219 protein-coding genes, 2 tRNA genes and 8 pseudogenes (2 of these 229 only partly in view) are annotated in these 224248 nt (G+C 59.2%); 95 read left to right on the top strand and 134 right to left on the bottom strand.

The window, feature by feature from the left end; all coding sequences use genetic code 11:
* The 4 genes and pseudogenes from BFP95_RS05615 to BFP95_RS05600 form a co-directional block, all read left to right on the top strand.
* Positions 1–717, top strand: the 3' portion of a protein-coding gene (locus tag BFP95_RS05615; protein ID WP_065872877.1) for an SMP-30/gluconolactonase/LRE family protein. It extends 381 nt beyond the left edge of the window; the window shows 717 of its 1098 coding nt (coding positions 382–1098); its start codon lies beyond the left edge, outside the window; its stop codon occupies positions 715–717.
* Between the two features lie 96 nt (positions 718–813).
* The gene (locus tag BFP95_RS05610) at positions 814–1032 is read left to right on the top strand and encodes a DUF6434 domain-containing protein (RefSeq protein ID WP_065872878.1); all 219 of its coding nucleotides are present in this window, start codon (positions 814–816) and stop codon (positions 1030–1032) included.
* A complete protein-coding gene (locus BFP95_RS05605; protein ID WP_010210112.1) occupies positions 1029–1499 on the top strand; it encodes a RidA family protein in 471 nt (156 codons plus the stop codon). The genes BFP95_RS05610 and BFP95_RS05605 overlap by 4 nt, the downstream gene beginning before the upstream one ends.
* 62 nt (positions 1500–1561) lie before the next feature.
* Positions 1562–1849, top strand: a pseudogene (locus BFP95_RS05600) (CPBP family intramembrane glutamic endopeptidase); the annotation flags it as partial.
* A 128-nt stretch (positions 1850–1977) separates the two neighbouring features.
* Here the strand turns inward: BFP95_RS05600 and BFP95_RS05595 are convergent.
* Positions 1978–3687 carry an amidase gene (locus BFP95_RS05595; RefSeq protein WP_083224201.1) on the bottom strand — a complete coding sequence of 570 codons (1710 nt, stop codon included), beginning with the start codon at positions 3685–3687 and terminating at the stop codon, positions 1978–1980.
* Between the two features lie 54 nt (positions 3688–3741).
* Complete coding sequence (locus BFP95_RS05590; protein ID WP_065909511.1) at positions 3742–4530, bottom strand: helix-turn-helix domain-containing protein; 789 nt, start codon at positions 4528–4530, stop codon at positions 3742–3744.
* Positions 4531–4613: 83 nt separating this feature from the next.
* Between BFP95_RS05590 and BFP95_RS05585 the strand changes: the two genes are divergently transcribed.
* Positions 4614–4919, top strand: coding sequence for a DUF2834 domain-containing protein (locus BFP95_RS05585; protein WP_065872881.1), 306 nt, complete (start codon positions 4614–4616; stop codon positions 4917–4919).
* The gene (locus BFP95_RS05580) at positions 4912–5352 is read left to right on the top strand and encodes an MAPEG family protein (RefSeq protein ID WP_065880638.1); all 441 of its coding nucleotides are present in this window, start codon (positions 4912–4914) and stop codon (positions 5350–5352) included. The genes BFP95_RS05585 and BFP95_RS05580 overlap by 8 nt, the downstream gene beginning before the upstream one ends.
* Here BFP95_RS05580 and BFP95_RS05575 read toward each other — a convergent pair.
* The 3 genes from BFP95_RS05575 to BFP95_RS05565 form a co-directional block, all read right to left on the bottom strand.
* Positions 5349–6509 carry a GGDEF domain-containing protein gene (locus BFP95_RS05575; protein WP_065909510.1) on the bottom strand — a complete coding sequence of 387 codons (1161 nt, stop codon included), beginning with the start codon at positions 6507–6509 and terminating at the stop codon, positions 5349–5351. The two genes, BFP95_RS05580 and BFP95_RS05575, sit on opposite strands and share 4 nt — an antisense overlap.
* 92 nt (positions 6510–6601) lie before the next feature.
* The gene (locus BFP95_RS05570; RefSeq protein ID WP_065909507.1) at positions 6602–7732 is read right to left on the bottom strand and encodes a sensor histidine kinase; all 1131 of its coding nucleotides are present in this window, start codon (positions 7730–7732) and stop codon (positions 6602–6604) included.
* 121 nt (positions 7733–7853) lie between these two features.
* Entirely contained in the window at positions 7854–9065 is a 1212-nt protein-coding gene (locus BFP95_RS05565) for an MFS transporter (RefSeq protein WP_065880636.1), read from the bottom strand.
* Between the two features lie 144 nt (positions 9066–9209).
* On the opposite strand from BFP95_RS05565, the gene BFP95_RS05560 reads away from it, so the two are divergent.
* Positions 9210–9983 (top strand): AraC family transcriptional regulator, encoded by a 774-nt coding sequence (locus BFP95_RS05560; RefSeq protein ID WP_065909505.1) that lies wholly within the window; start codon positions 9210–9212, stop codon positions 9981–9983.
* Positions 9984–9995: 12 nt separating this feature from the next.
* On the opposite strand, the gene BFP95_RS05555 is transcribed toward BFP95_RS05560, so the two are convergent.
* The 3 genes from BFP95_RS05555 to BFP95_RS05545 are packed head-to-tail and all read right to left on the bottom strand — an operon-like array spanning position 9996 to position 14860.
* Positions 9996–12599 (bottom strand): bifunctional diguanylate cyclase/phosphodiesterase, encoded by a 2604-nt coding sequence (locus BFP95_RS05555; RefSeq protein ID WP_065872887.1) that lies wholly within the window; start codon positions 12597–12599, stop codon positions 9996–9998.
* Between the two features lie 33 nt (positions 12600–12632).
* Positions 12633–13838, bottom strand: coding sequence for an MFS transporter (locus BFP95_RS05550; RefSeq protein ID WP_065872888.1), 1206 nt, complete (start codon positions 13836–13838; stop codon positions 12633–12635).
* Positions 13838–14860, bottom strand: a complete 1023-nt coding sequence (locus tag BFP95_RS05545; protein WP_065872889.1) for an alpha/beta hydrolase — start codon at positions 14858–14860, stop codon at positions 13838–13840. The genes BFP95_RS05550 and BFP95_RS05545 overlap by 1 nt, the downstream gene beginning before the upstream one ends.
* 166 nt (positions 14861–15026) lie before the next feature.
* On the opposite strand from BFP95_RS05545, the gene BFP95_RS05540 reads away from it, so the two are divergent.
* Positions 15027–15947: an AraC family transcriptional regulator gene (locus BFP95_RS05540; protein ID WP_065909503.1), complete on the top strand. Its 921-nt coding sequence runs from the start codon at positions 15027–15029 to the stop codon at positions 15945–15947.
* Between the two features lie 112 nt (positions 15948–16059).
* Here BFP95_RS05540 and proP read toward each other — a convergent pair whose 3' ends face one another.
* Positions 16060–17562 (bottom strand): glycine betaine/L-proline transporter ProP, encoded by a 1503-nt coding sequence (gene proP, locus BFP95_RS05535; protein ID WP_065872891.1) that lies wholly within the window; start codon positions 17560–17562, stop codon positions 16060–16062.
* A 153-nt stretch (positions 17563–17715) separates the two neighbouring features.
* Here proP and BFP95_RS05530 point away from each other — a divergent pair, with 153 nt between their 5' ends.
* Positions 17716–18246, top strand: a complete 531-nt coding sequence (locus BFP95_RS05530) for a GNAT family N-acetyltransferase (RefSeq protein ID WP_065909501.1) — start codon at positions 17716–17718, stop codon at positions 18244–18246.
* Between the two features lie 143 nt (positions 18247–18389).
* Entirely contained in the window at positions 18390–19793 is a 1404-nt protein-coding gene (locus BFP95_RS05525) for an MFS transporter (RefSeq protein WP_065872893.1), read from the top strand.
* On the opposite strand, the gene BFP95_RS05520 is transcribed toward BFP95_RS05525, so the two are convergent.
* Complete coding sequence (locus BFP95_RS05520) at positions 19780–20757, bottom strand: DMT family transporter (protein WP_065909499.1); 978 nt, start codon at positions 20755–20757, stop codon at positions 19780–19782. The two genes, BFP95_RS05525 and BFP95_RS05520, sit on opposite strands and share 14 nt — an antisense overlap.
* 93 nt (positions 20758–20850) lie before the next feature.
* On the opposite strand from BFP95_RS05520, the gene BFP95_RS05515 reads away from it, so the two are divergent.
* Entirely contained in the window at positions 20851–21753 is a 903-nt protein-coding gene (locus tag BFP95_RS05515; protein ID WP_065909497.1) for a LysR substrate-binding domain-containing protein, read from the top strand.
* Between the two features lie 37 nt (positions 21754–21790).
* Here the strand turns inward: BFP95_RS05515 and BFP95_RS05510 are convergent, their stop codons facing one another.
* The 3 genes from BFP95_RS05510 to BFP95_RS05500 all read right to left on the bottom strand — a co-directional run bounded on the left by BFP95_RS05510 (position 21791) and on the right by BFP95_RS05500 (position 23918).
* Positions 21791–23083: a PQQ-dependent sugar dehydrogenase gene (locus tag BFP95_RS05510; protein ID WP_065909495.1), complete on the bottom strand. Its 1293-nt coding sequence runs from the start codon at positions 23081–23083 to the stop codon at positions 21791–21793.
* On the bottom strand, positions 23080–23505 hold the full coding sequence (locus BFP95_RS05505) for a DUF2231 domain-containing protein (RefSeq protein WP_065909493.1): 426 nt from the start codon (positions 23503–23505) through the stop codon (positions 23080–23082). Before BFP95_RS05505 ends, BFP95_RS05510 begins: the two co-directional genes overlap by 4 nt.
* Positions 23506–23594: 89 nt before the next feature.
* On the bottom strand, positions 23595–23918 hold the full coding sequence (locus tag BFP95_RS05500) for a hypothetical protein (protein ID WP_065872898.1): 324 nt from the start codon (positions 23916–23918) through the stop codon (positions 23595–23597).
* Positions 23919–24157: 239 nt separating this feature from the next.
* On the opposite strand from BFP95_RS05500, the gene BFP95_RS05495 reads away from it, so the two are divergent.
* Genes BFP95_RS05495 through BFP95_RS05485 form a run of 3 tightly spaced genes read left to right on the top strand, consistent with a single transcriptional unit; the run spans position 24158 to position 26457 of the window.
* On the top strand, positions 24158–25186 hold the full coding sequence (locus BFP95_RS05495) for a UV damage endonuclease UvsE (RefSeq protein WP_065872899.1): 1029 nt from the start codon (positions 24158–24160) through the stop codon (positions 25184–25186).
* Between the two features lie 18 nt (positions 25187–25204).
* Positions 25205–25684: an AAA family ATPase gene (locus BFP95_RS05490; protein WP_065872900.1), complete on the top strand. Its 480-nt coding sequence runs from the start codon at positions 25205–25207 to the stop codon at positions 25682–25684.
* Complete coding sequence (locus tag BFP95_RS05485) at positions 25681–26457, top strand: nucleotidyltransferase domain-containing protein (protein ID WP_065909491.1); 777 nt, start codon at positions 25681–25683, stop codon at positions 26455–26457. The genes BFP95_RS05490 and BFP95_RS05485 overlap by 4 nt, the downstream gene beginning before the upstream one ends.
* Positions 26458–26750: 293 nt before the next feature.
* Here the strand turns inward: BFP95_RS05485 and BFP95_RS30255 are convergent, their stop codons facing one another.
* From BFP95_RS30255 to BFP95_RS05475, 3 genes and pseudogenes are all read right to left on the bottom strand, one after another.
* A complete protein-coding gene (locus BFP95_RS30255) occupies positions 26751–27518 on the bottom strand; it encodes a methyl-accepting chemotaxis protein (protein ID WP_371905347.1) in 768 nt (255 codons plus the stop codon).
* 87 nt (positions 27519–27605) lie between these two features.
* Positions 27606–28607 (bottom strand): annotated as a pseudogene (locus BFP95_RS30250) (cache domain-containing protein); the annotation flags it as partial.
* Between the two features lie 230 nt (positions 28608–28837).
* Positions 28838–32809, bottom strand: coding sequence for a bifunctional nitrate reductase/sulfite reductase flavoprotein subunit alpha (locus BFP95_RS05475; protein WP_065909490.1), 3972 nt, complete (start codon positions 32807–32809; stop codon positions 28838–28840).
* 593 nt (positions 32810–33402) lie between these two features.
* Here BFP95_RS05475 and nirB point away from each other — a divergent pair.
* Both nirB and nirD read left to right on the top strand, forming a co-directional pair.
* Positions 33403–35943 (top strand): nitrite reductase large subunit NirB, encoded by a 2541-nt coding sequence (nirB, locus tag BFP95_RS05470; protein WP_065909488.1) that lies wholly within the window; start codon positions 33403–33405, stop codon positions 35941–35943.
* Entirely contained in the window at positions 35943–36284 is a 342-nt protein-coding gene (nirD, locus tag BFP95_RS05465; protein WP_065890901.1) for a nitrite reductase small subunit NirD, read from the top strand. Before nirB ends, nirD begins: the two co-directional genes overlap by 1 nt.
* Positions 36285–36459: 175 nt before the next feature.
* Here nirD and BFP95_RS05460 read toward each other — a convergent pair whose 3' ends face one another.
* A complete protein-coding gene (locus BFP95_RS05460) occupies positions 36460–36957 on the bottom strand; it encodes a MarR family winged helix-turn-helix transcriptional regulator (RefSeq protein ID WP_225930634.1) in 498 nt (165 codons plus the stop codon).
* 49 nt (positions 36958–37006) lie between these two features.
* Here BFP95_RS05460 and BFP95_RS05455 point away from each other — a divergent pair, with 49 nt between their 5' ends.
* On the top strand, positions 37007–38512 hold the full coding sequence (locus BFP95_RS05455; RefSeq protein ID WP_065909486.1) for an FAD-dependent oxidoreductase: 1506 nt from the start codon (positions 37007–37009) through the stop codon (positions 38510–38512).
* Here the strand turns inward: BFP95_RS05455 and BFP95_RS05450 are convergent.
* On the bottom strand, positions 38499–39062 hold the full coding sequence (locus BFP95_RS05450) for a TetR/AcrR family transcriptional regulator (protein ID WP_065880623.1): 564 nt from the start codon (positions 39060–39062) through the stop codon (positions 38499–38501). The genes BFP95_RS05455 and BFP95_RS05450 overlap by 14 nt on opposite strands.
* A 140-nt stretch (positions 39063–39202) precedes the next feature.
* Between BFP95_RS05450 and BFP95_RS05445 the strand changes: the two genes are divergently transcribed.
* On the top strand, positions 39203–39895 hold the full coding sequence (locus tag BFP95_RS05445) for a glutathione S-transferase (RefSeq protein ID WP_065890903.1): 693 nt from the start codon (positions 39203–39205) through the stop codon (positions 39893–39895).
* Here BFP95_RS05445 and BFP95_RS05440 read toward each other — a convergent pair.
* The gene (locus tag BFP95_RS05440; RefSeq protein ID WP_225930633.1) at positions 39852–40868 is read right to left on the bottom strand and encodes an aspartate/glutamate racemase family protein; all 1017 of its coding nucleotides are present in this window, start codon (positions 40866–40868) and stop codon (positions 39852–39854) included. The two genes, BFP95_RS05445 and BFP95_RS05440, sit on opposite strands and share 44 nt — an antisense overlap.
* A 405-nt stretch (positions 40869–41273) precedes the next feature.
* On the opposite strand from BFP95_RS05440, the gene BFP95_RS05435 reads away from it, so the two are divergent.
* A complete protein-coding gene (locus BFP95_RS05435) occupies positions 41274–41726 on the top strand; it encodes an HIT family protein (RefSeq protein WP_065880621.1) in 453 nt (150 codons plus the stop codon).
* 144 nt (positions 41727–41870) lie between these two features.
* Here BFP95_RS05435 and BFP95_RS05430 read toward each other — a convergent pair whose 3' ends face one another.
* Together BFP95_RS05430 and BFP95_RS05425 are read right to left on the bottom strand one after the other, a co-directional pair.
* On the bottom strand, positions 41871–42953 hold the full coding sequence (locus BFP95_RS05430; protein ID WP_065880620.1) for an NAD(P)/FAD-dependent oxidoreductase: 1083 nt from the start codon (positions 42951–42953) through the stop codon (positions 41871–41873).
* Complete coding sequence (locus tag BFP95_RS05425; protein WP_065872908.1) at positions 42950–43510, bottom strand: cysteine hydrolase family protein; 561 nt, start codon at positions 43508–43510, stop codon at positions 42950–42952. Before BFP95_RS05425 ends, BFP95_RS05430 begins: the two co-directional genes overlap by 4 nt.
* A 516-nt stretch (positions 43511–44026) precedes the next feature.
* Between BFP95_RS05425 and BFP95_RS05420 the strand changes: the two genes are divergently transcribed.
* On the top strand, positions 44027–44896 hold the full coding sequence (locus BFP95_RS05420) for an AraC family transcriptional regulator (RefSeq protein WP_065909485.1): 870 nt from the start codon (positions 44027–44029) through the stop codon (positions 44894–44896).
* A 197-nt stretch (positions 44897–45093) separates the two neighbouring features.
* Here the strand turns inward: BFP95_RS05420 and BFP95_RS05415 are convergent, their stop codons facing one another.
* Both BFP95_RS05415 and BFP95_RS05405 read right to left on the bottom strand, forming a co-directional pair.
* The gene (locus tag BFP95_RS05415) at positions 45094–47628 is read right to left on the bottom strand and encodes a GAF domain-containing hybrid sensor histidine kinase/response regulator (RefSeq protein WP_371914452.1); all 2535 of its coding nucleotides are present in this window, start codon (positions 47626–47628) and stop codon (positions 45094–45096) included.
* Positions 47629–47978: 350 nt separating this feature from the next.
* A complete protein-coding gene (locus tag BFP95_RS05405; RefSeq protein WP_065872911.1) occupies positions 47979–48659 on the bottom strand; it encodes a GntR family transcriptional regulator in 681 nt (226 codons plus the stop codon).
* A 298-nt stretch (positions 48660–48957) separates the two neighbouring features.
* Here BFP95_RS05405 and BFP95_RS05400 point away from each other — a divergent pair, with 298 nt between their 5' ends.
* The 4 genes from BFP95_RS05400 (at position 48958) to BFP95_RS05385 (ending at position 53709) form a co-directional block, all read left to right on the top strand.
* Complete coding sequence (locus BFP95_RS05400) at positions 48958–50043, top strand: phosphotransferase (protein ID WP_065872912.1); 1086 nt, start codon at positions 48958–48960, stop codon at positions 50041–50043.
* A gap of 25 nt (positions 50044–50068) precedes the next feature.
* Entirely contained in the window at positions 50069–51424 is a 1356-nt protein-coding gene (locus BFP95_RS05395; RefSeq protein WP_065909483.1) for an aspartate aminotransferase family protein, read from the top strand.
* Positions 51425–51615: 191 nt separating this feature from the next.
* Positions 51616–52284, top strand: coding sequence for a haloacid dehalogenase type II (locus tag BFP95_RS05390; RefSeq protein WP_065909481.1), 669 nt, complete (start codon positions 51616–51618; stop codon positions 52282–52284).
* Between the two features lie 99 nt (positions 52285–52383).
* Positions 52384–53709: an NAD(P)/FAD-dependent oxidoreductase gene (locus BFP95_RS05385; RefSeq protein WP_065909479.1), complete on the top strand. Its 1326-nt coding sequence runs from the start codon at positions 52384–52386 to the stop codon at positions 53707–53709.
* Between the two features lie 326 nt (positions 53710–54035).
* Here the strand turns inward: BFP95_RS05385 and BFP95_RS05380 are convergent, their stop codons facing one another.
* Entirely contained in the window at positions 54036–55541 is a 1506-nt protein-coding gene (locus tag BFP95_RS05380; RefSeq protein ID WP_371914450.1) for a methyl-accepting chemotaxis protein, read from the bottom strand.
* Positions 55542–55763: 222 nt separating this feature from the next.
* Here BFP95_RS05380 and BFP95_RS05375 point away from each other — a divergent pair, with 222 nt between their 5' ends.
* Positions 55764–57962 carry an OsmC domain/YcaO domain-containing protein gene (locus BFP95_RS05375; protein WP_065909474.1) on the top strand — a complete coding sequence of 733 codons (2199 nt, stop codon included), beginning with the start codon at positions 55764–55766 and terminating at the stop codon, positions 57960–57962.
* Positions 57963–58077: 115 nt separating this feature from the next.
* On the opposite strand, the gene BFP95_RS05370 is transcribed toward BFP95_RS05375, so the two are convergent.
* The 5 genes from BFP95_RS05370 to BFP95_RS05345 all read right to left on the bottom strand — a co-directional run bounded on the left by BFP95_RS05370 (position 58078) and on the right by BFP95_RS05345 (position 64609).
* Entirely contained in the window at positions 58078–59244 is a 1167-nt protein-coding gene (locus BFP95_RS05370; RefSeq protein ID WP_065909472.1) for a cystathionine gamma-synthase, read from the bottom strand.
* Positions 59241–60617 (bottom strand): pyridoxal-phosphate dependent enzyme, encoded by a 1377-nt coding sequence (locus tag BFP95_RS05365; protein ID WP_065872918.1) that lies wholly within the window; start codon positions 60615–60617, stop codon positions 59241–59243. The genes BFP95_RS05370 and BFP95_RS05365 overlap by 4 nt, the downstream gene beginning before the upstream one ends.
* Before the next feature lie 127 nt (positions 60618–60744).
* Entirely contained in the window at positions 60745–61917 is a 1173-nt protein-coding gene (locus tag BFP95_RS05360; protein ID WP_083224200.1) for an alpha/beta hydrolase, read from the bottom strand.
* Positions 61918–62076: 159 nt separating this feature from the next.
* Positions 62077–62925, bottom strand: coding sequence for a 4-hydroxy-tetrahydrodipicolinate synthase (dapA, locus tag BFP95_RS05355; RefSeq protein WP_065909470.1), 849 nt, complete (start codon positions 62923–62925; stop codon positions 62077–62079).
* Between the two features lie 292 nt (positions 62926–63217).
* On the bottom strand, positions 63218–64609 hold the full coding sequence (locus BFP95_RS05345) for a hypothetical protein (RefSeq protein WP_065880609.1): 1392 nt from the start codon (positions 64607–64609) through the stop codon (positions 63218–63220).
* Positions 64610–64815: 206 nt separating this feature from the next.
* Here BFP95_RS05345 and BFP95_RS05340 point away from each other — a divergent pair, with 206 nt between their 5' ends.
* The gene (locus tag BFP95_RS05340; RefSeq protein ID WP_065872922.1) at positions 64816–65712 is read left to right on the top strand and encodes an SGNH/GDSL hydrolase family protein; all 897 of its coding nucleotides are present in this window, start codon (positions 64816–64818) and stop codon (positions 65710–65712) included.
* 114 nt (positions 65713–65826) lie between these two features.
* On the opposite strand, the gene BFP95_RS05335 is transcribed toward BFP95_RS05340, so the two are convergent.
* From BFP95_RS05335 to BFP95_RS05295, 9 genes are all read right to left on the bottom strand, one after another.
* A complete protein-coding gene (locus BFP95_RS05335) occupies positions 65827–66219 on the bottom strand; it encodes an ester cyclase (protein WP_065872923.1) in 393 nt (130 codons plus the stop codon).
* A 16-nt stretch (positions 66220–66235) separates the two neighbouring features.
* Positions 66236–66955, bottom strand: coding sequence for an SDR family NAD(P)-dependent oxidoreductase (locus tag BFP95_RS05330; protein WP_065909467.1), 720 nt, complete (start codon positions 66953–66955; stop codon positions 66236–66238).
* Positions 66956–66984: 29 nt separating this feature from the next.
* Positions 66985–67605, bottom strand: coding sequence for a LysE family translocator (locus BFP95_RS05325; RefSeq protein WP_065872925.1), 621 nt, complete (start codon positions 67603–67605; stop codon positions 66985–66987).
* A 199-nt stretch (positions 67606–67804) separates the two neighbouring features.
* Entirely contained in the window at positions 67805–68296 is a 492-nt protein-coding gene (locus tag BFP95_RS05320) for a GNAT family N-acetyltransferase (RefSeq protein WP_065890913.1), read from the bottom strand.
* A gap of 109 nt (positions 68297–68405) precedes the next feature.
* Positions 68406–68948 carry an ATP-binding protein gene (locus BFP95_RS05315; protein WP_065880607.1) on the bottom strand — a complete coding sequence of 181 codons (543 nt, stop codon included), beginning with the start codon at positions 68946–68948 and terminating at the stop codon, positions 68406–68408.
* Between the two features lie 84 nt (positions 68949–69032).
* Positions 69033–69641, bottom strand: a complete 609-nt coding sequence (locus BFP95_RS05310; protein WP_225930631.1) for a hypothetical protein — start codon at positions 69639–69641, stop codon at positions 69033–69035.
* 137 nt (positions 69642–69778) lie between these two features.
* Positions 69779–70210, bottom strand: coding sequence for a bleomycin resistance protein (locus tag BFP95_RS05305; protein ID WP_065880605.1), 432 nt, complete (start codon positions 70208–70210; stop codon positions 69779–69781).
* A 208-nt stretch (positions 70211–70418) separates the two neighbouring features.
* Positions 70419–70883, bottom strand: a complete 465-nt coding sequence (locus BFP95_RS05300) for a hypothetical protein (RefSeq protein WP_065872930.1) — start codon at positions 70881–70883, stop codon at positions 70419–70421.
* 55 nt (positions 70884–70938) lie between these two features.
* Positions 70939–71295: a VOC family protein gene (locus BFP95_RS05295; protein WP_065872931.1), complete on the bottom strand. Its 357-nt coding sequence runs from the start codon at positions 71293–71295 to the stop codon at positions 70939–70941.
* Positions 71296–71458: 163 nt separating this feature from the next.
* Here BFP95_RS05295 and BFP95_RS05290 point away from each other — a divergent pair, with 163 nt between their 5' ends.
* Positions 71459–72220 (top strand): pyrroline-5-carboxylate reductase family protein, encoded by a 762-nt coding sequence (locus BFP95_RS05290; RefSeq protein ID WP_065909464.1) that lies wholly within the window; start codon positions 71459–71461, stop codon positions 72218–72220.
* Positions 72221–72295: 75 nt separating this feature from the next.
* Here the strand turns inward: BFP95_RS05290 and BFP95_RS05285 are convergent, their stop codons facing one another.
* Positions 72296–72574 (bottom strand): isochorismatase family protein, encoded by a 279-nt coding sequence (locus BFP95_RS05285; protein ID WP_065872933.1) that lies wholly within the window; start codon positions 72572–72574, stop codon positions 72296–72298.
* 43 nt (positions 72575–72617) lie between these two features.
* Here BFP95_RS05285 and BFP95_RS28770 point away from each other — a divergent pair.
* A pseudogene (locus tag BFP95_RS28770) lies at positions 72618–73223 on the top strand (LysR family transcriptional regulator).
* Between the two features lie 22 nt (positions 73224–73245).
* Here the strand turns inward: BFP95_RS28770 and BFP95_RS05280 are convergent.
* Positions 73246–74139, bottom strand: a complete 894-nt coding sequence (locus BFP95_RS05280) for a LysR family transcriptional regulator (protein ID WP_083224199.1) — start codon at positions 74137–74139, stop codon at positions 73246–73248.
* A gap of 94 nt (positions 74140–74233) precedes the next feature.
* Between BFP95_RS05280 and BFP95_RS05275 the strand changes: the two genes are divergently transcribed.
* Both BFP95_RS05275 and BFP95_RS05270 read left to right on the top strand, forming a co-directional pair.
* A complete protein-coding gene (locus BFP95_RS05275) occupies positions 74234–75400 on the top strand; it encodes an MFS transporter (protein WP_065909460.1) in 1167 nt (388 codons plus the stop codon).
* An 80-nt stretch (positions 75401–75480) separates the two neighbouring features.
* Entirely contained in the window at positions 75481–76641 is a 1161-nt protein-coding gene (locus BFP95_RS05270) for a saccharopine dehydrogenase family protein (protein WP_065872936.1), read from the top strand.
* Here the strand turns inward: BFP95_RS05270 and BFP95_RS05265 are convergent.
* The 5 genes from BFP95_RS05265 to BFP95_RS05245 form a co-directional block, all read right to left on the bottom strand.
* A complete protein-coding gene (locus tag BFP95_RS05265) occupies positions 76553–76957 on the bottom strand; it encodes a DoxX-like family protein (protein ID WP_065880600.1) in 405 nt (134 codons plus the stop codon). The two genes, BFP95_RS05270 and BFP95_RS05265, sit on opposite strands and share 89 nt — an antisense overlap.
* On the bottom strand, positions 76954–77406 hold the full coding sequence (locus BFP95_RS05260) for a thiol-disulfide oxidoreductase DCC family protein (protein WP_065872937.1): 453 nt from the start codon (positions 77404–77406) through the stop codon (positions 76954–76956). Before BFP95_RS05260 ends, BFP95_RS05265 begins: the two co-directional genes overlap by 4 nt.
* A 218-nt stretch (positions 77407–77624) precedes the next feature.
* Positions 77625–78962, bottom strand: a complete 1338-nt coding sequence (locus tag BFP95_RS05255; RefSeq protein WP_065872938.1) for an MFS transporter — start codon at positions 78960–78962, stop codon at positions 77625–77627.
* Between the two features lie 142 nt (positions 78963–79104).
* Entirely contained in the window at positions 79105–80079 is a 975-nt protein-coding gene (locus tag BFP95_RS05250) for an EamA family transporter (RefSeq protein WP_065872939.1), read from the bottom strand.
* Positions 80080–80342: 263 nt separating this feature from the next.
* A complete protein-coding gene (locus BFP95_RS05245) occupies positions 80343–81224 on the bottom strand; it encodes a LysR family transcriptional regulator (protein ID WP_065872940.1) in 882 nt (293 codons plus the stop codon).
* Positions 81225–81335: 111 nt separating this feature from the next.
* Here BFP95_RS05245 and BFP95_RS05240 point away from each other — a divergent pair, with 111 nt between their 5' ends.
* From BFP95_RS05240 to BFP95_RS05230, 3 genes are read left to right on the top strand one after another with little or no spacing between them, the layout of a single operon-like run.
* Entirely contained in the window at positions 81336–81824 is a 489-nt protein-coding gene (locus BFP95_RS05240; protein ID WP_065872941.1) for a GlcG/HbpS family heme-binding protein, read from the top strand.
* A 57-nt stretch (positions 81825–81881) separates the two neighbouring features.
* Positions 81882–83411 (top strand): MFS transporter, encoded by a 1530-nt coding sequence (locus BFP95_RS05235; protein WP_065872942.1) that lies wholly within the window; start codon positions 81882–81884, stop codon positions 83409–83411.
* Positions 83402–84085: an HAD hydrolase-like protein gene (locus BFP95_RS05230; RefSeq protein WP_065872943.1), complete on the top strand. Its 684-nt coding sequence runs from the start codon at positions 83402–83404 to the stop codon at positions 84083–84085. Before BFP95_RS05235 ends, BFP95_RS05230 begins: the two co-directional genes overlap by 10 nt.
* Before the next feature lie 47 nt (positions 84086–84132).
* Here BFP95_RS05230 and BFP95_RS30200 read toward each other — a convergent pair whose 3' ends face one another.
* The 3 genes from BFP95_RS30200 to BFP95_RS05215 form a co-directional block, all read right to left on the bottom strand.
* The gene (locus BFP95_RS30200) at positions 84133–85629 is read right to left on the bottom strand and encodes a methyl-accepting chemotaxis protein (protein ID WP_065872944.1); all 1497 of its coding nucleotides are present in this window, start codon (positions 85627–85629) and stop codon (positions 84133–84135) included.
* Between the two features lie 164 nt (positions 85630–85793).
* Complete coding sequence (locus tag BFP95_RS05220; protein ID WP_065880594.1) at positions 85794–87953, bottom strand: TonB-dependent siderophore receptor; 2160 nt, start codon at positions 87951–87953, stop codon at positions 85794–85796.
* 185 nt (positions 87954–88138) lie between these two features.
* The gene (locus BFP95_RS05215) at positions 88139–88633 is read right to left on the bottom strand and encodes an Lrp/AsnC family transcriptional regulator (protein ID WP_065872946.1); all 495 of its coding nucleotides are present in this window, start codon (positions 88631–88633) and stop codon (positions 88139–88141) included.
* 117 nt (positions 88634–88750) lie between these two features.
* On the opposite strand from BFP95_RS05215, the gene BFP95_RS05210 reads away from it, so the two are divergent.
* A complete protein-coding gene (locus BFP95_RS05210) occupies positions 88751–89785 on the top strand; it encodes a histone deacetylase family protein (RefSeq protein ID WP_065880593.1) in 1035 nt (344 codons plus the stop codon).
* A 57-nt stretch (positions 89786–89842) separates the two neighbouring features.
* Positions 89843–91270: an amino acid permease gene (locus tag BFP95_RS05205; protein WP_049713116.1), complete on the top strand. Its 1428-nt coding sequence runs from the start codon at positions 89843–89845 to the stop codon at positions 91268–91270.
* Here the strand turns inward: BFP95_RS05205 and BFP95_RS05200 are convergent.
* The 19 genes from BFP95_RS05200 to BFP95_RS05110 form a co-directional block, all read right to left on the bottom strand.
* On the bottom strand, positions 91248–92282 hold the full coding sequence (locus BFP95_RS05200) for an alpha/beta fold hydrolase (protein ID WP_065880592.1): 1035 nt from the start codon (positions 92280–92282) through the stop codon (positions 91248–91250). The two genes, BFP95_RS05205 and BFP95_RS05200, sit on opposite strands and share 23 nt — an antisense overlap.
* Before the next feature lie 193 nt (positions 92283–92475).
* Positions 92476–93237 (bottom strand): PIG-L deacetylase family protein, encoded by a 762-nt coding sequence (locus tag BFP95_RS05195; protein ID WP_065872949.1) that lies wholly within the window; start codon positions 93235–93237, stop codon positions 92476–92478.
* A gap of 179 nt (positions 93238–93416) precedes the next feature.
* Positions 93417–94076: a glycosyltransferase gene (locus BFP95_RS05190; RefSeq protein WP_065872950.1), complete on the bottom strand. Its 660-nt coding sequence runs from the start codon at positions 94074–94076 to the stop codon at positions 93417–93419.
* Positions 94073–94672, bottom strand: coding sequence for an SAM-dependent methyltransferase (locus BFP95_RS05185; protein ID WP_065880591.1), 600 nt, complete (start codon positions 94670–94672; stop codon positions 94073–94075). Before BFP95_RS05185 ends, BFP95_RS05190 begins: the two co-directional genes overlap by 4 nt.
* Positions 94669–95427 carry a PIG-L deacetylase family protein gene (locus tag BFP95_RS05180; RefSeq protein ID WP_065872952.1) on the bottom strand — a complete coding sequence of 253 codons (759 nt, stop codon included), beginning with the start codon at positions 95425–95427 and terminating at the stop codon, positions 94669–94671. The genes BFP95_RS05185 and BFP95_RS05180 overlap by 4 nt, the downstream gene beginning before the upstream one ends.
* Positions 95424–96422 carry an acyl-CoA dehydrogenase family protein gene (locus BFP95_RS05175; RefSeq protein WP_065872953.1) on the bottom strand — a complete coding sequence of 333 codons (999 nt, stop codon included), beginning with the start codon at positions 96420–96422 and terminating at the stop codon, positions 95424–95426. Before BFP95_RS05175 ends, BFP95_RS05180 begins: the two co-directional genes overlap by 4 nt.
* A 1-nt stretch (position 96423) precedes the next feature.
* A complete protein-coding gene (glgX, locus tag BFP95_RS05170) occupies positions 96424–98583 on the bottom strand; it encodes a glycogen debranching protein GlgX (RefSeq protein ID WP_065909458.1) in 2160 nt (719 codons plus the stop codon).
* Positions 98584–98702: 119 nt separating this feature from the next.
* Positions 98703–98975, bottom strand: a complete 273-nt coding sequence (locus BFP95_RS05165) for a DUF2934 domain-containing protein (RefSeq protein ID WP_065872955.1) — start codon at positions 98973–98975, stop codon at positions 98703–98705.
* Between the two features lie 24 nt (positions 98976–98999).
* The gene (locus BFP95_RS05160) at positions 99000–101750 is read right to left on the bottom strand and encodes a malto-oligosyltrehalose synthase (RefSeq protein WP_065909456.1); all 2751 of its coding nucleotides are present in this window, start codon (positions 101748–101750) and stop codon (positions 99000–99002) included.
* Positions 101747–103831 carry a 4-alpha-glucanotransferase gene (gene malQ / locus BFP95_RS05155; RefSeq protein WP_065909454.1) on the bottom strand — a complete coding sequence of 695 codons (2085 nt, stop codon included), beginning with the start codon at positions 103829–103831 and terminating at the stop codon, positions 101747–101749. Before malQ ends, BFP95_RS05160 begins: the two co-directional genes overlap by 4 nt.
* Entirely contained in the window at positions 103828–105579 is a 1752-nt protein-coding gene (treZ, locus tag BFP95_RS05150; protein ID WP_065909452.1) for a malto-oligosyltrehalose trehalohydrolase, read from the bottom strand. Before treZ ends, malQ begins: the two co-directional genes overlap by 4 nt.
* Before the next feature lie 20 nt (positions 105580–105599).
* A complete protein-coding gene (gene glgA, locus BFP95_RS05145; protein ID WP_083207047.1) occupies positions 105600–107153 on the bottom strand; it encodes a glycogen synthase GlgA in 1554 nt (517 codons plus the stop codon).
* A gap of 533 nt (positions 107154–107686) precedes the next feature.
* Entirely contained in the window at positions 107687–108640 is a 954-nt protein-coding gene (locus tag BFP95_RS05140) for a D-2-hydroxyacid dehydrogenase family protein (protein WP_065909451.1), read from the bottom strand.
* Between the two features lie 26 nt (positions 108641–108666).
* On the bottom strand, positions 108667–109668 hold the full coding sequence (locus BFP95_RS05135) for an alpha/beta fold hydrolase (protein WP_065872961.1): 1002 nt from the start codon (positions 109666–109668) through the stop codon (positions 108667–108669).
* Positions 109669–109713: 45 nt separating this feature from the next.
* Entirely contained in the window at positions 109714–110157 is a 444-nt protein-coding gene (locus BFP95_RS05130; protein WP_065909449.1) for a YqaA family protein, read from the bottom strand.
* Positions 110154–110600, bottom strand: coding sequence for a DUF411 domain-containing protein (locus BFP95_RS05125; RefSeq protein WP_065909447.1), 447 nt, complete (start codon positions 110598–110600; stop codon positions 110154–110156). Before BFP95_RS05125 ends, BFP95_RS05130 begins: the two co-directional genes overlap by 4 nt.
* 112 nt (positions 110601–110712) lie before the next feature.
* Positions 110713–111171 (bottom strand): SRPBCC family protein, encoded by a 459-nt coding sequence (locus BFP95_RS05120; protein ID WP_065872964.1) that lies wholly within the window; start codon positions 111169–111171, stop codon positions 110713–110715.
* Positions 111172–111253: 82 nt separating this feature from the next.
* Positions 111254–113248, bottom strand: a complete 1995-nt coding sequence (locus BFP95_RS05115; protein ID WP_065872965.1) for a methyl-accepting chemotaxis protein — start codon at positions 113246–113248, stop codon at positions 111254–111256.
* 133 nt (positions 113249–113381) lie between these two features.
* Positions 113382–114377 carry an aldo/keto reductase gene (locus tag BFP95_RS05110; RefSeq protein WP_065872966.1) on the bottom strand — a complete coding sequence of 332 codons (996 nt, stop codon included), beginning with the start codon at positions 114375–114377 and terminating at the stop codon, positions 113382–113384.
* Positions 114378–114495: 118 nt separating this feature from the next.
* On the opposite strand from BFP95_RS05110, the gene BFP95_RS05105 reads away from it, so the two are divergent.
* The gene (locus tag BFP95_RS05105; RefSeq protein ID WP_065872967.1) at positions 114496–115407 is read left to right on the top strand and encodes a LysR family transcriptional regulator; all 912 of its coding nucleotides are present in this window, start codon (positions 114496–114498) and stop codon (positions 115405–115407) included.
* Positions 115408–115510: 103 nt separating this feature from the next.
* Positions 115511–115699 (top strand): hypothetical protein, encoded by a 189-nt coding sequence (locus BFP95_RS05100; protein WP_049713137.1) that lies wholly within the window; start codon positions 115511–115513, stop codon positions 115697–115699.
* 15 nt (positions 115700–115714) lie between these two features.
* On the opposite strand, the gene BFP95_RS05095 is transcribed toward BFP95_RS05100, so the two are convergent.
* Entirely contained in the window at positions 115715–116095 is a 381-nt protein-coding gene (locus BFP95_RS05095; protein WP_065872968.1) for a fe2+ zn2+ uptake regulation protein, read from the bottom strand.
* Between the two features lie 238 nt (positions 116096–116333).
* Between BFP95_RS05095 and BFP95_RS05090 the strand changes: the two genes are divergently transcribed.
* From BFP95_RS05090 to BFP95_RS05075, 4 genes are all read left to right on the top strand, one after another.
* On the top strand, positions 116334–118619 hold the full coding sequence (locus BFP95_RS05090; protein ID WP_065872969.1) for a bifunctional acylase PvdQ: 2286 nt from the start codon (positions 116334–116336) through the stop codon (positions 118617–118619).
* Positions 118620–118831: 212 nt separating this feature from the next.
* Positions 118832–118905: transfer RNA gene (locus BFP95_RS05085), tRNA-Cys, on the top strand.
* Between the two features lie 437 nt (positions 118906–119342).
* Positions 119343–120335: a hypothetical protein gene (locus tag BFP95_RS05080; protein WP_065909445.1), complete on the top strand. Its 993-nt coding sequence runs from the start codon at positions 119343–119345 to the stop codon at positions 120333–120335.
* Between the two features lie 4 nt (positions 120336–120339).
* Positions 120340–120909, top strand: a complete 570-nt coding sequence (locus BFP95_RS05075; RefSeq protein ID WP_065909443.1) for a hypothetical protein — start codon at positions 120340–120342, stop codon at positions 120907–120909.
* A gap of 55 nt (positions 120910–120964) precedes the next feature.
* Here BFP95_RS05075 and BFP95_RS05070 read toward each other — a convergent pair whose 3' ends face one another.
* The 9 genes from BFP95_RS05070 to BFP95_RS05030 all read right to left on the bottom strand — a co-directional run bounded on the left by BFP95_RS05070 (position 120965) and on the right by BFP95_RS05030 (position 125419).
* The gene (locus BFP95_RS05070) at positions 120965–122029 is read right to left on the bottom strand and encodes a tyrosine-type recombinase/integrase (protein WP_065909441.1); all 1065 of its coding nucleotides are present in this window, start codon (positions 122027–122029) and stop codon (positions 120965–120967) included.
* Positions 122030–122031: 2 nt separating this feature from the next.
* Entirely contained in the window at positions 122032–122268 is a 237-nt protein-coding gene (locus tag BFP95_RS05065; RefSeq protein WP_065909549.1) for a DUF4224 domain-containing protein, read from the bottom strand.
* 93 nt (positions 122269–122361) lie between these two features.
* A complete protein-coding gene (locus BFP95_RS05060) occupies positions 122362–122712 on the bottom strand; it encodes a hypothetical protein (RefSeq protein WP_065909439.1) in 351 nt (116 codons plus the stop codon).
* A gap of 77 nt (positions 122713–122789) precedes the next feature.
* Complete coding sequence (locus BFP95_RS05055) at positions 122790–123611, bottom strand: YfdQ family protein (RefSeq protein WP_065909437.1); 822 nt, start codon at positions 123609–123611, stop codon at positions 122790–122792.
* 51 nt (positions 123612–123662) lie between these two features.
* Positions 123663–124010 (bottom strand): hypothetical protein, encoded by a 348-nt coding sequence (locus BFP95_RS05050; protein ID WP_047541804.1) that lies wholly within the window; start codon positions 124008–124010, stop codon positions 123663–123665.
* A gap of 54 nt (positions 124011–124064) precedes the next feature.
* Positions 124065–124307 carry a pyocin activator PrtN family protein gene (locus BFP95_RS05045; RefSeq protein WP_032888577.1) on the bottom strand — a complete coding sequence of 81 codons (243 nt, stop codon included), beginning with the start codon at positions 124305–124307 and terminating at the stop codon, positions 124065–124067.
* Positions 124304–124681 (bottom strand): hypothetical protein, encoded by a 378-nt coding sequence (locus BFP95_RS05040; protein ID WP_065909435.1) that lies wholly within the window; start codon positions 124679–124681, stop codon positions 124304–124306. Before BFP95_RS05040 ends, BFP95_RS05045 begins: the two co-directional genes overlap by 4 nt.
* The gene (locus BFP95_RS05035) at positions 124678–124953 is read right to left on the bottom strand and encodes a hypothetical protein (protein ID WP_065909434.1); all 276 of its coding nucleotides are present in this window, start codon (positions 124951–124953) and stop codon (positions 124678–124680) included. Before BFP95_RS05035 ends, BFP95_RS05040 begins: the two co-directional genes overlap by 4 nt.
* A gap of 10 nt (positions 124954–124963) precedes the next feature.
* On the bottom strand, positions 124964–125419 hold the full coding sequence (locus BFP95_RS05030; protein WP_139115291.1) for a deoxynucleotide monophosphate kinase family protein: 456 nt from the start codon (positions 125417–125419) through the stop codon (positions 124964–124966).
* A gap of 89 nt (positions 125420–125508) precedes the next feature.
* Here BFP95_RS05030 and BFP95_RS05025 point away from each other — a divergent pair, with 89 nt between their 5' ends.
* From BFP95_RS05025 to BFP95_RS04960, 13 genes and pseudogenes are all read left to right on the top strand, one after another.
* Complete coding sequence (locus BFP95_RS05025; RefSeq protein ID WP_065909430.1) at positions 125509–125997, top strand: phage regulatory CII family protein; 489 nt, start codon at positions 125509–125511, stop codon at positions 125995–125997.
* Complete coding sequence (locus BFP95_RS05020) at positions 125927–126193, top strand: TraR/DksA C4-type zinc finger protein (protein WP_371914447.1); 267 nt, start codon at positions 125927–125929, stop codon at positions 126191–126193. Before BFP95_RS05025 ends, BFP95_RS05020 begins: the two co-directional genes overlap by 71 nt.
* Positions 126190–126495, top strand: a pseudogene (locus BFP95_RS05015) (bifunctional DNA primase/polymerase); the annotation flags it as partial. The gene BFP95_RS05020 and the pseudogene BFP95_RS05015, both read left to right, overlap by 4 nt.
* A gap of 127 nt (positions 126496–126622) precedes the next feature.
* Positions 126623–127504, top strand: a complete 882-nt coding sequence (locus BFP95_RS05005; RefSeq protein ID WP_065909424.1) for a baseplate assembly protein — start codon at positions 126623–126625, stop codon at positions 127502–127504.
* A gap of 1 nt (position 127505) precedes the next feature.
* Entirely contained in the window at positions 127506–128117 is a 612-nt protein-coding gene (locus BFP95_RS05000) for a phage tail protein I (RefSeq protein WP_065909422.1), read from the top strand.
* Positions 128110–130188 carry a phage tail protein gene (locus BFP95_RS29945; RefSeq protein WP_256534131.1) on the top strand — a complete coding sequence of 693 codons (2079 nt, stop codon included), beginning with the start codon at positions 128110–128112 and terminating at the stop codon, positions 130186–130188. Before BFP95_RS05000 ends, BFP95_RS29945 begins: the two co-directional genes overlap by 8 nt.
* The gene (locus BFP95_RS29940; RefSeq protein ID WP_256534130.1) at positions 130185–130538 is read left to right on the top strand and encodes a phage tail assembly chaperone; all 354 of its coding nucleotides are present in this window, start codon (positions 130185–130187) and stop codon (positions 130536–130538) included. Before BFP95_RS29945 ends, BFP95_RS29940 begins: the two co-directional genes overlap by 4 nt.
* Positions 130539–130638: 100 nt before the next feature.
* Positions 130639–131523 (top strand): annotated as a pseudogene (locus BFP95_RS04985) (phage tail sheath subtilisin-like domain-containing protein); the annotation flags it as partial.
* A pseudogene (locus BFP95_RS04980) lies at positions 131523–131960 on the top strand (late control protein); the annotation flags it as partial. The pseudogenes BFP95_RS04985 and BFP95_RS04980, both read left to right, overlap by 1 nt.
* Positions 131961–132023: 63 nt before the next feature.
* Entirely contained in the window at positions 132024–132587 is a 564-nt protein-coding gene (locus tag BFP95_RS04975) for a glycoside hydrolase family 19 protein (RefSeq protein WP_065909420.1), read from the top strand.
* A complete protein-coding gene (locus BFP95_RS04970) occupies positions 132569–133111 on the top strand; it encodes a lysis system i-spanin subunit Rz (protein WP_065909418.1) in 543 nt (180 codons plus the stop codon). The genes BFP95_RS04975 and BFP95_RS04970 overlap by 19 nt, the downstream gene beginning before the upstream one ends.
* Positions 133112–133401: 290 nt before the next feature.
* Positions 133402–133773 carry a nucleotide pyrophosphohydrolase gene (locus BFP95_RS04965; RefSeq protein ID WP_065909415.1) on the top strand — a complete coding sequence of 124 codons (372 nt, stop codon included), beginning with the start codon at positions 133402–133404 and terminating at the stop codon, positions 133771–133773.
* Complete coding sequence (locus tag BFP95_RS04960; protein WP_065909413.1) at positions 133773–134798, top strand: HNH endonuclease; 1026 nt, start codon at positions 133773–133775, stop codon at positions 134796–134798. Before BFP95_RS04965 ends, BFP95_RS04960 begins: the two co-directional genes overlap by 1 nt.
* 29 nt (positions 134799–134827) lie before the next feature.
* Here BFP95_RS04960 and BFP95_RS04955 read toward each other — a convergent pair whose 3' ends face one another.
* Entirely contained in the window at positions 134828–135037 is a 210-nt protein-coding gene (locus BFP95_RS04955) for a hypothetical protein (protein ID WP_065909411.1), read from the bottom strand.
* 199 nt (positions 135038–135236) lie between these two features.
* Between BFP95_RS04955 and BFP95_RS04950 the strand changes: the two genes are divergently transcribed.
* The 5 genes from BFP95_RS04950 (at position 135237) to BFP95_RS04930 (ending at position 143069) form a co-directional block, all read left to right on the top strand.
* Positions 135237–135626 carry a (deoxy)nucleoside triphosphate pyrophosphohydrolase gene (locus BFP95_RS04950; protein WP_065909406.1) on the top strand — a complete coding sequence of 130 codons (390 nt, stop codon included), beginning with the start codon at positions 135237–135239 and terminating at the stop codon, positions 135624–135626.
* Entirely contained in the window at positions 135619–136443 is an 825-nt protein-coding gene (locus BFP95_RS04945; protein ID WP_065909403.1) for an HNH endonuclease, read from the top strand. The genes BFP95_RS04950 and BFP95_RS04945 overlap by 8 nt, the downstream gene beginning before the upstream one ends.
* A 15-nt stretch (positions 136444–136458) precedes the next feature.
* Positions 136459–136662: a hypothetical protein gene (locus BFP95_RS04940; protein ID WP_065909398.1), complete on the top strand. Its 204-nt coding sequence runs from the start codon at positions 136459–136461 to the stop codon at positions 136660–136662.
* 360 nt (positions 136663–137022) lie between these two features.
* Positions 137023–139740: an NACHT domain-containing protein gene (locus tag BFP95_RS04935; RefSeq protein ID WP_065909397.1), complete on the top strand. Its 2718-nt coding sequence runs from the start codon at positions 137023–137025 to the stop codon at positions 139738–139740.
* A 1673-nt stretch (positions 139741–141413) separates the two neighbouring features.
* Entirely contained in the window at positions 141414–143069 is a 1656-nt protein-coding gene (locus BFP95_RS04930; protein WP_065872970.1) for a methyl-accepting chemotaxis protein, read from the top strand.
* Between the two features lie 1215 nt (positions 143070–144284).
* Here the strand turns inward: BFP95_RS04930 and BFP95_RS04915 are convergent.
* The 6 genes from BFP95_RS04915 to BFP95_RS04890 all read right to left on the bottom strand — a co-directional run bounded on the left by BFP95_RS04915 (position 144285) and on the right by BFP95_RS04890 (position 148384).
* Positions 144285–144548, bottom strand: coding sequence for a hypothetical protein (locus tag BFP95_RS04915; protein ID WP_065872973.1), 264 nt, complete (start codon positions 144546–144548; stop codon positions 144285–144287).
* Positions 144549–144701: 153 nt separating this feature from the next.
* Positions 144702–145244: a hypothetical protein gene (locus BFP95_RS04910; protein ID WP_139114569.1), complete on the bottom strand. Its 543-nt coding sequence runs from the start codon at positions 145242–145244 to the stop codon at positions 144702–144704.
* Positions 145245–145442: 198 nt separating this feature from the next.
* Positions 145443–146243 carry a S1 family peptidase gene (locus tag BFP95_RS04905; protein WP_083224196.1) on the bottom strand — a complete coding sequence of 267 codons (801 nt, stop codon included), beginning with the start codon at positions 146241–146243 and terminating at the stop codon, positions 145443–145445.
* Positions 146244–146387: 144 nt separating this feature from the next.
* On the bottom strand, positions 146388–146654 hold the full coding sequence (locus BFP95_RS04900; protein WP_065872976.1) for a hypothetical protein: 267 nt from the start codon (positions 146652–146654) through the stop codon (positions 146388–146390).
* Positions 146655–146765: 111 nt separating this feature from the next.
* Positions 146766–147527 (bottom strand): SDR family oxidoreductase, encoded by a 762-nt coding sequence (locus BFP95_RS04895; RefSeq protein WP_065909393.1) that lies wholly within the window; start codon positions 147525–147527, stop codon positions 146766–146768.
* Positions 147528–147556: 29 nt separating this feature from the next.
* Positions 147557–148384 (bottom strand): DMT family transporter, encoded by an 828-nt coding sequence (locus BFP95_RS04890; RefSeq protein ID WP_065890931.1) that lies wholly within the window; start codon positions 148382–148384, stop codon positions 147557–147559.
* 180 nt (positions 148385–148564) lie between these two features.
* Here BFP95_RS04890 and BFP95_RS29760 point away from each other — a divergent pair, with 180 nt between their 5' ends.
* The 4 genes from BFP95_RS29760 to BFP95_RS04875 all read left to right on the top strand — a co-directional run bounded on the left by BFP95_RS29760 (position 148565) and on the right by BFP95_RS04875 (position 151881).
* A complete protein-coding gene (locus BFP95_RS29760; protein ID WP_175402973.1) occupies positions 148565–148711 on the top strand; it encodes a hypothetical protein in 147 nt (48 codons plus the stop codon).
* A 267-nt stretch (positions 148712–148978) separates the two neighbouring features.
* The gene (locus BFP95_RS04885) at positions 148979–149587 is read left to right on the top strand and encodes a LysE family translocator (RefSeq protein WP_065872979.1); all 609 of its coding nucleotides are present in this window, start codon (positions 148979–148981) and stop codon (positions 149585–149587) included.
* A 339-nt stretch (positions 149588–149926) separates the two neighbouring features.
* Entirely contained in the window at positions 149927–150907 is a 981-nt protein-coding gene (locus BFP95_RS04880) for a GlxA family transcriptional regulator (protein WP_065872980.1), read from the top strand.
* A gap of 35 nt (positions 150908–150942) precedes the next feature.
* A complete protein-coding gene (locus tag BFP95_RS04875) occupies positions 150943–151881 on the top strand; it encodes an ADP-ribosylglycohydrolase family protein (RefSeq protein ID WP_065880571.1) in 939 nt (312 codons plus the stop codon).
* 142 nt (positions 151882–152023) lie between these two features.
* Here the strand turns inward: BFP95_RS04875 and BFP95_RS04870 are convergent, their stop codons facing one another.
* The 5 genes from BFP95_RS04870 to BFP95_RS04850 all read right to left on the bottom strand — a co-directional run bounded on the left by BFP95_RS04870 (position 152024) and on the right by BFP95_RS04850 (position 158463).
* Positions 152024–153271 (bottom strand): NAD(P)/FAD-dependent oxidoreductase, encoded by a 1248-nt coding sequence (locus BFP95_RS04870; protein ID WP_065872982.1) that lies wholly within the window; start codon positions 153269–153271, stop codon positions 152024–152026.
* 3 nt (positions 153272–153274) lie between these two features.
* Complete coding sequence (locus tag BFP95_RS04865) at positions 153275–154846, bottom strand: aldehyde dehydrogenase (NADP(+)) (protein ID WP_065880569.1); 1572 nt, start codon at positions 154844–154846, stop codon at positions 153275–153277.
* Between the two features lie 62 nt (positions 154847–154908).
* Positions 154909–155856 carry a dihydrodipicolinate synthase family protein gene (locus tag BFP95_RS04860; RefSeq protein ID WP_065872984.1) on the bottom strand — a complete coding sequence of 316 codons (948 nt, stop codon included), beginning with the start codon at positions 155854–155856 and terminating at the stop codon, positions 154909–154911.
* A 42-nt stretch (positions 155857–155898) separates the two neighbouring features.
* Positions 155899–156825 carry a 4-hydroxyproline epimerase gene (locus BFP95_RS04855; RefSeq protein WP_065909391.1) on the bottom strand — a complete coding sequence of 309 codons (927 nt, stop codon included), beginning with the start codon at positions 156823–156825 and terminating at the stop codon, positions 155899–155901.
* Positions 156826–156837: 12 nt separating this feature from the next.
* On the bottom strand, positions 156838–158463 hold the full coding sequence (locus BFP95_RS04850; protein WP_065872986.1) for an APC family permease: 1626 nt from the start codon (positions 158461–158463) through the stop codon (positions 156838–156840).
* A gap of 190 nt (positions 158464–158653) precedes the next feature.
* Between BFP95_RS04850 and BFP95_RS04845 the strand changes: the two genes are divergently transcribed.
* The 4 genes from BFP95_RS04845 to BFP95_RS04830 all read left to right on the top strand — a co-directional run bounded on the left by BFP95_RS04845 (position 158654) and on the right by BFP95_RS04830 (position 163998).
* Positions 158654–159421: an AraC family transcriptional regulator gene (locus BFP95_RS04845; RefSeq protein WP_175405793.1), complete on the top strand. Its 768-nt coding sequence runs from the start codon at positions 158654–158656 to the stop codon at positions 159419–159421.
* A 309-nt stretch (positions 159422–159730) separates the two neighbouring features.
* On the top strand, positions 159731–161794 hold the full coding sequence (gene treS / locus BFP95_RS04840; RefSeq protein WP_065880566.1) for a maltose alpha-D-glucosyltransferase: 2064 nt from the start codon (positions 159731–159733) through the stop codon (positions 161792–161794).
* Between the two features lie 273 nt (positions 161795–162067).
* Entirely contained in the window at positions 162068–162847 is a 780-nt protein-coding gene (locus BFP95_RS04835) for a GNAT family N-acetyltransferase (protein WP_065890936.1), read from the top strand.
* 32 nt (positions 162848–162879) lie between these two features.
* Entirely contained in the window at positions 162880–163998 is a 1119-nt protein-coding gene (locus tag BFP95_RS04830; protein WP_139115290.1) for an acyl-CoA dehydrogenase family protein, read from the top strand.
* Here the strand turns inward: BFP95_RS04830 and ppk2 are convergent.
* Positions 163995–164912 (bottom strand): polyphosphate kinase 2, encoded by a 918-nt coding sequence (gene ppk2, locus BFP95_RS04825; RefSeq protein ID WP_049713215.1) that lies wholly within the window; start codon positions 164910–164912, stop codon positions 163995–163997. The two genes, BFP95_RS04830 and ppk2, sit on opposite strands and share 4 nt — an antisense overlap.
* A 185-nt stretch (positions 164913–165097) precedes the next feature.
* On the opposite strand from ppk2, the gene pstS reads away from it, so the two are divergent.
* The 6 genes from pstS to BFP95_RS04795 all read left to right on the top strand — a co-directional run bounded on the left by pstS (position 165098) and on the right by BFP95_RS04795 (position 170215).
* Complete coding sequence (gene pstS, locus BFP95_RS04820) at positions 165098–166126, top strand: phosphate ABC transporter substrate-binding protein PstS (RefSeq protein ID WP_065909387.1); 1029 nt, start codon at positions 165098–165100, stop codon at positions 166124–166126.
* A 73-nt stretch (positions 166127–166199) separates the two neighbouring features.
* Complete coding sequence (gene pstC / locus BFP95_RS04815) at positions 166200–167165, top strand: phosphate ABC transporter permease subunit PstC (protein WP_065872992.1); 966 nt, start codon at positions 166200–166202, stop codon at positions 167163–167165.
* Positions 167165–168061, top strand: a complete 897-nt coding sequence (pstA, locus tag BFP95_RS04810) for a phosphate ABC transporter permease PstA (RefSeq protein ID WP_065872993.1) — start codon at positions 167165–167167, stop codon at positions 168059–168061. Before pstC ends, pstA begins: the two co-directional genes overlap by 1 nt.
* A 76-nt stretch (positions 168062–168137) precedes the next feature.
* A complete protein-coding gene (gene pstB, locus BFP95_RS04805; RefSeq protein ID WP_010210300.1) occupies positions 168138–168899 on the top strand; it encodes a phosphate ABC transporter ATP-binding protein PstB in 762 nt (253 codons plus the stop codon).
* Positions 168900–168926: 27 nt separating this feature from the next.
* Positions 168927–169625, top strand: coding sequence for a hypothetical protein (locus BFP95_RS04800; RefSeq protein ID WP_065872994.1), 699 nt, complete (start codon positions 168927–168929; stop codon positions 169623–169625).
* Positions 169625–170215, top strand: a complete 591-nt coding sequence (locus tag BFP95_RS04795) for a hypothetical protein (RefSeq protein WP_065872995.1) — start codon at positions 169625–169627, stop codon at positions 170213–170215. Before BFP95_RS04800 ends, BFP95_RS04795 begins: the two co-directional genes overlap by 1 nt.
* 70 nt (positions 170216–170285) lie before the next feature.
* On the opposite strand, the gene BFP95_RS04790 is transcribed toward BFP95_RS04795, so the two are convergent.
* Positions 170286–170891 (bottom strand): cysteine hydrolase, encoded by a 606-nt coding sequence (locus BFP95_RS04790; protein ID WP_065890940.1) that lies wholly within the window; start codon positions 170889–170891, stop codon positions 170286–170288.
* 216 nt (positions 170892–171107) lie between these two features.
* On the opposite strand from BFP95_RS04790, the gene BFP95_RS04785 reads away from it, so the two are divergent.
* The 3 genes from BFP95_RS04785 to BFP95_RS04770 all read left to right on the top strand — a co-directional run bounded on the left by BFP95_RS04785 (position 171108) and on the right by BFP95_RS04770 (position 172785).
* Complete coding sequence (locus BFP95_RS04785) at positions 171108–171707, top strand: imm11 family protein (RefSeq protein WP_065872997.1); 600 nt, start codon at positions 171108–171110, stop codon at positions 171705–171707.
* Between the two features lie 168 nt (positions 171708–171875).
* Positions 171876–172073 (top strand): hypothetical protein, encoded by a 198-nt coding sequence (locus BFP95_RS04780; protein WP_065872998.1) that lies wholly within the window; start codon positions 171876–171878, stop codon positions 172071–172073.
* Between the two features lie 625 nt (positions 172074–172698).
* Positions 172699–172785: transfer RNA gene (locus tag BFP95_RS04770), tRNA-Leu, on the top strand.
* Between the two features lie 430 nt (positions 172786–173215).
* Here BFP95_RS04770 and BFP95_RS29365 read toward each other — a convergent pair.
* The 3 genes from BFP95_RS29365 to BFP95_RS04755 form a co-directional block, all read right to left on the bottom strand.
* Positions 173216–173779, bottom strand: a complete 564-nt coding sequence (locus BFP95_RS29365; protein ID WP_065890943.1) for a hypothetical protein — start codon at positions 173777–173779, stop codon at positions 173216–173218.
* A 601-nt stretch (positions 173780–174380) separates the two neighbouring features.
* On the bottom strand, positions 174381–175085 hold the full coding sequence (locus BFP95_RS04760) for a tetratricopeptide repeat protein (RefSeq protein WP_065873001.1): 705 nt from the start codon (positions 175083–175085) through the stop codon (positions 174381–174383).
* A 67-nt stretch (positions 175086–175152) separates the two neighbouring features.
* Entirely contained in the window at positions 175153–175458 is a 306-nt protein-coding gene (locus BFP95_RS04755; RefSeq protein ID WP_065909385.1) for an NIPSNAP family protein, read from the bottom strand.
* Between the two features lie 140 nt (positions 175459–175598).
* On the opposite strand from BFP95_RS04755, the gene BFP95_RS04750 reads away from it, so the two are divergent.
* From BFP95_RS04750 to BFP95_RS04740, 3 genes are all read left to right on the top strand, one after another.
* Complete coding sequence (locus BFP95_RS04750) at positions 175599–175979, top strand: hypothetical protein (protein WP_256534129.1); 381 nt, start codon at positions 175599–175601, stop codon at positions 175977–175979.
* A 135-nt stretch (positions 175980–176114) separates the two neighbouring features.
* Positions 176115–176354: a hypothetical protein gene (locus BFP95_RS04745; protein ID WP_065909384.1), complete on the top strand. Its 240-nt coding sequence runs from the start codon at positions 176115–176117 to the stop codon at positions 176352–176354.
* A gap of 40 nt (positions 176355–176394) precedes the next feature.
* On the top strand, positions 176395–176808 hold the full coding sequence (locus BFP95_RS04740; RefSeq protein ID WP_065909383.1) for a hypothetical protein: 414 nt from the start codon (positions 176395–176397) through the stop codon (positions 176806–176808).
* A gap of 119 nt (positions 176809–176927) precedes the next feature.
* Here BFP95_RS04740 and BFP95_RS04735 read toward each other — a convergent pair whose 3' ends face one another.
* Both BFP95_RS04735 and BFP95_RS04730 read right to left on the bottom strand, forming a co-directional pair.
* A complete protein-coding gene (locus BFP95_RS04735; RefSeq protein ID WP_065873005.1) occupies positions 176928–177722 on the bottom strand; it encodes a hypothetical protein in 795 nt (264 codons plus the stop codon).
* 252 nt (positions 177723–177974) lie between these two features.
* Positions 177975–178256, bottom strand: coding sequence for a hypothetical protein (locus BFP95_RS04730; protein ID WP_065873006.1), 282 nt, complete (start codon positions 178254–178256; stop codon positions 177975–177977).
* Between the two features lie 216 nt (positions 178257–178472).
* Here BFP95_RS04730 and BFP95_RS29935 point away from each other — a divergent pair.
* Positions 178473–178664: pseudogene (locus tag BFP95_RS29935) on the top strand (aldehyde-activating protein); the annotation flags it as partial.
* On the opposite strand, the gene BFP95_RS04725 reads toward BFP95_RS29935, so the two are convergent.
* Positions 178636–179163, bottom strand: a complete 528-nt coding sequence (locus BFP95_RS04725) for a DinB family protein (protein WP_065873007.1) — start codon at positions 179161–179163, stop codon at positions 178636–178638. The pseudogene BFP95_RS29935 and the gene BFP95_RS04725 sit on opposite strands and share 29 nt — an antisense overlap.
* A 125-nt stretch (positions 179164–179288) precedes the next feature.
* Here BFP95_RS04725 and BFP95_RS04720 point away from each other — a divergent pair, with 125 nt between their 5' ends.
* Entirely contained in the window at positions 179289–179981 is a 693-nt protein-coding gene (locus tag BFP95_RS04720; RefSeq protein WP_065890944.1) for a tellurite resistance TerB family protein, read from the top strand.
* 151 nt (positions 179982–180132) lie between these two features.
* On the opposite strand, the gene BFP95_RS04715 is transcribed toward BFP95_RS04720, so the two are convergent.
* From BFP95_RS04715 to BFP95_RS04680, 8 genes are all read right to left on the bottom strand, one after another.
* On the bottom strand, positions 180133–180954 hold the full coding sequence (locus tag BFP95_RS04715) for a hypothetical protein (RefSeq protein WP_065873009.1): 822 nt from the start codon (positions 180952–180954) through the stop codon (positions 180133–180135).
* A gap of 18 nt (positions 180955–180972) precedes the next feature.
* Positions 180973–181320, bottom strand: a complete 348-nt coding sequence (locus tag BFP95_RS04710; RefSeq protein ID WP_065873010.1) for a DUF2493 domain-containing protein — start codon at positions 181318–181320, stop codon at positions 180973–180975.
* A gap of 65 nt (positions 181321–181385) precedes the next feature.
* The gene (gene mgtA, locus BFP95_RS04705) at positions 181386–184100 is read right to left on the bottom strand and encodes a magnesium-translocating P-type ATPase (RefSeq protein WP_065909382.1); all 2715 of its coding nucleotides are present in this window, start codon (positions 184098–184100) and stop codon (positions 181386–181388) included.
* 726 nt (positions 184101–184826) lie between these two features.
* The gene (locus BFP95_RS04700) at positions 184827–185438 is read right to left on the bottom strand and encodes a LysE family transporter (protein ID WP_065880556.1); all 612 of its coding nucleotides are present in this window, start codon (positions 185436–185438) and stop codon (positions 184827–184829) included.
* Positions 185439–185486: 48 nt separating this feature from the next.
* Complete coding sequence (gene arsH / locus BFP95_RS04695; RefSeq protein WP_065873013.1) at positions 185487–186173, bottom strand: arsenical resistance protein ArsH; 687 nt, start codon at positions 186171–186173, stop codon at positions 185487–185489.
* Positions 186170–186643: an arsenate reductase ArsC gene (locus BFP95_RS04690; protein ID WP_065873014.1), complete on the bottom strand. Its 474-nt coding sequence runs from the start codon at positions 186641–186643 to the stop codon at positions 186170–186172. Before BFP95_RS04690 ends, arsH begins: the two co-directional genes overlap by 4 nt.
* Before the next feature lie 13 nt (positions 186644–186656).
* Positions 186657–187940, bottom strand: a complete 1284-nt coding sequence (locus tag BFP95_RS04685) for an arsenic transporter (protein WP_065873015.1) — start codon at positions 187938–187940, stop codon at positions 186657–186659.
* A gap of 19 nt (positions 187941–187959) precedes the next feature.
* Positions 187960–188316, bottom strand: coding sequence for a metalloregulator ArsR/SmtB family transcription factor (locus tag BFP95_RS04680; protein WP_065873016.1), 357 nt, complete (start codon positions 188314–188316; stop codon positions 187960–187962).
* Between the two features lie 176 nt (positions 188317–188492).
* Between BFP95_RS04680 and BFP95_RS04675 the strand changes: the two genes are divergently transcribed.
* The 3 genes from BFP95_RS04675 to BFP95_RS04665 all read left to right on the top strand — a co-directional run bounded on the left by BFP95_RS04675 (position 188493) and on the right by BFP95_RS04665 (position 189783).
* A complete protein-coding gene (locus BFP95_RS04675) occupies positions 188493–188708 on the top strand; it encodes a hypothetical protein (protein ID WP_065873017.1) in 216 nt (71 codons plus the stop codon).
* A gap of 71 nt (positions 188709–188779) precedes the next feature.
* Entirely contained in the window at positions 188780–189475 is a 696-nt protein-coding gene (locus tag BFP95_RS04670; RefSeq protein WP_065873018.1) for an AzlC family ABC transporter permease, read from the top strand.
* A complete protein-coding gene (locus BFP95_RS04665; RefSeq protein WP_065873019.1) occupies positions 189472–189783 on the top strand; it encodes an AzlD domain-containing protein in 312 nt (103 codons plus the stop codon). The genes BFP95_RS04670 and BFP95_RS04665 overlap by 4 nt, the downstream gene beginning before the upstream one ends.
* A gap of 152 nt (positions 189784–189935) precedes the next feature.
* Here BFP95_RS04665 and BFP95_RS04660 read toward each other — a convergent pair whose 3' ends face one another.
* Positions 189936–190151 carry a hypothetical protein gene (locus BFP95_RS04660; protein WP_065873020.1) on the bottom strand — a complete coding sequence of 72 codons (216 nt, stop codon included), beginning with the start codon at positions 190149–190151 and terminating at the stop codon, positions 189936–189938.
* Positions 190152–190394: 243 nt separating this feature from the next.
* On the opposite strand from BFP95_RS04660, the gene BFP95_RS04655 reads away from it, so the two are divergent.
* Positions 190395–190748 carry a hypothetical protein gene (locus tag BFP95_RS04655; protein ID WP_065873021.1) on the top strand — a complete coding sequence of 118 codons (354 nt, stop codon included), beginning with the start codon at positions 190395–190397 and terminating at the stop codon, positions 190746–190748.
* Positions 190749–190892: 144 nt separating this feature from the next.
* Here the strand turns inward: BFP95_RS04655 and BFP95_RS04650 are convergent, their stop codons facing one another.
* The 8 genes from BFP95_RS04650 to BFP95_RS04615 all read right to left on the bottom strand — a co-directional run bounded on the left by BFP95_RS04650 (position 190893) and on the right by BFP95_RS04615 (position 199214).
* Positions 190893–191597, bottom strand: coding sequence for a YoaK family protein (locus BFP95_RS04650; protein WP_065873022.1), 705 nt, complete (start codon positions 191595–191597; stop codon positions 190893–190895).
* Between the two features lie 69 nt (positions 191598–191666).
* Positions 191667–193289 carry an ABC-F family ATP-binding cassette domain-containing protein gene (locus BFP95_RS04645; RefSeq protein WP_065880554.1) on the bottom strand — a complete coding sequence of 541 codons (1623 nt, stop codon included), beginning with the start codon at positions 193287–193289 and terminating at the stop codon, positions 191667–191669.
* Between the two features lie 124 nt (positions 193290–193413).
* A complete protein-coding gene (locus tag BFP95_RS04640) occupies positions 193414–194451 on the bottom strand; it encodes a DNA topoisomerase IB (protein ID WP_065880553.1) in 1038 nt (345 codons plus the stop codon).
* 78 nt (positions 194452–194529) lie between these two features.
* Positions 194530–195609, bottom strand: coding sequence for a molybdenum ABC transporter ATP-binding protein (gene modC / locus BFP95_RS04635; RefSeq protein WP_065880552.1), 1080 nt, complete (start codon positions 195607–195609; stop codon positions 194530–194532).
* 5 nt (positions 195610–195614) lie between these two features.
* On the bottom strand, positions 195615–196295 hold the full coding sequence (gene modB / locus BFP95_RS04630; protein ID WP_065909378.1) for a molybdate ABC transporter permease subunit: 681 nt from the start codon (positions 196293–196295) through the stop codon (positions 195615–195617).
* The gene (gene modA / locus BFP95_RS04625) at positions 196296–197048 is read right to left on the bottom strand and encodes a molybdate ABC transporter substrate-binding protein (RefSeq protein WP_065909376.1); all 753 of its coding nucleotides are present in this window, start codon (positions 197046–197048) and stop codon (positions 196296–196298) included.
* A gap of 119 nt (positions 197049–197167) precedes the next feature.
* A complete protein-coding gene (locus BFP95_RS04620; protein ID WP_065880551.1) occupies positions 197168–198226 on the bottom strand; it encodes an NAD(P)H-dependent flavin oxidoreductase in 1059 nt (352 codons plus the stop codon).
* 109 nt (positions 198227–198335) lie between these two features.
* Entirely contained in the window at positions 198336–199214 is an 879-nt protein-coding gene (locus BFP95_RS04615) for an alpha/beta fold hydrolase (RefSeq protein WP_065873029.1), read from the bottom strand.
* A gap of 171 nt (positions 199215–199385) precedes the next feature.
* Here BFP95_RS04615 and BFP95_RS04610 point away from each other — a divergent pair, with 171 nt between their 5' ends.
* Positions 199386–199964 (top strand): CGNR zinc finger domain-containing protein, encoded by a 579-nt coding sequence (locus BFP95_RS04610; RefSeq protein ID WP_065873030.1) that lies wholly within the window; start codon positions 199386–199388, stop codon positions 199962–199964.
* Here BFP95_RS04610 and ada read toward each other — a convergent pair.
* The 4 genes and pseudogenes from ada to BFP95_RS04595 form a co-directional block, all read right to left on the bottom strand.
* Positions 199961–201005: pseudogene (gene ada / locus BFP95_RS04605) on the bottom strand (bifunctional DNA-binding transcriptional regulator/O6-methylguanine-DNA methyltransferase Ada). The gene BFP95_RS04610 and the pseudogene ada sit on opposite strands and share 4 nt — an antisense overlap.
* Before the next feature lie 75 nt (positions 201006–201080).
* Positions 201081–201746, bottom strand: coding sequence for a DNA oxidative demethylase AlkB (gene alkB, locus BFP95_RS04600; RefSeq protein ID WP_065873032.1), 666 nt, complete (start codon positions 201744–201746; stop codon positions 201081–201083).
* 4 nt (positions 201747–201750) lie between these two features.
* Positions 201751–201918, bottom strand: coding sequence for a hypothetical protein (locus BFP95_RS29755; protein ID WP_098467678.1), 168 nt, complete (start codon positions 201916–201918; stop codon positions 201751–201753).
* A gap of 25 nt (positions 201919–201943) precedes the next feature.
* Positions 201944–202246 carry a DUF1883 domain-containing protein gene (locus BFP95_RS04595; RefSeq protein ID WP_027606593.1) on the bottom strand — a complete coding sequence of 101 codons (303 nt, stop codon included), beginning with the start codon at positions 202244–202246 and terminating at the stop codon, positions 201944–201946.
* A gap of 212 nt (positions 202247–202458) precedes the next feature.
* On the opposite strand from BFP95_RS04595, the gene BFP95_RS04590 reads away from it, so the two are divergent.
* Together BFP95_RS04590 and BFP95_RS04585 are read left to right on the top strand one after the other, a co-directional pair.
* Positions 202459–202812, top strand: a complete 354-nt coding sequence (locus BFP95_RS04590) for a hypothetical protein (protein WP_065873033.1) — start codon at positions 202459–202461, stop codon at positions 202810–202812.
* Positions 202813–203151: 339 nt separating this feature from the next.
* Entirely contained in the window at positions 203152–203382 is a 231-nt protein-coding gene (locus BFP95_RS04585) for a hypothetical protein (protein ID WP_065873034.1), read from the top strand.
* Positions 203383–203391: 9 nt separating this feature from the next.
* On the opposite strand, the gene BFP95_RS04580 is transcribed toward BFP95_RS04585, so the two are convergent.
* From BFP95_RS04580 to BFP95_RS04530, 11 genes are all read right to left on the bottom strand, one after another.
* The gene (locus BFP95_RS04580) at positions 203392–203673 is read right to left on the bottom strand and encodes a hypothetical protein (RefSeq protein WP_065873035.1); all 282 of its coding nucleotides are present in this window, start codon (positions 203671–203673) and stop codon (positions 203392–203394) included.
* A gap of 168 nt (positions 203674–203841) precedes the next feature.
* Positions 203842–204813 carry a fimbrial protein gene (locus tag BFP95_RS04575; protein WP_065909374.1) on the bottom strand — a complete coding sequence of 324 codons (972 nt, stop codon included), beginning with the start codon at positions 204811–204813 and terminating at the stop codon, positions 203842–203844.
* Positions 204814–204913: 100 nt separating this feature from the next.
* A complete protein-coding gene (locus tag BFP95_RS04570) occupies positions 204914–205462 on the bottom strand; it encodes a fimbrial protein (protein ID WP_065873037.1) in 549 nt (182 codons plus the stop codon).
* Between the two features lie 11 nt (positions 205463–205473).
* Complete coding sequence (locus BFP95_RS04565; RefSeq protein WP_065909372.1) at positions 205474–205953, bottom strand: fimbrial protein; 480 nt, start codon at positions 205951–205953, stop codon at positions 205474–205476.
* A gap of 29 nt (positions 205954–205982) precedes the next feature.
* Positions 205983–206477, bottom strand: coding sequence for a fimbrial protein (locus BFP95_RS04560; protein ID WP_065873039.1), 495 nt, complete (start codon positions 206475–206477; stop codon positions 205983–205985).
* A 10-nt stretch (positions 206478–206487) separates the two neighbouring features.
* Positions 206488–207060, bottom strand: coding sequence for a fimbrial protein (locus BFP95_RS04555; protein WP_065909370.1), 573 nt, complete (start codon positions 207058–207060; stop codon positions 206488–206490).
* A 21-nt stretch (positions 207061–207081) separates the two neighbouring features.
* Positions 207082–207825: a fimbria/pilus periplasmic chaperone gene (locus tag BFP95_RS04550; RefSeq protein ID WP_139113194.1), complete on the bottom strand. Its 744-nt coding sequence runs from the start codon at positions 207823–207825 to the stop codon at positions 207082–207084.
* Positions 207822–210416: an outer membrane usher protein gene (locus BFP95_RS04545; protein ID WP_175405970.1), complete on the bottom strand. Its 2595-nt coding sequence runs from the start codon at positions 210414–210416 to the stop codon at positions 207822–207824. The genes BFP95_RS04550 and BFP95_RS04545 overlap by 4 nt, the downstream gene beginning before the upstream one ends.
* Positions 210417–210435: 19 nt before the next feature.
* Positions 210436–210996 (bottom strand): fimbrial protein, encoded by a 561-nt coding sequence (locus tag BFP95_RS04540; protein ID WP_065880547.1) that lies wholly within the window; start codon positions 210994–210996, stop codon positions 210436–210438.
* A gap of 49 nt (positions 210997–211045) precedes the next feature.
* Entirely contained in the window at positions 211046–211567 is a 522-nt protein-coding gene (locus tag BFP95_RS04535; RefSeq protein WP_225930629.1) for a fimbrial protein, read from the bottom strand.
* Positions 211568–212046: 479 nt separating this feature from the next.
* A complete protein-coding gene (locus BFP95_RS04530) occupies positions 212047–212232 on the bottom strand; it encodes a hypothetical protein (RefSeq protein WP_049713265.1) in 186 nt (61 codons plus the stop codon).
* 307 nt (positions 212233–212539) lie between these two features.
* Here BFP95_RS04530 and galU point away from each other — a divergent pair, with 307 nt between their 5' ends.
* Together galU and gorA are read left to right on the top strand one after the other, a co-directional pair.
* Entirely contained in the window at positions 212540–213379 is an 840-nt protein-coding gene (gene galU / locus BFP95_RS04525; protein ID WP_046068218.1) for a UTP--glucose-1-phosphate uridylyltransferase GalU, read from the top strand.
* A 105-nt stretch (positions 213380–213484) separates the two neighbouring features.
* Complete coding sequence (gene gorA / locus BFP95_RS04520) at positions 213485–214843, top strand: glutathione-disulfide reductase (RefSeq protein WP_065909368.1); 1359 nt, start codon at positions 213485–213487, stop codon at positions 214841–214843.
* Here the strand turns inward: gorA and BFP95_RS04515 are convergent, their stop codons facing one another.
* On the bottom strand, positions 214844–215851 hold the full coding sequence (locus BFP95_RS04515; protein ID WP_065873044.1) for a DNA-binding protein: 1008 nt from the start codon (positions 215849–215851) through the stop codon (positions 214844–214846).
* Between the two features lie 170 nt (positions 215852–216021).
* Here BFP95_RS04515 and BFP95_RS04510 point away from each other — a divergent pair, with 170 nt between their 5' ends.
* The 3 genes from BFP95_RS04510 to ahpF all read left to right on the top strand — a co-directional run bounded on the left by BFP95_RS04510 (position 216022) and on the right by ahpF (position 219352).
* Entirely contained in the window at positions 216022–216954 is a 933-nt protein-coding gene (locus BFP95_RS04510) for a site-specific integrase (protein ID WP_065873045.1), read from the top strand.
* A gap of 145 nt (positions 216955–217099) precedes the next feature.
* Positions 217100–217663, top strand: a complete 564-nt coding sequence (gene ahpC, locus BFP95_RS04505; protein ID WP_003173835.1) for an alkyl hydroperoxide reductase subunit C — start codon at positions 217100–217102, stop codon at positions 217661–217663.
* A 123-nt stretch (positions 217664–217786) separates the two neighbouring features.
* Entirely contained in the window at positions 217787–219352 is a 1566-nt protein-coding gene (ahpF, locus tag BFP95_RS04500; RefSeq protein WP_065873046.1) for an alkyl hydroperoxide reductase subunit F, read from the top strand.
* 51 nt (positions 219353–219403) lie between these two features.
* Here the strand turns inward: ahpF and gloA are convergent, their stop codons facing one another.
* Positions 219404–219925, bottom strand: a complete 522-nt coding sequence (gloA, locus tag BFP95_RS04495) for a lactoylglutathione lyase (protein WP_065873047.1) — start codon at positions 219923–219925, stop codon at positions 219404–219406.
* 195 nt (positions 219926–220120) lie between these two features.
* Between gloA and BFP95_RS04490 the strand changes: the two genes are divergently transcribed.
* Positions 220121–220657 (top strand): DUF4946 domain-containing protein, encoded by a 537-nt coding sequence (locus BFP95_RS04490; protein WP_065873243.1) that lies wholly within the window; start codon positions 220121–220123, stop codon positions 220655–220657.
* A 112-nt stretch (positions 220658–220769) separates the two neighbouring features.
* Here the strand turns inward: BFP95_RS04490 and BFP95_RS04485 are convergent, their stop codons facing one another.
* The 3 genes from BFP95_RS04485 to BFP95_RS04475 form a co-directional block, all read right to left on the bottom strand.
* Positions 220770–221135 carry a histone-like nucleoid-structuring protein, MvaT/MvaU family gene (locus BFP95_RS04485; protein WP_065873048.1) on the bottom strand — a complete coding sequence of 122 codons (366 nt, stop codon included), beginning with the start codon at positions 221133–221135 and terminating at the stop codon, positions 220770–220772.
* Between the two features lie 198 nt (positions 221136–221333).
* Positions 221334–222875, bottom strand: coding sequence for an EAL domain-containing protein (locus tag BFP95_RS04480; protein WP_065873049.1), 1542 nt, complete (start codon positions 222873–222875; stop codon positions 221334–221336).
* A 98-nt stretch (positions 222876–222973) separates the two neighbouring features.
* Positions 222974–223843: a LysR family transcriptional regulator gene (locus tag BFP95_RS04475; protein WP_065873050.1), complete on the bottom strand. Its 870-nt coding sequence runs from the start codon at positions 223841–223843 to the stop codon at positions 222974–222976.
* A gap of 107 nt (positions 223844–223950) precedes the next feature.
* On the opposite strand from BFP95_RS04475, the gene BFP95_RS04470 reads away from it, so the two are divergent.
* Positions 223951–224248, top strand: the 5' portion of a protein-coding gene (locus BFP95_RS04470; RefSeq protein ID WP_065880541.1) for a DMT family transporter. The gene runs 596 nt beyond the window's last position; the window shows 298 of its 894 coding nt (coding positions 1–298); the start codon lies at positions 223951–223953; its stop codon lies beyond the right edge, outside the window.

Genomic DNA, 224248 nt, shown 5'->3' with positions numbered 1-224248 from the left:
GATCGCCAGGGCCGCTTGTTGGTGTGCGAAGGTTCGACGACCACCCGCGAGGGCCGGCGAATTACCCGCACCGAACACAACGGCAGCATCACCGTGCTGGCCGACAGCTTTGACGGCAAACCTTTCAATTCGCCCAACGATATCGTGTGCAAGCGAGATGGCTCAGTGTGGTTCAGTGACCCGCCGTTCCAAACCGGCAACAACTACGAAGGGCACAAGATCACGCCCACCCAACCCCATGGCGTCTATCGCATCGATGGCGAAAGCGGCACGGTCACGCGAGTGATCGACGACCTCAACGGGCCCAATGGCCTGTGTTTTTCACCTGATGAACAAGTCTTGTACGTAGTGGAAGGTCGGGCCAAACCCAACCGGTTGATCTGGGCCATCGATGTCAAGGACGACGGCACGCTCGGCGCCCGTCGCAAGCACATCGAAGGTTTCGACTACGCAGCGCTGGACGGCATCAAGTGTGACGAGAGCGGCAACCTGTGGTGCGGTTGGGGCGGCAATGGTGACCCCAAGGCCGACCTGGAAAAACTCGATGGTGTGCGTGTGTTCAATCCACAAGGCAAGGCCATCGGGCATATCTCTTTGCCCGAGCGCTGCCCCAACCTGTGTTTTGGCGGCCGCGAAGGCAACCGCCTGTTCATGGCCGGCAGCCATTCGATCTACGCGTTGTTCGTCAATACGCGGGACGCCGGCTTCGGCAGCTAACGTGTAAAAAAAACACGATGGGCGTCGGTTGGCAGGCGTTCATCGTGGCATTTGGCGCTATGCTGCTGGCTCCTGAGGCATCAGAGCGTCAAGCAAATGGACTTCAATTGGCACAGCGACTCCATCACCCGCAGCACCCCCGTGACCCCACACTACAAAAATACTCAAAACGTACGCCGCTTCATGCTTGAGCACTGCGGTCCGGGGTTCAAATTCGATCGTCCCTTTATGGCCTGGATTCGCAACGACCAGCCCAAGACCCTGGGCGACGTGGTGGATGAGTGGCTGCGCCGAAACGAGGATTCACGCCCATGACACCCGATGAGAAATACCAGGCCGCCCAGCAACGCCTTGGCTATCAGCTGGACGAATTCAAAATCGGCGGCAACTACACGCCGTTGGTTCGCGACGGCAACCACCTCTACATCAGTGGCCAGATCCCCCGCGTCGGCGATGCGATCGTGCTGCCGGGCAAGGTTGGGGCAAGCCTGACCGTGGCCCAGGCGCAAATCGCCGCCGGTATCAGTGCCTTGCGTTGCTTGGGGTTGCTCAAGCAGGCGTTGGGTTCGCTGGACCAGGTCAGGGCGATCCCGCGCATCACCGTGTACGTGCGCAGTGCCGAGGATTTTGATCAGCAGAGTGAAGTGGCCAACGGCGCGTCGGATTTGTTGCACGAAATTCTGGGTGCCGCCGGGGCGCACACGCGTACGTCGGTGGGGGTGATGCAGTTGCCGAAGTCGGCGGCGGTGGAGGTCGATATGATTGCGGTGGCACACGGTTGAGCGACCGATGATTAACCAGGGAATGGCGGTACTGATTAACTACGGCACGTATCTGGCGCCGGGCCTACGGCGCCAATGCATTGGAAGAAGTGTTGTTTCGCGGTTATTTGCAGGGTTATCTGGAACAGCATGTCGCGCCCTTACGCGCCGCACTGGCCAGCGGCGTGGCGTTTGCGGCTTGCCATGCGTTCCTGGCACTGAGCGTCACCCAGTTGGGCTGGCCGGTGTTGTTGTTCACGCTGGTCGAAGGGTTGGCCTGTGCGCTGGTGCGCATGCGCTACGGGGTGTTGGCGGCGACGCTGACCCATGGCACGGCAATCCTGCTGGTTGCCGTGCCTCAGATGGCTTGATGTGAAATGCAGGCGAAAATGTGGGAGCTGGCTTGCCTGCGAAAGCGGTGGATCAGTCGGCATATCTGTGACTGAAAGACCGCCATCGCAGGCAAGCCAGCTCCCACATTTTGATTGCGTTGAGTCAGTTACATCGGCGCCAACGGCGGTGTGCGCGTTGGAATCTGGCGCTTGCTGCCCGTCGCTTCATACGCCGAGGCAAACCGCAGCAGCGCCGAATCATCATAGGCGCGCCCGGCGAATGTCAGCCCTATCGGCATGCCGATATCCGCCATTACGCCCATCGGCACGGTAACGGTCGGCACGCCCAGGTGGCGGATGGCGAGGTTGCCGTTAGCCACCCAGACGCCGTTGCTCCAGGCGATATCGGCTGAGGCTTCGTTCACGTCGGCATCCGCCGGGCCCACGTCGGCCACGGTGGGGAACAGCACGGCGTCGAGGCCGAGCTTGTCCATCCAGGCTTCCAAGTCGATCCTCCGGGTTTGCTCCAATCCGCGCAGGCCGTCGGGGACGGTACTGATCTGGTCCCATGGGGTGATGCCACGCTCGGCCATGCGCACGTATTCGTCCATGCCGGCGGCCAAGTCGTCCTCACGGTTGGGCAGGGTGCCCGGGTCGTGGGGGAAGATCTTTGGCCCGTCCACATCCGCCAAGCGGTTGAGCGCCGGGTCGTTGTTGGCGCGCAGGAAGTCGTCAAACGCCCAGGCTGACAGTTCCCACAGTTCATCGTGGAGGAATTCCTTGGACACCAGCCCCCGGGTGAACACGGTGGGTGCGCCAGGGCGGTCGCCTTCGCAGTTGGACACGAGCGGGAAATCCACATCAATCACTTCCGCGCCGGCCGCTGTCAGCGCCTGGCGCGCGTCTTGCCACAGGTCGATCACGCTGGCGCGGGTGTTGATTTTCTGCCCGGTCGGGCCACCGATCCCGGGTTTTTCGCTGGTGCCGGCGTCGGGGTCGGCGTTGATGTACATGCGCGGCACGCCAAAGCGTTTGCCCGCCAGGGATTCGGCAGGCGCCGCCAATTCAGCGTAGGAAGCAGGGCGTACCGAGGTGACGCTCGGGATCGGCACCCACGGCTGCAGGCGCCACAGGTCGCCACGGGTGTCCGGGTCTTCGGCGACCACCACGTCGAGCACTTCCAGCAGGTCGGCCATGGTGCGGGCGTAGGGCACCACCACGTCCATGGTCGGCGTGAGCGGCCAGTTGCCGCGCACCGAAATCACCCCGCGGGACGGGGTGTAGGCGCACAGGCCATTGTTGGACGCCGGGCCGCGCCCGCTCGACCAGGTTTCTTCTGCCAGGCCAAAGGCCGCAAAGCTCGCCGCCGTCGCGGTGCCAGCGCCGTTGGACGAGCCGGAGGCGAACGGCGCGGTCAGGTAATCGGCGTTATACGGGCTTTCTGCGCGGCCATACACGCCACGTTGCATCCCGCCATTGGCCATCGGCGGCATATTGGTCTTGCCCAGGCAGATGGCACCGCCGGCGCGCAGACGCTCGATGGTGAACGCATCACGTTGCGCGACCAGCTTGGCAAACGCCGGGCTGCCGGATGCCGCAGTCAGGCCCTTGACCAGGTAGCTGTCTTTGGCGGTGTAAGGAATGCCGTCCAAGGGCCCCAAGGTTTCGCCTTTGGCCCGGCGTGCATCGGACGCCTCGGCTTCTTTCAGCGCTTCGGGGTTGCGCACCACCACGGCGTTCAAGGCGGTGGCGGTCTGCGGACCGTCATAGGCATCGATTCGCGCCAGGTATGCCTGGACCAGTTCAACGGCCGTGGTCTGGCCGGACTCAAGCGCCGCGCGCAATTGGGCAATGGAGACTTCAGTAACTTGCATCACGTTTTTTTCGCCGCCTTCAAATGGGGGTATGGCGGCAGTCTACGTACAGATATTTCACAAAACCAGCGCCGCATAATCCGCATAGGCGCCGCGCATCACCTGCCACGTCGCCTCGTCAGCGGGAATCAGGTGTTCGATGCGCAGGGAGGTGAGGGTGATGTCCTGGGGCATGCCGAAGGTGGTGAAGGTGGACAAAAAGCTCAGCTCGCCCTGGGTTGAGCGCAGGCGGGTCAGCACCAGCGGTGGCAGGTGCGCGGGCAGTTCAGCGTTGGTCGGGGTTGGCAGGCTCGCCAGTAGCGCGGCCAGTTCCGGATTGCCCAGCGCCTCGCGAGTGGCACGCTGCCAGGCCAGGGTGCGGATCTCATCGGCATTGAGCATATGATCGCCGAGGCCGCCGGCTTGGAGCAGGGTGGTCAGCAGGTTCAAACCTTCAGCCGCATCGGGCGGGATACCCACCAATGCCAACAACACGCCGGTACTGGCATTCGCTGCGAGTACTTGCCACTGGCTGTCCAACAGGATCGCAGGCGCTGGGTTGTTGGCGTGCAGTACATGGCTGACCGCTTCGCGAATCGCGGCCATGGCGGGCGAGGCGAGCGGAGTGGCGGTATAGCGCGGGGCGAATCCGGCCGCAAGGAAGACGCGGTTGCACTGGTCCAACGGTGCCTCCAGCGCCGTCAGCAGGTTATGCAAGGTGACGGGGCTCGGCTTGGCGCGGCCGGTTTCGAGGCAACTGAGGTGGCGCTGGGAAACGCCGGTGATGAGCGCCAGGTCGAGTTGGCTCAGCTTGGCCTGTCGGCGTAATTGGCGCAGTTGTTCGCCGGCAGTTGAAGGGGCGTCCATGGCGTGGTCATGACCTCCGAGGTCATTGCGAAGGGCTGAACCTTATCACTAACTTAGGCCTTCATCATTCCAAGGATGCGACCATGAGACGACCCTCTATTGCCCTGGCGAGCTTGCTGGGATTTTCGTTGTACACCCTGGCGACGATGCTGACGGCGGAGCAGTCGCTGCTGGCATTTGGGCTGGAACTGATGTCGCGGCCGGACACGGCGCAGGTGGTGATAGACCTGTACTTGATGGCGGTGCTGGCGTGCGTATGGATGTACCGGGATGCGCGGCGGCGAGGACGGTCGATGGCTTCGGTGGTGCCGTACTGGGTGCTCACGGCGGTGTTTGTGTCGGTGGGGCCGTTGCTGTATCTCGTGGTGAACGGGTACCGAGATGAATGAGCTTTTGCAGGTCTACGCGCTGTGTGTGCTGGTGCTGTGCCTGAAGATGTTTGCGATTTCCTGCTATCAGGGCTTTTTTCGGATACGGGGTTTCGCATTTACCAATCGTGAGGATGCGGCGTTCTTCAATCGGGCAGTGCATTCAGAGGAGGTGCCGCAAGTCGCCAGGGCGGCCAAGGCCTGGGCGAATGACTTGGAGAACATTCCAATATTTTTCGTGTTGGGGGGACTTTGCATCGGGCTGGGAGCTACCGGCACTCTGACTGCAGGGCTGTTTGTGTGTTTTACCCTTGCCCGGGTCGCACACACGCTGATGTATCTGGCTGGCTGCCAGCCTTGGCGCACACTCGCGTATGGACTGGGCTGCATTTGCTTGTTCGGGCTGGGCGTCACGCTGAGCGCCAGATTGATGGACTTTCCCATTCACGTTTAGGATGCAGCTCCCGTTCTATCCACCAACCGGATGCTATCCCGCCCGCCACGCTTGGATTCATACAAGGTGCTGTCACCTTGCTCAATCAGCGCCGCGAGGCTGGGGGGTGGCTGGTCGAACAGGTTGGCGCCGATGCTCAGGGTCACGGGTGCAGGCGTCATGAAGGTCTGCGAGGCCAGGTGATGAAACTGTTCGCGCAGGCTGCTGCCCAGTTCGACAATCTGCTCAGTCGAGGCCGGATTCAACAGGATCACGAACTCATCCCCACCCAAACGCGCAGCCAGCGCGCCCTGAGGCATCGCGCCACGAATCAATTCGCTCAAGGCGATCAACAAGCGGTCGCCGGCGGTGTGGCCATGAAGGTCGTTGACCAATTTGAAATTGTCGATATCGATCAGCAGTAAGGCGCCGGGTTGTGCGGGCGATACCTGGGCCAGCAAGCGCGGCGCGCGCAGGTCGAGGGCGCGGCGGTTGTACAGGGCGGTCAGTGGGTCACGGGCGGCGAGGCGGGCGATCTGTTGTTCGCGGCGGTAGCGCTCGGAGCCGGTCATCGACAATGCAATCAACATGATCGCCATGGCGCCTTCCACCAGGGAAATCTGGATGATCTCGCCCTTGAATGCGGCGAGGTCGATCAAGGTGCCCGGGATCAGCACCGATAACGCCTTGGCCACATAGAACGCGCCATGGATCAGCAGCACGTAGCGCAATTGCACCGCGCCGATGCTCAAGGATTTGCCATGGGGCCGCAGCAAAAAGCTGGCGCGCAGCGTCGGCAACGCCACCAACAGTGACTGCACCGCCAGCATGGCTTTGGACCATGACGGGTCCACCGGCAGCATCAGCATGCCCAGCCAGGTCAACAACATCAGCAGCCACAGCGGCGACAGGCGGGTTTGAGTAAATCGCGCCACCCCAAGTAAAAACAGGAAGTGTGCGGTCACCAGCAAGCCATTGGCGAACCAGATGCCGATTATCATAAAGCCATTGATGCGCAGCAGGGCGAGCGTGGAGCCAAGGCCGATAGTGGCGAAACCGGCGCTCCAGCACAGCAGCGACGGTTCGCGCACGCTGCGCCATTCAACGGCCAGGTACAGGGCGGCAGCGGCTGCCAGGGCAACGGAAAGTGCCAAAATCGTAGGAGGGTCGAGCGTCATGTTGCCGGGCCGCCTGGGGTGCGTTTGAAAGCGCGATTGTAAGCGTTTCCGACGCGTTTTCGGAGCCTTGCTGGCGAGTAGCTATCAGTGTGTCAAGCTGCAACCAGCGGCACCGTCACCCGAAACTCCGTACCCCACTGCGACGTTGACGTGACCTCGATCGAACCGTCATGGGCCGCCACGATCTCGGACGCGATGAAAAGCCCCAGCCCGAGGCCTTCTGCAGGGCCATGCTCAATCACCGAGCGCTGCGAAAAACGCCCCATGGGATTGAAAATGAACGGCAACACATCCTCTGGAATCGGCGCGCCTTGATTGTGAACGGTGAACACCAGGCTGCCCTCTGAAACCGCGAGCCGTACCGTGATCGGCAGGCGAGCATCGCCGTGCTGCACCGCATTACTGATGATATTGGAGAACACCTGCTCCATGCGCGCGCCGTCGAACGCCCCAAGCGCGGGCGCTGTGGTTTCATATTTGAGTTGCGCGTGGGGGTGAAACGAGCGCATTTCTTCGACGATGCGTTCGCAAATGGGGGCCAAGTCAACGTCCACCCGTTTCACGGGGATGCCGGGGCCCATCTGGCACCGGGTCAAATCCAGCAGGTCGCCGACAATCTGGCTCGCCCGTTGAACACTGGTGTAAATCTGCCCGGCGACTTTGTTGCCGCGTTCCCCGAGCTCTTCCGAACGCCGAAGTATGTCGGCGCCTAGCAGAATGGCGCCCAAGGGCGTGCGCAAATCATGGCCGAGGATACCCAGGAACACATTGCGCGAGGCTTCTACCGCCCGTGAGTAACTGGCAATGGACTCCGTGAGGGCTTGATCGATGGCTTCATGAAAGCGGTTCATGTCATCGATATCCAGCGGCGTGCCGTGTTTGACCTGCTGGAGCCACTGGCTGAGCACGCTGGTGCGCAGCGCGCGGTATTCAGACACCATCTGATCAATCGAGAAACCCGCCATCAAGCGTGTCACGGCATGGGTTTCGGCGGGGGTTTCGTCTTCGTCCTGCGGTGCGAGGCCCTGGGCCTTGTCGATTTGCTCCTGCGCGGTCTGCGTGTTGCGCAGGTCCACGGCAATGGCTCGCAGCATCTGCTCGGCATGATCACGCAGGTCTACACGGTCGAGATCAGCCCCAGGCGTCTGGATAGTGCGGGCAAAGTCCTCCCAGGCCTGAAGGATCGGCTCGAGGTTCTCAATAATGAAATCTGCCAGACGCATACGGGTGTTTCCTTGGTAGGGAGGCAAGCGTGAACGCACAGGAAGCCGCCAAACAAGGATTTAAACATGGATTGGCCTGTTCAGCTTGCGCAGGCGTTCGTGCCTGCGCATGCCGTAGACGTCAAACGCCTTTGGTTGACGGTAACAATATCGTCAGGATGCCGACTAACGGCAGGAACGAGCAGATTTTGTAGACGTATTCGATGCCGTGGCTATCGGCAAGCAACCCCAGCAACGCTGCACCAATCCCGCTGAAGCCGAACATCAGGCCGAAGAATATCCCGGCGATCATGCCCACATTGCCCGGCACCAGTTCCTGGGCAAACACCACGATGGCCGAGAACGCCGAGGCGAGCACAAAACCGATCACCACGCTCAGCACCGCCGTCCAGTACAGGTCGACGTAGGGCAGCGCGAGGGTGAACGGCGCGGCGCCGAGGATGGAGAACCAGATGACCTTCTTGCGGCCGATCTTGTCGCCAATCGGGCCGCCCGCGAAGGTACCGACGGCAACCGCACCGAGGAACAGGAACAGGTACATCTGCGAGCTGGCGACGGACAGCTGGAATTTTTCAATCAGGTAAAAGGTGAAGTAGCTGGTCAGGCTGGTCATGTAGAAGTACTTGGAAAACACCAGCGCAGCCAGCACCACCAAGGCAAAGGTCACGCGGCCTTTGGACAAGCCATGGGTGGCTTGGCCGCCTTGCTTGAGCTTGAACAGGTTGAGGTGGTTACGGTACCAGCGGCTTAAACCGTAGAGCACCAGGATCGCGAACACCGCAAACAGCCCGAACCAGGCGATATGGCCCTGGCCGTAGGGAATGATGATTGCCGCCGCGAGCAACGGGCCCAAGGCGCTGCCGGTGTTGCCGCCGACCTGGAACGTCGACTGCGCCAGGCCGTAGCGCCCGCCGGAGGCCAGGCGTGCGACGCGCGAGGTTTCCGGGTGGAAGGTCGACGAGCCGACACCGACCAAACCGGCTGCGAGCAGGATGGCCGGGAAGCTGCCGACAAACGCCAGCATCAGGATGCCGATCAGGGTGCACACCATGCCCGCTGGCAGCAGCCACGGTTTAGGGTGACGGTCGGTGTGGTAGCCGATCCACGGCTGCAGCAACGAGGCAGTCAGCTGGAAGGTCAGGGTGATCAGGCCCACTTGGGTAAACGACAGGCCGTAGTTGGCCTTGAGCATCGGGTAGATCGACGGCAGCACGGCCTGGATCAGGTCATTGATCAAATGCGCCAGGGCGCAGGCGCCAAGGACGCGCATGACCAAGGGGCTGGCCTGGGGCGCAGTGGTTGCAGCGGCGGGTGACGCAGTGAGGGTCGACATGCAGGCATTCCATTCAAGGCGGCGAACACAGGTGGCAACTTCTTAGGTGGCCATCCATTACAAAATGATTCGGGAGTTATGCTAGATTCGCTGCAAATGCCTGTCTCGCGAAATTCGGGAGGCAACTAGCGCAAAAAGGGCGAAATGATCAAATCACTGGATCTATTTTTACAGGAGATCGACGAGGGCGATTGGGCTGTCATCAGTTCGGCCACCGATTATCCGGAAAACTGGGTGATCCCCGACCACAGCCATGAGAAGCATCAACTGCTGTACGCCACCGAAGGCGTGATGGTGGTGCACTCGGCGCAGAACCAGTGGACGGTGCCGCCCAATCGCGGCTTCTGGATGCCCAGTGGGCACGTCCACTCCTTGCGTTGTGTAGGCCCGTTGAAGATGCGCAGCGTCTTTGTCCGTCCCGACAGCTTTACCAATTTGCCCACCGAAACCAAGGCCGTGAGCATTTCGCCCCTGCTGAGTGAGCTGATCAAGGCGTCGGTGAGCTTGAAACCACCGTATGCCGAGGACTCACGGGACGCGCGCATCATGCACCTGATTCTGGACGAGCTGGCACTGCTGCCGGCTTTGCCACTCTCGCTGCCGCAACCCGCCGACCCGCGCGTCCACCGGATCTGCCAGGCGTTGCAGGATGAACCGGGCGATGCCTCGACGGTGGCGGACTGGAGCGAGCGCTTGAACCTTGACCAGAAAACCATCCAGCGCCTGTTCCGCAAGGAAACCGGCATGACGTTCGGCCAGTGGCGCCAACAAGCAAGGCTGCTGCTGGCGCTGGAGCGCATTGCGGTGGGCGAAAAGGTGATCGATATCGCCCTGGAGCTGGGGTATGAAAGCCCGAGCGCGTTCACCAGCATGTTCAAGAAGCAGTTCGGCAAGACGCCCAGCCATTTTTTCAGGTAGCGCCCGGCGTTATCACTGCACGATGCCGGCTTGCACGTCCAACAGGCGAGTGAAGGTTTCGATGTCCAGGGGGCGACTGAGGAAATAGCCTTGGCCCTCTTCACAGGCCACGGCCTTGAGCAGTGCCACGTGTTCAGCCGTTTCGACGCCTTCGGCCGTTACCGTCAGTGCCAGGGCGCGGCCCAGGCCGACAATGGCCTGGATAATCGCCTTGTCATCGTCGCTTTCTTCCAGCCGGGTCAGGAAGCTGCGGTCTATCTTCAAACCGTCGAACGGGAACGTGCGCAGGTAGCTCAGGGATGAGTAACCGGTGCCGAAGTCATCCATGGCGATGCGTATGCCCAATTGTTTGAGCGTGCGCATGACCTCCAGCGCCCCGGTGGCATCTTCGAGCATGACGCTTTCGGTGATTTCCAGTTCCACGCGTGCGGGTTCGATACCCGAGGTTTTCAGGGCCTGGCGTACGCGCTCTACCAGGTTGCCACGCTTGAATTCCATAGGGGACAGGTTCACCGACACAAAAAGATGCTCTGGCCACTGGGCTGCGCTTTTACAAGCGGTTTCAAGTACCCAGTCGCTCAGGGCCAGGATCAGCCCGGACTCTTCGGCAATCGGAATAAAGGTGTCCGGCGTGATCAGGCCGCGCACCGGATGTTGCCAGCGCACCAGGGCTTCAGCGCCGACCATCTGGCCGTCGGCGATGCGATAGCGCGGCTGGAAGTGCAGGCGCAGCTCGGCATGTTTGATTGCAAAGCGCAGGTCGCTCTCCAGGCGTCGGCGTTCGATGATCCGCGCGTTCATATCGCCGGAGTAGAACCGCCAGGTATTGCGGCCCGCAGCCTTTGCCTCGTACAGCGCAATATCGGCGTAACGCAGCAGTTCCGTGGCTTCGCGCGCATCGTTGGGGGCGATGGCAATGCCAATACTGGCGCTGATGAACACCTCTTGCTCGTCGATTCTGATCGTGCGCTCGATCGATTCGATCAAGCGCTTGCACAGGGCTTCGACCTCGTCTTGAGTGCCTGCATCGCTCAGGATCAGCACAAATTCATCACCGCCGACACGGGCGACCAGATCACCATGGCGCACGCAGGCGGCCAGGCGGGCCGACACTTCGTTGAGCACCCGGTCGCCGGCAGCGTGCCCGAGCAGATCGTTGACCGGTTTGAACCGATCAAGGTCCAGGCTGAGCATTACCAGGGGCTGCGTTGAGGTGGACACCTCAGCTGTTGACAGCTCCGCGCTCGACAGCGCCTTGAACTTGCCCTCCAGGAACGCTTGCAGCCGCGTGCGATTGGGCAGCCCGGTGAGGGCGTCGTGCTGAGACAAGAACTCGATGCGTCGACGGGACTCGACTTCTTCCGTCACGTCGGTGGCTGTCCCGCGAAAGCCGCCACACGGCATCTGCCGCGCTGACAGCCGTGTGCTGCGTTCCAGCCCCAGTGCATCGACGTAGCGGCACTGCACACTGATATCCGGGCGGCGTCCGGGGGTGCTGAGCCATTGCGAGAGCAGGCCGGTCTCGGTCTCGAGCAAGTCGTTCATCGTGGCACCGATCCACGCATGCCGCGCCAACCCGGTGACGCCTTCGAAGCGCTCCGACAGGTAGGTAAAGCGCCAACCGGCGTCGATTTCCCACACCCAATCTGAACTCGCCTCCACCACATCGCGAAAGCGTGCTTCGCTGGTCGCCAAGGCGTTCTGGCTGTTCTGCAGCGACGAATGGCTAGCGTCCAGGGCGAGCGCGGCCGCCGTGGTGCGGCGTGAAATGACCCAGCTCATTACGCATACCAATAACGCGGCCAGGCCAAGCAGGGGCAGGCCTACGCCCATCAAGCGCAAACCGGGTCGGGCCGGCTCCCAATGCAGGCTGCCGGCAGCGCCGTTGTCGCCGAGGGGGAACAGCAACGTCTTGCCGATTTCATCAGGGGTAGCGATGTGCAGCTTGCTCACGCCGAATTCATCGCCGATCACGGCCAGCTTGGCACTGTTGAGGATGTCGACGAAGATCAGTACCGAGGCAGGCCGGCCATCCGGTTTCACCGTAGGGTCTGTGCCGGGGGTGATGGCGGCTGCGGCCACCAGCGCGGGGCTGCCCTTAACGTTGATGAAGGCTGTGGCGGGTGTTTCGCTGTCGGCGCCTGCACGTGCTTGCTCCACAATCCCGGCAAAGGGCTGGTCGAGCCATTGCGCGAGTTCGACATCTTGCAGCTTGCCATCGACGACCGCGTAGACCGTGCGGTTGGCATCATTGACTACAAACAGGCCTTGAAAACCGAAATCTTCGAACAGCGTGGCGCCGATATTGCCGCGGACATACGCCCAATCACTGTCCACTTTAACGTGCAGGTGTTTGTAGGCATCGCTCCAGAACGCGTAGTCCTTGACCGTCACCCGCAGGGTTTTTTCCAGGGATTGCACGGCTTTACGGGTATAGAAGGCGCTTTCTGCCTGTTCGGCACGGTCCAACTCATAGGCGAGGTAAACCAGCGAATAGGCTGCCGCCGCAAAGACGACAGCCAGCAACGCCATGAACTTGAACAGTGAGGTACGTGCCAGCGAAAGGCTGGTGCGATCGGAAAGCGAGCGGACAATAGGGGCGAGGGTATTCGGCATTGTTTCCGGCAGGGCGTCACTGCAAGTCAGAAGTTATCCCTTGTTATCGGCGAGCCCGGCGAAATATTTAGACCGCCACAGGTGATTACCGCTGGCGCGTGCTGCCAGCCAAGCCAGTAAGGCCGCGGCGCCCAGCACTGCCGCGCTCAACTCGAATGTCGCCTGATACCCGCTCAGGTCAAACACCAGGCCTCCCACGATAGCGCCTGAGGCGATCGCCAGTTGAATGATCGCAACCATCAAGCCGCCCCCTGCTTCGGCATCGTCGGGCAGGGTTCTCGACAGCCAGGTCCACCAGCCCACCGGCGCGGCAGTCGCGACCAGGCCCCAGAGCCCGAGTAACACGGTGGTCAGTACGGTGGAACTGCCCACCATGACCAGTGCCAGCGCGATTCCTGCCATCAACAACGGGATGATCGCCAGTGTCAGGAACAGGCCTTTTTTCAGGAAGCGCTCAATCAGGAACGTCCCTGTAAACCCGGCCAGCCCCAACACCAGCAGCATCAACGACAGCCTGGAAACGCTGACCTGGGTAACGGTCTCCAGAAACGGTCGCAGGTAAGTGAACAGCATGAATTGGCCCATGAAAAATACACTCACCGCCAACATGCCCAGCGCCACCGGCGGGCGTTTCAACAGGTGCAGCAGGCCGCTGCTCTTCGCGCTGACTTCTGATTTGATCGACGGCATGCTCACCATCAGCCAGGCCGCCGCCAACACCGCCACCGGGACGACGCAAAAAAACGCCCCGCGCCAGCCGATCAAACCGCCGACAAAGCTGCCCAGCGGCGCGGCGATGACCGTGGCCAGCGCGTTGCCGCCATTGACGATGGCCAATGCGCGCGGCACCTGGGGCTCCGGCACCAGGCGCATGGCGGTGGCGGCCGACAGCGACCAGAAGCCGCCGATGGCCACGCCGATCAACGCACGGCCCAGCATGAACACCAGGTAATTTGGCGCGAACGCCACCACCGTGCCGGAGACGATCATCAGCAGGGTCAGGGACAGCAGCAGGCGCTTGCGATCAACCCGCGCGGCCACGGCCGCGATCATCAGGCTCGTGAGCAAGGCAAACAACCCGGACACCGAAATGCCCTGGCCGGCCTGGCCTTCGGTGATGTGCAGGTCGGCCGCCAGCGGCGTCAGCAGGCTCACGGGCATGAATTCGGACGCGACCAGGGCAAATGCCGCCAGCGACATAGCGAGTACGGCGCCCCAGTTTTTTGTGGTGTGGGTCATCACTTCAAATGGCTCTTGAAGAAGGTGGTGAGCTTGGCGAACGGGATCAGGTCGACCCGGTCGTACAAATCCACATGGCCCGCGTTAGGGATGATGACCAGCTCTTTGGGTTCGGCGGCACGCTGATAGGCGTCCTCGCTGAATTCACGGGAATGGGCGTTGGCGCCGGCGATCAGCAGCAGCGGGCGTGGGGAAATCGTCTCAATGTCGTTGAACGGGTAGAAGTTCATGAACTTCACGTTGCTGCTCAGCGTCGGCCGCGTAGTGGTTTGCGGCGAGGCACCGGTCGGGGTGAACTCACCACGCGGTGTGCGGTAGAAATCGTAGAACTCATCGCCAATCGCATCGCCGGTCAGGGTAAGGGGCGTGCCGCCGGTGTAGACGGTCTCGCCACCCTGGAACTCCACGTAGCGCTGGTTGGCGGCTTGCAGCATGACCTGTTGGCGCTGCGCCAGGGTCACGCCATGTTTGAGGCCATTGCGGTTGGCGGCGCCCATGTCGTACATGCTCACGGTAGCAATCGCCTTGAGGCGTGGGTCGATCTTCGCCGCAGCGATAGCGAAACTGCCACTGCCGCAGACGCCGATCACGCCAATGCGCTCGCGGTCGACGATTGGGCGGGTGCCGAGGTAATCCACGGCGGCGCTGAAGGCTTCGCTGTAGAGTTCGGGCAACACGGCGTTGCGCGGCTCGCCTGCACTGGCGCCCCAGAACGACAGGTCCAGGGACAGGGTGACAAAACCCTGTTCAGCCATTTTGGTGGCGTAGAGGTTTGCGCTTTGTTCTTTGACGGCACCCATCGGGTGGCCGACGATGATGGCGGCATTTTTGGAGGCCGGAGCAAGGTGCTTGGGCACGAACAGATTGCCTGCGATCGCCATGCCGTATTGATTGTTGAAGGTGACTTTTTCGACGGTCACCTGGTCGCTTTGGTAGAAGTTGTTGGCTCCGTTGGACATATCGGCTCCCAGTGAAGAAAAAGAAGTCACCAGCAAACCCAGGGCGAGCAAGAGGCTTTTCATCGGATGATCCTTGAGAAGGTCGGTCCGCACATTTTCCCTAGGCAGGGCGGGGTTCTGTAGTGCGTTTCACTGGATTACTTGCCTGATCCTCTGAGTCTTGCGGTTTGCCGGGGACGCCCACGGGCTGGCCGGGGTAAAGTCCAGTCAAGAGAGGAACGAGCGTGTTATGACGATCAATCAAACAGCGTTGGATGTACTGATCCAGGCCATCGGTTCGCGGGTGCACGCGCCCGGTGACTACTCCATGCCGATTCCCGGCCTGGGCTTTTATCGACGGGAGCAACCCGCGCAACCGGTGGTGTGCATGGTCGAGCCGTGCATCGTGCTGGTGGCCCAGGGTGAAACGCAGTTGTGGGTCGGCGGGGAGGGGTATCCGTATGACACCTCGCGGTTTCTGGTGACCTCATTGGACATCCCGGCCAACTCCGAAGTGATCGCCGCCAGCCCCGAGCAACCGTGCCTGGGGCTGACGTTCAAGCTGGACCTGCGCATCCTGGCTGAGCTGATTGCCCAGAGCGAGCTGCCACCGACCCGTGAACGGGCAGTGCTGAAAGGGGTGGGGATTGGCACCGTCACTGAAGGCATGCTCGCGTCGTTCGCACGACTCGTCGCGTTGCTGGATGAGCCCGAAGCCATTCCGGTGCTGGCGCCGTTGATCCAGCGCGAGATCCATTACCGGCTCTTGAAAAGCGACCAGGCTGGCCGCCTGCGGCAGATATGTTCAGTCGACGGGCAGGGCTATCGCATCGCCCGGGCGATCGACTGGCTCAAGCTCAACTATGACGCGGCGCTGCGCGTGGAAGAGCTGGCCGCGCGCGTGCAAATGAGCGCAGCGACCTTTCATCATCACTTTCGCCAGTTGACGGCGATGAGCCCGCTGCAGTACCAGAAGTGGTTGCGCCTGAACGAGGCGCGGCGCTTGATGTTGAACGAGCACCATGACGTGTCCAGCGCGGCGTTCAAGGTGGGCTATGAAAGCCCGTCGCAGTTCAGCCGCGAATACGGCCGCTTGTTCGGCGTGCCGCCCAAGCGCGATATTGCAGCGCTGCGTGGCAAGGTCGGGGTGGCTGATCGGGCGTCAAATTAGCGGAACCCATTCCAGGTCGGCGATCACGGTGCGCTCATCGGCGCTGAGCAAGAATTCGAGGCGGTGACCCTCGATTGGCGTGGTGGCCGGGGCCACCTCGCACGTTCAGGCTTTAATTGATCCGCGGATGCTGCTGCACCAGGTTCTGGCGCTTGGCTTCCAGAGCGGCAATTTCTGCATCGATGTCTTCGATTTTCTGCTCGATATTGTCGTGATGTTCCTGCAGCAACTCCTTGGCTTCTTCCATGTCCGAAGCGGCCGGCGCTGCGCCGCGCAATGGCTTGTTGGCGGTTTCCTTCATGGTCAGGCCGGTGATCAGGCCGACTACGGCAAACACCATCAGGTAGTAGGCGGGCATGAACAGGTCGTTGGTGCTTTCTACCAGCCAGGCCACGGCGGTTGGCGTGAGGCCGGCGATCAGTACTGAAACGTTGAACGCAGCGGCCAAGGCGCTGTAGCGCAGGTGGGTGGGGAACATCGCGGGCAGTGTCGAGGCCATCACGCCGATGAAGAAGTTGAGGATCACGGCCAGGATCAGCAAGCCGGCGAAGATCAACCCGATCTTGCCGCTGGTGATCAGCATAAACGCCGGGATGGACAGGAACAGCAAACCGATGCTGCCAGCGATGATGAAAGGCTTGCGGCCGATCTTGTCGCTGATAAAGCCAATGAACGGCTGCACGAACAGCATGCCGACCATGATCGCGATGATGATCAGCACGCCGCTGTTTTCTTTGTAGTGCAGGTTATGTGACAGGTAGCTCGGCATGTAGGTGAGCAACATGTAGTACGTCACGTTGGTCGCCGCGACGATACCGATGCAGGTCAGCAGGCTGCGCCAGTGCTTGGTCGCGACTTCCTTGAACGAGACTTTGGGGCCGTGGGTCAGGCCTTCGCGGTCGCCTTGCTCGAGTTTGTCCATGTGCTGTTGGAATGCTGGTGTTTCTTCCAGTGCATGGCGCAGATACAGGCCGATGATGCCCAGGGGCAAGGCGAGGAAGAACGGCAGGCGCCAGCCCCATGCTTCGAATTCGGCTTCGCCCAGGACGCTGGAAATCAGTACCACTACGCCTGCGCCCAGGACGAAACCAGCGATGGAACCAAAGTCCAGCCAACTGCCCAGGAAGCCGCGCTTGCGGTCCGGGGCGTACTCGGCAACGAAGATCGAGGCGCCGGTGTATTCACCGCCCACCGAGAAGCCCTGGGCCATTTTGCACAGCAACAGCAGGATCGGCGCCCAGATGCCAATCGAGGCATAACCGGGGATGAGGCCAATGGCAAAGGTGCTCAGGGACATGATCACGATGGTCGCGGCGAGCACTTTTTGCCGTCCGTACTTATCGCCCAGTGCACCAAAGAACAGGCCGCCCAGGGGACGGATCAGGAAGGGCACGGAGAAGGTGCCGAGTGCAGCGATCATTTGTACGCTGGGCGAGGCGTCGGGGAAGAACACCTTGCCGAGCACATAGGCGACAAATCCGTAGACGCCAAAGTCGAACCATTCCATGGCGTTACCCAGTGCGGCGGCGGTGATTGCCTTGCGCACCTTGGTGTCGTCGACAATGGTGATGTCTTTCAATCCGATCGGTTTGACGCTTTTCTTACGTAATTTCATGCGGGGCACTCTAAAGCAGAACAGGGGAGGTGCCATCGCAGCGATGGCACCGCTCTGTCAGTTCAGATACAAGCGGACATGAAATAATTCACCGTTATTTGCTTTTTTTTGCAGATGCATTGAACTTCGTCGATTCACAACGGAGCGATCTGAATGCCCGCGACTTTTTCCCGCCTCATCTACCGTCCACCACAGCCCGCAGACGTGCAGCGATTGTTCGCGATCTTCGGCGACCCGCAGACCAACCTGTTTAATCCAGCCGGCCCCATGGTCACCCTCGGCGAGGCGCAACGCCTGCTGGATCGTTGGCTGGGGCAGTGGGCCGCTCAGGGGTATGGCTGGTGGGCGATTGCGCGAAATGAGGCGCCGGAACACATCATCGGCTTCGGTGGGATCGCGCCACTCCACTACTTGGCCGAACAGCGCATCAACCTGGGTTACCGGTTTGCAGTGGAAGCCTGGGGGCAGGGCTACGCGACCGAACTTGGCCGCGATGCGCTGGCGCTGGCATTTGAAACCCTGGGCGTGCCCGAAGTGTTCGGCCTGGTACGACCGGACCACGCAGCGTCGATCCGCGTGCTGGAAAAGATCGGTATGCAGCCTTTCGGCGTTCTTGACGATGTGCCGGGCAAGTCGCCAAGCCGGGTGTTTCGCATTTGTCATCCTACAACTGCTTTTGCCTGACCTTTCACATAGCCGCGCAATACCTCGATAAAGGGCAATCTTTCAGATTGACACCGTGTAGGTGTCCCGATATAAAAGTCGCAGTTGTACGACGACATATGACGTTACATATGTCCTACCTAACAAAAATAAAAAGTGATGCCATGAACTTGAACGAGCCCATCAACGCCCATCGCGTTGGCCAAGCTGTAGGCAACTATCGCTGGACCATCTGCGCGATGCTGTTCTTCGCGACCACCGTCAACTACCTCGACCGCCAGGTGCTCAGTCTCTTGGCGCCGCAGTTGTCGACGCAATTTGGCTGGAGCAACACCGACTACGCCAACATTGCTGCAGTTTTCCAGTTTGTCTACGCGATCTCCATGCTGTTCGCCGGGCGCTTTGTCGACAAGATCGGCACCAAGGCAGCCTACGTGGTGGCGATTGGCATCTGGTCCACGGGTGCCATCATGCATGCGTTCTCGGTGCCGATGGGCGAGGGCATCGCAGCGATCAGCGGCGCGATTGGGCTGGCAGTGATTCCTGTGTCGATTGCAGGGTTCATGCTGTCCCGTGCAGTGTTGGCGATTGGCGAGGCGGGCAACTTCCCAATTGCGATCAAGGCGACTGCCGAATACTTCCCCAAGAAAGAACGCTCGCTGGCCACCGGTATCTTCAATTCCGGGGCCAACGTCGGTGCCATCCTGGCGCCTATCTGCGTGCCGTTGATTGCCGGTTTATGGGGCTGGGAAGCGGCGTTTATTGTGATCGGTGGGTTGGGTTTCGTGTGGGTGGCGGTGTGGATCGCACTCTATAAGAAGCCGGACGAGCAAAAGCGTCTGTCGCCCGAAGAGCTGGCCTACATCCGCAGCGACCAGACCGTGCAGCCCTTCACGCCTGAACCCGCTGGCGCAGTGGCGAAAAAAGTCTCGTGGTTCAAGTTGCTCACTTACCGCCAGACCTGGGCCTTTGCTTTCGGCAAGTTCATGACTGACGGCGTGTGGTGGTTCTTCCTGTTCTGGCTGCCCACCTACCTGTCGGCGCAATACGGTATGAAAGGCCCCGACATCGTGCTGCCGCTGGCGGTGCTGTACAGCATGACCATGGTTGGCAGTATCGGCGGCGGCTGGTTCCCCAGCTACTTCATGGCGCGCGGCGATGCGCCGTATGACGGCCGCATGAAAGCCATGCTGGTGATTGCGCTGTTCCCGCTCGTGGTACTGCTGGCGCAGCCGTTGGGTTACATCAGCTTCTGGGTCCCGGTATTACTGATCGGCGTGGGCGCGTCGGCGCACCAGGCGTGGTCGTGCAACATCTTCACCACCGTGTCCGATATGTTCCCGCAGAAGACCGTAGCCTCGGTGGTCGGCATCGGCGGCATGGCCGGCGGCCTGGGCGGCGTGGTGATGACCAAGATCGGCGGCTGGGTGTTCGATTACTACAAGTCCATCAACGACATCCACACCGGCTACATGATCATGTTCGCCATTTGCGCACTGGCCTACCTGGTGGCCTGGAGCGTGATGAAGACACTGGTGCCGCGTCACAAGGAAATCACTGACCTGTAATTGGCACGGGCAAGGCGGTGTCTCGCTTGGCTATCAGGATGATGCGCACCGCCATCACCACGCCGATCAGCACCGCCGCCAGGCCTGCCGCTTCCATGAGCGTCGGGCCCCGGCCTGCGAACGCCAGGCCGAGCAGGGTGGCGAACAGTGATTCAAGGGCGATCAACTGGCCGCTCAGGACCATGGGTAAGCGACGTGTTGCGGCGTTCCAGGCCCAGGCGCCGACCACGGTGGACATCACGGCAATCACCAAGCCCCAGGCATACAACGGCGCCGCCTGTTCAAGCCCAGCGCCGAGGACTGGCAGCCTCAGCAACCCCAGGGCCTGCATGAACGGCCACAGGCACAGCGCAGCGATGCCGGCCCCGGCCAGCATCAGCGCGGTCCAAAGCCCGGTCGCCTGAGCCGGTAACTGCATCAGGTGCTGTTGGTTGAGCACGCTGAACAGTAGCCATAAGGCCACGGCACCCAGCGACCAAAACAACCCCGACAACCACGAACCGGCACTCAACGACGGTTGATGAAGGCTGCCGACGTTCGACAGTGCCAGCCCTGTCATCAGGCACGACAAGGGGGTGATCAGTCGACGCCATTCGACGGTCTTGTGCCGCGCATTGCCCAGCAACGCGAGCAGCACCGGCACCGTCCCGACGACCGCCGGCGTGAGCACCGGCCCGGCAAAGTGCACGCCGGCGGCGATGCACACGCCATAACCCAGGCAACCCAACGCGCCCAGCCCGCCTGCCAGCAATCGCTGGCCAGGCGTGATCAGGTGCAAATGAGCGCGACTCAGGAGTATCCAACCGACGCCCAGCCCGCCGACGAACAGGAATCGCACGAGCATCAGGTCGTAGAGGCTGTAGGCGCCGGTCACGTAGGGGGTGATGAAGTTCAGCGCCCAGCCGAGGGTTGCAATCACAGCAAGGAACAGTCCGACAAGTATTGACGCGGGTGCAGGATTCATCCGGTTATCCATCAAGTAATGGATGCCCATGGTGCCCAGCCGCGCGGCCGTGCTACAAACGAGTTCTCGGCCCTGGATACATAACCAAAGATTATGAATACGCTCGGCAAAACCCTACCGCCCCTCGCCAGCTTGCTGCCCTTCGAAGCGGCGGCACGCCTGGAGAGTTTTTCCAAGGCAGCCGATGAGCTGCACCTCACCCAGGCCGCGATCAGCCGACAGATCCGCGGGCTCGAGGATAATCTTGGGATCAAGCTGTTTCAGCGCCGCAATCGTGCCGTGTTCCTCACGCCGGAGGGGCGCGAGCTGGGGCGGGTGATCAGCGAGGCGCTGCGCAGCATCGGTGATGGCGCCGCCCGCCTGCGCGCGGTGCACCACAGCAACCGTGTGGTGCTGCTCTGCCAGTTGTGTGAAGCGTTTTATTGGCTGATGCCGCGCTTATCGACGTTTCACCAGCAATACCCGCATATCGAAATCCAGGTCGTGACCACCACTCGACCCTTGACTGAATTCAACGACCCCTTTGACGTTGCGCTGCAAAGCACGCGGCGCGCCAGCGGGGCTCATCCGCTGATATTTACAGCCTCGGACGAAGTCTTTCCGGTGTGCAGTCCGCTCTACCTGGCCGTAGAGCAACCGCTGTCACTAAATGCATTGCAGCGTCATACGTTCTTGCACCACAGCGCACCGCCGCCGCATCTGATGGAGTGGGAGGAGTGGCTGCAGGTGTTTGGCCATAGGCTGGCCGGGGACGCGCGAAGTGCCACGTTCGACAGCTACCCACTGATGTTGCAGGCCGCTGTTGAGGGGTACGGGATTGCCATGGGCTGGCGTCGCACCGCGAGCCGCTTGATTGAAAGTGGCGCGCTGGTGAGGCCGTGCGCCGAGAGCGTGCACTTGCCCGACGCTATTTCGGTTTATCGGCATCAAGCGGCTGGGAGGCGGGATGGAGTGGCGGCGCTGCTCGCCTGGCTCGAGGCGCAGTTGCAGGATTAAGGATGACAGGGGCGCTGTCCGCCCCTGTCGTGCACGGCTAGGGGTTGCGTTTTACTCGCCACACGGTATTGGCCAAATCATCGGCAATGATCAGCGCGCCTTTCGGGTCCACCGTCACACCCACCGGCCGGCCGCGGGTTTTGCCGTCGTCACCGCGGAAACCGGTGGCAAAGTCGATGGGTTCGCCAGAGGGCTTGCCGTTGCTGAAGGGCACGAAGATCACCTTGTAGCCCACCGGGTTGTCACGGTTCCAACTGCCGTGTTCGCCAACAAATACGCCGTCGGCAAACTTCTCACCCATTTGCGCGATGGAAAAGTCCACGCCCAGTGCCGCCACATGGGAGCCGAGGCTGTAATCCGGCTTGATCGCGGCGGCCACTTTGGCCGGGTTCTGTGGCTGTGCGCGTGGGTCGACGTTCTGGCCCCAGTAGCTGTAGGGCCAGCCGTAGAACGCGCCTTCACGCACTGAGGTGAGGTAGTCCGGGACCAGGTCCGGGCCGAGTTCGTCGCGTTCGTTAACCACCGTCCACAGTTGGCCGGTGTCCGGCTGAATAGTCAGCGCCGTCGGGTTGCGCAGGCCTGTCGCGTAAGGTTTGTGCGCGCCGGTTGCGGCATCGATCTGCCAGACCATCGCGCGGTCGATCTCCACTTCCATGCCGCGTTCGGTAACGTTGCTGTTGGAGCCGATACCCACGTAGAGCTGGCGACCGTCAGCACTCACGGCCAGGGATTTGGTCCAGTGGTGGTTGATCTGCGCCGGCAGGTCGGTGACTTTGATGGGCGCGCCGCTGGCTTTGGTCTGGCCGTCGGTGTAGTCGAAGCGCACCAGCGCATCCTGGTTGGCCACATACAGCTTGCCGTCGGCGAAGGCCAAGCCGTAGGGCGCGTTCAGGTTATCGGCGAACACGGTTTTGAGTTCGTAGGTGCCGTCACCGTCGGCGTCGCGCAGCAGGGTCAGGCGGTTGCCGCCCTTGACCTTGGTGTTGCCTTCGGCCTTGATCAGGCTGGCGATCACATCCTTGGGCTTGAGCTTGGCCGCGCTGCCGCCACGGCCTTCGGCGACCAGGATGTCGCCGTTGGGCAGCACCAGGGTCTGGCGTGGAATGGCCAGGTCAGTGGCGATAGCGGAGATGCTGTAGCCGTCCGGCACCTTGGGTTTCTGCTCGCCCCACGGCACGGGCTCGGCAATCTTCATGCTGGGTAGCAGGCTGCTTTGCTGTTCCGGCAACTTGGGGTCCGGGCCGCGGGCCTGGGTCTTGTCGCCTTCGCCACCGCATGCGGTCAGCAACAGCGCAGCGCTTAATAGGGTCAGCGTGCTGGACGTTTTCATTGGGCAGCTCCCGAGCGCAGGTTAGTCAGGCCGATCCACGTTGCGACGAATGCCAGCAGCGTGACAATCGCCGACAGCACCAAGCCCGTGGGCATCATGGCGTATGCATCCTTGGCATGCTGAAAGGCATTGACCAGGCCCAATACCCAGGCGGCTAACAACACCAGGAAATACACTGCGGGTCGCCCGGATTTACGCTCGGCGCGCAATAGATTGACCAGCGAAAACAACAGCGCAAATCCACTGAACACCAGCGCACCGGCAATCAGCCAGGACGCGAAGTTGGCCCACTGAATCTGGTAGGTCTGGCCGTAGGCAATATCGCTGAGCAGTGCACCCAGAAACAGCGGCACGCTGCCGGCGAGCATTATTGAGTGCAGCGGGCCAGGTCTTGTCGCGTAGTAGGTGGGGAGGGTAGTCATGGGGGTAGCGGCTCCTTATCGTTCAGCGCTCCTGGAGTCAGGGCGCGGTGACTTCGCATAGGAGAGGAGCTTTTCGTTTATCAGAAAGTTCACTGGGGATTGGTGTCGAGATGTTTTTCGTACCACTCGGCATAGGGTGTGTTGACGACCTGATGGCGATTGAAGTCCGGACTGCCGTCGCTCCACCACACCGGACCGCGTTCGCCCAGTGCGACTTTGGCGCGCTGCACGTGCTGACGGGCCAGCTTCAGCGCTTGCGGGTCGTCGTGCGCCTTGGCCGCTTTGACCGCACGGCGAGCGTCCATCAGCTCGTGCACCAGGCGCTGACGGGTGTCTTCGTCCAACGTCGGGTCAGTGCAGCGCCACAGTTGGCCATTGACTATGAAGTAGTGTTTGTCCGGCGTGCTAAGCATGGTGCCAGCGCAGTACCCGCAACACGCCCCACATCATCGAAATCACAATCGCGATCCAGCCGGCAAACAGGCTGAAGAGGGTCATTGCAAGGTTCATAAGCACCTCCAGTGTGTGGTCGTCTTTATAAATGACCCCGGTCAAAAACCAGGATTCAACTTAATTTCCTGACTGAACCCCTGGCAGGGTTACCCACCTAAGCACCTATAATCCCCACACTTGCTTACCATCAGGCCTTTCCATGCCCCATCCTCGCATCGGCTTCGCATGCCAGTACAAGCATCCCGAACGCCTGCTGTCGGCCAGCGCCCTCAAGCTGATCGAAGGCCCGTTCAACCCGCGTACCACCACCCTGCGCTGGATGGACGGGGTAGCGCCTAACGTGGCCCGCGACAAGCTGGTTGAAGTGGTGACCCACAACCTGGCCGCCCAATTGCGCTTGCTGGCCTATGTCGCCGAACTGCCGCCGACCTTGCGCATGCTGCGCTTGAGCAGCGATCTGCTGCCGTTCTACAGCCACCCGAAGGTCGCTGCGGTTTACAAGGATCCGGCCATCGAGCGTCAATGCGTGGAAGGCTTCGCCACCATCGGCGAACTGGCGCGTGCTTCGGATATCCGCTTGTCGTTCCACCCAGGCCAGTACTGTGTACTCGGTTCGGAAAACCCCGGCGTGGTGGAAAACAGCCTGGCCGAATTTGAATACCACGCCGACATGATCCGCATGATGGGCTACGGCCGGCGCTTCCAGGACCTCAAGTGCAACGTGCATATCGCCGGTCGCCTGGGCGTGGAAGGCACCCGTGCGGTGTGGGCGCGGCTGTCGGAAGTGGCGCGCAACTGCATCACCTTCGAGAACGACGAAAAAACCTACGGCCTCGATCATTGCCTGCAAGTCGCCGACCTGGCGCCGGTGGTGCTGGATATCCACCATTGCTGGATCAATGAAAACGAGTACATCGACCCCCACTCAGAGAGGGTCACCCGCGTGATTGAAAGCTGGCGTGGCGTGCGGCCTACCCTGCATTACTCCCAGCCCCAGGAAGTCTTGCAGGAGCTCGGTTTCGACGCCGAGCACAAGCTGGAAATGGACGCGCTGTTGAAGGTGGTTTCCAAGCGCGACCTGTATGCGCACAGCGCACAAATGTGGAACCGCTGGACCAACGACTATGCGCTGCAGTTTTTCGATCGCTTCGACATCATGTTGGAGTCCAAGGACAAGAATGTGGCAGCTTGGGCGTTTTATGAGCATTTCAAGCGACGTTCAGTTTAAAAAAGGAAACCTTTACTCATGCCAACCCTGCATCTGCTATGCGGCAAGATAGCGTCGGGCAAGTCAACGCTCGCCAGCACCCTCAGCGCTGAACACGCGGCGATGCGGTTAAGCGAGGATCAGTGGCTCGCTCAGTTGTACCCCGGTGAAATTTTGTCGGTGGCGGATTACCTGCGCTGCGCCCAACGCATCCGCGGGGTGTTGGGGCCGCTGGTGGTAGGTTTGCTGGAGTCGGGCGTCAACGTGGTGCTGGATTTTCCGGCCAACACCTTGGCTAACCGCCAGTGGCTGCTGGGACTGGCGCAGGCCGCCGGGGTGCCACACTGCTTGCACTATCTGGAACTGGACGACGACACCTGCCGCGCCCGACTGCATGCGCGTAATGCGCACGGTGAGCACGATTTTGCGGCGACGGATGCCGAGTTTGACCTGATCACACGCCACTTCTGTGTGCCAAGTGAGGAGGAGGGGTTGGTGATTGAGGTGCATCGCTCGTGAGTGCAGCGCATTTTAAAGGGGTCGACGCGGAAGGTTTCATCCTTACTGTCCCCGAAACGTCCGTGCAGAGTGAGTTTCAGCCATTGCTGGAGGAGGCCTGCACCGCTCTGTCGCAGGAAGCGCTGGGAGTGGAGGGTATCTACCTCTATGGCAGTGTGGCGCGCGGTGATGCCATCCCGGGTGTTTCCGATCTTGATCTCACGCTGGTGCTGCGCGAGTCGCCGACTTCACAGGTTCTGGCGGGGTTGGAAGTGATCCGGTGCGACCTGGAGCGGCGGCATTCTCAAGTCACCAAGGTGGATTTCGATATTGGCAGCCGTGGGGAAGTAGTGGCGGCGGAAAACCGGAACAGCTGGGGCTTCTGGCTCAAGCACCATTGCCGATGCGTGTGGGGTGAGGACCTTGCGCTGCACATTGAGCGGTTTCGGCCTTCGGTGGACATTGCCTTGGCCATGAACGGTGACTTCGAAGCGGCATTGACCGCCTACCTCACGCGCATCGCAGGCGCCGACTCCGAGCTGGAACGGCTTCGCTGGCAGCGTGAGGCGTCACGCAAGCTGATCAGGGCGACCCATGTATTCCGTTCGCGGGATGCGGCTACGTGGCCGCAGACACTCGAAGAGCACGTTGCGCTGTTCGTCCAGGGGCATCCGACAATGATGATTCAGGTGGCGTTCTTCCTGTTTGAAGCCCGAAACCCGAGTGCCGCCGGCGAAAAATTCTCAGCCCGACTCCAGGCCTTTCTGAGCTGGATGGTTTCACAGCAAGCGTAGTGCTACGGGTGCTTGCCGGTATAGGCGAAATCCAACCATCACAGCAGATCTCCTGTGGGAGCTGTCGAGCTTTAGCGAGGCTGCGAAAGCGGTGGGTCAGGTGATGAAAATGCTGGCAGTGCCGCCGCCTTCGCAGCCTCGCCAGGGCTCGACAGCTCCCACATTTGAGCTTTATCGCCGCTGAAATCAAGCCCGTAGCCAAGACCGAAATCCAACTAAAACAGCAGCTCCCACCGGTTATCTTGGTCACCGCTGAAAGCTGCGTTCGCAGGTACAACCGAGGCCCACGGATCCTACGACTTGAACCGTCCCACCAACCCATTCAACTCATCCGAAAGGTTGGACAACCGCCCCGAATCGTCCTGCGCCGAGTTGGCCAGGCTTTCTACCAGTCGGGCCTCGTCGTAGATCTGCTGGATATGCCGGTTGATCTCTTCGGCCACGCTGTGTTGTTCCTCGGCGGCGGCGGAGATCTGCAGGTTCTGGTCGCGGATTTCGTTCACTGACAGTTGAATGCCTTCGAAGCTGTCCCGCGCGCTTTCGATGGACGACACGCTGGCCCGCGACAGGTCCAGGCAACTGCCCATCTTTTGCGTGACCTCCTGGGTCTTGTTTTCCAGGGTGCCGAGCAGTTGCTCGATTTCGCCGGTGGAGTCTGAAGTGCGCTTGGCCAGTGCGCGCACTTCATCGGCCACCACGGCAAAACCTCGGCCTTGATCACCGGCGCGGGCGGCTTCGATGGCAGCGTTCAGCGCCAAGAGGTTGGTCTGTTCAGCAATTGCGCGAATGGTACCGAGGATCTGGTTGATGCTGCGGCTGCCGGCCTCCAGTTCAACCATGGCCTGGGACGATTCGGTGAGACGGCGGCCCAAGCGGTTGACGTTATCGGTCGTGACCTCGATCTGCTGCTTGCCCTCGGCCACGCGACGGTGCCCATTTTCGGCGGACTCCGCTGCGCCGCTGCATGAGCGCGCGACTTCGTTGGCGGTGGCGACCATTTCGTTGAACGCGGTGGACACCAATTCAACCGCCTCACGTTGCCGGCCCGCAGCTTCGTTCATGTTGTGCGCGACTTCGCTGTTGACCTTGGAGGCGTTCTGCAGATTGGCGGAAGCGGCGCCGATATGCTGGATCAGTTGGCGAATCGCCGCGAGAAACTTGTTGAACCAACCGGCCAGTTCGGCGGTTTCATCCTTGCCCTGCACCTGCAGTTCGTGGCGCAAGTCACCTTCACCCTCGGCGATGGACTGCAAGCCCGTGCTGACCTGGCCGATGGGCTTGACGATGACCTTGGAAAACGCTGCGGCAATCAATCCGAAGATTAGTACCAGCACGCCGACGATGATCGCGGTGAGGTAGGTCATGCGCGTGGCTTCAGCCATGACTTCACGCTGCTCGATCAACCCGATGTAGCGCCAGCCAAGGCTGGGGGAGGTCCACACGTTGGCCATGTAGCGCACGCCGTCGATGACCACTTCGGTGGAGCCTTGCGGTGTGTTGGCGAGTTGCGCATAGGCGGCGCCCAGGTCTTTGAGCGGTTTGAAACTGTGGGCGGCGTCGCGCGGGTCAACCAGCACCACGCCGTCTTCGATCAGCATCACGTAGCCGCTTTCACCCAGCTTGATGCTCTTGACCAGCTCGGTGAGGTTTTTCAATGAGACGCTGACTACAAACACGCCCTTGGCTTTGCCGTTATCCAACAGCGCCCGCGCGGTGCCGACCAATGCCACATCGTCTTTGTCGTAATAGTAGGCGGGCGTACGGACGGTCTTGCCGGGGCTGGCCATGGCCGCTTTGTACCAGGGGCGCGTGCGCGGGTCGTACTTGGACAGTTGCGGGTCATCCGGCCATTTGGCATAGGTGCCATCTTCCAGGCCGATGGACAGGATCGCCGCCGCTGGGTGCGTGGCGCCAAAGCGCGCGAATCGGTCGATGACGGCTTGCGCCTCGGCCGGCATGGGCTGGCTGGCCGCGTCGGCGGGCTGGTAGTTTTTCAGCGTGTTAACTGATGTGTATACAGGATCGGTGGCCATTTGATCGACGTTCTGCAGGGTGCCGTCGAAGAACTGGCGGATATTGCCATCAATCTGACGGATCTCCCGGGTGCTGCCATCGATAAACTGATCCACCGCCTGGGTCCGCGTGTTCATGACCGAGATCACAGCCACCAGGCTTACCGGTATAAACGCAACAGAGACGAATGCCAGTACCAGCTTATTTTTTATTTTCATCGAGACGACCATCAGCGTAGAGGGCGGCCAAATCGTCGTCTCCATCAAAGAAGCGCGGCGATTTGCTATCACTGATGTTTCGGCCCGGCTGCGATAAAACTTTAGGGTTTTTTGTACACAATACAAATTGCTTATTGTTCTGTATCCAATCAATACACATCACGCAGATAACGCTTCTGTTCACTCAACTGCCGCCAGTAATCCACGGCGGCTTCCACGCCAAGTCCTCCGTGGGTTTGCGCGACCTGACGCAGCGCCTGGTCGACGTCTTTGGCCATATGGCTGGCGTCGCCGCAGATGTACAGCTTGGCGCCGTCCTGCAGCCATCGCCAGAGCTCGGCGCCCTGTTCGCGGATGCGGTCCTGCACGTAGACCTTCTGCGGCTGGTCGCGGGAGAACGCCAGGCTCAAGTGAGTGAGCAAGCCGTCGCGTTGCATGCCTTGCAGTTCGTCCTGGTAGTAGAAATCGCTGGCCGCGTGCTGTTCGCCAAAAAACAGCCAATTACGGCCCTGATGCCCCAAGGCGCGGCGTTCCTGCAAAAACGCGCGGAACGGCGCGACGCCGGTGCCTGGCCCGATCATGATCATCGGCACGTCGCCATCGCTGGGTGTGCGGAAGTGTTTGGACGGCTGCACGAACAACGGCACTTCAGCGTCGCCCGCGCGGTCGGCGAGGAAGGTCGAGGACACGCCTTTGCGCTTGCCATAGCGCACGGCGGCCACCGTGAGGTGCACTTCCTGCGGGTAAGCCTTGGCACTCGAGGCAATCGAATACAAGCGTGGCTGCAGGCGCTTGAGGGTGCCCAGCAGTTCGTCCGCGGAGCAATCGATCGGGTATGCCTGCAGCACGTCCGCCAGTTGCCGGCCCCACAGCCAGTCATTCAGTTCGGCCTTGTGCTCGGGGTTGAGCAAGTGTTTGAGGCCTGGGTTGGCGCTGCGCTCGGCGATGAAGGCCAAGGTGTCGCTGCTCGGCCGGGCGATTTCGAAGTGCTGGGTGAGCGCCTGTTGCAGCGGCACATCACCGAAGGTGTCGATGTTCACCCAAGTGCTCGCACTCAGGCGGGTGAGGTCGAGCAGTTCGCTGACCAGTTCAGGGCAGTTGCGCGGCCGTACCCCGAGGGCATCACCGGCTTCATAGGTGAGCCCGGAGTCAGCCAGGTCCAAGGCAAACTGGCGGGTTTCCTTGTGGGCACTGTGGGGGTTCAGGTGCCGGTTGAGCAGCAGCCGTGACCCATACAGCTTGGTTTTACCGGCTGGCGTGGCCGGCGCTACGGGCTTTGCCGGATTGAGGGTGTGTTGGAACCGCACCAGCCAGGCATCGGCGCGCTCCTCGAATTCGGTGTCGCAGTCGACACGCTCCAGCAGGCGGGTGGCGCCCAATTCCAGCAAGCGCTGGTCGAGTCGCTTGCCGTGGTTGCAGAACTGGTCGTAATTGGGGTCGCCCAGGGCCAGCACCGCAAAGCGCAGGGATTCCAGGCGCATTTCAGCGGTGCTGAGGCTGTGCCAGAAACCTTCGCCGTTGTCCGGTGGGTCGCCGTCGCCAAAGGTGCTGCTGATCAGCGCGAGGGTGTGAGTGCTCGCCAGTTTGCTCGCGGGGAAGTCCGCCATCGCGCTCAGTTCCACCGTGATTCCAGCGTCCCGCAGGCGTTTGGCAAAACGCTCGGCCAAGGCTTCGGCGTTGCCGGTTTGCGACGCCCACAGCAGGGTGACTGCCGGGGAGGGCGCTGCGATGGCGTCTGCACGACTGAACAAACCGCCAAGCAGGCCGTCCAGCCACAGCCTGGATTCCCTTGCCAATGGCGCATTCGCCGGCATCGTCGGTACACCGCCAGCCTGGCGCGCGGCGGATTGCAGGCCACTGAGGAAACCGGCGAGATAGGTGCGCTCACTGTCGCTCAATGGCGGCGGCGATAGATGACGGATGCCGACGATGTCGGCGAAGGCGTTAAGGCGCGACAAGGTGCTGTCCTCTGGTTCGGGAGCGTGGAGGTCCAGAAACTGGTGATCGATCAGTTCGACCCGGGCCAGGGCGACGGCGCAGAACTTGAACGCCGGCTGAAGCGAAATCGGGTCCACGGCGTCATGGGTCACGGCGTTGATCGCCAAGTTTTCACCAAACACATCGTTCCAATGAAACGGCGCAAAGCAGTTGCCCGGCCGCACACGGTCGGTGACCACGGCAGGCAGTACGGCGCGGCCACGTTGTGAGCGTATTTCAACCCGGTCCTTGTCCTTGATACCCAGGCGGGCGGCGTCTTCGGGGTGTAGTTCCACGAAGGGCCCGGGGTTGAGTTTGTTCAACGTGGCGACCTTGCCGGTCTTGGTCAGCGTGTGCCATTGGTGCTGCACGCGGCCGGTGTTCAGCACGAAGGGAAACGCCTCATCCGGCATTTCCGCTGGCGGCATATGGGGACGGGCGAGGAACTGGGCTTTGCCGTTTTCAGTGGCGAAAGTGAGGGTGCCGTCCTTCACGTAGCGGATCGGGTTACGGTCTGCCGCATCGTCTGATGCGCAGGGCCATTGCAGCGGCTTGTCACGCAGGCGCGGGTAGCTCGCGCCACGAATGTCATAGCCGGTCTTGGGGTTCCAGGCGCGTTTGATCTCTTCAAAGACGTCGGCGGCGGAAGCATAGGTGAAGGCCTCGGCGAAGCCCATCTCACACGCGACCCTGGCGATGATCTGCCAGTCGGGCAGGGCCTCGCCGGGGGGGGCGACGGCTTTTTGCATCAGGGTCAGGTTGCGCTCGGAGTTGATCATCACCCCTTCGGCCTCGGCCCACAGCGCGCCAGGCAAAAGGATGTCGGCGTAGCGGTTGGTCTCGGTGTCGAGGAAAGCGTCCTGGGTGATCACCAGCTCGGCGGTTTGCAGGCCTTTGATGACGGTTTGCCGGTTAGGCACGCTGGCCACCGGGTTGGTGCAGATAATCCAGCAGGCTTTGATCTGCCCATCCGCCATCTGCTCGAACATCGCCACGGTGCCGCCGCCGGCCTGGCGTGGCAGGCTGTCGTGGGGGATTTGCCACAGGTCCTCGATAAAGGCGCGGTCGGCCTCGACCAGCACCGAGCGTTGCCCTGGCAGGCCGGGGCCCATGTAGCCCATTTCGCGCCCGCCCATGGCGTTGGGTTGCCCGGTCAGGGAAAACGGTCCGCTGCCCGGGCGGCAGATGGCACCCGTGGCCAGGTGCAGATTGCACAGGGCATTGGTGTTCCAGGTGCCGTGGGTGCTCTGGTTGAGGCCCATGGTCCAGCAACTCATCCACTCGGCAGCCTGGCCGATCCAGTCGGCGGCTTGGCGGATATCGGCTTCGGCAAGGCCGGTTATGGCTGCGACCCGGTCTGGCGAGTAATCCTCCAGAAACGCGGGCATCGCCTCCCAGCCCTCGGTGAAGGCCGCGATAAAGGCTGGGTCGGTGTGGCCGTTCTTGACCAGCAGGTGCAACAGGCCATTGAGCAAGGCGAGGTCGGTGCCGGGCGCTATCGGCAGGAACAGGTGGGCCTTGTCCGCCGTGGCACTGCGTCGGGGGTCGACCACGATCAGCTTCGCGCCGGCCTTGACCCGGTCCATCATGCGCAGGAACAGAATCGGGTGGCAGTCGGCCATGTTCGCGCCGATCACGAAGAACAGCTCGGCACGGTCGAAGTCCTCATAGGAACCCGGTGGCCCGTCGGAGCCAAGCGACAGTTTGTAGCCGCTGCCCGCGCTGGCCATGCACAGGCGCGAGTTGGATTCGATGTTGGGGGTACGCACGAAGCCCTTGGCCAATTTGTTGATCAGGTATTGGGATTCCAGCGACATCTGGCCCGACACGTAGAAGGCCAGCGCATCCGGTCCGTGGGTATCGAGGGTGTGGCGCAAGCGGGCAGCGGTTTCGCTGATGGCCTTATCCATGGCAATGCGCACCGGGTCGTGATCGCGTGCCTGGCGCACGTAGGCATTTTCCATGCGGCCGGAGTCGGCGATGGCTTGGCCGCAGGTGGTGCCCTTGGTGCACAGGCGGCCGAAGTTGGTGGGGTGGGCCTTGTCGCCGATCACCTTGACCACTTTGTTGTGCTCGACCTGCATGACGATGCCGCAGCCCACGCCACAATAAGGGCACACGCTGCGCACGTTTTGGTTTGCCATCCGTAACCCCGTAAACAAAAAAGGCGCCTTGTAACCCTCCGTTGAAAACGGGGATTACACGGCGCCTTTGTCGTGAGAGGGCAATCAGCGTTGATTGCCTGGTTGAAGTGTTCCTAGCAAGTCACGCGCCAGGTTTTTCATCTGGCTGTAGTGAGCGGGCTTGCCCCGCGCTGGGTGGCGCAGCCGCCCCAAACCAGGCGACCTAGTTCTAGCTGGATATCGGCGGTGTCTCTACTGGGGGCGGCTTTACCACCCAGCGCGGGGCAAGCCCGCTCACTACAAAAGCGGTCGGAGTGCACATTTATGAAGCGTGGCGCACCAGTGAGAGGCGCTGAGCGAGGTGTTCGGCGCAGTTAGCTGATGCCAGGGGCCAGTGCATTAGGCTGTCCGACTATTTGGCACAGACCCTGCAAGCTCCCCCCTCAACCCACCTCGGTCAACGACGATCGACACCCTTGGGCAATAGCGGTAAATCCGGCGCAGTCGCCCGATCCGAACCCGCATAAGAACAGGCAAAGACGCCTGGAACCGCAAGGTTTCAGGCGTTTTTTTTTGCTTTTTTAAACCGTGATGAGCTTTGTCGGGTGATTTATATGAACAGTCTCAAAACCCTGATCGTCGTCGGCAATGGCATGGTCGGTCACCATTGTGTGGCGCAACTGATCGAACGCGGCGCGCTGGATCACTACCGTTTGCATGTGTTCAGCGAGGAGCCGATGCGCGCCTATGACCGGGTGCATCTGTCCGAATATTTCACCGGCCGCGATGCCGAGTCGCTGGCACTGTCCGAAGCCTCGCTGTACCAGACCCCGGGCGTGACCTTGCACCTGGGCGTGCCTGTATTGGAGATCGACCGCGCCCGCTGCGAGGTGATCACCGCCGACGGCTGCGTGGCCTATGACAAGCTGGTGTTGGCCACCGGTTCCTATCCATTTGTGCCGCCCATCGAAGGCGCTGAAGGCGATTCGCGGCTGGTGTATCGCACGCTTGAGGACCTGGATGCGATTCGCAAGGCGGCCGCCAATGCGCGGCGCGGCGTGGTAGTGGGCGGCGGCCTGCTCGGTCTGGAAGCCGCCAACGCGCTGAAAAGCCTGGGGCTTGAAGCGCACGTAGTGGAGTTCGCGCCGCGCTTGATGCCAGTGCAACTCGACGATTTTGGCGGCCTCGCGCTCAAGGCGCAGATCGAGCGGCTGGGCGTCGGTGTGCACCTGTCCCGTGCTACCCAGTCGATCAGCGCGGGCGCGGAGTATCGCTACCGCATGAACTTTGCCAACGACGAATTCCTGGAAACCGACCTGATCGTGTTCTCCGCTGGTATCCGCGCCCAGGACGCGCTGGCGCGCCAGGCCGGCCTGGAAATCGGCCCGCGCGGCGGTGTGGTGATCAACGATGAATGCCTGAGCATCGACCCGAATATCTACGCGATTGGCGAGTGCGCGTCCTGGAACGGCAGTCTGTTCGGCCTCGTCGCGCCGGGCTATCAGATGGCCCGAGGCGTTGCTGCGCTGCTCTGCGAGCAAACCGCCGAGCCGTTTGTGGGCGCCGACATGTCGACCAAACTCAAGTTGCTCGGTGTGGACGTGGGTTCCATCGGCGATGCCCATGCCCACACGCCCGGCGCACGCAGCTACCAGTTTATCGACGAAGCCAGCGCCAGTTACCGGCGCCTGGTGGTGGATGCTTCGGGCAAGCATGTGATTGGTGCTGTACTGGTGGGCGATAACAGCTACTACGACACCTTGCTGCAATACATGCAGAACAGCATCACGTTGCCGTCCGAGCCGGCCAGCCTGATCCTGCCATCGTCCAGCGGTGCACCCACCCTGGGCCCCGGTGCGTTGCCAGAGTCGGCGACCGTGTGCTCCTGCCATAACGTGACCAAAGGGTCGATCTGCTCAGCCATCGACGGCGGCTGCAGCGACCTCGGCCTGCTCAAAGCCCAGACCAAGGCCTGCACCGGTTGCGGTGGCTGCGCCGGGTTGCTCAAGCAGGTGTTCGAGCATGAGCTGATCGCCCGTGGCGTCAGCGTCGACAAAAGCCTGTGCGAACACTTCGCCTACACCCGCCAGGAGCTGTACGCCTTGGTGCGTGTGGAAGGCATCATCACGTTTGACGAACTGCTCGCCAAACACGGCCGTGGCCACACCGGTTGCGATGTGTGCAAGCCGGCAGTCGGCTCGATCCTGGCGTCGTGCTGGAACCAGCCAATCATGGACGCGTCCCTGGTGCCGTTGCAGGACACCAACGATACATTCATGGCCAACATGCAGAAGAACGGCACCTACTCGGTGGTACCACGTATCCCGGGGGGTGAGATCACTGCAGAAAAACTCATTGTGATCGGCGAAGTGGCGAAGAAATACGACCTCTACACCAAGATCACCGGCGGCCAGCGCATCGACCTGTTTGGCGCGCAGCTGCACGAACTGCCGGACATTTGGGGTGAACTGATTGCCGCCGGCTTTGAAACCGGGCATGCCTATGGCAAGTCCACGCGTACGGTGAAGTCCTGCGTGGGCAGCACCTGGTGCCGCTACGGCGTGCAGGACAGCGTGAAAATGGCGCTGCTGATCGAGGATCGCTACAAAGGCCTGCGCTCGCCTCACAAGCTTAAGTTCGCGGTATCCGGCTGCACGCGAGAATGCGCCGAAGCACAGAGCAAGGACGTCGGCGTGATCGCCACCGAGAAGGGCTGGAACCTCTACATCGCGGGCAACGGTGGTATGCGTCCACGCCATGCAGAGCTGTTCGCCACTGACTTGGACGATGCCACGCTGATCCGCTACATCGACCGTTTCCTGATGTTCTACATCCGCACCGCCGACAAATTGCAGCGCACCTCGGTATGGCGCGAAAGCCTTGAAGGCGGCCTGGATTTCCTCAAGGATGTGATCCTTGAAGACAGCCTGGGCCTGGGCGCTGAGCTCGAAGCGCAGATGCAACTGGTGGTCGACCACTACGAATGCGAGTGGGCCAACGCGCTCGCGGACCCGGAGAAACTCAAGCGCTTCCGCACCTTCGTCAACGACAAACGCCCGGACCCGGACATTCACTTTGTTCAGGAACGCGGCCAGCGCCGGCCGATTATGGCCGCTGAACTCAACCTGATTCCCGTCATTGAGGAGATTGCCTGATGAGCCAGTCCATCTGGAAAACTGTGTGCAACGAACAAGACCTGGTGACCAACTCCGGCGTGGTGGTGTGGCTGGACGGCGCGCAAGTGGCGTTGTTCTACCTGCCGGGTGCGCAAGACCAGACGCTGTATGCCATTGACAACCACGACCCGGAATCGGGCGCGAATGTGATCGGTCGTGGTTTGATCGGCAGTATCAAGGGCGACTTGGTGGTGGCCGCGCCGATCTACAAGCAGCATTACCGCCTGCAGGATGGGCAATGCCTGGAAGAGCCAAACCAGCGCCTGCGCGTGTGGCCGGTGCGGCTCAACGGTGGGGTGGTGGAGGTGGGGGTAGGTTGAGCAACGGTGGGAGCTGTCGAGCTCCCGCGAGGCTGCGATGGGGTCACCTCGGTGTACCTGCTGAACCGCAGCGTCTGCATCGCAGCCTCGCCAGGGCTCGACAACTCCCACATCGTCCTGCTCTGTTTTGAAGACAGCATTCCTTGACTGAACCCGATCAAAGCAATGTGTGGCCTCAGGAGATATCCTTCGTTGCACGCACCGAATCATCCTTGATGTCCTCGGCAAACTTGCGCATCAGCCGCACCAAGTTGTCGAAGTCGCCTTCGTCCCACGTGGAGAAGATCGACACGCCGATCTTCTCGCGCGCTTCGTCCACGCGGTCGGTCATGACCTTGCCTTTCTCAGTGATCACCGACTCGCGCACGCGTCGATCAAGCGTGCTCTCTTGGCGCAGGATCAGGCCGAGGCTTTCCAGTTTCGCCACCTGCCGGCTCACGGTGGTGTAGTCACGGCCTACGCGGTCGGCCAGTTCGACCACGCCAATCGGGCCCAGCCGCTCCACCAGCACCAGCAGCGGAAACAGTGCGCGGTCCAGGGAAATCCCGGCCTCGCGCACCATGGCTTCGTCGCGTTGCGGGCGGTTCATCACGCCCATGATTTCCACGAGTGAACCATGCAGGTCGCGCAGTTGGGCGGATATATGTGCGTTTTGCACGTTTTTAATTGACACGGTGTTGGCCTCTCTTAATATGTGCGTATTGCACATATAGGTGTTCCATATGAAAGCGCAATTCGCTGTCGATGTACTGATTTGCGGTGCCGGTGCCGCCGGCCTGACCCTGGCGATTGACCTGGCAAGAAGGGGCATCACCTTCCGCCTGATCGAAAAAAGCAGCCAAGCGTTCCATGGCTCGCGCGGTAAGGGTATCCAGCCAAGGTCCCTGGAAGTCTTCGAAGACCTGGGGATTCTCAATCGCCTGGTGGCCGTGGGGGGAGTCTATCCGACTGACCGGCGCTACCGCGACGATGGCAGCTACAGCGAAGCTGATTTAGTGGCGCATAAAGCCCCGACACCGGCCGAGCCCTATCAACAGCCGTTGATGGTGCCGCAGTTTTTGACCGAGCGTGTGATGCGCGAGCGCTTGCTGGAGTTGGGCCACCAGCCTGAGTTTGGGTGTGAGTTGGTCGGGTTTGAGCAGGATGCCGAGGGCGTTACCGCACAGCTTGTGAGCAAGTCGGGCGGCGACAGCGTTCGTGCGCGTTGGCTGGTGGGGGCGGATGGCGGTCGCAGCTTTGTGCGGCATGCGCTGGAGATTGGCTTCCCCGGCAAGACCCTTGGCGTACGCGCCCTGGTAGCGGATGTGGTGCTGACCGGCCTTACGCGTGATGCATGGCACCGCTTTGGCGACGGTGATCAGCAGCGCCAGATTGCCATATGCCCATTGGCCGGCACCGACCTGTTCCAGATCCAGGGGCCGATCCCCGTCGATGTCGACATCGACTTCAGCGCCGAAGGGCTTACGGCCATCATTGCCGAACGCACCGGGCGCGACGATATCCACGTGCATTCCGTGTCCTGGGCATCGGCCTACACCATGAATGCGCGCTTGGCCGACCGATACCGCGCAGGTCGCGTGTTGCTGGTGGGTGACGCCGCCCACATCCATCCGCCTACCGGTGGCCAGGGCCTCAATACCAGTGTGCAGGACGCCTACAACCTCGGCTGGAAGCTGGCGGCGGTGGTGCAGGGCGCGGCTGAAGGGTTGCTCGACACCTACGAGGAGGAGCGCCGACCGATTGCTGCATCCGTACTTGGGCTGTCGACCCAATTGCTCGCAGAGATGAAGAATGGTGACCTGCGCCGGGGCAGGGAAGTGCACCAGTTGGATATCGGCTACCCGCAGTCCTCGCTGGCGTTGGAACACCCCGAACGCTGCGGCGTTTCAGCGGGCGACCGGGCGCCGGATGCGCCGATACGTGGCGCGGCTGGCCAGCCCTTGCGGCTGTTCGATCTTTTTCGGGGCGTGCAGTGGACGTTGCTGGGCTATGGCGTAAGACGTGGGCTGGTACAGGCGCGGCCCGGTGTGCATGTCCATGTATTCGGATCAGAGGGCGACGTGATCGACGACCAAGGGCATTTCCAGCGTGCCTACGACTTGGCGATCGGTGATTGGCTGCTGGTACGCCCTGATGGGTACATTGGTGCGATCGTTGCGTCAGAGCATCTGGAGAAACTGGTGGCCTACCTGTCGCAGGTGAGCCCCCAGCCCATCATGCCGGAATAAGCCCTGCGTCCTGATAGCTCTGGACGAGTTCGTCGTACAGGCCGATATCGATGCGCGTACGAGCAATCAACTGCGCGCCCGCGATGGCGGTGTAGATGGCGCGGGCGCGCCGCTCGTTGTCAGCGGCACTGCCGTTGCCGATGTCCGTGAGAACTGCTGCGAGCCACGCCACGTTGGTATCGGCAAACGCGAGCACCTCTTTCTTCACGTCTTCGGGCAAGTCCTGGTACTCGGCCGCCATGAAGCTGGACAAGCACAACCGGTTGCCGTCTTCGAGCGATTTTCGAAAGATGCTCGGGTAGATCCGCATGCATTGCAGCGGATCGGGGTTTTCCGCTCGAATGGCCTCAAGGGCGCTGGCAGTGTCTTGCCAGTAACGCTTGGCAACGGCTGCGCCGAGGTCGGCCTTACTGGGGAAGTGGTAATAGATACTTGCGTTCTTGATCCCCACCGTTTCGCCGATGCTGCGGAAATTGATGCCGCTGTAGCCGAAATGCTGGGCGGCGATTTTGGCAGCTTCCAGGATGGCTTCTCGGGCGTTTTCGCTCACGTTTAGGTCCTCGGGCTGTAGGGGGAGTGGACGCATTCTACGCTTAAACATTTTTACCTGCCAACTGGCAGGTAGCTATTGACAGCTCGAATTGTGGCGTTCAATCTTTACCTACCACTTGACAGGTAGGCGACTGACTCATGACCACGCAACAGCAACATTCCGCTGTGTCCCACCCTCCAATGATGAAAATTTATGACTGGTACAACGGTCCCTATCCGGCGCGCGTGCGAATTGCATTAGCCGAGAAAGGCCTGCTGCCCAGGGTAGAGTTCGTGTCGGTCAACCTTTGGAAAGGGGAACACAAGCAGCCCGCGTTTCTTGCCCTCAACTACTCCGGGACGTTACCGGTGTTGCAGCTTGACGATGGCACGCTCATCGCTGAATGCACTGCAATTACTCAGTACCTGGATGTACTGGATGGCACGCCGACATTGTCCGGCAGGACGCCGGTCGAGCAAGGCCTGATCCACATGATGACCAAACGCGCAGAAATCGAGCTGATGGATGCGGTCAGCGTGTACTTCCATCATGCGACGCCAGGGCTTGGGCCGGAGGTTGAACTTTATCAAAATGCAGAGTGGGGCCTGCGCATGCGCGACAAGGCTGTACGAGGGATGCGCTACTTCGATGGCATTCTCAAATCCCAGCCCTATGTCGCGGGCGATGAGTTTTCCATGGCGGACATTGCCGTACTGGGCGGCATGATCTTTGCCGCGCTGGTTGACCTGCCAGTGCCGGCCGAATGTGAAGCGTTGCTCGCTTGGCACGCCAAGGTGAATGAGCGGGCTAGCGTTCAGGCGTGGCGAGCAATGGTCGCGCAGCCTCGCTAGACGCGATGGCTTGCACGGCTGCTGTCAGCCCGGCTGTTGCACTGGTGAGAGGCTGCGGGCCGGACCTGACAATGTCGGCCGCTGCGCTCATGGACGCCTGGGCCAACGCAACCACCGACGCACCAGCTTCGTAGGCGCGTTCGGCGGCGTTGGCGACGGTCTTGAGGTAAGCGTCAATGTCCCCCGCCTTGAATAGAAGCCATGCACCCGGAACCAGCTGTACATCAACCACTGCGTTTGATTGCTGAGCGGCCTTGTGAAATAGCCGCGTGGTGGGTTCGAGGGTTGTCTCGATAGCGCAAAGCACGACGATCTTGCCGCCGTGGCGAAGCGCCGTACCGGCCAAGGCTTCATCTGCTCTCAAAATCGGCACCTGAATATCGGGTGCGGTTCTGTCAATGGATGGACCCAAGGTCGAGCAGGTGAGCACCACAGCATCAGCATGCCGGGCGAGGGCAATCAGTGCGAGTGCAGTTGACTCGGCAATGTCCTCGGTCAGGCGACCCGCGAGTTCCGCGTCAGCCAGCAGATCTGCACGCACCTCATGGTGGATCACGCCAGGCTCGATACCCAACGCCTTCGCGGCCGTGTCAAACACGTCGATATTGCTGGCGGCGGTGTGAAGGCAGGCTATTCGAAAAAGGTTTGCCTTGGCGATCGTTGCCCTACCGAGGTGAGTCACAAAGCCTCCAGAAACAGACAGGATGAAATCGGCGGCGCGCTGACAGAGGTCTGCGTTTGAGGAGCGGATATCCAGCGTCAGAGGGGCAGTCGAGACCGGGTCAATATCAATCCGCTCGTTTGGGTAACTGCGCAGTATTAGCGTCAACTCTGTCCAGTGTCGATCCTCGGGGGTACTGCAATCACCGTCAGAGTCGATGTTACAGCCGGCTCCCCACAGATGTTCGGCGATGCTATGGAAATCGGGTAGCAGGCATGCCGGTGTGATCTTGATTGAATAGTGCGAGGGCATGGGGCGGTGCATCCTGTTCATAACTGGGCTTACGGTTTTATCCGGCGGTAATGGTCGCACAAGCCAGACGGTCTGACCTGTGACGGCCAAGGGTACCTACACAACTTTCAAAGGCTGAAAAATCTCCTTGTAGTGAGCGGGCTTGCCCCGCGCTGGGCCGCGAAGCGACCCTAAGTCCTGGCATCGCGCTTTACTTGAAGAAACTCGGCGGCTTTTTTGGGGCCGCTTCGCAGCCCAGCGCGGGGCAAGCCCGCTCACTACAGGTTTCTTCTGCGCGCTCAAAGCTCCCACCTTCGACTTGCATCGCTCTGAAGGTGGCGTTTCCAGGCTGAACCCCATGACGGTCATCGCGCTACGTTTCACGGTTAATATGCCGCCTGCTTTCACCCTCATAAAGGACTCGATATGCCGCTCATCACGGAACGCGTAGCACAGGCCCGCAACGGCGCCAACGACAAGGTCATCTGCCGTATGGCCTCGGGCTGGGCGGTGATGGGCGACGTGCAGTTTCTACCCGGTTACTGCCTTTTATTGCCTGATCCGGTGGTTGCCAGCCTGAACGAGCTGGATATCGAGGCCCGCACCACCTACCTGCTGGACATGGCCCGCCTCGGCGACGCAGTGCTGAAAGCTACCGGGGCATTGCGCATGAATTACGAGATTCTGGGTAACTCGGAGCCTGAGCTGCACTGCCATATTTTCCCGCGCTACGCCACGGAGCCGGATGACAAGCGCAGGATGCCGGCTTGGTTTTATGACTGGAAAAACGCGGTGCCCTATGCCGAGGACCAGCATGGAGCGCTGCGTAAAGCGATTGCGCGATTATTGGATGGCTCAGCGCCAAACGAGGCACTGTAAAAGCCGAATCGACTGCACATAAGGCTCAGGTAATGGCAGACCACCACTGGTGGTCTGCCGATGAGTTGCGCTCAACACAAGAAACGCTATGCCCGGAGTCGCGGCTTGAAATGCTTCAGGACGCGTGAGTCCCCAGACCTGCGCCTACTGGGTGTGAAAAAAACGCTCGGGACGGCAAGGATCAAGTGCAGTGCAAGGCCTGCCGTCGATGATCTCCTCACTGGCCAGCCGACCCACTACGGCCGCCAGCACCACACCGGGGTGCATGGCACACACGTAGACACCGCCGACGCTTGGCAGGTAGCCGATGATCGGGATGCCATCCAATGGGACAGGACGAAGCCCCACGCAGGCTAGTTGTGGCGCCAGCGAACCGAGCCCGCTGAGTTGGTTTTCGATGACTCTGGCCGTTTGCCGTGCGATCACTGACGGGTGGTTCTGCGCCGCGTCGTCCCGATAGTCTTCCGCCGCCAATAGCGTGCCATCGGCAGTTTGCCGCACCTCCATGTCGGCGTTGGCAATCAGGGTACGTACGGCGCCAGGTTGCGCCACATAGCGAATAAAAATAGACGGCGAGGCTTCCACCGGAAGGGGTGTGCCCAACATGCCAGTCAGTGCCTTTATGCCGGTTCCCGCGGCAAGCACGACCACGTCGGCGTCCAAGGTTCCCAATGGGGTTTCAACACCGGTCACTTGGTCGCTGACGGTTCTGAAGGCGACTACCCGAGTCTGCGTCAGCACCGTCGCGCCACGGTCCTTGGCTGCTGCCACCAGCGCGTGGGTTGCTTGTACTGCGTCCAACGCGCCTTCCTCGGCTTTGAACAAAGCCTGGGCAGGGGGATTTTTCAACTGCGGCTCGAGTTCGAGTATCTGCGAACCTGTCACCTGCGTTGCCGTGGACGCATGACTCGAACTATGCAGCGCTTCATCGGTGCCTGCGCCGTAACACAGCGCACCTGTCCATTGGATCTTCAGCTCGGGCAGTTCCTTTTCCAAACGGTGGTAATCGCCGATGGCTGCGCCGCGCAGGAGGGCGATCGGGTCAGGTGCCGCGCGTGAAGTGTTGAGCCAGGCGAATGAAGTCGCCGTCACGCCCGACGCAATGTCTTGCGCTTCAACGAGGGTGACATTGGCGCCTTTGCTCGCCAAATGATAAGCCAACGAGGCGCCAACGATACCCGCGCCTATCACCACCACTCGCTTGCCGGTAGCGTTATCCCTATTCATAGCCCGCCCAGGATTACGGAGGCGTCCACAACCTTGGCATAGTCCATCGCCAGGTTACTCAGCGACAACGCATGCACATCCTCCGCCGGCCACAGCCGTCCGGATAAATCAGTCTGATCAAACGTATAACAAGCATCCGCCACCACGCTCACAGCAAAACCCAGGTTGCCGCCGGAGCGCGCCGTGGCTTCGACGGAATTGTTGGTGATCACGCCGACGATCACCAACTGCCGGATCGAGCGTGCATGCAGCCAGCGCTCCAGCCCCGTAGCCGTGAAGGCATCCGGAACGTTCTTCTCCACCACATGCTCATGCGCCAGCGGTTGCAGCGCGGGCTGGAACTCACAGCCCGGCTGGCCCGGCCAGAATACCGAGTCGGGTGAGCGGGAAATGTGCCGGATGTGGACGACGGGACGGTTGGATTGCCGCCACGCGCTCAACAAACGCTGTATCTGCACTTCGGCGTCGAGGTTATTGCGACGCCCCAGCTTCGGCTGGTTCATGCCTTGCTGCATATCGATGATCAGCAGTGCAGCGTTGGTTGCTGGCGGTTCCATGACACGTCCCTTTGCTCGTGAGGTTCGAAACATAACAGCCAATGTGGGCATCCAGACAGCGATTTGTTCGTAGTATTCTCTACAGCGTCAGGGGCAGGAAGTAGTCGTGTCTGCTGCCTCAATTGTGCATGGCCGACACGTTTCAAATAGACCCTCGCGGTGAGGCGCGCTATCAACAGGCAGTCTCGTATCTACAACAGGCGAACAGCGCAATCCAACCTGGCGGCTGGCGGAGGAACTTGAGTTCTACATGGACTCGGATTTCGTAGAACTCTTGCCGCAGAACACGGCAAGCATGACCTACCTGGGCAGCTTTAACTGAGCCTCGGCGTACGGCATCACTGCGTCGGTACGTCCGCTCGATCCGTTGCATTATTGAACTGCCCGCCCTTTAAATCGCCTTGGAAGAGGGACGCATCGGCAAACCCAAAGCGTGTCTTGAGCAAATGCGGCTAGGCGTGCTCACGCCGCTATAGTCGACTCTATTGACGGCCGTACTTCCAGGAGTCTTTTCCAGTGTCTGACATGCCGACCCATTTTGCTTACACAAAACGTTTCAACGCCGTACTCGCCTACATTGATGCCAATCTCGAAGGCGACCTGTCGGTAAGGACGTTAAGCCAGGTGGCGAACTTTTCGACGTTTCACTTCCATCGACAATTCAGTGCGTTCGTAGGCGTGCCGGTTTCACGTTATGTGCAACTGATGCGACTACGGCGTGCAGCACATCGCTTGGTCGCCCTCGCTGATCACTCGGTGCTGGGCGCCGCCTTCGATGCCGGTTTTGAAAGCCCCGAGGCATTTTGCAGGGCGTTCAGGCGGGCGTTCGGTACCACGCCGAGTGCGTTCAGGAAGGAACCTAACTGGCAAGTCTGGAATGCGGTATTTGCAATCCCTCACTTTTCCAGGACGATCACCATGCAAGTACGAATTGTAGATTTCCCTGAAGTCAAGGTAGCAGCGCTCGAGCACCGTGGACCACCGGGGCTCGTCAATGAGAGCGTGCGTAGGTTCATTGAGTGGCGTGTGCAGAGCGGACAGTCGCCAGTGGCGTCGAGTCGCACCTTTGGCATTCCCTTTAACAATTCCGATACGACACCCCCACACGCATTCCGCTTCGCAATCTGCGGCGAAATCCACGAGGCGGTGGCGGCTAATGAGTTCGGCGTGCACGAACTCCTCATTCCTGCCGGTCGCTGCGTCGTGGTGCGACACGCGGGGTCACCGGACCACATCGGCGAAACGATCTATCCCATTTACCGCGATTGGCTTCCTGCCAGTGGGGAGGAGCTTCGCGACCAGCCGCTGTTTTTCCAGTACCTGAGCGCCTACCCCGAGACGCCGCAGGATCAATGGCAAACAGATGTGTATATTCCGCTGCAATAGCGGAGCAACTAGCTTTGGACCCTAGCACGTGATCTCCCAATTGCTAAGGCGATACCCTAAACACGGTCGCGACTCAGCAATAGGCGCTGTGAAGGCGTAGCGTCAATCATGATCCCGTCGCCAGGTGTCAGGCTGTAGCCTGGGATGAATGGCGCATCGTTCACCCCATACTCTGGCGAAGGTCAGGGTATTAAGCCCTAAGATTCTGGCGCAGGGTCCTCGCACTTGCCTCGGAGCACGGCAAGGCTTGTTGCAAGTTCGCTTTTGCGAAACGGCTTGTTGAGCCGCGGAAGATCCGGGTCCAGCCCTTCACGTTCGGCATACCCGGAGACCAGCAGGATCGCGGTTTCAGGCCTTGCGGAGCGGACCATCCTGGCCAAATCGGTCCCGTTGATACCCGGCATCAGATGGTCCGTGATCAGCAGATCAAATGCCTGCCCGTTGGCCATCAGCTGCATGGCCTCTTCGCCGGAGCCGGCCTCGATCACTCCGTAACCCAGTTCGCAAAGCATGTAAGAGGTACTCGCCCGTACCAGCTCCTCATCGTCGACCAGCAGCGCGATCCCGCGTGTCAATTGCGGCTCTGATGCCTCGACAATGCGCAATGCCCCTGCTGCCACGGTCATGCTGCGCGGCAACCAAAGCTCCACGTTCGTTCCGGAACCTGGCGAACTCTGAATCGTGAGGGCTCCGTTCAATTGTGATGCCAGCCCATGCACCATCGAAAGACCCAAGCCAGTCCCTTTGCCGACACCCTTAGTGGAGAAGAACGGCTCGACCGCTCGACCAAGCGTGGCAGCGTCCATGCCAACGCCCGTGTCTGCGACAGTCAAACAGAGATATTCACCTTGCGGCAGCTTTGAACGATGCCCATCGCCGACCAGCGCCGTGCTGGCAGAAATGCGCAGGGTACCGCCCCCCATCATCGCGTCACGCGCATTGACGGAGAGATTGAGAAGAGCCATCTCCAACTGATTCTGATCGGCAATGGCCGCTGGCAGATTCTCCGGAACATCAACGACCACCTTGATTTTCGGCCCGGTCGTGCTCGCCACCAGATCGCCCATATCGTTCAGCAACCTCGCCACATCGACCGGAACCGTTTGCAACGGCTGACGGCGCGCGAAGGCAAGCAGTCTCTGTACTAGCGTCTTGGCACGCTCCGCCGATTGCATCGCGCCCGAGATGAGACGTTGCTCCCGCTCGCCACCCACGCCACGGCGCAGGAGCAGATCGAGTGTGCCTACGATGGGCGTGAGCAAGTTATTGAAGTCATGAGCGACGCCGCCGGTGAGCTGTCCCATGGCTTCCATCTTCTGGCTCTGACGCAGCGTCTTCTGGACCTCCTCGCGCTCGACGATGGCCTGGACAATTCGCCCTTCAAGGGTTTCATTAAGCTCCCTCAGTTCCTCCTCGGCAGCCTTGCGAGCGGTGATTTCGACTGCCGTGCCGGTGACGCGCACACAGATACCGGCCTCATCGAACACCCCGCGCCCCTTGGCCGCGATCCAGCGGACGATGCCGTCCTCTCGGCCAATCGTGCGGTAGTCGACCTCGTAGAGCGCGCGGCGCTTTGGGTCAGCGGCCGCTAAGAAGGCATCGATCGTCGCGTCACGATCGTCGGGATGCAAACCATCATAGAAGTCTTGCAGCGTGACCGTCACGTTAGCCGAGATGCCGAACATCGCCTTGGTTTGTGAGGGCCAAACCAGGGTGTTATGAACCAAATCTACGTCCCAGAAACCCACATCGGCGTGGTCAACAGCAAGGCGCAACCTGGATTCGTTGATACGGATCACCGAATCCGCTCGTGCACGGTGAACGATCAGCCCGACCGTATGGGCCACGAAATCGATGATCTCGATATCCGCCGGCAACGGCTCACGCAGCTCACGGTGGTAGAGGACGAACGCACCGAGTAATGCGCCCTGCGCCGATCGGATAGGGCTTGACCAGCAGACGAGCAGCGCATGTCCGAGGGCCAGGTCGCGAAACGGGCTCCAGCGTGGGTCGATCATGATGTCGTCCGCTTCCACTAAAGCACTCTGGTAGCCCAAGAACGAGACGCCGGCAATGGCTTTGACTGCGTCAATGTAAGCGTCAGGCAGGCTCGGGCCGGCGCAATGCTCCACATGATCGCTGTCCTCATTGAAGAGCACGATGCTCCCCACGAATCCCGACGTTGACAGCGCTTCCACCTCGCGGACGATTGCATCCAGAGTAACGTTCAGGTTTGTTACTTCTACAGCCAGCTTCAGGACTCGATTCTGAGTGGCGCCTAGTGCTGCCCCGCGATTGCGTGCCTGGGTCAGGCGCGCATTCTCGATAGCGATCGTTGCCAGTCGCGCCAGGCTTTCCAACCGCTTGATCGTATCGGGATCATGATCGCGAACCTCCGACCAGTAAGCGCCAAGCGCCGACATCGGAACAGGTCTACCAATGGGGACCATCACAAGGCTTCGGACAAAAGTGGGCGTGTAAGCGTCCTGCGGGATACGTGGGTCGAGCCAAACGTCACGGATCGCAACTGTCTCACCGTGGCGCATCGCCCAACCAGAAATACAGTGGTCGATTAAGAAGCTCTGGCCTTGCCAAAGGGGGGAAACTGCGTCTTCGGCTACATAAGAACAGCGGCCTTCATTTTCGATGACGACCGCAATGCCCTCCGCGCCTACCGCGGCGCGCGCCGTGTCCCTCAAGACAGCGACGACCTCGTCCACCGAGGCCGCCATGGCCAGTCGCTCACTGGCGTTCAGCACATGAGACAGACGGTCATCACCGACCAGATCCTTGGGATCATTAAGCAAACGTATCTCCCAACGGCCGCAGAATCCTGTTCTGCGGCATGGTTCAAATTGAAGGAGGGAAAGAGAGGCTGAAGCGCGACTCTCTTTTCGCCATTGTCGAATTTCAGTCTCTCAGAAAATCGCTTATCAGGCATCACCATAGCGGTGGTTTACGACCGGCAGCACTTGGCCGAAGGCGGGCGGGGACTGCCTTGTTTCGGCTGCGTCATGAGGCCGGTCCTCATGGAAAGAGCCCCTCAGGGCGCTCCAGTCCGAGGTCGAGGTAGCTGCGAACCTCAGGACTTGCGGCGCTCGAAGCGCGCACGTAGCAGCTTTGTACTCAGGTCTTCCCAATGCTCGACGAACGCGACGCGCGCGGTCTCGAAATCCCTGCTGCGCAGGCACTCGATCAGGTGTTCATGATCAGAAACAATCTCCTTCGGGTCTTCATAGCAGGGCTGCTGCAGCACCAGTAGCAGCTCAATCTCGCTTTCCAGCATCGCATAGCTTCGCCGCAGTCGCGGGCTGCCGCTCGCATGGATAATTGCCCGGTGAAAATCGCCATCTGCGGTGACGATTTCCGAACGCGGTGCATCGGCCGGCGCGCGACGCAGTGTTTCCACGGCGCTCAGCGCGGCGGGCGGAATCTCCCCGCTGAGGATAATCATGCGTACCGCCTCGGTTTCAAGAACCCCGCGCAACCTGGCGATATCGACGATGTCGTTTGGCCCGAATTCGGGTATGCAAAAGCCACGATTAGGCACCTTCAGCAACAAGCCGAATGAGACCAGTAATTGAGCCGCGCTGCGGAACGTGTTGCGTGCCACCTCGTACTCATCCGCCATTCTGACGTCCCTCAGGAATTCGCCTGGCTCGAAGTCACCGTTCAGGATCCTGCCCTTGAGCTTTGCAGCCAGCACCTCGACCGCCGAGGGCTTGGCTGAGTGGGTGTCAATGTTCGCGCTGGGAAAAATCATTTTATACAACACCAGGGTGGGGGCTCGGCTGAGGGTTGATTCTAATATGTTTGGGCGGCTGGGCACCAGCAACCAACCTTGAGTGCTCCGTGTTTGTTCTACAAAAATAAAAGTAGGCAAAAATAATTCACTAAGTTTTCTTGTTTAAAATCAAATATTTGAGGATGTTTTTTGAAAGTTAACCCGTATATCTCGAAAAAAATTGGGCTTAATCTCTTTCAATATAAAAAATTGTAGCACAATATTCGGGCATCAAAGACGTGCGCGGCATCGCATGTCCAGGGCCAGGAGTTCAGCGATGCAAGTGATTCAGAACGATCTGCACAGTGAGGACCTCGCAAGCTTGCAGGGTGATTTGGCGGCGCCTTTTACCCCGGTCTCCCTGGAGGAAGGCACACGGATCCTGCGCGAGCAGTTTGGCTTAAGTGCGGACCTCACCCGGTTCGCGACGGAAAAGGACGATACGTTTCGGTGCGACTGCCAGGGCGGCACGTCTTATGTGCTGAAAATCGCCAACCCGCGGGAGGTTCCGCTGGAACTCTCGCTGCAGGTCGAAGTGATGCGGCACATTGAGCGCAAGGCGCCGCAGCTTCCGACCCCCAGGGTTTATCAATCGCTGGAGGGTGAGTACCTGACACGCATTACCACGCGCAATGGCGATTCAAGGCAGGTGCGGCTCATGAGTTTCCTGGCAGGCACGCCGCTCGACAAAACCTCGGTGAAACCGCTAGGGCGCGAGCATATCGGCCAATTGCTTGCCCGTCTCAGGCTGGCCACTGCCGATTTCTCCCACCCGGCAGAGTCGCGCAAGGTGTGCTGGGATGTTCAGCACCTGAGCACACTCGAGCCCCTGATCAACTGTGTGGCTGAGCCGCTGCGCCGCCAGCAATTGGAAACGGCGCTTGAACGGTTTTCTGCGGTTGAGGGCTTGATCGCCGGATGTCGGCAGCAAGTGCTGCACAACGACTTCAACACTTCAAACATTGTGATTGATACGCGCAGCAAGCAGTTTGTCAGCGGCGTCATTGATTTTGGCGACACGGTCAAGACCGCCATCGCCATTGATGTCGCCACGGCCATGATGAACCAGTTAGGCACGGTAGGCGCCGATGACTCGGTGGATATTTTTGCCCCGGCAAAAGATCTCCTGCGGGGCTACCTTCGCATCGCCGACCTCACCGGCGCAGAGCTGGCCCTCATCCCGCACCTCGCAATGGCGCGCTTGACCGCCCGAGCCTTGATTACGACCTGGCGCTCGCAATTGTTCCCGCACAACAGCGCGTACATCTTGAGGAATGCTGCGCCCGGCTGGGGCCAGCTCGACTGGATGCTTAACCGATCACCCGCGCAAATGTCAGAACTCCTGATGTCCTTCGCCGATTAATGCTTCCTTGCTAAAGGGGATTCAAATGAGCAATTCAAAAATCGAGGCTACCCGTGGTGATATGCCAAACGGGTTCAATCCGGCCAATATCGAGAGGCTGGACGTCACGACGCGCGAGCATATCGAGCGGCGCGCCAATCTGTTAGGCCCGGCCTATCGGTTGTTCTATAACGAACCCGTGGGCGTGGCCCGTGCGAAAGGCGCTTACCTGTATGACAAGGACGGCAATGAGTATCTGGATGCCTACAACAATGTCGTGTCGGTGGGGCACTGCCATCCTCGCGTCATCGCGGCGATCACCGAGCAATTGAGTACCCTGTGCAGCCACACCCGCTATATGCAGGACGGCATTCTCGATTATGCCGAACAGCTGCGTGCGACTGCGGATGGCGAGATGGGCGCTGACGGGCAGTTGATGTTCACGTGCAGTGGCTCGGAAGCCAACGACCTGGCAATCCGCATTGCGCGCCATCACACCGGTAACACCGGCGTCATCGTGACCGCCGAGGCGTATCACGGAAACTCTGCCACCGTGGCGGCGTTTTCACCCTCGCTGGGGGCTAACGCCAAACTTGATCCGTTTGTTCGGCAGGTCCCTGCGCCAGACTCCTACCGTATTCCGCGTGAAGCGCTGGGGCGCTATATGGCGGACCAGGTCAGTGCGCAGATTCAGGATATCCAGCGCCATGGCGGTGGTGTCGCGGCCTTTATCGCCGACTGCCTGTTCTCCTCCGATGGCGTGTTTTGTGACCCGGTCGACGTGTTCGGCCCGATTGCCGAGGTCGTGCGTAAAGCCGGAGGCTTGTTCATTGCCGATGAAGTTCAGTCCGGCTTTGGGCGCAGCGGTACGCACTTCTGGGGCCATCAGCGGCATGGCGTCGTGCCGGACATCATCACCATGGGCAAACCCATGGGCAACGGTTACCCCGTGGCGGGCTTGATGGTACGCCCGGAAGTCGTTGCGAGTTTCGGGCGCGACATGCGTTATTTCAACACCTTCGGCGGTAATAGCGTGGCGATTGCCGCAGCGCAGGCAACGCTCGACGTCATTCGCGAAGAGCAGCTCATGGCCAACGCCAACCGTGTGGGAGGGCTGGTCATGGCCGGTCTGAAAGACCTGGCCCAGCGCTATGAGCCGATCGGCGATGTGCGCGGCACCGGCCTGTACTTCGCTGTTGAATTGGTCACGGACCGGAGCTCGAAAGCGCCTGACATGAAAACGGCGCTGCGCCTGGTTAACCATTTACGTGAGCAGCGGGTGCTGATTTCCGCCACGGGACCGGATGCGAGCATCCTGAAAATTCGCCCGCCACTCATCTGGACGCCAAAGGAAGCGGGTCGACTGCTGGATGCGCTGGAAAAGGCGTTTGCTGCGTTGTGAAACCCTGGCCTGTCGCGCTGGCAAAGTCTGCCGGGCCAGGCCAAGTAAACGGTAGTTTGTTGCAGGTAGCCCATGCTTTTAACCGTTTATGCATGGCCTCGTGGTGATGTAATAACCCCATGACGAGCGATGCCCCAAGCGTCGAACTGCCTGCCCCGCTATGACTTCATCCCTCATTAAGGACCGCATTCATGAGCTTTCTTCGCCCCAAATACATCACCTTCGACTGCTACGGCACCTTGACCAATTTCAAGACGGCAGCCTTGACGCGCGAGCTGTTCGCCGACCGTGTTCCCGCTGAGCGCATGGATCAATTCGTCAAGGATTACGCCGCTTACCGCCTGGACCAAGTGATGGGCGACTGGCTGCCGTATGACGTGATTCTCAAGACCGCCCTGGCGCGCACGTGCAAGCGATGGGGGATCGAATACCGCGACGAAGGGCAGCTGTACTACGATGCCGTACCGACCTGGGGCCCGCACGCGGATGTGCCCGCGGGCCTGGCAAAAATCGCCAGCAAGATTCCACTGGTGATCTTCTCCAATGCGATGGACGAGCAAATCATGTCCAACGTCGACAAGCTCGGCGCACCCTTCCACAAGGTCTTCACCGCGCAGCAGGCCCAGGCTTATAAACCGCGTTTGGCGGCGTTTGAGTTCATGCTCGACAACCTCAACTGCGGGCCGGAGGATGTGCTGCACGTGTCGTCAAGCTTCCGTTATGACCTGATGTCGGCCCACGACATGAAGATCAAGCACAAAGCGTTTGTCGCCCGTGGTCATGAGCAGCCCGCGCATGCCACCTTTGGTTACCATCAGATTTCGGACATTGGTGGGTTGCCTGGGCTGGTAGGGCTTTAGCGCGCCTGGAGAAAAAATCCACCCGCCGGGTTGAGGCTAACCCGATTTGAACAATGTATGCAGCGTAAACGGCTACCGACGCCAACGGGTACTTCAAACATGCCAGCTCCCTTAGTTTCCATAAAAACCACACCCGAACTGCCGACGGAGGCTGATGTGGTTGTGATTGGCGGCGGCATCATCGGCGCGTTTACCGCCTATTACCTGGCCAAGCGCGGCTTCAAGGTGGCCCTGGTCGAGAAGGGCATGATAGGTGCCGAGCAATCGAGTCGTAACTGGGGTTGGTGTCGTCAGCAAAATCGCGATGCGCGCGAGTTGCCGATGGCGACTAAAAGCCTGGAGTTGTGGGGGCAGTTCAGCGCGCAAACGGATGAAGACACGGGGTTTACCCGCTGCGGCCTGCTCTACCTCAGCAACAACGAAAAGGAGCTCGAGGGCTGGGCACGCTGGGGTGAATTTGCCCGCACCGTCAACGTCGAGACTCATATGCTCTCTGCGCAACAGGCTGCTGAGCGCGGCAAGGCAACCTGCAAACAGTGGAAAGGCGGGGTGTTTGCGCCCACTGACGGCATTGCTGATCCTTCCCGCGCTGCGCCGGCGGTTGCTCGCGCGATCATGAGCCTGGGCAGCACGGTGCATCAGGGCTGCGCCGTCCGTGGAGTCGAGACCGAGGCGGGTCGATTGTCTGCGGTGGTTACCGAAAAAGGCACCATCCGTACCAAGCTCGCGGTGCTCGCCGCGGGTGCCTGGGCGTCCTCCTTCTGTCGCCAATATGGCATTCGTTTTCCCCAGGCCACCATTCGGCAGACTGTGCTATCGGTAAGCGCGCCTTCTCAGGAAATACCCAGTGCGCTTCACACGGCCGGCGCCTCCATGACGCGCCGCGCCGATGGCAGCTACACGCTGGCGATCAGTGGTAGAGGGCGTGTCGACGTCACACCGCAACTGCTTGGTTTCGCTGCGCAGTTTCTGCCGATGTTTCAGCGCAGATGGCGCAACCTTGCACCTGGCGGACTGGAGGGCATTCGCTCGGGCCATGAAAGCTGGAAACGCTGGCGCCTGGACCAGCCGACGCCGATGGAGAAGATGCGAATTCTCGATCCGAAAGCGGATGCCTCTGCGGTTGCACTGACCTACAAGCGAGCGGTGGAGCTGGTTCCTGCTTTAAAGGGCACAAAGGTCAATGCCGCCTGGGCCGGTTATGTGGACAGCACCCCTGACGGCGTTCCCTGCATTGGCGAAATGCCTAGCCTTCCGGGGCTGGTGCTGGCAGCCGGGTTCAGTGGGCATGGATTTGGTATTGGTCCAGGCGCAGGCCACTTGATAGCCGATATCGTCAGCGGCGCAGCGCCCATTGTTGATCCGCGACCGTATCACCCGGACCGCTTCCAGTCCTCGTCCTGGGGTAAGGTTGCGGACTTCTGAGCCCGCCGCCGGTGATTGGCGTGCTGCCGCAAACCAGGGACTGCCCGGCCGACAGCCTCGGCAGATCCTTGTGGGGCGCTGTGCATCGCTGAGTCTGTCTCCTGGCCGGCGACACCAGTGCGGTGTCGAGGCCGGGCGTGAGTGAGCAGCGTGGCAGCGAAGGTGAAGGCGAGGGGGTTATCCGTGATGGACATGGGAGGGCTTCATGACGGGGGGGAGGCAGGCGTTAACCCAAACAGGGTTACCCCATAAAGGCACCGGTTTTTGGTTTTGCTGTGGCAAGCCCGCTCGCCACAGCAAGCGGGCTTGCCACCGTTAACAGAGGATCAGCGATTAAACCGCTCAACCAACGCATATTGGGTGGATGCGGTACTTGTCAGCTCCTTGCTCAGGTCAGTGGATTGATGGGCTTGTATCGAGGTCTGGTCAGCCAGTTCGGCGATGGTGGTGATGTTGCGGCTGATCTCCTCGGCGACCGCGCTCTGTTCTTCGGTGGCGGCGGCGATCTGGGTGGTCATGTCGGTGATATGGGACACCGCTTCGCTGATGCCTACCAGGGCCTGGTCAGCTTCGAGCACCCAGGCGACGCCTTCCTGCGCTTGGCGTTGACCGTTTGCCATGCTGTTCACGGCGTTGTTGGAGGACGCCTGCAACTGGGTAATCAGCCCGTGGATCTGGGTGGTGGATTGGGAGGTGCGTTGCGCCAGTTGGCGCACTTCGTCGGCGACGACGGCAAAGCCGCGGCCCATTTCACCCGCACGGGCCGCTTCGATAGCCGCGTTGAGCGCCAGCAGGTTGGTCTGGTCGGCAATGCCTTTGATCACATCCACCACACTGCCGATTTCGTCGCTGTCCCGAGCCAATTGCGCCACGGTGACGCCAGTCTCGGCGACGACAGCGGACAGGCGTTCGATGGCTTCACGGGTATCCCGCGCCACCTCACGACCGCGTCCGGTCAGCACGTTGGCTTGCTGGGTGGCATCCGCGGTGCGCTGTACGTGGCTGGCGACTTCCTGAGTGGTCGCGGCCATCTGGTTGACGGCGGCGGAGACTTGTTCGGTTTCGACACGCTGGCGGTCCAGGCCCTTGGAGCTGGCAGAGGCCAACTGATCGGATTGCCCGGCCAGGGCACTCAATTGTTCAGCGCTGTCCTGCAGACGGGTGAGGCAGGTTTTCAGGCGCGCGCTCTGGCTGAGGAACGCTGTTTCCAAGCGTGCCTGTGGCCCCCGGGCGTCGCTGTACATCTGCGCGATCAACGCATCCGACGTCGAGGGTTCGACACCTTGCAACAGGCGCAAGGTGCTGCCTTGGCGCCAGCGTGAGCAAAGCATACCGACCGGCACAGCGACGGCGACGGCCACTGCAATAGCCAGCGGTGCACTGAGGAATAATCCAGCGAGGCTGCCAGCCAGTCCGGTTGCCACGTAAGGCACGCAACTGACGGCGGCCGGCAGCCAGGCATCCTGGCGTGGCACGCCCGGTTTGCCCCGGCTGATACGCTGATACAGGGCCTGGGCCCGGCGGATTTCGTCGGCGCTGGGCTTGACCCGCACTGACTCGAAACCGACAACCTTATTGCCTTCAAAAATCGCCGTGACATAAGCGTTGACCCAATAGTGGTCACCATTTTTCGAGCGATTCTTGACGATGCCCATCCACGGCTGGCCTTGTTTGAGCGCGCTCCACATGTGCGCAAAAACGGCGGGGGGCACATCAGGGTGACGTACGATGTTCTGCGGCGCGCCGATCAGGTCGGCGCGTTCAAAGCCGCTGATCTCGACAAAGGCGTCGTTGCAGTAAGTGATGACACCGCGGACATCCGTGGCGGAGATGAGTTTTTGTTGCGGCGCGAGGGAAATCTCGCGTTGTGTTACAGGCTGGTTATTGCGCATTCAGACTACTCCCTGGTTGCCCTCAGTCCATCGGCGCCAACTGCTAAAAGGTTAATGCACATTGGCTAATTCGCCAGCCACTGGTCAAAAGCCTGAAATTTGCGGATGAAACCCCTCATAATGGCGGCCATTTTTGTTTAGCCGTTATTCTGGTGTGCCCCCATGGAAATCAAGGTCAACTTTCTCGACAACCTCCGGCTTGAAGCCAAGTTCGATGACTTCACGGTGATTGCCGACCAGCCCATTCGCTACAAAGGCGATGGCTCGGCACCGGGGCCGTTCGATTACTTCCTGGCGTCGTCGGCGTTGTGCGCGGCGTACTTCGTGAAGCTCTACTGCGAAACACGCAATATCCCCACGGACAATATTCGCCTGTCGCAGAACAACATTGTCGACCCGGAAAACCGCTACAACCAGATCTTCAAGATCCAGGTTGAGTTGCCGGCGGATATCTCCGACAAGGACCGCCAGGGCATCCTGCGCTCCATCGACCGCTGCACGGTTAAAAAAGTGGTGCAGGCCGGGCCTGAGTTCGTCATCGAAGAAGTCGAAAACCTGGACGCTGATGCCCAGGCGTTGTTGATGCCAGGTTCTACGGCCGAGGGCGGTACCTACATTGCCGGCAAAGACCTGCCACTGGAACAGACCATCGCCAACATGTCCGGCATTCTCGCCGGCTTGGGCATGAAGATCGAAATCGCTTCGTGGCGCAATATCGTGCCCAACGTCTGGTCGCTGCATATCCGCGATGCACACTCGCCGATGTGCTTCACCAACGGCAAGGGCGCGACCAAAGAGGGCGCCTTGGCGTCGGCACTGGGCGAGTTCATCGAACGGCTCAACTGCAACTTCTTCTACAACGACCAGTTCTGGGGCGAAGAACTGGCGAATGCAGCCTTCGTGCATTACCCGGATGAGCGTTGGTTCCAGCCAGGTCCCAAGGACGCACTGCCAAGCGAAATCCTCGACGCTTACTGCCTCAAGGTTTACAACCGCGATGGCGAACTGCGTGGTTCTCACCTGTTCGACACCAACTCCGGCAACGAAGCGCGCGGGATTGTTTCGCTGCCATTCGTGCGCCAGTCCGACGGGGAGGTGGTGTACTTCCCGTCCAACCTGATCGAAAACCTTTACCTCAGTAACGGCATGAGTGCGGGCAACACCCTGGCTGAAGCCCAGGTGCAATGCCTGTCGGAGATTTTCGAGCGTGCAGTGAAGCGTGAAATCATCGAAGGTGAGTTCGCCTTGCCGGACGTACCGGCCGAGGTCCTGGCCAAATACCCTGGCATCCTGGCCGGTATTCAAGGCCTGGAAGCCCAGGGCTTTCCGGTATTGGTAAAAGACGCCTCGTTGGGCGGTGAATTCCCGGTGATGTGCGTGACCCTGATGAACCCACGCACCGGCGGCGTCTTCGCCTCCTTCGGCGCGCACCCGAGCCTGGAAGTGGCGCTGGAGCGCAGCCTCACCGAGCTGCTGCAAGGCCGCAGTTTCGAGGGTTTGAATGATCTGCCGCAGCCGACCTTTGAAGGCCAGGCGGTGACCGAGCCGAACAACTTCGTCGAGCACTTCATCGACTCCAGCGGCGTGGTGTCGTGGCGTTTCTTCAGTGCCCAGTCGGACTACGAGTTCGTTGAGTGGGATTTCTCCGGCGAAGGCGAAGACTCGAATGCCCAGGAAGCCGCGACGCTGTTCGGCATCCTTGAAGGCATGGGCAAAGAATCCTACATGGCGGTGTACGAACACCTCGGCGCCACCGCGTGCCGCATCCTGGTGCCGGACTACTCGGAAATCTACCCGGTGGATGACCTGATCTGGGACAACACCAATAAGGCGCTGTTTTTCCGCGCGGATATCCTCAACCTGCACAGCCTCAATGAGGAAGAGCTGCAAGCGTTGGTCGAGCGTCTGATCGAAAGCGAGCTGGACGACTACACCGATATCACCACCCTTATCGGCATTGAGTTCGACGACAACACCGCCTGGGGTCAGTTGACCATTCTGGAGTTGAAATTGCTGATCTTCCTCGCCTTGCAGCAACACGAGGAAGCCAAAGAGTGCGTGGAGATGTTCCTGCAGTACAACGACAATACCGCTGAGCGTGGCCTGTTCTATCAAGCGATGAATGCGGTGCTGGAGATGGAACTGGACGACGACCTGGAACTGGCGGATTACGAAGCCAACTTCCGCCGCATGTTTGGCAATGAGCGGATGGACGCGGTGATTGGTTCGGTGAAGGGCGATGTGCGGTTCTATGGCCTGACGCCGACCAGTATGAAGCTGGAAGGGTTGGAGCGGCATCAGCGCTTGATTGAGAGTTACAAGAAGCTGCATTCGGCGCGCGCCAACATCACCTCAGCCTGACGCTGATCCCTGTGGGAGCTGGCTTGCCTGCGATGCGAACACCTCGGTGTTTCAGAGGTACCGAGGTGACGCTATCGCAGGCGAGCCAGCTCCCACAGGGGATCGATGTCGGATGTTAGATGTGTGCCAGGGCCTGCGCCAAATCCGCGCGCAGGTCCTCTACATCCTCAACGCCCACCGACAACCGCACCAACCCATCGCCAATTCCCAACTGCGCCCGCGTGGCGGCCGGAATGCTCGCATGGGTCATGATCGCCGGGTGTTCGATCAAGCTTTCCACGCCGCCGAGGCTTTCAGCCAGGGCGAAGATCTTGACGTTTTCCAGGAAGCGCGTAGCGCCGGCCAGGTCGCTGTTCAGGTCAATCGAAATCATCCCGCCAAACCCACGCATCTGTTTTCGTGCCAGCTCATGCTGCGGATGGGACGCCAGGCCTGGGTAGTACACCCGCGAAACGTGCGGTTGCTGCTCTAGCCAAGTGGCCAGGTCCAAGGCGTTGCTGCAATGGCGCTCCATGCGCAGTGCCAGGGTTTTCACGCCGCGCAGCGTCAGAAAGGCATCGAAGGGGCCAGCGATGGCGCCAACCGAGTTCTGCAGGAAGCCCAGGCGTTCAGCCAGCTCGGGGTTGTCGCCGACAATGGCAATGCCGCCGATGACATCGGAGTGGCCGTTGAGGTATTTGGTGGTGGAGTGCACGACCACATCAAAACCCAGCTCCAGCGGGCGCTGGATCCATGGGCTGGCGAAGGTGTTGTCGGCCACGCAGATGATGCCGCGATCGCGGCAGATGCGCGCGATGGCGCTGAGGTCGGTGAGGTTCAGCAGGGGGTTGCTGGGGGTCTCGACCCAGACCATGCGCGTGTCGTCCTGCAAGCTGGCCTCAAACGCCGACAAATCACTCAGGTCGACAAAGCTGAAACGGTGCCCGGCGCTGCGTTGGCGCACCTTGTCGAACAGACGGAAAGTGCCGCCGTACAGGTCATTGCCGGACACGATATGGGCGCCGGCATCCAATAATTCCAGCACCGTCGAGATCGCCGCCAGCCCGGACGCAAAAGCGAATGCCTGGCTGCCACCTTCCAGGTCCGCCACGCAGCGCTCCAGGGCAAACCGTGTCGGGTTGTGCGAGCGGCCGTAGTCGAAGCCCTTGTGCACGCCGGGGCTGTCTTGCAGGTAGGTGGAGTTGGCGTAGATTGGCGGCATCAACGCGCCGGTGGTCGGGTCGGGGAATTGCCCGGCGTGGATCACTCGGGTGGCAAATGCGCTTTTATCAGACTGACTCATGCCAGGGACCTCCGTAAGTGGTTGAGCAGGTCGACGCGGGTGATCAGGCCGTGGAAGCCCGAGGCGTCGGCAATAATGGCGACCAGGCCGCGATCCAGTTCCGCCTGCAATTGCGCCAGGCTGGCGCTGGGGGCCAGGGTTTGCAGGGTGTCTGTCATGGCGCTGGAGACGATCATGGAGAAGTGCGTGGCGTCCTGATGCAGGCCCAGCAGGATGTCGGATTCATCGATCACGCCCACCAATTGCTTGCCGTCCACCAGCACCGGCAGTTGGGACACATCAGCCAGGCGCATGCGCTGGAAGGCGGTGAGCAGGGTGTCGTCCGGGCTCACGCTGATCACGCGGCCGTCTTCGAAGCGCCGCGCGATCAGGTCACGCAGGTCGCCGTAGTGCTTGTAGTGCAGCAGGCCCGCGTCGGTCATCCATTGGTCGTTGTAGACCTTCGACAGGTAGCGTGTGCCCGTGTCGCACACAAAGGTCACCACACGCTTGGGCTCGGTCTGTTCGCGGCAGTAACGCAGGGCGGCGGCGAGCAGGGTGCCGGTGGATGAACCGCCAAGGATGCCCTCGGCCTTGAGCAACTGCCGGGCGTGGTCGAAGCTTTCTTCATCGCTGATGGAATAGGCGTGGCGCACGCTGGACAGGTCGGCAATCGAGGGGATGAAGTCCTCGCCAATGCCTTCCACCGCCCAGGAGCCCGGTGTGTCCAACCTGCCGCTGCGGCTGTATTCGGCCATCACCGAACCGACGGGGTCGGCGAGCACCATGGCCAGCTCGGGCTGCACGCGTTTGAAGAACCGCGTCAGGCCGGTGAGCGTGCCGGCCGAGCCGACGCCCACCACAATCGCGTCCAGATCATGCTGGGTCTGGGCCCAGATCTCCGGCGCGGTGCTGGTCTCGTGGGCCAGGGGGTTGGCCGGGTTGTTGAACTGGTCGGCAAAGAACGAATCGGGAATGTCCTCTGCCAGGCGCGCGGCCATGTCCTGGTAATACTCGGGATGGCCCTTGCCCACGTCGGAACGGGTGATATGCACCTCGGCGCCCATGGCCTTGAGGTGCAGCACTTTTTCCGTGGACATCTTGTCAGGCACCACCAGCACCACCCGGTAGCCCTTGGCCCGGCCGACCAGTGCCAGGCCCAGCCCGGTGTTGCCGGCGGTGGCTTCGATGATCGTGCCGCCAGGGCGCAGACGGCCGTCGCGTTCGGCGGCATCGATCATGGCCAGGCCGATACGGTCCTTGATGGAACCCCCGGGGTTTTGCGATTCAAGTTTGAGAAACAGCGTGCAGGGACCGGTGTCGAACCGGCTGATCCGAACCAGCGGCGTGTTGCCGATAAGCTCGAGGACGGCGGGGCGGGAAGGGCTGGGCATGGCGTCACCGGTGCGAGTGGGCGTAGGTGGGACAGCAAAGTGCAAAGCATGCCTTGGACCATAGGCCTGGATCGCAGCGCTCGCAACCGGGTGGTCCGCTGTTTATCTTTTTTTGGCGCATTGGCCGTCAGGGCGGGTTTTGTCGATGCGATAACGACGTTGAAGACGCTTGCATCACTTGATCCATAACCTGGGCCTGCCAACCGAAGTACGGATTGAATGTCAGCCGCGCATGCACTTTGCCCGGCTCGCGATAACCCCAATCCGAATACCAAACGGGGTCGCCTGCGCGACATCGCGCAAAGTCCTCATCGGTCTGGCCGTTCAAGCAAACAGGCTGGCTGCCGCTGGGCCCGTAGAGGGGATTGGTGGGGGCGAACAACACCCCCATATGGGAGAACTGGCTGATCCGCTCTGCGGGCAAGTGGTCATTGCGTACCAGGACCCGCGGCATTGGTTGTGCGCTGTTGGGGTCGCCGTACCAGATCATTCGCGAAGCCGGGTGGGTGAAACGCTCGGCGAAGGTTTGCTTTACAAAACCGACGTCTATCACCGAGTCATGGGCAGCGCTGACGATCAGTACGGGCCGATCAAACGGCCGGTCTTTCAGTTTGTCGCGTACTGACTTGCTGGTCTGGTAGAACTGGGCAAAGCCATTGGTGGGGATGTTCTGGTAGCGCAGCGGTGTTTGTTGCTGGCGAGGGCCGGCAGGGTCGCGCAGCCAGGGTTTGATGTGGGCCAACCAGGACGACAGCCAAATGTAACGATTGCGTGCCTTGAACGCGGGCGAAAACATCAGCAGCCCGGCAATGCTCGGATCTTCAATAGCGTACTCCAACACCAGATTGGCGCCCGTGGAGAAACCGCCGAGATAGACTTGATCCACCTCCTGACGCAGCAGCGCCACGTGTTGTGCCACCGTCCTGCGCCAATCCTCGATGTTAACGTCGAGCATGTCCGACGGTTGCGTGCCATGCCCTGGCAGCAGCAGCGTGCGCACGCGGTAGCCCCGCGACGCCAGTTGCGCGCCAATGTCGCTGAAGGACCCCGGTGAGTCGCCCAAACCGTGCACCAGTAGCACGCCGTGGCCATTGGGCGTTTGCGAGACCCATTCGCGCGGCGCATTCCAGTCCAGTTCCAGCCTGTGGTCTGGGTTTTGGAAACGTCGGTCACGCTCAAGGTCCACCAGCGTTTGTTGGCGGTATTGTTCGAAACTCGACGGCGCAGGTGAGGGCAGTACGGCTGAGTGGGCGGTGCAACCGACCAGGCTGAGCAGCATCAGTAAATGCAGTGATTTCATCGAGTCCCCCCCCAAGCGGCGCAAAACGCAGCCGACCTTACGCGTCGATCAGGTCTGTCGCCAGTCTGATAGCGAGCAATCACCCTGGAAAAATATAACGATTAGTAACTGCTGTCTAAAGCGATCGGATTGCCGCTGAGCACCTCTGTCAGAACGTTCCTACAATTGCTTCAGCCGGGTAACAACCGAGTCGCTGGCTCGCTGCATAGGTGCCCGCAGCTCGCTGCCGATCAACCCCTCCAGCGCCAGTGCGGCCTTCACTGGCGCCGGATTGGGCTCCATGAACATCGAGTTGATCAATGGCAGCAACTGGAAAAACGTCGTCCGCGCCTCGGCCAGTTGGTTGTCCCGCACCTGCTGCCACAACGCTACAAACTCTGCCGTCCTTATATGTGCCGAGGCCGCAATCGCCCCGGTCGCGCCGAGGCACAGCGCGTTGAAAATCTGCACATCTTCCCCACACAACACATCCACCTCAGCGCTGGCCAGCAGCGCCAGGGTATTGCCCAGGTTGCCGCCGCAGTCCTTGATCGCCACGATCCGCGGGTGGGTGATGATAGTCAGCAAGGTGGCCTGCTCGAAGGTTGCGCCGGTGCGATAGGGAATGTCATACAGAATGATCGGCACGCTGGACGCATCGGCCACTGAGTGGAAGAAGGCCACCAGGCCGGCCTGGGACGGGCGGATGTAACTCGGCGCCGGCACCAGCAAACCGGCGACCGGGCGTTGCAGGATTTCACGCTGGAATTGCAGCAATTCAATCTGGTTGTTGCCCGCGAGGCCCATCACCACGCGGTGCGCCGGGACCAACTGCAACACCGCATCCAGCACCGCGAGTTGTTCCTGGCGGCTCAGCGATGCGGCTTCCCCGGTGGTGGTGCATACCATGATCCCGGCCACGTGCTTTTCCAGCAGGTGGCTGACCAGCCGGCGCAGGCCGATAAAGTCGATGGCACCGTCATGGAACGGCGTGACCACGGGGACCCAGATACCTTGAAACGATGACATGCACTTTCTCCTGATGATTGACCGCTTGAGTCACCGTCAGAAGGGCAGAGGGAATTGTGCAAGGGAGGAAGACCGTCGCGCTCAATGTCCTGTCAGCTCATCTGACGGGACAGCGCGCCCCGGTCACATGAGCGACTGTTTCTTCGATTTGAGGGCGTGCGCCACGCAACCTTGCGCCTTGGCAATTGGGCCAATGGCGGAAAGGTTAACGGAGGACATTGCGGACATTGGCTGACACACCCTGAATAAGGCCTCCATCTTCATGGAATATTGCAGAGTGTGTCAACGGCGTTTATTCGAATTTATCGATACGCGTGTCGGAGTAGTAGAACGCGTTCTTGTCCGTGCTCGACTCGTAGAAGTAAGCGTAGTCGGTCAGGTAGTACAGGTGGTTCACCCGGTTGTATTCATCATTGTCGAAGCTGCACTTAAGGGCCTTGGCCGTCCCGAGCAGGCCAGGGTTGAGCTCGCTGGCTTGCAGTTCGCGTTCAACTACGCAGCGGGTAATCTGGACTTTGGTGCGGCTGCCAATGAGGCTGTTGAGGCTGGAGCGCGTTGTTTGATAAATCACGGTGTCGCCCACCGGCAGGGATTTCCAGTTGCCGGTGAAGCTCAGCTGCGTCAGCGTCTCGCTTTCTGCCATGCCTGAGGAACTGAAGGTGCTTTTCGCCACCAGGGGGATGAGGTTGCGCCAGCTCACTGTGTGGCTTTCATAGCCTTGCCCGCGAGTGGCGATGGCCAGTTGCCCGCTTGCCGCATCTTGGCTGATGAAGTCCGCACTCTGGCTGTTGGTGGTCTCGCCCTTGAGTGTCGACGTGCCGGTCATGTGCACGTATTTGAAGGCACGGGCGGGCTTGTCCAGGTTCAACTGCGTGATTGCGGCCAGCACCTGAGGTTGTACCGAGGTCAGTGCAATGGTCACCGGCGCCTTCAGCCGTGGTTTGAACGCCGGCAGCGCGGCAATCTTCTGCGGGGTGACGCACACCTTATTGAATAACAGCACATAGTCGGCATCGCTACCGGCGATTTTCTGTGGCGTGGGGAAACTGTCGACGCGGCCATCACTGACGCGGTTGTCGGCGTCCATGTCGTAGCCAGCCAGCGCCTTGTAGGTACCGTCCGTGCAAGACACCGCAAAGTGCTCGCGTTTCTGCGCATAGGGGGCGTTGTAGGGCATATCGTTGAGCACCGCCGGTTCGTCGAAGGCGGCCCAGAAGCGTGTTTCGCCATTCACGGTCTTGATGCTGTTGGCGTCGATCAATACCTGGTTGTCATGCTCGTTGGCCTGCACCAGGCGCCAGTCTGGCTTCGGCGTTTCGGCACAGGCGCGCACGAATGTCTGGTTGGCGGCCAAGGTCGAGCGCAATTGCGGCGATAATTTGCGCGCCGCGCTGTAGCGGCCGGCACTGGCGGGGTAGACGCGTTGCGAGCCGTCCAGGTACAGCAAATGCAGTTGCGGCGATGAACAGGCTGCCTCGAATTGCATGGTGCGCCGCAGACCACTCGGGCCGTCCGGCATCAGCAGCTCGAAGCTGAGCAGGTCGCCTTCGCGCACGATGCTGTTTTCAACCAGGGGCTGGGCGAGGGTGTCGGCGAACATGCGGTCGACTTGGGTTTTCTGGTTGGCACAACCGGCCAGGGTGGCGATGCCACCGATCAGCAAAAGAGGAGTGATAAAGCGCACGAGAGCCTCGTTGAGTCCATTCGGGTTTAAGGGTGACGGCGGGGAGAGCTGAATCTGTAGCCGGATGTTACAAGGTGAAAGCCTAACGAGCCAAACGGCATCTGTACAGCGCTTGCATGGCCGCCGCCGGATATGTGCGGGTCGCAATCGTTTTACTGCGTTTGCAGCGGGGCGCTAGTCTATCCAGACATTCTGGGAGAACTTCGATGATTCGACGCGCGTGCCTGGCTGCTCTGCTGACCCTGTCTGCCTCGACCGCCTTAGGCGCCTCGAGCTACGATCATCTGTATGCCTTCGGCGACAGCTATTCCGACAATGGCGCGGGCGAAGCGCTCACCACGCGACTCGCGACGCAACAGGTCAAGGATGCCCAAGCGCTGCCAGGCCCGCTGTATTGGAAGGGACGCTGGAGCAATGGCCCGACCGCCGTCGAAGGCTTGGCCGACGCACTGAAAATACCCCTGACCGACTACGCGGTAGGGGGGGCCAAAAGTGGCCACGGCAACTACTACACGTGGATGATGCCGTCCCAGGATACGGGCGTTCTGGGCCAAGTCGCCGAGCACTTGCAGGCCGCCAAGTCGCACAAAGCCGACCCCAAGGCGCTGTATTTCATCTTCATCTCGGCCAATGACTTTTTCGAATGGGCCGATTTCTCCCATCCTGAAACCATTGAAGCACTGAGCGAATCCAGCCTGGCCAACATTCGCAGCGCTACCGAGCAATTGGTAGCGGCGGGCGCCAGGCACGTAATGGTGGTGGGCACCACAGACCTCAGCCATGTGCCCGCCGTGGTGCAGGGCAACCAGGTCGATAATGCGAAGAAATACCAGCAGTTGCTGGCGCAAAAACTCCCGGCTGCGCTGGCGCAGGTCGGCGTGGCAAAGGTCAGCTATTTCGACCACTTGGCCTTCAGCGACAAACTGCGCGCCAATCCCGCCGCCAATGGCTTCAAGGACCTGGACACACCGTGCCAAGCCACTTACCCGGAAGTGAAACCGGTGTGCACCAACCCCGATGCCCATTATTACTGGGACGAGTGGCACCCCACCCGCACAGTCCACGCGCTGGCGGCCAAGGCGATGCTTGAGGTGCTGCCTTAACCTGCGGCCACCGCCGCTTCAATCGCGGCGATGAAGGGCGGTGCCGTCGTACCAGAGGCAAAGGGTATTTTTGCGGTTCATGGTCGGTCTCCACAGAAAATCGGTGTGTGGAGTCTAGACGGCCAGTTGCTGTTCGATGGCTCCCTTGTCGATTACCGACCACACGTGGGCAAATTTACCGTCCACCACCTCATAGAACACATTCTCGTCGAAGCTCACCTTACGCCCATTGATCGGCAGCCCGAAAAACTCGCCTCGGGGGGTAACATTGAAATTCAGGCGGCTGGCAACAGTAGGCGGGTCGGCGACCAGCAATTGGATACGAAACACCAGGTCAGGTATCTCGCGAAAGTCCCGCTCCAGCATGGCGCGGTAGCCGGCGAGGCCGACTACCTTGGCGTTGTAGGTCACGTCCGGGTGCACGAAGTGATCCAGGCGGTCCCAGTCCTGGCGGTTCAAACAGTCGATATAGCCCTGGTAAAAGGCGGCGAGTTCATCTCGGCGCATACGGCGTTCTCCTCTGTTAAAAGCGCTCGTCCAGAATTGCCGGCAAGGTGATTTCCTTGACGAAGCTGGCCGACGACAGGCTTAACGCCATGCGCACCACCTGCACCACGTCGTGCACGGGGATCGAGTGGCCTTCATCACGCTGCTCGGCCTGCGCACGCGGCGTACTCAAAGGGTCTTGCGTATTCAGGTACCCCAGGTTCAGACACGTAACCGCCAAGCGCTGCTGGCGATAGCCTTCACGCAGTGCATCGGCAATCCCGCGCAAGGCAAACTTGGAGGCCCCAAAAGCCACTTCCGGACGGCCACTTTGCGGCAGGCCGGAAGTGGAGCCGGTCAGGATGATCCTGGGGTTGGGGCTTTTGAGTAGCACTGGCAACAGTCGCTTGATCAGCAGCAGGGTAGACGTGATGTTGCAGGTGACGATGGCTTCGATCTGGTCATCGTCGTCGGCCAGGAAGTTGTAGGTCGGGTCGAAGGCAAATTCTTCCCAGATGCCCAGGTTGTAGATCAGCGTGTCCAAACCACTTTCTAAGATCGTTTCTGCAATGACTTGCGCTGCCTGAGCGGGTTTGGCGAGGTTAGCCTCCATCCACTTCACCTCAACGCCAGCCTTGTGGTCCAGGTGCTCGGGACGGCTGCGGGACACGCCCAGCAACGTATCCCCAGCCTCGCCGAGCCCCTCGATCAGGGCTTTTCCCAACCCTTTGCTTGCGCCAACCACCATGGTTTTCATTACGTGTCTCCTTGACTGTATAACGTTAGTTAAGCCCTGCGCGCCATCAACAACACCGTCGCCGCCGCTGACAGCAACCCCGCGCAGCATCGATTAAACATACGCTTGCCCCGAGGCTCCGCAAACCAGCGCCGCATATGCAGGCCCATATAGGCGTAGGCACTGATGGCGATCCATTCCAGCACCAGGAACATCACGCCCAGTAGAGCGAATTGTGGAGTGATCGGCTCGCCGGGCACGACGAATTGCGGCAGGAACGCGGTGAAGATCAAGATGGCTTTCGGATTGCCCGCCGCCACTAAAAACTCCTGACGCGCCAACGCCCACAATCCCACACTAGCAGTAGTCGACTCAGCCTCTGCCTCGGGATTCGCCCGCCACAACTGATACGCCAGATAAAACAGATACGCCGCCCCCAGAATCTTGATCCCATAAAACAACAACTCCGACGTTTGCAGCACCACTGCCAAACCGGCCGATGCGAGGGCGATCATGCCGGCGAAGGCCAGCAGCCGGCCAATACCCGCCAGGCACGAGGTGCGGTAGCCGTAGCGCGTGGCGTTGCTCACAGACAGCAGGTTGTTCGGGCCGGGCGCCATGTTCAAGGCGAAGCAGGCGGGGAGGAAAAGGGCGAGGGTGGCGAGGTCCATGGCAGCTCCGGGATCGCGTGGGCGGGGAGGTGTGAGGATAAGGGGGCAGGGGGCAGTTGGACAATGCGCGCGTTGAGTCTGCGATGACGCCAACGCGCGCGGATCAACTTAGCTCTGGCTTGCCGGTGTCTCTTCGGTAGTTGAAACCTCGGCACGCAAACGTTGACCGACGCCATCCATCAGGTCAGATGGGCCTGGATCAGGTCTCGGCTGCCGAGTTGCCTTGGGCAGGGTGACGAACATAATAGTTGTCGAACTCGGTACTTTCGACAAACTGGAAGCCATGACGCGTGTAAAAGCGATTTGACTCGCTTTCTCTGAGAGCCCCTACCCGCACTGCCATTCCTGCGGCCTCCGCTTCCACGAAGATTTGACTAAGGACAACCGAACCTATGCCCGCGCCTTGTGCGCTCGGCTTGATGTACAAATGATCAAGCAGTAATCCGTCGATAAGCGGCTTGACGACGACGAAACCTACTCGCTCGCCGGAAACTTCGATGTAGCGAGTGGACTCGGAGGAAAAGCCTTCGCGAAAACGCTCTCGGGCCCGCACGGGATCGAAGCGACCAATGCGCACAAGGCTTTCACGCATGGCTTCAATCCGAATAGCCACAAGTGTTTCGAAATCACTGGGTTGAGTTCCAACAAGAGTAACTAAAGGGATATCCGTAGTTGCGGGCTGAAATTGCATCCCGAGTGCTCCCGTTTCCATTCAGTAGAATCAGCTCTCACAGAAAGCTTGTTTGAAAAGTCCCAACGGTGGATGGGGCAATGTGGGTTAACGGATTCCGAGTGTTCAGCTACGGCGACATGCGCGACACCGCCTGCACGACATCCTCTGCCATCTGTTCAGCACTGCTCATCCCGTCAACCCGTAAGACCGGGGCCGTCTGCCGGGATAACCACGCCTCGTGCCACGCTCGGTTGCGTCCTGAAAAGTTCGGGTCATCATACTGCGAAGCCCATTCCCGAAAGGCCTCATGTATCTGATGCATGTCACCACCTGGCGCTATCCGGCCGCCAAAGTGCTCTTTCTCACGTGCCGCCAGCCGTTCAAGGCGAACGGGTGTTGGTGTGACAACGAAGACAATCAGCTCCGCATCAGCGATCAGCGCATCGCCCCAGCCCATGCATGAACCGCTCAACACCCAATCGCCGTCACCGAGTGCTTGCTGCATCAATGACACGCGATCAGCGGGAGGCCGCTTGGTTGTGTAAGGAGGGTCTGTGGGCATCCAGTAATAATCATCGACATCGACCTGCCTTACATCAAGCCGCGTGGCGAGGTTCTGACCCAAAGTCGTCACGCCCGCACACGACGCACCTGTGATGTAAATCCGCATTTTTTCCTCCATGAATACACGCTGGTTTCGAGGTCAGTGAGCTACCCGATAAGCAGGCCGACTATTCCGTCCTGCTCTGGCATTTCAAGGCAAAGGCGCTGGATTGACGGTGTACCAACCCGACGGTGTCTTGGCACACACCTGCGGTCTCAGCGGTGTTTCAACGGTGGTATTGCCCTGCGCCGAGAGTTGGCGCACGGCAATCACGCAACCGGCCTTGAACGTGCTGATTTTCAGCATCTGAAGTTCCATTTCATAGTCCTTACCAGGCTCGGGGATGAGCGTGACGGGCGCGGGAAAGCAGGACATTTGTGAGCCGCCCATGGCGAACCCGGCAATGAAGGGTTTACCCGCCGGGATGACATGCTCGTCAAATACCTTGGGCGATTGGTTGATGGCTTTGCTCGCCTTGCTGGCGGGCATGCCAATCACGCTGTTCTGGCTGTCGGTCGCTCTGAAAGGGTAAAGGCCCGCCGAGTCGACATGCGCTTTTTGCCATCCGGCTTCTTCAGGCGTTTTGGTCAGCAGGGACTCGTTGTAAAACTTCTCGCAGGTCTGGCCACTGAGGAAGCCCGCGTTGGTGGTGTCACCCGTGATCAGGCGGACGCGGGCTGAGTTGGCCGGGTCATATTGGCTGATTTGTGCTTCGTTGCGGACGTCGGTTTTGGTGGTGGCGCAGCCGATCAGGGTCAAGCTGACGGCCAGAGGAAAGAGTAAACGCATGGGTAACCTTCATTCCTGTGATGGTTGGTGGCCGCAACCATACTATGAAGGGTGCTTATTCGCCCACCTGACATGTGCTGCTGAGCGGACGTTCGCCTTTGCCTGCTTCAAGCTGAACCCGCCGGCCGTTCACCCAAACGCTCGACCAACCTTACAAGATAGCCATCGGGATCCTGGACGATGAATTCGCGCTGGCCGACTTCTACGTTGTTCGCCCGATACCAGGTGTCTTTGCATGCTCGAAAGAGTGGAAATCCAGCCTGACCCAGTTTCTGGATGATGGGGGCCACAGCCACAACGTCAATCTGCAGGTTGATGCCTCTTCCAAACGGCTTACTCAACGGAGCAGTCAGCCATTGGCCTGCATCTGGGTCGGCCTGCTCAAGCATGACTTGCGCACCGTTCAGGTCGAGGTAAGCGAACCCGTCTTCTGGGCGTTGGTAAACCACTTCAAATCCCAGGCAGGACACCCAAAAGGCCAGGCTGCTTTCCAGGTCCATGACCATTAGCTCTGGAACCAGTTTGCTGCGTTCGAACATCAGGTGACTTCCCTTTCATTAGGCTTATTCAGCGGTGACGCTTGTAAATCACAAGCGCGTTGGAGGGTGCGATTACCAACGTCCGGCCCGTGTACGAAAACCCATACGCTCTCAACTCGGACTCAATGGCCAGCTCGTGGAATATAGAGGGCTTATTGTATTGGGCACCCTACAGCCCCAGGCATAAGCGAAGGCTAGCGGGTGCCCCCTAATAGCGCACACCCTTACTGACGACTTCCCCCGTCGCCGCATCCTCCAGCCATATCTTCAGGCGATTGAGCCCAATGTACTGGGAGCGGGCGATTATCTTTTGGCCGGGCTTCCCCTCAAACGCCAACTCCGTAAACATGAAGTGGCGGGGCAGGTGGTACTCCAACTGGATCTTGTACGCGCCGGGAGTCAGTACGGCGCGCTGAGGGGAGTCATTCCGGTAGTAGTAAGTGGAGAACGGAATGTCCCCCACTTTTTTGTCGTTAATCCGGATGATGTTCAGGTCCGCTTGGCCGTCAAGGAGGCTACGTTGAGGCCTGCCCGCATAGGTGTCGGTTTCGACGACGGTGTAGAGAGACTCGTCGTTGATATCGCCGGACTCGACGTTCGAGTACGCGGGCATTTCGGCACAACCGTGCAGGCCCAGAAGCAGGAGCAAAAACGGTAGGGTAAGTTTGCGCATTGACAACACCTGGGCTAATCAAGAAATGGGGCATCTGCGAGGGGACTGCGCAGGTTTACGGTTGAACACTCCACACTGCCAGTTCGTAACCATCAGGGTCGGTGAAATGGAACCTGCTTCCACCGGGGAACGAAAATGTCGCGCGGGTAATTACAGCGCCCAGGGCTTTGAGCCGCTGCTGCGCGGCATCGAGGTCGTCGGTGTACAAAATGATTAAAGGACCACCTGGTCGAACCGGCTCACCCGTGGTGAAGCCACCGGTAAGGCGGCCATCGCTGAACTCAGTGTAGGTAGGGCCGTAGTCGACGAATGTCCAGCCAAACGCGCTGGCGTAGAACGCTTTGCTGCGGGCAATGTCGCCCACATTGAACTCGATGTTGTCGATTTGCCGATCTTGACCGCGAACACTCATGCTTGCCTCCATGGCTGATGTTTAAGGCAGCGAGTGTAACGTACTCGTACACCTTCATGAATCTTGCTTGAGTAGTTACTCAGGGCGAAACCGGGGTCGCCAAATGTGCCTATGATGCTTCGAAACCGCGCCATTATCGGCTTGAGATAAGGGAGGAAACACAGTGCTGAAGATTGGAATCCTGGGTGTGGGTGAGCTGACGGAGAAGCTTGTGATCGGGCTGCGCCGTGGCGGGTTTGCCGGGCGGGTGCTGCTTTCTCCGCGAAACCACGAACGTGCACAGCAACTCAGCCGTCAGTGCGCGTGTGAGGTGATGGCCGACAATCAACAGGTCGTTGATGAGTCAGACCTGTTATTCCTCGGTGTGCGCCCGGAGGTGGTCGAGCAGCTGTCCAATGAAATACAGCTCAAACCCCAGCAAACGCTGGTGTCGTTGGTGGCCGGTTTGAAGCACAGCGAGTTGCAACGCTGCTTCCCACAGGCGCGCCCCGTGCGCGCAATGCTGTCCTATGCGGCCCAGATCAACCAGTCCATGGTGGTGATCACGCCAGGCTGTGAGCCTTATGAGACGCTACTGGGCACGCTGGGTTCGTTGATAGTGCTCGACGAAGCGGCGTTCGAACTGGCCACCGTGGCGGCTTGCATGAATGGTTGGTTCTACTTCTTCCTGAGCGATTTGCAGCAATGGTTTACCGATAAGGGCTTGTCGAAAGAGCAGGCTGCGCAGCTTGTGATGGGCAACATGCAAGACTGCCTGGCCAGCGCCCGGCACCAGCCGCAGGCCAGCCTGCAAGCGTTGGGTAGCGCCATTGCGACGCCAGGGACGTTTACGGCGGCGGGGTTGGAGGTACTCAGGGATAACGGCGCAATACAGGCGTGGCGCGAGACGTTTGATCAGGTGCTTAAGCGGCTACAGAAAGGCTGACGACATTATTACGAGGGGGGATGAAGCAGCCTTTTGACACGGTATCGTGCCCGCGTCTCTTCATCCCCGCTCAAATTACCCTTCGATGGCTGGCACTGGTGTGTTGAGCAACTGCTGTTCCCACAGATACGCAATGCCGCTGCCGGCGGCATGCTGCTGGAGCACCTCTGTCAGTGCGACGCATATTTCCGTCCACAGGCCAGCGATGACTAGTTGCTTGCGGCCGGTGGCTTTTACCGCATCCACGACTACCGGGTCTTCCCAAGTGTTGATGAACGTCCGGTCAATGACCTCTTGGCCGGGAAACACATCGGTGATTTGCGGGAAGATGAAACCTCCACGTTCAGCGATCATAGCGTGCGGTGGTTAGCTGTGTCGCAAAATGGGGAGCACTGATTTGGATATTGAAGAGCTTCAGACCTTCGTAGAGGTTGCCGATGCGGGGGGCGTTTAGGCTTGGCGTGTCCAAGTCAATCGTCAGCCGCAGGTTGGCTCGGCTGGAAGCAGAACTTGGCGTGCAGTTGCTGGCTCGGTCTACTCGCGGTGCGGCGCTCACAGAGGCCGGCGCCACATTTCGCACCCGTGCTGGCGGAAATGGCCCGACGACACCCGCAGCTGCATATCCAGACCGGCTACAGCGATCGCTTTGTTGATCTCATCACAGAGGGTTACGACTGTGCGATACGGGTCGGCTACCTTCAGGATTCCGACCTGATCGCAAGATGCATCGGTCCGATCAACGACAAGCTGGTTGCGAGTCCGGGTTATATCAAGGCTCACGGTTCACCTAAGAAGCCGCAGGAGCTCATCGCCCATCAAGCCCTGATGCGTGGCCAGCGGTGCACTTGTGCCGATCATGACGGGGTATCCACCACCCCCGGCGGGTGCCTACATGGTCCGCCCGGCAGGCCAGCATCCCGCACAGAAGATTCGGGGCCTCACCGAACTGTTGATCGAGTATTTCGGCACGTCACCGCATTTTGCGGGGGGCGCGGCGGTATGAAAACGATTGAGCCAGGGGTTGTTTATATCCGGTGGTATTCCAGCAAAAAATCCACGAACACACGTATCCGCGCTGGCATGGTTGTACCGCCAACAAACACCGCGTGAATCGGCTCCCTATCGCCAGGGTTCCAGGACTGCAGCAGGGGGACCAGATCACCGCGTTGCACGTCCTCTACAACAGTGAACTCGCCGATGCGCGCGATACCGGCACCTAATCGAGCCAGTTGAGCAAGCGCTTCGCCACTACTGCATTCGATATTGCCGCTTATCTTCAGTGAAAACTCGCTGCCGTTACGGGCGAAGGGCCAGTCGGGCTGCGCACGGTGGAAGTTGAAGCGCAGGCAATTGTGCCGCAGCAGGTCGCCTGGTTCTTGAGGGGTGCCGTGGTGCCGCAGGTACTCAGGTGACGCTACCAGTACCTGGCCGGTGTCTCCGATTCGGCGCGCGGTAAGAGGGCTGTCTGGCAGGTGGCCAAAGCGTATCGCTACGTCAGCTTGGCCGCCGAGGATGTCAACAACTTCGTCGCCCAAGGTCAGGTCAACGACAATGTTCGGGTAGCGGGCGCTGAATGCGGCCACTAAGGGCACGATGGCCATGCGACCGTGGCCCAGGGCAGCACTGACGCGCAGTCTGCCTTTGGGTACGCCTTGATCGGCGATGGCTTCCTCGACTTCGGCCATGTCGGCCAGGATGCGTCGGGCGCCACGAAGATACACCTCGCCCTCGGCAGTGAAGGTTATCGCTCGGGTCGTGCGAATCAGCAGGCGGGTGGCGAGGCGATGCTCCGTGCGGGCGATAACTCTGCTGACTGCCGAGGGAGTCAGGCGTAGCGCCCGGGCCGCAGCCGACAGGCTTCCTTCCTGCGCCACCATCACGAATACAGCCATCTCACCTGACCTGCCGTTGAAGTCCATTTTTGCCTCGCACGCAAAGGTGATTGCCAATTTAGCGGTCTAGTGCCCTAAAAGCGTAGATCGTAACATTTGGCGCATGAATGAGGAGACTTCCATGCGTATCAATCCCCCCCTTGTAGCACTCGCCGTAGGTGCGTTCGGTATCGGCGTCACCGAATTCGCACCCATGGGCATGTTGCCCAACATCGCTCAGGACCTTGGTGTTTCGATTCCCGCCGCTGGCCTTTTGGTCAGTGCCTATGCCCTGGGGGTGCTGCTCGGCGCGCCACTGATGACCTTGACCACGGGCAAGATTCCCCGGCGCTCTCTGTTGATCGGACTCATGGCTATTTTCACGCTGGGTAACGTGATGTCGGCCCTGGCAACCGGCTATTACGACCTGCTGTTCGCCCGTGTCGTAACCTCACTCAACCACGGCGCGTTCTTTGGCGTCGGTTCCATTGTGGCCGCCAGTGTGGTGGCGCCGGACAAGCGCGCCGGGGCGGTCGCCGCCATGTTCACGGGCTTGACCCTGGCGACCATCGGCGGTGTACCGCTGGCGACCTGGTTTGGCGAACTGCTCGGCTGGCGCACGGCGTTTTGGGGTATCTCCGGACTGGGCGTGGTGACGATGGCGGCGTTGTGGTTCGCCCTGCCTAACCTGCCGCTTGCGAAAAGCGAGGGTGTGCTGGCCGAAATCAAGGTGTTGGGGCGTGGGCCGGTACTGGCAGCGCTGGCGCTGACTGTCGTCGGTTCGTCCGCGATGTTCACCGTGTTTACTTACATCGTGCCGATCTTAAGCAGCGAAACCCATGCGTCCACTGCCTTTATTACCGGCATGCTTGTGTTGTTCGGCGTCGGTTTGACCCTCGGCAATATGTGGGGCGGTAAGTCGGCAGACCGTTCGATCGACCGCACTCTGATCGTGTCACTGAGCGTACTGATTCTTGTACTGCTGGCATTCACAATACTGATGCGTTGGCCGGTACCGGCTGCCATGAGCATCCTCATATGGGGTATCGCCAGCTTCGCCGTCGTACCGCCGTTGCAAATGCGCGTGATGGAAGCTGCCAAAGGCGCGCCGAATCTGGCGTCGGCAGTCAACATCGGCGCGTTCAACCTCGGCAACGCGATTGGGGCAGCAGTCGGTGGGGCGGTGATCAACGCAGGGTTAGGGTATCCAGCGATATCCCTGGCTGGAGCAGCGATGGCAGGTCTCGGGCTGCTGATGGTGCTGACTTTCGCCTGGGGCTCCAGAGCCCCCGTCGCTGCGGTGGTCTAGGAAATCGGGTATCGTTAGCCGCCTCAGCTGCCAGCCTGCTCTAGACGCTGCGCACGATTAATTGTTCAGGGAAGACTGGAATGACGCTCAGGGTGATGGTGATCGGTGGCTACGGTAACTTCGGCAGCATTGTCTGCCGGCATTTGGCCGTAGCCCCGGGCATTGAGCTGGTGCTCTCGGGCCGTGATCCCCATAAGTTGCAGCGCAAACTTGATGAGTTGAACGCACAGTCGGGCAATGTGTGCGAAGGCTGGTGCGGCGATGCCATGGGGGCCGGATTCGCTGGCGTCCTGCAGTCTCGGAACATCGGGTTGGTGGTTCACACCGGTGGCCCGTTTCAGGGGCAGTCCTATGCCGTCGCCCTGAGTTGCATCGAGGCGGGCGTGAACTACTGCGACCTGTCTGACTGCCGCACGTTCGTCAATGGCGTGGGCGTGCTGGATGCACAGGCCAAGCAGGCGGGCGTCGCCATTCTCACGGGGTGCAGTTCGGTGCCGACGCTCTCGTCGGCGATCATCGATCAGTACCGGTATCGCTTCACGCGCATCGACTCGATCGAGCATGGCATTTCCTCTTCGGCCAAGATGCCGGGCTTGTCGACGGTCGAAGGTGTGCTCGCCTATGCGGGCAAACCGATCAAGCAGCTCAGGAACGGCCAGGTGCATGAAGTGTTGGGCTGGCAAGACCTGACGCTGCGCAAGCTGCCACAGCTAGGCACACGGGTGCTGGCTAATGTGGACGTGCCCGACATGGATATTTTCGCCGGCCGCTATGGCGCCCATACCTTGAGCTTCAAGGCGGGCGCGGGACTCAAACTGGGAGGCGTCGCCAACTACTTGCTGGCCCAGGCGCTGCGGGTGGGAATTGTGCGTGATCATGTCACCTGGGCCGCACGGCTGCATCGGCTGGGGACCTGGTTCGAACGCTTGGGTGATGGCAAAAGTGCAATGTACATCGATGTGCGGGGCCTGGGTGCCGACGGCCAACCGTTGTCACTGGCTGTGCAACTGACGGCCTTGAACGACAAAGGCCCGGAAATCCCTAGCTGCGCCGCCGTTGCGCTGGCTATCAAGCTCGCCCAGGGCTACGTACCCGAACCCGGCGCGCGGCCGTGCGTCGGTGAGATAAGCGTCGACGAATACATGGCGGCCATCAACGATCCGGCGAACCTGAGCCTGGCCGTGCTTTTTTCTGACGGATATTCCAAGCCACTGCACACAGCGCCAACCCGGCCACGTTAAGTGACACAGGGTTAAACGCCTCCCTTAGCAGCGCCGGGCTGACTACCGCCACATCCACCAGCAACCCAATCAGTGCCGTCGCCGCCACCGCGATCGGCCAGGGATTGCGTGGTGAAAGCACGATCCATAACGCCAGCGCAATCTCGCCAACCCCCGCCAGCGTGGCGAATAACTGCACCTGCTCGATCCCGTGCGCCTGAATCATCGTCCGCTCGCCGTCGCTTAGCCACAACAGCTTCGGCACCAGCCCATGATAGGCGAACATAAACGCCAGGCCGCCTCGGGCGATCCAGTTGATGCGCACCAGGGCGTTCATAACGGGCCCTTCAAAAAACGCTGCTCATGATCGGGATCCGGTAACAGGCAGGTGGTGTACTTGCCGAAGAGCCGATAGCGATTGCGTGCGATGCGATCGTAAGCCCAATCCCGAAGCCCCCGCGGGATGCCGCGCAACAGCAGAAAGGGACGCCACGCGGCAGGCAGTTGCGCGATGATTTCGAACACCGCGTCCGAACGCACCCAATAGTGGTGGTCGCGAATCACCGCCAGGGTGTCGAACTGATCCAGTGGCAGCCCCGCCCAAGCCAGCAACGCCTGCCCCTCGGGGGATTGCACTGCCGCCAATCGAATACGGCGTGGGTGGTCATGGCGAATCAGGAACCTGGCCCAACCGTTGCACAGCTTGCACACGCCGTCGAACAACACGACGGTTTCGCCAGGGTTGAGCAAAGGTGCTGGAGAAGGGCGGGTTTGGGATGCGGGCATGAGTGAGGGTCCAATCGGGCGGGCTTAGGCTGGATCTTACCCGTGTTCAGCGCGAATCGTGGTGGTTGGGCTTCGGTTGTCGCTATGGGCGCAATTTTAGCCCCGATTAAGATCAAATGTGGGAGCTGTCGAGCCCCGGCGAGGCTGCGAAGGCGGCATTGCCGACCTCTTTATCGCCTGATACTCCACTTAGCAGCCCCGCACCGGTGTTAGGGAACCTAACGCGAAAGCAAAGGCGCTGCTTCCTTCTCCTCCGAACCCACATCATGCAACGAAACCCTCGACGTCTCCGGCAACGCCAACCCGCCCGCCAACGCCAACAACGCCACCGCAATCAGATAAAACGCCGGTGACAGATTGCTCCCCGTAGTGCTGATCAACCACGTCGCCATCAGCGGTGCGGTTCCGCCGAAGATCGTATAAGCCATGTTGTAAGTGATCGCCGAGGCGGTGTACCGCGTGCGCGTCGGAAAAGTCTCCGACAGTAACGCCGCCGTGACCACGCCACACAATACTGCACCCACCGCGAGCATCATCACCCCGACAATAGACGCCGCAAACGAACCCGAACTGGCCATCAGGAACGACGGAAACACCACCACGATCAGCAATGCACACGCCGTCATCACCGTGATCCGACGCCCCACTCGATCTGAATACAACCCCGCCAGCGGGCAGATTGCCGCCGCGAAGATCAACGCAATCAGCGACACCAGCAACGCCGCCGCCCGACTCAGCCCACCCGCCACTTGCAGGTACGTCGCGAAGTAGGTGGTGAACATATAAAACGACAGCGCCGTCAGCGACACAAAAGCGCCCAGGCAGCAGATCGCCGCACCATGGTTGCGCAAGGTTTCCTTGAGCGGGGAGTGAGCGACTGCGTGCTCCTGCTTAACGGCCTGGAAGGCAGGCGTCTCATCCAGTTTCCAACGCAGGTAAAGCCCCACCAGGCCCAGCGGTGCGGCGATCAGGAACGGCAGGCGCCAGCCCCAACTGCCCATCGCCTCGGCGGATAACGAGGCTTCAAGGGCGTAAGCCACCACGGCTGCGGCGGCGAAGGCGGAAAACGTCGACACCGGCACGAAGCTGCCGTACCAGGCGCGCTTGTCACTGGGCGCGTGCTCCATCAGGTAGGCACAGGCTCCGGCGTATTCGCCCCCGGCTGAGAAACCTTGGGCGCAGCGGATCAGCGACAAAAGAATCGGCGCCGCGACGCCGATGGCCGCGTACGTGGGGAGCAGGCCGATCAAGGTGGTGGCGCCGGCCATCAGCAGGATCGTCATGGCCAGCGTGCGTTTGCGGCCGATCCGGTCACCGAGCATGCCGAAGAAAATCCCGCCCAAGGGTCGGAAGGCGAAGGCAACGGCGAATACGGCGAAGGTTTTCAGCAGCGCGGCGCTGGCGTCGCCGCTGGGGAAAAATTGTTGGGCGATGGTGGTGGCGAGGAAGCCGTAGACGGCGAAGTCAAACCACTCGACGAAGTTACCGATGCCGGCGGCGATGATGACCTTTCGCAGGGTTTGGGGGCTGACCTGTTCGGTGGACGGGCTCGTCATGGGGGAGGGCCTCGGAATGATCGGGGATGATCGATTATCGGGGGAGGCGGTTGGGCCGCGGGGCCCAAAAGAGTCGTCCGCGTAGTCAGTAGCGACTCTATGGGCTTGTTAAGGCAGGAATTGGGCCAGGTGAAGCGAGGGGCTATCGATGGGCGGGGCTAGATGATTGTGGCTCGGGCGCAGGCCGAGGCGACTTGCGATAAGTCAGCAGCACAATCCCGGTCACCACGATGACACCGCCGGCCAACTGCCCGGCGCTGAGCATTTGATCGAGCACGATCCAGCCCATCAGCAGCGTCGCCAGCGGCTCGATGTTCATCACCGGTGCATTGCGCGGCATATCCAGGCGGGGGACGGAAATGAACAGCACGATAAAACCGGTGCCGTAGAGCACGACCAACGTCGCGAGCGCCAGCCAACCAGTACCCGTTGCCGGTAAGTTCAGGCCGCCTGGAAGGGCACCACTCACGCCGGCGAGGTTGACGCTGCTGAACACGATAAAGATCGTCAGCAGGCTGCGCACGGAACCACGTACCTGGGACAACTTGTGATCGGTGATCCACAGCGCGCAGGCGAATACAAACGCGGCGCAGAAGGCGAGGGTTATGCCGAGTAGCCAGTGCGGGCCGATGTCTGTATTGCTGGAGAGGCGGCCTGGTACGTCGAGCACAAACACCAGCCCCACCAGAATCAAGCCCATCAGCAAGGCGGTGCGCGCAGTGGGGCGTGGGCCGCCAAATGCCCAGGTGAGCAGCGCCAGCAAAATAGGGAAAACATTGCCCACCAACAGCGCCACCGCTACCGGTACACGGGCTACGGCGGAATACAGGCACAGGCTTTGGGCGGCAATGAGTAAGCCCAGCACTACTTGCCAGCGCCACGCACCGGGCGGCAGACGCAGGCTTTGACGTTGCCACAGCACTAATGCGGCCAGCACCAATAAAGTGCCGCCTGAGCGCAGCAGAATGGCCAGCAGCACCCCGGCACCATCATCGAAGGCTACGCGAGCGGCGATGTGGTTGCCGGCGAACGCGCAGCCCATGCAGAGCAGAATCAACACGGCGATGGGACGGGAGAATAGGGCGGATGTCGTTTGAGCGGGGGCAGGGGCAGTCATGGGGGAACTCGTGCAGTGGACGCCATCGTCGGGGATGGCTATTTATTTTTAGGTTGTCGTACAACTACGTGTTGGGATTTGTAGCCTGTTTGAGGCGAAGGGGCAAGGTCGTTCAGGCAGTTCACGCGCCGGGTGGGCGTAAACACACCTTTGTACGTGGAGTGGTTTAGGACCGACTGGCAGGTGTTGCAGGAGGAGCATCCCAGATGCTGGGCACAGACGGAGGTCTGACGCTCTATAACTGCGGTCGATCCCAGACGGTCCTATAAGCGCTCATCGGTCTCAAGGATCTGGCTAATCAGGTTACACACAATCGGCAGCTTCTCATGGCGGCGAAACAAAGCCCCCACCTCTGAAAAAATGGGAGGCCCAGCGATCCCCCTAAAAACCACGTTTGGCAGTTGGATAGTTTGAATCAGAACACTGGGAATTACCGCTATACCCACGCCCAGTGCCACTTGTGTCAGCACTTCGACCAGGCTTCCGGGAACCGAACCAATGTATGGATCGAATCTTCCGCGCTTGGCCACTTCACGCAACCCTAACGCTTGTTCAGGGAGCACAAACAACTCGCTCGCAAGCGCGCTCGGACGAATGTCATCCTCTGTCGTTGCCAAGATATGGTCAGCTGGCAACGCAAGGCAGAAGCGGTCTCGCGCCAAAATACGGCTGGAGATTGCATCAGGTAGATGCACGGGCATTCGTACAAAGGCTACATCAATCCGCCCATCCTCAAGACGTGCCGTGAGCTGCTCGGTAGGGAGTTCCTTGGTGTTCACCATGACGTCTGGCCACTGATTGCGAAAGCGCTGGACTTGGTCTTGGAGTACCCCGAAAAAGGCGGCTGAACCAACGTAGCCGATTTCCACTCGGCCAACCTGGCCTCGGCCTGCACGTTGGCCCACGTTAATAGCTCTTTCAAATTGTTCAAGGGTAGAGCGGGCTTCTGTCAGAAACGCTTCCCCAGCCGGCGTCAAAGCGACAGACCGCTTTGTTCTGTTAAAAAGCCTGGCTTCTAACGAGCTCTCTACTTCCTGGATTTGCGCAGTGAGCGTTGGGGCAGAAACGCCCAGTTGCTCAGCTGATCGTGAAAAATGCAGATTTTCCGCAACTGTGACGAAGGAGCGAAGATGGCGAATATCCACGTGACTTGACCCCTGTATTCAATTTTTCTGAATTATATGGCTAATAGGCTTTATTGTTCTGAATTGTCTCCCTTGTTTCAATCATTGGACTCACTTTCCTAGGAGTTCATCATGTTTCGTCTCCCCCACATCGCAATCGCTGCTGGCCTCGCTGGATCCCTCGCACTTGTTTCCTTGCCAGCAGCAGCATTGGAGTTGCCCAGCCAGCCAGTTCTGACGCTTGCCGCCGCTCAACAGATCCTCTCAGCGGCGCAAACGAAGGCACAAACGGCTGGGTGGCCGTGCGTGATCTCCGTTGTCGATAGTGCTGGCCTGCCCATTCTCCTCGCTCGCATGGACAACGCCGCTGTCCCAGCGGGTGTTGAACTGGCTCCCGGCAAAGCGCGCACAGCTGCTCTGTTCCGACGTCCCAGCGGCGCGCTGGAAGACGCCATCAACGGCACCCGGCCTGCCGCTATCACCGCACAAGGCTTTGTGCTGATGCGGGGTGGTTTCCCGATCATCGTCAACGGACACACCGTTGGGGCGGTAGGGGTATCTGCGGACACACCCCAGCACGATGAAGAGATCGCTCAAGCCGGGCTCGGGGCATTTAAATAAACGCCCTTTTCAAAAAGTGCAGTGACTGCTGCCGTTATTAAAAGAGACTGTCATTCCATGAGAAAAGAAGCCGCCATACTGGCTGTCGCGTCGGCGGGCTGTGCCATGACCGTTCTAGATACGAACGTCGTGGGCATCGTTTTGCCAACCATTGCCAAGGATCTTCAGGCATCGTTTGCAGAGGTCGAGTGGGTCATAAGCACCTATGTGCTCTGCTTCGCTGCCCTCTTGCTTCCAGCAGGCTCCATCGCTGACCGTTACGGCCGACGACGCGTCTTTTTGTTCGGAATAGCGCTCTTTGCAGCCTCTTCTCTGGCCTGTGGTTTGGCGCCTTCAGCGCCAGGCCTTTATCTGGCGCGAGCGGTACAGGGCGTCGGATCTGCTTTCCTGCTTGCTCCTGCCCTAGCCATCATCGGACACACTTTTCACGATGAAAAAGCGCGCAGCCACGCATGGGCGATATGGGGCGGCATCATGGGACTCACAATGGTTGTCTCGCCGCTCATTGGTGGGGTGATCAGCAGTTCACTGGGATGGCGCTGGGCTTTCTATATCAACATTCCAGTCTGCCTATTGCTGGCGGCAGCGGTCGTGACGCTGGTGGATGAATCTCGTGACCCCGTTCCGAGAACGCTGGACATCCCGGGAATTGCGCTGTTCGCGCTAGGGATGTTCAGTGCCACATGGGCGCTCATCGCCGGTCCCAGTCATGGATGGTCGAGTATCCCTGTCCTCGTGAGCATGATCGGGGGCCTGCTGTTTTTCGCAGTCTTTGTCTGGGTCGAAAAGCGTCGTACTCACCCAATGCTTGATCTCGAATTGTTTACAGCCAGACCCTTCGTTGGCGCCGTACTCGCGATGCTGGCCTATGCCTCGTCTGCTCAAGTCATGGCATCGCTGTTACCGCTCTTTCTACAAAATGGCCGTGGCAACGGCGTACTCCAAGCGGGTATCGCCATGCTTCCATTTGCCATTGCGATGCTGATTTTTCCACAAGTAGGCAGGCGGCTTTCACCTTACCTTGAAAGCGCGGGCATCCTGGCACTGGGCCTCTTAATCGTTGCACTTGGTAACCTGATTCTGATGTTTGCCGCCGTTCAGCAGGGAGAACTGTTGCTGATTTGCGGCATGGCAATTCTGGGAACAGGCGGTGGATTGCTGAATGGCGAAACCCAGAAGGCCATCATGGGCACAGTGTCTCGGAGTCGCGCCGGAATGGCATCCGGCATCAGCACTACCTCCAGATTCACCGGCATATTGCTGGGTTTCGCCGGACTGGGAGCGGTACTCGCCAGTGGCGTGAAATCGGCGGTAGAAAGCAGGCTGATAGACGCGGGAGTGTCTGCTAAACCCGGATTTTCCGAGTACGTCATGGCAGGCGACTTCGAGCGTGCTATCGCACTGTATCCCCACGACTTAACCGAAACGCTGAAGGGGCTCGCTCAGCAGAGTTACAGCCAGGGATTCGCGGGCGCCTTTGTGATTGCCGCTCTGTTCTCGCTGCTCGCATCCGCTGGGGTGTATGTGCTGATGCGTAGCAAAAAAGCCATAGCCCTGCAAAACGTGAGTAAAAATACATGTCGATAAATGACCTGGAAGTTGCACACCCGATTGAGACCGGCGCAATCATTTTTGACCTTGACGGTACTCTTGTCGACTCTGCGGGCGACATGACCGCGCAACTGAACACCATTCTGATCGAGCGGAATCTTGAGCCAATTCTGGTCGCAACCACTTCATTATTCCTCGGTGACGGAATGCGTTCTTTTGCCAAGCGGGCGTTCTGCTTGCGGGGAGTGGATGATTTGGAAGAAGCGATCGATACCTTCACCTCGCGCTACGAACATACTGACCACCGGATGACAAAACCCTATGAAGGGGTAATTGAAACCCTCAGCGCGTTGCGAGACGCGGGATGGAAACTATCGGTTTGTACGAATAAAAACGAAATGATCGCCATCGATATTCTCAAGCAAACCGACCTGTTGAGATTTATGGATGTGGTTTGTGGTGGGGATACCGTGGCCTTCAAGAAGCCTGACCCTAGACACCTAAGTGCAGTGGTAGCGCGGGCCGATTATGAAAAGCTTCCCAAGATCATGATCGGAGACAACTGGAACGATTTTGAAGCCGCCCGTGCGTACGGAATTCCGTTTGCTTTTGCCAGTTGGGGCTACGGAACTCTGCCCGACGATTGCAACGCCGCTAACCTCACAAAATTCAGTGACATTCTCGACATCGTTGGCTTGCCTGTGCATTGAACATCGTATGCTAAAAGCAGTGTCCTTTGCAGGCAGCGCAGGCCTCATCACTGATGAAACCGCCTCCCCAACGCATCCAACCTCACCGCAATCGGCGGTAACCGTTCACTGCTCCTCGCCAACATCTCCACATCATCCGCTGTGCTCTGCGCAATGCTTTGCACCGACTGCAACCGCCCGACAATCTCCAGGTTCGCCGACGTCTGTTCGCGGGTGGTGGTCACGATCCGCCCATTCAGGTCGTCGATGTGCGCGATGTCATTGCCTACCGCGCGCAGCATATCGACCGCCACCTGGCTGTCTTCCACGCAACGTTCGACGCCCTGGCGGCTGTCGTGCATGGCTTCTACGGCTTGGCGGCTGCCGTGTTGCAGGCTTTCGATGATGGTTTTGATTTCTTGGGTGGACACCGCCGTGCGCTGCGCCAGGCTGCGGACTTCGTCGGCGACCACCGCGAAGCCACGGCCTTGCTCGCCGGCGCGGGCGGCTTCGATGGCGGCGTTGAGGGCGAGAAGGTTGGTTTGGTTGGCGATGCTGCTGATGACTTCCAGTACGGTGCCGATGTGTTCGGCTTGTGTGGCCAGGCCTTGCACGGTCTCGTGCGTGCCGTTGAGGCGTGAGGCCAATTGGGTGATTTCCTGCTGGGCGCGGCTCACGCTTTCCTGGCCGCGCAGGACTTGTTGACTGGCTTTGCCTGCGTGATCCACGGCATGTTCGACGTGTACGGCGATGTGGCCCATGGCGTCTTCCATGCGCTGCATCGAGCCGGTCATCTGGGTGATTTCTGCCAACTGATGCCGCGCGCCTTTTTCCAGGGTGCCGCTGGCGTCTGCCAGTTCCTGGCCGAGTTGGCCGAGGCCGTGGGAGTCACGGGCGACGCCGTCGATCAGGTGGGTGATCTGTTGCAGGAAGTGGTCGAAACGCTTGGCCAGGGAAACGCGCATTGTGCCTTTGTCAGCGCTGTCGGCCTCAACGGTGAGCTGAGAAGTGACCGCGAGCATTTTCTCGAGCATTTCCTGACTCTCGACTGCTTCGGCCTGGCTGTGCACGGCCAGGTAGAGCAGGGCAACGGTTTCCATCACCACGTAGAAGGCGTGAACGAACACCATGGTCCAGCCGCCGTGGTGTTCCATCACGAATACCGGGAAACCTTGATGTTGCAGCGCATGGAACACCACGTGGTGCACGGCAATTGTCGCCGCTGCGATCAGGATCGGCAGCCAGTCGCGATAAAACGTCAGGACCGCCAGCAGCGCGAAGATCCCGAAGTGCGCTTCGATCACCCCCTGCGCCTGGTTGATGTGCAATGCCGCCATCACCATCAGGCCCGCGCCTAATGCGCAGCGCATCACGCGGGTTCCGCCAAGGGCTCGATAAAGCGCAGTGAGCACCACGCCGGTGCCGCCGCCCACGATCACGGCCTGCATCAATGTGTCGTGCCAGAACGCCAGGCCCAGCGAAAACAAAAACATCAGCCAGATCAACGCCAGCATGATGCGGTCGGCTTTACGGTAGTGCTCGAAAAAACGCGCGGGGGTGGGCATTCACACTGACTCCATGGGGTCTGGTCGAAACAAAGCGGGGGCAGGGTGGAGCAAGTTGGGTGTTTTATTTTTATTGGATTGAGTGTTGCCAAAGGTATATCGGCATCAAGAGAAGGGACTTGAGGAACGGCTACCCGGTCGGCTAGCCGTTTATAAAGGTGAGGTCAGAAGCTGTATTTGGCCGTGACGCCAAAGCTGCGTGGGTTGCCGTAGGTGTCGGTGGAACCCCAGATCGGGCTGGTGGCGATTGCCGAGTAGTAGGTGCGGTCAAAGATGTTGTTCACGTTCAACTGCAGGTCCAGATGCTTGTTTACCTGGTACCCGGCCATAACGTCTGCAACTGCATAGCTGCCTTGTTCCAGGCGATAGGTATTGCTGTTGGCGAGCACCACATCGTTGTACATGCGGCTTTGCCAGTAAACGTTGCCACCGATGCGCAGTTTTTCCAGCGGGCCCTGGAAGCGATAGGAGGTGGTGAGTTTGAACAGGCGCTCTGGGGTGTCGGTGTCGAAACGCTGGTTGTTATTGGCAGGCTTGGTGTCCTTGACGTAATGCGCACGGGTGTAGGTAAAGCCACCGCCGACTTGCCAGTTCTCAGTGAGGGAACCTTGCAGCTCCAGATCTATACCCTGGCTGCGAACCAGTCCGGACGCTTCGTAGCAGGCGGTGATCGGGCATCCCACCTGGCTGTCAGGCAATGTCGCGCGGTTTTTCTGGTCGATCTGGAATACTGCCAGGCTGGCGTTGAGCGCACCGTTGAAGTACTCGCCCTTGATGCCGACTTCGTAGTTTTCACCGACGATAGGTTCCAAGGGTTTGTCCGAAAAATCCCGACTTGTCTGCGGCGTGAAGATATCGGTATAGCTGGCGTAGACCGAATGGTGCTCGTCAAGGTCGTAGATCACCCCGGCGTAGCGTGTGAGGTTGCGGGTGACTTTGTAGTCGCCATCGCCCTGGCGGTCATCGTAGTCATACCAGTCCACACGGGCGCCCAGGATGACCTTGAGCGGGTCTGCCAGGTTCAGGCGGGTTGTCAAGTAAACCCCATCCTGGGTGGTGATGCTGTGGCCTTTGCCGTCGCGTACGAAGTTCGGCTTTGCGCCATTGAGTGGGTAGTTGGTGTCGTAGGGGCTGAACTCCTTGGAGGTGGCGTCATAGATGCGTTTGCTGGTGCCCACCACCACTTCATGGGTACGACCGAAGGCTTCGACCGGGCCGCTGAAGAAGGTGTCCAGCCCGTATTGCTTGTCATCCTGGTGCGATTGGTAGGCGGTGCGCGCCAGGGTGGTTTCATAGCGCGACTGGTAGGTACCGGTGAATACACCGTCCAACTGTGATGAGGAGCCGGCGATGTGGAGTTTCCAATCGTTGGCGAAGCGATGCTCGATATCACCAAATACCGTGTCGATGGTCAGTTTCTTGTTTTCCCAGTCCGAGCCGGGGTTGGTGGAGCGAGGCAGGTTCAGGTGGTGGCCGTCAGTGCCGATCGGCAAGCCGCCCCAGAAGTGGTTGGTCTGATCTTCCTGGCGCGAGAAGCCCAGGGTCGCCGTGGTGTTTTCGCTGAGGTCGGCTTCGCCGATGGCATAGAACAGTCCGTGATCGCTTTCTTCACCCTTGCGGAAACTGTTGGCGTCCCGGTATGAACCCACCACGCGACCGCGCAGGGTGCCGCTGTCATTCAAGGCGCTGGAAGCGTCGAATTCGCCGCGATAATCATCCCAACTGCCGGCAGCACCGGTGATCGAAACCTGCGGCGTGGCAGTGGGACGCTTGCGCACAAAGTTGATCGCAGCCGAAGGGTTGCCCGCGCCGGTGACCAGTCCGGTAGCGCCACGAATCACTTCCACCCGGTCGAACATCGCTAAGTTGGGCTGCACGCTGTTGGCGTAGCCAGAATACGAACTGGGGATGCCGTCGAACATCATGTTGTCGATGTCGAACCCGCGTGATTTATAGGTATGCCGACCGGGGCCGCTGGATTGGCTGAGGAACAGGCCGGGAGTGTTCTTGACCACGTCATTGACGCTGGTCATGGCCTGGTCGTCCATGCGTTGGCGGGTGATCACCGTGACGGCCTGCGGGGTCTCACGCATGGTCAATGGCAGCTTGGTCGCCGTTTTCATCGCGCCGGTGGTGTAGGACTGCGTGCCTTCGGTGGTTTCGCCAAGCTGCTGCTCCCCGGAGATTTGCGTGGCACCCAGCTCAAGCGTGGTTGCTGGCGTTTCAGTGTCCGCGGCAAAGGCCGCTTGGGCGCTTGCAAGACAGACAGCCAACGCCATTAAACTGGGTGAAAAACCTTTGCCGCCGTGTTGTTGCACAGGCATGGAACTGAACCTCCCCGAATGCCGTCCGTGGCGAATAATAAAGATGTTGATAATTATTCGCATCAGTTTGGCAGATTGAGTCGGGAGGAAAAAGCCTTCAGGGAGAATTAGTTAACGAATTTTTCACATGTGGCGGATGGGGCGTTTAGCCATCAATCTCCAAACGCACCCCCAGGTAGGGCCGCTCAGTCGCGCTTGGGAATGGCCACCCGGCTTGTCGCCTTCACCTCTCGCAACGCCAGGCTCGACTGGATCGACGCAATCCCCAACTGGCGCCTCAGCACGCTCTCGACAAACTCGCTGTAGCTGTCCAGATCTTCCGCCAGCACTTGCAACAGGTAATCCGCATCACCTGTGATCTTGTGGCACGACAACACCTGCGGCAGCTCTTTCACCACGGCCTCGAAGGCGTCAGGCGCATGGTCGGTGTGGATGGCAAAACGCACATGCACAAAGGCCATGATGTCCAGCCCGAGCATCTTGCGATCGAGGTTGGCCTGGTAGTCCTTGATCACGCCTTCTTCTTCCAGGCGTTTGCGTCGGCGCCAGCAGGGCGTGAGGCTCAGGGATAAACGCTCGCTGAGTTGAGCGTTGGAAATACTGGCGTCTTCCTGCAGCAGGGCGAGGATGGCGAGATCAGTGTCATCAAGAGCGACCTGTTTGGTTTTATTTTTCACAATTGTGGGCTCATAGGGTAAATATTCCCGATAAAGCTAACAGTGTCGTAATTAAAAGCAAAGAAAGCCCGGCGTTGCCAGAACAAAATAGACCCTGTCTTTTACTGACGGATGACCCACATGCTGACTGTTTTTAGCGAAGCCCACCGTTTGCACCATGGCACCGAACTGAAGGACGGCGTGCTCAAACCCTCGTTCGAACAACCGAGCCGCGCCGACACCGTGCGTGACCGCGTCAGGCAGGTTGGCTTGGGCGATATCATCGTACCGCGGCGCTTTGACCGGGCCTGTTATGTCAACGCCCACAGCGAGCGCTACGTGGCATTCCTCGAAACCGCTTGGGCCGAATGGACCGCCATTGGCCGCAGCCATGACGCGCTGCCCCTGGTGTGGCCGGTCCGGGACTTGGCCAACCAACAAGTGCCGGATTTCATCGATGGCAAGTTGGGTTTCTTCGCCATGGACGCCGGCTCGCCGATTACCCGCACTACGTGGGAGGCGGTAAAAACCAGCGCCGATATCGCCTTGACCGGCCTGGCACTGTTGGATGAAGGCCATTACAGCGCCTTCGCCCTGTGCCGCCCACCGGGCCATCACGCGGCGCGTGAATACATGGGCGGCTATTGCTACCTCAACAACGCCGCGATTGCCGCGCAGCAAGCCATCACCCAAGGCGCCAAGCGCGTGGCGGTGCTGGATGTGGATTTTCACCACGGCAACGGCACGCAGAATATTTTCTACGACCGCCCGGACGTGATGTTCATTTCCCTGCATGGCGACCCGGCGGTGTCCTATCCGTATTTCTCCGGTGCCAGCAGTGAGCGCGGCGCAGGTGCGGGGGAGGGCTTCAACCTCAATTACCCGTTGCCAAAAAACACCACGTGGGACCACTACCAAACCGCCCTTGTCGACGCCTGCCAACAACTGCGCCGTTTTGCACCCGACGTACTGGTGATCTCCCTCGGCGTCGACACCTTCAAGGATGACCCCATCAGCCACTTCCTCCTCGACAGCGCGGACTTCCTCGGCATGGGCGAAATCATCGCCAGCGTCGGCGTGCCCACGCTGTTCGTGATGGAAGGCGGCTACATGGTCGATGAAATCGGCATCAATGCCGTCAACGTGCTGCACGGTTTCGAAAGCAAAACCCAATAACAACAACCGTCGACTTTTCTTCTGCCAAAACTCAAAAACATAACAAGAGGTTTTGTGATGAAAACAACCACGCCCGGGCTTTATGAAAAGCCTGCGTTGCAACGTACCCTGAGCAACCGCCATATCCAGTTGATGGCCATGGGCGGTGCGATCGGCACTGGCCTGTTCATGGGCTCCGGCAAGATCATTGCGCTGTCCGGCACCTCGATCATCCTGATCTACATGATCATTGGGCTGTTCGTGTATTTCGTGATGCGCGCCATGGGCGAGCTGCTGCTGTCCAACCTCAACTTCAAGAGCTTCGCCGACTTTGCCGGGGCGTACCTGGGGCCGCGCGCGGCGTTCTTTCTCGGCTGGTCGTACTGGTTGAGCTGGAGCGTAGCGGTGGTGGGGGATGCTGTGGTGGTCGGCGGCTTCTTCCAGTACTGGTTTCCGGATGTGCCGGCGTGGATGCCAGCGGTGGGTATGTTGCTCACGCTGTTCGCGCTGAACGTGCTGACGGTCAAGCTGTTTGGCGAAGTGGAGTTCTGGTTCGCGATCATCAAAATCATCGCGGTGGTGACCTTGATTGGCGTGAGTGTGGTGCTGATCGCCAGCTCGTTTGTTTCGCCGACCGGCGTCACGGCTTCGCTGACCCATTTGCTGGACAAACAGGCAGCGTTTCCCAATGGTCTTTTCGGCTTCTTTGCCGGCTTCCAGATGGCGATTTTTTCTTTCGCCGGCACCGAACTGATTGGCACGGCCGCCGCCGAAACCCGCTCGCCAGAGCGCACGTTGCCCAAGGCGATCAACTCGATCCCGCTGCGCATCATCCTGTTCTACGTGCTGGCCCTGGCGTGCATCATCGCCGTGACCTCGTGGCAGCAAGTCTCGCCGAGCAAAAGCCCGTTTGTTGAGTTGTTCCTGGTCGCAGGTTTTCCGGCCGCTGCGGGCATTGTGAATTTCGTGGTACTCACCTCGGCGGCGTCATCGGCCAACAGTGGCGTATTTTCGGCCAGCCGCATGCTGTTCGGGTTGGCCGACCTGGGGGATGCCCCGGGCATTTTTGGGCGGTTGTCGAACAGCAGCGTGCCGTTTATCAGCCTGGCGTTTACCACCCTGCTGATGCTATTGGGGCTGGTATTGCTGTTTGTGGTACCCGAGGTGATGACCGCCTTCACCATTGTGTCCACGGTGTCAGCGATCCTGGTGATTTTCACGTGGTCGACCATCCTCGCGTCCTACATCGCCTACCGTAAAAAACGCCCGGACCTGCACGCGAAATCCATCTACAAGATGCCTGGTGGTGTGCCGATGGCCTGGTTTTCCCTGGCGTTTCTCGCGTTTGTACTCGGCCTGTTGGCGCTGCGGCCGGATACACGCTTGGCGCTGTACGTGATGCCGGCCTGGTTTATCTGGCTGGGGATCGCTTACCAGTTTTCGCGCTTCAAGGGTGCCCATTGGATGAAGGCGACACACTCGGTCACAGGTGATCCGCATCAATGACGGCCTTGGCAAACGCCTCGGGCGCTTCCTGCGGCAGGTTGTGGCCCACGCCGCCATTGATCAGGCGAAACGCATACTTGCCGGTAAAGCGCTTGGCGTAGTCGCCGGGGGCCGGGTGCGGCGCGCCGTTGGCGTCACCTTCGAGGGTGATGGTCGGCACGCCAATCGATGGCGCCTGGGCGAGTTTCTGCTCCAGCGGTTCGTATTGGGGTTCGCCCTGGACCAGGCCCAGGCGCCAGCGGTAGTTGAACACGGTGATCGCCACGTGATCCGGGTTCTCCAGGCCTTTGGCGCTGCGCTCGAACGTGGCGTCATCGAACGTCCAGTGCGGTGAGGCCAGCTGCCAGATCAGTTTGGCGAAGTCGTGTGTGTTTTTCTGGTAGCCATCCGCGCCGCGTTCGGTGGCAAAGTAAAACTGGTACCACCATTGCAGCTCGGCTTTAGGCGGCAAAGGGGTTTTGCCCGCCGCCTGGTTGCCGATCAGGTAACCGCTGACCGACACCAGCGCTTTGACCCGCTCAGGCCACAGCGCGGAAACGATGTCTGCCGAGCGGGCGCCCCAGTCATAACCGCCGAGCACGGCTTGCTTGATCTTCAGCGCGTCCATGAAGTCGATCACATCACTGGCCAGTGCGGCCGGTTGGCCGTTACGCAGGGTTTTATCCGAGAGAAAACGCGTGTCGCCATAACCGCGGGCGTAAGGGATCAGCACGCGATAACCCTTGGCCGCCAGCAACGGCGCCACCTGGGCGTAGCTGTCAATGTCGTAGGGCCAGCCGTGTAGCAGGATCACCACTGGGCCTGTCGCCGGGCCGACTTCGGCATAGGCCACGTCCAGCAGGCCGGCGTTGACGTGCTTGAGGGCCCCTAAGGCCGTCTGAGTGCTGGCGACGGCCCGAATAGGCGCCTCGGGCATTTCCGCGTGAGCCATGCCCAGGACGCCGAACGGCAACAGGGCAAAGGTCAGGAAAAGAGGGTGGCGTTTGGAGCGGCGATTCAACTGAGCGTGCATGGCGAGCCTCCTGCGGCTTGATGTGTGCCGGGTGCTCAGTGAAACGCCGGGCTGTATCTGGCCTGTTTCAGGAAACCCGCCGGGTTAAAGCCGGTGTAGCGCCATGGGCTCTGTACACACTGCGATACAAGCCTGCAATCCGACCCTCACACTCAACAAGCATCAAACACAACAGGAATGGCCAGGTGAGGTTTTACGACAGCACGATCTCATAAGGCTCGCGCATACGCTCCAGCAGCACCTGGGCCAGCATGGGCGCCAGGCCGATTTCCGGGTCGCCGGCCAACTGGCTGGCATAGGCGTGGACGGCATGGAGTTTGCGCGCCACGCTCCAGCTGTCCAGGCGCACTTTGCGCGCCCGTTGCCAGGGGATGATCGCCCCCTCTCGGGCGGGCCAGTGCCAGGCCCAGATCGGCAATTCATGCAGCTGCGCGCCGACCAGGCTGCACGCCTTGGCGCTGGCACGGCCGACTGCGTCATGGTCGGCATTGCCGTCATTGCGCCAGGTGCTGAACACCGCGTCGCCAGGCTGCAGGTAACGCGCGATGAACTGGCTCAGTTGTACTTCCCGGGCGGCGAGGGCGGTATCGCAGAACCCGCCACGTATCCACTTCAGGCTGTGCAACGGCATGCCCAGGCGGCGCAGGGCTTCGACGCTTTCCTGCGGGCGCACCACGCTCAAGCGGCTCGCCGGCCATATGTTGGACCCCGGGTGGCTGGCACTGCCGTCGGTGATGGAGATCAGTTGCAGCGGGTGTTCCAGGGTACTGAGCAACTGCAGCAAGCCGCCACAGGCCAGCACTTCGTCGCCGGGATGCGGGGCGATGATGACCACGCGCGCGCCAGCGGGTACCAGTGAGGACGCGGTGATCGGAAGGATTTGCGCCAGCTGCGGGGCGCTGTTCCAGATTTGCGCCGTACCGCAACGGCCGTCGCTTAAGGAAGCAAGCTTCATGGGGTGTTACATCCTTGTCGATTGATGCTGTGGGTCGTGCCCCGTGGGCGGGACGACTCTCTTATACCCACCACAGGCTCCGCCGCAGTGGCTGCATGGCACTCTAACCGTGGAATACCAGCAAGGCGTCCTCAGCATAGACAAGGATTGGTCGTTTTTACATTCAGCAACGTCGTTTTTTAAGTGGCGTGCATCAAACTCTTCAAATAATCGCCAAACCCGCCTTGTGCGCGGGCGTCCAGGCGCGCACTGGTGATCACTTGCGGCGTATGGCTCCAGGCGATGGAGGCGCCGCACCGCTCAAGGTTGCGCACCAACTGGACATCTTCATGGCACGCCAGCGGTTCGAAACCGCCGGCGCGGACATAAGCGCCAGCGCTCACGCCCAGGTTGGCACCGTGGATGTGCCGATGACCGTCACGGGCCTCATAACCTTGCAGATAACGAATTTGTGCAGCGGGGTCGAAATCTTCGCTCCAGGCGTCCACCGTGACAGTGCCGCACACCGCATCCACCCCCAGCGCCAGCTGCGCCACCAGCCAGTCCGGGGCAACCCGGCTGTCGGCGTCCGTGCAGGAGATCCAGCGCGCGCCCTGATTGAGCAGGTGGCGCGCGCCAACGCCGCGCACATGCCCCACATTGCGCGCCTGGACTTCGAGGTACTGCACCGGGTAGGCCTGGGCAATGGCGGCACTGCCATCGCTGCAACTGTCGAGCACGACCAGGATAGTGACTGCTTCGCCCATCAATCCGGGGTGGCCAGCCGCGATCAGCGCCGCTTCAAGGCAGTCGCCCAGCAACGCCTCTTCGTTATGTACCGGGATCAGAATGCCGATCATCGCAAGCCCTCAAGGGTGGCGACCGAGGTGCCATCGCGGCTCCATAGATCAAGAAGAAAGTCGTGTTCGTGATAGCTTGCGATCCGCGGCATGTCCAGGCGCTGCTGGAGCAGCGCGTGCACCTGCTCGGCAGTCTGCGGGCAACCTTCGATAGGCGGGCGCCAGTGGCAGGCCAGCACCTGGCCGTCGTCGGTAAGCGAGGCGCGGGCGCGATCGATCAACTCACTCAGGTCATCTGCGTCAAGGTAGTAGCACAGCTCGCTCAATACGATCAGCTCGAACTGGCCGGTGGGCCACTGTTCGGGCAAGCGACTCTGTCGCACTTGTGCATGCGGGAAACCCAACAGGCGGCTACTCGCCAGCGCCACGGCGGCGGCGGCGGTGTCGCAACACAACAGGCGGTCACAACGTGGCGCCAGCTCGAAGCTCAGCTCGCCATTTGCGCAACCGGGCTCGAACACCGAGGCGTAGCGCGGCCGCGTAAGTATCGCCAGGGTCAGTGCGCGTTTGCGTCGCTCGTACCAGCGTTGGCGAAACGCCCAGGGGTCGTCGTTCTCGGCGAACAACTGGTCGAAGTAAGGCGTGGCCACACTCATACGAACACCACTTCAAAAGGCTGCAACAAGCGCTCCACCACATAGGGCGCGAGCACCGGCGCGAGGCCGACCTGCGGGTCGCCTTCCAACTGGCTGGCGAAGGCATGGATGGCGTGGCGCTTGCGGGCGATGGCTTCGCAGCTCAGCGGGATCTTGCGCGCGCGATGCCAGGGCACCAGGCTGTTTTCGGGGGTTGCCCAGTGCCAGGTCCACACAGGCACCTCATACAGGGTTGCGCCCACGGCCTCGGATGCCTTGGCGCTGGCACGGCCAACGGCCTCATGGTCGCAATGGCCGTCTTCGCGCCAAGTGGTGAACACGACGTCGTTGGGTTTGAGGTAGCGCTGGATAAACGCAGCGAGTTCGTCCTCGCGGGCCGCGACCTTGCTGTCGCTAAAACCCGCGCGCAGCCATTTCAAGCTGTGGGCAGGCAGGCCCAGACGATGCAGGGCCTGTGCTGACTCCTGGGGGCGCACCACGCTCAAGCGCTCAACTGGCCAACGTTGCGAACCGGGATGACTGGCGCTGCCATCGGTGACTGAAATCAACTGGATCGGCCGGCCCAGCGCCGCCAAACCCTGCATCAGCCCGCCGCAACCCAGCACTTCGTCATCCGGATGCGGCGCAATGATCACCGCACGATGGCCTTCTGGCACCAACTGCTCGACGCTGATCTGTGGCAACTCGGCCATTTTCGGCGACGCCTGCCAGTGCTGCAGCGGCGTACCCTGTCCAACAATCGGATTGGCTTTCATAGCTGCCACCTGCCTGTGGGGGCGCCGGCGGCCAGTTCGCCAAGACCGGCCAAGTCGCGCTCGGCATGGCTTTGGCGCACATACACCGGCAGGTCCGCCATCAACTGGGCGAAGTGCGGGTCCTTGCAATAGGGGCCCGCACCGACCGCGCGACCAACGTGGCGAATCACTTGCTCAACCGTGTCTTCGATGCAGGCGCGCGTCTGTTGGGCCAACGCCCTGGCGTCAGCCTGCGGTTCGCGGTCGACGTGTTCGGCACTGGCGCGCAGCACGCAGGCGGCACTGTTCAATGCACTGTCGACGGCGCCTAGGTGGGCGAGGGCATGCGGTTCCGGGCGTTTATTGCATTGTTCACGCAGGACTTCCGCCAGGCGTTGCGCCGCGCCGTACCAGCAGGCCGCGATACCAATCCCGCCCTGCCAGAAACCAGGGCGGGCGAGGTAATCACCGGGGCCGCCCACGGCAAGCCCCCAGGCCCCATCAAACACGACTTCCACACTGCCGGTGGCCGCCATGCCCACGGCATTCCAGCCCTCGTCAGTGACGGTGATGCCGGGTTGGTCCATGTCCACTGCCACCAACTGCTGGCGATTCTCTTCGTCCCAGGCCGTCAACAACCCATGGCTGACCACCGCGGCGCCGGAACACCAGGCTTTACGCCCTTGCACCAGCAGGCGATGGCCCTCTTTGCGCACATGCACCTTGGCCGTGGGTGGTTCGGCCGCCCACATACCCCATGTACTGCCCAAGGGCGGCAACGGGCTGTTGAGCTCGGCGATAATTGCCAGGGCATCGGTATGGCCTTCAAACAGCTTGCACAGGCGCAGGTCATGACCTGCCACCTGCGCCAAGCGGCTGAACCGTTCCAATGTCTGGCCGCTGCCCGGCAAGGGCAGTTGGTCCAGGCCTTCCTCCTGAAGTGCCTTCAGGGCCGCGCCCAGGGCTTGCGTGTCCGCATAGCCCCGGTAGCCTTGAAGGAATCCATGCAACGCCATCTCACACCTCGTCTTCGCGCTGCAGCTCAAACAGTAGCAGCGAGCGGCCGGTCACCGCGTATTCATGTTCAAAGTCGAAACGTTCCTGACCACGCACAGCGGGCTCGTTGGTGTCGAGCATGCAGGTCCAGAACTCACCCTCTGGCACTGGCGGCAGGCGGAAATTGACCATGTCGTGGTGGGCGTTGACCACCAGCAGCAAGGTCGCATCCGCGCCGGCACGGCGAATCCCGGTTTCCTGGGCGCGGCCATCCATCAACATGCCCAGGCAGCGACCGTGGCTGTCTTCCCACTGTTCGGTGCTCATCTCGGTGCCATCTGGCGATAGCCACGTTACGTCCTTCACGCCGATATCTTCGTTGTAATCGCCGACCAGGAAGCGCCCGCGACGCAGGATCGGGTAGGCCAAGCGTAGCTTGATCAGGCGTTTTACAAACTTGAGCAGCGCCTTTCCGTCGTCGTCCAAATCCCAGTTGACCCAGCCGATCTCGCTGTCCTGGCAGTAGGCATTATTGTTGCCGTGCTGAGTGCGGGCAAATTCGTCCCCGGCCACGAGCATCGGCGTGCCTTGTGACAACAGCAGCGTTGCGAAGAAGTTACGCATCTGGCGCAGGCGCAGTGCGTTGATCTCGGGATCTTCGGTCGGGCCTTCGACGCCATGGTTCCACGACAGGTTGTTGTTGCTGCCGTCCTGGTTGTTCTCGTCGTTGGCTTCGTTGTGTTTGTCGTTGTACGACACCAGGTCGTGCAAGGTGAAACCATCGTGCGCGGTGATGAAATTCACCGAGCTGTAAGGGCGACGGCCGCGATGATTGAACATCTCGCCCGACGCGGTCATGCGTGCGGCGAAATCCGCCAACTGGCCGTCATCACCTTTCCAGAACGCGCGCACGGTGTCGCGGAAGCGGTCATTCCATTCCACCCAGCCCGGCGGGAAATTGCCCACTTGGTAGCCACCAGGGCCGCAGTCCCAAGGCTCGGCGATCATTTTCAGCTGGCGCAGCACCGGGTCCTGGCGGCAGGCCACGAGGAAGCTGTGGCGCTCGTCGAAACCGTCGCGATAGCGCCCGAGGATGGTCGCCAGGTCGAAGCGGAAACCGTCGACGTGCATCTCTGTCGCCCAGTAACGCAGCGAGTCAGTGACCATCTGCAGCACGCACGGGTGGCTCAGGTCCAGGGTATTACCGGTGCCGGAATCGTTGATGTAGAAACGTTTGTCATCCGGCATCAGGCGGTAGTACGAGGCGTTGTCGATGCCACGCATGGACAGGGTCGGGCCGCGTTCGTTGCCTTCGGCGGTGTGGTTGTAGACCACATCGAGGATCACCTCGAGCTTCTGTTCATGCAGGTGCGCGACCATCTCCTTGAACTCGGCGATCTTGCCGCTGGCCAGGTAGCGCGGGTCCGGGGCGAAAAACGCGATGCTGTTGTAGCCCCAGTAGTTGGTCATGCCCTTTTCCAGCAGATGCTGGTCGTTGACAAATGCGTGTACCGGCAGCAATTCGACGGAGGAAATGCCTAACTGGCGGATGTGCTTGAGTACATCATCTTCCATAAGACCGGCGCAGGTGCCGCGCACGGATTCGCCCACGGAAGGGTGGCGCATGCTGATGCCGCGCAAGTGGGTTTCATAAATGATCGTACGGTCCCACGGCACACGCACCGGCTGGTCGTTGCCCCAGGTGTGTGCCGGGTCGATGACCTTGCACTTGGGCACGAAGGGCGCGCTGTCGCGTTCGTCGAAGCTGAGGTCGTCGTCGGGGTGGCCGATGGTGTAGCCGAACAGCGCCTCCGACCATTTGAGTTCGCCCACCAGCTGTTTGGCATAGGGGTCGATCAGCAATTTGTTGTGGTTGAAGCGGTGGCCGTTGGCCGGGTCGTATGCACCGTAGACACGGTAGCCGTAAATCAGCCCGGGGTGGGCGTCGGGCAGGTAACCGTGGAAGATTTCGTCGGTGTATTCCGGCAGTTCAATACGCTCAAGCTCCACCTCACCGGTGTCATCGAACAGGCACAGCTCAACCTTGGTGGCATTTGCCGAGAACAGTGCAAAGTTGACGCCCAGACCGTCCCAGGTCGCGCCAAGTGGGAAGGGCAAACCTTCACGAATCCGCGACGGTTCGCTGTCCGGCGTCGGTGAGATTTTATCGGGTTTGCTCATTGTGTTGCTCCTGCAAGGGTCTTTTTTCAGGCCGAACGCGGCCCTGCTGACGAGATTTCAGCTGACAATTTGGAATAAGAAATCACCTCTTGCCGACGGCGCCGGCAAGAGGTGTGAGGTCAAGGCTTGGGCTTCTTCGGCGCCGGCGGCTTTTTAGCGGCCGCTGGTGCTGGCTTGCTGGCCGCTGGTGCTGGCGGCTTGGCTTTTGGCGACGGTTTAGGCGCGCTTGCCTTGGGCTTGGCCCCCGCCTTTGGCTTGCTTGGCGTCAACGCTTCGGCTTCCGCCAGCTTGCGCGCCATTTCCCAGTGCCGTGCATCTTCACCGTGGGGTTTGCCTTCGGACTCCCAGATCTGATGCGCCAGCTCGCGTATGCGTTTGTCTTCAGTACTCATCACAATGCTCCTCGCAGAAAATTTTCAGCTTTCTTGATCATCAGGATTGATAAAGACATTGACCGGGAAATCCCCCAGGGCAGTGCTAACCAACAGCTCCTTGTCTGGTGTGACTGCGCCTGTATGAAAAAGTCCCTTCCAGTTTTGGGTTGTCGCGGCGAACGGTAATTTCACCCGCGTATCGCCCCAAACCTGCGCATTGATCTGGGGATGCACACCGTTTTCAAGCAAGCGATGGGGCCAGCGTGGCACCACCACCAGCAGGCGTTTGCCCTGGTGTTCACGACAGAACGCGACCACGCGTTCAGCGTGCTTGCCAACCACGTCCAGCGGTGTGTAGGTGCCGCTGCGGAACAGCTCGGGATGGGCCTTGCGCACGGCCAGCACCTGAGCAATCAGCGCCTGTTTGATACGCCCGTCGCGCCAGTTGAACAGCAGTTCGCCAATGTCCGGTGGTGTATCCAATGCGTGTTGCCGTGCATTGAAATCCACCGGGCGGCGGTTGTCCGGGTCCACCAGGCTGAAGTCCCAGAACTCATCGCCCTGGTACAGGTCCGGCACACCCGGCACAGTGATGCGAAGCAAGGATTGCGCCAGGCCATTCAACGCGCCGGCCGGGGCAATCACCTGGGCGGCGTTACCGATAGCGGTGCGCAATGGGTGGCCTTCGTCGCTGAGCAACAGCAGCGACAGGAATGCCTCGACGCCTTGTTCATAGGCCTCGTTGGGCGCGCTCCAACTGCTCTGCAACTTGGCTTCGCGCAGGGCTTTTTGTTGCCACTGCCACAGGCGCTGCTGGTAACCCTCGAAGTCGGCGGCCAGGTCCAGCGGCCAACTGCCCAGCAGTGCCTGGTAGAGGATCAATTCATCGCCGGCTGACGGCGTGTTTGCATCGGTACGCAACGGGGCGGCGAGGGTGCGCCAGTGCTCCACTTGCTCGACGTACCACGGCGCGCACTCGCTGATCACCGCCAGGCGCGCGCGCGTGTCTTCGCCGCGCTTGTGGTCGTGGGTGGCGGTGGCCAGCAGGTTGTCGGGGAAGCTCTGCAAGCGTTGCCCGTTGACCGCATGAAAATCGGCCAACGGCGCGCTGAACTGCTCAGTGCTGAAGCCCACGTCATTGCGCGATAGCAATACCGCCGAACGATAGAACGCCGTGTCTTCCACGGCCTTGGCGGCCGCGGGCGACGTCAGTTGCTGGAAGCGCACGCAGGCATGCTTGAGGATCTTGCGTTCACGGCCCACAGGCCGATTGCGCCACGGCTGGCCGCCCAGCCATTTCTCCAGGTGCTCGAGTACTGGCCAGTCGCCTTCACCCAGGGTCGTGCGAGCGCCCTCCATGGCTTGCTGGAATACCTTGTCGTCGGCGGCGCTGCGCCCACGGGCACTGATGTAGGTGCGGTACACCGGGAAGTGCACGATCAGTTCCTGCAAGGCACGGCGGATCGCGCCCAGGGTCAGGTCGCGGGTCATCACATCGTCGCGGGCCACTTGCAGCAGCGCGCGCGCCACGCTTTCAAAGTCGCCGCCGAGTGAACCGTTGAGGATTTGCTGGCGCGCCAGTCGGGCTTCCTCAATGAAGGCCGAAGGCCGTTCGCTGTGGCGCGTCCACAAGTCGGCCAATGGCTCAAAGCCGTCCGGGTGATGTTGCAGCAGCGAGAGCTGGTTCATGAATTCGTAGCCGGTGGTGCCGTCCACTTGCCAGTCTTCACGCAGGGTTTCGCCATCTCCGAGGATTTTTTCCACAAAGATCGGCAGATGCCGCTCTGGCGACAGCGAATCGACGCGGCGGCGCAGCTTGCGGCAGTAACCGCGCGGGTCGGCCAGGCCGTCGATATGGTCGATGCGCAGGCCATCTACCAGGCCTTCGCTGATCAGTTCGAAGATTTTGCCGTGGGTGGCTTCGAACACCGCAGTGCGTTCTACGCGCAGGCCGCCGAGTTCGTTGACATCGAAGAAACGACGCCAGTTGATATCGTCCGCAGCGGTGCGCCAGCTGGCCAGGCGGTAGGCCTGTTGTTCGAGCAACTGATGCAGGCGGTTGAAGCCCTCGGGTTGGCGCCCGTCGAACTCGGCCAGCCGTTGTTCAATGGCCGGCAACACCTCGGTGGCACGTTCGGCCAAGGCCTGCTTCAGCCACTGCGCCTCATGGTAGGCGTCGTCTTGGTAGGCAAGGGCGGAAAAGCGCTCCGCCAAGGGCTTGAGCAGTTCACCGGTGCCCAGGATCGCTGCGTATTCCTTTGGGCAGATCGGGAAGCGGTGTTCGTAATGCTCGACGTAGAACGCGCCGTGGGGGGCGTCGAACTTCAAGGTCAGGGCGCCGGTCTGCAGGGCTTCGCCATAATCGCTGCCTAGGAATGGCATCAGCAATTGGCCCTTGAGCAACGGGTCGGGCGAATGCCACTGAATATCGAAGAACTCGCTGTAGGGGCTCAGGCGACCCCACTCCAGCAGGTCCAGCCACCAAGGGTTATCCGCGCCGCCCACCGCCATGTGGTTGGAGACGATATCGAGGATCAGCCCCATATTGTGCTCACGCAGCGCCGCGACCAAGCGGCGCAAGGCCGCTTCGCCGCCCAGTTCCGGGTTGACGCTGGTGGGGTCGACCACGTCGTAGCCATGCATGGACCCGGCGCGGGCGCTGAGCAGTGGCGAGGCATACAGATGACTGATGCCCAATTGGGCGAAATACGGCACCAGGGGCACCGCATCATCGAGGGTAAAACCTTTATGGAATTGCAGGCGCTGGGTGGCGCGCAGGGGCAGTGCTTTCATCGGTCACGCTCATAGGCTTGGTTGCGCGCGACGGCCAATAGTTCGAGGCGGCGGGCGGCTCCGGCATTGTCGAGCAGGCTGGAGGCTTCACCCGGCAGGCGGCGGCGCCAGTTGGGGTGGGTGTCGGTGGTGCCGGGCAGGTTGGGCTGTTCTTCGACGCCCAGCGCGTCCTCCAGCGGCAGCAAAACCAGCGGCGCGCGGGTGTGGCCGAGGTAGCGCACGCTGGCGTCGATCATATGGTCGGTTTCATTGCGAATTTCTTCGACGAAATTCTGCGGGTCCTGGCTCAAGGCCTGGCGCAGTGCCTGGCGTTCGCGCAGGCGGTGTTCGCTCCATTGCTCCACGGTCGGCGCATCGATCAGGCCGAGCTGGATGTTCCAGTCGATATCACGGCTGTGCCACCAACCGTTGAGCGTAGGCAAGTCGTGGGTGCTGGTGGTCGCCAGCGCGTTGTCGGGCCAGTCGAGGATCGGCCTGAACTGGCCTTCGTGGTTTTGCTCGAACAGCAACACGCGCATGCCCAGAATAGAGCGGGCGATGAGTTTTTCGCGCAGGCCATCCGGCACCGTGCCGAGGTCTTCACCGAGCACAATCGCCTGGTGGCGGTGGGATTCCAACGCCAGCAGGCGCAACAGGTCGTCCACCGGGTAATACAGGTAGGCGCCGTCCCTGGGCGAGGCGTCCATGGGGATCACCCACAGGCGTTGCAGGCCCATCACATGGTCGATACGCAAGCCGCCAGCGTGGGCGAAGTTGGCACGCAGCATTTCGATGAAGGCGCGAAAACCATGGCGCTTGAGGCCTTCAGGCGAGAACGCGGATATGCCCCAGCCCTGGCCGGCACGGTTGAGGATGTCGGGCGGCGCGCCGACGGTCAGGTTGGCGAGCAACTCATCCTGGCGGCTCCAGGCCTGGCTGCCGCCGCCGTCGGCGCCCACGGCCAGGTCGGCGATCAAACCGACGCCCATGCCGCTGCCTCGGGCGGCCTGCTGTGCGCGCTCAAGGCAACGGGCGATCAGCCATTGGCTGAAGGCGAAGTAGCCGATTTCATCGCGGTTTTCTTCGGCGAACTGCGCCAGGGCCGGACTCTGGGGCGTGCGCCAATCCTGCGGCCAGTGGCGCCAGTCAAGGTCTTCACCCTTCGCGGCACGTGCGGCTTGCACGGCTTCGAAGCGGCAGTGGTTTTCCAGCGCCTCGCCACCGGCCTGGCGGAAACTCAGGAAATCGGCGTGTTGTGGGTGGTGGCCGTGACGGAAGTCTTCATACAGTGCACGCAATAGTCGTTGCTTGGCCTTGGCGGCCGTGGGCCAGTCGATCAGGGTGTGCTGCTCCAGATCGTGCAATTCATCTGTCAGGCCGATGGCCTCGATGGCGTTGCGCACTTCGCGCTCACCCAGGATGCAGCCAGGCGAAGCGTACAAGCCGTTGAGGAACAAGCGACTCGATGGCGAGTAGGGGCTGTAGCGCCCGGTGTCGGCGCTGAACATCGCGTGCATCGGGCTGATCGCCAGGGCGTCGGCGCCGCGTTCGGCGGCCGAGCGGGCCAGGTGCTCCAGGGCCAGGGTGTCGCCAAAGCCGCCATCACCCAGGCGGCGCAAGGAATACAGTTGCGCGCTGACGCCCCAGGCGCGGGCGGGTTGTGTGTCGACGGCTTCAGCCACGCTGTAGCAATGGGTGGGGGCGACGGCCAGGGTGAACGTCTGGCCGGCGATCTGCACGTGGTGGTAGCCGAGGGCAATGATGCCCGGCAGCACTGCGTTGCCATCAAGCCGCAGTTCCAGGGTTTCGCCGTCTTCAAGGCTGACCCGGCACGCGGTGTCAGGTTCAAAGTAGCGCGCCAGGTCCAGCCCTTCGCCGCTGTCGATGGTCATCAAGGGTGGCAGGTGTTTGTCTTGTTGCACCTGCTCCAGTTCGTACAGGCTGGCGTCGATCTCGGCATCGCTGTCGGCCGGGTGGCCCAGGCCTTTGAGAACGGCGCGCAGGGCGTCGGCTTTCACTCGTTGCGGGCGACCGTTTGCGTCGATCCAATCGACGGCCAGGCCCGCTCGGCTGGCGAGGATTTCCAGGTTCGCTTCGCTCAAGGGTGCTCTCCAACAGGGGATAAGGTGACGCGTGCGCTGTACGGCGGCAAGTGTGTGCCGGCGTTGGCAGGCGTTTCGAACAGGACGGGGGCCGTCGCCGGATGATCCAGGGCCGTGGCGCTCAGGTTGAGGTCGATCTGCAGCCGGCTGCCGTTACCCAGGCGCCAACGGGCAGTGACGGCGCCCTCGGCCAACACCTCGGCGCCCAGTGCCACGCTGCCCGGCAAGTGCGGCACGATGTGATGGTGGCGCAGGCTCAGCAGTTGGCGGTAGAGCTGGGCGTGTGAGTTATCGGTAAACGACGGTGCCGATTGTAGAAAGGTGGACGCGTCGTTGGGATCGGGAATGCGTTCACGTCGTTCCGGGTCCTTGAACGCGGCGAAGTCAGCAAACTCACTGCGCCGTCCTTCACGTACCGCTTCGGCCAACTCGCCGTGATGGTCGGTGAAGAACAGGAATGGCTCGCTGGCATTCACCTCGTCACCCATGAACATCAGCGGAATCATCGGCGACAGCAACAGCAGGGCGGTCGCGGCCTCCAACGCCTGGGGCGAGCAGAGTTGGTGCAAGCGTTCGCCCAGAGCGCGGTTGCCGATCTGGTCGTGGTTCTGCAAAAACGCTACAAACGCGGTCGGTGGCAGATGCCCACTGGGTTCACCGCGCTCATGGCCATGCCGAGTGGTGTGGCCCTGGTAGATAAAACCTTCGCTCAGGCAACGGGCCAATTTAGCCGTAGGGTCATGGGCAAAGTCGCTGTAATAGGCATCCGTCTCGCCCGTCAGCAAGACGTGCATGACGTTGTGGAAGTCATCGTTCCATTGCGCGTCGAAATCGCGCTCGTACTCAAGAAGGCCGGCCTGATTCAGTTCGTTTTCCAGGGTCAGCCAGACGTGCCGACCCGTGTCCACTTGTTCGCGAACCCGGTGGGCCAACTCTTGGAGAAACTCCGGATTGTCGATGGCATGCACCGCGTCCAGGCGCAGCCCGTCGAAGCGGTATTCGAGCAGCCACATCAAGGCGTTATCCAGGAAGAAGTCGCGCACTTCACGGCGATCGAAGTCGATACCCGCGCCCCATGGGGTGTGCACGTCTTCCTGGAAGAAACCCTTGGCGTATTGCCCCAGGTAGTTGCCGTCGGGCCCGAAGTGGTTGTAGACCACGTCAAGGATCACCGCCAGGCCATGCTCGTGGGCGCTGTCGATCAGGTGCTTGAGCTGTTCGGGGGTGCCGTAGGAAGCTTGAGGCGCGTAGGGCAGGACCCCGTCGTAGCCCCAGTTGCGTTCGCCGGGAAATTGCGCCAAAGGCATTAATTCAATCGCGGTGATACCCAGCTCAGCCAGGCGTGGCAGGTGTTTCTCGACGTCTGCGTAACCGCCCAGTGCACCGACATGCAGTTCGTAGATCACTGCTTCGTGCCAGGGGCGGCCTTGCCAATTGCTGTGTCGCCACTGATAGGCGAGCGGGTCGACTACCAGGCTCCAACCATGTACGTCCGAGGCTTGAGCCCTGGACGCCGGGTCGGGTACATCCATTTCTCCGTCAATGTTGTAGCGGTAGCGCGTGCCCGCAGGGCACTTGATTTCTGTTTCGAACCAGCCATCTGCCTGAGGCAGCATGGCGACGGACTTGCCATCTTCCAATTCAACGCTGACATAAAACGCGTCTGGCGCCCACAAGGCAAAACGCGTGTGTTGCGCGTCCAGCATGATTGCGCCGTGGGGCCAGGTTTCCAGAGTCCGTAACGGCATCTATAGAGACCTTCCTTCGATTATTTAGCGGATTTCCCCAGTGCCTTCGCCACCAGTTGTTCGTAGAGCTCGGCGTAGGGTTCCACCGCCTGGCTCCAGTTGAACGGCTGCGTCATCGCCCGGCTGCGCATGGCGTTGAGCAGGCCTGGGAAGGCAAACACCTTGAACGCGCGGTTCAAGGCTTCTTTGTAGCTGTCGACGGTGGATTCATTGAACAGGAATCCGGTCACGCCATTTTCGATGGTGTCGGCCAAGCCACCGGTGTTACGGGCGACGGGCAGCGAACCGAAGCGCTGGGCATACATTTGGCTGAGACCGCAGGGCTCGTAGCGCGACGGCATCAACAGGAAATCGCTGCCGGCGAACATGCGTCGGGCATCGGTCTCGTTAAAACCGATGCGCACGCCGATTTGGCCTGGGAAGCGCAGCGCCAGTTCACGCATGGCGTTCTCTTCTTCCGGCTCGCCGCGACCGATGATAGCGATCTGCCCACCTTGCTCGACGATAAAGCTGGCAACGGCTTCGGTGAGGTCGAGGCCTTTCTGGAACACCAGGCGCGACACCACGGCGAACAGCGGGCCGGTCGACTCATTCAAACCGAACAGGTTGCGCACTTGAGCGGCGTTGACCGCCTTGCCTTCCCAGTCGCCGATGTTGAAGTTGTGCGTCAGGTGCGGGTCAGTGGAGGTTTCCCAGCTGTCTTCGATCCCGTTGGGAATGCCGCTGAGCAGACCTTGCTGGGTCTTGCTGGCCAAAAAGCCATCAAGGCCGCAGCCGAATTCCGGGGTGGTGATTTCCCGGGCGTAGGTGGCGCTCACGGTGGTGATATGGCTGGAATACGCCATGCCGGCCTTGAGGAACGACATCTTGCCGTAGAACTCCATGCCTTCCTGTTGCAAGGCGTGAGGGGGAATCCCCAGCTCAGGCGTGGAGGCCAGGCTGATCACGCCCTGGTAGGCCAGGTTATGGATGGTGAACAGCGTCGGGGTGCGTGACCCACGCCAGTGCATATAGGCCGGCGCCAGGCCAGCGGGCCAGTCGTGGGCGTGCACCAGGTCCGGGCACCAGTGGATCTGCGCCAGGTTGGCGGCCATGTCAGCGGCGGCCAGGCCCAGGCGGGCGAAGCGAATATGGTTGTCCGGCCAGTCGCGGCCGTTGTTGGCGCCGTAGGGTGTGCCTTCCCGTTCGTAAAGCTCGGGGCAGATCAATACATAGATGACCAGGCCGTCCTTGAGGTCCATGCGCCCGATCTTGCACGGCGGCAACGCGGCGTGGCCACCCAGCTCACCAATGATATGGATCGGGTTATCGCTTTCCATCACCTGCGGGTAACCGGGGATCAGCACCCGCACATCGTGCAGGTGGGCCATGGCTCGCGGCAGCGCCGCAGACACATCGCCCAGGCCGCCGGTCTTGACCAGGTCGGCAAATTCGGAAGTGACGAACAGGACCTTTTTACGATTTGGATTGTGGCTCGGGACGGGCCGCACCGTGTTGAGGTCGACCAAAGAGGTCGACCCGCCAACTGGCTGACTAACACGCTCTCCCTGAATACTTGCAGCGGCACTGATCATAGTTATCTCCACGTGTTGGTCGGCTAATGGCCCGCTGCCATTAGCTCCGATGACCGCATCCTGCGGCCAGGCGCACAAGCGCATGACAAAACTGGCAAGGCGTATGCCAGTTGCACGGTTAGCTTAAAAAGATTGGATAGACGGCATCTGGTATGAACCGCTTGTGCGCGCCTTACCCTAAACCTGACCTATGGCAGAGTTGGAAAGTTTCGATTATTTTCGCGGGGTTTTTGTTTTGAAACGGACCCATCGGTCATCAGTCTAGGACAGATCCCAGAGCCTGTAGGGTTTATACGAGGATTTTGTAGGACAAAATACTTGTAACCATATGCTTTGCGCGAAGGGAGGGGTTTGTAGCGAGCGGGCTTGCCCCGCATGTAGTGAGCAGGCTTGCCCTGCGCTGGAGTGCGAAGCGCTCCCAATTTTGGCGGGCCCGGCTCAACAGTGTGACCGAGGTGGCTATTTGGGGCCGCTTCGCGCCCCAGCGCGGGGCAAGCCCGCTCACTACGAGAGGGTTGCCCTTGAATGGTGCGTTATCCCAGCACGCGAATGGGCAGACCGTTTGTCCAAGCGTGGATGTTTTCGATCATCTGAGAATAGAACTGCCGGTAATTCTGCTGGCTTACATACCCCACGTGTGGCGTGGCCAGCACCTTTGGCAAACGGCGGAACGGGTGGTCCACTGGCAACGGTTCCTCGGCGTATACATCCAGCGCCGCCCCCGCCAGGCGTCCGCTTTCCAGTGCATGCACCAGCGCCTGCTCATCCACAATCGGTCCGCGTGCGGTATTGACCAAGTGGGCCGTGGGCTTCATCCAGCCCAGTGCCTCGGCATCCACCAGCCCACGACTGCGGTCGCTGAGCACCAGGTGCACGGTGAGGATGTCGGCTTGTTCAAACAGCTCTCTCTTGCTGACCCACGTAACGCCGGACTGGGCAGCACGCTCAGGCGTAAGGTTTTCGCTCCAGGCAATCACGCGCATGCCAAACACCTGGGCGAACTGCGCGACTTTCTGGCCAATGCTGCCAAGCCCGAGAATGCCCAGCGTCTTGCCATACAGGTCGCCGCCGAGGCCAACCTGCCAGTCGCCAGCGCGCAACGAATTGGCTTCGGCCACCAAGTTACGGGTGGAGGCCATGATCAACGCCCAGGTCAGTTCCGGCGCCGCGTGTTTATAGCTGTCGGTGCCGCATACGGTGATGCCCTGGGCCTTGGCAGCAGGAATGTCGATCACCGCGTTGCGCATGCCGCCGGTGACCAGCAATTTGAGCGCTGGCAGGCCTTGCAGCAGGGCTTTGTCGAAGGTGGAGCGTTCGCGCATCACGCAAATCACCTCGAAGCCCTTTAAACGCTCGATCATGGTGGCGGTATCTGCCGGGTAATCGTGCAGAAAGTGCACATCGCCCACGGCCTCCAGGACCGACCAATCCACCACGCCACTGGCCACATGCTGCCAATCATCAATGACTGCGATCTGTACCGACATTCACGAGCACCTCGAAAAAGGTTGGATTAAAGCGCGTTCAGCCCCTGCAACAGCGCTTTGTGAAACTGGGCCGGTTCCTCCATCTGCGGTGCATGCCCCAAGCCTGGGAATTCCACCAGGGTTGCATGGGGAATCAACTTGGCCACTTGCTTGCCCAGCACGGCATAGTTGCCGAGCTTCGCCTTGACCGCTGGCGGTGCGACGTCTTTGCCAAGGGCGGTGTTGTCGGACGTGCCGATCAGCAGCAGCGTGGGCATTTGCAGGTTCTTGAACTCGTAGTACACCGGCTGGGTGAAGATCATGTCGTAAATCAGCGCCGAGTTCCACGCGACCAGCGTATGCCCCGGGCCGTTGCTCAGGCCTGCGTACATGTCCACCCAGCGCTCGTACTCCGGCTTCCAGCGCCCGACGTAATAGGTGGCCAGTTGATATTTGCGAATGCCTTCGGCGCTGACTTTCAGCTCGCGCTCATACCATTGGTCGACGGTGAGGGCGGGCACGCCCAAGGCCTTCCAGTCTTCCAGGCCAATCGGATTGACTAGCCCGAGCTGTTCGGTTTGCGCGGGGTACATCAGTGCATAACGCGTGGCAAGCATGCCGCCGGTGGAGTGGCCAATGAGCGTGGCTTTTTGAATGCCGAGCTTCTCCAGCAACTGGTGGGTGTTGGTTGCCAGTTGCTGGAAGCTGTATTGATAGTGATCGGGCTTGCTGGAGCTACAGAAGCCGATCTGGTCCGGCGCGATCACCCGGTAACCGGCGTCGCTCAGGGCTTTGATCGAGCCTTCCCATGTGGCGCCGCAGAAGTTCTTGCCGTGCATCAGCACCACGCTGCGGCCGTTGGCCTGCCCTTTGGCGGGCACGTCCATATAGCCCATTTGCAAGGCCTTGCCCTGGGATTCAAATTCGAAATGCTGAAGCGGGTAGGGGTATTCGAAGCCTTGCAGCTCGGGGCCGTAGGTCGCGGCGAACGCTGGGGCGGTAGTGGCCGCGAGCAGGCCGGCGATGCAAAAAGCGCGGGTCAGGGGCATTGGCAGGGCTCCGAAAAAGGGTGCTCGGATGCTGTTGCGAGGGGATTAAGTGGGGATTAACACCCACTGCAAGGTAATTGCCGCGAGCACGCCATAACGTACGCTTTTGGCCAGGGTCACCAGCAGCAGGAATCGCCACAGAGGCTCACGCATTACCCCGGCGACCAACGTCAGTGGGTCGCCAATGATCGGCACCCAACTGAGCAACAGGGTCCAATGCCCCCATCGCGCGTAATGTTTGCGGGCTTTGTCCAACTGCCTGTCGCTGACCGGAAACCAGCGCCGTTCCTTAAAGTGCTCAACCCAGCGGCCGAGCCACCAGTTCACCACTGAACCCAGCACGTTGCCCAACGTGGCAACCCCCAGCAACAGCCATAGGCTGTAATGCCTGCTGAGCAGCAGGCCAACCAGAACGGCTTCCGATTGCAGTGGCAGTAAGGTCGCGGCGCCAAACGCCGCGAAGAATAATCCCAGGTAGCCCGCGATCATTGCGCCGGGTATTCAGCCACCACGACATCTTTATCTTCACGGGTCAGGCCGATGACTTGATAGGCCTCGCTGCGGCCTTCCACTTCCATACCCGGCGAGCCCATGGGCATGCCCGGTGCAGCAATGCCCAGCAGGTCATCACGTTTGCGCAAGGCCAGCACCTGTTCAGCGGGCACGTGGCCTTCGACGAATTTGCCGTCGATCACCGCGGTATGGCACGAGCCCAGGCGCGGTGCCACGCCCAAGCGTTGTTTGACGGCGCTCATATCGGCTTCCACGTGGTCGTTGACCTTGAATCCGTTGCTTTCCAGATGGCTGATCCACTTTTTGCAGCAGCCGCAGCTGGCGTCACGGTGCACGTCGATGGGGATCAGGTCGGCGGCCTGGACGAGGGTGGTGGTGAACAGGGCAGAGAGCAGAGCCAGGCGTAATGTGCTTTTCATAGGGGAGGCTCGCGTGCAGGCGTTAGCAATTGGGATGGCGGCGATCATGACGACGTCATCGCAGGCAAGCCAGCGCCCAAAGGTCAGCAGGCAGGGTGGGAATGTTTCAAAATTATACGAAGGGTGGATTTTCCATCCGACGCTTGAGCTGGCCGAGGGCTACCGCCGAGAGTTCGATCATGCGTTCATGCAACGTGGTCAGTTGCAATTCGGTTTCATACGTCAATACACGCTTGAACAGCGTCCCGCCTTGGTGGGGCAGCAGGAAATAGTGGATGGAGCCATCGACGGCCACGGAGGTGAACACCGTCTTGAATTCGCCGGGGCGCCGGGCGATCTGTACGCGGTAACTCATCGGCACACGCACACCCAGCAAGTCGATGAATTCAGTGAAACGTGCGCCGGCAGGAAGGGAACCGGTAGTGCCGGTGTCGGCGCTGAGGGATGTGGGGTGCCATTCGTGCCAGCGATCCGGTTGGGTCACATAGTCGTAAACGGCTTCGATGGGAGCCTGGATAAAGCGTTCCTGACTGATCCGCTCCAAGCGGACCGACTGCTCGGCTGAGCGCATGGCACACCTCCTGTGTGGCGTCTTCGAGCTGTCAGAATAGTCCCACTCCCGCGCTTTGGCACGGGAGTGTTTCAACCATTTATCACCGCACTTTGAAGCGACCCATCAAGGCAATCACTCGGCCATTCGCATCCAGCAGGCTCTGGGTATTGGTTTCAGTGGCGTGGCCGCTCTGTACCAGCTCTTCGACCATTTGTCGGATCTGCACCATGCTGCGGTTGATCTCCTCGGTCACTGCGCTTTGCTGCTCGGCGGCCGTGGCGATCTGGGTGCTGAGGTTGTTGATATGGCTCACGGAACCTGCCATTTCGTCCAGGCCGGTGTTCACCCGCGCCGTGGCATCCGCCGCCGACTGACAGCTGGCCTGGGTGTTTTCCATGGCCGCTACCGAGGAACTGACGCCCGCGGTCAGGCGGGTGAGCATTTCGTTGATCTGCGAGGTGCTGGCCTGGGTGCGGGCGGCGAGGGCGCGGACTTCATCGGCGACCACCGCAAAACCACGGCCCTGCTCCCCGGCACGCGCGGCTTCAATCGCGGCGTTGAGGGCGAGCAGGTTGGTCTGGCCGGCAATTGCACCGATCACGCCGAGGGTTTCGGTGATGCGTGCGGCGTCCTGGCGCATGTTTTCCACGCTGTGGGTGGCGCTGGAGACTTCGCCGATCAAGGCGCTGACGCTGTTGGATGCCTCTCCCACCACCACGCGGGAACGGTCGGCGTGCTCATTGGCGCGCTGGGTGAACGCAGCGGTTTCAGCGGCGTTTTGCGCGACGGTGTCGGCGGTGGAGCTCATTTCGGTGATGGCGGTTACCGTCTGGTCGGTTTCCGAGGCGTGCCGCACCAGAATCTGATTGGTGTGCGCCGAGGTCCGCTGCAGTTGCTCAAGGCTCGACGACATGGCACCGGTGGCTTGGGTGACCTCGCCGATCATGTTCTGCAGGTAGACGATAAAGCGGTTCACCGAGTGACCAATGGCACCCAGTTCGTCTTCGGCGCGGATGGTGATGCGTCGTGTCAAGTCGGCATCGCCGGCGGACAGCGCGTCGATATTGGTTTTCAGCGACTTCATGCGCTGCACCAGTTGGCGGATCGCATACACCGCGAGCAGCACCAGCAGCAATACCATGGGGATTTGCAGCAGGGCCAGGGTGCCGAGCACGTCGTCGCGCTGGGCGGTAATCAGCGAAGTAGGCAGGGCGGTGGCAAGGAACCACGGCGTGCCGGCGATCGGGCGCATATAAAAGGTGCTGGCCACGCCCTGGTTGTCGAACTCGCTGCGTTGCAACGCCTGGTCGCGATGGGCCAGGGCCTTGCTGACCTGGGCGGCAAACGCCGAGGAGCCGCTGAGTTCGCTGATGTTTTTCAACACCACCGGGCTGCTGATGCGCGTGCTGTTGCTGATGATCTTGCCGTCGCCTTCGACGATCAGCATTTGCCCGCCGATGTCTTTTTCTTTGCTGGCCACCAAGTCATTGAAGAAACCCAGGGTCACGTCGATGGTGGCGACGCCATAAGGCACGCCGTCGCGCTGGATCGCCATGGCGCAGTTGGTGCGCGGCTCCTGGCTGGCGTCGTCCTTGTAGGCGGCGGCCCAGGCGCATTGGCCGCGCGGCGAGGCCAGGCCACCTTTGTACCAGCTCTGGTCGTAGTAGTTGGGCGCTGGGTCGCTGTTCCAGAACGTATTCACGGCCAGCTTGCCCGAGGCATCACGGTGCCAGAACGTGCTGTGCTTGTTGCGTCCAGGCGTGCGTTGATTGGGCAGCGGCCAGATCCCGCCGCCGAAGACTTTCAGCTCGCCATATTGGTCGACCAGGCCTGGGAGGACTTTGTCGATGGCATCGCTGTCGAGCAAAGGGATGGTCTGGGTGATGCTGCGTTGCTGGGACTGAACCTTGTTCAGCTCGCCCTGGATTTGCTCGGCGACCTCAGCGATGCGGTTGAGCACCACCTGTTCTTCGGTATGACGCAGCGTAGGCGCGACCAACTGGCCGATTCCCACCACGGTCAATACAAATAACACCAGGACGAATAGCACCAGGAACAGGGTATAGCGGGCTTGGATGGAGCGCAGTGGGGGCATGGGGTCGTCCTTACGAAGCGTTTATTGTCGACGCGGCTTTGTTAGAGCTTCGTAGGGCTATCGGCTTGGATAGGAGGAGCTTTAGGTACCATCGTGCAAGAAAAAAGAGCGCCTTGTGAGGGCGCTCCTTTGATCAGATATCCAGCATGGCCATTACCGCCTCGGGGTAGCGCGAGCCGGCGGGTGCCTCGGCGGGGAAGATCGCTTCCAGGGCCGCCAATTCTGCCTGGCTGAGGTTGATTGAAACGGCCGCCGCATTTTCTTCCAGGTACTTGCGCTGCTTGGTGCCGGGAATCGGAATGATGTAATCGCCCTGCGCCAACACCCAGGCCAGCGCAAGTTGCCCGGCGCTGACACCTTTATCGGCTGCCAGCGCCTGCACTTGCTGCACCAGTTGCAGGTTTTTGCCGAAGTTTTCGCCTTGGAAACGCGGGTTGAAGCGACGGTAATCATCGGTGCCGAAATCATCCGGGCTTTTCAGCGCGCCCGTCAGGAAGCCACGGCCGAGCGGGCTGTAGGGGACAAATGCAATACCCAGACGCTGGCAGGTGGCGAGGCAACCGTTATGTTCCTGGTCGCGGCTCCACAACGAGTACTCGCTTTGCAGGGCACTGATCGGATGCACGTTATGAGCGCGTTCCAGGGTGGCGGCAGAGGCTTCGCTCAGGCCCAAGTAACGCACCTTGCCTTGTTGCACGAGCTCGGCCATCGCGCCGATGGTTTCTTCGATGGCGACATCCGGGTCGATACGGTGCTGGTAGTACAGGTCCAGGGTTTCTACACCCAGGCGCCGCAGGGTGCCGTTGATGGCTTCGCGGATGTACTCGGGGCGGCCATTGACGCCGCGCGACGTGGGGTTGGCCGGGTCGCGCAGGATGCCGAACTTGCTGGCCAGGAACACCTGCTCGCGTTTGCCGGCGATGGCTTGGCCGATCAGTTGTTCATTGGTGTGCGGGCCATAGATGTCAGCAGTGTCCAGGAAATTGATGCCCAGCTCCAACGCGCGGTGCAGGGTGGCGGTGGCTTCCCGGGTGTCGTTGCCAGGCGTGTAGAAATCGCTCATGCCCATACAGCCGAGGCCGATGGCGGAGACGAGTGGGCCGTTTGTACCGAGTGGACGGGTGTGCATGGGGTCAGCTCCTTAATGGGGAAGGGCTCCATTGTCACGCTCGACAAAATCGGGATAAACCGGCTAAAACTGCTATCACTGTTCGTATTATCTAAATAATCCACTGGGGAGCCGTCACTTGGACCGTTTCAACGCAATGCGTGTGTTCACACGGATCGTCGAGCTGCGCGGCTTTGCCAAGGCGGCCGACAGCCTGCAATTGCCACGCGCTTCGGTGACCATCCTGATCAAGCAATTGGAAGCACACCTGGGCGTGCAACTGTTGCAACGCACCACGCGGCAAGTCAGCCCTACGTTGGATGGCGCCGCGTACTACCAGCGCTGCGTACAACTGCTGACAGACCTGGAAGAAACCGAAGCGGTGTTTTCCACCCAGCGCCAGAACCCGCGCGGCACCCTGAGCGTGGATATGCCGTCGGGCATTGGCCGCTTGATCGTGATCCCCGCATTGCCGTCATTCACTGCGCGCTACCCGCAGATTGAACTGGAGATAGGCCTTAACGACCGCCCCGTGGACCTGATCCGCGAGGGCGTCGATTGCGTGCTGCGCGGCGGCCTGGCCCTGGACGAATCGCTGGTGGCGCGGCCTTTGGCGATGATGGATCAACTCACCCTGGCAAGTCCGGAGTACCTGGCGCGCAGGGGGGTTCCCACCTCATTCGAAGACCTGGTCGATCACCAGATGGTCGAGTACGTCTCCAGTGCCAGCGGCAAACGGTTCGGCCTGGAATTTGAGGTGGGCGGCGAATTGCAGACGGTCAACCTGCCAAAAGGCTTGGCGGTGAACAGTTCTGACGGCTACTTCGCTGCCTGCGAAGCCGGGTTCGGCTTGATCCAGGCGCCGCATTATCATGCGATGCGCCAGTTGGCCGAGGGCACGTTGCTGGAAGTATTGCCGCAGTTGGCTGTGCCGAAGATGGCCCTGACCGCGTTGTACCCACCACACCGCCAACTGTCCCAGCGCGTGCGGGTGTTTGTCGATTGGCTGGTTGAGCGCTGCGCGCAATCGGGCACCGGTTTGCAGCGCTAGGCATCGCCTGTAACATGTGCGCCTGTCGGACCCGCTCGCCATTATGTGCCTGGCAGATTCGGCTATTCACCGTAGCGACACTCTTCAGGTTCAGGAACCCGTCATGACACAAAAGCAACGTTTGAAATATTCGATTCTGATTGCCCTGGCCGTACTGGCGACGATGTTTGGCCTGTCCTACTTGCAGAACACTGGGGTTATCAGTGAGAAAACATTCCAGACCATCGCCATTGCCGTCGCAGTGGTCGTGGTGGTGATCAACGGTGTCATGCGCCGCAAGGTCAAGCTCTAAGCGCTAGGTCGTGCCTCAGGTGCGACCTTCGATCACCTTGGCAGCCTCTTCGTGGAGGCTGTAGCTTTTATCTGCATTGAGGGTGATCACGCCCTCGCTGCACAGGCGCTTGAGCACCTCGCGCACGCTGAGAAATGACAGCGGAATGCCCAGTTCCAGCAAATGGCTGTGCACACCGCGCACGCCGAGGCTGCGTCGGTTGTCGGCGGCGGTGAGCAGGGCGTCAATGACCTTCAGCCGGATCAGGCTGGTGCGCAACCCAAAACACTTGAGCAGGTGGCGAATACGCTGGTTGCCTTGCTGTTCCGGCGTTTTGCCGAACACTTGTGTACCGCTGCCAAAAGTGGTCTCGGCAGCCGGTGAATGTCCATCCGTGGGCACTTGCGAGTTGTACATGCAAAAACTCCTTATCAGAGCCTGATCAGGAAAAAAATGAGCGCTCTTGATTAATAAGACGAACGAGCGAGCGAAATCATGAAGTGCCGGATGTAGAAAATTCGTCGGTATCGGTTTTGTCACATTCGCACCGCCGTCAATAAACCTCGCCCCTTGCTAAATTATTCCCAGTGGTTTGCGTTCTTACGGTGGGGTTATTACCCCGCGTGAGGCGATTAAATCTGACTGTGGAGTCTGCGTGATTATTTCCAATGGGTTGTCCAGGGTATGTGTGGCCGGGGTGTTGCTGGGGTTGAGCCTGGCTGCGCTGGCGCGGGAGCAGGTGACGCAAGCGTCGGCGGATATCCGTCGTACCAGCTATGGCGTGCCGCACATACGCGCCAATGACGAGCGTGGCCTGGGCTTCGGCATTGGCTACGCCTACGCCCAGGACAATCTGTGCCTGCTGGCCAATGAAGTGGTCACGGTGAATGGCCAGCGCGCCAGTTTCTTTGGCCCCGAGCAGACGACCCTGGAAGAGCGCAACAACCTGGCCAGCGATGTGTTCTTTACCTGGCTGAATACGCCGGACGCCGTCGCCGCGTTCTGGAAAGCGCAGAGCCCACAGATCCAGCAGCGTATTGAAGGTTATGTGGCCGGCTACAACCGCTACCTGAAAGAGCAGGGCGCGCCGGCACAGTGCCAAGCGGCGTGGGTACGGCCACTGGTGGCTGAAGACTTGGTCAAACTGACCCGTAGGCTGCTGGTGGAAGGTGGCGTAGGCCAATTCGCCGAAGCCTTGGTCGGCGCGACACCTCCACAAGCCACGGCCAGTGCGCAGACCAGCGCCAAGGCGTTTGAACTGGCCGCCGCCAACCAGCAACGCTTTGCCTTTGATCGCGGCAGTAACGCGGTGGCGGTGGGGCGTGATCGCTCATTCAATAGGCGCGGCATGCTGCTGGCCAACCCGCACTTCCCGTGGGTGGGCGGCATGCGTTTTTATGAGATGCACCTGACCATCCCCGGCCAGCTGGATGTGATGGGCGCCGCGCTGCCGGGCTTGCCGGTGATCAATATCGGCTTCAATCAGCATGTGGCGTGGACCCATACGGTGGATACGTCCAAGCACTTCACCCTGTACCGCCTGACCCTGGACCCCAAGGATTCCACGCGCTACATGCTCGATGGCAAATCTGTTGCCCTGGATAAAACCACGGTGAACGTGCAGGTCAAACAAGCTGATGGCAGCCTCAAGAACCAGTCGCACACGGTCTATAGCTCGCAGTTCGGCCCAGTGGTGCAGTGGCCGGGCAAGCTCGATTGGGATAGGCAGTACGCGTTCAGTCTGCGCGACGCCAACCTGGGCAACGACCGCGTGCTGCAACAGTGGTATGCGATGAACCGCGCCAGCAGCCTTAATGAACTGAAAACCTCAGTGCGCACCCTGCAAGGTATCCCGTGGGTCAACACGGTGGCCGCCGATGACCAGGGCCAGAGCCTGTACATGAACCAGTCAGTGGTGCCCAACGTCAGCGCGGCCAAACTGGCGCAATGCAGTGACCCTCGCGCCGCCCTGCAACTGATCATGCTCGACGGCGCCCGCAGCGCCTGCGCCTGGGACATTGACCCACGCGCGGCCCAGGCCGGCATCTTCCCGGCTGACCAACTGCCGCAACTGGAACGCAGCGACTACGTGCAGCACTCCAACGACTCGGCGTGGATGGTCAACCCCAAAGCGCCACTCACCGGGTTCTCCCCGGTGATCAGCCAGGACCACATCGGCCTCGGCCCGCGCGCGCGTTTTGCGCTAGAACGGCTGCAGTCCCTGAAGAACCCGATCAGCGTCACCGACCTGCAAAACATGGTGATGGACAACGAGGTGTACCTGGCGGGCCAAGTCATGCCCGACCTGCTCGCGTTCTGCGCCAAACACCTCGGCGCCGACGCCGCCGCGCTGCAACCGCTGTGCACCAGCCTGAAAAACTGGGACCAGCGCGCCAACCTCGACAGCGGCGTTGGCCTGGTGCACTTCATCAATCTGGTGCAACAGCTGCAGGAAATCCCGGACGCCTGGCGCGTCGCCTTCGACCCGGCCCAGCCTCTCACCACCCCACGTGGCCTGGCCATCGACCGCGCACCCGTCGCCAAAGCCCTGCGCGAAGCGATGCTGACGTCCACCGCCGAGGTCGCCAAACTCGGCCTGAGCGCCAACAGCACATGGGGCGACATCCAAGTCTCCGGCCAAACCCCGATCCATGGCGGCCCGCAAGAACTGGGGGTCTACAACGCCATGCAAACCGTACCCCGCGCCGACGGCAAACGCGAAGTCGTCAGCGGCACCAGCTACCTGCAAATCGTCACCTTCGACGACCAGGGGCCGCATGTCAGGGGCGTACTTGCGTTCTCCGAGTCCAGCAACCCAGCCTCCAAACACAGCAAGGACCAGACCCAAGCGTTCTCCCAGAAAAAACTCAGCCCGCTGCCCTTCACCGAAGCCCAAATCAAGGCCGACCCGCAGTACCAACAACTGCACATCAAGGAGTAGGGCAGGCACGCAACTCCTTGATGGCAATACGAAATATTTTTGAAATCAAGGGGTTGCACGCATTGGCAAATACGTACATAATGGCGCCCATCGAACGCAATGAGGCATTAAAAACCTCAATGTATTCAATGAGTTAGAGTAGAGGCAGGGTTCTTCAGCCCACTCAAGTTTTTATGCGGTGAGTGTTAGTCGTTGAGACACTGATCGTTTGAGGCCGAGTAGCAAAATGGTTATGCAGCGGATTGCAAATCCGCCTACGCCGGTTCGATTCCGACCTCGGCCTCCACTCTTAAAGCCCCGTAGATCAATGATCTACGGGGTTTTTTATTGCCTGCGATTTGGGATCGTTTCCGCAACTTTTGAGATCGTTTCCGCAACCTCTGCCATTTCGGGATGCTAGGAGGCTTAAAAAATAGGTAGATCTTGCCTAGCCAACCTTATTCAAGGTGGGTTGCTGAGTCTTCGGAACGGTGCCATTATCACGCCACTGTCGAATGGAATCGAGAATTGTGAGACACCTCCAATGCAATCTGAAAGGCATTAGATCCAGCGTCCAAAGTGCGACGTTTGCTCGCTTTTCTTCTCCACTTACTTCTCCGTTCAAACTTAAGCTGAATTTGATTCAGCTAAACGCTGCATGCGTGAGCCGTTGAATCTTTTAACTGCTTGGGAGTTAGGTTTCGCGCGTGAAATTGTTATCGATAGAAATTTTAGGTGAAGAGTATGTCCAACAGAGTGGCAACGTTCTTTGATATGAAACTGTATGCTCGCGGTCGATCAAGGGCGGAAGGTAATACTGCTGATTTTCCCGCGAAAGCAAAAACGATGTCGGAAATTAAAGAGCTAGTAGAGGAACTACTTGAAGGTGGTGATAACTTTTTAAGTAAGGGTCAAAGCGATAAAGCAGATAAATACTATATTGCTCATGCCGATATGGTAGAAGGTTATTGGGTGTTATTGATCAACCGTTGTGATCCTAGCGCCCCAGATTCCGTTTACAGTAATCCGGAATCAAATGAGCGGCATGTGAATGAGAAGTTGCCAGGGCAAGGCTCAGAATTCTCTGCGCACTTGATACTTGATCTGGCTCCAGCGAAGGGCGCAGATTACTATTTTTGTATGATTGAGGCCGCTTATGGTGCTGGCCTGGGTAGTAGTGCAATCACAAGCTATTTTGCACATGTCATTCGGCATTGTAAGAAGCAAAAGCCACAGAACTTTAAAATACCAAATATTGATGGCTCATGTGATAAAAAAGGCAGACAGAACCTTGTACACCTTAATCACGATGTAGAACTGCATGGCCATATATCTGATACTTTCAAGAGTGATCTGCGCAGCGGTGCCTTAGGTGGTATCGAGCTAATAAGCTATAAAACAGTCGGAGGTAAGTGGGATGACGCCGGCTTCGTTAAAGAGAAACATCGGGTGATAAAGCTCGAGCTTGAGCGAGACTTAATTGGCGACGCGGTGAAGACTGTAACCGATGTACTCAAAAATGCTAAAGCCGACGGCGTCTCTGAAATGCGTGTCAGCTTTAAGGATGGCTCTGGCTCTCCAAACAGTGCGTTACTCTCCGTTGATACGGGGCAGCTTGCGACAGACGGACGTTATTTGAAGCGTTACTATATTTCATCAGCCAATAATGTTAGCTCTGCGAGTATTGAGCAAGTCAACCATGCTATAGTGAAAGAAGTTCTGAAAAGCTTGAGGTGATTGAATGTTAAATCAAATGTTGCAGCCGCTCTCCTATTTGGCGATACGGCATCCTCAAAAATGGAAAGTCGACTGGCTTTTTCCAGTCATGATTGCATTGGTCTGCACTATTTGTTCTATTGGTGAAGGGTGGGTTTCAGATATATATAGGGCCGGTGGGCCTATTAGTATGCTTTTAGGCTTTTTCTCCAGTCTACCGGGTTTCTATATTGCGGCGCTTGCCGCAATAGCAACCTTCGGTCGTAACGACATTGACAACATCCTGCCTGAGCCTACCCCTACTGTGAAGTTGGTTACTCGTGGGGAGAATGTGCTGGTCAAGCTTACCAGGCGTAGATTCTTAGCAATGCTGTTTGCCTTTCTCACGTGCGAAAGTATCGCGTTGGTTTTGTATTCAGTTCTGTTTCTTTCATATGGGACTGCGATCGCCGATGTAGAGTTGTGGGATGGTTCTGGAAGTAAAGTTATAATCATTATTATGACCTTTGTATATTTTACATTGTTGATGCAGATGTTGGCCGCGACCTTTTGGGGGCTCTATTATTTAGGGTTCAAGCTACATGAGCCACAATAACAAGGCTTGGCATTGAATGCAGAATTGAGACTAGGTCTTTGCTTATTTGTATCTGTTATTTTGTAGGTTTCACGATTTCACCTACTCGCCGATAAACCTTCTTGGTCATGTCTTCGGTGGAGTGACCCAACAGGCGGCTCGCATGTGCTAGCTCGATCTCGCTGGCAGCTTTCGGTCTGATATCCTTAAACTGAAACTGGCGAATCAATATAGCCAAAGCAGAGTCACCGTTGGCGCCAGCTTTTATAGCTGCTTTCTCGCGGGCTTCGTCCCACCGATTGCGCAACATCTGCTGACTCATGCGAAGGCCGGAGGTGTTTGTGATGAGCCTTGATGTCTTGATACCGGACAAAGCGCGGCGTTCCTGCAGGTCATTGATAAAGGCACTCAGCGCCGATTGCACTCCAGCCTCTTCAAGTTGAAGGCGTAGTTTCTTTTCTGTTTTCCCTTGGTTCACCATCAAGAAGCCGGCGCTCAGGTCGGTAGTGGCTACCTTGAGCACGTCGGCGGGGCGCTGTCCTGTCAGATAGGCCAGGTCCATGGCGTCCTTGAGTTCCTGCACGGCTTCGGTGTACACCGCATTCCAAACGATTTCGCCGGCGTAATAGTCCCGAGGCTTTTCTTTGTTGCGCCGAACCCCGAAGCAAGGGTTGGCATTGCTGGTCAGGCCCCACTCACGTGCGATCGTGAAAATGTGTGATAGCAGCGCGATTTCACGGTTGGCCCTGACTTTTGCTGTCCTGGCGTCCCTGTACTGCGCGACTATCTGGGGGGTGATCGAGTCAATTGGGGCTTTTTCAAACGCTTTCCTGAGCTGTTTGAGTTCCTTCATGTTGTCGGACTGGGTACGCAAACCCTTAGTTGGGATGATCTCTTTCACGTACCTGTCAAACAGGGCGCCCAGCAAGTGGTTGGGCTTCGGTGGTGCTCGTCGCTCCAGCCTGGCCCATTCCACTTTAGCCTGGTCGAGGTCGCCTCCCAGGGGAATCTCTTTACGTTTGCCGTTGGCGTCCCTACCATTGTAGTAATACCCCGTCCAGATCTTCCCGCTCTTAAGCGTGGCGTTGCGGCGGATCATTCGTGGTGGTAGATCCAAGTTGGCTGCATTCTTCCGTCGCATGGTCAGCTCACATTCGCCAGGTCGAGCGCCCAGGTTTCGGCCGCCGGGTTCACGGCAGAAGGCGTGACGCCTGCCAGTTTCATTCGGGCATAGACGCGGCCTACGATCGGGCGGCGGGCTCCGGTAAGGACGTGTTCCCATTGGTTATCGATCAGCCACACGATTTGCTTGGACGGGATCTGATAACCGGTGATGGTGGCCAGCTCATCTTCGGTAAGCGTTTCGCTCTGGAATTCCATCATCACTACCTCAGTCGCCATAGAAGCAGGCGATCGCGTTGCCGTGGTCGGCGAACAGGTCGAATTGGGTGCCGCTTTGAGTGAGGATCAAAGTCATGCTGCATCCTCCGCGTTGATTGGCGCGGGGTAGGCTGCCAGCCACATTTTCGCGGCAAAGGCGGTTAGCTGACGGCGCTGTTTGTTCACTCTGGCGACCATGATTTCTGTGCCTGGGAATGCCTGCCAGGTTTCTACGGCAAGCCCAAGTGACGTAGTGATCTTCGTCATCAGTTCATGGTCAGCGATGGTGCAAGCCGGTGAGCTGGCATGCTGCTCGCGAGCCAAGTTAACGCCGCGATCAAAGCCGCGGGCGAAGGCTTTCTTACTGGCTCTAATCAGGAAAAAGGCGGTTGCAACCCAGCCGATCAGCAGGCCGATTGCGATGATGTAGGTTTCGATTTGCATGTGCTGTATGCCTCGTTAGAGCCCGCCGCTGGACAGTTTTGGTGAGAGGACGGCGACGGGGTGTTGCAGGGAGTTAGTTAGAGCGTGGCTTCATAGAGCGGCACGTTGGTGATGTCGCCTTCGATCTTGGCGCGCACGGCGTTGTAGGCTTCTTCGAGCACCTTGTCGGCGCGCACCAGTTCGTACCACATGACCAGGCGACCTTCCTGAATGCGGTAGCGGAAGCGGGCGGGTACGCAGAAGGTGTCGCCGCCGAGGAACGGCTTGAGCGCAATGAAGAACTCTTCTGGGATGCGCAGCTGGCCAGCTTCGCCGGCGCGCCCGTCAATCTCTTCGTTGTATGTCAGTTGAACCTGGCCGTTGTCGAGGCGAGTGCCTTGGCGGAACGTGATGTTCTTCTTGGCTTCCAGGGTGCGGCTGATTTCGAGCATGTCAGCAGCGCTTGGGGTGTTCTCGTGCTCGGGGTGATGGGTGATGTCCTTCACGTTGTCTTCGATGAATTCGGCGAAGGTGGCCTGGTCCATGCGCTTGCGGTCCTTTTCCTTCCAGTTGCCCCATTCAACGGTGGTCGGGCAGCGGTACGTCGCGACATGATCGCGCCAGGCGGGTGCGGCCGGATCGTGGTAGTCGATAACTGCCGTGAAAGTCCGGCCTTCGGGGCCGTTGCAAAACACTGCCGTGGCCTGAGTGGAAAAACGATTCACGTAGCTGATGAACGACTCGGCATCGAGCACGGTGAGCTTCTGCTTGATGCGTGAAGGTGCGGGCAGCAGGTGTTCCAGGCTTTCGATGCTCACCCCGTTCGGTACGAGCGCCAGCGGCGCAGGGATGCCCTCGACCGCGATGGGCTTGCCGAGGGATTGGGCCAAGGTGACCAGGTGCTGTAGGGCTTGTTGCATTGGATGTGCTCCAGTAGGTGACGATTTGGTGAGAGGTTGGTGAGGCGGGTGTTACTGGCTGACCTGGCGCAAAGCTCCAGGCCCGGGTTCATCCTCGACACTGCGCAGCGGGATTTCCTGTTGACGTGGGTCGCGGCGGGTGATGTTGCCTTCGGGCGTAAGGAAGAACAGGGATGTACCGCGAGCCAGAACAGGCTCTTTGGTCTTTACGTCGGCCTTCACGGTCATCTGGCCGCCGCCATCAGGCTTGTAGGTAAGCTTGATGGTCAGATCGCCGCCCTTGCCGGTCATGCGGATGGCGTCGATCAGGCTGTGCTGGGCCTCGGTGAGTTCGTCCAGCAGGCCGCCGGCCTCGATGTCGCGCAGGGTGTCCATAAAGGGACGTGCTTTGGTATTCATGTGCTGTGCCTCATTGGCTGTGTCGCCCCTGGTCGGCAGGGGCTACCGTTTGAATCAGGCCGCTTGCTTCGTCGCTTGGGCGTCGAGGTAGTCGGCCAGGTCGTGGAGATAAACGACGGGCTTGGCACGGGCCGAGCAGTGCAGCCGCTTGACCACCAGCGCGATACGACCTGCCTTGATTTCGCTCAGCAGGTAGCGGTCGGTGCGTATGTGCGTGAAGTACTGTTCACGCACTGCGGTTAGCGTTGGGCACGGCGTCGCGAACTGGCGCCGGAGTTGTTCCAGGGTGGTGGTCACGCGGATTCCTCCCCATCCCCCTCCTTTCGGGGCACCAGCTTGAGGCGGATCAGTTCGGCGAGACCTTCTTTGCTCTTGCCCTTGGCCGCTGCCAGGACGTTGCCCTCGGCATCTGCGACGACGGCGCCGTATGGGTATTCCGGGCACTTCACCGGCGTCACATAGGCGATCTGTCCTTCTGCGATCACCGCGTCGACGCAGCGGAACACTTCGGCCAACTCGACCGAAACGCAGGGCAATGACTCCAGCAGCGCGACAGCTTCCGCCGAGGCGCCAATGAACGTGGCGCGGCTGATCACCGTCGGATGGTTGAGGTACATCGGCACCAGTTTCAGGGCGCCTACAGCGGAGTTGATGGCGTTCGGCGTCTTCATGCTGCGGCGTCCTTCTTGGTGATGGTGATGTCCAGCTTCTTGGCGATCCACTCAACACCCGCTTCCTTGACCAGCACCACGGAGTAGTGGGTGTAGTTGCGGAGTGTTGGATTCCAGCGGCTGCGTGGGTCGGAGAACAGGAAGCCGCGCTCGCGGTGTGCGCTGGCTAGATCGCCGGAAGAATTCAGCACGCCGAGTTCCCGCAACCTGGTGCGGAAGGCGCGTGGCTTAAGCCCGAGCAAAGCGGCTGTTTGATCCAGGGTGCGGTTCATGGCGACGGCCTCAGGCTGAGAGCTGTTCGGCGCGTTGGTGGCGCGCGCGGATCATGAGGAACGCGGCGTCCAGCAATCGCAGGAACTCGTCAACCGAACCGTTGTTGCGCAGGATCAGATCTGCCTGGCTAACAGCTATGCCGGCCTCGCTGATGTGTGGGTTCACAGCTTGTGCGGCGGACCGAGATATATGGATGACCGTGCCGCCGCGCCGGCGAATCAACTCTGCCTCGTTTTCGAAGCGCACGTCGCTGATGACGAATCCCAGCACTGCGCCCAGTGCCTTACTCATATAGTCGAGGTTTTGTTCGCCGAGCTTCACCCAAACGTCTGGGTGCACGGTGTTGCGTGCCCACTCAGTGCCCATCGACTGCATCAGTTGACGCGGAGAGCGGTCCAGCCAGGACAGTGGTTGCTCCTTGCGGTCGCCTTCGAAGTCGGTTGGGTCGAGGTTGAAGATCGCCATCAAGCCATCACGGAGCGGATCAGCGAATGCGTAATGCTCTAGGGCGTGCCCGTTTCTATGGCTAGACCGTAAAAGGGGTATTTACGGTTATGAGTCGAACAGATCAATCACCGGCCGCTGGGCCGGTTCTTTCTCTGCGCAAAGCAATCTACCGCGCGGCCCATGATTACCGGGGCGGCGTGACTGCTTTGGCGCTGGACATGGTGCTCGATTACGACAGCCTGCAGAAGAAGGTCAAGCACGACGAGGAGCGGCGCTGGCTGGATCCTGACGAAATGGAAGAGGTGATCAGGCTGACCGCCGATCCTTGCCTGTTGGATGCCCTGGTCAGGCCTGCGGGTGCCGTTTGGTACAAGCCGATTCCGGTTCCAGCAACTGCAGATGCGTTGAAGGCTGTCGGCAAGATGCTCGAGGAGTCCGGCCAGTTCGTAGCCTGCATGCACGACGGCGCTGCCGACAACATCTGGGAGCCGCACGAAGTCCTCCTGCTGGAGCAGCGCGGCATGGATGTTATCCGCGAGGTGCTGGGCATCATGGCTGGTGCACGCAAGGCTATGGAGGGCGCTGACAATGTCTGACGACATCGATATCGCCAACGATGCTGCTGAACATTTCCGACAGCTCGCACTGGCGAGCCGTCCGCGCCCAACGTGCTCCGTCAGCGCGCAATTCTGTGAGGATTGCGACGAGCCTATCCCGTTACTTCGTCAGCAGACGATCCAGGGTTGTGCGACCTGCGTCAGTTGCCAGGGGTTACGGGAGCGGCGGCGATGAGTGAGCAATCCACCAGCACAGCGATATCGTCCTGGGCTCGCCGTTACATCGAAACCTTTGACCTTGCACTGGTCCCGATTGACCCGGGCGAAAAGGCGCCGAAGGGCATGGGCTGGAACAAGCCGGGCGGTTACATCACCGACCCGGTTGCCGCCGAAGCATTCTGGCAACGCAATCCAAATCACAACCTGGGCGTAGTGCTCGGGCCGAGCCGTGTCTGCTCATTGGACGTGGACGATGTGCAGTGGACCCGGTTTGTCTTGTTCGACCAGATGGGCCTCGATCTGGATGCCATGGCGGTGGTCTAGGCTGCTGGGAGCCTCGGTTGAAGCTGGAGCGCGTGCAGGCTGTATCCGTCCTGGGCGGGTTGATCAAGATCCAAGTCACCGGGCGATACCTGGGCGAGAGCGTATTGTTAGAGGTGAGTGTATGAGTATCGTCGACCTGTCCGAGTTGCCGGCGCCGGACGTGCTTGAGCCTCTGGATTTTGAGGAGGTCTACACGGAGTCGCTCGGTGTCTTCCGTGAATTCATGGGCGACAACTGGAGTGCGCCGCTGGAGAGTGATCCGGTGGTCAAGTTGTTGGAGGCCGGTGCTTATGCGCGTATCGGTGATCGCGCCCGGGTGAACGATGCGGCCAAGGCTTTACTGTTGGCCCATGCCATTCGTGGCGACCTCGATCAGTTGGGTGCGAACGTCAACACCCCGCGCCTGGTGATCCAGGCTGAAGATCTAAGCGCAGTGCCGCCGCTGGAAAAGATCACGGAAAGCGATGACGCTTACCGCGAGCGAATCCAGATGGCGTATGAGGGCCTGACGACGGCCGGGCCGCGCAACAGCTACATTCGCCATGCCCGCAATGCATCGGCACTGGTGGCCGATGCGTCCGCTGAAAGCCCGTCCCCGGCGTGCGTTACGGTCACGGTGCTTGGCCTGTCCGGTGACGGAGCGGTCGGTCCTGAGTTGTTGTCTGTGGTAGCGGCTGCGGTCAATGATGAAAACGTCCGGCCGCTGGGTGATCGGGTGACGGTGCAAAGCGCCGAAGTGTTGCCGTACCGCGTTGATGCGGTGCTGTTCATGAAAGGCCCCGGCCCTGAAAGCGCCGTGGCGCTGGCAGAAGCAGAAAGACGGCTCGCGGCCTGGATCAACCCGCGCAAACGCTTGGGCGTCGAGGTGGCGCGTTCAGCAGTGGACGCGCAGGTGCACGTGCCTGCTGTTTCCCGCGTTGAGTTGACCGGGTGGCAGGATCTGGCCCCTACAAAGGCGCAGGCGGCGTACTGCACCGGCTACAGCGTCAAGCTGGGGGGGTGACATGAAAAGTCTACTGCCGAATAACAGCACCCAGTTGGAGCGTGCGATTGAGGTGGCGAGTTCGGATCAGACCGTCATCCCGTTGCGCTCGCTCTACAACCCCATTACTTGCCCCGTTCATTTGCTACCTCATCTTGCATGGGCCTGGTCGGTTGATCGCTGGGATGATCGTTGGACGGAGACGGCCAAGCGCAATGCAGTGCGAGCGTCGTTCTATATCCACTCCCGAAAAGGAACCATTGGCGCACTGCGCCGCGTGGTGGAGCCGCTTGGCTATCTGCTGGAGGTGATCGAGTGGTGGCAGACGGTGCCCGAAGGCGCGCCGGCGACCTTCGCCCTTAGGGTCGGCTTACTCGACACCGGTATCACCGAAGAAATGTTCAGTGAGCTGGAGCGCCTGATTGACGACGCCAAGCCCGTGAGCCGGCATCTGACGGGGCTCGACATAACGCTCGAAACTCGTGCTAACGCCTATACCGGCTTCGCTGTTTATGACGGTGATGAAATCGACGTTTACCCCTGGGCCAACCCCGATATCGACGTGGTGATTCAAGGCCATGCAGGCGTAAGCGAATACACCCTCGACGAACTGGATGTGTACTCACATGGTTGATAAGAATTCTAATTTTGGCGGCATGATCACCACGCAGGGGGCCGCCAAGAAGACCAACTGCGATGCCCTCGGTATTCCGTGGGAGCCGCGTTACATGTTGATCGGCGATGCGAACGGCACCGATCCGGTGCCCAGTCCTTCGCAGACCAAGCTGGTCAATCAAGTTTATCGTGCGCAGATCAATCAGCTGCGGGTATCTCCGACTGATGCCAATGTGCTGATTGCCGAGGTGGTGTTGCCGCCCGACGTGGGTGGTTGGTGGGTGCGCGAGTTGGCCCTGGAGGACAAGGACGGTGTGTTTTCTGCGGTGGCCAACGCGCCGCCGAGTTACAAGCCAGTGCTGGCCCAGGGCTCGGGGCGCAATCAGGTGGTGCGGATGCACATCATCACCAACGGCACCTCGAACATTCAGCTCAAAATCGACCCGGCGGTGGTGCTGGCTACGCGTCAGTATGTCGATGAGGCGGTTAACGGCCTTCTGCCTGCGAACAAGCCTGCTGGCACCTACACCAAGGTGACGGTCAATGATCGCGGCGTTTTCGTTTCTGGATCTAACCCGACCACGTTGGCGGGGTATGGCATCACCGACACGTATACCAAGGACCAAATCACGGCAATGATCGCCCAGGCCTCGGCGTTGCCGGTGGGCTCGATGATCGGTTTTCCCGTGGATAAGGTGGCGCCGGGCTTTCTGGAGCTGGACGGTAGCGTCAAAAGCGTTGCGACGTATCCAGACCTGGCGACGTTCCTGGGCGGCGCGTTCAACAAGGGCGACGAGGGCGCCGGTAACTTTCGCCTGCCCGAGTCGCGCGGTGAGTTCCTGCGGGGCTGGGACCATGGGCGCGGGGTTGATGCTGGTCGGGTAATTGGCAGTGCTCAGGCCCAATCCATGCAGAAGCACGATCATGCAATGTGGTCGGGTGGAACCTATGGATCTGTAAGCGCGTCTGGCGGCGGCTCTGCATCACCGTGGGTAAGTGGCGCTGCAAGTGATATGCGAACCGGCGTGACGGGCTCGGATGAAACACGACCGCGCAACTTGGCTGTGATGTGGTGCATCAAGGCTTGGAACGCTCCGATCAATCAGGGGAATATCGATGTTGCAGCCCTGGCCAGCGAAGTCGAGAAAACCCGAAACCTCTCGATTCAAGGCGCTTACCGGGGAATCCTGATCAGTGCAACCGGTGCCGGCTCGCTTATCTCGGCCCGCGTTGATCAGGTGATTGTCAAAGACGGGGCCGGTGTAGCGCGTCGTATCAGCGGTCTCTCTGCTGCGATCAATCTGGCTACTGTCGGAGCCAATGGCCTGGATAGCGGGGTATTGGCGGCTTCCAGTTTTTACTCGTTGTGGGCTATCAATGGCGCGGCCCAGGCGTTCATCGCCGCGCTGTGCCCTGTGCTGACCGGAGCGACCACTGCGGGTTCTGCGGTTGTTACCGGTTTGCCCAGTACCGCGTCACTGCGTGTTGGGATGCAGCTGTCGAGTTCGGCATTCCCTGCCGGCTCCGTTGTGCAAAGCATTGAGTCGCCGTCTCAAATCAACGTTAGCGCCCTGGCGCTGACTACGACTGCTGCGGCGTCTTTGCGCTTCGTCTATGAGCCGGTGCTGCCTGCTGGATATACATCAAAGGCGCGCGTAGGCATGTTATTGACTGCTCCGAACGGGGTGCCATTTGCTTACACGCAGATCGATAACCTTCTCCTTTTCGATCCGACAGCGGCGACAAATACGCTCAATTACCCGGTGGCCGTGTCGGGCGCCGCAAGTACGCCGGTGTCGGTGTCGCTCGCGAACCTTGTGCCGCCAACGGCCCGCAAGGTTTCGTTGGTTGCCGGGTGTACGGGGGGCTACGTGGGCTTTGCGCCTGAGGGGGCCTTCGCCTCAACTCCGGGAACTGGCTACCTGAGCCCGGCGCAGTTGAACGGGTTCCCGTTTGCGGGTGGTTATAACGCCTCTGGTCCTGTGCCTACTGCGCAGGGCGAGTTCATTTTGCGGCGTATGAGCTTCCTGTTTTGCGCGACCGCTGCGACTGCTGTGGCGCAGGTCATGGGCTGGGAGGACGGGTTATGAGTTTTGCTGTTCGTAATGACGGCGTTTACCGCTGCCGGTCTATCGGTGGACCTGAGGAACTGTTGCCAGGCGAGGTGTTTTCTGACGTCTATGTCCCGTTACTTTCGGTTGGTGTTGATGTTGATGCCGAGCGTTCGTGGCGTGATGGGGAACTGGCCAGTCTCATGTGGTTGCGTGAGCGGCACCGTGACCAGTTGGAAATCGGCCGTGAAACAACACTCTCCGCTGAGCAGTTCACTGAGCTGCTGGAGTACATGCAGGACCTGCGCGACTGGCCACAATCGCCGGACTTTCCCGACATTGAGCAGCGGCCAGTGCCGCCGGCCTGGATCGCCGAGCAAACCCAATAGACGCCCCGCACTGACGGGGCGTTTTCTTTTCCGTTACGCGTAACACGAACAATCCACGGCCTCGCTTATGCGGGGCTTTTTCGTTTCTGGAGATTGCCCTATGAGTTTCTTTCACGGTGTGACCGTCACCAACGTGGACACCGGCGCCCGTACTATCTCGTTGCCGTCGTCCTCGATTATCGGTCTGTGCGACACCTTCACCCCTGGGTTGAAGGTGACAGCCAAGCCTAACCAGGTGCTGCTGATTACCCGCGAAAGCGAAGCGGTGGCGGCCTGGGGTGAAGACGCGGCGATCACCAAGTCGATCAAAGCGATCTACATGCGCGCCAAGGCGGTGATCGTGGCGTGCGGTGTCGAGAAGATGGCGACCCCAGCCTTGCAGACGTCGGCCATCATCGGCGGTGTCCTGGCTGACGGTCAACGTACCGGTATGCAGGCGCTGTTGGACGGTAAGAGCCGCTTCAATGCTCAGCCCCGTCTGCTGATCGCCCCAGGCCACAGCGCGACACAGGCGGTCGCCACGTCGATGGATGCACTCGCCGGCAAACTGCGCGGCATTGCCATCGTCGACGGTCCAAACACTACCGACGAGGCGGCCATTGCCTACGCCGAAAACTTCGGCAGCAAGCGCGTTTTTCTGGTCGATCCGGGTGTTCAGACCTGGGACACCGTCCTCAGCGAAACCGTTGATGCGCCGGCCTCGGCCTGGGTGGCGGGTCTGTTTGCCTGGACCGATAACGAATACGGCTTTTGGGCCTCGCCGTCGAACAAGGAGTTTGTCGGCATCACCGGTACCACGCGGCCGATTGAGTTTTTGGACGGCGACGCAACGTGCCGGGCCAACCTGCTCAACAACGCGAACATCACCACAATTATCCGTGACGACGGCTACCGCCTGTGGGGCAACCGCACCTGTTCCAGTGATCCTAAGTGGGCCTTCGTCACGCGTGTGCGCACCCAGGATATCGTCATGGACGCGATCCTCTAGGCGATCGCAACACGCACAAGGCGGTGGCCACCAAGCACCAGGACAAGAAAAGTGGTGAGCTGAAGCTCATCAGCCTGGACAACACCGATGCGCCCTACGGGCTGCCGGCGGTGCATACCGACCGTCATATTTACCCCAACAAAACCGCAGCGGAACAGGCAGCCAAGGCCCGGCTGACCGCCTTCAATCGGTCTTCTGCAGGTGTGCGCCTCGAGATGCCTGGGCGTACCGACCTGTTTGTCGAGCGGTCAGTAAACGCCACGGGCTTCAAGGCCGGCATTGATGGTGAGTACCTGGTCGACTCGGTGGAGCAGGTATTCACCCAGGCCGGCTGGTCCACCACCGTTGAGTGCAATGGCGGCAAGAAAGGCAAGGCCAAAGCCAAAGGTAAGAAGACGAAAAAAAACAAGGAGGTAAAAGTCCTGGAGCTGTAACTGGCTGCACCCACCTCACCATTCGCCGTCATCGAGCGGCATTTTTTTGCCTGGGAAAAAGCGATGTTCATCACTGAGTTGCAACTTCAAAGCATCATGCCCAACGCCCGCCGCAAAGCGGGCCTTTTTTTATCCGCGCTGAACGCTGCCATGACCAACCACAAGATCGACACGCTGAAGCGTCAAGCGGCATTCCTGGCCCAGGTCGGGCATGAGTCCGGCCAACTGCAGTACGTGCGTGAATTGGGAAGCGATCAATACCTCAGCAAGTACGACACCGGGTCTCTGGCTGCAAAGCTTGGGAACACGCCTGCAGCTGACGGTGACGGTCAACGTTATCGCGGCCGTGGGTTGATCCAGATTACCGGCCACGACAACTACTTGCGCTGCAGCCTGGCGCTGTTTGGTGATGAGCGTTTGCTGCGCACGCCTGAGCTGCTCGAGCTGCCGCAATGGGCGGCTGAGTCGGCAGCGTGGTTCTGGTGGGTGAACGGGTTGAACGCACTCGCGGATCAAGATCAGTTCAACACCATCACCCGCCGGATCAATGGCGGGCTCAACGGCCTGGAAGATCGGCTGCAGTTGTGGGGCAGGGCGAGGGCGGTGTTATGCGTCTCTTCGACCTGATCCCCCCGCAATACCGGCTCGTGGCGGTCAGCATGTTGATGATGATGTTGGCGGTCGGACCTGCTGCCTTGGCCTGGACCGCGCAAGGTTGGCGTTACGGTCAGCATTTGGAGCGCCAGGCCAGGCTGCACGCCGACACCCTCGGCGAGTTATCCCGGGCTGCTGCTGCCCAGCAGCGCAACGAGCAGGACAAGCGCTTCGCCCTTGAGCAACGCCTGCAGGACAAAGATGAAACCCACTATAAGGAATTGACCGATGAGCAAACCAAGCAAGCTCGTCTGCGTGATCGCCTGGCCACTGCTGATCTGCGGTTGTCAGTCGTACTCGCCGTCACCGATGCCACCAACAACTGTTCATTGCAAGCCACCACCGCCACCGGCCGCGTGGTTCATGGCACCACAAGAGCCCAACTTGACCGAGCGCATGCTCAACGAATTATCGGAATCACCGATGCCGGCGACCAAGGATTGATCGCCCTTCGGGCCTGTCAGGCCTACGCAAAAGAAGTTTCTACATCAAAGTAAAAGGAGCGGCGGGGAAGGATACGTCAACATCCAGCCCGGCCACCTTTCCCGCAGATCATCCTTGCAAGTCCATCTAAGGCTCCTGCTTCGTGCACAAAGCGGAGCGAGCCAAGCACTGGTTATGCATAAAAAAATTCTTGCTTTTAATCGACCGCCCTCGGACAAAAACGGAAACCAAGGGCGTCTACGAAACTCGAGGCGATTCAACTCATCAGGAACTGCACCAGGGGCATCACGATGTGGCCGAATGATGTTAGATTCTCGCGATATGTATTTTCAGCGGAATTGACATGAGCGGACTGGCTAATGAAACAGACAAGCTTCATCTGCTAAAGCAGAAAGTGGATGCTTTCTCCAAGGCAAGAGACTGGGAAAAGTTTCACACGCCTAAAAACCTGTCGATGGCTTTGACAGTTGAAGCATCGGAGCTGATGGAGATTTTCCAATGGCTTGATCCTCACGAGTCTTTCACAGACTTAAGCCTCGAAAAGAAGACGGCTGTTGAGCATGAGGTAGCCGATATCTTCATCTATCTGTTGCGGTTTTGCTCAGTAACGGGGATCGACCTGATCAGTGCTGCCGAGGAAAAACTGAAGCACAACGCAGAAAAATATCCAGCTGAGCTGGTTAAAGGACAATCGAAGAAGTACACGGAGTACTGATGAATAAGCTGTTTGTATTTACCGCTGGGATGACTATTGCTCGAGCTCATATCAGCGACTCAATCTCGAGCCCTGTCTCGTTTATTAAGCTGGACGCTGCCCTTCCTCCAGATGAAGCAGCGTACGTAAAGTCTCTGTTACCTGAGGGTGACGGATTCTTTGCGTGGGGCGCCGTTCCTGGCGAGAAGAACATACCTACGTGGGAGGAGATGAGCGAAGGGGACATAGTCCTGACTGCCTATGACAACCACTACCAGTACGTTTCGTCTGTATTGTTCAAGCTGCATAACCGGGCTCTTGCAGAGAGTATCTGGGGACTGGATTCAGAAGGGAAAACCTGGGAGTACATGTATATCCTCAGTGAGCCCAAGCCCGTCCATATGCATGTGGCATCTGAGCCTGTAATCAATTATCTGCACAACGGTTACCGAGGGTTCACTCAGATCAAGAGCGATCGCCTAGATCGGATTGATGATGACTATGGAGACCTCAACAGCTTTGTCGCAACGGTATTTGGAGTAAGCATACCGCGGCCGATAGTCCCGATTGAGATACTGGTCGCTGAGCAAGACGCGGAATCAGAGGGTACCTTTGACCCCGATAGCGTGATCGATGAGCGCAAAAAAGTCTTTGCGGCAATCGTTAGGCGAAGAGGGCAGCCGAAGTTCAGAACTGAGCTTTTAGAAGCCTATGAAGGGCGTTGTGCCGTGACTGGCTGCGCGGTTGAAGCTGTCCTTGAAGCGGCCCATATCAAGTCGTACGCCGGCGAAAAAACGAATCATGTCACGAACGGAATACTTTTGAGGGCCGACATTCACACCCTCTACGACCTGGGCAAGCTGAAGATTGACGAGAAAGGTGTAATTCACCTTTCTGGCGACCTCAAGGATTCGACATATGAAGTCCACGACGGTAAGAAAATTAGCTTGCCACGGGGATCTAAGAAGGCGCCGAACACGAAGGCGCTGAAGCAAAAGTTCAGTGCCGGCGCGCCAGTATTGGTTACGCATACGGTCACTGCATGAGGATGCGAGAGCTCCTGTAACCGCGGCGACTAGTCGGGTGCCATGAGTACGGCCAGGGTCAGTTTGATGAATTCTTCATTTTCGTCGATGGTATGGAGTGCGCCTCGTACGTTCTCTGCAACGTCAGCTGAGCCGCGCTGTTCTACCCAGTTCGATAGCTCCATGATCGACGCCTCGAGGGCAAGTTGGTTTTCGTACAGCTTTGAGAGCAAGGTAGGGAGCAGGTCTGAGTTCGGCATCGATATTCCTCTGTGGAGTTAAGAGCGTAGCATTCGGGAACCGATAGTCTGTAGCTACGCTTTCAGGTGCTACTGCTCCTGCTAATTGCATTTAGATTGATCGACCTTGGTCTAGATTCAAGGCGGCTGAGGAAATCGGCTATGATGATGGCAATTTGTTTCTATGGTGCTTTTGGCCCCGGCGATAAGGAATCGCGACATGAAAAAACCGGTGGCCGCTGCAGTCGTTCATCTTAATGGGGAAATTCTCATCACTCGTAGGGCTCCGGGGCAGAGTCTCGCGGGCCTGTGGGAGTTTCCTGGCGGCAAGCTTGAACACGAAGAATCTCCCCATGAGTGCATCATCCGGGAGCTACGTGAGGAGCTGGGCGTTGAGTCTGTCGCCGGTGAAATACTCACCACCACGACTTACGCCTACCCCGGCGGAGAGATCGAACTAATCGCCATTTCGGTCGAGCTGCAGTCCACCCAGTTCACTTTGCAGGTCCATGACCGGTTTGAGTGGGTGCGACCTCAAGAACTCGTTCGATACAACTTGGCTCCTGCCGATATCCCTATTGCCCAGGAGATCATCCGAAAATATGGCTAATTTCACTCCCCTGGTAGCCGGCGCAAACCTTAAAAACGACGATCTGATTCTTCATTTTTTATGCAGTCCTCAAGGTGGAATGCGCCGGTCGAATCGGACCAACACACTTATCATTGTATCGAATCACGTAGCGTCAATTTATGACGATCGCTGGGTGGACGATGTGTTGCATTACACCGGCATGGGTCAGGTCGGTGATCAGTCTCTAGCTTTCAACCAAAACAGAACACTGAACGAGTCGCGCATCAATGGGGTGGCCGTACATCTATTCGAAGTCTTTAACGCCAAGACCTATACCTACATCGGTGAGGTAATGCTGGCTGATGAGCCATACCAGGAGAGACAACCGGATGTAGAAGGGCAGGACCGCTTTGTTTGGGTTTTCCCCTTACGTTTGAAATCGGGCACTCCGCCGACAATTTCTGATGTCACGCTGCAGCAGCTCAATCGGGTTAAGGAAAAACAGGCCCGGAAATTGAGTGACGCTGAGGTAGAAGCGTTAGCTCGGCGTCAAGGACGAACCAATGTTGGGAAGCGAAGCGCTAGAGTCACGCAACACCAGCGCTCACCATGGGTAGCAGAGCATGCTAAGCGTAGATCCAAGGGGCGATGTGACTTGTGCCAGGAAGCCTCTCCGTTCAACAGGAAGGATGGGACGCCATATCTGGAGACACACCATATCGAGTGGCTTGTACATGGTGGAGCAGACACGGTTGAAAACACAGTTGCTCTCTGCCCCAACTGCCATAGAAAAATGCATGTGCTTGACGACCAGTCTGACAAAATACTGTTGGTCGCACGGATCAATGCCTACTAATTAAAGGAGCTGTGTGTGGACGAGGAAATCAGTTTTGAGGATGAAGGGACAACGTACACCGGCACCTACTCGGTTCACGGAGATGAGCTCATCGTTTATCTACCTGATGGTAGCCAGCGCGCAACCATGTTGCGTGGTCTTGATCCTGAAATGGCTGCCTTAACTCATCTGCGCGGGTTTGTATTGCATTCGAAAAACGTTGATCGGGCTGGTAACTGACAGTCAGCATGGTTATGCAGTGATCAGAAAACCCACCGGTAGGTCGTCATGAGTGGCTGGTCTCGGCCAACAGCGGTCATTCAGGTGCGTTTAGTTTTTTGATAGTGAAGGATGAGCGAACGGGTGATGATGCTTATAAAGTCGATGGTTCCTGCCGTTAAACAACAGTATCGACAAACTTTTTGCTGATTTGACTGTGTAGGATTGGTGCACGCAGGCGAGTTTGTTTCACGAATGTAGAAAAAACCCATTAACTTTGACGTGAAACTCAACTGGATATCAAAAAAACTAGCGAAATAAATAAACTAGATGTGCTTGAATTTGTACGGCGCGATTGTAGTTTTTTCAAAGGAGTGGAGTATGAGTGCTACATTGTTGATGGTTGATAAATGGGACTGGATGTCGATTTTTTACGGTGTTATTGCATCTATTATCTTTACGGCTTTGTTGAAGTGGGGCGGCGTGTTAAACACCCTAAATAGAATGTTTAAGCTATATCGAGGCACAAAGAAATATCGAAAGAGGCTTCGCGATGAATGCAGTTCTTTGATTGTAATCGGTAGAAGAAGTGGCTTCGCTATTGCAGATGTATATGTCGATTTGGATATTTCTAGATCCGATCTTAATCAGGCGGATGGCGGCGCTAGGAGCAGGCCAAATCGATCATATGTTTTGGTAGGTGGGCCCGGGGCAGGAAAATCGACCACTGTAAAAAATATAGTGCTCCGTAAATTAAATGAAAGTGGTACTCTACCATTTCTTGTAAGGCTTAGAGAGTATCATGGGTATCAAAGTATTGAAGAGTGTCTGGTTGGAAAACTTAAGGATGCTGGCATACCTGATCCCGAAGTTTTTCTAAGAGCGGAGCTTCAAAAAAATGTAACTTGTGTCTTGGATGGGCTGGATGAAGTTAGGCCGCATCTGCGAGATGAGATATATGATCATATAAATCAATTTTACAATAAGTATTTTGTAAGTGGAGACTCCTTTGCCAACTTGATCGTTAGTTGTCGTAAAGAAGCGTACAGAAATATTCCTCTGGATCTCCCGGAAATATGGGAAGTGCGCCCTCTAACTGACGAGCAAATAAAACGCTTTGCCGAAAAGTGGCCTTTGGATTATCCAAAAGAAAAATCTAAAGATACTTTTTGGAGAGATCTAGGTGCAGCCAATAAAATTCTTGAATTGGCCAGATCTCCGCTATTGCTAATTGGCGGATTGATGCAGTACACAGAATCGAATCAAGGTATACCAGAAGAACGGTTTGAATATTTGAGGCGGGTTGCGAATTGGCTTGTTGGAGATTGGGCGGCAGCGCAGGGACACCCTCCGGATCCCAACCGTCCAGTGTACGATCGAATTCTTCCTAAGATTGCGTTCCATATGCAAAAGAATGAAGCTTCAGAATTGCGTATCTCTGATTGTGTTGCTTTACTTGAAAATTGGCTGCCGACCTTTGGTTTCAACGCAGATGATGGGTTGTCCTTAATTGATAGTATTGCGACCAAGACTGGTATTCTTGTTCGTGAGGGCGGTAATAATGTCGTATTCGCTCAATTTAGCCTTCAGGAGTATTTTGCCTCATTAGATGTTATTAGTAGTGTGGGCGCGTTGGGTGTTTCGACGCTTAGTCCAGTATCCTGGTGGCGAGAAACAATATTATTAACAGTAGCTCAGCAAAGAGATCCTAATGAGCTACTAGAGGCCCTGTTTCTGAGCTCACCATTGTTGGCGGTTTCGGCAGTGTCCGAATGCCCCACGCCTTCTATCGCGATGCAGGATAAGGCAATTGAAGTGTGCTTATCCTCTATTGATGCAGTTGATAAGGCTGCCGGTGGCGCTGCTGTAACCCTTTTGCGCAAGGTTAAAGGGGGGCAGGAAGGGTTATTGCTGACGGAGCTCGAAAAGCGTTTAGGGTATAAATGCGTTAATAACGAAATTTTGTCCTTAGTCGGGCTGTCTCTAGCAACAGCCGGTACTCCGCAGGCGACAGCTGTACTGGCAAAGCATCCTGAGGTTTGGGACGCCTGTTTGAAAGAAGTAGGCTACCTCAGTACGAGCTTTGAAAATTTACTTGTGGAATGGATTGAGAGGGGTAATTTCGAACAAAGTACGAGGGCGATCGATATGATTGCCTCAAGACTTTCCGTCGATCGAACAAATCAGTTATTGAAGCTACTTCCCTCTCTAAATAAGGAGCAGTCGGAGTATTTGGCTTCCTCGATATTAAATAAGGTTCTTGATGAGGAAGGGCTGCTGTATGGTAGTGGCGGGGTTGGTGGTATTTATTCGGTGATAAGTGGCTGTGTTCCTTATATACGGGATGATGAATTGTTAGATAAGGATGAATCCGCCTCAGCTGATAGTCGGCGTTATTCATATATGACAGGGTTTAGAGTTCTCGCCAAGAGAGTTTTAATGGTTTCCAAAAAAGATGGAGGGAAAAGTTCTTCGCAACTACTTGAGTTGATATGTAATGCGGAAAAATGGTCTTCCTCCTGGGGGCGGACTTCTGTTTTTGTCACGGCCTGCTTATCCGTTCTGCTATATTTTTCTCGAGATTTAGGTTTTTCCTATATTGGCTTTTTTCAAGGGTTGGTGATGTTCACCTTCCTCATTGTATTATCAGTTCCGGCTAATGCTCCGCCTTGGTTAAGTCAGCTTGGTTTCAGGGCGACCGCTGCTCCATCGGTATTTTCGAATGTATTTGTATTCATGCTAGGAGGGCTTTCTCTATATGCTATTGGCTACAGACAGGCTCAGGATGACTTTAAAGTTTCTTCGCTTTTGTACCTTATTCCTGTGCTAATGATTATGTCGAGCTATATGATAAATGAAAGACGTCGAATGTTTCTGGTGCGGTATACTGAAAGTCGGCGAAATAAACTTCTGTCTTGGTCTGGTTCCATATATGTTTCGTGCATTCTGCTTTTTGCAGTTGCGAATAAATTCTTCCCGGAAAGTTATTTTTTCAAGTTGCTCTTGGTTTTGATTAGCGGGGGTTATCTGTGCTTTCTAATTTTTTCGTCCTTAAGGTTGTTTATTGATTGGCGCACTTTGAAAGTGGAGGTAAGTTGAAGTTCGTATAAGTGGAAGTAAGTAGGGTTGCTCTGTTGTTTTGGTTGGGTTTCTCTTCGGTACCATATTTTGAAGGCTCTGAGGTCATGCCATTAGGATTCGTACCTTTAGCCAGGTCGCACTTTGTCGAACGGCATCAGGAGACAATCCGTGAGGCGATTGAAGAACTAGCTCCGTATTATTCGAGCCGGTTTGGTGTCCAGCCAGAGCGCGCAAGACAATAGGCACTGCACGCGGTAAGTGCAGTTTTCTCCCGGGCTTACGACCGCCTTGATATGGTATGAGAGTAGATGAAGCACATAGGGGCACATGCGGTTCGAAACTGAAGGAGATCACGGCATTTTGAGTTTTTCAGTTCTTGACTACGCAGGTGTAGGTATCTGTGTTAGGGAGGGAGCAGGCTGGCTCTCGGAGTGGGCGGCTGAAATTGGCCGAAAGCGCTCAGGTGATTGATCTGACTCTCTACTACTTTGGCTTCGTAATGAATTTTTGCAACCTTATTTTAGGAAAAAACAGATGCGATAATCAGTTCCGCAACCCAAATGATACCTCTTGGCCCGCCTGGCTTACAGGCCTCTGAGACTCACGACAGTGCGGAACTGATTTTTAGTCAACTATCTGTTACATAGGGAAAAATCTGTGGATTGCAAATCCGCCTACGCCGGTTCGATTCCGACCTCGGCCTCCACTCTTAGAAACCCCGTAGATTAACGTCTACGGGGTTTTTTATTGCCTGCGATTTTGTCATCGCTTCCGCAATTTTTCGGATCACTTCCGCAACACTGCCATTTTTCGGGAAATTCAAGACGCTGTTATCGGTATGCCTTTCCTCGATTGGACGTGGGATTGTGCTCAAGACTAAGGAGCCTAAGCGTCCACTAAAGGCCAGAAGCGATCATCCGGCAATGCCTACTACATGCAATCGGCCATCGATTCCGGCAATCTCGGCGGTGTCGAATCCACCTAGGGGCCCAGGTGCGAACCGATGCCGCTAGGCAGGGAAACAGCACAGCTTCCCGATAGGTTAACTCGGCCGCGCAGAGTGCAAGGTGTCGCACCGGAGCACACGGCCGCCGCGCATCGCGTGCCATACGTTCTCCATCGTCTTGGCGCCGTTTTGGTACCGGCAATATCTACATGGCCATACAACCGGGGCGATAGGTCTATGGCATGCATTGTCGTTTAGCCATGACCTCGGCTTTCCGGAGAAGCCTGTTGTAGTAGGAATTTTCCTATCCAGTTCCCTATATCCCTACCACCTAGTAGGGATCTTCTGATGGTAGCGGCAGTGTCATTAGGCCATCCTTTCAATCCAGTCGTCGAGCTGCAGATTCATCGGTGATGACTGTCCGTATTAAGACGGGCAACGCCAACCCCAGCTTGGATGTAGCCAAGTGCTTGCTGACGGTTACCTCTATTTCTGGCGCCTGCCAGAAACCGGATGGCAGTGACCGTTCATCGGGATTAAATAATGTCATTACGACATCTCGCCCATATAGTTGTACAAGACTTGTACAAGATTAAGTATTTGTACAAGTTTCGGCTAGCCAAGAAATAACACCGCTACCCGTTGCTGTTGAACAAAAGAATACCTGCGCAGGATGCGGACCAAGGGCGAATAGATGCCCTTGCAGGTGCCTCTAATTGCTCCTCCCATGACGCAGGTACATCATATGCCATCGCACACTCCCCGGCTCTCGACACGGACCAGTCTCTATGCCGGCTATGCCAGCCTGCTCGCGTTTATGTTGCTGATCGCCGCTATCTCGCTTTACGCCCTGGCTAACAGCAATAAGGACTTTTTCGTCTACGTTAATGGCGTTGATGCACGCACCCGCCTAGCCAACACACTGAACGACGCCGCCGCCCAGCGCGCGATTGCCCTGCGTAACATCGCCTTGAACAGCAATGTCACCGCGAGAGAACAGCAGCGGGGCGCTATTGCCGTCAACGAACAAATGGTGGCCAGCAGCCTCGTCGCGCTACGCCAGGCAATTGATAACCATGATGATGTGTCGCCCAAAGAGCGTGAACTGCTTTCAACCTTCGAGCAGGTCGAGAGCCGCTACAAACCGGTAGCGCACAGCATTGCCGAACACCTGTTCAAGGGTGAAAACGATGAGGCTCTGCGCATGGTCAGCGAGCAGTGCACACCATTACTGGCCGAGCTGACACAGGCAATTGGCGAATACCTGCGCTACACCAACCAGAGGGCAGACCTGCAGGTCAGCGAAAATGACGAACGCTATCTGTCACAACGCAACCTTCTACTGGCCATTACTGCGCTGGCCGTCTTACTAGCAGCGGTACTGGGTTACGTCATCAGCCGCAACCTGCTGCGCGCGCTGGGTGCCGAACCGAGTGAACTCAACCAGCTCGCCCAACGGGTTGCCAACGGCGATTTGCGCGCTAGCGAGCGCACGATTGAGCCACCACAAGCCAGCATAATGGCCGCCCTGCTGAGCATGCAGGAGAACCTGCGGGACATGACCAAAGGCATAAACCTGTCCTCACAGACCGTGGCCGAATCCAGCCAGGAGCTTAGCCAATCGAGCCTGAGAAACGCCGAAAGCGTGGCCATGGCACAGTGCGAGGTCGAGCAGATCGTCACCGCCGTTCACCAAATGGCCGCCACCGTGCAGGATGTCGCGCGCAACGCCGAATCCGCCGCCAGTGCCGCCAGCGAGGCCGATAGCGCGGCCCTGTACAGCCAGCAGAAGGCCAAAGATGCCGTCAACATGATCGACGAACTGGCCGAGACAATCGAACAGTCCAACATGGCCATGGGCCGGCTGAAGAATGAAACCGGCAATATCGGTGGCGTGCTTGAAGTGATCAAGTCGGTCGCCGACCAGACCAACCTGCTGGCCCTCAATGCAGCCATCGAAGCTGCCCGTGCTGGCGAGGCCGGACGCGGCTTCGCGGTGGTAGCCGACGAGGTGCGCAGCCTGGCACAGCGTACCCAGAAGGCCACCTCAGAGATTGAGGGGCTGATTGCCAGTCTGCAGAAAATTGCCGACGAGACCTCGCAGCATATGCAACGCTGCAAGCGCTCCAGTGCGCAGTCGGTGGCCGGCGTTTCCGAGGCCGGTGACGCGGTAAGCACGATCGTAACCATGATCGAGCGGATCAATGGAATGAACCACCAAATCGCCGCTGCCGCAGAGCAGCAGAGTACCGTTGCCGAGCAGATCAGCCGGGGCATCGTGACCGTCAGCGAAAGCGCCGAGCAATCCGCTGCAGCCTTCCGCAGTGCTCAGAAGGAAAGCGAAGGACTGGCACGCACCAGCGTGACATTGCGAGAGAACATCTCGCGCTTTCAGCTCTAGGGTCTGTTGCCGTTTCATCGCGAGTCGCGTTGCTGCGAGAAGTGGCCCCCGGTTAGGCGCAGGACACAGGTAACGGTCCGAGTCCTGCAATAACATCGGGGGGCATTTTCCTCGCAGCGTTATGGGCTGAACCCAACTTCGCAATACCTGTAATTTTTGAACGTCTGCTTTTGGCCGTTTTCTACCTATCGTAAATTTCGTAGCACCGGATCATTTCGTAGGCTTAACAATTTCACCGACTCGCCGATAGACCTTCTTGGTCATTTCTTCTGTGGAGTGACTTAGTAGGCAGCTCGCGTGAGTCAGCGCTATCTCGCTAGCAGCGTTAGGCCGGATATCCTTGAATTGGAATTGCCGAATGCTAGCAGCCAGCGCGGGGTCACCCTCAGCCGCGGCTTTGATCGCCGCCTTCTCCCGTGCGTCGTCCCACCGGTTGCGCAACATCTGCTGTCTCATTCGAAGTCCAGACGTATTGGTGATCAAGGTCGATATCCGAATACCTTTGATGACTTTAAAGGGGGAGGATTTTCTGACAGGTAGCGATTTAGAAACGCTATGCTTCGGTTTTTAAGGAAGTGAGGAACATGGATGTCCAGCTCGTTTCACGCCTTCGGGTTTATCTTTCTTGCTAGTGGTGCAAGTCTTCTTCACCTATGGCTTATCTGCAGGGTGATGGTTAGCAGCCTCGGCGGATTTAAGAGAGCCTTGTTACTGGTGGCACTGTTACTTGCTCCGATATCTGCTCTTACAGCCGGGCACGGTTGGTGTGGAAAGCTCATCTTTCCAGAGGACATTGAGATCAGTTCAGACTAGGGTTTGCACGGGCGCAGGTCGGCGGGCATCGCGGACGTCGGCGAAGTTTAGGCTGGGCAGCCGGTCGTGAGTCACTCAGGTAAATCCGTTTCGCGGGAGTCCGGGTCATTTCCGGGCGGTGGGCGGATTGAGTTGAACTGCTGCTTCCTCCAGGTGCCGAAATAGCACCATCCAGAGGACATAGCAATGACTGAAGAAAAGAAGAAAGAACCTGAGCAACAAACTCCAGCGCACTCCACTGAGGAAGAACGGGAGCGCCTGAAGGACTTCAACAAAAACGGCATTCCGCCTGGCACTTGCTGAGTATTACGCGATCCGTGCCGGAAGCTCATCGGTGCGCCGGTGGAGCGGCACGACTGTCAGCGCTTAGGTCTACGCTGAAGACCGGGCGTAGGACAACCCTTATGGCGCTTCAGCTTCCACCTGTTTTGGCTGAGCTCGTACGTATGTGCCAAGCATCCAAAGGACACAGGTAATCAGGGCTGTAACCAAACCTACAGCCAGGCTGCCTATTGCCACGCCGATGTCATAGGCCGTCATGAGCCCCGTAAAAAATACCAGTACGGCGCTTAAGCTTATTTTAGCCGTCACGATTCCAGATAAAATTGACGCGGCGAAAATCGGTATCGAGAGTGCAATGCGTATCCATTTACTTGCTTTGTTCACCGAGAACCTCCTTGTTGGGCTGAGTCGTTCGCTGCATGCTAAAGCCTACCCGCGACACATCCAATTTTGCAGCTTTTCCTGAATATGGTTTCACCAAAACCGCCTATGAGGCGGTTTTTTATTGCCTGTGATCGGGGGGCGCAATGTGCTCCTTTACGGAACAAGGCTATCGTCGAAGTCTTCCCGTTCGATGGTTGTGTAGGCCTGCTCGCGAATGCCGCCTTCGGAATAGGTGCAGAGTCGACTTGTTGCTTTCTTTCCCGGTAGACGCACGACGATGCCCTCGCTGAATTCGGGGTCGTTGGGTTCTCCTGGGGTAAAGTTTGTGCGCACCGTACGGTCGAAAACGGCGTAGGTTACGCCATGATTGGTGAAGCGCAGGTGTGCCTCGGCGCCACCTGAGTAGCCCGTAGAGCTGAGCCAGAAATGACCATTCGGTGGACTCAGCTTCTCGGGGTAGCTCAATTCAATTTTGCCGGGCGTACCAAATCGGTATTGCACATAGCCTGTTGTCGCTGAGAAGCCGGGCGATGCACACACCGAGATCATCTTCGGGCCGGAATCGCATCCGAATAATAGCGTTTCTTCCGTCGAACATAGAAAACGCTGCTCCGACGTCCCCGCGAGCGCGTCGAGCGCTATGGCACCCATCGTCAGGAAGCAAAGGCCTTTTAGCATCGTGACTTTAATTCCCATGAGGGTGTCCGTTTTATTCGATGGAAATTTATCAGCATTTGTTCTGTGCTGTCGCAAACGCAGGATTTGGGCGTACGCCTTCATGAGCCAACAGAGCTATTCACCCGGCGCCCGCCATCCCAAGGAAGTGTGTCGCAGTCAACAGGCCTGTGTAAACGTAATATCCCCACGCCTACACAGCCGCCGTAAATCATGCAATCAAGGCGATTCGCTCATTGTTTCACGAATAAAGTCAGCGATCTTCGGGTTGGACAAGCGTGCAATCAAGACGCCTTGACTGACGACGCCCAGTTGCACAAACCCTCTTTTGGGATGTTTGACGAATACAGGGCCACCGGAGTCGCCGCTGTCCGGTATCAAGCCGTCAGCCCCCACACAGAAGGTGTTTTGCAGGTTCACGTTTGGCGCGAGTGATGTGCACAGTGCGTCCGTCATTCTGGGCAAGCGTGCGCGCTGCAGATGGTTCGGATATACGTCGGGGGCTGGGCTGCGCGCCGTGTTTCCCCAGCCGAGGACGGTGGGGCGCTTGATGCGATCCTCAAGCCCTTCTTCGCGTGTCACCGGCGTGATGGACGGGATGTCGGTGATGTCGTGATCGAGTTTGAGCAGCGCGACATCAAGGGTCAGCGAGCGCAGGAATTCAGGGTGAACGGCGATTTGTTGTACGCCGACGGTATGGCCCTGCCGTGTATTGCTCAACAGGGTGCGCCCGAGGATCACCTCGACGTCACCCGGTTGCGTGTTAACCAGGCAATGGGCCGCGGTCAGTACCCATCGAGGTGCGACCAAGGCCGCGCCACAACCGTGACGCTCCAGCGACGTCGTGCCTGACGCTTTGAATTGGAGCGAAGCCATAAACGGGTAGCGCCCATCCTGCGCATCCGCGCCGCCCACGATGGCGAAAGCGGCCATTGGAACTGTCAGCAGGGCGACGACACAGGCTTTTCGCAGGAAGCGGGTTATCGGTTGTAATGCGGAGTAACAGCTACTGTCGAGCATGGCGACCTCTTCAAGGGCTATTGGGAAGAGGTCAAGTAGTCCACGGGCGATGACACCTGCAAAATGAGAAGAGGGCTAAAAAGTTGAGCGATGTTTCTGTGGTTGGATAGCGAAACGTGGACAGAGTCCCCGCACTGCTTATGATCACAGCTGAATCGGGCGATCGTCAGTCCTGACGATCCTCTTGTCTTTGGCCTCATTCGCATAGGCGCCAATTTTTTCCTGTTGCGCCGCCAGCAGCGTGCATATTTTCATCAGCGTCATGGCCTCATCCGGCGTCCTGCCGCTGGCCGCGATAGCGGTCAATTCGACCACCGACCAGCCAATAACCGCCGCCGCATCTTCCAGGTCGTAAAACAATTCCTGCTGGGCAGTCCTGGGCCCATCGAGCCCTTGTATCAGGTCGTCCATTCAGCCCTCCAACCGCTTCAGTTCAAAACCCAAGGCGTTCATCCCGATTTCGGTCAAGTCCGTGTGCTCGACGAGGTAGTGCGTCTTCCACGCCAAGCGTGTGTAAATGCGTCACTTGCCCCCAGTCACATCCAGAAACGTCCCAGTAATAAACGACGCCTCTGCACCGGCCAACCACAGCACGGCCCGCGCCACCTCTTCGGGTTCTCCTCCGCGGCCCATCGGGATACTGTCCTTGACGCGATCAACGCGCTCAGGTTCTCCGCCGCTGGCGTGCATTTCTGTGTAGATGTGCCCCGGACGTACGCAGTTGACGCGTATGCCTTCGCGCGCGACTTCCTTGGACAGCCCGATAGTGAACGTCTCCAGGGCGCCTTTTGACGCGGCGTAGTCCACATACTCATTCGGGCTGCCGAGCCGGGCGGCTCCCGAGGATACGTTGATCACGCTGCCGCCTTTGCCGTTGTGACGAAACGACATGCGTTTGACGGCTTGCTGCGCACACAGCATCGGGCCGATGGCATTGATCGCAAAGATGCGCTGAATGCGGGCGACGTCGAGGTCTTCGAAGCGCGATTGCAGCCCAATGATTGCGGCATTGTTGACCAGTACGTCGATGCGGCCAAACGTCTCGTCGATGGTGGCGAACAGTTGAGCGACTTGCTCCGGGTCTGCACTGTCGGCGCGTATGGCCAGGGCGCGTCGTCCTACTGCTTGTACGTCCGCCACTACGCCGAGTGCGGCGGCCTCGTTGTTGATGAAGCTGATGGCGACGTCGTAGCCCTGCGCCGCCGCGAGCCGCGCTGTTGCGGCGCCGACACCTCGGCTTCCGCCGGTGATCAGGATCAGGGGTGCTGAAGAGACGGTATCCATTTCTTGAACCTTTTATGAGTGGGGGAAGGTCAGCCAATAAGGATCGTGCCGGTGGCAATGACAACGCACGCCAGCACTTTACGGACAGTCAGTGACTCGCCCAGGAAGAAATAGCCGATCAAGGCCGCAAACACCACACTGGTTTCGCGCAGGGCCGAGACGGCTCCCATGGGCGCTTCAGACATGGCAAAGATGACGATGCCGTAAGCCAGGAGCGAGACGAGCCCACCCATCAAGGCGGTGACGAAGCCCTGGCGTGGGGTGAACAGGCTGCGTGCGTCGCGCAGGCCGATGTACACCAGTGGCATCAGTACGCCCCAAAGTGCACACATCCATGCGGTGTAGGCCAGGGGTGCGCCGGACAGCCTTGCGCCGATGCCATCTGTCACGCTGTAGGCCGCTATGAAAAATCCCGTGCCCAAGGCGTAGGGCAAACTGGGGACGGCCAGCTTGCGTTGCTTGAAGGCCAGCGAAATGATGCCGCCCGATACCAATGCGATGCCCAGCAGGGCACTCGTGCCTACGGCTTCACCCGCAAATGCCAAGGCGAACAGCGTAATCAGAATGGGTGAGGAACCACGGGCAATCGGGTAGGTTTGCCCAAGGTCGCCCATCTTGTAGCTGCGCACGAGGAACAGGTTATAACCCACGTGCAGGACGCCCGACAGGACCGCGTAAGGCCAACTCGCCGCGGCGGGTGATGGGAGACTCAGGGCAATGCCAGTACTGACGATGGCAACCGCCAGGCACATCACGGTCATTGACCACAGCCTGTCGTTGCCGGCGCGCAACAACGCGTTCCAGCTTGCGTGCAAGAGGGCGGCGAAGAGAACGAGTAACACAATCGGAAAAGGCATGCGCCATGTTAAGCAACACAGTGACCTGACGGAAGTCAGTTGTTACTCATGGCGTGACGGCACGTTGTACCGTCACGCATACAAACCCTACCATCAGGTTACACGATAGCCGTGACGCACTTCTCCTTGCACTGTCATATCAAACGAGAAGTTAATCTCGTCAAGTAAGAGAGTGATGTCATGAAGTTGAAGTATCTAACCAAGGCGGCTGTTGTCGTCGCGCTGTTGTCGAGCTTGTCGGGCTGCTGGATATTCATGCCGCCGGGTGGTGGTGGCGGTGGGCACGGTGGCGGGCATGGTCAGGGCGGTGGCCCAGGCCCGCGTTAAATCATCAGCGCCGCAGGCAAGTCATGAACAATGGCTTGCCTGTTTTTTTTCCTGCGATAAACCCCAGGCAAAGAAAAGCCCGCGTGGGGAGCGCGGGCTAAAAGGATGTTCATTAGGAGCTGGGTCCACCATAGAGCGTCATCTGTGAAAGGTTTGTGAAAGCGTTGGCAAAAAAGTGTATGCCTCAATCGTGCCGTGGCTGTACGGGGCAGGGGGCTCAATAACCCTCTACTGTCGCAGGCATACCCCCCGTTTGGATGCCGCATCATGTACATGTCTAGCAGTCTGTTGTCAGCGTTCGTGCTGTTCGCCTTTGTGTCTTCGATCACGCCAGGGCCCAATAACACCATGCTGCTCGCCTCGGGGGTGAATTTCGGGTTCCGCCGGTCGATGCCCCATGCGCTTGGGATCAGCATCGGTTTCATGGTGCTGGTGATCGCGGTGGGCCTTGGCTTGGGCGAGGTGTTCAAGGTGTTTCCATGGGCCTACACGCTGTTGCGCTACGTGGGCGCGGCGTACCTGCTGTACCTGGCGTGGAAAATCGCGACGGCGGGCGGCCTGTCCGACAGCAACGATGAGCAGGGCAAGCCCATGACCTTCCTCGGCGCGGCGGCGTTCCAGTGGGTGAACCCCAAGGCCTGGATCATGGCGCTCGGGGCCATCACCACCTATACGCCGGCTGAAGGCTATGTCACCAATGTGCTGGTGATTGCGCTGGTGTTCGCCGTGGTCAACTTGCCCAGCGTGTGCGTGTGGGTCGGGTGTGGCAGTGGCTTGCGCAGTGTATTGCGTGAGCCGCGCTGGCTAAGACTGTTCAACGGGTCGATGGCCGGTTTGCTGGTGCTGTCGCTGTACCCGATGCTGTTTGCCGGCTGAGTGTCAGACCGGCGAGATGGTCGCCAGCAAGCCAATGCCGATGGTCAACACCAAAAAGCCGAACAGGAAAAGTGCCATCTTGGCCATAAGGCCTCCGCAGAGTGGGTAGGGAATGGGGCCATTGTCCGCCTCACCCGCATTTCAATACAGGCGCAGATAGCAAAGAAAAAACCGTATCAGATGGCCCGACCCCTGTTCTGCCACGGGCTTTGAGCGTTTGCGGTTTTCTCAAGATCAGTGCCTGAGACAGCCAACGCGTTTCCCCCTAAGATGGCGCCCACTGCATCAACAATAAAAGTGGGCCAACCCTCGATGGAAAGACGTCAATTCAGCGGTGGCATGAAAGGCAAGAACCTGCGCTACCTCAATGAAACCCAGCAGCCAGCATCGGTGACCCGTGTCGGCTTCTTGCTGCTTGAGCACTTTTCCCTGCCTGCATTCACCCAGACCCTGGACACCCTCGTCACCGCCAACCTGCTGCGTCCGGAATTATTCGCTTCGCGCACCTTCGGCTGGGACGATGGCGAAGTCAACAGCGACCTGGGCCTGGTGATCCGCCCCGACGCACGCCTCGACGTGGCGGCCCTGCAAGACCTGGAGTTGCTGGTGATCTGCGGCGGTTTTCGCACTGAACTCAAGGCGAGCGAAGACTTCATCCACCTGCTGCGCAACGCCGCCGAACACGGCGTCGGCCTCGCCGGCCTATGGAACGGTGCCTGGTTCCTCGGTCGCGCCGGCCTGCTGCAAGGCTATCGCTGCGCCATTCACCCCGAACATCGCCCGGCCTTGGCGGAAGTGTCCAAGGCTGCCCACGTCACCAGCGAACCTTACGTGATCGACCGCGACCGCCTCACCGCGTCAAGCCCCTCCGGCGCCTTCCATATGGCGCTGGACTGGATCAAGGGCTTGCACGACAAAGCCCTGGTCGAAGGTATCGAAGACATCCTGGCCTTCGAAGAATCCCGCTACCGGCGTATCAAACCCACCGAAAACGTCAGCGTCAGCGCGCCCCTGCGTGAAGTCGTAAAACTCATGGACGCCAACCTCGAAGAGCCCTTGGAACTCGACCAGTTGGCTGTCTACGCCGGCCGCTCCCGCCGCCAGCTTGAGCGGTTGTTCAAGGAACAACTGGGCACCACGCCGCAGCGTTACTACATGGAACTGCGTGTCACCGAAGCACGCCGGTTGCTGCAACACACCGAGCTGTCTCAGGTGGAGGTGCTGGTGGCGTGCGGGTTCGTCTCACCGAGCCATTTCAGCAAGTGCTATAGCTCGTATTTCGGATATCGCCCCTCCAAGGAGAAGCGGTTGGTCAAGTAGAGTTATGCCTGACTCATTTTTTTCAAGGAAGACCTATGCCTCTTACACGTTTGGATCGTTATCGCGGCAGCTTATTGGGCCTGGCGTGCGGTGATGCAGTGGGCACTACCGTTGAATTCATGCCACGCGGCACATTCACGCCGCTCACCGATATGGTGGGGGGCGGGCCGTTCACCCTGAAGCCGGGGCAATGGACTGACGACACCTCAATGGCGTTGTGTTTGGCGGAAAGCTTGGTGCGTAAAGGTGGGTTTGATCCCGCCGACCAGATGGGCCGGTATTTGAACTGGTGGAAGTGGGGCTACTTGAGCTCCACGGGTGATTGTTTTGATATCGGCATGACCGTGCGTTCGGCACTGGCGGCTTTTGAGGCGCACGGTGATCCGTTTGCAGGATCTACTGACCCTTTTTCCGCGGGAAACGGTTCAATGATGCGTCTCGCGCCGATCGTGCTGTTTTACTTTCCAGACCTTCGGCGCGTCGACGATTTTTCCCGTCAAAGTTCCCGTACGACCCATGGCGCCCAAGAGGCAATCGAGTGCTGTGTGGTGTTGGCGCGGGCAATCAGTAACGCCTTGAATGGGGTGCCAAAGGAACAGCTAGCGACCGTCTCAAGCGCCGGTCTTTCTGCGCCAAAGGTTGTGGCAATTGCCCAAGGCGAGTATCGCAACAAAACTCGGGAGCAGGTCACCGGTTCCGGTTACGCCGTGGCGTCGCTGGAGGCTGCGCTTTGGTGCGTACTGAACACAGACAATTTCGCAGACGCTGTGTTGGCAGCCGCGAACCTGGGCGATGACGCCGACACCACCGCTGCCATCGTCGGCCAATTGGCCGGTGCGCATTATGGGGTGCAAGGTATTCCGGCGGGATGGCTGGAAAAGCTCTGGATGCGGGAGGATATTCAGGAAATGGCTGATGCCTTGTTCAAGGTTTCTACTGAACAACGCGCCAATCAAACGGACACGTATCTATAGATACACACGTTTAAATGTGTGCGGGCTTGCTCGCGAATGCGGTGTATCAGTCACAGCGTCAATCACTGACCCACCGCATTCGCGAGCAAGCCCCACATTTGCACTGCTTACACTCCATGAATTGTTGTCGGCAATTGATTTTTTAGAATCGGTCCAGGCGATAAGCCTCCAGTGCCGGTGCTGCCGCTCCTCGATTCGCGCTCGCCAACTCCCCAACCAACTCCGCCGTCACCGCCGCCTGCGTCAACCCCAAATGCTGATGCCCAAACGCAAGCAGCACTTTCCCGTCGCACACCCGGTCAATCACCGGCAGCGAATCCGGCAACGACGGCCGGAACCCCATCCACGGCGTTGCACCTTCCGCACTCAGGTCCTGCCTGAACAACCCTTTGCTCAACCGATGCAACTGCCAGGCGCGCGCCATATTCGCCGGGCGGTCGAGGCCGGCAAATTCCACGGTGCCGGCCAGTCGCAGGCCGTCGGCCATAGGCGTCATGATGAATTTGCGTTCCAAGGAGGTGACGGCAAACGGCAGGCGCTGCTGTTCGTGGGGCAGCATGAGGTGATAGCCGCGCTCCGTGTCCAGCGGGACTTTTTTACCGGTCAGTGCAGCGGTGAGTTTGGCTGAGTGGGCACCGCAGGCGACCAGCACCTGCCGTGCGGCGAGCGGGCCTTGGTCGGTGGTGAGTGAGACGCCGTGTTCTTCCACGCGTCCATCCAGCACCTGGCGCTTCAGGAATTGCACGCCACTGGCCTTGGCTGCCTGGACCAGCTCGCACACCACTTGGTAGGGGTCCAGGAAGTGCCCGGTGCTGGGGAAAAACAGCCCGCCTCGGATGTTGTCGCTCAATTGCGGTGCAGCCTGGCGTATCGCGTCGCCGGACCAGAACGCGACGGGCACCTGTTGCGCGTGCATACGCTGTTGCAAGGCATCCAGGGCGTCCCGTGAGTCCGCCCGTTCAAACACCAGCAGCGAGCCCTCTTCACGCAACAACTCCGGGCGCCCGATGCTATGCAGCAGGCGCTGCCAGGCGCCCAGGCTGCCCTCGTTGAGCACGCGGATACCCGCGACCGTGCGCTGATAGCTGGCCGGGCGCAGGTTCAATAACAGGCGCAGGAACCAGGGCAGGGCGCGCGGCAGGTATTTCCAATCCAGGCGCAGCGGGCCCATGGGGTCGAGCAGCATGCCGGGCAAGCGTTTGAGGATCGACAGGTCGGCAATCGGAAACACCTGTTCGGTCGCCAGGTGCCCGGCGTTGCCATAGGAAGCACCCATGCCGGGTTCCTGCTGGTCGACCACCACCACGTGCCGGCCCTGACGCGCCAGTTGCAGTGCACAGGCGACGCCGATAATGCCGGCGCCGACCACTACGATATCGGGATCGGACATGGCCTACGCCTCTCTCTGGCCGTCGAGCAAGCGCCGCAGCAATAACGGGTTGCCGTGCTGGAGCGCGCCGGGCAACAACGCATCGGGGAAATCCTGATAGCACACCGGCCGTAAGAAACGCTGGATGGCTGCCGTGCCCACCGACGTGCTGCGCGAATCCGAGGTGGCCGGGAAGGGGCCGCCGTGGACCATGGCCTCACACACTTCGACCCCGGTTGGCCAGCCGTTGACCAACAGGCGCCCGGCCTTGCGTTCAAGCACCGGCAGCAGGGCCTTGGCGTTTGGCAGGTCGTTTTCGTCCAAATGCAGGGTGGCGGTGAGTTGGCCTTCCAGGTGTTCAGAAACCTGTCGCACATCTTCGGGGTTGGCGCATGCAACGATCAAGGATGCCGCGCCGAAGACTTCGGCTTGCAGCGGTTCATTGGCCAAGAAATCGCTCGCCTGCGTCACGAACAAATGCGCCTGTCCTTGGTTGGGACCGGTGGCCGCCGGACCTTTCGCAACAACCTTGGCGTGTTCAGTCAAGGCGCCCACACCTGAAGCGTAGGCACTGGAAATACCGGGCGTAAGCATGGTCTGCGCTGCACAGTTCGGCAGTAGATCAGCCGCCCTGCGGATGAAGCGATCCAGATCCGGCCCTTGTACCGCGATCACCAGTCCTGGGTTGGTACAAAATTGTCCGGCACCCTGGGTCAAGGAGGTTACAAAACCTTGGGCCAGTGCCTCACTCCGAGCCGCCAACGCCGCCGGGAACAGGTACACCGGGTTGATCGAGCTCATTTCCGCATACACCGGAATCGGCTCGGGCCGTGCCTGCGCTGCTTGCGTCAGCGCAAGCCCACCGCTGCGAGAGCCAGTAAAGCCGACGGCCTTGATGCGCGGGTCGGTAACCAGCGCAATACCGACCTCACGGCCCGAGCCGTACAGCAGCGAAAACACGCCCTCGGGTAAGCCACACGCTTTCACCGCTTGCGCCACTGCCCGGCCCACCAGCTCACTGGTGCCCGGGTGAGCACCGTGGGCCTTGACGACTACCGGGCAACCGGCGGCCAGTGCAGAGGCGGTGTCGCCACCGGCCACGGAAAACGCCAGCGGAAAGTTACTCGCGCCAAACACGGCCACCGGGCCCAACGCGATGTGGCGCTGACGCAGGTCTGGCCGTGGCAGTGGCTGACGCTGCGGCTGCGCCGTATCTACCCGCACATCCAGCCATTCCCCGGCACGCACGGTGCGGGCAAAGATGCGCAGTTGCCCGCAGGTGCGGCCGCGTTCGCCTTCAATGCGCGCACGGGGCAGGCCGGTTTCGGCAACGGCGCGTTCGATCAACTCATCGCCCAAGGCTTCGATGTGTGTGGCGATGGACTCAAGGAAGGTCGCGCGGGCCTCCAGTGAGGTTTCGCGGTAGAGATCAAAGGCCGTCCACGCCAATGCGCACGACTGCGCGACATGTTCGCCGTCGCCGCCCAGGTAGGCGGGCTCCAAGGCTGCGTTGGTGGCGGGATTGATCGCCCGGATCGCATCGCGATTGCCGCAAATGAGTTGCTGACCGATCAGCATCTTGCCCGTCAGAGTCATGGAATCGTCCTGGAAAAAAGGTGGGGTTGGCCGCTGCGAGAACCACAGCGGCGCGTAAGGGGTCAGGCGACGTTCTGTTCTGCCGACCAGTTGGCGTACCACTGGCGGAACAGCGCGTACTGATGCTCGGCGTAACGGCGCTGGGCGTCGCTGAGGGCGTCGGTCTCGTTGAAGTGCAGGGCGTAGCCCTTGTCGCCGTTGAGCACCATCAAGTGCTTGTAATACAGCACCAGGTCGCAGCCTTCATCGAACGATGACAACACTGCCAGCGCGGCTTCCAGTTCACGGGCCTGGCGGCGGGCCTTGGCATCGCCCTTGGCGGCTTTTTTGCTCAGTGCCACCAGTTGCAAGACTTCCCGAGGCAGTGCATTGCCGATACCGGTGATGGCGCCGGTGGCGTTGCAGTTGACGAAGCCGTGCACCACCTGGGTGTCGACGCCAACCATCAGCGTGACGTTATCGTCCTGGGAGGTGATGTGTTCGGCTGCGTAGCGCAGGTCGGCACCGCCACCGAATTCCTTGAAGCCGATCAGGTTCGGGTGTTCGCGGCGCAGTTCGAAGAACAGGTCGGCGCGGGTGGCAAAGCCGTAGTACGGGCTGTTGTAGATCACCGCCGGCAGGTTGGGCGCAGCCTTGAGGATTGCCGAGAAGTGCGCCTTTTGCGCGGTGGCGGAGGCGCCTCGGGACAGGACGCGCGGGATCACCATCAGGCCATGGGCGCCGACTTTGGCAGCGTGGGCCGCGTGCGCTACCGCCTCACGGCTGTTCACTGCGCCGGTGCCAACGATAGTCGGCACGCCCGCCGCCACCAGGCGTGCCACACCTTCCTGGCGCTCGGCCTCGGTGAGCAGCGGCCAGTCGCCCATGGAGCCGCAATACACCACGGCACTCATGCCGATATCGATCAACTCGCGGCCCTTGGCGACCAGGGCGTCGAAGTCCGGTTTGCGCTCAGCGGTGCACGGGGTCATCAGGGCGGGGATGCAGCCGGTGAAGATGTTGTCGCTCATTGTTCTAACTCCTGGAGTCGTTCAGTTGAATACGGCCGGGGCTCAGATGCCCCAGGCAAAAGGGTCGCGCTCGTCGATCAGCAAGGTGCTGTCGGCGGTCATGTAGGCGCTGCCGGTGATGAAGGGGCGGATACGCTCGCCGTCCCATTCGTAGCGCGCTTCGAATTGGCTGCCGGTGATGCTGGCTTGTGTCCAGGTTTCACCGGGCGCGAGTTTTCCATCGGCGGCCAGGCAGGCCAGCTTGGCGCTGGTGCCGGTGCCGCAGGGTGAGCGGTCGTAGGCTTTGCCGGGGCACATCACGAAGTTGCGGCTGTCGGCCAGGTCGTCGTCGGCGAACAGTTCGATATGGTCGATCAGCGCGCCGTCTTCACCCTGGATGCCCTGGTCTTCAAGGGCCTTGAGCATTGCCCAGGTGTAATCGGTCAGCGCGTCGACGTTGTCCATCTGCAACGTCTGGCCGTGCTGCGACACCAGGAAAAACCAGTTGCCGCCCCAGGCGATATCGCCGTAGACCACGCCATGGCCCGGCACGTCCACCGGCACCCGTTGGCGAAAACGGTAGGCGGGCACGTTGCGCAGGGTCACGCTGGCGTCCTCGTGCAAGGTTGCCGCAACCGGGCCGACCGGCGTGTCGATGGTATGTACGCCGGGCTGGATGCGCCCCAAGTGGTGCAGGGACGCGACCAGGCCGATGGTGCCGTGGCCGCACATGCCGAGGTAACCGGCGTTATTGAAGAAGATCACCCCACACACCGCGCCAGGGGTGACGGGCTCGCAGTACAGCGCACCGACCAGTACGTCATTGCCACGCGGCTCCAGCAGGCAGGCGCGGCGCCATTGATCGTGCTCGGTGCGCAGGTGCACTCGTTGTTCGGCAATGGTGTCGCCGTTCAGCGCAGGGAAGCCGCTCATGACCAGGCGCGTCGGTTCGCCGCCGGTGTGGGAGTCGATCACATGCAATCGTTTCATAAAACGCTCCAATCAATGGGTGGCCGGGGTGAGCGGGGCGTGGGTGTGGGGCTCGTCCACCGTCTCGCTTTCATCGTCTTCGGTCTCCAGGCGTACCAGGTGCGCTGGTACTCCGGTGGCAGCCCCCCAGTAGTAAATGCCCAGTGCGCAGACCGCGACTACCGCAGTGTCAAACGGATGGCTGATGACACCGATTCCGCCAAAACTGCCGAGCTTGGACAGCAGGATGGTCACCGCGTAAAAGCCGATCAGCCAGGCTGAAGAGCGCACTTGCTGTTTGAGATTGAGGTGCGCGGTCGGCACCCAGCGGGCACACAGCAGGTACACCACGAACATCAGGATTTGCAGGCCGAGCAGCCAGGAAACGGTGCTCCAACCGGACCAGTACACGATCAACGCGGCGATGATGAACGACAGCGGGCCGAGCACCGCCATGCCTTTGACGCGGAACGGGCGCGCCATCTCTGGTGCATTGCGACGCAGCGCGGCGACGGTGACAGGGGCGACCGCGTAGCTGAGAATCAGCGCCGCGGACACCACATTGATCAGCGCTTCCCAGGACGGAAACGGCAGGGTCCAGAACACCGACAAGCCAAAGGTCAGCCACAGTGCCGGGCGCGGAATGCCGGACTTCTCATCGATACGCGTGAAAACCTTGAAGAACGTACCGGTCTGCGCCCAGCCATACACCACCCGTGGGGTAGCGTTCATGTAGATGTTGCCGCAGCCGCTGGGGGAGATCACCGCATCGGCTACCACCAGGTACGCCAACCAACCCACACCCAGCGCCAGGGCGATATCCCGATAAGGCAGCGCCAGCTCCTTGCTGATCCCGGCCCAGCCGTTGGCGAGCATTTCCGTGGGTACGCCACCGAGGAATGCGGTTTGCAGCAGCACGTAGATAGCGGTCGAGAGCAACACCGAGAGGATCAACGCAATGGGGATCGTACGTTGCGGGTTCTTCACTTCACTGGCCACCGAGATGATCGGCGTAAGCCCCAGATAGGCAAAAATCACCCCGCCGGCCGACACCGCCATCTCGATGCCCGACAGGCCAAACGGTGCGAAACCCTGGACCTGGAAGTTCGCCGGCTTGAAGAAGGTGAACAGCACGCCAATCACCAGCAACGGCACGATGAACTTGAACACGCTCACCAGGTTATTGGCGATGGCAAAGGTTTTTACGCTGCGGTAATTGAGCACGAAGAACAGGCAGAGCAGGGCGAATTGCACCAGCCAGCCCAGGGTGGTCGGGTCGCTTGAGCCGACCTTGGTCAGCTCGGGAAACCACGCCGCGGCGTATTGACGCGAGGCAACCACTTCGATGGCTACCAGGCTCGAGAACGCGATCAACGTGATAAAGCCCATCAAATAGCCCAGCAGCGGGCCGTGGGAGTAAACCGGGTAGCGCACCACGCCGCCGGCGCGGGGCAATGCAGCGCCCAGTTCGCAGTACACAATGCCCAGCAGCAGCACGGCGAAACCACCGATAAGCCAGGAAATGATCCCCGCAGGGCCCGCGATTGCAGACACGTGACTGGCCGCGAATAACCAGCCCGAACCAAAGATGGCGCCCAGCCCGATAAAGGTGAGGTCCATCAATGAAAGTTGTTTCTTGAACTTGCCTTGACCTGACATAGCGTCGCCTTCTTGTGAGTTATTGGATAGGCATGCAGTGGCCCTACAGTGAACTCATGAACGGCGGCGCGATTGATGTTTTTTACCGGCATCGATGACGAAATCAGCACAGTTTGCACCGCTCGACAGCGCCCTGGGCATCGGGCAATCTGCTACGCATCGAGGCAATTTTCGGGGGAGGGGGACAGTCATGATGCAGAGCGCGTTTGCGACCCTTTGCCAAGGGAGCGAGGCGAATCGCCCCCACACCATCGAGCACTTATTGGCCGGTGTGATGCAGCTATTGCCGATGCTGGATGTGATTCCCAATGCGGCGATTTTCATCAAGGACACCCAGGCCCGTTACGTCCTCGCCAACCGCACCCTGGTGCAACGCTGCGGCCTCAAACACCTGCAACCGCTGCTGGGCAAGACCAGCGCTGAAGTCTTCCCCGCGCAATTGGGACCGGGTTACACCGAACAGGACCGGCGTGTGCTCGAGCAAGGCTTTGTGCTGGAAGACCAGCTTGAATTGCACCTGTACGGCACCCGCGAACCCGGCTGGTGCTTGACCCACAAGTGGCCGCTGTACAACCACGCGGGCGAGATCATGGGCCTGGCGGGTATCTCCGTGGACCTGCAAACCGCCAGCGAAAGCCACCCGGCCTACCAACGCCTGGCCGCCGTGGACGCGCACATCCGCGCGCACTTCAACCGCCGCGTCACCCTGGGTGAGCTGACGCGCATCGCCGGGATTTCAGTGGCGCAGCTGGAGCGTTACTGCAAACGCGTGTTCCACCTGACACCTCGGCAAATGATCCAGAAAGTGCGCCTGGAGCACGCGCATCGGTTGCTGCATACCGACATGCCGATTACCGAGGTTGCGTTGCAGTGCGGCTATACCGACCACAGCGCGTTTACGCGGCAGTTCAAGGCATCGACGGGGTTTACGCCGAGGCAGTATCGGGAAACCCGCTAAGTATCTAGACGGTGCTTTTCTGTGGGAGCTGGCTTGCCTGCGATGGGTACGCCTTGGCTTAACAGGCAGACCGGTGGATAACTTGTAGTGAGCGGGCTTGCCCCGCGCTGGGTGGCGAAGCCGCCCCAAACCATGCGACTTGGTTTTATCTGGAACTCGGCGGTGTCTTTACTGGGGCGGCTTCGCCACCCAGCGCGGGGCAAGCCCGCTCACTACAGTCCATCGCCAGCACCATCCCGATGCAACGAATGGCCCACACAACCCTCATATGTTCACGAGTAATGCTTCACGACGACAGGTATCAGGCTTATGACGGCGGCTGAAAACAACCATGTGAACTGGCTGGTGGAACAATCGATGCTGCATGCAGCACGCCAGCGGGCCAAGCTCTATTCGGGGCAGGGCCGGTTGTGGCAACAGCCTTACGCACAGACCCGGCCCCGTGATGCGACGGCCTTGTCGTCGGTGTGGTTCACCGCCTACCCGGCGTCGATCGTGACCCGTGAAGGTGGCACGGTATTGGAAGCGCTGGGGGATGAGGCGCTGTGGCACGCCCTGTCGAAAATCGGCATTCAAGGCATCCACAACGGCCCACTGAAAAAGTCCGGCGGCCTGAGCGGAACCGAGCACACGCCGACCATCGACGGCAATTTCGACCGCATCAGCTTCGAGATCGACCCTGAATTGGGCACCGAAGCGCAGTTACAGGCGTTGACGCGCATGGCGGCGGCGCACAATGCGGTGATTATCGACGACGTGATCCCGTCCCACACCGGCAAGGGCGCGGACTTTCGCCTGGCCGAGATGGCGTACGAGGACTATCCCGGCCTTTACCACATGGTGGAAATTCGCGAAGAAGACTGGTCGTTGCTGCCCGACGTGGTCGCGGGGCGCGATGCGCAGAACCTCAGCCCCGTGCAGGTCGATGCGTTGCGTGACAAACACTACATCGTCGGCCAGTTGCAGCGGGTGATTTTCTTCGAACCCGGCGTCAAGGAAACCGACTGGAGCGCAACCAACGTCGTGCTGGGCGTAGATGGCAAGCCGCGTCGCTGGGTGTACCTGCATTACTTCAAGGAAGGCCAGCCGTCGCTGAATTGGCTGGACCCAACCTTTGCCGCGCAGCAGATGATCATTGGCGATGCGCTGCATGCCATCGACGTAATGGGCGCAAAGATCTTGCGCCTGGATGCCAACGGGTTCCTCGGTGTGGAGCGCAAGCTGGATGGCACGGCCTGGTCCGAGAGCCATCCGCTGTCGATCACCGGCAACCAGTTGTTGGGCGGCGCGATCCGCAAGGCGGGCGGTTTCAGCTTCCAGGAGCTGAACCTCACCGTGGACGACATTGCGTCCATGTCCCATGGCGGTGCCGACCTGTCCTATGACTTCATTACCCGCCCGGCGTACCAGCATGCGCTGTTGATGGGCGACGCCGAGTTCCTGCGCCTGATGCTGCGCGAAATGCACCGCCAGGGCATCGACCCCGGCTCGCTGATCCACGCGTTGCAGAACCACGATGAACTGACCCTGGAACTGGTGCATTTCTGGACGTTGCATGCCCATGACACCTTCCTTTATCAGGGCCAGACCTTCCCCGGTAACATCCTGCGCGAGCACATTCGCGAGCAGATGTACGAACGTTTGGCCGGCGAGCATGCGCCGTATAACCTCAAGTTCGTGACCAATGGCGTGTCGTGCACCACCGCCAGCATCATTACGGCGGCGCTGGGGATTCGTGACCTCGACGCGATTACCCAGGCGGACATCCAGCAAATCCGCCAGATCCATCTGCTGCTGGTGATGTACAACGCGATGCAGCCTGGGGTGTTTGCCTTGTCCGGCTGGGACCTGGTCGGCGCGCTGCCGTTGGCGGCCGAAGAAGTCGAGCATCTGATGCGCGATGGCGATACGCGCTGGATTCATCGCGGCGCGTATGACCTGGTGGATTTGAACCCTGAGGCAGAACTGTCTGCCGGCCATATGCCACGTTCGAAGAGCCTTTACGGCAGCTTGAACAGCCAGTTGCAGGACCCCGAATCCTTCGCTTCGCAACTGCAGAAAATCCTCGCGGTACGCCGCGCCTACGATATCGCGGCCAGTCGCCAGATCCAGGTGCCGGAAGTCGAAAACCCGGGGCTGCTGGTGATGGTCCACGAGTTGCCGGCCGGTAAAGGCACGCAAATCACCGCGCTGAACTTCGGCGCCACGCCGATCACCGAAACCCTGCATTTGCTTGATATTGCTGCCGGGATGGTGGTGGATATCATCAATGAGCGCGTGGAGGGAGACCTGACGGCGGAGGGGGCGTTCACCATTACCCTGGACGCATATGAGGGGTTGGCGCTGCGGGTGGTCAGTAGTTCACCCCTCTAGCGTTACCGCATCGTGTAGTGAGCGGGCTTGCCCCGCGCTGCCACCCCGCCTATTCAGATAATTCGCGGCGTCTGGTTTTAGGGCTGCTACGCAGCCCAACGCGGGCAAGCCCACTCGCCACAACCGTGTGAACAAGTGATTTTAATTATTAGGGAAGGGCGTTAAAAGTTCGCGAACGCTTTCAGAGTTTCCTTACGCTGCCTATATAAAACTGCATGTAGTGTCTCGCTCACTACGTGCTGATTAATAGCGCGGTGACTCAAAGGAACAGAAATGCGATCTCAGCCGGTACCCCGTGATGAACATTCAACTGCGCCCGTGCAACGTGCACAGTTAGTGGTCAGTCTCGCCACGACACAAGATGAAGTACGTGAAGTGCAACGCCTGCGTCATCGTGTGTTCACCGACACGTTTAAACTGTCCACACTGGCTGACCCCGAGGCATTAAATACTGATGAGTTCGATGACTATTGCGACCACCTGCTGGTTCGCGACACCCGGACTTCGGCTGTGGTGGGCGCCTATCGCCTGATGGGCCCGACAGCGGCACAACGCATGGGGCACTATTACTCGGAGAGAGAATTCGATCTCACTGGATTAGAGTCTTTACGCCCCAGAACCGTTGAAGCCATGCATGCGTGTGTCCACCCCGAGTACCGCAGTGGCAGCGTGATCATGATGCTGTGGTCAGGCCTGGCGAGGTATATGGAGCGCGAGGGCTGTGACCATTTGATGGGGTGCGCGAGTGTGAGCCTGTCCAGTGGAGGCCACAATGCGGCGGCGTTGTACCGCAGCTTCACCTCGGAAAATCTGGCGCCTGCCGACTATCGGGTACTCCCCCACATACCCTTTCCTATTGAGGCATTCGAGCCTGGGTATATACCGCGCATGCCACCGTTGCTCAAAGGTTATTTACGCAGCGGTGGCTGGGTATGTGGTGTGCCTGCGTGGGATAAGGAATTTAACGTTGCGGACTTTTTTATCTTATTGCCGCTGTCGAAGTTGGACAGTCGTTATGCACGGCATTACTTGAAGTCTCAACAGTCGTTTTGAGGTTCGGTTGATAGTTTAAGGGTTTAATGAATATGGTGTTGAAAGAAGAAAGAGCTGTCGCGTTAATCTGTATTCCCGAGTTATTGACTGTTCTTGAGGCTGCCTCACTTATTGAACTTGAACGGGGAGGGTCCAAACAACTGGCGACGTTGTTTCGAACGTTGGGTGCTCCCGGGCTATCCATTGCCCACGCATTGGGCGGCGGAGGTGTCAGCGCGGTGAACCTGGCGCAGGTGCATACGTGGGTCGGCGCGCATTGCCCTTCTTTGGCGGTGATGATGACCATGCATCACCATACCGCTGCCGGCATGATGGCGGCGAGTCAGTTTTTCTCCGACATTCAAGGGCTGTTAAGCGTGGTTGCACGCGACAACCTGCTGGTCGCCTCGGGATTTGCCGAGGGGCGGGCGCACGCCAATATCCTGGAATCCACCTTGTCCGTTGAAAAGACAGCGGCGGACTACGTGGTAAGCGGCAGCAAAAAGCCGTGCACGATGACGCACCATTTCGACGCGATCACGTTTGGCGTCAACTACGTCGACCCTCAAGGCAAGACCCATATCGGTATCGGCCTGGGGCTAGCAGGCGACCCGAACATCCAGCGGAAACAATTCTGGTCGGTGCCGCATTTGCAGGCGGCGGACAGCCACGAAGTGATCTTCAATAATCTGCTGGTGCCTGAGTCGATGATGTACTTCAGCAACGCCGTCGATAGCCAGTTGGACAATGTTCAACAGGGGACTGGTGAGCACCTGTTTGCCATCTGGTTCCAGTTGCTGGCCTCGGCGTCCTACCTGGGCATGGCGTCTGCGCTGGCATCACGTGCATTGTCGTCCAACAAAGGCTCGCAGGATGATCGCGCGATGCTGCTGATTGATCTGCAGGGCGCCACCATGGCGGTACGCGGCCTGGCGGTGTCGATCGATCAGAATCGCTTTCTGCGCGCTGACCTGGCGCGTGCGCAGGCCACCCGGTTTGCCGTGCAGGAGGCGATCAATCGCATCAGCACGCGTGCGTTCGAAATCCTCGGAGGCATGGCGTTCATGTCGTCCGAGGAAATCGCTTACCTGATGGTTGCAACGCGGGTGCTGGCATTTCACCCCACCTCCAGGCTTGCCAGTGTGCCGTTTTTGTGTGAGCAGCTGAGCTAGTAAAGTTGCGGCACGATGAGTTCCGGTGGCGTCGGGCTGCGCGAATAATCTTCCTGCCGCACGCGCTGCGGCAGTTCGATCACCGGTAGCTCGACTTCTTCATACGGCATCTGGCCAAGCAGGTGGTTGATGCAGTTGAGCCGCGCTTTCTTCTTGTCATCGGCCTGCACCACCCACCACGGGGCTTCGGCGATGTGAGTGCGCTCAAGCATGACTTCCTTGGCCTTGGTATAGGCCTCCCAGCGCCGACGCGACTCCAAGTCCATCGGGCTGAGTTTCCACTGCTTGAGCGGGTCGTGAATGCGGCTGAGAAAGCGCAGGTGCTGTTCCTGGTCGGAGATCGAAAACCAGTACTTGATCAGTTGGATACCGGAGCGGGCGAGCATGCGCTCGAACTCCGGCACGCTGCGGAAGAACTCTTCGTATTGGTCGTCGTTGCAAAACCCCATGACTTGCTCGACGCCCGCGCGGTTGTACCAGCTGCGGTCGAACAGCACGATTTCGCCGGCCGCCGGCAGGTGCGAGACGTAACGCTGGAAGTACCACTGGGTCTGTTCGCGGTCATTCGGCGCAGGCAAGGCGGCAACCCGGCAGACCCTGGGGTTCAGGCGCTGGGTGATGCGCTTGATCACGCCACCTTTGCCGGCGGCATCACGCCCTTCGAACAGAATCACCACTTTGTGGCCGGTCTTCACCACCCAGCTTTGCAATTTCACCAGTTCGCCCTGCAGGCGGAACAGTTCGCTGAAATAAATCCTGCGCGCTGCTTTTTCGCTGCTTTCACCGACGTGCTCGTCGAACAGCGCGTTCAGGTCATGCCCGTCTTCGGACAATTCCAGTTCCAGCTCTTCATCACTGTGATCAAGCAGTTCACGGCGGATGCGCTGCATCAAGGCGTCTTCTACTGAGGACATGGGCGGAACTCGCGTGGTGGGGGATGGCAAAGTCTTAGACGCAATTTGTTACGAACCAATTACAGCAAAATGCGTAATTGCGGCGGGAGAGGGGGACAACAAGGCGTTTTGCCATTCCACATTCATAAAACCGTAACAAGATTGTTGCAGAGTGCCTCAGCCCGTAATCACAAGGATTTTCCTGAATGAAACGTCTGATGAAGTCTGCTGCACTCGCCGTCGCGGTTTCTCTTAGTGCCACCTCGGTATTTGCGGCGGAAAGCGTCCGCCTGACAGGTTCTGGTGCAAGTTTCCCGGCCCCTATCTACCTCACCTGGTTCAAGGACTTCAGCAAGAAGACCGAAGGTGTCACGGTTGACTACCAGTCCAAGGGCAGCGGTGCGGGCGTACAGGACTTCCTGAACAAGACCGTCGATTTCGCCGCCAGTGACTCGGCAATGAAAGACGAAGACATCGCCAAGGTGGCTGAAGGCGCGCAACTGCTGCCGATGACCGCGGGTGAAATCGTGCTGGCGTTCAACCTGCCGGGCAATCCTAAAGAGCTTAAGTTGCCGCGCGATGTTTACTCCAACATCTTCCTGGGCAAGATCACCAAGTGGAACGATCCGAAGATCGCCGCTGCCAACCCAGGCCTGAAGCTGCCTGACATGCCGATCACCGTGGTTGTGCGTGCAGACTCCAGCGGCACCACCGCTGTGTTCACCAAGCACTTGGCTGCGATCAATCCTGAGTTCCAGAAGGACTTGGGCGAAGGCAACACCGTTAACTGGCCCGCCAGCGACAAGTTCATCAAATCGCCGAAAAACGATGGCGTAACCGCGACCGTTCGCCAGACTCCAGGCGCCATCGGCTACATCGAATACGGCTTCGCCAAACTGGCCAAGGTCGACTTCGCCCAGTTGCAGAACAAGGCCGGTAAATACGTTGTGCCTAACGCCGAAAGCGGTGCAGAAGCCCTGGCTGCGGTGAAAATGCCGGAAAGCCTGGTGGCCTGGTTGCCGGATCCGGATGGCGCCAAGTCTTACCCGATCACTTCCTACACCTGGATGATCTTCCGCAAGAAAAACGAGAACCCGGCCAAAGCCAAGGCCATGCGTGAAATGGTCGAGTACAGCCTGACCGAAGGCCAGAAAATCGCTGATTCGATGGGCTACATCCCGCTGCCGCCATCGGTTGTCGATCAAGTTCGCAAAGCTTCCGCCAACATTCAGTAAGGCTTGCCAGGCCACCCCGGCATGGGCTGTCAGCCAGGCCGGGCGTGTTCCCCCCTTGTTCCGGAATTAGCCAATGAACTCACCTTTTGTCGTACCGGTTAACCCGGACTCTGCGTGCCAGCCACCTTCTACGAAGGACTTCCTGGTTGACCGCACCTTCCGTGCACTTGCACGCATAGGCGTAGTGCTGGTGCTGGCGCTGGTTTTCGCGCTGGTCTTCGAAGTAGGGCGCAAGGCACTTCCCGGCATGGAAAAGCACGGCTTTGATGTGCTGTTCGGCAGTGTCTGGGACGTAAACCAAGGTAAATACGGCATTCTGCCAGCTATTTGGGGCACGCTTTACAGTGCCTTCATCGCGTTGCTGATCGCAGGGTTTTTCGGCGTCAGCATGGCGATTTTCCTGACCCAGGATTTTTTACCGGCCAAGCTGGCGGCGGTGTTTCGCACCATCGTTGAACTGCTCGCCGCGATCCCCAGCGTCGTTTACGGCCTCTGGGGCATTTATGTGGTGATCCCGGCCATCCGCCCGCTGACGGCGTGGCTGAATACCGAGCTCGGCTGGATTCCTTTTTTCGGCACCTCCTTGAGCGGGCCGGGCCTGTTACCGGCAGCACTGGTACTGGCGATTATGATTCTGCCGACCATCGCCGCCGTTTCCCAGGACGCCCTCACGGGTGTGCCGATGAAAACCAAGCAAGCCGCCTACGGCATGGGCACCACCCACTGGGAAGCGATTCTCAAGGTAATGGTGCCATCCGCTGCCACCGGCATCTTTGGTTCGCTGGTACTGGGCCTCGGCCGCGCATTGGGTGAAACCATGGCCCTGGCCATGCTGGTTGGCAACGCGAACAACATCTCCCTTTCGCTGTTTGCCCCGGCCAATACGCTGGCGGCCTTGTTGGCGCTGAACTTCCCCGAAGCCGGCCCGAACGAGATCGAAGTGTTGATGTACGCCGCACTGGTGCTGATGTTTATCACGCTGCTGGTAAACATTATCGGTTCGATGATCATGGTCTACGCCCAGCGGGGGACTAAATAATGACTGACCTCTCGTCTCCACTCACCACCGCGATGCCGAGCCTGCAACGTCGGTTCGAAGGCCGTGCCCTGCGCAGCCTGATCTTGACCAGCCTGGTGTGGTTTGGTGCGCTGCTGGCCGCCGTGCCGCTGATTTCGGTGCTCTACATGCTGATCACCCGTGGTGGTGCTCGCCTGAGCCTGGAAGTGTTCACCGAGCTGCCACCGACTGGGTTCGAGACCGGCGGTGGCTTCGGCAACGCGATGGCAGGTACGTTCGTCATGGTCGGTATCGCTGCCGCCATCGCGGTGCCCGTCGGCATCATGGCGGCGATTTTCCTGGCGGAACTGGGCCCCGACAGCAAGCTGGCGAACGCCTCGCGCTTTGCCGCAAAAATGCTCACCGGCTTGCCGTCGATCCTGGCGGGTGTGTTTGCCTACGCGCTGGTGGTGATGACCACCGGGACTTATTCGGCACCGGCAGGTGGCGTTGCGCTGGCCGTGCTGATGCTGCCTATCGTGGTACTGACGGCTGAAGAGTCGATGAGGATGGTGCCCAAGATCATGAAGGATGCCGCCTACGGTATGGGCTGCACCCGTTCGCAGGTGATCTGGAAAATCGTCTTGCCCACCGGCATGCCAGCGATCCTCACCGGCGTCATGCTCGCCGTGGCCCGCGCCGCCGGCGAAACCGCGCCGCTGTTGTTCACTGCGCTGTTCAGCAACTACTGGATCTACCACGACGGCAACCTGGCGGTGATGAACCCTACGGCCTCCCTTGCCGTGCTGATCTACAACTTCTCCGGCATGCCCTTCGACAACCAGCTCGAGCTCGCATGGGCGGCCTCGTTGGTGCTGGTGATGATCGTGCTGGTCGTGAATATCGTGAGCCGTATTTTCGGCAAGCCCAAGTATTAAGAACGGGAGCACCTGAATTTTGAACGTATCATCTGCGCAAATAGCCGCTCCGTTTATCACCCAGGCGCCTGTGGTCATGGACTGCAAGCTGGACAAGATTTTCTACGGCAACTTCATGGCGGTGCGTGATAGCCATGTGCCGATCGAGAAAAACAAGATCACCGGCTTTATCGGCCCGTCCGGGTGTGGCAAATCAACCGTGCTGCGTAGCCTCAACCGCATGAACGACCTGGTTAAGGGCTTCCGCTTCGAAGGCCACGTGCATTTCCTGGGCCAGGACGTGTATGGCAAGGGCGTTGACCCGGTGGTGGTGCGCCGCTACATCGGCATGGTGTTCCAACAACCGAACCCGTTCTCGATGAGCATTTTCGACAATGTGGCCTTTGGCCTGCGCCTCAACCGCTACAAAGGCGACCTCGGCGACCGCGTCAAGCACGCGCTGCAAGGCGCTGCCTTGTGGGACGAGGTCAAGGACAAGCTCAAGGTCAGCGGCCTGTCGCTTTCGGGCGGCCAGCAGCAGCGCCTGTGTATCGCCCGCGCCATCGCCACCGAGCCAGAAGTATTGTTGCTGGATGAGCCGTGCTCGGCGCTTGACCCGATTGCCACTCGCCGGGTAGAGGAACTGATGGTCGAGTTGAAGAAGGATTACACCATCGCGCTGGTGACGCATAACATGCAGCAGGCGATTCGTGTGGCAGATACCACCGCGTTTTTCTCGGTGGATATTTCCCAAGGCACTCGCACCGGCTATCTGGTGGAAATGGGCCCGACCGCGCAGATTTTCGAAAACCCGCGCGAACAAATGACCGGGGACTACATCAGCGGCAAGTTCAGCTGACCCATGCACCGTTTTTCAGGATTGCCAATGACTGCAACACGTCGTCTTGATTTGCTCGCGATCGAACGCGCACTGCGTAAGGTACAGAGCCGTTTTGCCCAGCTCAGCCAGGACTTTACCGAGCCACGCGACCCGCTGACAGACGAAGTGCTGCAGAATGTGCTTGATGGCTATGCCCTGATTGACGACTATGTGGCGCGGGGCGTCGACCTGTTCGACCTTCAGCAACTGAACCTGATGCTGGAGATCAATGCCACTGTGCTTTGTGGCAAAGACCCGCTACGCCGGCAGGAATACGCGCAGCACCTGCTGGCGACCGAAGTGCATTTTTTCAACAATGTCGAGGGCGGCATCAAGGACTTGTATAACTGGTACTGCAAGCACCACAGTGAATCGGTGTGGAAGCGCGCAGCCGGTGTCTACGTGCGAGTCCTCAGCAAGCCGCAATTGTTCATTGAAGGCAATCACCGCAGTGGGTCGCTGATCGTCAGCTACCTGCTGATGCGCGAGGGGTTGGCGCCGTTCGTATTGACGCTGGACAACGCCGAGGGCTACTTCAACCCGTCCTCGGTCATACGCAACTCCGCCAAGCATGGCGTCATGGCGCTGTATGAGTTGCCCAAGATCAAGAAAAAGTATGCAGCGTTCCTGGAAGATAATGCCCCTGATCCAATGGAGTTTTTCCTGAGCGACACACCAGCGCCCGTCTATCAGGGGGGCCAATGATGGGAAGGTATCCAGTGGTCGACACAATCAAGCGTGTGTTCAAGCGCCAGCGCATCCGTATCTCGTTCGATATCGATGACACGCTGGCTTGCCAGCTTCACCACAGCGCAACCGAACACAGCCGTTTGCCGGCGTGTGTGCACCGTTGGCTGGGCGAGCCGCTGCGCAGCGGAACCCGTGCACTGACCCGCGAACTGCGTCGCCAAGGCTGCAGCGTCTGGGTCTACACCTCCTCCGGGCGGACCCCGTCCTACATACGTCGCTGGTTGTTGCTGTATGGCATCCACGTCGACGGTGTGGTCAACAGCGTGCGGCACAACCAGGCCCTCACCGAACGCGGACTGTTGAATACCCCGTCAAAATTGCCGTCGGCGTTCGACATCGACTTGCATGTCGATGATTCCGAGGGCGTTCAGCTTGAAGGCTTCGATCACGGTTTCCGCGTCGTGGTCGTGGACCCGGAAGACGAGCAATGGGCGCAACGCGTGCTGGATGCCGTCGCACACCTGCAGGCACAGCTCGCCCGGCAACAACCGCAGCGGCACAAGCTGCCGGTGCCGGCTTATCGGGGGCTGACGTTAAACGGGTAAGGTGGAACGGCTGTGCATGACGAGCGTTAAGCAAAGGGGGCTACTGATCAATCAGTCGCCCCCTTTTGGCTTATTTGGCGCTCAACGCCCCGAGAAACGCGGTATGCCGCAATGCCTTCGAAAACATCGGCAACGTGAAGTTTTCAGCGGCCTTTTGTTGCTCATCGGTGAACGTCGCCGTGCAGTCGGTCAAGGTCACTACGTTGTAACCCTTCTCATAGCCTGACCGAACCGTGCCTTCGACGCAGCAATTGGTTAGAAACCCCGCCACCACCAGGTTCTGGATGCCATTGTTGCGCAACACAAGGTCCAGGCCAGTGGTGGCAAAGCCATCCAGCCCGCGCTTGCCTTCCACGAGAATATCGCCGGGCTCACGCGTCACGGCGTCGGTGATCTCGGCACCCCAACTGCCGGTGCGAAAGGCGCTGCCGTCGGCTACCCCCTTGAGAATCCCGTAATCGCGTGTTGTCAGCTCTGGATAGCCCTCGGCGAATTGAATCGGCAGGTGGATGATCTTCACGCCCAGCTTGCGCGCTTGCTGCACGGTGGTTGCGGTGTTGGCCAGCATGTCTGACTGGTGCATCACATCTTTGACTGCGTCATGGAACACGCCACCGGGGGTGGTGAAATCGTTCTGGAATTCGATCAAGACAAGGGCGGTGGCGTGTGGATTCATGGTGAGTCTCCGAATAGGGGAGCAGTTGGTGTTCAGCGCCAATGACTCACCACACGGTGAGTGGGCGACGTCGACGCATAAGATGATGCGTTGGGAGCGTAGAGCCATCTGAGCATACCTGCACCCGTCGGAACAGATTTTTGAGTCACGCTGTCTTAGCGACGTTATCCTTTTAAGCTGCGCTCGGTTAATAAAAAGGGCTGTTGGAGAATACGTGTGAAGTATTACTGGCTCAGGCAGGACATGATGATGGCGGACAAATGGACGCTTGGCGACGTACGGCACGTCAATAACTGGCACTTCAGAGAGCCGCCCGTCAATTTCATGGAGCCAGGGACTTACACGTTGGATGTGCGTTTTGAAGGCGCTGAGGCGGACTATTCACTGGCGGGTTATGCCAGTGTGCCGGTGTTGAGTTCAAAGGCCTGTCAGGCGCTGTCTGGGTTGCCGGAAGTGGACGAGCCTTATTGCAATGTCGTATTCGAGCCTGTGCTGATTGCTAATAAAGAAGTCCGGGGTACCTACTTTCTTATGATCATTGAGACACAAATAGACTGTGTCGATGAGCAAAGATCTAACTTCAAGAAGTTCGAACCCAATGACCCTGTCAGACCCGATCTGGCGGGTGAGTATCGAGCATTCACCCGGCTTGTGATTGACCCTGGAAAAATCGGCGATCAGCACATTTTCAGAGTGAAAAAATATTCGGGCGCGATAGTCGTCAGTGAAGAGGTCAAGCACCGGCTGGAGACGGTCGGTGCCGTGGGGATGCTCTTTGAATCCGTGTCGGGTGACGACATAGGTGGGAATGCCTGAAGCACTTGGCCGCACAAGTGATGGTCTAAAACAGTGCGTGTAGGTAGCAGGAGCAATTCATTATCGAGGTACCCGACGTCACCGTTCGTCCAAACCTTGGCACTCGCCGTGACCGGCCCACTCTTATATTTACGCGCGGATGTTCCGAGCCTAGAACGGAGAGCCAGCATGGAAATCGACAGAAATGCCCCCGGGAACATTTCACAGCAGGACGTAACCCGCGGCACAGACAATGAAGCCGGGCATGATCCGAAGCGCGATGAGGACAACATCCCGCTGCCGCCGGACGACGAGGCACCTCTTGAAGAAGATATGTCTGACGTGGATGCTGCCGATTCGGTAGCGAGCGAGCATCCCGACAACTGATCGGCCTCTCAGAACAACAATCCCGACGTTCGCGTCGGGATTGTTGTTTGTACGTTGAGCGCTATGAAACCTCAGTGGCGGAAGGCTTCGGCGGCGGCCTTAAATTCGAAGTGCGGATGTACCTGCCAAGTATCCACAAGCCACTAGCCACAGCGGCCAATACGCCAGATAAGAGCACATCAACCAGGCCTTCTCCGGTCTTCTCGGGTGTTACAAATCTGGAGAGTATTTTCACCCAGGCAGGAACACTCATGTAGACGGTCAGTATCCAGAACACCACGGACGTCGCATAAACCGGTATCGAAAGGGTCATGCGTAGCCGGGCAGGGGCCTTATTCATCAGCAATTACGTCCTTGTTGGTCTGGGAGGGCAGAAGGCTGTGGCGATTACGACCCCCTTGGTGAGTCCATTGCGCGTTGCTTGCATTTTGTTGCGAGGGCGTGAAGATAGCAGAGTGGGCGACGCATCGAGGCACGGGAATCTCAGTTTTTCCTTCGTTATCTTCATCTACATCACTGATCTAACGAGCTTTTTCGCCCGAGTCGTGGTGCAAGAAAGCTGTCTTGCGACCTTGCGCCGACGCGACTGGATCTATATATTCCCAACCCTGCAACACGCGCTGCCGCCCGAATGGCGAAACTGGTAGACGCATGGGACTTAAAATCCCCCGCTCGTAAGGGCGTCCCGGTTCGATTCCGGGTTCGGGCACCATCTAAAATCAAGGGTCTGCGAGCGAAAGCTAATGCAGGCCCTTGTTTGTTTTCGGTCCGCAATTTCAAATGTCGCTCCGCAACTCACTTAGTTGGCGTGACCTTTGAGGGCTTTCACTTCGAGAACTTAGACATTCGCTACACCACGGCCAACCAGCGACATCCAGCATTGCGGTTTCTGTATGTAGAACTCGGCCGCGTCATTGGGGGTGAGGCTGTCCTTGGTTACCAGGCCGCATACTGGTCGCTCGCTGAGAAGCAAAGCAATCAGGTGACCGACATCCGCAAAGCCTATGACGCCGCTATGGGTGAGCGGGACAAGCGCCTGGAAGAGTTGCCCCGTAAGACGGGCACCGCCGCCGCCCAGGCTGCCGACAAGGCTGACGAAGCTCAGCTGAGCAACTCAGTAATCCGAGTCGACAGCCATCAAGCTAACGTTTTGTGCCGTGGGAAAGGCAAGACCGAAGCGATTGTTGGTGCTTTTCAAGTTGGATCATGGCCTCTTCCCGGCGCTCACCCTGTAATGCATGTGACCATGGCGGATTGACCGCCAGTTTTACCTCAATGTCCGCAATAACACGCTGTATTGCCAAACAAGGGTCATTGGCTTTTACGCGGTTCCCTAATTGGGAGTTGAGATTTTTGTACTCCCCAAGCAGATTTGTTAGCTGAGTCAGTTGTTGGTTCGTGGCATGTAGATCTGAGTCGGATCTGTTTAGCTTCAGCTCTAGGTCATGCGCTTTCGCCTGTAGCTGATCAGCTTTCTCAGAAAGGGTCTTCTTTTCAATTTGGAGTTCGGCAATCAGTTTGGCTTGCACCTCGACGGTTGATTGAACCTTTCCGATGTCTACCAATTTTTCTGCGCCATAGCCCACAAGATGAATAAGTGGGACGGCGGCTATCAGGCCGGCCCCGAAGGTGGCGATAGCCCTTAGGAGTATTCGAGGTTTTTTTTCAGAATGATTGAGTTGTTGTGTTCGGGCTGTTTTCTTCATTGGGGAATAAGAATCTTGCTAGGCCAGCCCTTCATTTAGCGACTAAATCACACAGAAGGGCAGATCGTTAGTTAGGAGATGCGCCGCAGGTGAGTGCGGCAGGGGCGGATCACCGAGCTTCAAGTGCTTCTTGAATCTTATCCGCCTAGGAGGAGAGCTTGGAAAACTCTTTTTCCAGATCTACTGATGCATTACCACTTGCCGCGAATGCTGCGATCGTCTCGGGCCAGCTTCGGCTTACTGGTTGTCTTAGCGCTTTGCGAGCTGGTTACCGCGTCGGCTATAGCTGATGTCATGTTCTGCTCCCTGCCATTGAATTGATACCCATCAATACCGGCAACGCGCCGCTATTTCAAGCATCAGAGAGGCGACATGACAACCAAGTAGCCAGACTGGGAGGCGATCGAATGTGCCTACTGGTGCGTGGTTGAAAATGTCAGGGCATATTTTCTAGGTCGTAGAGCCCGATCAGACCGTCATCGCACTTGGTGTGACCCATTCACTTGAAGGTGAGAGTGGGCATGGTGTACCCCAGTTGATTGCGCTGTCGCGTTTCCATGTGGTTTAGGCAAAGCCTAGGCGTTGTACAGCGCTTAAAGAGTTACTGATGATTTTTTGATACAGTTTTCGCTGTATCTAGCTCGCTTTGTAAGGACCGAAGACGAGCATCATTTGGATATTTTAGTTTTAGCTCGTCCAAGTTTATTTTTGCCTTTGAGTATTGTTCGAGCTTTATTAGGTTTCGCACCAAAACTATTTGAGTTACTCGCCCCGGGGCAATATCAAAAGCCGCTTGATTAAATTCTAGGGCTTTTTTGAAGTCGGTGTACTGTTTACCGTTGTCGCCCATATACAAAAGGCCAAGTACGTTGTTTGCCGAAAGCTGGTGCGGGTCGATTTTGACCGCCTGTTCGAGGCGATCTCGGGCCGAGGGGACTCTGCCTTGCATCAGATCTGCATCCGCCATGTTGACGAGATAGAAATAAGAGTTAACTGGGTAATAAGCCGCTGCTTTTGCCGCATATTCTCCCGAACTCTGGTAGTCACCGGCCTCATAGTAGCTAAGGGATATATACCGTAGGGCTGAAGCCTTTTGTTGATTGGTGGCTGCTGGGTCTGCCTCAATTTTCTTAAAGTTTGCAATGGCTGCAGTGTTATTTCCTAGATCTTGAAGTTCTTGGCTTTGCGCAAACTTGTTTTTTATTTCGTTTTTATGCTCGTTGGTTTTTAGTGCGTCTTGGATTTTATCGCAGCCCAACACAGCTAAGCACAAACAAATAATGAGCGCTATTTTCAATTTTTGCATTTTCTTTCTCGACGTTGCTGGGCGTGCCTGCCTTAGTATAAAAACCTGCGGACCGGGTTTGTTTCTTTCAGTCAAGTACTGGCCGCATGAAGCTTCTCTCCGTACTGACGATAAATCTCTTATCCGCTGCCAGCGCGAAAGTACTAACGCATTCGGGGTCAGTTTTGGACTCCTCGCGATAGCGCTCGTAATCCGCAAGGCTCGGAAAGCTGAAAAGGCAGTAAGCGACGTTGTTTGCGCCTTCAGCAGGGAGGAAATAACCATGATGTGTGCCCCCCATGCGATTGACTATACGAATCCACAGTTTTGAGTAGTTTTCAAAGGCCGGGATTTGATAGGGGTCAATCTGATACTTCAGATGGCAGGTGATCACGCGAGTCGTCCTTGTCCAGTTTGAATGAGTAGCTTAATGGACATCCATGTGATTGGTAAAACTCGACTAGGTACTGGGTTTTTTGCATCAGCTTTACGCCTTCCAATCGAAACCCACCGGCGAAAGCGGAAAGATCACAGTTGTTCGTGATTCGGACGCCGTTGGCTCGGGTTGCGACATTGTCGTATACGGCGATGGTCGAAAAGCTGCAAAAATCGGCACCGGGTAGCGCGTTACCTTTTACCTGCCGCCTGGATCGCCGAGATCTAGGCGCTGGCCTGGCGGGCTTAGGCTTATGCGCAGGAGCTGCAATACGAACCATTGCAGCAACGGTGCAGCCTGGCAAGGAAAGCCTGTACCGCATCAGCGGCGACATGGCCGGCTTTTACATTGACCCCTATGTCGATTACAACTGGACCAAGAAAACCATGAAGCCGCCCCCGGGCGGTTTTTTATTGCCTGGAGCAAACATGGGCGCAGCACAGAAGCCCGATATCTACGGCACCGAGGGCGGCTCGTAAAAGCCAAAAACTCCAACCGAAGCGCCGGACAACCTGCGCTCTGTAGCGATGGCTAGGCTCCAGTGAAGGGTGGTTGCTGTTGAATGCGTTGACTGCTACAAAACCGGCCCAATGTGCCGCCAAGGACTGTAATCAATGATTCTGCTACTGATGGCTCTTCTGATGCGCGCGGAGGATCCCGTTTATGTCGTCAATGAAGAAAACTGCAAATTTGGACATTTTATTGAGCTACCGAACGACTACAGGAGTCGTCGATTGATGAAGGCGTGCTTTGAAAGCATCAAAGATGAACCCATGCCCACCGGTGGAAACTTGCAGGAAAAGACTGTGCGCCCACTGAAGGAACTCATGGGTATTTCGGTTGATTTACGGTAGCGCACACCCCATGGGTTTGAATGGGGGAGGATTTATTGCTATGCACCAGGTTGTTGAAAGGGCGTTAAACGTGATCGCAGCAGAGATCAGCGAGCCCGAATACACTGAAGCGTTCAGCGCAGCTCATGCAGTAGCGGTTGAGTTTGGAGAGCAAAATCTGGCCGACCGACTTTTTGCCGATATCCCTGATTCAATCTCTTTCATGGAGGTGGCCCGGCTATTCGACTTTCTTGCATGGCAGACGGATGACAACGGATCTGCAATGACTCGTACTGCTGAGCGCTGGCTCGTGGAAGGCACAGATCTGCGCAAGATTCAGATCGCGCTAAACCTTGAGGTGTACCCGTTTCCGGATGGGCAAGAGATGTACCGCGTGCTGTCCGATGTGGCTGCATCTCACCCGCAGGCGGCTGATAGATGCCAGCAGCTTATCAATGCTCGGCACAATCGGTAGCACTTGCTCACACAGTCTCATTCGCCTTCCGGCGCCCGGCTATCCCAGCGTAGACAGTCATCACTGATCATCGAGTGGCGATAGCCAGAACCTTCCATGAGTCCATTCGAGATGCATTTTCACACGTTGCGTCGACGAAGGAATCCAATGCAGCTATTGATTGCCGTGCATAAGCTCCCCGCGACAATGCCGATAAAAACGAACACCAATGCACCGTGGCTGAAGTTCATCGGCCACACAAATGGGCTCGCGGATGATGTTGTGATGGCATCCACCAGATTGGGTAGAGCGCTGAATACCCAAATCAACAAACCGGTGATCAGGCCTCCGACGATGTAACGCAGTGGTGACTGCAGGTAACGCTCGGTAAACCACAGAACCGGCCATCCAACCAGCATGCTCAACAGCCCCCCGACCATGAACATCAGGATGAATGCCGGTATGCTCTCGTCCGAACCAGGAAGGTACAACGCCGCGGCCGTTCCTAGTGTTATCGCCCCTGAAAGGGGAACGGCATATACCCAGCCACGCGCTGCATACCGGGTTTCGTCGCTGCCCTCGTACAACCTTTCTATTCCGTAGATTGTGGCGGAAAAAAGCAGCCAAAGAATGATGCCAGAGCCAATCGCCAGCGGAAGGTATTTAAGTGACGCGCCTCCCAGTAGCCAGGCCACCAGCGATTGTATAAGGGCGTTAAGAAGATTGCGGCCATTGGAGCTTGCACCGTTCGCGTCACTACGCAGTAGTAAGGGAATGCCAAATACAACCCCAACGACGGTTCCAAACAGAAACCCAGAGAACAACATCGACTCATTCCAGCCTTGGGTCATGCATCGAGCGGTAGCGCAGATAATCCCTGCACACAACGGTACTGAAACCAGCCGGAGCTCTTGTTCCTTTTTCTTGAGCTTCACGAGACCTCCTAAAGGTCGCTCAGTGGATAGGCCGGATTAGACCAGGCGCGCACTCCACGCCAGCCTCAGCCTCGCACTTCGTAGAAGTGGCTCAGTGCTATCCGCTCCGGCAGTTTGGCTAACTGAGGGGACCTCCATGAATCACACCGGTAATGGGAGGAGCTACACCGAATACTACGAAACAGTGTGGCACAGTGATGATCGACTAACACCCAAGAGCCCCGGTTTTGCCGGGGCTCTTGTTTGTGTGGCTTATACGAAGGGCTGACCGCTGAAGCCCCGTGGCAAACGCTGCAAACCGGGCAGGTCGGTGAGGCGTTGCGTCCACGCGCTGCGCCAGTCGATCACGGTGCGGGTCTTGGCGTTACGATTGGCGCGGCGGGCAGCATTGCGCTGGGTGCGGCGCGCTTCCTTGTAGGCTTCGGTGTTGCGGCAGGTACGGCACTTGACTCGGTTCAGCTCGACGCTGGAAGGGAGGTTGGTGCCGTGGTGGCCACAGGCTAAATGACCTGCGACCTTGAAGTGAATGACCATGTAAGCGTCTCCTTCTTGGGGTACGCGCATCGGTAGACTCACAATGCGCGCGGGGAGGGCGGGGGCAGCAAAAGCCCCGACACCTAAGGTTACGACCCCAGTTACGCAGCAGCGTTCGGTTGTGGGGCTGGCCTGTTCAACTCTGCGTCCGGACGCTAACCTGCCACGCTACCCATCAATAAATGGAAGCAATGATGAGCGTCGATACCCTGCCATAACGTACGCGCGGCCTTGTTGGATAATGCCAGCGCTTATGTACCCTTCATGGAGACCTGGACCCGCGAGAAATTGCCTTGGGCATCCACCCCGGCCGTTGAAAGCTTTGCGCAGTTGCCGGAGCCCTCGGCGTTCCCGCGCTTGATACAGGCGTACGCAGAATTCAGTCGATCAACGCCAGCAAATCCGTAGTGCCCACGTCCAACCCCGCCTGGCTCAGCAAGGTGGTTGCCTGGCCCCGGTGGTGGGTCTGGTGATTGAAAAAGTGCACCAGCAAGCTGAAGCAGTTTTTATCGGCGGCCACACCGCGCATGTTGCGGTAATGCAGGCGCTGATCCAGGTCGGGCGCCTGTACGGTGTGCGCCCAGTCGAGGATGAGTTGATCCAGCCAGGCTCGATGGGCGGCGAGTTCACGGACGTTGGCAAAGGCCAGCTGCGTCAAATCAACAGGTGTGGCGACCGCGTTCAGCGGAGCCAGTGCCGCATAGCCAGCAGGATGCAAGGCAAAGCGCTTGAGCCAGACGGTGTCGCCTAATACCAGGTGGTTCAACGTACCGAGAATCGAGCCGAAAAACGCCTTGCGGTCCATAAGCAACTCCGCGTCCGACAGCGTGCCGGCCGCTTCGTAGAGTTTGCGGTTCATCCACTGGTTGTAGCGGGCCATCAGCACGACATGCTCAATCCGGTTCACTTGGGTTTTCTCTCAGAGGCACGGTGACGCCATGATAGGCCGTGCCCGCCCGGCGGTCATGGTGTTCCGGCAGGGGCGGGCTATGGTTGTTAGACGCCAACACTGCGCCCTGGGAGGGTGAGATCATGAACACCAGCGACTTACTGGAACAACTGCTGCGCGCCGGGCAAGGGGGCAGTACCTCCTCGGGCGGCGGTTTGGGCGGACTGCTCGGCGGCTTATTGAAAGGCACCCGCACCGGCAATGCCTCGGCCGGTGGTGGCTTGGGTGGGTTGTTGGGTGGGCTTGGCGGCATGTTGGGCGGTGCCGCTGGCGCTCGTCCTGCCCAGGGACGTGCTGGCGGGATGAACTACGCGGCGCTGGCTTCCTTGGGCATGGCGGCGTTCCAGGCCTACCAAGCCTGGCAACGCCAGCAAGGCAGTGCTCCGCAGCAAGCCATCCAGACGGTCGACCAGCTTGACGGCCCCGCAGCCGAAGCCCACAGCCATGCTGTTTTGCGTGCGTTGATCGCCGCCGCGAAAGCTGATGGCCATATCGATGAAAAAGAGCAGCAACTGATTTCCAGTGAACTGGGCCGGCATACCGACGATCCGCAACTGCAAGCGTGGCTCGACGCTGAAGTCGCCAAGCCCCTGGATGCTGCGGATTTCGCCGAGTTCGCCAGCGACCCGGCAGTGGCGGCGGAGGTTTACCTGGCCAGTGTGATGCTGGTGGACGATCAGCAGGACGCCGAACGCAATTACCTGGACGACTTGGCAGGTCAACTGCAAATCGACCCTCAATTGCAGCTGCACTTGGAGCAACAGGCCAAGGCCTGATTGATCTGCGAACCTCCGGTCGAAGTAGGATGAATGTGGGAGCTGGCTTGCCTGCGATAGCGGTACGCCAGTCAACATTTGCAGTGACGGACACACTGCTATCACAGGCAAGCCAGCTCCCACATTTGATCTCTGAGGGTCTTAAAAGGTGCTAGAAGCGCAGCGTGGCTCCAGTGGTCAGCCATTGGTCTCGTTCGCCGACCAGGCTGCGCCCGACCACCAGGTCTACATCTACCAGCTCGCCGAGGTGAAACCGGGGCCCGGCCTGCCATGCCTGATCGCCACCCTCCTGGCCGTAGCGTTCGGCGATCACCGTCATTAACGGCGCGACCTGGTACTCCAGACCAGTGCCCCAAGTCAGGCGGTGTTTCTGATCGCCTTCGTTGTAGGCATGCGACCAACCGGCATTCAGGTTCACCCGCAGGGGCGCCAGCGGTTGCCACGTCAACGGGATGTTGAAGTCTGCACCCTCAAAAGCGTGTCGGCGATCCAGTGCAACGTGCGCACCGGCAGACACGGCCATTTCCAGCCCCAGGTCTTCCCGCGACAGTACCTGCGCCTTGAGCTGCGGGCCCACCTGCGTTTCGCTTTTGCCTGCGCTGGTCGCGCGTGACAGCGCCGCGCCCCATTGCACCGAAGGCATGGCGGCAAAGGTGCAGGCCGGCGACAGTGTTTCATTATGCGTACTGCCATCGTGTCGATTGGCGGTGTACCAGGCGTCGACGTTGCAGGTGCCTGGCGCATTGATCGCGCCGTCGTCGACCCCATACGCGCCGCCGGCTGCGTTGGCCTTGGACAGCAAGGCAATCATTAACAGAGCGCCCAGGGTCAGCCCTATAAACATCAGGTTGCGCTGCAATGCGCGCCGTTTGGCCGGCGGCAATAGCAACAAGGTCTGGCGTGCGCCTCGGTAGTGACGCGCACGGTATTTGGCGAACCCATCCTGGCGCGCCGGGGTGTGTTTTTTGTGCATGATGCACCTCGCTTGAATTCAGCTTTCTACGGTCAGCACCGAAATGCCACTGGCTTTGGCCTGGCAGACCAGCTCGGACGTGTCGTCACCACCCGGCAGGGCGATGACCACGTCAGGGCGGCTGTCGGTCAGCATGAAATGGTTGCGCTGGCGTTCCGCCTGCTTGCCGTGGCGTTGCCAGTTGGGCGGGTAGCGCACCACGTCAATGCCCAGTTCCCGCGCCCACTCCTCAATCTCGCTGCCGAGGAATTGGTTGCCGCCGTGGATCAGTACCTGCACCGGGCGCAGGCGGTGGTAGGCGTCCAGCACTTGGCGGGACAGTCGGGTGTCGGCGTAATGACGACCTGCACAGATCAAGACGCGCATAAGGTCTTTCCTTTTAGTGCACGGTGGCGGCCGGGCGGCCGCCACCGTTTAAACGGCGGGGGCGATCAGTACCACTGCTTGAAGCGGCGGATGTAGATCGTCTTCATCAGTTGGGCTACGCAGCAGTAGCTGAGCAGGGTGCCGACCAGCCATGGGAAGTACGCCAGCGGCAGCGGTTGCAGGCCTACCAGCGTGCCCAGCGGCGAGAACGGTACGTAGATCCCCAGCGCGATCACCACACCGGTCATCATCAACACCGGCCAGGCGGCGGTGCTCTGGAAAAACGGGATCTTGCGAGTGCGCAGCATGTGCACCACCAGGGTTTGCGAAAGCAGACCCTCGATAAACCAGCCGGACTGGAACAGGGTCTGCATTTCCACGCTGTTGGCGGCGAACACGTACCACATCAGCGCAAAGGTGGTGATGTCAAAGATCGACGAGGTCGGCCCGATCCAGAGCATGAAGCGACCGATGTTTTTCGCATCCCACTTGCGCGGCTTGGCCAGGTATTCCTTGTCCATCTTGTCCCACGGCAGGGCCAGCTGGGAGATGTCGTACATCAGGTTTTGCAGCAGCAGGTGGATCGACAGCATCGGCAGGAAGGGGATGAACGCACTGGCCACCAACACCGAGAACACGTTGCCGAAGTTGGAGCTGGCGGTCATGTTCAGGTACTTCATGATGTTGCCGAACGTTTCGCGTCCCTTGAGCACACCTTCCTCCAGTACCATCAGGCTCTTTTCCAGCAGGATGATGTCGGCCGACTCTTTGGCAATGTCCGTCCCGCTGTCCACCGAGATCCCCACGTCGGCATCGCGCAGTGCCGGTGCGTCATTGATCCCGTCACCGAGGAAGCCCACAGTGTGGCCGTTGGCTTGCAGCGCCTTGAGTACCCGGGATTTTTGTAGCGGTGTCAGTTTCGCGAACACCGTGCGTTCTTCCACGCGACGTTGCAGGGTGGCATCGTCCATCGCTTCGATGTCGGTACCGAGCAGCGGCTGGCCTGGATCGAGGCCGACCTGACGGCAGATCTTGCTGGTGACCACGGCGTTGTCGCCGGTCAGCACTTTGACCGCCACGCCAATCTGTTGCAGCGCCGCAATCGCCGGGCCGGCAGTTTCCTTAGGTGGATCGAGAAAGGTCAGGAAACCCTGGATCACCAGGTTGCGCTCATCGGCGGTGGTGTACTGCTGGCGCGCCAACGATTTCGGGATGTGACGGGTGGCCACCACCAGCACACGGAATCCGTCTTCGTTATAGTCATTGGCAAGCGCCAGCAATTCTTCACGGCGGCGCTCATCCAGCGGTACGGCTTTGCCTGCCTCCATCACGTGAGTGGAAATACCCAGCATCTCTTCCACGGCGCCCTTGCACACCAGCAGTTGATCGTCGGCCGCATCCTTGACCACGATCGACAGGCGACGGCGGACAAAGTCGAACGGCAATTCATCGACCTTGCTGTAGGCAAATGGCGCCTGGAACTTCGGATTCTGCTCCGAGAATTGCACCACGGCCTGGTCCATCAGGTTCTTCATGCCGCTTTGGTGGTAGCTGTTCAGCCAGGCCAGGGACAGCACCGCGTCATCACGCTGGCCAGAGGCGTTGACGTGATGCTCGAGGATGATCTTGTCCTGGGTCAGCGTGCCGGTCTTGTCGGTGCACAGCACGTCCATGGAGCCAAAGTTCTGGATCGCGTTGAGGCGCTTGACCACCACTTTGCGCTTGGCCATGGCGGTGGCGCCCTTGGCCAGGTTGGCGCTGACGATCATCGGCAGCATTTCCGGGGTGAGGCCTACGGCAACGGCGAGGGCAAACAGGAAGGCATCGCCCCAGTCACCCTTGGAGAAGCCATTGAGGAAGAACACGATCGGCACCATCACCAGCATGAAGCGGATCAGCAACCAACTGACGCTGTTCACCCCACGGTCGAAGGCGGTTTGCACCCGCGACCCCACAATTGCCTTGGCCAGGGAGCCAAAGTAGGTGCGTGGTCCGGTGGCGACCACCACGGCCGTGGCACGGCCGCTGACCACGTTGGTGCCCATGAAGCAGATGTTGGGCAGGTCCAGCAGGTTGGCCTGGTCGGCAGCCACTGGCCCGGCGGATTTTTGCGTAACGTCGCCGAGGGTGTCGTACTTCTCCACTGGCAAGGCTTCGCCGGTCAGCACTGCCTGGCTGATAAACAGGTCGCGGGATTCGATCAGGCGGATATCGGCCGGGATCATGTCGCCGGCTGAGAGTTGTACGATATCGCCGGCCACCAGCTCGCGCATCGGCACTTCGCGCAGGGTGGGTTGGGCGCCGACCTGCTCACGGCGTAGCACGGTGGCGGTGGTGCGTACCATGGCTTTCAGGGCTTCGGCGGATTTCGCCGAGCGGTGTTCCTGCCAGAACCGCAGCAGGCTGCTGAGCAGCACCATGGTCATGATGATGATGACTTTGGTCGGGTCGGCCTCTTCACCGTCCTGCATCGGCAGCCAGCAATCGGTGAAGAAGCTGATGCCAGCCAGCGTCAGCAGTACGTAGATAAACGGATTGTTCAGTGCCTGCAGGAACTGCACGATGGCGTGAGGCGGCTTGTCATGGGCGACTTCGTTGTGGCCTTCCCGTTGCAGCCGGGCAGAGGCGTCCAATTCGGTCAGGCCGTCCCGGGTGGCACGCACGTTCGCCAGGGTGGCCGACAGGCCGTTGTGCGCTTCGCGGGCGGCTCGCATTGACAATTTAGTGTCGGCGTCAGTGCGATTTTTCTTGTGCAGAGGCGTGTTTTTTACGGCGCTCATTGTCTGTACTCCTGTCGCCAATTCTCGACAAAACATACCCGGTACTTACCTGAAGACAGGCGAGCGAAAGCATGCCGAGTCGCTAACTTCGCGATCGGGTTAAATAAGGTGCTTATATATGTTTTGCTGGTGCGTTAATTAACTTGCGCGCAGCGAACTACAACTGGAAGTGTTCATGGCGAACCCCAGGGTATTCATCAGAAAGTTGCTGTTTTCAGCCGGTTTAAGCGGCGCGAGCGCTCACGTTAAGACCGGGGCTGAAAACCTTCGGTCTCTGTGGGTCTTGAGGGGAGGGTGTGACAATCGCCGCGCGGGAGGGCGGGAAATCGACGCGCACACGGCGTGGCGTGGCCCGCAGGGCGGCGGCCGGCGTGCGCAGATCAGGCAAAACAAAGCATTGGAAGGTCATAAAACACCTCGGGACCGGACGGGCGACCGGCGAGGCAGTTACGGTGGAGCATCGAGCTCTAGCGCAGCTTACCGGACCGTGAGGCGAGTCCTGTCATGTTCTGGGTTTGGCGCCCGATACCCGCTAACACGGTGCTCGGACAGCGACTAGATACTGTGTCCATTGGCTTCTTTAGTGAGGTTTAAAAAAGGCCCCAGTTGCGGGCACGGGCAATCTACCCAGACGGTTACAAAATGTCAATGCATGATTAATTAAATGAACCGATGTTCAGAGTTTATTCAGGCAGACAGCCCGTGTAAGTTGTCGGCTCTATAACTTCATATTCCTTGCGCGGCCAGAACTGCCAGATAGATCAATACCACGCCGCAAGTGCCGTAACTGATGCGCTGCCACAACGGTGATGCGTTCTTGCGCAGCACGTTGACCAGCGCAGCAATCAGAAAGCACGACAACACCGACGCCAGCATGAACCCGGCGAAAAACATCAAGGTTTGCCCATGACTGGGCGTGGCGCCGACGATGCCCGACAACGCGCTGCCCAGCGCGCCCCAGTAAACAATATTCTTCGGGTTGGCCAGGGAGATCGCTGCGCCGACCGCCAGCGCATTTTGCCGAGTGCTGGCGGGTGCGTCGTCTGATTCAGGCAGCTTCCAGGCATCGATCAGGCTGCGCACGCCCAGCCAGGCGAGGTACACCGCACAGACTACCGTCAGCGGCACGCGCACGGCGTCATGCTGGATCAGCAGGGCGATCCCGGTCAGGCCGATCACCGCCCACACCGCGTCGCCGACCAGCGACCCAACCTGCACCAGAAGGGCCGGCGTGAAGCCATGGAGCAAACCACGGCGCAGGGTCTCCGCCAGCACGGCGCCGGGAGAGAGGCAAAACACAAAACCGAATATCAGTGCGTAGAAAAAGATCGTCAGCATGCCCGCGTCCTTTCAGGAAAGTGCCAGAGCATACGCGGGAAGGGGGGATCAGATCGACCGTTGGTTGAGACGCTGCGACAGTTCGTCAGCACTTTCCTTGCGCTCCGAATAACGGTCTACCAGGTCCGGGCGATCGCGCAGCAGTAGCGTGAACTTGACCAGTTCTTCCATCACATCGACCACGCGGTCGTACAGGGCGGAAGGTTTCATACGGTCTTGATCGTCAAACTCCATGAACGCCTTGGGTACCGAGGATTGATTGGGGATAGTGAACATACGCATCCAACGGCCCAATACGCGCAGTTGGTTCACGGTATTGAAGGATTGCGAACCGCCGGACACTTGCATCACCGCCAGGGTTTTACCCTGGGTCGGGCGCACTGCGCCAAGGGCCAGCGGCACCCAGTCGAGCTGCGCCTTGAACACGGCCGACATCGAGCCGTGACGTTCCGGTGAACACCACACTTGGCCTTCGGACCACTTCATCAGCTCCAGCAGTTCCCGCACTTTGGGGTGATCACTCGGTGCATCATCGGGCAGAGGCAAGCCGCTGGGGTTGAAGATGCGCGTTTGTGCGCCGAAGTGCTGCAACAGGCGTGCTGCTTCTTCCACCAGCAGGCGGCTGAACGAGCGTTCGCGGGTCGAGCCGTAGAGCAGCAGGATGCGCGGCGGATGCGTCGAACCGCTACGCAGTGGCGCTGAAAGGGTGATATCGAGATTGGGCAGTGTGGTCATGAAAGCACCGCAATACGGTCGAGTTCCACCTTCAAGTCGGCAGGGCTGAGGCGGTCAAAAGGCACGGCGAAAAATGCCCGGCAGCGTGTGGCAATGATCGCCAGCGTGGCGTCAAATGCAGCTTGGACATTTGTGTCGTCGCCTTGAACATCGGAGGGGTCCTCCAACCCCCAATGCGCCTTCACCGCCGGCCCGAAGTACACCGGGCACGCTTCGCCCGCAGCTTTGTCGCACACGGTAATCACCAAGTCCGGTGGGCTGCCCGCAAAGGCGTCATTGCCTTTGCTGTACAAGCCTTCAGTGCTGATACCCGCTGCCTGCAGCGTACTGAGGCTGCGTGGCAGGACCTGGCCCTTCGGAAAGCTGCCGGAACTGATCGCCTCAAAACCGTGCGGTGCCAGATGGTTGAACACAGCCTCGGACAAAATGCTGCGGCAGCTGTTGGCGGTACACATGAACAGGACTTTCATTGCGGTATCTCCTTCAAAGACTCAGGCGCAAGGCGAGGGCGGCAAGGGTGATCAGCAGCACCGGCAGGGTCAGCACGATCCCGACTTTGAAGTAGTAACCCCAGGTAATCGTGATGCCTTTGCGTGCCAGAATGTGCAGCCACAGCAAGGTAGCCAGGCTGCCGATGGGAGTGATCTTCGGGCCCAGGTCGCTGCCGATCACGTTGGCGTAGATCATCGCGTCCTTGACCACGCCCACGGCATGGCTGGACTCGATGGACAGCGCGCCGATCAACACCGTCGGCAAGTTGTTCATCGCCGAGGACAGCAGCGCCGTCAGCACACCCGTGCCCATCGCCGCGCCCCACACGCCGTAAGTGGCGAAGGTATCGAGCCAGGTTGCGAGGTAGGTGGTGAGGCCGGCGTTTCGCAGTCCGTAGACCACCAGGTACATGCCTAAGGAAAAGATCACGATTTGCCACGGTGCTTCTTTCAGCACTTTGCGCGTGGAGATCGTGTGGCCCTTGGCGGCGATGACCAGCAGGAGCACGGCGCATACGGCGGAAATCGCGCTGATGGGAATGCCCAGCGGCTCCAGGGCAAAGCAACCGACCAACAGAATGCCCAACACCCACCAGCCGGCGCGGAAGGTGGCGCGGTCGTGGACGGCACTGGCGGGATCTTCTAGGTCGGCCGGGTCGTAGGTTTGCGGGATATCGCGGCGGAAGAACCACATCAGCACCGCCAGCGTGGCCGCGACGCTGACGAAGTTGACCGGCACCATCACGGCGGCGTATTCGTTGAAACCGATCTTGAAGTAATCCGCCGAGACGATATTCACCAGGTTCGAGACCACCAGCGGCAGGCTCGCCGTGTCGGCGATAAAGCCTGCGCCCATGACGAATGCCAGGGTCGCCGCCGGGGAGAAGCGCAGGGCCAACAGCATCGACATCACGATCGGCGTGAGAATGAGCGCCGCGCCGTCATTGGCGAACAGCGCCGAGACCAATGCGCCGAGCAACACCATATAGGCAAACAAACGCCGGCCGCGCCCACGCCCCCAGCGTGCTACATGCAGGGCGGTCCAGGCAAAGAACCCGGCCTCGTCGAGCAACAGGCTGATGATGATCAGTGCGACAAAGGTCCCTGTGGCATTCCAGATGATGTGCCACACCACCGGAATATCCGCCAGGCTGACCACGCCAGAGGCCAGGGCCAGGATGGCGCCCAGGGTTGCGCTCCAGCCAACGCCCAGGCCTTTGGGTTGCCAGATGACCAATACGATGGTGAAGATAAAAATCGCGAGTGCGACAAGCATGAATAAACGCTCCGAGGATTCAGCAGCAGGTGCTGGCCCGTTGTGGTCTGTCGCCCATTGCATCCAGACGCTGTGCGTCGCTGTGCAACCAGGGCCGGTTGGCTTGCAGGGTGGTGTGCAGCACGGTGGTCACCCAGTCGGGTAATGCCGGGTTGATGCGGTAGTAAATCCATTGGCCTTGGCGACGGTCCAGCAGCAACCCGGCACTGCGCAGTTGCGCCAGGTGGCGGGAGATTTTTGGCTGGCTGTCGTCCAAGGCATGGATCAGTTCGCACACGCAAAGTTCGCCTTCACGCAGGATTAATAACGTCAGGCGTGCCCGGGTGGTATCGGCCAGGCATTTGAACAGGGTGGGTGGGGAGATGGAGTCCAGCATGGCCAAGGCCCTGTATATATGGTTATCCGAATATACGTATATTCATATGTAACGGTCAAATCCTGTTTCAATTGATATGGATCAAACGCCTTGAAATCCGCCACAAGTGTTTGAAATTAAAATGAAACATGAATGTCCTAAAGTGCCTCCCCATTGCTGATGAAGGAAGAACCTGCGTGACCCGTGCCACTCGCAACCTGCGCAAGACCCTGGATTCCGTCGCGGAAAATAACGAAACCGCGGCCTTCGACTTGATGCGTGCCGTCGAAAAACTCGGCGATGAAGTGCTGCGCCAACGCTTGCTCAACACCATTCACCGGCTTAACCAGGACGCCCATGAACTGCGCGAAGCGCGCGATTCGGTGGGGCCGGTGTCGGTAAGGCTGGCCTGAGCAAGATCGTTCAAGACAAGCTCCTGGTTGCGCTGGCATGCTTGTCGACTGTCTGTCGATGAGCCGTTTCCATGCCCACTGCCTTACCTCATTACGCCTTCGCTCGCGGCGCCATCGCCGTCATTCCCTTGTCCCTGGCCTGCGCGCCGTGGGGACTGCTGGCCGGTTCGATGGCCATCGATGCACAGTTCACCCCGTTGCAAGCCCAGGGTTTGTCCGCCATCGTGTTTGCCGGCGCTGCGCAACTGGTCGCCATCGGTATGGTCAAGAGTGGCGCCAGCCTGATTTCCATCGTGCTGACCACCTTGCTGCTGACGTCCCAGCATTTGCTGTACGGCATGCATTTGCGCCCAATCCTGTCGCCCCTCAAGACCCGCTGGCGCATGAGCCTGGGCTTTCTGTTGACCGACGAATTCTTCGCACTGGTCAGCCATTTTGACCGCGAGACCTTCAACCGCTGGTACGCCCTGGGCGTCGGCCTGACGTTCTATATCATCTGGAACCTGTTCACACTGGCCGGTATCGTGCTCGGCAAAAGCATTCCCGGCCTTGATCAACTGGGGCTGGAGTTTTCCATCGCCGCCACGTTTATCGCGTTGATTACGCCGGTGGTGCGTGACATCCCCACGGTGGTCTGCGTGGCCGTGTCGTTGCTGTTTTCGGTGTGGTTGAGCTTTCTGCATTGGGAGTCGGCGGTGGTGGTGTCCGGCGTGTTGGGCATGAGCGCGGGGTATGCCTGCAAGCGACTGGGAGTAGGGCAGCAATGATCTACATCATGATTGTGGCCATGGGCCTGGTGGTATTTCTCAACCGTTACCTGTTTATCGAGCCGCGCCTGCCGGTGCGCCTCAACCGTGGCGCGCGGGAGTTTCTCGGGTTCGCCGTGCCTGGCATGCTCACGGCGATTTGCGGGCCGATCATTTTCCTGGCCGACCATCAACTCAACCTCAGTCCGGCCAACCCTTACCTGCTGGCGGGGCTCAGCGCGGTGGCGTTGATGTTCTGGACACGCAATGTGTTGATCACTGTGCTGTTGAGCATGGCGTTGTTCTACCTGTTCCGCTGGTTGCTTTAATCCCCGGACGAAAAAAAGCCCGCGGGAGGGCGGGCAGAAGGGAGACTTCTAACAATGAGCATGGCCAATATAGGCAGCACAGGCTCCCTTCACAGTGAAACTAAATTCATGCTGCACACAGCAAGGCAGCCCGATTGGGCTGCCCGGGCGCATCAGCTTTTTGCGTTGAGCTTGCGCAGTTCTTCATAGGTGGCCGACTGGACGAACCAGAAGCCGGAAATGATGCACCACGTCAAAGTACCGCCCACCAATACCGCCAGGCCCGACAAAAAGCTTGCGCTGAACATCGTCACCAAACCCATCAGCCAGACGAAGGCCAGTGCGATGTAGAGAACGGAGTTGTTGACGCTGATGACGAAATCTTTCATGACGCTTCCTTGTTGAGGGTATCCCGTTGATCTCCTCAGTGAGATCAACCGCGGCATCATAATGCCATGTGTCGGGAGGCGCCACCTTCAAGCACCCCGCCAGGTGGGCGTGCTCCCACCCTTGACCGTACGCTCGCCCTCGAGGATGCAGCGAATTCGCTTTTAGGCGCGTGCGTGACGTAATAGTCCTCGGGTGTAGCAGGCTAATGGTAGAGTCGCGTTTTTTTTCAACGGAGCAATGGCATGCACAAGGTGGTAATTGGCGCACTGGTACTGGCGGCCCTGGCCGGTTGTGCAGGTTCGAAGATGAAAGAGGCGCGCGCCGGCACGCCCTACAAAACCCTGGCTTCAGACAAGGCCACACTGGTGGTTGCTGAATGCGTGCAGTTCGGCTGGCAGGATGAAAGCGTGTTCGGCGTTGACGCCGGCGGCTTCAAGGAACCCATCGGCGCCGGCGGTTTTACCGTGTACACGACTGCAGGCGACTACTTTGTCGATGTGCAAAGTGCGGGTGCCGGTTCCACCATCAAGTACTACGCAGCAGAAGACAATATGCCAGCCAAGCGGCGCTTGGCCGCACTCGCGACTTGCCTGTAATCCATTGCTTTAGTCGTTTTAGGAAATGCCTGGCACGACAGTTGCGCGGCATTTGGATTATGATTCACCCGCTCGCCCGACATGATGGCTCTTTACCAGTACACGGACGTCGAGGCTTAAACGTCGGGCGAGCACCTTTTTTCCTCAGCGCGGCATGTAGCCAAGGTGCCAGCGCCGGGGAATCTTCAGCGACACCAGCCCCAGCACGCCTGCGAAGACGCCGCTGACCAGCAGCGCCCTCAAGCCCATCTGCTGCTCGAGCACCGCGCCAATCACCGCCCCCACGAACATCCCGGCCCATGGGATCAGTTGCACGCGCCAGCCGCTGCGACGCTCCCCAAGCAGCCAGCGCCCCAGCCCGCGTCCAAACCGTGAAAGTGCGCCGGTGACGTAAGTCAGGCCTACGGGCAATCCGTTGACCTCTTCCACAGCGGCATTCAGCATGCCCATCGCGACGATCGCCGCCAGCAGCGCGGGCAATGTATCGGCGAAGGGCAGCACGGCAGCGCCGCACAACAAGCCGGCAATACACAACAGCAATGGCAGTGCATGGCGGCGGCTCAGCCGGCTGACCACGACGCCCAAGGCGTTACCGACAACAAAGGTCGCGACCAGCAACAGCAGCCGCCCGGTCAGGCCAAGATCCCCGGCGCTGATTGCTACCGCCAGGCGAGTCGTGTTGCCGCTCATGAACGACACAAAATCACCGCTGGCCATGAAGCCGATGGCGTCAGTCATTCCCGCCAGCACCGACAGGCTGGCCACCAGCATCAGCCCGACCCGGCCACGCCAGCGCTGTCGATGGGCCAGTGCAGCATTGGCGTTGGGTTTGCGCGGCGAAGGCAACATAGGACCGGGTTCCTCGGTGAGATTATCCGGCCACTACCGTAGGGCGCTTTTAGGGCGCACGCAATGACCTCAGACACACTCTAGGTACCAGCCCGTACGCTGCCAGGTGAAAAAGTGGGTCGGCCTGATCGCTTGCACGAAATCCACGTCATGGGACACCACCATCATCGCCCCTGTAAAACCTTGCAGCGCCTGTTCAAAGGCCATCACCGATTCCAAGTCCAAGTGGTTGGTCGGCTCGTCCAGCAACAACAGTTGCGCCGGCACTTCGCGCCACAAGGCAATCGCCATCGCGGCCTTCAAGCGTTCGCCGCCACTGAGTTGCCCGGCGGGTTGGGTCACGCGCAAGGCGTTCAGTTGCAGCAACGCCAGGCGCGTGCGCAATTCGGCTTCGGCCAGTGGCGTGTCGAGCAGGTTGAGTTGCTCGACGATGGAACGCTGGTCGTCCAGCAGCGCGAGATGCTGGTCGATATAGGCACTCGGCACCTGCACGCTGCAGGCGCCATTGACCGCTTGCCATTCACCTGCCAACACCTTGAGCAACGTGGATTTGCCGCACCCGTTCGGCCCACGTACAGCGATGCGTACCGGCCCGGCAAGGTGCAGGTTGAGGCAGGTCGAGGGCAGCCATGGCAATTGCGCGTCGACCAACGCCAGCACCTGTCGGCCATTGGGCACCGCTGACGCGGGCAATGCCAACAGCGTTGGCGTTTCATCCAGTACCTTTTCGTAGGCTTGGCGCACCTGGGCATCCAACGCCTGTTTGTGTTGCCCATGCGCGCTGCGCACGCTGCTGAGGATTTGCGTGGCGGCGCCTTTCCAGCGCGCTTTGGTGAAACGGTCAACATTGGCTGTTTCCGCCTGTTTGCGTGAGTGGGCGGCATTGCGTTGCAGGTTGTCATGGTCCTTTTGCAGGCGCCGCCGTTCGCGGCTACGCGCTAGGCGTGCGTGTTCCAGGGCAGCGACGGCAGCGTGTTGTTGGGCATCGCGCTGAAGGCGGTAAGCATCGTAGTTGCCGCCATACACGTGGACGCCGAGGGATGACAGCTCGATGATGCGCCCCATGGCGTTGAGCAATTGTCGATCATGGCTGACCACTACCAGGCCGCCACGCCAATCCGCGAGCACTCGCAGCAGCCAGGCACGGCCGTCGCTGTCGAGGTGGTTGGTGGGTTCGTCGAGCACCAGCAGGTGTGGCGCGGCCAACAGCGCTCCGATGACCGCGACGCGGGCCAACTGGCCGCCGCTGAGTTGGTCGACAGGGGTCTCAACATTAAGCTGCGAAAGACCCGCCGCATCCAAGGCGCTGCGCAAACGCTCGGCCAGGTTCCAGCGGTCGTCGATCAACGCCAGGTCGTCGTCCTGCGCGGCGCCTTGGGCCATGCGTTCGAGCGCTGCCAATGGCGCAGCCGTACCCGTGAGATGAGCGACTGTGTCGCCCGGCACCACCACGACGTTCTGCGCGACGTAAGCCACATGGGGCGGTCGATTCAGCGTGCCAGAGGAGGGCGACAGCTGCCCGGCGAGCAACTTCGCCAGGACACTTTTGCCGCAGCCGTTACGCCCCACAATGCCGGTGGGGGTGTGATCGATGGACAGGTTCAGGTCGTCCAGCAAGGTCTCGCCATTGGCGAACTGGAAACACAGGTGTTGCAGGGAAACGAGGGCGGGCAGCCGGTTGACGTCAGTCATCAGCACCTCCAAAAAAATGTCGGACAGGCCAACAAGCGCGCCAGGCGGCCTGTTGCAGGTACATTTTGGAAGGCTTAGTTGTTCACGTCGGCGCTCGTCCCGTGAGTCAGAAGGGAGGCAGAGCCTAACCCACCTTGGCCTTTTTCGGCAAATCCGCCGCCAGTTGCTCAAGGAACATTGCCAATGCCGCTTCTTCGGCCTTGAGCCCTTTGCGCAGGCGCGGCTTGGGCAGCTTGGAGAGTTCGCCGAGGCTGAAATGCTCCAGCACCGCAGGGTGGATGTAACACTTGCGGCATACCGCCGGGGTGTTGCCCAACTGCTTGGCGACGTCCTTGACCATTGCCACCACGTGCCGTTTGGCATCGGACTCGGGCTGCCACTCCAACTCCCGCAACACCGCCAGCGCCATGGCGGTGCCGGCCCAGGTGCGGTAATCCTTGGCGGTGAAGTCCGCACCGGTGAGGCTGTGCAAGTATTCATTCACGTCCTGTGAGCTCACGGTGTGCCGCTCGCCGCTTTCGTCCAGGTACTGGAACAAGTCCTGCCCCGGCAATTCCAGGCAGCGCTTGACCACCGTCGCCAATCGCCGATCTTTAACGCTGATCTGGTGTTCGACGCCGCTCTTGCCGCGAAACTGGAACTTGATCTCACTGCCTTTCACATCCACATGGCGGGTACGCAGCGTGGTCAGCCCGTAGGATTTATTGTCCCGCGCATATTGGGTATTGCCGACGCGGATCAGCGTAGCGTCCAGCAGCATCACCACGGTGGCCAATACTTTTTCGCGGGTGAAGCCAGGTTCGGCGATTTTCGCTTCCAGCTGTTTGCGCAATTTTGGCAGGGCGATGCCGAACTGCTGCAGCCGAGAGTACTTGTCGCTGTCACGCACCTCACGCCAGCGCGGGTGGTAGCGGTACTGCTTGCGCCCACGCGCGTCGCGGCCGGTGGCTTGCAGATGGCCGCGCGGGTCGGCGCAGATCCACACATCGGTGTAGGCCGGCGGTACGGCCAGGGCGTTCAGGCGCTTGATCTCGTCGGGATCGCGGATGCGCTCACCCTTAGGGTCGAAGTACTGGAACTTGCCCCGCAGCGTCTTGCGGCGGATGCCGGGCTGGGTGTCGTCAACATAATGCAGGTCGCGGGGTAGCGCAGAGTCGGACATGGTGCGGGTTCCTTGGCAACAAATCAGGCCGGTATGTCTGATTGACCGCAGCCGTTTGCGGTCGTGCCAAAAGGTTGCCTACGCCAACACAGCCACCGCCTTGATCTGCGCCCACAGTGTCTGGCCGGGGTGCAATTGCAACTGGTCGCGGGAGAACCGCGTGATACGTGCCAGCAACGGCGTGCCACCTGCGTTCAGGCGTACCAGCACGTGTGCGCTGTTGTCCGCCGGAACTTCCTGGGTCACCGTCACCGGCAGGCGATTGAGGATGCTGCTGTGTTCTTCTGCCTGCAGGCTGAGGCTCACATCACGTGCCTGGACTTTGATGCGCAACGCTTTGCCCACGGCCAACGGTGCATGGGCCACGCGCATGTGCAGGGCGCTGTCGGGCAGTTGCAGCGTGAGCAGCTGATAATGTTCGTCGTAGGCACTGACCGTGCCGTTGATCACCACGCCAGCGTCATCGCCCCGTGCCAGGGGCAGGTCGAGGCGCGCCAGGGTTTCGCCAATGGGGCCGCTGGCCAGGGCCTTTCCGTCGCTGAGCAAGACGATGTGATCGGCCAGGCGTGCGACCTCATCCTGAGCATGGCTGACATACAGCACCGGGATATCCAGTTCATCGTGCAGACGTTCGAGGTACGGCAGGATTTCACCTTTGCGCTGGCTGTCGAGGGCGGCCAGGGGTTCGTCCATCAACAGCAACTTCGGGCTGGTGAGCAAGGCGCGGGCGATACCGATGCGTTGGCGTTCACCGCCGGAAAGATGCTGGGGGTTACGGTCGAGCAGGTGGCCGATCGCCAATAACTGCGTGGCCTGGGCCATGTCCACACGGCGTTGCTGACGGGGGATGCGCTTGAGGCCAAATTCCAGGTTCGCCCGCACCGACAAATGCGCAAACAGGCTGGCCTCCTGAAACACGTAACCCACGGCACGCTTATGCGGTGGCACAAACACCCCGTTGCGGCTGTCTTGCCACACCTCATCATTGATCTGGATGAAACCGTCTTCGGCGCGCTCCAGCCCGGCGATACAACGCAGGCAGGTGGTCTTGCCGGAACCGGAATGCCCGTAGAGCGCGGTCACGCCGCGACCGGGCAGGTGAAGGTCAACCTCGAGGGCAAAGCCCGAATACGTGAGTTGCAGGCGCACATCAATCATTGCCATCAGCTCCAGCTCACCTTTGTTTTACGGCTGGAGTAGAGCGCCAGCAACACCAGGAACGCGAACACCACCATGGAGCCGGCCAGCCAATGGGCCTGGGCATATTCCATGGCTTCGACATGGTCGTAGATTTGTACGGAGACCACCCGGGTCTTGTCCGGGATATTGCCGCCGATCATCAGCACCACGCCGAATTCGCCGACGGTGTGCGCAAAACCCAGGATGGAGGCGGTGATAAACCCCGGCCGTGCCAAAGGCAAAATCACCGTAAAAAACGTATCCCAAGGATTGGCGCGCAGGGTCGCGGCCACTTCGAGCGGGCGCGTGCCAATGGCGGAGAAGGCGTTCTGCAAGGGCTGCACTACAAACGGCATGGAATAGATCACCGAACCGATGACCAGCCCGGCGAAGCTGAAGGTGAGGGTGCCCAGGCCCAGCCATTGAGTGAACTGGCCGAAGTAGCCATTGGGGCCCATGGCCAACAGCAGGTAAAAACCAATCACCGTGGGTGGCAACACCAACGGCAAGGCGACGATGGCACCGATGGGGCCGCGCCACCAGGAGCGGGTGCGCGACAGCCACAGGGCGATGGGAGTGCCGATGACCAGCAAGATCACCGTGGTCAGTGAGGCGAGCTGGAGGGTCAAACAGATAGCGGAAAAATCGGCACTCGATAGCGGCATTTAGAGCTCGTAACCGTAGGACTTGATGACGGCAGCGGCTTTAGGCCCCTTGAGGTATTCAACCAGTGCCTTGGCAGCGGCGCTGTCTTTGCCCTTGTTGAGGATGACCGCGTCCTGTTTGATCGGGTCGTGCAGGGAGGCTGGAACGATCCACGCCGAACCGCTGGTGACTTTGCCGTCTTTATAGATCTGCGACAAGGCCACAAAGCCCAGCTCGGCGTTGCCGGTGGACACAAACTGATAGGCCTGGGTGATGTTCTGACCCTCAACGAGCTTGTCCTTGACCTGCTCGGTCAGCCCTTGTTTGGCCAATACTTGGGTCGCGGCCAGGCCGTAAGGTGCCGTTTTCGGGTTGGCAATCGACAGATGTGTGAACTGGTTTTTCTTCAGCACTTCACCTTTGGCATCGACATAACCTTCTTTCGCCGACCACAGGGCCAGGGTGCCAACGGCGTAGGTGAAGCGTGACCCCTTGACGGTATCGCCTTCGGTTTCGAGTTTTTGCGGGGTGGCGTCGTCGGCGCTCAGGAACACTTCGAACGGCGCGCCATTCTTGATCTGGGTGTAGAACTGGCCGGTGGCGCCGTAGGCGGCGACCAGTTTGTGGCCGGTCTCTTTTTCGAAGTCGGCGGCAATCGCCTGGATCGGTGCGGTGAAATTGGCGGCCACGGCCACTTGGACTTCATCGGCCTGCGCCGAGCCAAAGGCCAGCGCCGCGACCAGAACGGCCAGGCGTGAGGCGTGAATCTTCATGAAGCAGCTCCTTTGAGGGTGTACGGCTTGTTATAGATAGAAGGCTTAACCGCTATGTACGAGAATATATAGCGGTTGGCCGGTGCCGGTACAGTGCAAAGTTGCCACGGATGACGGATCTACTTGAGCTTGGCCAGGGCCTGTTCTGCCAGTTCGCGCGTCAGCTCATACGTGGTCGTGTCTTTGCCCAGGCGCAGTGCCTGACCGGACCACAGGTTGCTGAAGCCCGCTTCATCCTTGGCCTTGAGCGGCATCAGCGCGCCGCCTGAGGTCGGGAACGCTGGAGCGGCCGGGTTGATCGCACCCAACTCACGCATCACGCGGTTGACGATGCCGCGTGCCGGGCGGCCGGTAAACAGGTTGGTCAGTGCCGTTTCGCTGGCCTGGGCATGACGCAGCGCATGGTGGTGCGAAGCCGTGACGTTGGCTTCAGGGGTAAACAGGTACGCCGTACCGATCTGCACCGCCGAGGCGCCAAGGGCAAACGCTGCGACAATCCCACGCGCATCGCCGATACCCCCGGCCGCGATCACCGGCACGCGGACGGCGTCGACGACTTGCGGCAACAAGGCGAACAGGCCGATCTGGGTGTTGAGGTCATCGCTGAGAAACAAGCCGCGATGCCCGCCTGCTTCAATGCCCATGGCGATGATTGCATCGCAGCCATGGTGTTCCAGCCAGAGGGCTTCCTCTACGGTGGTGGCCGAGGACAACACCTTGGCGCCGGTGGCTTTTACCCGATCCAGCAGGGACTTTTCCGGCAGGCCAAAGTGAAAACTGACGACCTCGGGGCGGAATGCTTCGACCACCTGGCAGGCGGCGTCATTGAAGGGGGCACGGTTGGACACCGGTGTTGGCGCATCAAAGTCGGCACCCAATTCGCGGTAGTAGGGTTCCAGCAATTCTTTCCAGCGTCGATCGCCTGCGGCGTCAGGTTGCGGGGGTTGATGGCAGAAGAAATTGACGTTGACCGGGCGCGTGCTGGCCTGGCGGATGGCGGTCAGCGCTTCGCGCAGTTGCTCGATACTCAGTGCGGCGGCCGGCAATGAACCCAGCGCGCCCGCATTATTGGCGGCGATCACCATGGCAGTGGTGGTGCCTACCGCCATTGGGGCCTGGATGATCGGCACTTCGATGCCCAACAGGTCGAGAAGGCGGGTGTCTGGCCAAGTGCTCATGGGGTGCGTCTCCAGCGTTAGTGAGGCTTCACGCTGTTTTAACAGGGCCCCTGGCACCCGGCCAGTCTGTTTTATTCACTGGACGAACGTGCCGTTTCGTGGTGCGCCATCAGTCAATGGCATGGCCCACGACGGCGTGAATTCGCTCGGCGATATGTGCCGCATGGGTTTCCAGGGCGAAGTGGCCAGTGTCGAGCAGTTCCACCACGGCGTTGGGGTTGTCGGTCTTGTAGGCGTGTGCGCCTGGCGGAATGAAGAAGGGATCGTTCTGGCCCCAGATCACCAGCGTTGGCACGTGCGTCGTCTTGAAAAAGGCCTGGAACGCCGGGTACAGCGTCAGGTTGTTACGGTAGTCGAGGAACAGGTCCAGCTGGATCTCGTCATTGCCGGGACGCTGCATGAGCAGGACATCCAGCATGTAGGATTCCGGCGCCACGCGCTCGGGGTGGTTTACACCGTGCAGGTACTGGTAGCGCGTGCCTTCCAGGCTGATCACCGCGCTGCGGATGACTTCGCGGTTGGCTTGGCTCGGTTCGGCCCAGTAGGTGCGGATCGGTGCCCAAGCATCGCCCAGGCCCTCCAAGTACGCATTCCCGTTTTGCGAAACCAGCGCGCTGACCCGTTCCGGGTGAGCCACCGCGAGGCGCAGACCAACCGGTGCGCCGTAATCGAAGACATACAGCGCGTAACGGCTCAGCGCCAGCGCATCGACAAAATGCTCAACCGTGACTGCCAGGTTATCGAAGCTGTAGTGATAATTGCGCTCGGCCGGTACCTCGGTGAAGCCGAAGCCCGGTAAATCTGGCGCGATGACCCGAAAACGCGTGGCGAGCAGGGGGATCAGGTCGCGGTACATGTGCGACGAGCTGGGGAAACCATGCAGCAGCAACATGACGGGGGCCGCCGGGTCACCGGCTTCTCGATAGAACATGCGTACGCCATCGACATCGATGTGGCGGTAGTGAACAACGGGGGCTGGAGTGGTCATGATGAGGCACCTATGTAACTTGATTGGATTGATATACGGGTTACTTTTTCAAAAGCTGCGCTCAAAAATGTAACCTGTCAAATGGTTTATATTGGTTAGCTAAGTGTTCTTTGTAACTACCCGGATGAATTAATAGCGGTTACGATAGAAGCGCGCCCAAGAGGATTGAACATGACCACCCACGCAGCCCTGGAACCCTATGTCCTTGCCGATCACCCGGTACTGGACATGCTCAACACCCGCGCCAACGTCGACGGCGAGCCCTTCGAGTTCTGGCAGGCTGACGCCGATGTTGCGCGCTGGTTGGTCCGCTTGGGCTGGGTCGAGGAGGGTGCGACGCCTGCGTTCGAGGACGGGGCGTTACTGGCAACGGCGAAGACGCTGCGGGAAGTGATCCGGGCCTTGCTGGAGGCACGCAAGGCGGGCGAGCAAGCTGATCCGGCGGCGCTCAATGGCTTTTTGCGCAAGGCCGTCAGCCATCCACAGCTGTCCTGGCCGGCACCGGGTGAATTGCAGTTGGTGCGTGAGCGCAAACTGCAAACGCCGGAACAGTTTCTTTCGCCGATCGCCGAAGCCGCCGCTACCTTGCTCGTGGATGCAGATTTCAACCTGATCCGCACCTGCGAACACCCTGAATGCGTGCTGTGGTTCTACGACCGTACCAAAGCGCATAAGCGTCGCTGGTGCAGCATGGCGCTGTGTGGCAACCGTCATAAAGTCGCCGAGTTCCGCAAGCGCAAGCAGGGTTAGATTTTGCTCTCACGCTCCAGCAGCTGCTGCTTGCGCTCCACGCCCCAGCGATAGCCCGAGAGGTCGCCATTGCTGCGCACTACGCGGTGGCAAGGGATTGCAACCGCGAGGCTGTTAGCGCCACAGGCCTGGGCCACTGCGCGGAACGACTTAGGCGCACCGATCCGCGCTGCAATCTGCGCGTAGCTGGCCGTGCTCCCCGGAGGGATATCGCGCAAGGCTTGCCATACGCGCTCCTGAAACGCGGTACCACGCAGATCCAGCGGCAAGTCCAGGCCAAGCGCGGGCGCTTCGATAAACCCCACGACCTGGGCGACCAGCTGTTCGAAGTGCGGGTCGGCGCCCACCAGCTCGGCTTTGGGAAATTGATCCTGCAGATCACGCGCCAACCGGTCCGGGTCATCTCCGAGCAAAATCGCACACACCACGGGCACTTTGCGCCACCAGGATTGCACCCAGCGAGCATTGCCCGATGGCAAACAGGATCGCAGTGTTAGTGCCGCCGGCTTTGTAGTCGCTGGGCTTCATGCCAAGCAATTGATCTGCGGATTCATAAAAGCGGCTGTTGGAGTTGAAGCCTGCGTCATACAGCGCATCGGTCACCGAGTGCGGGCCCCTGAGGCCATCGCGCACTTTGCGTGAACGATGGGCGCTGGCGTAGCCCTTGGGGGTCAGGCAGGTGACGGCTTTGAACACGCGGTGAAAATGGAAGGGGCTCAGCTTGGCTTGCGTGGCCAGCGTGTTCAGGCTGGGCGGGGTGTCGGCCTGTTCGATATGCCGGCAGGCGTCGGCCACCCGTTGTGCATGGTGTGCTGCCAGTTGCGTCTGGTCGCCGGCAGCGCGTTTGCTGGCGCGATAACCCGCCGCTTCGGCCTGTGCAGCCGTGTCGAAGAACTCGATATTTTCCGGGCGTGGCAAGCGCGAAGCGCTGCTCGGGCGACAGTACACGCCGGTGGTCTTCACACCATAGACGAACAGCGCATCGGCTTTGGGATCACGGGCCAGAATGGCGGCCCAGCGGGGGTCTTGTTCGGTGGTCATGGTCGGCACTCTTGACGGGTCCTGGCCAGATTAGTCGTGCCGTGAACACCTGGCACTCTGAAGCTTGCGGTCAAATCAGCCGGCAGTGCGAAAGGTGAGATTGATGCGTTGCGCGCCCATGACCGGGTGCACGCCTTCCTTGATCGGCATCACCCCATGAAAACGCAAGCGGTCCACGCCGCCCCACACCACCACGTCGCCATGGAACAGCGAGACTTTCTGGGGCTTGTCACTGCGCTCGTGCCCGCCAAACAGAAAAATCGCCGGCAACCCAAAAGAGACCGACACCACCGGTTCGCTGTAGCGGCGCTCATCTTTGTCCTGGTGCAGGGCCATTTTCGCGCCGGGTACATAACGGTTGATCAGGCAGGCGTCGGGCGCAAAGTTGAGAAAGCCGGCTTCTGCCGCTGCCAACACGGCCAATTGGCGCAAGGCGTCCGGCATCTGCGGCCATGGCTGAAGGTTGCGCGGGTCCAATGGCGAGTAGCGATAGCCCGAGGCATCAGTGGTCCAGCCCAGATCGCCGCAACTGCTCAATGCAGCCGACATGGTAAAGCCACCAGGTGTCACCATGTGCCGAAACGGTGATTGAGCCAGCACCCGTCGCAGTTCCGGCAGAAGACGCTCAACCCAGGGCAGGGCGTAGCCTCTTAGCACGTAGGACTGTTCGCCAATTTGCTCGCGCCCTGCGGGTTGCTGCAAGGCGTCATCGGCGAACAGATCAGTCGTGAGGCCAGGCATCGACTTACAGTGCCTTGCTCACGTTGATGTCGGTGATTTCATCACTGGCATCGTGAATTTTCGCCAGGGCTTGCTTGGCTTCTTCTACGCTGTTGGTGTGCAGTTGAGCGAACTCAAAGCGGCGTTCGCCGTTGAGCTTGTATTTGATTACGTACTTGGTGGTAGCGGTCACGGCTATTTCCTATTGACTGTTCGGATCAGCTCAGTTTGGTGCTGGTGCGACGCACAATGCGAATCTTGTGGGACAGCGCGGGTTTGCGGGTCACGCTGATTGCGCGGCGCGTGACCACGTCCAGGGTGATGTTCCAGAACCCGGTGCTCGGTGCGGTGATTTTGGCAGGGAACGTGTCGAAGGCGCCGCCGTGGTAGGTGTGGCGACCGCCGTTCTTGAAGCTGCGAAAATTCGCGTCGCTCATCAGACGGATATTACAAGTCTGCGAGCATTCGATGACGACAATGTCTCCCTCGTTGAGGTGCTCGCGCTGGTGGATGAATTTCATGGGGGTGTCTCCAGAAGGGCTTTTTCTGAAAAATCAGAACGATACGTAGGTTAAGATGGAGTTTATCAGCCCCAGCACGTTTATTATCGGGTCGTCTTCAACGACATCGACAATTTAAAACAGTTATTTACCGAGTTATCAGGGATAAATCCTACTTGGGCGGGAGAAATTTACCATCCCCGCTGTCGTAGGCTCTTTATCGGAGGTTTTATATGAAGTGGAGTGTGTTGGTTCTGGCCCTGGCGATTGGTGGGTGTGCTTCGGTTGCAGATATCAAGCAGACGCCGCCGACCTTGGCGGTCATTTCCGGGAAAAAACCACAGGAATACGCCGCGTGCGTGGTACAGAAATTGTCGGCGACTCGCCGGCCGCCGCAGATTGAACCGCGTAAGGAGGGGGGTATGCAGGTGATTGTGCCGCAGAAGTTTTCCGCCGACCCTTCGGCAATTTTCGAAATTGATGAACGTTCCAGTGGTAGCAGCATCAAGCTCTACGAGAGCATGTCCAATGTGCCGATCCGTCCGGGTGACGTGAAAAAAGCTGGCGAAGAGTGCATCTCCGGCTGATATAGCCCGTTTCACCCTGTTACTTCTAATCCGATAAAAAGCCTGGTCCCACCATCGTGGTGCCAGGCTTTTTGTTGGGCCCGATTTGGGAATTGTCGCGACGGGATCATCCCCCCTAGCCTTTTTAGGTTTATGCCATAAGCGCCTAAGCCTATAACTATAAAAATGGAGTCGTGATGATGTCGCTGAATCGGGTACTGATGGGGCCAATCTCAACGGCCAAACCGTAGAAGGCGTGCTGAACGGGCAAGGCATCCGTTAAACTGTTGTCCGATCAATGCAAAAATGTCGCGCAAACCCTCGGTTTGTGCGGCATTTGTCTATTTCGGGAAGTCATTCATGAAGCGTGAACACGTCAGCGCTCGCCAGGCCGAAGGCCAGATATCGGCGACTCACATCATCCAGAATCCGGCCGACCTGGGGGAGTGGATCGTATTCTTCAAGAAAAGCGGCGGCCGCAGTTTTTTCCTGGTGGATGATCAGGATGAAATCGAGTCGTTCGCGCGCCTGGATGACCTGGTAGAGACCATCCGCAGCCTGGGCATCAAGTTCGCCGATATTCAGTTGTAGGCGAAACGCTTACTTGCAGACCACCACCACACTGCGACTTTTGAAGTTGCCCACATCCTGCCCCAGGGTCTTGTCACTTTCCTTGAGCGAAGGCGTGCCCTCGGTGCCGACGATACGGTAGCCGGTGCCCGCACACGAGGCATCCGCCTTTTCGTAGCAACTGGCCCAGGAGTTGGCCTCGCCCGAACAGTCAATGGTCAGGCCTTGTTCGCCGTTTTTCAGGTAGACGTCAGAAGTGGTGGTGCAGCCGGCGAGCGCCAGTACCGCAGTCAGTGCCAGAATCTTGTTCATGAGTTGGGTCGTCGTCGAGGGTGTAGGAGGAGGGCGCTGACACTGTCGTGGGGCGTTGGTGCAGGATTATAGCGAACTGCCACCTGGTGCGCAGTCAAAGAATGTACTCCGCGACTGCGCACCCTTGGGTTGGGCATAAATGCCTTGGACTTCAGTGTCTGGCGCAGGTCATGGCACCCCCATCACGAGTACGCCGCTCCCGCTTATGGTTCCAGCGGCAGGCAACGAACCCGCTCGCCGTACCAAAGCAAACGTCACATCGTCGCCGCCGACACTGTTGGTGATCTGGGTCAGGAACTTACCGTTCACTTGCACGGCGGATCCCGCTCGCACAAGCGCCGTACCGACGTTCGGGTTGGTCATTACCAGCAGGCGTGTGTCAAACGACGACGGGTTGCCTTTGTACGTGATGGTGATCGGTGTGGTGATGCCGGCGTTCGGGCAGGAGTAGGTGAGCCTGCGGTTGCTGCGGATGGGCGTTGTGAGCGGGTCGGTACCAATTGCCCGCTGGTTTACGGTGCCGAAGTCTATATTGATCGGGTTGTTATTGTTGATCGTGCACGTTGACGGAGAGATGGAGAAATTGTTGGCCGCGGTATATGTCAGCGCAAGCGTTGAACTGCCGGAATTGTAGTTATTTGTCTGGTCGAGATTGAGCCGCCCCAGCACATCTCCGACTCGGATATCGATAGGGTTACTCGGATTGTTACGGACCAAAATGTAGGGGGTGACATTGACCGGTACACCGACGGAGTTGTTCAGCATGGTCGTCGTCCGGATACCATTTGGAATGGGGGTGTTGTAGAAACTGCCGTTGATCCGCAGCCCCGTGCCTTGGTTAGTGAATTTGGGTCCAGGCACCCAGGCGGGCCCGACTCTTGCCGACGTTGCCCAGTAGTCGGTATACCAGGGCTGGCTACCGCCGTAGTGGGAAAATCGACATTCCAGCCTGACCCCTTCGAGCATTATTCGGGTTTTGTCCGCACCCAGTTGGACGGTCACGGGGACCTGCAAGTTGAGTGTCCCGCCGGAGCCGACGAATATCCAAGGCCCACCATTCACGCGGCAATCGGTTGCATTCGCGGTTGAGGTCACGCCAATCAAGACGAGAAGCACCATGGCTGCATAAAGTCGTTTCATCTTTCTCTCTCGTTGCGCATCTCTCCAGGCAGTGCCCGGTGAACATTCAGTTCGGGGTGGCACTGGCGTCGGTTAGAGATGTGAGGTTTGTCCAGGGCTGTTATGGATAGTCCAGCGTAAAGGTCGAGGTCACCGTGTAGGCGCCAGGCCCGATCGTCTGATCCCTGATCGCATTTGGCTCGCCTTTTACATAAGCCTTGAGTTCAATCACATTGCTGCCATTGCTCAGTACCTGTTCATCACTGGGGGTATTGAGGGGCAAAGGCTTGTCGTCCGGCGTCTCTATGCCAACGCCGATACCGGCAGCAATACTTCCGCCATCCAGGGCGAACAACCCAGGCAGCGCCATGTTTTCTCTACCGCCCAGGGTGATGGTCACTGTCTTGCCAATTGCGGTGTCGCACGCCTCCAGGTGCAATCTGAACCCCTTACCCTGCGTGCGGGTGTTGATGTAGAGGTGCTTACTGGTCACGTCCCAAAGTTCGAGCGCGATGGCCTCGTCGCCAGGGCGGATCGTGCAGGCCTGTTCAACCAGATTGCCCTTGAACCTCAGGTTATCCACGGCATGCCCCGTGGGAATGAGGCCGAAGCAAAGCAGGAGTGCCAACCCAGCGTGGGGCCGGCGCTCATGAACCCTTTGATATGGCATACGCCCGACTCCTATTGGTATTCGGCCAGCAATGTGGCCACTGCCGTAAACCGTGCGGGGGCAAGGACTGCGCCCGGCCGTTGCACAGGGAGCACTTCCAGTACCGGCGGCGACGAGAGGGTGATATCCAGTGGCGTGTTGAGTTGAAACGGCACATTGTTCTGGAACAAGCGGATACCCAGTTCAGGCACACTGCTCTGCACCGCCGATGCGTCAAACGTCGTTGCTGTACCGTTAACGCTCAACTTCAGGAGCCAGGGCATCGTGGTCGCGCCGCAACTGATGGTGTAGCCAACGCCTTTGCGGTATCTCACACCATCGATCAGCTTGGTGCCGATATCCCCGAAATCGACTTCAATCGTGCTGCCCGCGTCAATCGTGCAGGGGGGCGGCTCGTTGAGCGTTCCGCTGAACGTCAAGTTCGCCGACGCAGCACTGCAAAGGCTGATGCAACACAAGGCGAGCAACGCGTGGCGTGGCCTGAATGTCATTGATCGTTTCTCTTTATTGATAAGCGGCTTCATTGGTAATCGATCACCAGGGTGGCGGCTGCATCAAATGCCCCCCCGGTCAGTTGGCTGCCCGCGCGTTTGACAGGTACCGCCTGCACAGCCGGAAAATTCGGGTAGGTAAAATTCACCACAGTATTCAATGGCCAGTCACTGCCATTGACGAGCAGCTTGACGCCGAGGTCAGTTTTGCGGGTTACCAGCACACGGCTGTCAAACGCAGCACCCGTGCCCCTGAGCTGAAGGGTCAGCGCATTGCTGAAGGGGGAGTCGCAGGTGACGGTATAAGGCACATTTTTACGATAGTTAACGCCGTCAATCCGGGACGTCAGCAGGTCATTGCCAAAAGGCACATCCAGCGTGTTGCCCCCATTAATCACACAGGGTGGCGGCGCGATGATCACCGCGCGGATGGTCAGGTTGGTGTTGGCCTGCACACTGAGGCTGACGGCCCAAAGCAGGCCGCCCATGATAAGAATGGCCCGCGAGCCGGTTGTCCTAGCCATCGTTATGCCCTTACTCATAATTGAGCCTGAAATCCACCACGGCCCGAAAGGCGCCACTGGTCAGCGAGGCGGAGGTGCGCGTCGGCCTGACAGTCCAGACCTGGGTGTTACTGCCCAAGGGCAGGAACAAGGGTTCACCCCTGAAACCCAGTTGCACATCTCGTCCCAGTGCATCGGTCAAGTGCAGGCCCATGCCGGAAACGCCTTGAACCTTGACCAGGCGTGGATCATCGGCATCAGCCGGCGCCAGAAACGTCACCGACAACACCGGTTGGAAAGCACTCCAGGCCAGGTTTCCCGTACGTTCGCTGCGGATGCTGCCGGCCGTGCGATGGCAATCGGTAAACCGCACCTCGAAGGCCACCGGCCTTGCCTGGTCTCCTGGCCGTTGCAGTTGACTGGCTGACACTGCACCCAGGTCGATCGTTTGATGAAGCGATGTCATTTCCAGGTTGCAGGGCGTTTCATGCATCGTCCCGGAAATATTCAACATTCCATTCATCCCTTCGACGTCTGCCGCCTGGGCGCTTTGCAACAAGGCCAGTAGCAGGCCGCCCAAGACCTTCATTTGCTGCGACTTCATGACGTTCTCCGGCAGCGGGCGCTACTCATTAGGCGCGTTGACTTTGCACGTGTTGCCACTGCAGGTGAAGGCGAGCAGCGGACGTCCACCGTAGTCGTTGACGTAGGACAAATAAGGCGTGGTGCCGAGCGCGGCGGCGGTGGGGCCCAAGGTCAGCGCGCCTTTGGGTGGCACCATCTGTGGCTCGAAGCCCGCCACGGTTTTGCCGTCCTTGGTGCTGCGCGCATCCACCAGGGTCACGTAGTACGGCGTGGGGTTATTCACCGTGTATCGCTCGCCTTCGAGGGTCAGGGTGAGCTTTTCCTGCCAGGGGTTGGACAAGTCTTGTTGGCTTGGGGTAATGGCTTGGGGCCGGTAGAACAACTTGATGCGGGTCTGCAGCGCAATTTGCAGGGTATTGGCCTTGTCGGTGCGTGGCGGAATTTCCCTCAAATTGAAGTAGAAAACCGTTTCGCGATCCTGTGGCAGCGAATTTGCAGCGGGCAACGCCTGTACCTTGACCTGGCTTTGCTTGCCCGGCTCAAGACGTTGAACCGGCGGCAACACGATCAGGGGCGAGGTGATCTTTTTTCCCTCTTCATCTTCCAGCCAGCCCTGGGCCAGATACGGCAGTTGGGTATTGTTGTTGGTGATGTTGACGCTGGTGGCATTTTTTCCTCCATCAAAAATCACGCGGGTACGGTCCAGGCCGACAGCGGCGTTGGCACACGGGCTCAAGCCTACGGCCAGCAATGTGAGGGCGGGGAGTGAGAGACGAATGTTCATGAGGATGTGTTCTCCGTTTCGATGCTGTTGTCGGTCAGCGCTGCTGGATCGGGCGAGGTCTGTTCACTGGCGACCGTCCGGCAGCCCAGTTGCAGGGTGTCGGTCAAGCCATCGGCGGGTAAGGTGTCGGGGAGGGTGAGCACGCATTGTTCGGCGCCGCCCCAGCTCACGGTCATTTGCGCGCCGGCCTGGATACCGCTGAGGTAGACCGCGCCGCCATCATTCACAATGCCGGTGTCCTGCTGCCGCGCATTCTTCACCGTCGCGCCGAACGGCGGCGTGCTGCCATCCGCCAGACGCACAACCGCCATGGCTTTTTCGCCGGCAATCACGTCCAGGCTGCGGTATCCGATGGCGCCCTCGGTGAGGGTCAACTGGGCAACGGACTGCGTGGCTTCGACGTTCACCGGCAGGCTTTCCAGGTCGACACTGGCCGCTGTGCGCTGATAGCTGCTGATATCGGAAATAACGGCTTTGCCGAAGGCATTGCTGCGTGTTGGGGTGCCGTAGCCTCGCACCGGCACATCGGGTACGCCTGCGGTGTCGACCATCAGGCGGGTGCCGCCAGTGCTGTTGGTGCGATGCAGTGCCCCTCCGTGAGGCGTCAGCGTGCCACCACCCCGTGCGGAAACGCTGAGGCTGGCGTACCTGCCTTCTTGTTGGCTGGCTGCCAGATCGATATCTGCCTGATCTCCAACATGGCTCAGGTACCCACTGGCCGCTTTATCGCCGACGCTGAGCTGGTAGCTGTTACGTTCATCGAGGCGATCACTGTAGCGCGTGGATAACGCGTTCTTACCTGCGGTTCGACTGGCGTCCAGGGCCAGTGTGCCGGTGCGGCCCAGGGGCAGACTGACCGACAACGTCACGCCGTTATCCTTATAGTTGTAGTCAAGCGTACGGTATACATTCAGGGACGCACTCATATTCTTGATACTGCCCACATTGAAATAACGTGCTGCTGATAAGTTCCAGCGCTGCGTCGCGGGCCGTGCCCAATAAGTTTGTTTGTTGTAGCTTGCATACACGGTGGCGCCCAAGTCACGGAACTGCTTATTAACGGTCGCCGTGTACAGTGCCTTGCTGTCGCCAATGGGTTTCCAACTACTGTCGCGCTCGTTACGCCCGGAAAGTTCGCCGTTCAATCCATAATGGCGAGCATCCAGGTACTCGCTCATGCTTAAGTAATTCCTTTCGGAAAAGCGATAACCTGCAAAAGTAATCTGGCTGTCGTACTGTTCAAAGTGCTTGGAGTATTGAAGGCGGTAGGATTTACCCGCCAATGTTTGATTCCATAGCGTGGCGTGGGACTGAGTGGCATCCAGCGAGACCGCACCGAACATCAACAAGTCACGCCCAACGCCCACAGACAATGCGTGGTAGTTGTTATCCGTTATTGCGCCGCCATACAGCGACCAGCCATTACTGACACCCCACGAGAACTCGCCGCTGCCAAAAAAATCGCCATCGGCGTTGTAATGAAGATTCGATGGGCGGCCAGCCGCCAGTTTGTAGCGCACCTGGCCAGGGCGGGTCAGGTAAGGAACACCGGCGGTATCCATCTGGAAGCTATGCACTGAGCCATCCTGTTCCTCCACCCGCACATCCAGCCTGCCACTGACGGCGTCATTGAGGTCCTGGATCCGAAAGGGGCCTGCCGCCACTAGCGTTTCATAGAGCACACGCCCTTGCTGGCTGATGATGACCCTGGCGTTGGTTTTAGCCACTCCGACAACTTCCGGTGCGTAACCACGCAGGTTGGGAGGTAACTGGCTTTCGTCCGAGTTGAGCGCGGCGCCGGTATACCGGAAGCTGTCAAACAGGTCCGAATACAGGTAGTCCTCGCCAACGATAAGGCGCGCCTTCAGTGCCGGGATGGCGCGATAAGCGTAATAACGACTCCACTCCAGCTTCGGCTGGTTGGATGCATTTTCGCGGTCTCTGTCGACGCGCCCCTGCCAATCCGCCCGCAGCCGCCAAGCGCCGGCGTTAGCTCCCAGCGTGCCGTTGCCGGAGAAATTGTTTCTCGCCTGCTCATGCTTTTGGTAGGTGGACTGGGCCGTTACGTTGTAGTCCATCAGCAGCCCGGGCACCCCATCATCCCAGCGCGAGGGGGGATCCCAATTGATGGTGCTGTATTCAAGGTAGGCTTGGGGGAGGTTGATGTTCAGCGTAGAGGTCGCCAGATCTCCGCTGACCTCCATGCCTGGCAAGCTTTGAATATCCAGGCATTCGCCGCCTCTCCACCACAAGCGCTCTGCGTCTCCAGACGCTTTCAGGCCCAGTTGCTCGACAATATCGGACGATAAGCAGGCCTGGCTGCCTTTGGGGTCGTTATCGGGGGGGTAAAATGCCACCGACTGCTCAGCGATCGGCTGGCTGTTGAGCTGCACGACCATGGCGTAGGTGCCCGGCAGGATAAATCCGCTGCGCGCAAACTGGGACAAGTCAATATTGGTGCGATCACTGAGATCAAGCACGTCGGTATTAAACTCGATATCCCCGGCGCCCAATGCAGTCCCGGCGAGCGACATAACCCCGCCGAAGAAACCTGGACGCAACGCATGTTTGATTTTCGACGCATTCAACATGAAGGCAATCCATCACTGTTCAAAAGTATTCCAACTCAAACCGCACAGCGGCAAGATGAGCGCCCGGCACCAAAGGCAGTCCGTTGCCGACTAGACGAAGCGTGTAGTCGAGTGTCATGTCGCCTTCCTTTAATGGGTGTAAGCCCATTGGCACACCTGGGACACTTTCCTGACCTGCTGAATCCCAGATATGAAACGCGACGCCTTGCGAATCACCGAAAGCCGTGAAAGAGCGACCTTCTCTATCGCGAGCGCCGTCAAACGTGACGCGCAGGTGCTGCCAGTCGGGCAGGGTTTCACCGGGGCGCGACGGGTCAGGGCGAGTTAATGAGCAATTGACCAGGCGCAACTGGAAGGGGTGAGGTGCGCCTACGGTATTGCGCAACAGGCGACCGATGGGTTCGGGAGGCATCTCGATGGATTGATCGGCGCTGGCCAATTCCAGCCCGCACGCAGAGTCAATGACCTCTCCATTTAACGTGACGATGCCATCGCCTTGGGTGGGTACCTGCCCGGCAACGCCTGGACTGATGAACATCGTCAGAGAAGAGGCGAGTGCGACGCTTATGAATGTTTTCACCGTTATCTCCCATCAGATTCCCCCGCCACTGAGGTGGCGGGGGAAGCGCTTACTGATAAGCCAGGGTGAAATTGGTGACGGCGCTGAAATCACCTGGGACGATGTCACCCGTGGCGCCACCTTTTACATAAGCGCCGAACTCCAGCGTGTTGTCCCCGGCCACAATCCCTTGAGGCGTGGTGGGAACACCCAGTTCAACGGGGGTGTTGCCGTGGGTCATCATGATGCCGATGTTGCCGGCGCCGCCGACGGTGCCGATTCCGCCTGGAACGGCAGAAGACGGCGCGGCGGTGAAGGTCGTGGTCACGGTGTTATCCGTAAGACCCGTCAGGTCACAGCCTTCCAGTTTAATCAGCACGCTCCGAGGGTTGGAGGAACCGCCCGCTTGCAGTTGATGCTTGGCAATCGCCCCTAGGGGAATGGTCTGGTCGACTGATTCAGGTTTGATGGAGCAGGCACCCGAGTGGACTGATCCGGTAAACGTAATTGTTCCATCTGCCGCCTGGGCACCGGACATCGAGCCGACCAACAGCCCAATAGACAACAGCGCAGTTTTCATTTCATTTTTCATCAGCAAAGACCCATCTATAAGTAACCGTCACAAAGAAACCCTGCAGGCAGGCGTGGACCCACCGTCGCGTCTTAATCTAAAACGTGCGGGGCACTCAGTTCGGCGCTGATCGCATTGCAGATAAAGTATCGGATCTTCCAATTACTTGTATTGCAAATGGCGGCTACGCTCGAACTTGGGCCATTGTCAGGCTTGTGTTAAAAGAATTAAATCGCCTAATTCGCTTAGTTGCGTAGCCTTATCATATGACCGCTTGTAAGAGGGGTATGGCATTTTGCCAAAAATCAATAATTGCCTGTAAGACATTAACTACAAACAGTTTTGGATGGGTTTTTAGTTGTTATCAGGGCTGTAAGAATAGGATTACAGGATCATTGGTGCAACACTGTCCAGTGTCGCTTTGTTACTGCGCAACAACCCTTATAGGTGCCCACAAAAAAGCCCCGTACAACGGGGCTTCATGCGCAGCGCAGCGGAACTTACTTGCCTTTCGGCCGTTTGCTCGACGCGTGACCCGCTTCATCCACAAATACTTCGGCTACCGCAATCGCTTGGCTTTCGGTGGCGAAGGCCCCGGCGACACTGTCGCCGTGGAAATTGATCAGGTGCCAACCGTCCGCTCGCTGCGTGATCAGGTAGCCGTTTACGCCTTTGGGTTCTGACATCTATCAATCTCGTCGTGTGGTTCAAGGGCGTAATGATAGCGCCAAATGTTGCAGGGCCGGGCAAGTTATTCTAGGTCAGTGTCCTGATCGCAAAAGCATGCTAAAAAGGATGCAGCCCATAGAAACACTGAGGTGCAGGCGTTTTTTGCCGTGTCGGTGGAGACCCTCTTCACAAGACCAGCGGAACTTACGCTGACATTTTTTCTCTATGATGACATCGCAACGCCAGCAGGACCCATTGTAAGGTGCCTGCGGCCTCATTAGACTGCGCCGAATTCCGTACGCACAGCCCTTTGTAAGGACCCATATGATCAAGAAATGCTTGTTCCCAGCAGCCGGTTACGGCACTCGCTTCTTGCCAGCGACCAAGGCCATGCCCAAAGAGATGCTGCCGGTGGTGAACAAGCCACTGATTCAGTACGGCGTCGAAGAGGCACTGGATGCCGGTCTGAACGAAATCTCCATTGTGACCGGCCGTGGTAAGCGCGCGCTGGAAGATCACTTCGACATCAGCTACGAGCTGGAAAACCAGATCAAAGGCACCGACAAAGAGAAATACCTGGTCGGCATCCGCAAGCTGCTGGACGAGTGCTCGTTCTCCTACACCCGTCAGACTCAGATGAAAGGCCTCGGCCACGCTATCCTGACCGGTCGCCCGCTGATCGGTGACGAACCGTTCGCTGTGGTACTGGCGGATGACCTGTGTGTGAACCTCGACGGCGACGGCGTGCTGACCCAAATGGTCAAGCTGTACCAGAAATACCGTTGCACCATTGTTGCGGTCATGGAAGTCGATCCATCGCAAACCAACAAATACGGCGTGATTGCCGGTGACGACATTGGCGACGGCCTGATCCGCGTTCGTGACATGGTCGAGAAGCCAGCCCCTGAAGATGCGCCGTCGAACCTGGCGATCATCGGTCGTTACATCCTGACGCCGGACATCTTCAAACTGATCGAAGAAACGGAGCCAGGTAAAGGCGGCGAGATCCAGATCACTGACGCCCTGATGAAGCAAGCCAAAGATGGTTGCGTGATCGCCTACAAATTCAAAGGCCAGCGTTTTGACTGCGGCGGCGCTGAAGGCTATATCGAAGCGACCAACTTCTGCTTTGAGCACTTCTACAAGACCGGCAAGGCTTACTGATCCACGTTAGCCCGTCTGTTGTAAGAGAAAGCCACCTTCGGGTGGCTTTTTCGTTTTTCAGCCCCATCTAAGTCGGTATGCTGATGTCCTGCCGAGGAGAGTGAAATGGCCTACGATTTTGACCTGTATGTAATTGGCGCCGGTTCCGGCGGTGTTCGCGCAGCGCGTTTTGCCGCTGGCTTTGGTGCCAAGGTGGCCGTGGCGGAAAGCCGCTACCTGGGTGGTACTTGCGTCAACGTCGGCTGCGTGCCGAAAAAACTGTTGGTGTACGGCGCACATTTTTCCGAAAATTTCGAGCAGGCCAGCGGGTTTGGCTGGTCCTTGGGGGAAGCGAACTTTGATTGGGCGACCCTGATCGCCAATAAAGACCGTGAAATCAACCGCCTGAACGGCATCTACCGCAACCTGCTGGTCAACAGCGGCGTGACCCTGCATGAGGGGCATGCGCGCCTGGTTGATCCGCATCAGGTGGAAATCAACGGTGAGCGCTTTACCGCCAAACACATTCTGATCGCCACCGGTGGCTGGCCGCAGATTCCGGAGATTCCAGGGCGTGAACACGCGATTGGCTCCAATGAGGCGTTTTTCCTCAAAGCGTTGCCTAAGCGCGTGCTGGTGGTTGGCGGGGGTTATATCGCGGTTGAATTCGCTGGGATTTTCCACGGCTTGGGCGCCCAGACCTCGTTGCTGTATCGCGGTGACCTGTTCCTGCGCGGCTTCGACGGTTCGGTGCGCACGCACCTGAAGGACGAGTTGACCAAGCGCGGCCTGGACCTGCAATTCAATGCCGACATCGAGCGCATCGACAAACAAGCGGATGGCAGCCTCAAAGCCACGCTGAAAGACGGTCGCGTGCTGGAGGCTGACTGCGTGTTCTACGCCACAGGTCGGCGTCCGATGCTGGACAATCTGGGGCTGGAAAACACCGGGGTCAAACTCGACAAGCGCGGTTTCGTTGAAGTGGATGATCTGTACCAGACCGCCGAAGCGTCGATCCTGGCCATCGGCGACGTGATCGGGCGCGTGCAACTGACACCGGTTGCCCTGGCCGAAGGCATGGCCGTGGCGCGGCGCCTGTTCAAGCCGGAGCAATATCGCCCTGTGGATTACGCGATGATCCCGACCGCGGTATTCAGCCTGCCAAACATCGGCACGGTTGGCCTGAGCGAAGAAGAAGCGAAAGAGAAGGGCCATAAGGTGCAGGTCTTCGAAAGCCGTTTCCGGCCGATGAAGTTGACCCTGACCGAATGTCAGGAAAAGACCCTGATGAAGTTAGTGGTCGACGCCGACACCGACAAGGTGCTGGGTTGTCACATGGTCGGCCCGGATGCCGGTGAGATCGTCCAGGGCCTGGCGATTGCGCTCAAGGCGGGAGCGACCAAGCAACATTTCGATGAGACCATCGGCGTGCATCCCACGGCGGCGGAAGAGTTCGTCACCATGCGCACGCCTGTGGCGAACTGATCAAGCCTCGGGTGTTGCCTCTGGCGCCGTTGCAATGGCGGCGGCCAGGCGCAATGCCTCGATGCTCGCCTGGGCCTTGATCAGGTCCAGTTCCAAGGTTTTGTTGGTGTGCTGGTGTTCGGTCAACGCTTCCTGGCGTGATTGGCTCTCCAGCACGGCAACCCGCAGACGCTCCTGAAGCAGGGTGCGTTCGCTTTCAATCAGGCTTACCTGCTCGCTCAGATGGAGCTGCTGAGCCTGGTCTTTGCGCGATTGTTCTTGCAGCGCAGCCAGCTCCTTCGCGGTCACGCGATGTTCGATCAACAGTCGCTCATTGTCGCGATGCAGTTGGGTGATCTCATCCTGGCGCACCATCGCGCTCTGCTGGGCCTGGCGCAATTCGGCCTGTACCTGTTGCAGCTGCCCTTCGTGGCGGCGCTGTTCCTGTTCGCGCTGTTCCTTGATCGCATTGCGGTAATGCTCCAGGGCATCGCGGGCGTGCAGGTGCTTTTCTTCCAGCGAACGAATCTGTTCGTCCTTGTCGTTGATCCGTAGCTCGTAATCGCTGCACGCCTGGCTCAGCCCGGCGTTACGGGTTTGCTCGGTCTGCAGGCTGGTGCTGGCCGTTTGCAGCGCTGCGCTTTCTTCTGCCAGGGCCGCGGATTGGATATCGAATTGTTGCTTGAGTTGGCTGTGAGCCTCCTCAAGGTCTTCGATCTGGGCGAGCAGGGCGGCTTTCTGCTGCTCGAATTGCGCCAGGGCCAGATCGATTGGCTCCTGGGCTTTCTCCTTCAGGCGTTGAGCCAGCCGCGCCACCAGCTCGCCAAGCTCATCGTCGATCGGCGCTTCGGTGATGGTGAGGCGGGTTTCGCTCTCGTCCAGCTCCTTTAAATACCGATGAATCGTGGTTTTAGAGCCCGTGTTACCCATTTCGATACGCACCGCGTCGATGCTGGGGTTTTCGCCGCGGGCGATGATCGCCAGGCGTGCCGTTTGAACTACTGCTTTATTGATGCCGCCGCGAGCCATGGGGTCTCCGTCGATTTAGTACCGTGGTACGTAGTATGTATTTACGTACTATATCATGCATTAAAACTTGTTGAAAATCATGAATTAACAGATGGGATATTGGCGTATTATCCCGTGTCATCAGCGTTTTATCCGCGAAAACACCTGCCAGCAGTACGAATAGGCCTTCTATGAGCGATCTCGATCGTTATCTCAACGCCGCCACCCGCGACAACACGCGACGCAGTTATCGCGCCGCTATCGAGCACTTTGAAGTGAGTTGGGGCGGGTTCCTGCCTGCGACCAGCGACAGCGTGGCGCGCTACCTGGTCGCTCACGCAGGCGTGTTGGCCGTCAACACCTTGAAGCTGCGCCTGTCGGCGTTGGCGCAATGGCATACGAGCCAGGGGTTTCCCGACCCGACCAAAGCACCGGTGGTGCGCAAGGTGCTCAAGGGCATTCGTGCCGTGCACCCAGCGCAGGAGAAGCAAGCCGAGCCGTTGCAGCTCAAGCATTTGGAACAGGTGGTTGCTTCGCTTGAGGTCGACGCGAAAGAGGCAGCCCAGGCACAGGATCAGCCCCGGTTGCTGCGTGCCAAGCGGGATACTGCGCTGATTCTGTTGGGTTTCTGGCGTGGCTTTCGCAGCGATGAGCTGTGTCGCCTCGATATTGAGCATGTGCAGGCCACACCGGGTACCGGCATTAGCCTTTATCTACCGCGCAGCAAAAGCGACCGCGACAACCTCGGCAAGACTTATCACACCCCGGCGCTGCTGCGTTTGTGCCCGGTGCAAGCCTACAGTGAATGGCTCAGTGCCTCGGCCCTGGTGCGTGGCTCGGTGTTTCGCGGCATTGATCGCTGGGGCAACCTCGGGGCGGAGGGGTTGCACCCCAACAGCGTGATTCCATTGTTGCGCCAGGCGCTGGAACGCGCCGGCATCCCCGCCGAGCAATACACCAGCCACTCATTGCGCCGAGGCTTTGCCACGTGGGCGCATCGCAGTGGCTGGGATTTGAAGTCGTTGATGAGTTACGTCGGCTGGAGCGACATGAAATCTGCCATGCGCTATGTTGAAGCGACGCCCTTTCTAGGCATGACTTTGGCGACGCAACCGCTGCTTTGAGATTTCTTCTATTAATACAGTCACCTGATAGGGAAAACCAATCGTCAGCATGAGGTTTGCCAATGAGCCATCGTCAGAGAGAGTCGGTAGGATTCACTTCATCAACTTACTAAGCCCTTCTACAAACCCTGACGGAGAGTCAACGATGCCTATCATCAACAGCCAAGTAAAACCGTTCAAAGCGACCGCCTACAAAAACGGCAACTTCGTCGATGTGACCGACGCTGACCTGAAAGGCAAATGGTCCGTTGTGTTCTTCTACCCAGCCGACTTCACCTTCGTTTGCCCAACCGAACTGGAAGACCTGGCTGACAACTACGCCGAATTCCAGAAGCTGGGCGTCGAGATCTACAGCGTTTCCACCGACACCCACTTTGCCCACGCTGCCTGGCACAACACTTCGCCAGCCATCGGCAAAATCCAGTACACCATGATCGGCGACCCAACCCTGACCATCTCCCGCAACTTCGACGTACTGATCGAAGAAGCTGGCCTGGCAGACCGCGGTACGTTCGTGATCAACCCAGAAGGTCAGATCAAGATCGTTGAGCTGAACGACGGTGGTGTTGGCCGTGACGCTTCCGAGCTGCTGCGCAAAATCAAAGCCGCTCAGTACGTAGCTGCCCACCCAGGCGAAGTGTGCCCAGCCAAGTGGAAAGAAGGCGAGGCCACTTTGGCTCCGTCCCTGGACCTGGTCGGCAAGATCTAAGTCTGTGAAGCCTCAAGGGCGGTATTCCGCACCTACCCAGTAAGCTGCAACCGCCCTCAAAAACGCCCGGGCGAGATTCGCTCGGGCGTTTTTTTATACCCAGAATTCAAGGAAATCGCCCGTATGTTGGACGCCAATCTTAAAGCTCAGTTGAAGTCATACCTGGAGCGGGTCACCCAGCCGATCGAGATCGTTGCCTCTCTCGACGACGGTGCGAAATCCCAGGAAATGCTTGCCCTTCTTCAGGACGTCGTCAGCCTCACTACGCTGATTACCCTGAAAACCGATGGCGATGATGCGCGTAAGCCTTCGTTCTCCATCAACCGCCCGGGTGCCGAGATCAGCCTGCGTTTCGCCGGTATCCCCATGGGCCATGAATTCACTTCGTTGGTGTTGGCCCTGCTGCAAGTCGGTGGCCACCCGTCGAAGGCCAGTGTCGAAGTGATTGAACAGATTCGCGCCCTTAAAGGCGAGTTCAGCTTCGAGACGTACTTCTCGCTGTCGTGCCAGAACTGCCCGGACGTGGTCCAGGCGCTGAACCTGATGGCTGTGCTTAACCCGAACATCCGCCACGTCGCTATCGACGGCGCGTTGTTCCAGGCTGAAGTCGACGAGCGCCAGGTCATGGCAGTGCCGAGCGTGTACCTCAATGGTGTGAACTTCGGCCAGGGCCGCATGGGCCTGGAAGAGATCCTCGCCAAGCTCGACACCAGCGGTATCGAAAAGGCCGCCGAGAAAATCAGCGCCAAAGACGCCTTTGACGTCCTTGTCGTCGGCGGTGGCCCGGCCGGTTCTGCGGCTGCGATCTACGCCGCACGTAAAGGCATTCGTACCGGCGTGGCGGCTGAGCGTTTTGGTGGGCAGGTGCTGGACACCATGTCCATCGAGAACTTTATCTCGGTACAGGAAACCGAAGGCCCGAAACTGGCCAGCGCCCTGGAAGCCCACGTGCGTCAGTACGACGTGGACATCATGAACCTGCAGCGTGCCAGCAGCCTGATCCCTGCGAAAAACGCCGGTGAGTTGCACGAGATTCGCTTCGAAAGCGGTGCGACGCTCAAGTCCAAAACCGTGATCCTGGCCACCGGTGCTCGCTGGCGGGAAATGGGTGTGCCGGGCGAGCAGGAATACAAGGCTAAAGGCGTGTGTTTCTGCCCACACTGCGATGGCCCGTTGTTCAAGGGCAAGCGTGTGGCAGTGATCGGCGGCGGTAACTCCGGCGTTGAAGCGGCCATCGACTTGGCCGGGATCGTCAGCCACGTCACCTTGCTTGAGTTCGACAGCAAGTTGCGCGCCGACGCTGTGTTGCAGCGCAAGCTTTACAGCCTGCCGAACGTTGACGTGATCACCAGTGCACTGACCAGTGAAGTGAAAGGCGATGGCCAGAAAGTCACCGGCTTGGCGTACAAGGATCGCGACAGCGGCGAGTTTAAGACTATCGACCTCGAAGGTATCTTCGTGCAGATCGGCTTGCTGCCCAACACCGATTGGCTCAAAGGCACTGTCGAGCTGACGCCTCGCGGCGAGATCATCGTCGATGCGCGTGGCGAGACTTCATTGCCAGGTGTGTTTGCTGCCGGCGACGTCACGACTGTGCCCTACAAGCAGATTGTGATCGCAGTGGGCGAGGGCGCCAAAGCTTCACTGAGTGCTTTCGATCACTTGATCCGTACTTCCGCGCCGGCGTAAATCCCGGGCCGGAAATGAAAAACCCCATGAGCGATCATGGGGTTTTTTTGTTTACATCGGCGCTGGCTGAATGATCTCAACCCAGTACGCATCCGGGTCCTTGATGAATGCCAGGCTTTTCATGCGGCCATCGCTCAGGCGCTTCTGGAAGTCACAGCCCAGGGCTTCGAAACGCTCACAGGCCGCGACGATATCCGGTACCGAGATGCAGATGTGGCCAAAGCCACGCGGGTCGGTGTTGCCGTTGTGGTAGGCGAAGTCGGCGTCGTTTTCGGTGCCGTGGTTGTGAGTCAGCTCCAGGATACCTGGGATCGACTTCATCCACTGGGTACGTTCGGCAGCGTCGGCCGGGATCTGGGATTTGTCCACCAGGGCCAGGAAGTACAGGCTGAATTCGGCTTCCGGGAAGTCGCGTTTCTCAACCAGCGAAAAGCCCAGGACGCGCGTGTAGAAGTCCAGCGACTGGGTGATGTCCTTGACCCGCAGCATGGTGTGGTTGAACACGAAGTTCGTGGTGGCGGTGTCAGGTTGGGCAGTGACGCCCGGGAAAGTGTTCAGTTCGTGCAGGCTCATGGGCCCTCCAGAAAAAATGGGGCAAACGCGGCTCTAAGATGTGAGCAGGTCCTTGGCTTGCGGCTGGCATCCTTGCAGCCAGGGCATGATACGCAAGGCCTGCGCCGCGCGCCAAATGAAAAAGGCCACACAGGCCTTGCGACCAGTGGGGCAGGGCCTCAAACTTTGGCGCTTGAACCTTGGGTGTTTTTCGCAATGATCGAACTTCGTAAACCGTTGTTGAGCGCTGTGTGTTTGCTGTTGGGCAGTCCTTTCGTATTGGCGGCCGACCCTGAGATTCATTGGCCCAGCGGCTGGCAAATCGAAGAGGTGACGCCCGATGGCGACGCGCCCGGTAAACCTCAGCCTGTCTCTCGGCAACGGGCGATCAAGAACGATGAAAACGGCGCGACCTTGATGGTCATGGAGTTGACCGGCACGCCGATTGAGGCGGGGCACAAGGTTAATCTTCAAGGTGTACTGCTGGAGATGCGCAAGTCGATTCAGAAAGATTTTGCCCAGGGCGGTTATCAAAGTGTGTGCAGCAAGATGCGCCCTACAACATTGAGCCGTCTTGATGCGCTGGAAACTACCTGTGTGATAACCGAAAACGGGCGTCACGTGCTTTCGCAAACATTGGTCGGGGCGGTTGATGCCGATAAGGCGTATGTTTTTTCATACGCGGGGCAGGCGAATGCATACGAGGCAAGCAAGGACGAAGTCAGTTCGGTGCGCGATAGCCTGAAACTTTAAGTATGTAATGCCCATCGATTATGAACATGATGAAACGTTATTTAAGTTCGATTTCGAACCGTTGAAATAAAAAAGCCCCGCATAAGCGGGGCTCTTTGTTAGTGCGGTGTGATCAGCCGCGCAGCCAGGAATCTACAGTGGTGGCGCCGTACTGTTCTTTCCAGGCCTTGAGGCCACGGTGGTTCCCGCCTTTAGTTTCGATCAGCTCACCGGTGTGTGGGTTCTGGTAAACCTTGACCACGCGTGCACGGCGCTGTTTTGGTGCGGTAGCGGCAGCAGCGCTGGACTTGCCAGGGTTTGGATCAAGGATGGAAATGATGTCGCGCAGGCCTTTGCCATAGGTCTTCATCAGGGCTTGAAGCTTTTCTTCGAATTCGATTTCTTTCTTCAGGCCGGCGTCGTTCTTCAGGGATTCCAGCTGGGCAAGCTGCTCTTGAAGGGCCTTTTCTGCTGCGCGAAATTCGGCGAGTCTGGACAAAATCTGTACTCCAATAATGGTGTTGGCTGATATCAACTGCAGACAAAGCTATAAACCAAGCGCTTTAAGGCGACCCAAGAAAGAAGTCGTCCTGCGAATTCTGCACAGGCAGGAAAAATTGTAGTAGTTAATCCGCTGCGAGTAAATCATGTCTTTTGTCTAAATAACATTATTTCAGGGCATAGAGTGTGTGGCTATTCAATGGCTGGCTAGGGATTTAATAAATTCATCGCAGGGCAAAGGCCTTCCGAACAGATAGCCCTGCAGGAAATCCACACCTTGACTGGCTAGATAATCACACTGTTGAGCGGTTTCCACACCCTCTGCAACGATGCCCAGGTCGAGCTTGCCAGACAGTTCTATAATGCTGTCCAGAATATGCCGTGATAGTGCATCGGCGCCGATCATGGCGACAAAACTCTGGTCGATCTTCAAGTAGTCGACATTGAAGTTGCGCAAGTAACCCAGGCTGGAATGACCGGTGCCAAAGTCGTCGATGGCAATCATCACGCCCAGTTCATGCAGCGCGTCGAACAAGCGCCGGGTGATATCGCTGGGCTCGATCAACTCACGTTCGGTCAGTTCCAGCACCAGCGTCACTTGGCCCACGGGGAAGGCGGCGAGAAACTCCCGACAGTCATTCACCAGCGCCAGGTCCTGGCAATGGCGTGCGGTGATATTTACGCCGATATGAAAGCCAGGGCTGAAGCGCGCGGCGTGCGGCGACAGTTGCGCGGCGGTCTGGCGCAACAGGGCGCGGGTCATCGGCACAATCAGGCCCGAATGCTCGGCCAGGGGGATGAACAGGTCAGGACGCACCAGACCTTCCTTCGGGTGTTGCCAGCGCATCAAAACTTCGCAGCCGGCCCACTCGCGCGTATCGCCGCGCACCACTGGCTGGAAATACGGAATGAATTCATTGGCGCCCAGCGCCCGTTGCAGTTCCTGGGTCGGCGCTGAAGAGCGCTTTTGCAGCCAATGCGCCAATACGCCCGCCAGCACGCCAAAGAACACCACCAGGCTGAACAACGCCGCATACCGGGCCTGCATGTACCGCCACACTTCACCTGCCGGCATGCCAGCGGTGACGCTGTAGTGATAGCGATCGGATACCAGCTGATGATGCGCCACCGCAAAAACGGGTGTGGCGGTGTTAAGCACCTTGCCATCAGCCCCTAGCCAATTTGGGCCAACTTGCAGGACCAGGTAGGCGTAACGGCTGATCAAGCGCAGCGCGTTGGTCAGGTGATAGCCATCAATCGACGCAAAAGCGGCCTTGTCGCCGTCGACCAACCGGTAAACCAGTAGAGCGGTATCCGGCGTCACCGGGTTGCCATTCATCAACCATAAGCGGCCGTCGACGTAGTCATCCGGGTTGACCGGTGACGCGTAGTTATCGCCAAACAGCGAGCTGCAATAGATATTTTTCTGCCAGGACAAGGTGGTCGCGCGCACAAACGGCCGACGCGTGACCTGTTCGCGCAGGGCCAACTGTGCACTGTTGTCACAAGGTTGCCCCGCCAAAGGCAGCAAGGCCTGGGCGGCGAGTGCGGTGTTATCGAGCATCAAGTCGAATTGGCGCACGGCTTCCTGGGCTGTCTGGGCGGTGCTTTGCTGCAGGGTGCGTTCGGCTTGCCAGTGCAGGATGACCAGCCCGAGTGCAATCGGCAGCAAGGCACTCAAGGATGTGATCAAGTAACGCGTGGCGCGTTTTCGCGGGCCGTTGATGGTCAGGGGCATGAAGTAAACGGCCTGTTGCCTGTGTCAGATTCAATCGATGATAGTTGGCTTGGCCCAAATACGCTCGCCGTACCTAGCCGTTTGGCCAGTAGCCAGCGCTACAGTTCCAGGCCTTGGGCAATGCGGATAAAGGCGAGGGTTGCGGGGGAAGACTGGCGCCGGTCCAGTACCGCCAGGCCCACTTGGCGTGGCACACGCGGTGACAGCGCGCGCTGCACATAACGCGGGTCGCACCCAGCCGGCAAGGAGGCTTGTGCCACCACGCTCACGGCCTCACCCCGGCTGACGGTTTCCAGCGTGCTCAGCAACTGTGAGCAGCGATAGCGCACGTTTGGCGTCAGCCGCGCCTCGTTGAACAGCCGCACCACCAGCTCAGTGGAGCCGGCCTCAGTCAGGGCGAAGGGTTCGCTGCACAAGTCCTTGAGGCTGACCTGTTCGCACGCGGCCAGATGATGGTCTGCGGGCAGCAGCGCAACCATCTGGTCCTCGAACAGGGCGAAGGTGTCGAAGCGTTCCTGTTCCAGCACCACAAAGCCAATATCGATACGACGCTCGTCGAGCCATTGGATAACCTGCCTGTCCGGCCCTTCGTCCACATGCACTTCAATGCCAGGGTAATCCAGGTGGAACTGGCTGAGGATCTTCGGCAGCAGGTGATTCGAGGCCGTCGGGCCAAAGGAACCGATGCGCAGCGTCCCGCGTTTCATGCCCCGCGCATCCGCCGCTTCCTGTTGCAAGGTGTTCGCCAGGCCAAGCATTGCCCGGGCGCGCCCGAGCAATTGCGCGCCAATATCACTGAGTTCCACCTGAGCCTGGTGACGCCTGAACAATGCCACGCCCAGTTCCTGTTCCAGACCCTTGATTGCATGGGACACCGCCGACTGGCTGATACCCAGGCGGTGGGCCGCGCTGGTAAAACCGTGCAGCTCGGCCACTTGGGAGAATATTTCGAGTTGGGTCAGGGTCATGAGTAATCACTCATTTTACGATGACGATGTATTACCAGAAGAATGGGCCAACCCTCAAGTCATTAGAGCCTCAGCCTGTGCATTTGCCCTCGGATCGCATCACGTATATGAAGTTGGCTGCCGTCACCATGATTTGGGGCGGTACCTTCGTGGCCGGTCGCTACCTCAGTGCGGCGATCGACCCTTTGCTCGCGGCCAGCCTGCGGTTTCTGCTAGCCAGCCTGGCATTGCTGGCGTTCATGGGGCTGGCGCGCATCCCACTGGCCCGTCCAAGCCCCAGGCAAATGGCACAACTGGTGATGCTGGGTTTTTTCGGCATCTTTTTCTACAACCTGTGTTTCTTCTACGGGTTGCAGTACATCAATGCGTCGCGGGCTTCATTGATCGTGGCGTTGAACCCGGCAG

The organism is Pseudomonas sp. 58 R 12 (assembly GCF_900005865.1).
Lineage (GTDB): Bacteria > Pseudomonadota > Gammaproteobacteria > Pseudomonadales > Pseudomonadaceae > Aquipseudomonas > Aquipseudomonas tritici.
Note: the sequence above shows the minus strand (reverse complement) of the source record. Positions and strands in the feature narration are given on the sequence as shown.

Excerpts from the sequence above, each read along its gene's own strand:
- BFP95_RS05610 (WP_065872878.1), top strand. The coding sequence starts at position 814 with ATGGACTTCAATTGGCACAGCGACTCCATCACCCGCAGCACCCCCGTG.
- BFP95_RS05605 (WP_010210112.1), top strand. The coding sequence starts at position 1,029 with ATGACACCCGATGAGAAATACCAGGCCGCCCAGCAACGCCTTGGCTAT.
- BFP95_RS05590 (WP_065909511.1), bottom strand. The coding sequence starts at position 4,530 with ATGGACGCCCCTTCAACTGCCGGCGAACAACTGCGCCAATTACGCCGA.
- BFP95_RS05585 (WP_065872881.1), top strand. The coding sequence starts at position 4,614 with ATGAGACGACCCTCTATTGCCCTGGCGAGCTTGCTGGGATTTTCGTTG.
- BFP95_RS05580 (WP_065880638.1), top strand. The coding sequence starts at position 4,912 with ATGAATGAGCTTTTGCAGGTCTACGCGCTGTGTGTGCTGGTGCTGTGC.
- BFP95_RS05575 (WP_065909510.1), bottom strand. The coding sequence starts at position 6,509 with ATGACGCTCGACCCTCCTACGATTTTGGCACTTTCCGTTGCCCTGGCA.
- BFP95_RS05570 (WP_065909507.1), bottom strand. The coding sequence starts at position 7,732 with ATGCGTCTGGCAGATTTCATTATTGAGAACCTCGAGCCGATCCTTCAG.
- BFP95_RS05565 (WP_065880636.1), bottom strand. The coding sequence starts at position 9,065 with ATGTCGACCCTCACTGCGTCACCCGCCGCTGCAACCACTGCGCCCCAG.
- BFP95_RS05560 (WP_065909505.1), top strand. The coding sequence starts at position 9,210 with ATGATCAAATCACTGGATCTATTTTTACAGGAGATCGACGAGGGCGAT.
- BFP95_RS05555 (WP_065872887.1), bottom strand. The coding sequence starts at position 12,599 with ATGCCGAATACCCTCGCCCCTATTGTCCGCTCGCTTTCCGATCGCACC.
- BFP95_RS05550 (WP_065872888.1), bottom strand. The coding sequence starts at position 13,838 with ATGACCCACACCACAAAAAACTGGGGCGCCGTACTCGCTATGTCGCTG.
- BFP95_RS05545 (WP_065872889.1), bottom strand. The coding sequence starts at position 14,860 with ATGAAAAGCCTCTTGCTCGCCCTGGGTTTGCTGGTGACTTCTTTTTCT.
- BFP95_RS05540 (WP_065909503.1), top strand. The coding sequence starts at position 15,027 with ATGACGATCAATCAAACAGCGTTGGATGTACTGATCCAGGCCATCGGT.
- proP (WP_065872891.1), bottom strand. The coding sequence starts at position 17,562 with ATGAAATTACGTAAGAAAAGCGTCAAACCGATCGGATTGAAAGACATC.
- BFP95_RS05530 (WP_065909501.1), top strand. The coding sequence starts at position 17,716 with ATGCCCGCGACTTTTTCCCGCCTCATCTACCGTCCACCACAGCCCGCA.
- BFP95_RS05525 (WP_065872893.1), top strand. The coding sequence starts at position 18,390 with ATGAACTTGAACGAGCCCATCAACGCCCATCGCGTTGGCCAAGCTGTA.
- BFP95_RS05520 (WP_065909499.1), bottom strand. The coding sequence starts at position 20,757 with ATGAATCCTGCACCCGCGTCAATACTTGTCGGACTGTTCCTTGCTGTG.
- BFP95_RS05515 (WP_065909497.1), top strand. The coding sequence starts at position 20,851 with ATGAATACGCTCGGCAAAACCCTACCGCCCCTCGCCAGCTTGCTGCCC.
- BFP95_RS05510 (WP_065909495.1), bottom strand. The coding sequence starts at position 23,083 with ATGAAAACGTCCAGCACGCTGACCCTATTAAGCGCTGCGCTGTTGCTG.
- BFP95_RS05505 (WP_065909493.1), bottom strand. The coding sequence starts at position 23,505 with ATGACTACCCTCCCCACCTACTACGCGACAAGACCTGGCCCGCTGCAC.
- BFP95_RS05500 (WP_065872898.1), bottom strand. The coding sequence starts at position 23,918 with ATGCTTAGCACGCCGGACAAACACTACTTCATAGTCAATGGCCAACTG.
- BFP95_RS05495 (WP_065872899.1), top strand. The coding sequence starts at position 24,158 with ATGCCCCATCCTCGCATCGGCTTCGCATGCCAGTACAAGCATCCCGAA.
- BFP95_RS05490 (WP_065872900.1), top strand. The coding sequence starts at position 25,205 with ATGCCAACCCTGCATCTGCTATGCGGCAAGATAGCGTCGGGCAAGTCA.
- BFP95_RS30255 (WP_371905347.1), bottom strand. The coding sequence starts at position 27,518 with ATGAACGAAGCTGCGGGCCGGCAACGTGAGGCGGTTGAATTGGTGTCC.
- BFP95_RS05475 (WP_065909490.1), bottom strand. The coding sequence starts at position 32,809 with ATGGCAAACCAAAACGTGCGCAGCGTGTGCCCTTATTGTGGCGTGGGC.
- nirB (WP_065909488.1), top strand. The coding sequence starts at position 33,403 with ATGAACAGTCTCAAAACCCTGATCGTCGTCGGCAATGGCATGGTCGGT.
- nirD (WP_065890901.1), top strand. The coding sequence starts at position 35,943 with ATGAGCCAGTCCATCTGGAAAACTGTGTGCAACGAACAAGACCTGGTG.
- BFP95_RS05455 (WP_065909486.1), top strand. The coding sequence starts at position 37,007 with ATGAAAGCGCAATTCGCTGTCGATGTACTGATTTGCGGTGCCGGTGCC.
- BFP95_RS05445 (WP_065890903.1), top strand. The coding sequence starts at position 39,203 with ATGACCACGCAACAGCAACATTCCGCTGTGTCCCACCCTCCAATGATG.
- BFP95_RS05440 (WP_225930633.1), bottom strand. The coding sequence starts at position 40,868 with ATGCCCTCGCACTATTCAATCAAGATCACACCGGCATGCCTGCTACCC.
- BFP95_RS05435 (WP_065880621.1), top strand. The coding sequence starts at position 41,274 with ATGCCGCTCATCACGGAACGCGTAGCACAGGCCCGCAACGGCGCCAAC.
- BFP95_RS05430 (WP_065880620.1), bottom strand. The coding sequence starts at position 42,953 with ATGAATAGGGATAACGCTACCGGCAAGCGAGTGGTGGTGATAGGCGCG.
- BFP95_RS05425 (WP_065872908.1), bottom strand. The coding sequence starts at position 43,510 with ATGGAACCGCCAGCAACCAACGCTGCACTGCTGATCATCGATATGCAG.
- BFP95_RS05415 (WP_371914452.1), bottom strand. The coding sequence starts at position 47,628 with ATGGCGGCCTCGGTGGACGAGGTCGTCGCTGTCTTGAGGGACACGGCG.
- BFP95_RS05405 (WP_065872911.1), bottom strand. The coding sequence starts at position 48,659 with ATGATTTTTCCCAGCGCGAACATTGACACCCACTCAGCCAAGCCCTCG.
- BFP95_RS05400 (WP_065872912.1), top strand. The coding sequence starts at position 48,958 with ATGCAAGTGATTCAGAACGATCTGCACAGTGAGGACCTCGCAAGCTTG.
- BFP95_RS05395 (WP_065909483.1), top strand. The coding sequence starts at position 50,069 with ATGAGCAATTCAAAAATCGAGGCTACCCGTGGTGATATGCCAAACGGG.
- BFP95_RS05390 (WP_065909481.1), top strand. The coding sequence starts at position 51,616 with ATGAGCTTTCTTCGCCCCAAATACATCACCTTCGACTGCTACGGCACC.
- BFP95_RS05385 (WP_065909479.1), top strand. The coding sequence starts at position 52,384 with ATGCCAGCTCCCTTAGTTTCCATAAAAACCACACCCGAACTGCCGACG.
- BFP95_RS05375 (WP_065909474.1), top strand. The coding sequence starts at position 55,764 with ATGGAAATCAAGGTCAACTTTCTCGACAACCTCCGGCTTGAAGCCAAG.
- BFP95_RS05370 (WP_065909472.1), bottom strand. The coding sequence starts at position 59,244 with ATGAGTCAGTCTGATAAAAGCGCATTTGCCACCCGAGTGATCCACGCC.
- BFP95_RS05365 (WP_065872918.1), bottom strand. The coding sequence starts at position 60,617 with ATGCCCAGCCCTTCCCGCCCCGCCGTCCTCGAGCTTATCGGCAACACG.
- BFP95_RS05360 (WP_083224200.1), bottom strand. The coding sequence starts at position 61,917 with ATGAAATCACTGCATTTACTGATGCTGCTCAGCCTGGTCGGTTGCACC.
- dapA (WP_065909470.1), bottom strand. The coding sequence starts at position 62,925 with ATGTCATCGTTTCAAGGTATCTGGGTCCCCGTGGTCACGCCGTTCCAT.
- BFP95_RS05340 (WP_065872922.1), top strand. The coding sequence starts at position 64,816 with ATGATTCGACGCGCGTGCCTGGCTGCTCTGCTGACCCTGTCTGCCTCG.
- BFP95_RS05335 (WP_065872923.1), bottom strand. The coding sequence starts at position 66,219 with ATGCGCCGAGATGAACTCGCCGCCTTTTACCAGGGCTATATCGACTGT.
- BFP95_RS05330 (WP_065909467.1), bottom strand. The coding sequence starts at position 66,955 with ATGAAAACCATGGTGGTTGGCGCAAGCAAAGGGTTGGGAAAAGCCCTG.
- BFP95_RS05325 (WP_065872925.1), bottom strand. The coding sequence starts at position 67,605 with ATGGACCTCGCCACCCTCGCCCTTTTCCTCCCCGCCTGCTTCGCCTTG.
- BFP95_RS05320 (WP_065890913.1), bottom strand. The coding sequence starts at position 68,296 with ATGCAATTTCAGCCCGCAACTACGGATATCCCTTTAGTTACTCTTGTT.
- BFP95_RS05315 (WP_065880607.1), bottom strand. The coding sequence starts at position 68,948 with ATGCGGATTTACATCACAGGTGCGTCGTGTGCGGGCGTGACGACTTTG.
- BFP95_RS05305 (WP_065880605.1), bottom strand. The coding sequence starts at position 70,210 with ATGTTCGAACGCAGCAAACTGGTTCCAGAGCTAATGGTCATGGACCTG.
- BFP95_RS05300 (WP_065872930.1), bottom strand. The coding sequence starts at position 70,883 with ATGCGCAAACTTACCCTACCGTTTTTGCTCCTGCTTCTGGGCCTGCAC.
- BFP95_RS05295 (WP_065872931.1), bottom strand. The coding sequence starts at position 71,295 with ATGAGTGTTCGCGGTCAAGATCGGCAAATCGACAACATCGAGTTCAAT.
- BFP95_RS05285 (WP_065872933.1), bottom strand. The coding sequence starts at position 72,574 with ATGATCGCTGAACGTGGAGGTTTCATCTTCCCGCAAATCACCGATGTG.
- BFP95_RS05280 (WP_083224199.1), bottom strand. The coding sequence starts at position 74,139 with ATGGACTTCAACGGCAGGTCAGGTGAGATGGCTGTATTCGTGATGGTG.
- BFP95_RS05275 (WP_065909460.1), top strand. The coding sequence starts at position 74,234 with ATGCGTATCAATCCCCCCCTTGTAGCACTCGCCGTAGGTGCGTTCGGT.
- BFP95_RS05270 (WP_065872936.1), top strand. The coding sequence starts at position 75,481 with ATGACGCTCAGGGTGATGGTGATCGGTGGCTACGGTAACTTCGGCAGC.
- BFP95_RS05265 (WP_065880600.1), bottom strand. The coding sequence starts at position 76,957 with ATGAACGCCCTGGTGCGCATCAACTGGATCGCCCGAGGCGGCCTGGCG.
- BFP95_RS05260 (WP_065872937.1), bottom strand. The coding sequence starts at position 77,406 with ATGCCCGCATCCCAAACCCGCCCTTCTCCAGCACCTTTGCTCAACCCT.
- BFP95_RS05255 (WP_065872938.1), bottom strand. The coding sequence starts at position 78,962 with ATGACGAGCCCGTCCACCGAACAGGTCAGCCCCCAAACCCTGCGAAAG.
- BFP95_RS05250 (WP_065872939.1), bottom strand. The coding sequence starts at position 80,079 with ATGACTGCCCCTGCCCCCGCTCAAACGACATCCGCCCTATTCTCCCGT.
- BFP95_RS05240 (WP_065872941.1), top strand. The coding sequence starts at position 81,336 with ATGTTTCGTCTCCCCCACATCGCAATCGCTGCTGGCCTCGCTGGATCC.
- BFP95_RS05235 (WP_065872942.1), top strand. The coding sequence starts at position 81,882 with ATGAGAAAAGAAGCCGCCATACTGGCTGTCGCGTCGGCGGGCTGTGCC.
- BFP95_RS05230 (WP_065872943.1), top strand. The coding sequence starts at position 83,402 with ATGTCGATAAATGACCTGGAAGTTGCACACCCGATTGAGACCGGCGCA.
- BFP95_RS30200 (WP_065872944.1), bottom strand. The coding sequence starts at position 85,629 with ATGCCCACCCCCGCGCGTTTTTTCGAGCACTACCGTAAAGCCGACCGC.
- BFP95_RS05220 (WP_065880594.1), bottom strand. The coding sequence starts at position 87,953 with ATGCCTGTGCAACAACACGGCGGCAAAGGTTTTTCACCCAGTTTAATG.
- BFP95_RS05210 (WP_065880593.1), top strand. The coding sequence starts at position 88,751 with ATGCTGACTGTTTTTAGCGAAGCCCACCGTTTGCACCATGGCACCGAA.
- BFP95_RS05205 (WP_049713116.1), top strand. The coding sequence starts at position 89,843 with ATGAAAACAACCACGCCCGGGCTTTATGAAAAGCCTGCGTTGCAACGT.
- BFP95_RS05200 (WP_065880592.1), bottom strand. The coding sequence starts at position 92,282 with ATGCACGCTCAGTTGAATCGCCGCTCCAAACGCCACCCTCTTTTCCTG.
- BFP95_RS05195 (WP_065872949.1), bottom strand. The coding sequence starts at position 93,237 with ATGAAGCTTGCTTCCTTAAGCGACGGCCGTTGCGGTACGGCGCAAATC.
- BFP95_RS05190 (WP_065872950.1), bottom strand. The coding sequence starts at position 94,076 with ATGATCGGCATTCTGATCCCGGTACATAACGAAGAGGCGTTGCTGGGC.
- BFP95_RS05185 (WP_065880591.1), bottom strand. The coding sequence starts at position 94,672 with ATGAGTGTGGCCACGCCTTACTTCGACCAGTTGTTCGCCGAGAACGAC.
- BFP95_RS05180 (WP_065872952.1), bottom strand. The coding sequence starts at position 95,427 with ATGAAAGCCAATCCGATTGTTGGACAGGGTACGCCGCTGCAGCACTGG.
- BFP95_RS05175 (WP_065872953.1), bottom strand. The coding sequence starts at position 96,422 with ATGGCGTTGCATGGATTCCTTCAAGGCTACCGGGGCTATGCGGACACG.
- glgX (WP_065909458.1), bottom strand. The coding sequence starts at position 98,583 with ATGAGCAAACCCGATAAAATCTCACCGACGCCGGACAGCGAACCGTCG.
- BFP95_RS05165 (WP_065872955.1), bottom strand. The coding sequence starts at position 98,975 with ATGAGTACTGAAGACAAACGCATACGCGAGCTGGCGCATCAGATCTGG.
- BFP95_RS05160 (WP_065909456.1), bottom strand. The coding sequence starts at position 101,750 with ATGAAAGCACTGCCCCTGCGCGCCACCCAGCGCCTGCAATTCCATAAA.
- treZ (WP_065909452.1), bottom strand. The coding sequence starts at position 105,579 with ATGCCGTTACGGACTCTGGAAACCTGGCCCCACGGCGCAATCATGCTG.
- glgA (WP_083207047.1), bottom strand. The coding sequence starts at position 107,153 with ATGATCAGTGCCGCTGCAAGTATTCAGGGAGAGCGTGTTAGTCAGCCA.
- BFP95_RS05140 (WP_065909451.1), bottom strand. The coding sequence starts at position 108,640 with ATGTCGGTACAGATCGCAGTCATTGATGATTGGCAGCATGTGGCCAGT.
- BFP95_RS05135 (WP_065872961.1), bottom strand. The coding sequence starts at position 109,668 with ATGCCCCTGACCCGCGCTTTTTGCATCGCCGGCCTGCTCGCGGCCACT.
- BFP95_RS05130 (WP_065909449.1), bottom strand. The coding sequence starts at position 110,157 with ATGATCGCGGGCTACCTGGGATTATTCTTCGCGGCGTTTGGCGCCGCG.
- BFP95_RS05125 (WP_065909447.1), bottom strand. The coding sequence starts at position 110,600 with ATGAAAAGCACATTACGCCTGGCTCTGCTCTCTGCCCTGTTCACCACC.
- BFP95_RS05120 (WP_065872964.1), bottom strand. The coding sequence starts at position 111,171 with ATGCGCTCAGCCGAGCAGTCGGTCCGCTTGGAGCGGATCAGTCAGGAA.
- BFP95_RS05115 (WP_065872965.1), bottom strand. The coding sequence starts at position 113,248 with ATGCCCCCACTGCGCTCCATCCAAGCCCGCTATACCCTGTTCCTGGTG.
- BFP95_RS05110 (WP_065872966.1), bottom strand. The coding sequence starts at position 114,377 with ATGCACACCCGTCCACTCGGTACAAACGGCCCACTCGTCTCCGCCATC.
- BFP95_RS05100 (WP_049713137.1), top strand. The coding sequence starts at position 115,511 with ATGACACAAAAGCAACGTTTGAAATATTCGATTCTGATTGCCCTGGCC.
- BFP95_RS05095 (WP_065872968.1), bottom strand. The coding sequence starts at position 116,095 with ATGTACAACTCGCAAGTGCCCACGGATGGACATTCACCGGCTGCCGAG.
- BFP95_RS05080 (WP_065909445.1), top strand. The coding sequence starts at position 119,343 with ATGTCCAACAGAGTGGCAACGTTCTTTGATATGAAACTGTATGCTCGC.
- BFP95_RS05075 (WP_065909443.1), top strand. The coding sequence starts at position 120,340 with ATGTTAAATCAAATGTTGCAGCCGCTCTCCTATTTGGCGATACGGCAT.
- BFP95_RS05070 (WP_065909441.1), bottom strand. The coding sequence starts at position 122,029 with ATGCGACGGAAGAATGCAGCCAACTTGGATCTACCACCACGAATGATC.
- BFP95_RS05065 (WP_065909549.1), bottom strand. The coding sequence starts at position 122,268 with ATGGAATTCCAGAGCGAAACGCTTACCGAAGATGAGCTGGCCACCATC.
- BFP95_RS05060 (WP_065909439.1), bottom strand. The coding sequence starts at position 122,712 with ATGCAAATCGAAACCTACATCATCGCAATCGGCCTGCTGATCGGCTGG.
- BFP95_RS05055 (WP_065909437.1), bottom strand. The coding sequence starts at position 123,611 with ATGCAACAAGCCCTACAGCACCTGGTCACCTTGGCCCAATCCCTCGGC.
- BFP95_RS05050 (WP_047541804.1), bottom strand. The coding sequence starts at position 124,010 with ATGAATACCAAAGCACGTCCCTTTATGGACACCCTGCGCGACATCGAG.
- BFP95_RS05040 (WP_065909435.1), bottom strand. The coding sequence starts at position 124,681 with ATGAAGACGCCGAACGCCATCAACTCCGCTGTAGGCGCCCTGAAACTG.
- BFP95_RS05035 (WP_065909434.1), bottom strand. The coding sequence starts at position 124,953 with ATGAACCGCACCCTGGATCAAACAGCCGCTTTGCTCGGGCTTAAGCCA.
- BFP95_RS05030 (WP_139115291.1), bottom strand. The coding sequence starts at position 125,419 with ATGGCGATCTTCAACCTCGACCCAACCGACTTCGAAGGCGACCGCAAG.
- BFP95_RS05025 (WP_065909430.1), top strand. The coding sequence starts at position 125,509 with ATGAGTCGAACAGATCAATCACCGGCCGCTGGGCCGGTTCTTTCTCTG.
- BFP95_RS05020 (WP_371914447.1), top strand. The coding sequence starts at position 125,927 with ATGTTATCCGCGAGGTGCTGGGCATCATGGCTGGTGCACGCAAGGCTA.
- BFP95_RS05005 (WP_065909424.1), top strand. The coding sequence starts at position 126,623 with ATGAGTATCGTCGACCTGTCCGAGTTGCCGGCGCCGGACGTGCTTGAG.
- BFP95_RS05000 (WP_065909422.1), top strand. The coding sequence starts at position 127,506 with ATGAAAAGTCTACTGCCGAATAACAGCACCCAGTTGGAGCGTGCGATT.
- BFP95_RS29945 (WP_256534131.1), top strand. The coding sequence starts at position 128,110 with ATGGTTGATAAGAATTCTAATTTTGGCGGCATGATCACCACGCAGGGG.
- BFP95_RS29940 (WP_256534130.1), top strand. The coding sequence starts at position 130,185 with ATGAGTTTTGCTGTTCGTAATGACGGCGTTTACCGCTGCCGGTCTATC.
- BFP95_RS04975 (WP_065909420.1), top strand. The coding sequence starts at position 132,024 with ATGTTCATCACTGAGTTGCAACTTCAAAGCATCATGCCCAACGCCCGC.
- BFP95_RS04970 (WP_065909418.1), top strand. The coding sequence starts at position 132,569 with ATGCGTCTCTTCGACCTGATCCCCCCGCAATACCGGCTCGTGGCGGTC.
- BFP95_RS04965 (WP_065909415.1), top strand. The coding sequence starts at position 133,402 with ATGAGCGGACTGGCTAATGAAACAGACAAGCTTCATCTGCTAAAGCAG.
- BFP95_RS04960 (WP_065909413.1), top strand. The coding sequence starts at position 133,773 with ATGAATAAGCTGTTTGTATTTACCGCTGGGATGACTATTGCTCGAGCT.
- BFP95_RS04955 (WP_065909411.1), bottom strand. The coding sequence starts at position 135,037 with ATGCCGAACTCAGACCTGCTCCCTACCTTGCTCTCAAAGCTGTACGAA.
- BFP95_RS04950 (WP_065909406.1), top strand. The coding sequence starts at position 135,237 with ATGAAAAAACCGGTGGCCGCTGCAGTCGTTCATCTTAATGGGGAAATT.
- BFP95_RS04945 (WP_065909403.1), top strand. The coding sequence starts at position 135,619 with ATGGCTAATTTCACTCCCCTGGTAGCCGGCGCAAACCTTAAAAACGAC.
- BFP95_RS04935 (WP_065909397.1), top strand. The coding sequence starts at position 137,023 with ATGAGTGCTACATTGTTGATGGTTGATAAATGGGACTGGATGTCGATT.
- BFP95_RS04930 (WP_065872970.1), top strand. The coding sequence starts at position 141,414 with ATGCCATCGCACACTCCCCGGCTCTCGACACGGACCAGTCTCTATGCC.
- BFP95_RS04910 (WP_139114569.1), bottom strand. The coding sequence starts at position 145,244 with ATGGGAATTAAAGTCACGATGCTAAAAGGCCTTTGCTTCCTGACGATG.
- BFP95_RS04905 (WP_083224196.1), bottom strand. The coding sequence starts at position 146,243 with ATGCTCGACAGTAGCTGTTACTCCGCATTACAACCGATAACCCGCTTC.
- BFP95_RS04900 (WP_065872976.1), bottom strand. The coding sequence starts at position 146,654 with ATGGACGACCTGATACAAGGGCTCGATGGGCCCAGGACTGCCCAGCAG.
- BFP95_RS04895 (WP_065909393.1), bottom strand. The coding sequence starts at position 147,527 with ATGGATACCGTCTCTTCAGCACCCCTGATCCTGATCACCGGCGGAAGC.
- BFP95_RS04890 (WP_065890931.1), bottom strand. The coding sequence starts at position 148,384 with ATGCCTTTTCCGATTGTGTTACTCGTTCTCTTCGCCGCCCTCTTGCAC.
- BFP95_RS29760 (WP_175402973.1), top strand. The coding sequence starts at position 148,565 with ATGAAGTTGAAGTATCTAACCAAGGCGGCTGTTGTCGTCGCGCTGTTG.
- BFP95_RS04885 (WP_065872979.1), top strand. The coding sequence starts at position 148,979 with ATGTACATGTCTAGCAGTCTGTTGTCAGCGTTCGTGCTGTTCGCCTTT.
- BFP95_RS04880 (WP_065872980.1), top strand. The coding sequence starts at position 149,927 with ATGAAAGGCAAGAACCTGCGCTACCTCAATGAAACCCAGCAGCCAGCA.
- BFP95_RS04875 (WP_065880571.1), top strand. The coding sequence starts at position 150,943 with ATGCCTCTTACACGTTTGGATCGTTATCGCGGCAGCTTATTGGGCCTG.
- BFP95_RS04870 (WP_065872982.1), bottom strand. The coding sequence starts at position 153,271 with ATGTCCGATCCCGATATCGTAGTGGTCGGCGCCGGCATTATCGGCGTC.
- BFP95_RS04865 (WP_065880569.1), bottom strand. The coding sequence starts at position 154,846 with ATGACTCTGACGGGCAAGATGCTGATCGGTCAGCAACTCATTTGCGGC.
- BFP95_RS04860 (WP_065872984.1), bottom strand. The coding sequence starts at position 155,856 with ATGAGCGACAACATCTTCACCGGCTGCATCCCCGCCCTGATGACCCCG.
- BFP95_RS04855 (WP_065909391.1), bottom strand. The coding sequence starts at position 156,825 with ATGAAACGATTGCATGTGATCGACTCCCACACCGGCGGCGAACCGACG.
- BFP95_RS04850 (WP_065872986.1), bottom strand. The coding sequence starts at position 158,463 with ATGTCAGGTCAAGGCAAGTTCAAGAAACAACTTTCATTGATGGACCTC.
- BFP95_RS04845 (WP_175405793.1), top strand. The coding sequence starts at position 158,654 with ATGATGCAGAGCGCGTTTGCGACCCTTTGCCAAGGGAGCGAGGCGAAT.
- treS (WP_065880566.1), top strand. The coding sequence starts at position 159,731 with ATGACGGCGGCTGAAAACAACCATGTGAACTGGCTGGTGGAACAATCG.
- BFP95_RS04835 (WP_065890936.1), top strand. The coding sequence starts at position 162,068 with ATGCGATCTCAGCCGGTACCCCGTGATGAACATTCAACTGCGCCCGTG.
- BFP95_RS04830 (WP_139115290.1), top strand. The coding sequence starts at position 162,880 with ATGGTGTTGAAAGAAGAAAGAGCTGTCGCGTTAATCTGTATTCCCGAG.
- ppk2 (WP_049713215.1), bottom strand. The coding sequence starts at position 164,912 with ATGTCCTCAGTAGAAGACGCCTTGATGCAGCGCATCCGCCGTGAACTG.
- pstS (WP_065909387.1), top strand. The coding sequence starts at position 165,098 with ATGAAACGTCTGATGAAGTCTGCTGCACTCGCCGTCGCGGTTTCTCTT.
- pstC (WP_065872992.1), top strand. The coding sequence starts at position 166,200 with ATGAACTCACCTTTTGTCGTACCGGTTAACCCGGACTCTGCGTGCCAG.
- pstA (WP_065872993.1), top strand. The coding sequence starts at position 167,165 with ATGACTGACCTCTCGTCTCCACTCACCACCGCGATGCCGAGCCTGCAA.
- pstB (WP_010210300.1), top strand. The coding sequence starts at position 168,138 with ATGGACTGCAAGCTGGACAAGATTTTCTACGGCAACTTCATGGCGGTG.
- BFP95_RS04800 (WP_065872994.1), top strand. The coding sequence starts at position 168,927 with ATGACTGCAACACGTCGTCTTGATTTGCTCGCGATCGAACGCGCACTG.
- BFP95_RS04795 (WP_065872995.1), top strand. The coding sequence starts at position 169,625 with ATGGGAAGGTATCCAGTGGTCGACACAATCAAGCGTGTGTTCAAGCGC.
- BFP95_RS04790 (WP_065890940.1), bottom strand. The coding sequence starts at position 170,891 with ATGAATCCACACGCCACCGCCCTTGTCTTGATCGAATTCCAGAACGAT.
- BFP95_RS04780 (WP_065872998.1), top strand. The coding sequence starts at position 171,876 with ATGGAAATCGACAGAAATGCCCCCGGGAACATTTCACAGCAGGACGTA.
- BFP95_RS29365 (WP_065890943.1), bottom strand. The coding sequence starts at position 173,779 with ATGAAGAAAACAGCCCGAACACAACAACTCAATCATTCTGAAAAAAAA.
- BFP95_RS04760 (WP_065873001.1), bottom strand. The coding sequence starts at position 175,085 with ATGCAAAAATTGAAAATAGCGCTCATTATTTGTTTGTGCTTAGCTGTG.
- BFP95_RS04745 (WP_065909384.1), top strand. The coding sequence starts at position 176,115 with ATGATTCTGCTACTGATGGCTCTTCTGATGCGCGCGGAGGATCCCGTT.
- BFP95_RS04740 (WP_065909383.1), top strand. The coding sequence starts at position 176,395 with ATGCACCAGGTTGTTGAAAGGGCGTTAAACGTGATCGCAGCAGAGATC.
- BFP95_RS04730 (WP_065873006.1), bottom strand. The coding sequence starts at position 178,256 with ATGGTCATTCACTTCAAGGTCGCAGGTCATTTAGCCTGTGGCCACCAC.
- BFP95_RS04720 (WP_065890944.1), top strand. The coding sequence starts at position 179,289 with ATGAACACCAGCGACTTACTGGAACAACTGCTGCGCGCCGGGCAAGGG.
- BFP95_RS04715 (WP_065873009.1), bottom strand. The coding sequence starts at position 180,954 with ATGCACAAAAAACACACCCCGGCGCGCCAGGATGGGTTCGCCAAATAC.
- BFP95_RS04710 (WP_065873010.1), bottom strand. The coding sequence starts at position 181,320 with ATGCGCGTCTTGATCTGTGCAGGTCGTCATTACGCCGACACCCGACTG.
- mgtA (WP_065909382.1), bottom strand. The coding sequence starts at position 184,100 with ATGAGCGCCGTAAAAAACACGCCTCTGCACAAGAAAAATCGCACTGAC.
- BFP95_RS04700 (WP_065880556.1), bottom strand. The coding sequence starts at position 185,438 with ATGCTGACGATCTTTTTCTACGCACTGATATTCGGTTTTGTGTTTTGC.
- arsH (WP_065873013.1), bottom strand. The coding sequence starts at position 186,173 with ATGACCACACTGCCCAATCTCGATATCACCCTTTCAGCGCCACTGCGT.
- BFP95_RS04690 (WP_065873014.1), bottom strand. The coding sequence starts at position 186,643 with ATGAAAGTCCTGTTCATGTGTACCGCCAACAGCTGCCGCAGCATTTTG.
- BFP95_RS04685 (WP_065873015.1), bottom strand. The coding sequence starts at position 187,940 with ATGCTTGTCGCACTCGCGATTTTTATCTTCACCATCGTATTGGTCATC.
- BFP95_RS04680 (WP_065873016.1), bottom strand. The coding sequence starts at position 188,316 with ATGCTGGACTCCATCTCCCCACCCACCCTGTTCAAATGCCTGGCCGAT.
- BFP95_RS04670 (WP_065873018.1), top strand. The coding sequence starts at position 188,780 with ATGCCCACTGCCTTACCTCATTACGCCTTCGCTCGCGGCGCCATCGCC.
- BFP95_RS04665 (WP_065873019.1), top strand. The coding sequence starts at position 189,472 with ATGATCTACATCATGATTGTGGCCATGGGCCTGGTGGTATTTCTCAAC.
- BFP95_RS04660 (WP_065873020.1), bottom strand. The coding sequence starts at position 190,151 with ATGAAAGATTTCGTCATCAGCGTCAACAACTCCGTTCTCTACATCGCA.
- BFP95_RS04655 (WP_065873021.1), top strand. The coding sequence starts at position 190,395 with ATGCACAAGGTGGTAATTGGCGCACTGGTACTGGCGGCCCTGGCCGGT.
- BFP95_RS04650 (WP_065873022.1), bottom strand. The coding sequence starts at position 191,597 with ATGTTGCCTTCGCCGCGCAAACCCAACGCCAATGCTGCACTGGCCCAT.
- BFP95_RS04645 (WP_065880554.1), bottom strand. The coding sequence starts at position 193,289 with ATGACTGACGTCAACCGGCTGCCCGCCCTCGTTTCCCTGCAACACCTG.
- BFP95_RS04640 (WP_065880553.1), bottom strand. The coding sequence starts at position 194,451 with ATGTCCGACTCTGCGCTACCCCGCGACCTGCATTATGTTGACGACACC.
- modC (WP_065880552.1), bottom strand. The coding sequence starts at position 195,609 with ATGATTGATGTGCGCCTGCAACTCACGTATTCGGGCTTTGCCCTCGAG.
- modB (WP_065909378.1), bottom strand. The coding sequence starts at position 196,295 with ATGCCGCTATCGAGTGCCGATTTTTCCGCTATCTGTTTGACCCTCCAG.
- modA (WP_065909376.1), bottom strand. The coding sequence starts at position 197,048 with ATGAAGATTCACGCCTCACGCCTGGCCGTTCTGGTCGCGGCGCTGGCC.
- BFP95_RS04620 (WP_065880551.1), bottom strand. The coding sequence starts at position 198,226 with ATGAGCACTTGGCCAGACACCCGCCTTCTCGACCTGTTGGGCATCGAA.
- BFP95_RS04615 (WP_065873029.1), bottom strand. The coding sequence starts at position 199,214 with ATGACCACTCCAGCCCCCGTTGTTCACTACCGCCACATCGATGTCGAT.
- BFP95_RS04610 (WP_065873030.1), top strand. The coding sequence starts at position 199,386 with ATGACCACCCACGCAGCCCTGGAACCCTATGTCCTTGCCGATCACCCG.
- alkB (WP_065873032.1), bottom strand. The coding sequence starts at position 201,746 with ATGCCTGGCCTCACGACTGATCTGTTCGCCGATGACGCCTTGCAGCAA.
- BFP95_RS04595 (WP_027606593.1), bottom strand. The coding sequence starts at position 202,246 with ATGAAATTCATCCACCAGCGCGAGCACCTCAACGAGGGAGACATTGTC.
- BFP95_RS04590 (WP_065873033.1), top strand. The coding sequence starts at position 202,459 with ATGAAGTGGAGTGTGTTGGTTCTGGCCCTGGCGATTGGTGGGTGTGCT.
- BFP95_RS04585 (WP_065873034.1), top strand. The coding sequence starts at position 203,152 with ATGAAGCGTGAACACGTCAGCGCTCGCCAGGCCGAAGGCCAGATATCG.
- BFP95_RS04580 (WP_065873035.1), bottom strand. The coding sequence starts at position 203,673 with ATGAACAAGATTCTGGCACTGACTGCGGTACTGGCGCTCGCCGGCTGC.
- BFP95_RS04575 (WP_065909374.1), bottom strand. The coding sequence starts at position 204,813 with ATGAAACGACTTTATGCAGCCATGGTGCTTCTCGTCTTGATTGGCGTG.
- BFP95_RS04570 (WP_065873037.1), bottom strand. The coding sequence starts at position 205,462 with ATGCCATATCAAAGGGTTCATGAGCGCCGGCCCCACGCTGGGTTGGCA.
- BFP95_RS04565 (WP_065909372.1), bottom strand. The coding sequence starts at position 205,953 with ATGACATTCAGGCCACGCCACGCGTTGCTCGCCTTGTGTTGCATCAGC.
- BFP95_RS04560 (WP_065873039.1), bottom strand. The coding sequence starts at position 206,477 with ATGGCTAGGACAACCGGCTCGCGGGCCATTCTTATCATGGGCGGCCTG.
- BFP95_RS04555 (WP_065909370.1), bottom strand. The coding sequence starts at position 207,060 with ATGAAGTCGCAGCAAATGAAGGTCTTGGGCGGCCTGCTACTGGCCTTG.
- BFP95_RS04550 (WP_139113194.1), bottom strand. The coding sequence starts at position 207,825 with ATGAACATTCGTCTCTCACTCCCCGCCCTCACATTGCTGGCCGTAGGC.
- BFP95_RS04545 (WP_175405970.1), bottom strand. The coding sequence starts at position 210,416 with ATGTTGAATGCGTCGAAAATCAAACATGCGTTGCGTCCAGGTTTCTTC.
- BFP95_RS04535 (WP_225930629.1), bottom strand. The coding sequence starts at position 211,567 with ATGAAAAATGAAATGAAAACTGCGCTGTTGTCTATTGGGCTGTTGGTC.
- BFP95_RS04530 (WP_049713265.1), bottom strand. The coding sequence starts at position 212,232 with ATGTCAGAACCCAAAGGCGTAAACGGCTACCTGATCACGCAGCGAGCG.
- galU (WP_046068218.1), top strand. The coding sequence starts at position 212,540 with ATGATCAAGAAATGCTTGTTCCCAGCAGCCGGTTACGGCACTCGCTTC.
- gorA (WP_065909368.1), top strand. The coding sequence starts at position 213,485 with ATGGCCTACGATTTTGACCTGTATGTAATTGGCGCCGGTTCCGGCGGT.
- BFP95_RS04515 (WP_065873044.1), bottom strand. The coding sequence starts at position 215,851 with ATGGCTCGCGGCGGCATCAATAAAGCAGTAGTTCAAACGGCACGCCTG.
- BFP95_RS04510 (WP_065873045.1), top strand. The coding sequence starts at position 216,022 with ATGAGCGATCTCGATCGTTATCTCAACGCCGCCACCCGCGACAACACG.
- ahpC (WP_003173835.1), top strand. The coding sequence starts at position 217,100 with ATGCCTATCATCAACAGCCAAGTAAAACCGTTCAAAGCGACCGCCTAC.
- ahpF (WP_065873046.1), top strand. The coding sequence starts at position 217,787 with ATGTTGGACGCCAATCTTAAAGCTCAGTTGAAGTCATACCTGGAGCGG.
- gloA (WP_065873047.1), bottom strand. The coding sequence starts at position 219,925 with ATGAGCCTGCACGAACTGAACACTTTCCCGGGCGTCACTGCCCAACCT.
- BFP95_RS04490 (WP_065873243.1), top strand. The coding sequence starts at position 220,121 with ATGATCGAACTTCGTAAACCGTTGTTGAGCGCTGTGTGTTTGCTGTTG.
- BFP95_RS04480 (WP_065873049.1), bottom strand. The coding sequence starts at position 222,875 with ATGCCCCTGACCATCAACGGCCCGCGAAAACGCGCCACGCGTTACTTG.
- BFP95_RS04475 (WP_065873050.1), bottom strand. The coding sequence starts at position 223,843 with ATGACCCTGACCCAACTCGAAATATTCTCCCAAGTGGCCGAGCTGCAC.